223 protein-coding genes, 6 tRNA genes, 3 rRNA genes and 1 pseudogene (2 of these 233 cut by a window edge) are annotated in these 226090 nt (G+C 63.5%); 106 read left to right on the plus strand and 127 right to left on the minus strand.

All coding sequences use genetic code 11. The features are described from left to right. Positions 1 to 458 carry the start of a CDC48 family AAA ATPase gene (locus RH831_RS01545; RefSeq protein ID WP_310552527.1) on the minus strand. Its footprint begins 1771 nt before the window's first position, so 458 of the gene's 2229 nt are visible here — the first part of the coding sequence; the start codon lies at positions 456 to 458; the stop codon falls past the left edge of the window. Between the two features lie 103 nt (positions 459 to 561). On the opposite strand from RH831_RS01545, the gene radB reads away from it, so the two are divergent. The 3 genes from radB to RH831_RS01560 all read left to right on the plus strand — a co-directional run bounded on the left by radB (position 562) and on the right by RH831_RS01560 (position 2194). Then, the gene (radB, locus tag RH831_RS01550) at positions 562 to 1257 is read left to right on the plus strand and encodes a DNA repair and recombination protein RadB (RefSeq protein WP_310552528.1); all 696 of its coding nucleotides are present in this window, start codon (positions 562 to 564) and stop codon (positions 1255 to 1257) included. 263 nt (positions 1258 to 1520) lie between these two features. Then, positions 1521 to 1796 (plus strand): AbrB/MazE/SpoVT family DNA-binding domain-containing protein, encoded by a 276-nt coding sequence (locus RH831_RS01555; RefSeq protein WP_310552529.1) that lies wholly within the window; start codon positions 1521 to 1523, stop codon positions 1794 to 1796. Continuing rightward, positions 1793 to 2194, plus strand: coding sequence for a hypothetical protein (locus tag RH831_RS01560; protein ID WP_310552530.1), 402 nt, complete (start codon positions 1793 to 1795; stop codon positions 2192 to 2194). The genes RH831_RS01555 and RH831_RS01560 overlap by 4 nt, the downstream gene beginning before the upstream one ends. A 163-nt stretch (positions 2195 to 2357) precedes the next feature. Here the strand turns inward: RH831_RS01560 and RH831_RS01565 are convergent, their stop codons facing one another. Next, a complete protein-coding gene (locus RH831_RS01565; RefSeq protein WP_310552531.1) occupies positions 2358 to 3500 on the minus strand; it encodes a CBS domain-containing protein in 1143 nt (380 codons plus the stop codon). 113 nt (positions 3501 to 3613) lie between these two features. On the opposite strand from RH831_RS01565, the gene RH831_RS01570 reads away from it, so the two are divergent. The 11 genes from RH831_RS01570 to carB all read left to right on the plus strand — a co-directional run bounded on the left by RH831_RS01570 (position 3614) and on the right by carB (position 14719). After that, complete coding sequence (locus RH831_RS01570; RefSeq protein ID WP_310552532.1) at positions 3614 to 4921, plus strand: NAD(P)/FAD-dependent oxidoreductase; 1308 nt, start codon at positions 3614 to 3616, stop codon at positions 4919 to 4921. Positions 4922 to 4970: 49 nt separating this feature from the next. After that, a complete protein-coding gene (locus RH831_RS01575; RefSeq protein WP_310552533.1) occupies positions 4971 to 5210 on the plus strand; it encodes a CDGSH iron-sulfur domain-containing protein in 240 nt (79 codons plus the stop codon). Between the two features lie 21 nt (positions 5211 to 5231). Further along, on the plus strand, positions 5232 to 5921 hold the full coding sequence (locus tag RH831_RS01580) for an MBL fold metallo-hydrolase (protein WP_310552534.1): 690 nt from the start codon (positions 5232 to 5234) through the stop codon (positions 5919 to 5921). A gap of 44 nt (positions 5922 to 5965) precedes the next feature. Continuing rightward, positions 5966 to 7231: an FAD-dependent oxidoreductase gene (locus RH831_RS01585; RefSeq protein WP_310552535.1), complete on the plus strand. Its 1266-nt coding sequence runs from the start codon at positions 5966 to 5968 to the stop codon at positions 7229 to 7231. A gap of 40 nt (positions 7232 to 7271) precedes the next feature. Next, positions 7272 to 7679 carry a hypothetical protein gene (locus RH831_RS01590; RefSeq protein ID WP_310552536.1) on the plus strand — a complete coding sequence of 136 codons (408 nt, stop codon included), beginning with the start codon at positions 7272 to 7274 and terminating at the stop codon, positions 7677 to 7679. Next, the gene (locus RH831_RS01595) at positions 7676 to 8218 is read left to right on the plus strand and encodes a DUF5815 family protein (protein ID WP_310552537.1); all 543 of its coding nucleotides are present in this window, start codon (positions 7676 to 7678) and stop codon (positions 8216 to 8218) included. Before RH831_RS01590 ends, RH831_RS01595 begins: the two co-directional genes overlap by 4 nt. A gap of 48 nt (positions 8219 to 8266) precedes the next feature. Beyond that, positions 8267 to 9712 carry an aminodeoxychorismate synthase, component I gene (gene pabB / locus RH831_RS01600; protein WP_310552538.1) on the plus strand — a complete coding sequence of 482 codons (1446 nt, stop codon included), beginning with the start codon at positions 8267 to 8269 and terminating at the stop codon, positions 9710 to 9712. After that, positions 9709 to 10305, plus strand: coding sequence for an aminodeoxychorismate/anthranilate synthase component II (locus tag RH831_RS01605; protein WP_310552539.1), 597 nt, complete (start codon positions 9709 to 9711; stop codon positions 10303 to 10305). Before pabB ends, RH831_RS01605 begins: the two co-directional genes overlap by 4 nt. After that, on the plus strand, positions 10290 to 11156 hold the full coding sequence (locus RH831_RS01610; RefSeq protein ID WP_310552540.1) for an aminotransferase class IV: 867 nt from the start codon (positions 10290 to 10292) through the stop codon (positions 11154 to 11156). Before RH831_RS01605 ends, RH831_RS01610 begins: the two co-directional genes overlap by 16 nt. Before the next feature lie 21 nt (positions 11157 to 11177). Next, on the plus strand, positions 11178 to 11423 hold the full coding sequence (locus RH831_RS01615; RefSeq protein ID WP_310552541.1) for a flagella cluster protein: 246 nt from the start codon (positions 11178 to 11180) through the stop codon (positions 11421 to 11423). 77 nt (positions 11424 to 11500) lie between these two features. Beyond that, positions 11501 to 14719, plus strand: a complete 3219-nt coding sequence (gene carB, locus RH831_RS01620) for a carbamoyl-phosphate synthase large subunit (RefSeq protein ID WP_310552542.1) — start codon at positions 11501 to 11503, stop codon at positions 14717 to 14719. On the opposite strand, the gene RH831_RS01625 is transcribed toward carB, so the two are convergent. After that, a complete protein-coding gene (locus RH831_RS01625; RefSeq protein WP_310552543.1) occupies positions 14720 to 15280 on the minus strand; it encodes a DUF1684 domain-containing protein in 561 nt (186 codons plus the stop codon). A 65-nt stretch (positions 15281 to 15345) separates the two neighbouring features. Then, on the minus strand, positions 15346 to 16413 hold the full coding sequence (gene carA / locus RH831_RS01630; RefSeq protein WP_310552544.1) for a glutamine-hydrolyzing carbamoyl-phosphate synthase small subunit: 1068 nt from the start codon (positions 16411 to 16413) through the stop codon (positions 15346 to 15348). 96 nt (positions 16414 to 16509) lie between these two features. Between carA and RH831_RS01635 the strand changes: the two genes are divergently transcribed. From RH831_RS01635 to RH831_RS01645, 3 genes are read left to right on the plus strand one after another with little or no spacing between them, the layout of a single operon-like run. After that, entirely contained in the window at positions 16510 to 16923 is a 414-nt protein-coding gene (locus RH831_RS01635; protein WP_310552545.1) for an Lrp/AsnC family transcriptional regulator, read from the plus strand. Positions 16924 to 16964: 41 nt separating this feature from the next. Then, the gene (gene idi, locus RH831_RS01640) at positions 16965 to 17534 is read left to right on the plus strand and encodes an isopentenyl-diphosphate Delta-isomerase (protein ID WP_310552546.1); all 570 of its coding nucleotides are present in this window, start codon (positions 16965 to 16967) and stop codon (positions 17532 to 17534) included. Between the two features lie 23 nt (positions 17535 to 17557). Further along, positions 17558 to 18142, plus strand: coding sequence for a MogA/MoaB family molybdenum cofactor biosynthesis protein (locus RH831_RS01645; protein ID WP_310552547.1), 585 nt, complete (start codon positions 17558 to 17560; stop codon positions 18140 to 18142). Here the strand turns inward: RH831_RS01645 and RH831_RS01650 are convergent. The 5 genes from RH831_RS01650 to RH831_RS01670 all read right to left on the minus strand — a co-directional run bounded on the left by RH831_RS01650 (position 18136) and on the right by RH831_RS01670 (position 22935). Then, on the minus strand, positions 18136 to 18978 hold the full coding sequence (locus tag RH831_RS01650; RefSeq protein ID WP_310552548.1) for a VOC family protein: 843 nt from the start codon (positions 18976 to 18978) through the stop codon (positions 18136 to 18138). The genes RH831_RS01645 and RH831_RS01650 overlap by 7 nt on opposite strands. Positions 18979 to 19000: 22 nt before the next feature. Continuing rightward, complete coding sequence (gene cas6 / locus RH831_RS01655; protein ID WP_310552549.1) at positions 19001 to 19933, minus strand: CRISPR system precrRNA processing endoribonuclease RAMP protein Cas6; 933 nt, start codon at positions 19931 to 19933, stop codon at positions 19001 to 19003. Positions 19934 to 20049: 116 nt separating this feature from the next. After that, on the minus strand, positions 20050 to 20382 hold the full coding sequence (locus RH831_RS01660; RefSeq protein ID WP_310552550.1) for a CTP synthetase: 333 nt from the start codon (positions 20380 to 20382) through the stop codon (positions 20050 to 20052). Continuing rightward, positions 20379 to 21296, minus strand: coding sequence for a glutamine-hydrolyzing GMP synthase (gene guaA / locus RH831_RS01665; RefSeq protein ID WP_310552551.1), 918 nt, complete (start codon positions 21294 to 21296; stop codon positions 20379 to 20381). Before guaA ends, RH831_RS01660 begins: the two co-directional genes overlap by 4 nt. 1 nt (position 21297) lies before the next feature. Then, positions 21298 to 22935: a CTP synthase gene (locus tag RH831_RS01670; protein ID WP_310552552.1), complete on the minus strand. Its 1638-nt coding sequence runs from the start codon at positions 22933 to 22935 to the stop codon at positions 21298 to 21300. 86 nt (positions 22936 to 23021) lie between these two features. On the opposite strand from RH831_RS01670, the gene RH831_RS01675 reads away from it, so the two are divergent. Continuing rightward, positions 23022 to 23846 carry a PspA/IM30 family protein gene (locus RH831_RS01675; protein WP_310552553.1) on the plus strand — a complete coding sequence of 275 codons (825 nt, stop codon included), beginning with the start codon at positions 23022 to 23024 and terminating at the stop codon, positions 23844 to 23846. 24 nt (positions 23847 to 23870) lie between these two features. On the opposite strand, the gene RH831_RS01680 is transcribed toward RH831_RS01675, so the two are convergent. The 7 genes from RH831_RS01680 to RH831_RS01710 all read right to left on the minus strand — a co-directional run bounded on the left by RH831_RS01680 (position 23871) and on the right by RH831_RS01710 (position 31766). Beyond that, positions 23871 to 25310 (minus strand): MATE family efflux transporter, encoded by a 1440-nt coding sequence (locus RH831_RS01680; protein ID WP_310552554.1) that lies wholly within the window; start codon positions 25308 to 25310, stop codon positions 23871 to 23873. Positions 25311 to 25477: 167 nt separating this feature from the next. Beyond that, complete coding sequence (gene thrS, locus RH831_RS01685) at positions 25478 to 27409, minus strand: threonine--tRNA ligase (RefSeq protein WP_310552555.1); 1932 nt, start codon at positions 27407 to 27409, stop codon at positions 25478 to 25480. A gap of 47 nt (positions 27410 to 27456) precedes the next feature. Beyond that, positions 27457 to 28341, minus strand: coding sequence for a Vms1/Ankzf1 family peptidyl-tRNA hydrolase (locus RH831_RS01690; protein ID WP_310552556.1), 885 nt, complete (start codon positions 28339 to 28341; stop codon positions 27457 to 27459). Between the two features lie 40 nt (positions 28342 to 28381). Further along, the gene (locus RH831_RS01695; protein ID WP_310554127.1) at positions 28382 to 29818 is read right to left on the minus strand and encodes an NCS2 family permease; all 1437 of its coding nucleotides are present in this window, start codon (positions 29816 to 29818) and stop codon (positions 28382 to 28384) included. Positions 29819 to 29896: 78 nt separating this feature from the next. Continuing rightward, on the minus strand, positions 29897 to 30610 hold the full coding sequence (locus RH831_RS01700) for a phosphoribosyltransferase family protein (RefSeq protein WP_310552557.1): 714 nt from the start codon (positions 30608 to 30610) through the stop codon (positions 29897 to 29899). A gap of 47 nt (positions 30611 to 30657) precedes the next feature. Further along, positions 30658 to 31176: an orotate phosphoribosyltransferase gene (gene pyrE / locus RH831_RS01705; RefSeq protein WP_310552558.1), complete on the minus strand. Its 519-nt coding sequence runs from the start codon at positions 31174 to 31176 to the stop codon at positions 30658 to 30660. Positions 31177 to 31220: 44 nt separating this feature from the next. Further along, positions 31221 to 31766: a CDP-2,3-bis-(O-geranylgeranyl)-sn-glycerol synthase gene (locus RH831_RS01710; protein ID WP_310552560.1), complete on the minus strand. Its 546-nt coding sequence runs from the start codon at positions 31764 to 31766 to the stop codon at positions 31221 to 31223. Positions 31767 to 31854: 88 nt separating this feature from the next. On the opposite strand from RH831_RS01710, the gene RH831_RS01715 reads away from it, so the two are divergent. Beyond that, positions 31855 to 32466 carry a DUF502 domain-containing protein gene (locus RH831_RS01715; RefSeq protein ID WP_310552561.1) on the plus strand — a complete coding sequence of 204 codons (612 nt, stop codon included), beginning with the start codon at positions 31855 to 31857 and terminating at the stop codon, positions 32464 to 32466. On the opposite strand, the gene RH831_RS01720 is transcribed toward RH831_RS01715, so the two are convergent. Both RH831_RS01720 and RH831_RS01725 read right to left on the minus strand, forming a co-directional pair. Further along, entirely contained in the window at positions 32463 to 33395 is a 933-nt protein-coding gene (locus tag RH831_RS01720) for a branched-chain amino acid transaminase (RefSeq protein WP_310552562.1), read from the minus strand. The genes RH831_RS01715 and RH831_RS01720 overlap by 4 nt on opposite strands. A gap of 51 nt (positions 33396 to 33446) precedes the next feature. Next, on the minus strand, positions 33447 to 33647 hold the full coding sequence (locus RH831_RS01725) for a hypothetical protein (RefSeq protein ID WP_310552563.1): 201 nt from the start codon (positions 33645 to 33647) through the stop codon (positions 33447 to 33449). A gap of 100 nt (positions 33648 to 33747) precedes the next feature. Here RH831_RS01725 and nikR point away from each other — a divergent pair, with 100 nt between their 5' ends. The 4 genes from nikR to RH831_RS01745 all read left to right on the plus strand — a co-directional run bounded on the left by nikR (position 33748) and on the right by RH831_RS01745 (position 38406). Continuing rightward, positions 33748 to 34170, plus strand: a complete 423-nt coding sequence (nikR, locus tag RH831_RS01730) for a nickel-responsive transcriptional regulator NikR (protein ID WP_310552564.1) — start codon at positions 33748 to 33750, stop codon at positions 34168 to 34170. A 39-nt stretch (positions 34171 to 34209) separates the two neighbouring features. Next, positions 34210 to 37203, plus strand: coding sequence for an FAD-linked oxidase C-terminal domain-containing protein (locus tag RH831_RS01735; protein WP_310552565.1), 2994 nt, complete (start codon positions 34210 to 34212; stop codon positions 37201 to 37203). 73 nt (positions 37204 to 37276) lie between these two features. After that, a complete protein-coding gene (locus tag RH831_RS01740) occupies positions 37277 to 37471 on the plus strand; it encodes a cold-shock protein (RefSeq protein ID WP_070364240.1) in 195 nt (64 codons plus the stop codon). Positions 37472 to 37590: 119 nt separating this feature from the next. Next, positions 37591 to 38406 carry a HesA/MoeB/ThiF family protein gene (locus tag RH831_RS01745; RefSeq protein WP_310552566.1) on the plus strand — a complete coding sequence of 272 codons (816 nt, stop codon included), beginning with the start codon at positions 37591 to 37593 and terminating at the stop codon, positions 38404 to 38406. Between the two features lies 1 nt (position 38407). Here RH831_RS01745 and RH831_RS01750 read toward each other — a convergent pair whose 3' ends face one another. The 4 genes from RH831_RS01750 to RH831_RS01765 all read right to left on the minus strand — a co-directional run bounded on the left by RH831_RS01750 (position 38408) and on the right by RH831_RS01765 (position 45335). After that, the gene (locus RH831_RS01750; protein ID WP_310552567.1) at positions 38408 to 39535 is read right to left on the minus strand and encodes a pyridoxamine 5'-phosphate oxidase family protein; all 1128 of its coding nucleotides are present in this window, start codon (positions 39533 to 39535) and stop codon (positions 38408 to 38410) included. Between the two features lie 83 nt (positions 39536 to 39618). Next, positions 39619 to 41643 (minus strand): DNA mismatch repair endonuclease MutL, encoded by a 2025-nt coding sequence (mutL, locus tag RH831_RS01755; protein ID WP_310552568.1) that lies wholly within the window; start codon positions 41641 to 41643, stop codon positions 39619 to 39621. Next, positions 41640 to 44246, minus strand: a complete 2607-nt coding sequence (gene mutS / locus RH831_RS01760; RefSeq protein WP_310552569.1) for a DNA mismatch repair protein MutS — start codon at positions 44244 to 44246, stop codon at positions 41640 to 41642. The genes mutL and mutS overlap by 4 nt, the downstream gene beginning before the upstream one ends. Positions 44247 to 44306: 60 nt before the next feature. Beyond that, positions 44307 to 45335 (minus strand): AIR synthase family protein, encoded by a 1029-nt coding sequence (locus RH831_RS01765; protein WP_310552570.1) that lies wholly within the window; start codon positions 45333 to 45335, stop codon positions 44307 to 44309. Between the two features lie 87 nt (positions 45336 to 45422). On the opposite strand from RH831_RS01765, the gene RH831_RS01770 reads away from it, so the two are divergent. Continuing rightward, positions 45423 to 45496 (plus strand) — tRNA-Phe (locus tag RH831_RS01770). 872 nt (positions 45497 to 46368) lie between these two features. Here the strand turns inward: RH831_RS01770 and RH831_RS01775 are convergent. Beyond that, positions 46369 to 47025 (minus strand): AIM24 family protein, encoded by a 657-nt coding sequence (locus RH831_RS01775; RefSeq protein WP_310552571.1) that lies wholly within the window; start codon positions 47023 to 47025, stop codon positions 46369 to 46371. 172 nt (positions 47026 to 47197) lie between these two features. Between RH831_RS01775 and RH831_RS01780 the strand changes: the two genes are divergently transcribed. From RH831_RS01780 to RH831_RS01800, 5 genes are all read left to right on the plus strand, one after another. Beyond that, positions 47198 to 48109, plus strand: coding sequence for a S49 family peptidase (locus RH831_RS01780; RefSeq protein WP_310552572.1), 912 nt, complete (start codon positions 47198 to 47200; stop codon positions 48107 to 48109). After that, positions 48099 to 49061 carry a DUF4350 domain-containing protein gene (locus RH831_RS01785; RefSeq protein WP_310552573.1) on the plus strand — a complete coding sequence of 321 codons (963 nt, stop codon included), beginning with the start codon at positions 48099 to 48101 and terminating at the stop codon, positions 49059 to 49061. The genes RH831_RS01780 and RH831_RS01785 overlap by 11 nt, the downstream gene beginning before the upstream one ends. 65 nt (positions 49062 to 49126) lie before the next feature. Next, positions 49127 to 49468 (plus strand): winged helix-turn-helix domain-containing protein, encoded by a 342-nt coding sequence (locus RH831_RS01790; protein ID WP_310552574.1) that lies wholly within the window; start codon positions 49127 to 49129, stop codon positions 49466 to 49468. After that, positions 49465 to 49791, plus strand: coding sequence for a hypothetical protein (locus RH831_RS01795; protein WP_310552575.1), 327 nt, complete (start codon positions 49465 to 49467; stop codon positions 49789 to 49791). The genes RH831_RS01790 and RH831_RS01795 overlap by 4 nt, the downstream gene beginning before the upstream one ends. Continuing rightward, positions 49788 to 50075 carry a hypothetical protein gene (locus RH831_RS01800; RefSeq protein WP_310552576.1) on the plus strand — a complete coding sequence of 96 codons (288 nt, stop codon included), beginning with the start codon at positions 49788 to 49790 and terminating at the stop codon, positions 50073 to 50075. The genes RH831_RS01795 and RH831_RS01800 overlap by 4 nt, the downstream gene beginning before the upstream one ends. 14 nt (positions 50076 to 50089) lie before the next feature. On the opposite strand, the gene RH831_RS01805 is transcribed toward RH831_RS01800, so the two are convergent. Both RH831_RS01805 and RH831_RS01810 read right to left on the minus strand, forming a co-directional pair. After that, complete coding sequence (locus tag RH831_RS01805; RefSeq protein ID WP_310554128.1) at positions 50090 to 50752, minus strand: YIP1 family protein; 663 nt, start codon at positions 50750 to 50752, stop codon at positions 50090 to 50092. 126 nt (positions 50753 to 50878) lie between these two features. Continuing rightward, a complete protein-coding gene (locus RH831_RS01810) occupies positions 50879 to 51460 on the minus strand; it encodes a hypothetical protein (protein WP_310552577.1) in 582 nt (193 codons plus the stop codon). Between the two features lie 109 nt (positions 51461 to 51569). On the opposite strand from RH831_RS01810, the gene RH831_RS01815 reads away from it, so the two are divergent. Further along, on the plus strand, positions 51570 to 52256 hold the full coding sequence (locus tag RH831_RS01815) for a carbonic anhydrase (protein WP_310552578.1): 687 nt from the start codon (positions 51570 to 51572) through the stop codon (positions 52254 to 52256). Here the strand turns inward: RH831_RS01815 and RH831_RS01820 are convergent, their stop codons facing one another. Further along, on the minus strand, positions 52257 to 52709 hold the full coding sequence (locus RH831_RS01820) for a YbhB/YbcL family Raf kinase inhibitor-like protein (protein WP_310552579.1): 453 nt from the start codon (positions 52707 to 52709) through the stop codon (positions 52257 to 52259). A 170-nt stretch (positions 52710 to 52879) separates the two neighbouring features. On the opposite strand from RH831_RS01820, the gene RH831_RS01825 reads away from it, so the two are divergent. The 3 genes from RH831_RS01825 (at position 52880) to RH831_RS01835 (ending at position 57313) form a co-directional block, all read left to right on the plus strand. After that, complete coding sequence (locus tag RH831_RS01825) at positions 52880 to 54763, plus strand: cation:proton antiporter (RefSeq protein ID WP_310552580.1); 1884 nt, start codon at positions 52880 to 52882, stop codon at positions 54761 to 54763. Positions 54764 to 54813: 50 nt separating this feature from the next. Beyond that, positions 54814 to 55878: a site-specific DNA-methyltransferase gene (locus RH831_RS01830; RefSeq protein ID WP_310552581.1), complete on the plus strand. Its 1065-nt coding sequence runs from the start codon at positions 54814 to 54816 to the stop codon at positions 55876 to 55878. An 85-nt stretch (positions 55879 to 55963) separates the two neighbouring features. Next, positions 55964 to 57313 carry a sodium-dependent transporter gene (locus tag RH831_RS01835; protein WP_310552582.1) on the plus strand — a complete coding sequence of 450 codons (1350 nt, stop codon included), beginning with the start codon at positions 55964 to 55966 and terminating at the stop codon, positions 57311 to 57313. Positions 57314 to 57343: 30 nt separating this feature from the next. Here RH831_RS01835 and RH831_RS01840 read toward each other — a convergent pair whose 3' ends face one another. From RH831_RS01840 to RH831_RS01850, 3 genes and pseudogenes are all read right to left on the minus strand, one after another. Further along, positions 57344 to 57775 (minus strand): hypothetical protein, encoded by a 432-nt coding sequence (locus tag RH831_RS01840; RefSeq protein WP_310552583.1) that lies wholly within the window; start codon positions 57773 to 57775, stop codon positions 57344 to 57346. Further along, positions 57776 to 58489 (minus strand): annotated as a pseudogene (locus RH831_RS01845) (RAD55 family ATPase); the annotation flags it as partial. It abuts the gene before it with no gap. A gap of 36 nt (positions 58490 to 58525) precedes the next feature. Beyond that, positions 58526 to 59740, minus strand: a complete 1215-nt coding sequence (locus RH831_RS01850) for a carboxypeptidase-like regulatory domain-containing protein (protein ID WP_310552584.1) — start codon at positions 59738 to 59740, stop codon at positions 58526 to 58528. 132 nt (positions 59741 to 59872) lie between these two features. Here RH831_RS01850 and RH831_RS01855 point away from each other — a divergent pair, with 132 nt between their 5' ends. Further along, a complete protein-coding gene (locus tag RH831_RS01855; RefSeq protein WP_310552585.1) occupies positions 59873 to 60403 on the plus strand; it encodes a 50S ribosomal protein L16 in 531 nt (176 codons plus the stop codon). A gap of 66 nt (positions 60404 to 60469) precedes the next feature. Next, complete coding sequence (locus tag RH831_RS01860) at positions 60470 to 61330, plus strand: RimK family alpha-L-glutamate ligase (protein ID WP_310552586.1); 861 nt, start codon at positions 60470 to 60472, stop codon at positions 61328 to 61330. On the opposite strand, the gene RH831_RS01865 is transcribed toward RH831_RS01860, so the two are convergent. Together RH831_RS01865 and RH831_RS01870 are read right to left on the minus strand one after the other, a co-directional pair. Continuing rightward, positions 61331 to 61723, minus strand: coding sequence for an Hsp20/alpha crystallin family protein (locus RH831_RS01865; RefSeq protein WP_310552587.1), 393 nt, complete (start codon positions 61721 to 61723; stop codon positions 61331 to 61333). Between the two features lie 43 nt (positions 61724 to 61766). Further along, a complete protein-coding gene (locus tag RH831_RS01870; RefSeq protein WP_310552588.1) occupies positions 61767 to 62774 on the minus strand; it encodes a type II glyceraldehyde-3-phosphate dehydrogenase in 1008 nt (335 codons plus the stop codon). Positions 62775 to 62876: 102 nt separating this feature from the next. On the opposite strand from RH831_RS01870, the gene RH831_RS01875 reads away from it, so the two are divergent. Genes RH831_RS01875 through RH831_RS01890 form a run of 4 tightly spaced genes read left to right on the plus strand, consistent with a single transcriptional unit; the run spans position 62877 to position 65451 of the window. Then, positions 62877 to 63008 carry a hypothetical protein gene (locus tag RH831_RS01875; protein ID WP_310552589.1) on the plus strand — a complete coding sequence of 44 codons (132 nt, stop codon included), beginning with the start codon at positions 62877 to 62879 and terminating at the stop codon, positions 63006 to 63008. A gap of 31 nt (positions 63009 to 63039) precedes the next feature. Beyond that, positions 63040 to 63999 (plus strand): aminopeptidase, encoded by a 960-nt coding sequence (locus RH831_RS01880; protein WP_310552590.1) that lies wholly within the window; start codon positions 63040 to 63042, stop codon positions 63997 to 63999. A gap of 23 nt (positions 64000 to 64022) precedes the next feature. Next, the gene (locus RH831_RS01885; RefSeq protein WP_310552591.1) at positions 64023 to 64682 is read left to right on the plus strand and encodes an HVO_0476 family zinc finger protein; all 660 of its coding nucleotides are present in this window, start codon (positions 64023 to 64025) and stop codon (positions 64680 to 64682) included. A gap of 40 nt (positions 64683 to 64722) precedes the next feature. Further along, complete coding sequence (locus tag RH831_RS01890; RefSeq protein ID WP_310552592.1) at positions 64723 to 65451, plus strand: protein-L-isoaspartate O-methyltransferase; 729 nt, start codon at positions 64723 to 64725, stop codon at positions 65449 to 65451. Here RH831_RS01890 and RH831_RS01895 read toward each other — a convergent pair. Continuing rightward, positions 65448 to 65906, minus strand: coding sequence for a carboxypeptidase regulatory-like domain-containing protein (locus RH831_RS01895; RefSeq protein ID WP_310552593.1), 459 nt, complete (start codon positions 65904 to 65906; stop codon positions 65448 to 65450). The two genes, RH831_RS01890 and RH831_RS01895, sit on opposite strands and share 4 nt — an antisense overlap. Before the next feature lie 75 nt (positions 65907 to 65981). Between RH831_RS01895 and RH831_RS01900 the strand changes: the two genes are divergently transcribed. The 3 genes from RH831_RS01900 to artA all read left to right on the plus strand — a co-directional run bounded on the left by RH831_RS01900 (position 65982) and on the right by artA (position 72602). Next, a complete protein-coding gene (locus tag RH831_RS01900) occupies positions 65982 to 67004 on the plus strand; it encodes a helicase HerA domain-containing protein (protein WP_310552594.1) in 1023 nt (340 codons plus the stop codon). 2300 nt (positions 67005 to 69304) lie between these two features. After that, positions 69305 to 71668, plus strand: coding sequence for a BGTF surface domain-containing protein (locus RH831_RS01905; protein ID WP_310552595.1), 2364 nt, complete (start codon positions 69305 to 69307; stop codon positions 71666 to 71668). A gap of 49 nt (positions 71669 to 71717) precedes the next feature. Further along, positions 71718 to 72602: an archaeosortase A gene (gene artA, locus RH831_RS01910; protein ID WP_310552596.1), complete on the plus strand. Its 885-nt coding sequence runs from the start codon at positions 71718 to 71720 to the stop codon at positions 72600 to 72602. Between the two features lie 2 nt (positions 72603 to 72604). Here artA and epsC read toward each other — a convergent pair whose 3' ends face one another. The 3 genes from epsC to RH831_RS01925 all read right to left on the minus strand — a co-directional run bounded on the left by epsC (position 72605) and on the right by RH831_RS01925 (position 75612). Then, entirely contained in the window at positions 72605 to 73468 is an 864-nt protein-coding gene (gene epsC, locus RH831_RS01915) for a serine O-acetyltransferase EpsC (protein ID WP_310552597.1), read from the minus strand. A 76-nt stretch (positions 73469 to 73544) separates the two neighbouring features. Next, positions 73545 to 74246 carry a TVP38/TMEM64 family protein gene (locus RH831_RS01920; protein ID WP_310552598.1) on the minus strand — a complete coding sequence of 234 codons (702 nt, stop codon included), beginning with the start codon at positions 74244 to 74246 and terminating at the stop codon, positions 73545 to 73547. A gap of 604 nt (positions 74247 to 74850) precedes the next feature. Beyond that, on the minus strand, positions 74851 to 75612 hold the full coding sequence (locus RH831_RS01925) for a creatininase family protein (protein ID WP_310552599.1): 762 nt from the start codon (positions 75610 to 75612) through the stop codon (positions 74851 to 74853). Between the two features lie 295 nt (positions 75613 to 75907). Between RH831_RS01925 and RH831_RS01930 the strand changes: the two genes are divergently transcribed. Then, positions 75908 to 76324, plus strand: a complete 417-nt coding sequence (locus tag RH831_RS01930) for an EamA family transporter (RefSeq protein WP_310552600.1) — start codon at positions 75908 to 75910, stop codon at positions 76322 to 76324. Between the two features lie 61 nt (positions 76325 to 76385). Here RH831_RS01930 and RH831_RS01935 read toward each other — a convergent pair whose 3' ends face one another. The 5 genes from RH831_RS01935 to mftA form a co-directional block, all read right to left on the minus strand. Continuing rightward, complete coding sequence (locus RH831_RS01935; protein ID WP_310552601.1) at positions 76386 to 77999, minus strand: BCCT family transporter; 1614 nt, start codon at positions 77997 to 77999, stop codon at positions 76386 to 76388. Positions 78000 to 78428: 429 nt separating this feature from the next. Continuing rightward, on the minus strand, positions 78429 to 79934 hold the full coding sequence (locus tag RH831_RS01940; RefSeq protein WP_083258771.1) for a glycosyltransferase family 2 protein: 1506 nt from the start codon (positions 79932 to 79934) through the stop codon (positions 78429 to 78431). Positions 79935 to 79940: 6 nt separating this feature from the next. Next, the gene (gene mftC, locus RH831_RS01945) at positions 79941 to 80900 is read right to left on the minus strand and encodes a mycofactocin radical SAM maturase (RefSeq protein ID WP_070364202.1); all 960 of its coding nucleotides are present in this window, start codon (positions 80898 to 80900) and stop codon (positions 79941 to 79943) included. Then, entirely contained in the window at positions 80890 to 81135 is a 246-nt protein-coding gene (mftB2, locus tag RH831_RS01950) for a mycofactocin biosynthesis chaperone MftB2 (RefSeq protein WP_310552602.1), read from the minus strand. Before mftB2 ends, mftC begins: the two co-directional genes overlap by 11 nt. Beyond that, complete coding sequence (gene mftA, locus RH831_RS11865) at positions 81136 to 81255, minus strand: mycofactocin precursor MftA (RefSeq protein WP_198400422.1); 120 nt, start codon at positions 81253 to 81255, stop codon at positions 81136 to 81138. 109 nt (positions 81256 to 81364) lie between these two features. Here mftA and RH831_RS01955 point away from each other — a divergent pair, with 109 nt between their 5' ends. After that, positions 81365 to 83278: an FAD-dependent oxidoreductase gene (locus tag RH831_RS01955; RefSeq protein WP_310552603.1), complete on the plus strand. Its 1914-nt coding sequence runs from the start codon at positions 81365 to 81367 to the stop codon at positions 83276 to 83278. A gap of 2 nt (positions 83279 to 83280) precedes the next feature. Here the strand turns inward: RH831_RS01955 and RH831_RS01960 are convergent, their stop codons facing one another. From RH831_RS01960 to RH831_RS02010, 11 genes are all read right to left on the minus strand, one after another. Continuing rightward, the gene (locus RH831_RS01960; RefSeq protein ID WP_070364199.1) at positions 83281 to 84099 is read right to left on the minus strand and encodes an SDR family oxidoreductase; all 819 of its coding nucleotides are present in this window, start codon (positions 84097 to 84099) and stop codon (positions 83281 to 83283) included. Between the two features lie 10 nt (positions 84100 to 84109). Beyond that, positions 84110 to 84973, minus strand: a complete 864-nt coding sequence (locus RH831_RS01965) for a hypothetical protein (RefSeq protein WP_310552604.1) — start codon at positions 84971 to 84973, stop codon at positions 84110 to 84112. After that, a complete protein-coding gene (locus RH831_RS01970; protein ID WP_310552605.1) occupies positions 84970 to 85260 on the minus strand; it encodes a hypothetical protein in 291 nt (96 codons plus the stop codon). Before RH831_RS01970 ends, RH831_RS01965 begins: the two co-directional genes overlap by 4 nt. A 110-nt stretch (positions 85261 to 85370) precedes the next feature. Beyond that, complete coding sequence (locus RH831_RS01975) at positions 85371 to 86678, minus strand: FAD-dependent oxidoreductase (RefSeq protein ID WP_310552606.1); 1308 nt, start codon at positions 86676 to 86678, stop codon at positions 85371 to 85373. Then, complete coding sequence (locus tag RH831_RS01980; RefSeq protein ID WP_070364196.1) at positions 86678 to 87688, minus strand: electron transfer flavoprotein subunit alpha/FixB family protein; 1011 nt, start codon at positions 87686 to 87688, stop codon at positions 86678 to 86680. The genes RH831_RS01975 and RH831_RS01980 overlap by 1 nt, the downstream gene beginning before the upstream one ends. Further along, on the minus strand, positions 87685 to 89673 hold the full coding sequence (locus tag RH831_RS01985; RefSeq protein WP_198400421.1) for an FAD-dependent oxidoreductase: 1989 nt from the start codon (positions 89671 to 89673) through the stop codon (positions 87685 to 87687). The genes RH831_RS01980 and RH831_RS01985 overlap by 4 nt, the downstream gene beginning before the upstream one ends. A gap of 187 nt (positions 89674 to 89860) precedes the next feature. Continuing rightward, complete coding sequence (locus RH831_RS01990; RefSeq protein WP_070364192.1) at positions 89861 to 90679, minus strand: mycofactocin-coupled SDR family oxidoreductase; 819 nt, start codon at positions 90677 to 90679, stop codon at positions 89861 to 89863. Between the two features lie 219 nt (positions 90680 to 90898). Next, the gene (locus tag RH831_RS01995) at positions 90899 to 92413 is read right to left on the minus strand and encodes an aldehyde dehydrogenase family protein (protein WP_310552607.1); all 1515 of its coding nucleotides are present in this window, start codon (positions 92411 to 92413) and stop codon (positions 90899 to 90901) included. Positions 92414 to 92477: 64 nt separating this feature from the next. Further along, on the minus strand, positions 92478 to 93287 hold the full coding sequence (locus RH831_RS02000) for an IclR family transcriptional regulator (protein ID WP_310552608.1): 810 nt from the start codon (positions 93285 to 93287) through the stop codon (positions 92478 to 92480). 816 nt (positions 93288 to 94103) lie between these two features. Continuing rightward, positions 94104 to 94658: a rod-determining factor RdfA gene (gene rdfA, locus RH831_RS02005; protein WP_310552609.1), complete on the minus strand. Its 555-nt coding sequence runs from the start codon at positions 94656 to 94658 to the stop codon at positions 94104 to 94106. After that, positions 94655 to 96571, minus strand: a complete 1917-nt coding sequence (locus RH831_RS02010; RefSeq protein ID WP_310552610.1) for an archaea-specific SMC-related protein — start codon at positions 96569 to 96571, stop codon at positions 94655 to 94657. Before RH831_RS02010 ends, rdfA begins: the two co-directional genes overlap by 4 nt. Positions 96572 to 97360: 789 nt before the next feature. On the opposite strand from RH831_RS02010, the gene RH831_RS02015 reads away from it, so the two are divergent. Together RH831_RS02015 and RH831_RS02020 are read left to right on the plus strand one after the other, a co-directional pair. Then, complete coding sequence (locus RH831_RS02015) at positions 97361 to 97531, plus strand: DUF1059 domain-containing protein (protein WP_310552611.1); 171 nt, start codon at positions 97361 to 97363, stop codon at positions 97529 to 97531. An 80-nt stretch (positions 97532 to 97611) separates the two neighbouring features. Further along, positions 97612 to 97821, plus strand: coding sequence for a hypothetical protein (locus RH831_RS02020; protein ID WP_310552612.1), 210 nt, complete (start codon positions 97612 to 97614; stop codon positions 97819 to 97821). On the opposite strand, the gene RH831_RS02025 is transcribed toward RH831_RS02020, so the two are convergent. Next, entirely contained in the window at positions 97818 to 98567 is a 750-nt protein-coding gene (locus tag RH831_RS02025) for an alpha/beta fold hydrolase (protein WP_310552613.1), read from the minus strand. The genes RH831_RS02020 and RH831_RS02025 overlap by 4 nt on opposite strands. 81 nt (positions 98568 to 98648) lie before the next feature. Here RH831_RS02025 and RH831_RS02030 point away from each other — a divergent pair, with 81 nt between their 5' ends. Together RH831_RS02030 and RH831_RS02035 are read left to right on the plus strand one after the other, a co-directional pair. Further along, positions 98649 to 99773 carry a calcium-binding protein gene (locus RH831_RS02030; RefSeq protein WP_310552614.1) on the plus strand — a complete coding sequence of 375 codons (1125 nt, stop codon included), beginning with the start codon at positions 98649 to 98651 and terminating at the stop codon, positions 99771 to 99773. 45 nt (positions 99774 to 99818) lie between these two features. Further along, positions 99819 to 100511, plus strand: a complete 693-nt coding sequence (locus RH831_RS02035) for an SDR family oxidoreductase (RefSeq protein WP_070364186.1) — start codon at positions 99819 to 99821, stop codon at positions 100509 to 100511. Between the two features lie 37 nt (positions 100512 to 100548). On the opposite strand, the gene RH831_RS02040 is transcribed toward RH831_RS02035, so the two are convergent. Next, a tRNA-Cys gene (locus RH831_RS02040) sits at positions 100549 to 100624 on the minus strand. Between the two features lie 91 nt (positions 100625 to 100715). Here RH831_RS02040 and RH831_RS02045 point away from each other — a divergent pair. Further along, positions 100716 to 101459 carry a ribonuclease H-like domain-containing protein gene (locus tag RH831_RS02045; RefSeq protein ID WP_310552615.1) on the plus strand — a complete coding sequence of 248 codons (744 nt, stop codon included), beginning with the start codon at positions 100716 to 100718 and terminating at the stop codon, positions 101457 to 101459. On the opposite strand, the gene RH831_RS02050 is transcribed toward RH831_RS02045, so the two are convergent. From RH831_RS02050 to RH831_RS02085, 8 genes are all read right to left on the minus strand, one after another. Beyond that, complete coding sequence (locus RH831_RS02050) at positions 101456 to 104164, minus strand: TRAP transporter fused permease subunit (protein WP_310552616.1); 2709 nt, start codon at positions 104162 to 104164, stop codon at positions 101456 to 101458. The genes RH831_RS02045 and RH831_RS02050 overlap by 4 nt on opposite strands. Positions 104165 to 104169: 5 nt before the next feature. Continuing rightward, entirely contained in the window at positions 104170 to 104667 is a 498-nt protein-coding gene (locus tag RH831_RS02055; RefSeq protein ID WP_310552617.1) for a DUF1850 domain-containing protein, read from the minus strand. 30 nt (positions 104668 to 104697) lie between these two features. After that, positions 104698 to 105672 carry a TAXI family TRAP transporter solute-binding subunit gene (locus RH831_RS02060; protein ID WP_070364172.1) on the minus strand — a complete coding sequence of 325 codons (975 nt, stop codon included), beginning with the start codon at positions 105670 to 105672 and terminating at the stop codon, positions 104698 to 104700. A 380-nt stretch (positions 105673 to 106052) separates the two neighbouring features. After that, positions 106053 to 106171: ribosomal RNA gene (gene rrf / locus RH831_RS02065) — 5S ribosomal RNA — on the minus strand. Positions 106172 to 106298: 127 nt separating this feature from the next. Further along, a 23S ribosomal RNA gene (locus RH831_RS02070) occupies positions 106299 to 109224 on the minus strand. A gap of 464 nt (positions 109225 to 109688) precedes the next feature. Further along, positions 109689 to 109760 (minus strand) — tRNA-Ala (locus RH831_RS02075). A 142-nt stretch (positions 109761 to 109902) separates the two neighbouring features. Continuing rightward, positions 109903 to 111374 (minus strand): 16S ribosomal RNA (locus tag RH831_RS02080). The 16S, 23S and 5S rRNA genes sit together here with 1 tRNA gene alongside, the layout of an rRNA operon. A gap of 765 nt (positions 111375 to 112139) precedes the next feature. Next, positions 112140 to 112454, minus strand: coding sequence for a non-histone chromosomal MC1 family protein (locus tag RH831_RS02085; protein ID WP_310552618.1), 315 nt, complete (start codon positions 112452 to 112454; stop codon positions 112140 to 112142). A 199-nt stretch (positions 112455 to 112653) separates the two neighbouring features. Between RH831_RS02085 and RH831_RS02090 the strand changes: the two genes are divergently transcribed. Next, on the plus strand, positions 112654 to 112851 hold the full coding sequence (locus RH831_RS02090) for an AbrB/MazE/SpoVT family DNA-binding domain-containing protein (RefSeq protein WP_070364170.1): 198 nt from the start codon (positions 112654 to 112656) through the stop codon (positions 112849 to 112851). Between the two features lie 3 nt (positions 112852 to 112854). After that, positions 112855 to 113904, plus strand: coding sequence for a quinone-dependent dihydroorotate dehydrogenase (locus RH831_RS02095; RefSeq protein WP_310552619.1), 1050 nt, complete (start codon positions 112855 to 112857; stop codon positions 113902 to 113904). Here the strand turns inward: RH831_RS02095 and pheT are convergent, their stop codons facing one another. From pheT to RH831_RS02125, 6 genes are all read right to left on the minus strand, one after another. Then, entirely contained in the window at positions 113905 to 115620 is a 1716-nt protein-coding gene (gene pheT / locus RH831_RS02100; protein WP_310552620.1) for a phenylalanine--tRNA ligase subunit beta, read from the minus strand. Further along, positions 115620 to 117128 carry a phenylalanine--tRNA ligase subunit alpha gene (locus RH831_RS02105; protein ID WP_310552621.1) on the minus strand — a complete coding sequence of 503 codons (1509 nt, stop codon included), beginning with the start codon at positions 117126 to 117128 and terminating at the stop codon, positions 115620 to 115622. The genes pheT and RH831_RS02105 overlap by 1 nt, the downstream gene beginning before the upstream one ends. 174 nt (positions 117129 to 117302) lie before the next feature. Continuing rightward, on the minus strand, positions 117303 to 118823 hold the full coding sequence (locus RH831_RS02110) for a tryptophan--tRNA ligase (RefSeq protein ID WP_310552622.1): 1521 nt from the start codon (positions 118821 to 118823) through the stop codon (positions 117303 to 117305). A gap of 3 nt (positions 118824 to 118826) precedes the next feature. Continuing rightward, positions 118827 to 119882 (minus strand): tRNA-intron lyase, encoded by a 1056-nt coding sequence (endA, locus tag RH831_RS02115; RefSeq protein WP_310552623.1) that lies wholly within the window; start codon positions 119880 to 119882, stop codon positions 118827 to 118829. Positions 119883 to 119907: 25 nt separating this feature from the next. After that, positions 119908 to 120663, minus strand: a complete 756-nt coding sequence (locus RH831_RS02120; protein WP_310552624.1) for an endonuclease NucS domain-containing protein — start codon at positions 120661 to 120663, stop codon at positions 119908 to 119910. A 40-nt stretch (positions 120664 to 120703) separates the two neighbouring features. Further along, positions 120704 to 123040, minus strand: a complete 2337-nt coding sequence (locus RH831_RS02125; protein ID WP_310552625.1) for a DEAD/DEAH box helicase — start codon at positions 123038 to 123040, stop codon at positions 120704 to 120706. A 90-nt stretch (positions 123041 to 123130) separates the two neighbouring features. Between RH831_RS02125 and lpdA the strand changes: the two genes are divergently transcribed. The 4 genes from lpdA to leuS all read left to right on the plus strand — a co-directional run bounded on the left by lpdA (position 123131) and on the right by leuS (position 128783). Then, positions 123131 to 124546 carry a dihydrolipoyl dehydrogenase gene (gene lpdA, locus RH831_RS02130; protein WP_310552626.1) on the plus strand — a complete coding sequence of 472 codons (1416 nt, stop codon included), beginning with the start codon at positions 123131 to 123133 and terminating at the stop codon, positions 124544 to 124546. A gap of 40 nt (positions 124547 to 124586) precedes the next feature. Further along, positions 124587 to 125393 carry a prephenate dehydratase gene (gene pheA, locus RH831_RS02135; RefSeq protein ID WP_310552627.1) on the plus strand — a complete coding sequence of 269 codons (807 nt, stop codon included), beginning with the start codon at positions 124587 to 124589 and terminating at the stop codon, positions 125391 to 125393. Between the two features lie 53 nt (positions 125394 to 125446). Further along, a complete protein-coding gene (locus tag RH831_RS02140) occupies positions 125447 to 125881 on the plus strand; it encodes an Hsp20/alpha crystallin family protein (protein ID WP_310552628.1) in 435 nt (144 codons plus the stop codon). 67 nt (positions 125882 to 125948) lie between these two features. Beyond that, positions 125949 to 128783: a leucine--tRNA ligase gene (gene leuS, locus RH831_RS02145; RefSeq protein WP_310552629.1), complete on the plus strand. Its 2835-nt coding sequence runs from the start codon at positions 125949 to 125951 to the stop codon at positions 128781 to 128783. On the opposite strand, the gene RH831_RS02150 is transcribed toward leuS, so the two are convergent. The 5 genes from RH831_RS02150 to eif1A form a co-directional block, all read right to left on the minus strand. Next, complete coding sequence (locus RH831_RS02150) at positions 128784 to 129779, minus strand: ornithine cyclodeaminase family protein (protein WP_310552630.1); 996 nt, start codon at positions 129777 to 129779, stop codon at positions 128784 to 128786. It lies immediately after the preceding gene. Between the two features lie 249 nt (positions 129780 to 130028). Beyond that, the gene (thsA, locus tag RH831_RS02155; protein ID WP_070365884.1) at positions 130029 to 131714 is read right to left on the minus strand and encodes a thermosome subunit alpha; all 1686 of its coding nucleotides are present in this window, start codon (positions 131712 to 131714) and stop codon (positions 130029 to 130031) included. 137 nt (positions 131715 to 131851) lie between these two features. Continuing rightward, entirely contained in the window at positions 131852 to 132403 is a 552-nt protein-coding gene (locus RH831_RS02160; protein ID WP_070364157.1) for a pre-rRNA-processing protein PNO1, read from the minus strand. A 46-nt stretch (positions 132404 to 132449) separates the two neighbouring features. Then, positions 132450 to 133286: a serine/threonine-protein kinase Rio1 gene (gene rio1 / locus RH831_RS02165; protein ID WP_310552631.1), complete on the minus strand. Its 837-nt coding sequence runs from the start codon at positions 133284 to 133286 to the stop codon at positions 132450 to 132452. Positions 133287 to 133289: 3 nt separating this feature from the next. After that, the gene (gene eif1A, locus RH831_RS02170) at positions 133290 to 133577 is read right to left on the minus strand and encodes a translation initiation factor eIF-1A (protein ID WP_310552632.1); all 288 of its coding nucleotides are present in this window, start codon (positions 133575 to 133577) and stop codon (positions 133290 to 133292) included. A 100-nt stretch (positions 133578 to 133677) separates the two neighbouring features. On the opposite strand from eif1A, the gene RH831_RS02175 reads away from it, so the two are divergent. Next, positions 133678 to 134136, plus strand: coding sequence for a low molecular weight phosphatase family protein (locus RH831_RS02175; protein WP_310552633.1), 459 nt, complete (start codon positions 133678 to 133680; stop codon positions 134134 to 134136). Here RH831_RS02175 and RH831_RS02180 read toward each other — a convergent pair whose 3' ends face one another. Together RH831_RS02180 and RH831_RS02185 are read right to left on the minus strand one after the other, a co-directional pair. After that, entirely contained in the window at positions 134137 to 135117 is a 981-nt protein-coding gene (locus tag RH831_RS02180) for a tyrosine--tRNA ligase (protein ID WP_310552634.1), read from the minus strand. A 44-nt stretch (positions 135118 to 135161) separates the two neighbouring features. Further along, complete coding sequence (locus RH831_RS02185) at positions 135162 to 137153, minus strand: DUF460 domain-containing protein (protein WP_310552635.1); 1992 nt, start codon at positions 137151 to 137153, stop codon at positions 135162 to 135164. A 264-nt stretch (positions 137154 to 137417) separates the two neighbouring features. Between RH831_RS02185 and RH831_RS02190 the strand changes: the two genes are divergently transcribed. Genes RH831_RS02190 through RH831_RS02205 form a run of 4 tightly spaced genes read left to right on the plus strand, consistent with a single transcriptional unit; the run spans position 137418 to position 140859 of the window. Continuing rightward, positions 137418 to 138203, plus strand: coding sequence for an electron transfer flavoprotein subunit beta/FixA family protein (locus RH831_RS02190; RefSeq protein WP_310552636.1), 786 nt, complete (start codon positions 137418 to 137420; stop codon positions 138201 to 138203). Next, positions 138204 to 139217: an electron transfer flavoprotein subunit alpha/FixB family protein gene (locus RH831_RS02195; RefSeq protein ID WP_310552637.1), complete on the plus strand. Its 1014-nt coding sequence runs from the start codon at positions 138204 to 138206 to the stop codon at positions 139215 to 139217. Further along, positions 139214 to 140551: an FAD-dependent oxidoreductase gene (locus tag RH831_RS02200; protein ID WP_310552638.1), complete on the plus strand. Its 1338-nt coding sequence runs from the start codon at positions 139214 to 139216 to the stop codon at positions 140549 to 140551. The genes RH831_RS02195 and RH831_RS02200 overlap by 4 nt, the downstream gene beginning before the upstream one ends. Continuing rightward, entirely contained in the window at positions 140548 to 140859 is a 312-nt protein-coding gene (locus tag RH831_RS02205) for a 4Fe-4S dicluster domain-containing protein (RefSeq protein ID WP_310552639.1), read from the plus strand. Before RH831_RS02200 ends, RH831_RS02205 begins: the two co-directional genes overlap by 4 nt. On the opposite strand, the gene rnz is transcribed toward RH831_RS02205, so the two are convergent. Then, positions 140856 to 141785 carry a ribonuclease Z gene (gene rnz / locus RH831_RS02210; protein WP_310552640.1) on the minus strand — a complete coding sequence of 310 codons (930 nt, stop codon included), beginning with the start codon at positions 141783 to 141785 and terminating at the stop codon, positions 140856 to 140858. The two genes, RH831_RS02205 and rnz, sit on opposite strands and share 4 nt — an antisense overlap. Before the next feature lie 90 nt (positions 141786 to 141875). Here rnz and RH831_RS02215 point away from each other — a divergent pair, with 90 nt between their 5' ends. Beyond that, positions 141876 to 142901, plus strand: a complete 1026-nt coding sequence (locus RH831_RS02215) for an AAA family ATPase (RefSeq protein ID WP_310552641.1) — start codon at positions 141876 to 141878, stop codon at positions 142899 to 142901. Here RH831_RS02215 and RH831_RS02220 read toward each other — a convergent pair. Then, positions 142867 to 143835, minus strand: a complete 969-nt coding sequence (locus RH831_RS02220) for a methyltransferase domain-containing protein (RefSeq protein WP_310554129.1) — start codon at positions 143833 to 143835, stop codon at positions 142867 to 142869. The two genes, RH831_RS02215 and RH831_RS02220, sit on opposite strands and share 35 nt — an antisense overlap. A 125-nt stretch (positions 143836 to 143960) precedes the next feature. On the opposite strand from RH831_RS02220, the gene RH831_RS02225 reads away from it, so the two are divergent. Beyond that, positions 143961 to 144521 (plus strand): TATA-box-binding protein, encoded by a 561-nt coding sequence (locus RH831_RS02225; protein WP_310552642.1) that lies wholly within the window; start codon positions 143961 to 143963, stop codon positions 144519 to 144521. Here RH831_RS02225 and hisG read toward each other — a convergent pair whose 3' ends face one another. Beyond that, the gene (gene hisG, locus RH831_RS02230) at positions 144522 to 145370 is read right to left on the minus strand and encodes an ATP phosphoribosyltransferase (protein ID WP_310552643.1); all 849 of its coding nucleotides are present in this window, start codon (positions 145368 to 145370) and stop codon (positions 144522 to 144524) included. Between the two features lie 97 nt (positions 145371 to 145467). Here hisG and RH831_RS02235 point away from each other — a divergent pair, with 97 nt between their 5' ends. After that, positions 145468 to 146751, plus strand: coding sequence for an amidohydrolase (locus tag RH831_RS02235; protein WP_310552644.1), 1284 nt, complete (start codon positions 145468 to 145470; stop codon positions 146749 to 146751). Positions 146752 to 146791: 40 nt separating this feature from the next. Next, positions 146792 to 148072, plus strand: coding sequence for an adenosylhomocysteinase (locus RH831_RS02240; RefSeq protein ID WP_310552645.1), 1281 nt, complete (start codon positions 146792 to 146794; stop codon positions 148070 to 148072). Between the two features lie 69 nt (positions 148073 to 148141). Here the strand turns inward: RH831_RS02240 and RH831_RS02245 are convergent, their stop codons facing one another. Next, positions 148142 to 148597, minus strand: a complete 456-nt coding sequence (locus RH831_RS02245; protein WP_310552646.1) for a 30S ribosomal protein S19e — start codon at positions 148595 to 148597, stop codon at positions 148142 to 148144. 92 nt (positions 148598 to 148689) lie between these two features. Here RH831_RS02245 and thiL point away from each other — a divergent pair, with 92 nt between their 5' ends. After that, positions 148690 to 149583, plus strand: coding sequence for a thiamine-phosphate kinase (thiL, locus tag RH831_RS02250; protein WP_310552647.1), 894 nt, complete (start codon positions 148690 to 148692; stop codon positions 149581 to 149583). Here thiL and RH831_RS02255 read toward each other — a convergent pair. The 3 genes from RH831_RS02255 to RH831_RS02265 all read right to left on the minus strand — a co-directional run bounded on the left by RH831_RS02255 (position 149570) and on the right by RH831_RS02265 (position 151470). Further along, positions 149570 to 150682, minus strand: coding sequence for a site-2 protease family protein (locus RH831_RS02255; protein WP_310552648.1), 1113 nt, complete (start codon positions 150680 to 150682; stop codon positions 149570 to 149572). The genes thiL and RH831_RS02255 overlap by 14 nt on opposite strands. A 147-nt stretch (positions 150683 to 150829) precedes the next feature. Next, positions 150830 to 151192, minus strand: a complete 363-nt coding sequence (locus tag RH831_RS02260; protein ID WP_310552649.1) for a PIN domain-containing protein — start codon at positions 151190 to 151192, stop codon at positions 150830 to 150832. 29 nt (positions 151193 to 151221) lie between these two features. Further along, positions 151222 to 151470, minus strand: coding sequence for a hypothetical protein (locus RH831_RS02265; RefSeq protein WP_310552650.1), 249 nt, complete (start codon positions 151468 to 151470; stop codon positions 151222 to 151224). A 115-nt stretch (positions 151471 to 151585) separates the two neighbouring features. On the opposite strand from RH831_RS02265, the gene RH831_RS02270 reads away from it, so the two are divergent. Both RH831_RS02270 and RH831_RS02275 read left to right on the plus strand, forming a co-directional pair. Then, on the plus strand, positions 151586 to 151783 hold the full coding sequence (locus RH831_RS02270; RefSeq protein WP_310552651.1) for an antitoxin VapB family protein: 198 nt from the start codon (positions 151586 to 151588) through the stop codon (positions 151781 to 151783). Continuing rightward, on the plus strand, positions 151780 to 152175 hold the full coding sequence (locus RH831_RS02275; protein WP_071932536.1) for a PIN domain-containing protein: 396 nt from the start codon (positions 151780 to 151782) through the stop codon (positions 152173 to 152175). The genes RH831_RS02270 and RH831_RS02275 overlap by 4 nt, the downstream gene beginning before the upstream one ends. Before the next feature lie 216 nt (positions 152176 to 152391). On the opposite strand, the gene RH831_RS02280 is transcribed toward RH831_RS02275, so the two are convergent. From RH831_RS02280 to RH831_RS02300, 5 genes are all read right to left on the minus strand, one after another. Next, positions 152392 to 152802: a hypothetical protein gene (locus RH831_RS02280; protein WP_310552652.1), complete on the minus strand. Its 411-nt coding sequence runs from the start codon at positions 152800 to 152802 to the stop codon at positions 152392 to 152394. Between the two features lie 77 nt (positions 152803 to 152879). Next, the gene (locus RH831_RS02285; RefSeq protein ID WP_310552653.1) at positions 152880 to 153416 is read right to left on the minus strand and encodes a hypothetical protein; all 537 of its coding nucleotides are present in this window, start codon (positions 153414 to 153416) and stop codon (positions 152880 to 152882) included. A 551-nt stretch (positions 153417 to 153967) separates the two neighbouring features. Further along, positions 153968 to 154040 (minus strand) — tRNA-Pro (locus RH831_RS02290). A 47-nt stretch (positions 154041 to 154087) separates the two neighbouring features. Then, positions 154088 to 154681 (minus strand): tRNA (pseudouridine(54)-N(1))-methyltransferase TrmY, encoded by a 594-nt coding sequence (gene trmY / locus RH831_RS02295; protein WP_310552654.1) that lies wholly within the window; start codon positions 154679 to 154681, stop codon positions 154088 to 154090. A 20-nt stretch (positions 154682 to 154701) separates the two neighbouring features. Next, complete coding sequence (locus RH831_RS02300; protein ID WP_310552656.1) at positions 154702 to 155694, minus strand: hypothetical protein; 993 nt, start codon at positions 155692 to 155694, stop codon at positions 154702 to 154704. A gap of 88 nt (positions 155695 to 155782) precedes the next feature. Here RH831_RS02300 and RH831_RS02305 point away from each other — a divergent pair, with 88 nt between their 5' ends. Further along, the gene (locus tag RH831_RS02305; protein WP_310552657.1) at positions 155783 to 157078 is read left to right on the plus strand and encodes a tRNA pseudouridine(54/55) synthase Pus10; all 1296 of its coding nucleotides are present in this window, start codon (positions 155783 to 155785) and stop codon (positions 157076 to 157078) included. A 24-nt stretch (positions 157079 to 157102) separates the two neighbouring features. Continuing rightward, positions 157103 to 157747 (plus strand): ribonuclease HII, encoded by a 645-nt coding sequence (rnhB, locus tag RH831_RS02310; protein ID WP_310552658.1) that lies wholly within the window; start codon positions 157103 to 157105, stop codon positions 157745 to 157747. Here the strand turns inward: rnhB and RH831_RS02315 are convergent. The 3 genes from RH831_RS02315 to RH831_RS02325 are packed head-to-tail and all read right to left on the minus strand — an operon-like array spanning position 157744 to position 160800. Next, the gene (locus RH831_RS02315) at positions 157744 to 159291 is read right to left on the minus strand and encodes a preprotein translocase subunit SecD (protein WP_310552659.1); all 1548 of its coding nucleotides are present in this window, start codon (positions 159289 to 159291) and stop codon (positions 157744 to 157746) included. The genes rnhB and RH831_RS02315 overlap by 4 nt on opposite strands. Beyond that, positions 159288 to 160148 carry a protein translocase subunit SecF gene (gene secF / locus RH831_RS02320; RefSeq protein WP_310552660.1) on the minus strand — a complete coding sequence of 287 codons (861 nt, stop codon included), beginning with the start codon at positions 160146 to 160148 and terminating at the stop codon, positions 159288 to 159290. The genes RH831_RS02315 and secF overlap by 4 nt, the downstream gene beginning before the upstream one ends. Before the next feature lie 25 nt (positions 160149 to 160173). Next, on the minus strand, positions 160174 to 160800 hold the full coding sequence (locus RH831_RS02325; RefSeq protein ID WP_310552661.1) for a metal-dependent hydrolase: 627 nt from the start codon (positions 160798 to 160800) through the stop codon (positions 160174 to 160176). A gap of 99 nt (positions 160801 to 160899) precedes the next feature. On the opposite strand from RH831_RS02325, the gene RH831_RS02330 reads away from it, so the two are divergent. The 3 genes from RH831_RS02330 to RH831_RS02340 are packed head-to-tail and all read left to right on the plus strand — an operon-like array spanning position 160900 to position 163930. Beyond that, a complete protein-coding gene (locus RH831_RS02330) occupies positions 160900 to 161502 on the plus strand; it encodes a hypothetical protein (RefSeq protein WP_310552662.1) in 603 nt (200 codons plus the stop codon). Positions 161503 to 161545: 43 nt separating this feature from the next. Further along, complete coding sequence (locus RH831_RS02335; protein ID WP_310552663.1) at positions 161546 to 162841, plus strand: glucose-6-phosphate isomerase; 1296 nt, start codon at positions 161546 to 161548, stop codon at positions 162839 to 162841. A gap of 3 nt (positions 162842 to 162844) precedes the next feature. Further along, positions 162845 to 163930 carry a type II CAAX endopeptidase family protein gene (locus RH831_RS02340; protein WP_310552664.1) on the plus strand — a complete coding sequence of 362 codons (1086 nt, stop codon included), beginning with the start codon at positions 162845 to 162847 and terminating at the stop codon, positions 163928 to 163930. Here the strand turns inward: RH831_RS02340 and RH831_RS02345 are convergent. Next, the gene (locus RH831_RS02345; RefSeq protein WP_310552665.1) at positions 163927 to 164385 is read right to left on the minus strand and encodes an NOB1 family endonuclease; all 459 of its coding nucleotides are present in this window, start codon (positions 164383 to 164385) and stop codon (positions 163927 to 163929) included. The genes RH831_RS02340 and RH831_RS02345 overlap by 4 nt on opposite strands. Then, positions 164386 to 164628: a PRC-barrel domain-containing protein gene (locus RH831_RS02350; RefSeq protein ID WP_070364120.1), complete on the minus strand. Its 243-nt coding sequence runs from the start codon at positions 164626 to 164628 to the stop codon at positions 164386 to 164388. A gap of 112 nt (positions 164629 to 164740) precedes the next feature. Here RH831_RS02350 and infB point away from each other — a divergent pair, with 112 nt between their 5' ends. Together infB and RH831_RS02360 are read left to right on the plus strand one after the other, a co-directional pair. Further along, complete coding sequence (gene infB / locus RH831_RS02355; RefSeq protein WP_310552666.1) at positions 164741 to 166537, plus strand: translation initiation factor IF-2; 1797 nt, start codon at positions 164741 to 164743, stop codon at positions 166535 to 166537. Positions 166538 to 166689: 152 nt separating this feature from the next. Then, positions 166690 to 166827 carry a hypothetical protein gene (locus RH831_RS02360; protein ID WP_157754347.1) on the plus strand — a complete coding sequence of 46 codons (138 nt, stop codon included), beginning with the start codon at positions 166690 to 166692 and terminating at the stop codon, positions 166825 to 166827. A 75-nt stretch (positions 166828 to 166902) separates the two neighbouring features. Here RH831_RS02360 and RH831_RS02365 read toward each other — a convergent pair whose 3' ends face one another. From RH831_RS02365 to hemA, 4 genes are all read right to left on the minus strand, one after another. Beyond that, positions 166903 to 167268, minus strand: coding sequence for a DUF5811 family protein (locus tag RH831_RS02365; protein ID WP_310552667.1), 366 nt, complete (start codon positions 167266 to 167268; stop codon positions 166903 to 166905). A 48-nt stretch (positions 167269 to 167316) separates the two neighbouring features. Beyond that, positions 167317 to 167790, minus strand: a complete 474-nt coding sequence (locus RH831_RS02370; protein WP_070364117.1) for a pyruvoyl-dependent arginine decarboxylase — start codon at positions 167788 to 167790, stop codon at positions 167317 to 167319. A gap of 46 nt (positions 167791 to 167836) precedes the next feature. Next, positions 167837 to 169066, minus strand: a complete 1230-nt coding sequence (locus RH831_RS02375; protein ID WP_310552668.1) for a proteasome-activating nucleotidase Pan2 — start codon at positions 169064 to 169066, stop codon at positions 167837 to 167839. A 62-nt stretch (positions 169067 to 169128) separates the two neighbouring features. Continuing rightward, positions 169129 to 170373, minus strand: a complete 1245-nt coding sequence (gene hemA, locus RH831_RS02380; RefSeq protein ID WP_310552669.1) for a glutamyl-tRNA reductase — start codon at positions 170371 to 170373, stop codon at positions 169129 to 169131. A gap of 104 nt (positions 170374 to 170477) precedes the next feature. Here hemA and RH831_RS02385 point away from each other — a divergent pair, with 104 nt between their 5' ends. Genes RH831_RS02385 through RH831_RS02395 form a run of 3 tightly spaced genes read left to right on the plus strand, consistent with a single transcriptional unit; the run spans position 170478 to position 173341 of the window. After that, positions 170478 to 171575 (plus strand): radical SAM protein, encoded by a 1098-nt coding sequence (locus tag RH831_RS02385; protein WP_310552670.1) that lies wholly within the window; start codon positions 170478 to 170480, stop codon positions 171573 to 171575. Between the two features lie 36 nt (positions 171576 to 171611). Continuing rightward, positions 171612 to 172877, plus strand: a complete 1266-nt coding sequence (gene hemG, locus RH831_RS02390; protein WP_310552671.1) for a protoporphyrinogen oxidase — start codon at positions 171612 to 171614, stop codon at positions 172875 to 172877. Next, positions 172874 to 173341 carry a GNAT family N-acetyltransferase gene (locus RH831_RS02395; RefSeq protein WP_310552672.1) on the plus strand — a complete coding sequence of 156 codons (468 nt, stop codon included), beginning with the start codon at positions 172874 to 172876 and terminating at the stop codon, positions 173339 to 173341. The genes hemG and RH831_RS02395 overlap by 4 nt, the downstream gene beginning before the upstream one ends. On the opposite strand, the gene pepF is transcribed toward RH831_RS02395, so the two are convergent. From pepF to RH831_RS02420, 5 genes are read right to left on the minus strand one after another with little or no spacing between them, the layout of a single operon-like run. Next, positions 173342 to 175129, minus strand: coding sequence for an oligoendopeptidase F (gene pepF, locus RH831_RS02400; RefSeq protein WP_310552673.1), 1788 nt, complete (start codon positions 175127 to 175129; stop codon positions 173342 to 173344). It lies immediately after the preceding gene. A gap of 24 nt (positions 175130 to 175153) precedes the next feature. Further along, on the minus strand, positions 175154 to 175969 hold the full coding sequence (gene truA / locus RH831_RS02405) for a tRNA pseudouridine(38-40) synthase TruA (protein WP_310552674.1): 816 nt from the start codon (positions 175967 to 175969) through the stop codon (positions 175154 to 175156). A gap of 6 nt (positions 175970 to 175975) precedes the next feature. Continuing rightward, positions 175976 to 177274 carry a histidine--tRNA ligase gene (hisS, locus tag RH831_RS02410; RefSeq protein ID WP_310552675.1) on the minus strand — a complete coding sequence of 433 codons (1299 nt, stop codon included), beginning with the start codon at positions 177272 to 177274 and terminating at the stop codon, positions 175976 to 175978. Between the two features lie 42 nt (positions 177275 to 177316). After that, a complete protein-coding gene (locus tag RH831_RS02415) occupies positions 177317 to 177673 on the minus strand; it encodes a DNA-binding protein (protein ID WP_310552676.1) in 357 nt (118 codons plus the stop codon). A gap of 43 nt (positions 177674 to 177716) precedes the next feature. Continuing rightward, complete coding sequence (locus RH831_RS02420) at positions 177717 to 178850, minus strand: ABC transporter ATP-binding protein (protein ID WP_310552677.1); 1134 nt, start codon at positions 178848 to 178850, stop codon at positions 177717 to 177719. 149 nt (positions 178851 to 178999) lie between these two features. Between RH831_RS02420 and RH831_RS02425 the strand changes: the two genes are divergently transcribed. From RH831_RS02425 to RH831_RS02440, 4 genes are read left to right on the plus strand one after another with little or no spacing between them, the layout of a single operon-like run. Next, on the plus strand, positions 179000 to 180157 hold the full coding sequence (locus tag RH831_RS02425) for an extracellular solute-binding protein (protein WP_310552678.1): 1158 nt from the start codon (positions 179000 to 179002) through the stop codon (positions 180155 to 180157). Between the two features lie 5 nt (positions 180158 to 180162). Continuing rightward, positions 180163 to 181767, plus strand: a complete 1605-nt coding sequence (locus tag RH831_RS02430) for an iron ABC transporter permease (protein WP_310552679.1) — start codon at positions 180163 to 180165, stop codon at positions 181765 to 181767. Positions 181768 to 181813: 46 nt separating this feature from the next. Beyond that, entirely contained in the window at positions 181814 to 182302 is a 489-nt protein-coding gene (locus RH831_RS02435; protein ID WP_310552680.1) for a TRAM domain-containing protein, read from the plus strand. A 41-nt stretch (positions 182303 to 182343) separates the two neighbouring features. After that, a complete protein-coding gene (locus RH831_RS02440; protein WP_310552681.1) occupies positions 182344 to 182814 on the plus strand; it encodes a Tfx family DNA-binding protein in 471 nt (156 codons plus the stop codon). 1 nt (position 182815) lies between these two features. Here the strand turns inward: RH831_RS02440 and RH831_RS02445 are convergent, their stop codons facing one another. After that, a complete protein-coding gene (locus RH831_RS02445; RefSeq protein WP_310552682.1) occupies positions 182816 to 183082 on the minus strand; it encodes a hypothetical protein in 267 nt (88 codons plus the stop codon). 105 nt (positions 183083 to 183187) lie between these two features. Here RH831_RS02445 and RH831_RS02450 point away from each other — a divergent pair, with 105 nt between their 5' ends. Genes RH831_RS02450 through RH831_RS02460 form a run of 3 tightly spaced genes read left to right on the plus strand, consistent with a single transcriptional unit; the run spans position 183188 to position 185186 of the window. Next, on the plus strand, positions 183188 to 184117 hold the full coding sequence (locus tag RH831_RS02450; RefSeq protein ID WP_310552683.1) for a replication factor A: 930 nt from the start codon (positions 183188 to 183190) through the stop codon (positions 184115 to 184117). Further along, complete coding sequence (locus tag RH831_RS02455; protein WP_310552684.1) at positions 184118 to 184720, plus strand: DNA-binding protein; 603 nt, start codon at positions 184118 to 184120, stop codon at positions 184718 to 184720. A gap of 49 nt (positions 184721 to 184769) precedes the next feature. After that, on the plus strand, positions 184770 to 185186 hold the full coding sequence (locus tag RH831_RS02460) for a CopG family transcriptional regulator (RefSeq protein ID WP_310552685.1): 417 nt from the start codon (positions 184770 to 184772) through the stop codon (positions 185184 to 185186). Here the strand turns inward: RH831_RS02460 and RH831_RS02465 are convergent, their stop codons facing one another. Further along, entirely contained in the window at positions 185187 to 185636 is a 450-nt protein-coding gene (locus tag RH831_RS02465; protein WP_310552686.1) for a DUF5814 domain-containing protein, read from the minus strand. It abuts the gene before it with no gap. A 97-nt stretch (positions 185637 to 185733) separates the two neighbouring features. Between RH831_RS02465 and RH831_RS02470 the strand changes: the two genes are divergently transcribed. Then, positions 185734 to 185806: transfer RNA gene (locus RH831_RS02470), tRNA-His, on the plus strand. Between the two features lie 552 nt (positions 185807 to 186358). Next, positions 186359 to 188620, plus strand: coding sequence for a PAS domain-containing protein (locus RH831_RS02475; protein WP_310552687.1), 2262 nt, complete (start codon positions 186359 to 186361; stop codon positions 188618 to 188620). A gap of 4 nt (positions 188621 to 188624) precedes the next feature. Here RH831_RS02475 and RH831_RS02480 read toward each other — a convergent pair whose 3' ends face one another. Further along, the gene (locus RH831_RS02480) at positions 188625 to 189824 is read right to left on the minus strand and encodes a CBS domain-containing protein (protein ID WP_310552688.1); all 1200 of its coding nucleotides are present in this window, start codon (positions 189822 to 189824) and stop codon (positions 188625 to 188627) included. A 70-nt stretch (positions 189825 to 189894) separates the two neighbouring features. Here RH831_RS02480 and RH831_RS02485 point away from each other — a divergent pair, with 70 nt between their 5' ends. Together RH831_RS02485 and RH831_RS02490 are read left to right on the plus strand one after the other, a co-directional pair. Continuing rightward, a complete protein-coding gene (locus RH831_RS02485) occupies positions 189895 to 190272 on the plus strand; it encodes a cupin domain-containing protein (RefSeq protein WP_310552689.1) in 378 nt (125 codons plus the stop codon). Between the two features lie 41 nt (positions 190273 to 190313). Continuing rightward, positions 190314 to 192359, plus strand: coding sequence for a DEAD/DEAH box helicase (locus tag RH831_RS02490; RefSeq protein ID WP_310552690.1), 2046 nt, complete (start codon positions 190314 to 190316; stop codon positions 192357 to 192359). Here the strand turns inward: RH831_RS02490 and RH831_RS02495 are convergent. Next, complete coding sequence (locus RH831_RS02495) at positions 192356 to 192634, minus strand: pro-sigmaK processing inhibitor BofA family protein (RefSeq protein ID WP_310552691.1); 279 nt, start codon at positions 192632 to 192634, stop codon at positions 192356 to 192358. The genes RH831_RS02490 and RH831_RS02495 overlap by 4 nt on opposite strands. Positions 192635 to 192758: 124 nt before the next feature. Between RH831_RS02495 and RH831_RS02500 the strand changes: the two genes are divergently transcribed. From RH831_RS02500 to RH831_RS02515, 4 genes are all read left to right on the plus strand, one after another. After that, positions 192759 to 192831, plus strand: a tRNA-Pro gene (locus RH831_RS02500). A 712-nt stretch (positions 192832 to 193543) separates the two neighbouring features. After that, complete coding sequence (locus RH831_RS02505) at positions 193544 to 193774, plus strand: antitoxin VapB family protein (protein WP_070364093.1); 231 nt, start codon at positions 193544 to 193546, stop codon at positions 193772 to 193774. After that, positions 193771 to 194178, plus strand: coding sequence for a PIN domain-containing protein (locus tag RH831_RS02510; protein ID WP_310552692.1), 408 nt, complete (start codon positions 193771 to 193773; stop codon positions 194176 to 194178). Before RH831_RS02505 ends, RH831_RS02510 begins: the two co-directional genes overlap by 4 nt. 109 nt (positions 194179 to 194287) lie before the next feature. Beyond that, entirely contained in the window at positions 194288 to 194629 is a 342-nt protein-coding gene (locus RH831_RS02515; RefSeq protein ID WP_310552693.1) for a DUF5658 family protein, read from the plus strand. Between the two features lie 92 nt (positions 194630 to 194721). On the opposite strand, the gene RH831_RS02520 is transcribed toward RH831_RS02515, so the two are convergent. The 5 genes from RH831_RS02520 to glmM form a co-directional block, all read right to left on the minus strand. Beyond that, the gene (locus RH831_RS02520) at positions 194722 to 195138 is read right to left on the minus strand and encodes a type IV pilin N-terminal domain-containing protein (protein ID WP_310552694.1); all 417 of its coding nucleotides are present in this window, start codon (positions 195136 to 195138) and stop codon (positions 194722 to 194724) included. A gap of 223 nt (positions 195139 to 195361) precedes the next feature. Then, positions 195362 to 195559 (minus strand): hypothetical protein, encoded by a 198-nt coding sequence (locus RH831_RS02525; protein ID WP_071932516.1) that lies wholly within the window; start codon positions 195557 to 195559, stop codon positions 195362 to 195364. Positions 195560 to 195598: 39 nt separating this feature from the next. Then, positions 195599 to 195802, minus strand: coding sequence for a hypothetical protein (locus tag RH831_RS02530; RefSeq protein ID WP_071932515.1), 204 nt, complete (start codon positions 195800 to 195802; stop codon positions 195599 to 195601). A 40-nt stretch (positions 195803 to 195842) separates the two neighbouring features. Further along, positions 195843 to 196283: a metal-dependent transcriptional regulator gene (locus RH831_RS02535; protein ID WP_071932514.1), complete on the minus strand. Its 441-nt coding sequence runs from the start codon at positions 196281 to 196283 to the stop codon at positions 195843 to 195845. Between the two features lie 62 nt (positions 196284 to 196345). Further along, positions 196346 to 197707: a phosphoglucosamine mutase gene (gene glmM / locus RH831_RS02540; RefSeq protein WP_310552695.1), complete on the minus strand. Its 1362-nt coding sequence runs from the start codon at positions 197705 to 197707 to the stop codon at positions 196346 to 196348. A gap of 83 nt (positions 197708 to 197790) precedes the next feature. Here glmM and prs point away from each other — a divergent pair, with 83 nt between their 5' ends. Further along, positions 197791 to 198636: a ribose-phosphate diphosphokinase gene (gene prs / locus RH831_RS02545; protein ID WP_310554130.1), complete on the plus strand. Its 846-nt coding sequence runs from the start codon at positions 197791 to 197793 to the stop codon at positions 198634 to 198636. Here the strand turns inward: prs and ileS are convergent. Beyond that, on the minus strand, positions 198633 to 201797 hold the full coding sequence (gene ileS / locus RH831_RS02550; RefSeq protein ID WP_310552696.1) for an isoleucine--tRNA ligase: 3165 nt from the start codon (positions 201795 to 201797) through the stop codon (positions 198633 to 198635). The genes prs and ileS overlap by 4 nt on opposite strands. An 82-nt stretch (positions 201798 to 201879) precedes the next feature. On the opposite strand from ileS, the gene RH831_RS02555 reads away from it, so the two are divergent. Further along, positions 201880 to 202308, plus strand: a complete 429-nt coding sequence (locus RH831_RS02555; RefSeq protein WP_310552697.1) for an HIT family protein — start codon at positions 201880 to 201882, stop codon at positions 202306 to 202308. A gap of 44 nt (positions 202309 to 202352) precedes the next feature. After that, a complete protein-coding gene (locus tag RH831_RS02560) occupies positions 202353 to 203105 on the plus strand; it encodes an AAA family ATPase (RefSeq protein ID WP_310552698.1) in 753 nt (250 codons plus the stop codon). Here RH831_RS02560 and RH831_RS02565 read toward each other — a convergent pair. Beyond that, positions 203102 to 203617: a hypothetical protein gene (locus RH831_RS02565; RefSeq protein WP_310552699.1), complete on the minus strand. Its 516-nt coding sequence runs from the start codon at positions 203615 to 203617 to the stop codon at positions 203102 to 203104. The two genes, RH831_RS02560 and RH831_RS02565, sit on opposite strands and share 4 nt — an antisense overlap. 166 nt (positions 203618 to 203783) lie before the next feature. Between RH831_RS02565 and RH831_RS02570 the strand changes: the two genes are divergently transcribed. Further along, positions 203784 to 204644 (plus strand): transcription initiation factor IIB family protein, encoded by an 861-nt coding sequence (locus RH831_RS02570; protein ID WP_310552700.1) that lies wholly within the window; start codon positions 203784 to 203786, stop codon positions 204642 to 204644. Between the two features lies 1 nt (position 204645). On the opposite strand, the gene RH831_RS02575 is transcribed toward RH831_RS02570, so the two are convergent. The 10 genes from RH831_RS02575 to fer form a co-directional block, all read right to left on the minus strand. Next, a complete protein-coding gene (locus RH831_RS02575) occupies positions 204646 to 205317 on the minus strand; it encodes a chromosome partitioning protein ParA (protein WP_310552701.1) in 672 nt (223 codons plus the stop codon). Then, complete coding sequence (locus RH831_RS02580; RefSeq protein WP_310552702.1) at positions 205314 to 205715, minus strand: hypothetical protein; 402 nt, start codon at positions 205713 to 205715, stop codon at positions 205314 to 205316. The genes RH831_RS02575 and RH831_RS02580 overlap by 4 nt, the downstream gene beginning before the upstream one ends. A gap of 26 nt (positions 205716 to 205741) precedes the next feature. Next, a complete protein-coding gene (locus RH831_RS02585; RefSeq protein WP_310552703.1) occupies positions 205742 to 206569 on the minus strand; it encodes a hypothetical protein in 828 nt (275 codons plus the stop codon). Next, positions 206566 to 206904, minus strand: a complete 339-nt coding sequence (locus RH831_RS02590; RefSeq protein WP_070364077.1) for a hypothetical protein — start codon at positions 206902 to 206904, stop codon at positions 206566 to 206568. The genes RH831_RS02585 and RH831_RS02590 overlap by 4 nt, the downstream gene beginning before the upstream one ends. Positions 206905 to 206942: 38 nt before the next feature. Beyond that, positions 206943 to 207221 (minus strand): hypothetical protein, encoded by a 279-nt coding sequence (locus RH831_RS02595; RefSeq protein ID WP_070364076.1) that lies wholly within the window; start codon positions 207219 to 207221, stop codon positions 206943 to 206945. A 43-nt stretch (positions 207222 to 207264) separates the two neighbouring features. Next, positions 207265 to 212211: an LAGLIDADG family homing endonuclease gene (locus RH831_RS02600; protein WP_310552704.1), complete on the minus strand. Its 4947-nt coding sequence runs from the start codon at positions 212209 to 212211 to the stop codon at positions 207265 to 207267. A 40-nt stretch (positions 212212 to 212251) separates the two neighbouring features. Beyond that, the gene (locus RH831_RS02605) at positions 212252 to 213370 is read right to left on the minus strand and encodes a hypothetical protein (protein ID WP_310552705.1); all 1119 of its coding nucleotides are present in this window, start codon (positions 213368 to 213370) and stop codon (positions 212252 to 212254) included. Between the two features lie 7 nt (positions 213371 to 213377). Further along, entirely contained in the window at positions 213378 to 213743 is a 366-nt protein-coding gene (gene hisI, locus RH831_RS02610; RefSeq protein ID WP_310552706.1) for a phosphoribosyl-AMP cyclohydrolase, read from the minus strand. Positions 213744 to 213786: 43 nt separating this feature from the next. Continuing rightward, on the minus strand, positions 213787 to 214773 hold the full coding sequence (locus RH831_RS02615; protein WP_310552707.1) for a prepilin peptidase: 987 nt from the start codon (positions 214771 to 214773) through the stop codon (positions 213787 to 213789). 116 nt (positions 214774 to 214889) lie between these two features. Then, complete coding sequence (gene fer, locus RH831_RS02620) at positions 214890 to 215279, minus strand: ferredoxin Fer (protein ID WP_310552708.1); 390 nt, start codon at positions 215277 to 215279, stop codon at positions 214890 to 214892. Positions 215280 to 215439: 160 nt separating this feature from the next. Here fer and hisA point away from each other — a divergent pair, with 160 nt between their 5' ends. From hisA to RH831_RS02640, 4 genes are read left to right on the plus strand one after another with little or no spacing between them, the layout of a single operon-like run. Further along, positions 215440 to 216165, plus strand: a complete 726-nt coding sequence (gene hisA / locus RH831_RS02625) for a 1-(5-phosphoribosyl)-5-[(5-phosphoribosylamino)methylideneamino]imidazole-4-carboxamide isomerase (protein ID WP_310552709.1) — start codon at positions 215440 to 215442, stop codon at positions 216163 to 216165. A gap of 38 nt (positions 216166 to 216203) precedes the next feature. After that, positions 216204 to 216791, plus strand: a complete 588-nt coding sequence (gene hisB, locus RH831_RS02630) for an imidazoleglycerol-phosphate dehydratase HisB (RefSeq protein ID WP_310552710.1) — start codon at positions 216204 to 216206, stop codon at positions 216789 to 216791. A 6-nt stretch (positions 216792 to 216797) separates the two neighbouring features. After that, positions 216798 to 217301 (plus strand): amino acid-binding protein, encoded by a 504-nt coding sequence (locus RH831_RS02635; RefSeq protein WP_071932500.1) that lies wholly within the window; start codon positions 216798 to 216800, stop codon positions 217299 to 217301. A gap of 41 nt (positions 217302 to 217342) precedes the next feature. Further along, the gene (locus tag RH831_RS02640) at positions 217343 to 217954 is read left to right on the plus strand and encodes a YigZ family protein (protein ID WP_310552711.1); all 612 of its coding nucleotides are present in this window, start codon (positions 217343 to 217345) and stop codon (positions 217952 to 217954) included. On the opposite strand, the gene RH831_RS02645 is transcribed toward RH831_RS02640, so the two are convergent. Beyond that, positions 217951 to 218163, minus strand: coding sequence for a hypothetical protein (locus RH831_RS02645; protein ID WP_071932498.1), 213 nt, complete (start codon positions 218161 to 218163; stop codon positions 217951 to 217953). The genes RH831_RS02640 and RH831_RS02645 overlap by 4 nt on opposite strands. A gap of 50 nt (positions 218164 to 218213) precedes the next feature. Beyond that, a complete protein-coding gene (gene upp, locus RH831_RS02650; RefSeq protein ID WP_310552712.1) occupies positions 218214 to 218891 on the minus strand; it encodes a uracil phosphoribosyltransferase in 678 nt (225 codons plus the stop codon). An 87-nt stretch (positions 218892 to 218978) separates the two neighbouring features. On the opposite strand from upp, the gene RH831_RS02655 reads away from it, so the two are divergent. Both RH831_RS02655 and RH831_RS02660 read left to right on the plus strand, forming a co-directional pair. Continuing rightward, positions 218979 to 219677, plus strand: coding sequence for a DUF5828 family protein (locus RH831_RS02655; RefSeq protein ID WP_310552713.1), 699 nt, complete (start codon positions 218979 to 218981; stop codon positions 219675 to 219677). A gap of 45 nt (positions 219678 to 219722) precedes the next feature. Then, positions 219723 to 220892, plus strand: coding sequence for an anion permease (locus RH831_RS02660; RefSeq protein WP_310552714.1), 1170 nt, complete (start codon positions 219723 to 219725; stop codon positions 220890 to 220892). Here the strand turns inward: RH831_RS02660 and RH831_RS02665 are convergent, their stop codons facing one another. Then, positions 220893 to 222242: a hemolysin family protein gene (locus RH831_RS02665; RefSeq protein ID WP_310552715.1), complete on the minus strand. Its 1350-nt coding sequence runs from the start codon at positions 222240 to 222242 to the stop codon at positions 220893 to 220895. Positions 222243 to 222344: 102 nt separating this feature from the next. Between RH831_RS02665 and RH831_RS02670 the strand changes: the two genes are divergently transcribed. Both RH831_RS02670 and RH831_RS02675 read left to right on the plus strand, forming a co-directional pair. Next, a complete protein-coding gene (locus RH831_RS02670) occupies positions 222345 to 222638 on the plus strand; it encodes a glutathione S-transferase N-terminal domain-containing protein (protein ID WP_310552716.1) in 294 nt (97 codons plus the stop codon). Further along, positions 222638 to 223150 carry a redoxin domain-containing protein gene (locus RH831_RS02675; RefSeq protein WP_310552717.1) on the plus strand — a complete coding sequence of 171 codons (513 nt, stop codon included), beginning with the start codon at positions 222638 to 222640 and terminating at the stop codon, positions 223148 to 223150. Before RH831_RS02670 ends, RH831_RS02675 begins: the two co-directional genes overlap by 1 nt. On the opposite strand, the gene RH831_RS02680 is transcribed toward RH831_RS02675, so the two are convergent. Further along, a complete protein-coding gene (locus RH831_RS02680; protein WP_070364060.1) occupies positions 223147 to 223587 on the minus strand; it encodes a TIGR00725 family protein in 441 nt (146 codons plus the stop codon). The genes RH831_RS02675 and RH831_RS02680 overlap by 4 nt on opposite strands. 77 nt (positions 223588 to 223664) lie before the next feature. On the opposite strand from RH831_RS02680, the gene RH831_RS02685 reads away from it, so the two are divergent. Then, positions 223665 to 224273: an L-threonylcarbamoyladenylate synthase gene (locus RH831_RS02685; RefSeq protein ID WP_310552718.1), complete on the plus strand. Its 609-nt coding sequence runs from the start codon at positions 223665 to 223667 to the stop codon at positions 224271 to 224273. On the opposite strand, the gene RH831_RS02690 is transcribed toward RH831_RS02685, so the two are convergent. Together RH831_RS02690 and RH831_RS02695 are read right to left on the minus strand one after the other, a co-directional pair. After that, positions 224270 to 224932 carry a hypothetical protein gene (locus RH831_RS02690; protein WP_310552719.1) on the minus strand — a complete coding sequence of 221 codons (663 nt, stop codon included), beginning with the start codon at positions 224930 to 224932 and terminating at the stop codon, positions 224270 to 224272. The two genes, RH831_RS02685 and RH831_RS02690, sit on opposite strands and share 4 nt — an antisense overlap. Positions 224933 to 224964: 32 nt before the next feature. Further along, on the minus strand, positions 224965 to 225459 hold the full coding sequence (locus tag RH831_RS02695; protein WP_310552720.1) for a conditioned medium-induced protein 4: 495 nt from the start codon (positions 225457 to 225459) through the stop codon (positions 224965 to 224967). A gap of 251 nt (positions 225460 to 225710) precedes the next feature. On the opposite strand from RH831_RS02695, the gene RH831_RS02700 reads away from it, so the two are divergent. Further along, positions 225711 to 226090 carry the beginning of a (Fe-S)-binding protein gene (locus RH831_RS02700; RefSeq protein WP_310552721.1) on the plus strand. Its footprint extends 1729 nt past the window's final position, so the window shows 380 of its 2109 coding nt (coding positions 1-380); its start codon is at positions 225711 to 225713; the stop codon falls past the right edge of the window.

Consider the following 226090-nt stretch of genomic DNA (forward strand, 5'->3'; position numbering starts at 1 on the left):
ACGGCGATCAGCGGGATCGCCTGGCCCGGCGAGCGCATGAAGGGGTGGTTGGTGCTCGACATCACGGGGACGATGTCGCGGGCGACGACGGGGCGTTTGAGGATCTGACGTTTGACCATTCCGGCCGCGTCCGAGCCGAACTGCACGCTTGCGTCCTCCGGCGGGGCGAGCACCAGTCGGTCGGCCGGTTCGGTGCTGGCCTTCCGGATAGTGACCCGTTCGCCGATGCCGACGTCGGCGTTCTGTCTGGTGAACCCGTCGATCCGGACGGTGTCGCTGTTCCAGTCCTGGCGGTCGGCCCGCCAGACCTTCGCGGCCGTCCACTCCGCCCCTTCGATCTCGATGATGTCGCCGGGGCTGAGTTTGAGATGCAACAGCGTATCCGGATCGAGGCGAGCGATACCGCGGCCCGAGTCGTTCGGGTAGGCCTTTGCCACCTCGAGTTGGACTTCGTTCATGGTCGCCCTGTGGGGATGTGTTACAGTGCGATTGGTAGACGGATGAACGTTGCGCCGGGGGAACACCGGGGGCTTTTCAACCGATGGCGACCAACTCCCGCCCGTGACAGACGACGTGCCCACCGGCTGTGGGGCTCTCGATGACCTCCTCGGCGGCGGGTTCGAGCGCGGGACGGCGACCCAGCTCTATGGGCCGCCCGGCGCGGGCAAGACCAACCTCGCGTTGAGCGCCAGCGTCGCCGTGGCGAAGGCGGGCGGTGAGGCCCTCTACGTCGACACCGAGGGCCTGTCCGTCGAGCGCTTCGAGCAGATACTGGACGGCCAGACCGACGAGACCGAGGCCGTCGCGCGGAACATCGTCGTGACCGAGGCGACGGACTTCGAGGAGCAGGCCGAGGCGGTGCGGGACGCCGCGGAGTTCGCCGAGCGGATGGACCTGATCGTCCTGGACAGCGCGACGGGCTTCTACCGCCTGAAGCGGACCGGCGACGCAGAGCGGGGGGACACACTCCGGGCCGTCGCCGACCAGGTGACCCACCTGCTCGCGCTGGCCAGAAAGCACGATCTCGCGGTCGTGCTCACGAACCAGGTCTTCAGCGACCCCGAGAGCGAGTCGGGCCGGCCCAAACCCCTGGGCGGGCACACCCTCTCACACTGGACCGGGACGATCGTTCGCCTCGATCGCTACAAAGGTGGAAACCGGCGGGCGATCCTGGAGAAACACCGTGCCAAGCCGGAGGGCGAGCAGGCGGACTTCCGGATTACTGGCGCGGGGATCGAAGACGCCGAGCGACGGTAGGTTCATCGACCCCCCGGGGTTTTCGGGTTATTGGCGGTCGACGAAAATACTAACAGCCAGCGGGGAGTAGAAGGGCGCAAGTGGCCGGTTTTGGCCATGGGTTTCAGATGGACCCTCGTGGGGTTGAAGCCTCGCGAACAGTGCTGATGTTCGATACTTCGGAGCGGTTTCAGACGGACCCCCCGTGGGGTTGAAGTGACACAGCGTGGAAACGACCAACCCGCCGAACGTTTTAATGGTACTACGGCCCGTAGTACTTGATAATGAGTACGGGGAACGATATCGAGAGCGAAACGACCCGTATCACCCGGAAGGGCCAGGTGACGATCCCAAAAGCGTTCCGCGACGAGCTTGGCCTCGATGAGGGAGACGAAATCCGCTGGGAAAAGACCGAAGACGGGATTCGGATCAAGAAGGCAACGGGCTCGGCGGGACGTGGCATGTTAGTCGAAGACGTTCCGGCGGAAAAACGCGAGGAGATGGCCGAAGAGATGGCGGCCGAGATCCGCAAGAAGCGTCGGACGGAGTGGCATCCGTGACTCGCTACACCGTCGACGGCGTGGCTATGGCCCGCTATCTCGTCGATCGACTGCCGGCAGCCGCAGACGAGGTTTTCGAGCGGGCCGAAGAAGGTATCGACGTGCTCGAAGCACCAACAGTGGCCGTCAGCGAAGCCATCTGGGCTGCATCGAAGAAGGGGAAAATCGCGGGCATCGAGGTCGACGTTTCGGCGAACGAAGTGCTGGGCGGGCTCGTGAACGACGGCCCGGTTCAGGTCGCTCCGAGCGACGAGCAGGACCTCGCGGTTTTTGCCAGCCTCGTTACTCACCACACGCTACACGACGCCCTGCTGATAGCGAATCATCGAGTCCGGGACACCGAAGCGATCGTCACCGCTGATGGGGAGTTCGCGAGCGAGACAACCATCTGGAAATGAGTTGAAGCGGGGAACTCTGGAGAATTACCACCCAAAAATCTGCCCCGACCGAATCGCCGTCTACAGGCGGAGCAGGCCGAGTGCCTCGGGGTCGTCGGAAGACGGAGTCTTCCGGGATGACGAGAGACCTTCGGTCTCTCGAACCACTTGACCCCGAGGCGGTTCACAACTCGTTCAGCTTGCGAAGCAGCTGGCCCTCGTACTTCTCGTCGGCGCGGATGTCCTTGAGTTCGAGGACGTTGCGCTCCAGTTTGTCCATCGCGACGTGGAAGGCGTTGTCGGAGCCGTAGCCCTCGCCGGACCCGGCGATCTGGCCACGATTGGTTCGGAGCCGGATCTGGGCCTGAATCAGCGGCGTGCCACGGAGCTTCTCGTTGTGCTTGTGGAACCGCACGTGAGCGTGCTGGACCTGCATGTCGCTGTACTTGTCCGCCGCGGCGGTGATCCGCTCGCGGATCTCAGCCCGGGAGAGGGTGTCGAGCAGATCGATGTTGGTGATCTGCACGTCCATCTGCTGCTCTTCGGTGAAGGTCAGCGCCCGCAGCACGTCGGTCTTGGTCACCACGCCGTCGACCCGTCGGTCGTCGTCGGGGTCGGTGACCACGACGCCGCCGATGTCCTCCGCGAGCATGGTCCGCACGGCGTCCTCGACGGAGACCGTCGGCGTGACCGTCTCGACCGGGCTGGACATCATGTCGTACACCGGCAGGTCGAGCACCCGCTCGACCTCGCCGCGGCGGTCTCCGACCGTGGCCTTGGACATGTCCCGGATGACCACGTTGACCACGTCGTGGACGGTCACGACGCCCGTGAGGTCACCCGCGTCGTCGAGGACGGGCAGCCGGGAGATGCCGTTCTCCCGCAGGCGGTTGATGACCCGCCCGACCGTGTCGCTCTCGGTGGTCGTGACGATGTTCGTGGAGTAAATGTCGGCCACGTTCAGAGCATCGAGGTTGTCAAGCACCGCCTCGAGGATCAGATCCTCGGTGACGATCCCCCAGAGGGAGTCGTCCTCGAAGACCGGCGCGACCTTGGTGTTGCCCTCGACCAGCATCCGGGCCGTCTCCCGAATGTCCTCCGTGCGGGACACCTTCGGAGCGTGTTTTGCCAGCGCCTCGGCCTTGGCGTCGTCCTCGACGTGGGACTGGAGGAGCTGTCGTTCGGTGATCACGCCACGGTACTCGCCACCTTCGGTGACGATGATCCCCTTGGGATGTTCCTGCTCGAAGATAGATCGCACCTTCCCGAGTCGTCGGTCGACGGGCACTTCGATGTAGTCCGTCGTCGCGATGTCGGCAATATCCATAGTGAGTGGGCGGAGATTCGACCGGGAGAGGTTTTAAGGTTTGTTATGGAATCGCAACCGGTCCGACCAGGCCGATCACAATCCTATTCCACCCGGCTCGCCGAAGGTGGAGTATGATCGCTATCGTCGGGGGTGGCATCGCGGGACTCACCGCCGCCTATCGGCTCAGGCAGGCGGGCCGGGAGGTCCGGGTTTACGAGGCCGCCGAGGCCGTCGGTGGGCTGGCCGGAACCTACGAGACCGCCGGGGCCCCCATCGAGCGGTACTATCACCACCTCTCGAAGTCCGAGGAGCGGATCGTCGAGTTGATCGACGAACTGGGGCTGGGTTCGGACCTGCAGTGGCCGATCGGCAAGAACGCCTACTACATGGACGGGACGGTCTATCCGCTGGATACGCCCTGGGAGATCGCCGCCTATCCGTATCTGAGCGTCTATGACACGTTCCGGCTCGGGATGCTCGTCCTGGGGGTGGACATGCGTGGCGGGATTCCCAGCCCCGGCGCGTACGAGGACCTGACCGCCTACGAGGACGTGCCGATCGAGGCCTTCATCCGTGAGCACACCACCGACGGCGTCTACGAGAACTTCTTCGAGCCGCTCCTGGAAGCCAAGTTCGGCGAGCGCAAGACCGAGGTAAGCGCGGCCTGGCTCCTCGGCCGGGTCCGCTTCCGTGGCGAGCGGGACCTGTTGCGGGGCGAACCGCTTGGCTACCTCGACGGGGGCTTCGGCCGGCTGATCGACGCCCTCGTGGCCGCGATCGGCGAGGAACACGTCGTCACGGGCACGCGCGTGACGGCTGTCGAAGTCGACGACGGCGTCCAGTCGATCACCGTCGAGGGCGCGGAATCCGGCACTCGCGAGGTCGAAGCCGTGATCGTCGCGACGATGCCCGACGTCCTGGCTGATCTGACCGGCTACGAGAGTGACGTGTCCTTCCAGGGGACGGTCTGTTCGGTGGTCTCGATGGACGAACCGCTGACGGATACCTACTGGCTGAACATCGGGGACGAAGCTCCCTTCGGCGCACTCATCGAGCACACGAACTTCGTCGACCCCGAGCACTACGGCGGGGAACACCTGCTCTACGTGCCAAAATACGTCCAGTCGATGGACGACCCGCTGTGGGAGCAATCCGATTCGGAGATCGAATCGACGTGGCTCGCGGGCATCGAGTCGCTGTTCCCCGATTTCGACCGGGAGTCGGTGAACTGGATCGAGACGAGTCGAAACCGACGGACCGCCCCGGTCTACGAGCGCGGCTACCTGGAGACGGTGATTCCCTTCGACCTCCAGGCCGCAGTCGGCGAGGGGGTCTACTACGCCGGTATGGCCTCCCGGGCGCAGTACCCCGAGCGGAGCCTGGACGGCGGGGTCGTGGCCGGAGAGACCGTCGCCGACCTCGTTTTGGCCCAGACGTAGGGCCGTTTTGCCATCGGAGTATAAGTATCGGGCCAGCGAAACAGGTGGTATGGCCCGCGAGATCACCCACGAAGCCACCAGCCCGAAGATCATCGACGCGGAAGACATCGACCCCGAGAAGGGCGACGTCGCCATCTGCATGTGTGGCCTGTCCGCCGACTACCCCTTCTGCGATGGCTCACACGCCGCGACCCGCGACGAGGAACCGGACACACACTACAAATACGAGGGCGACGATGACGAGGGCACGCGCCGGACCATCGCCGAGATGGTCTACGCCGAGGAGTAGCCCGGTTCGGCTTTCTCGTACATGGCACGCCAACTCACTGACGAGGTCTGGCTCGTCGAACGGCCCCGGGTCAACGTGTCGCTCGTCGAAGACGACGTCCTGACCTTAATCGACGCGGGACTCCCCTGGGACGGACCGGCGATCCGCGAGGCCGTCCGAAAGATCGGGTTCGATCCGGATCGAATCGAGCGAGTGCTGGTGACACACTTCGATCTCGACCACGTCGGGGGACTGCGAGCGTTCCCCGAGGCCGAGACGGTCCACGTGGGGCGAGCGGACGCCGCCTATGTGCGCGGGGACCTGACTCCGGGATTCGGCGATCGGAAACGCGTCTTCCAGCGGCTGACCGAATTCTTCCGAAAGCCACCCCAGGCCCCGGTCTCGCCAGTCGATGACGGCGAGACGATCGGGTCGTTCACGGCGGTCCACACGCCCGGCCACACGCCGGGGCACACCGCCTTCTACAGTGACGCGTTGGACGTGGTTTTCGCGGGCGATCTGGTGTTCAGCGACGGCGAAACGCTCTCGCTGCCGCCCTGGTATCTGAGCCAGGATACCGACCAGCTCCGGGCGAGCGTGGACGAGCTAGCGAGCCGACTCCCGCCGATCGAGGTGCTCGTCTCCGGCCACGGCGAGCCGCTGGTGAGCGGTGGGTCCCAGGCCCTCCAGCACTTGGCTCAAGAAACGTGTGGTTCCGGCGGGAACGGCTGACTGATATAGCAATCCACTTTAGGGGCGACGGTGAAAAGCCGAATATGAGCGCGTCGTACGTAATTATTGGCGATGGTATCGCGGGCAGCACCGCGGCCGAGACACTGCGAGAGCACGACGACGAGGCGGACATCACCGTCATCACTGACGAGGGCGAGCCCCTCTACAACCGGATTCTGATCAAGGAGTTCGCGAAGGGCAAGATGCCCGAGGGCCCGGTCTCGATCCACGACGACAGCTGGTACAGCGAGCGGGACATCGACCTGCAGATGAACACGCACGTCACGCAGGTCGACGACGACGCCCACGAGGTGCACACTCACACCGGCGACACCATCGAATACGACAAGCTGCTTGTCGCCACGGGTGGCACGCCGACCCAGCTCCCCGTGCCTGGCACTGACGCCGAGGGCGTCCATCACTTCTGGACCTTCGAGGACGCGCGGGGCATCCGGGAAGGGGTAGAAGCGGCGGACAACGCGGTCATCGTCGGGGCCGGCCTGCTCGGCATCGACCTGGCGGCCATCGCCGGCGCACACGACGTGGAGAACGCCCGCTATATCATGCGTGGCAACCGCTGGTGGCGCTACGCGCTGAGCCTGGAGGGGGCCGAGATCATGCACGACGCGATGCGGGACCTGGGCGTCGAACTCGTCCTGGAGTCCGGCGTCGAGGAGTTCGTCACGGACGAGGACGGCCACGTCGAGGCCACCATCGACGCCAACGGCGACCGCTACGAGAGTGACTTCGTGGGCTCGGCAATCGGCCTGAACTTCAACACGGAACTGCTCCAGGGAACGGCCGTCGAGGCCGACAGCGACGGGATCCACACGGATTCGTGCATGCGGACCGACGCCGAGGACGTCTATGCGGCCGGTGACATCGTGGTCTTCGAGGACCCGATCGTCGGCCGCGAGGCCCAGAACGGCTCCTGGGGCTCGGCGAAGGAACAGGGCGACCTGGCGGCCCGGACGATGCTCGCGGACGCGGGCGAGGCCGTCGAGACCGAGGAGTTCCGCTGGGTCTCCTCGTACTCGATCACCCACTTTGACTTCCCGTTCCTCTCCTTTGGCTACCCCACCGAGGGCGACGACGAGGCCGAGCGCAAGTACGACGAGACGACCTGGCGGCGGCTCGCCTTCGAGGACGGCCAGCTGATCGGCGGGGTCCTCATCGGCGACATGGCGGCCCAGTCCAAATTCAAGGCCATCATCAAGAGCGGGGCCGACGTTGCCGACCAGAAAGACGTGCTCCTCCAGGAGAACTTCGACGTCGCGGACCTGGACGTGGACGTCGAAATCGACGCGTAAGGACCGAAGCCGTTTTGCGGGATTCGTCCCCAGTCCGGGTATGAGCACACCGGACGGGGGCGGGATGACCCTCGCCTTCGAGCTCTCGGCACTTCAGTCCCTGGCCGAACCGGGGACGGCGTTTGCCGACGCTCGCCAGTGGACGGAGTTTACGGGGGTCGTCACGAACGGGGATCCGGACCGATTCGCCAGATACACCCGCAAGCGGCGCATCCGACCGGATTTTGCCACCCGAGACCGCAACATTATAGAGACCCTCGAGGGCGTGATGGCAGAATACGAGGCCGACCGCTACGTCCTGGTCACCGACGGGGAGGCCGATCGGGAGCCGGTCGAGGCGGCCGGCTGGGAGTACCTCCCAATCGAGGAGGCCGCGGCGGCCGCCGACTGGGCCGTCGGCACGCAACGCAAGCCTGACGGGGACGTGGAGCGTACGGACTGGCCATGACGGCCCAGCCCGGCGTCCCGAATCACGAGAGCGACGCGGAGATCGATCTGCCCTGTGGCGAAAAAAAGGCGGTAGCCGACCTCGATCTGGGCATGCGAGAGTTCGACTGTGACTGTGGGGAGACACACGCCGTCGTGATGGACCCACACCCACCGTCCCGGTTCCTCCCGGAGGAGGTAAGTGACATTCTGGCGGAGACAATCGTCACCGAGGGCGGGGAGATCGAGGAGTTCGGCACGATCCCGCTGATGGGACTGGTGATGGAGGCCCACCCGGACCGAATCGTCACCCACGACGCCTCCGAGGACGGCACGACCGGCTTCGCCGTCGCCTGGATCGCCGACTTCGAGGCCCGGCGACTCCACGAGATCGTCGTCGAGACGGTGATCGACCTCATGCAGGAAGCCGTGGAGAACGCCGAGGCGGATTCGGCCGCCGCCAAATTCACCACGGAGTTGGCGACCTTCGACGTCGAGGAGTTCGTCGCGGACTACCGCGAACAGCGGGACTTCGAGGACGAGTTCGACGAACCGGTCTGATCGGGGGCAACCCAAAGTGTCTTGAGCGACGGCCGACCTTCCACGATTATGCGACCGTTCACGGTATCGACCACCCGGTCGGCGTTCGCGGAACGGGCCGCCGGCGCCCCCGAGGGGGCGCGGGTCCCGATCGTCGGTCGGCTGGAGGCGACTCCCTGGTTGGCCTACCGCCGGGCTCGTGGGTCCGAGCCATCCTTCTTCTTCGAGACCTCCGGCGGCCGCGAGGGCTGGGGCTACTTCGGCGTCGAGCCGACCGAATTTCTCACCGTCGACGGGCAGGGTGCCCTCGACCGACTCGAAGCAACACTCGAAACGGAGGCTCTCGTCGAGACCGACTGTGAAATCCCCTATCCGGGCGGGCTCTTCGGCTGGCTTTCCTATGATGTCGTCCGGGAGCTGGAGGAGCTCCCCACGATGGCGGCGGACGACCGAAACCTGCCACACCTCCAGTTCGGTGTCTACGAGGCCATCGCCGCCTGGCGAATGCCCTTCGAAGACGAACTCTTCCTCGTCGCCTCGCCACGGGTCGAGGGGGACCCCGAAGCGGCCTACGACCGCGGCCGCGACCGACTGGACGCCCTCGCGACGGCCATCCAGGAGGGTGACCCCGCTGTTGGGGAACCGCCTGCAAAGGTGGATACCGCGTCCTTCGAGAGTCGAACCGACCGGGACGCCTACGCCGAGCGGGTCGGACGGGTGAAAAATTACATCCGCGAGGGGGATACCTTCCAGGTCAACATCTCACAGCGGCTGGAAGCCCCCGCGGCAGTCCACCCGGTCGAGGCCTACGACGCGCTCCGGACGGTGAACCCGGCCCCGTACTCCGGCCTGCTCGAATACCCGGGGGTCGATCTGGTGAGTGCAAGTCCCGAACTCCTGTTAGAGCGGGCGGGCGACCGGATCGAGACCGAACCCATCGCCGGGACGCGGCCCCGTGGCGAGACTGAAGCCGAGGACCAGCAACTCGAGGCCGACCTCACCGGCGACGAGAAAGAACGCGCCGAGCACGCGATGCTCGTCGACCTGGAGCGCAACGATCTGGGCAAAGTGTCCGAATACGGCACCGTCACCGTCGATGAGTACCGGCGTGTCGATCGCTACTCCGAGGTCATGCATCTGGTCTCGCTGGTCTCGGGCCAACTCCGTGAGGACGAAAGTGTGGTCGATGCCATTCGAGCGGTGTTCCCCGGCGGAACGATCACCGGCGCGCCGAAACCCCGCACCATGGAGATCATCGAGGAACTCGAACAGACCCGTCGCGGGCCCTACACGGGAAGCATGGCGGCGATCGGGTTCGACGGCCGGGCGACCCTGAACATCGTCATCCGGACGCTGGTTCGCCACGCCGACCAGTACCACCTCCGGGTCGGTGGCGGGATCGTCCACGATTCGGTCCCCGACCGGGAGTACGACGAGACCCTGGACAAGGCCCGGGCACTCCTGAACGCCGTCGACGCGGCCCTCGATGCGGGGGCCCTGGAGGTGGAGGAATGAGCGACTGTGCGCCACACCTGCTGGTCGTCGACAACTACGATTCCTTCGCGTACAATCTGGTGCAGTACGCCGGGGAGTTCGCGGGCGAGGTGACGGTGCGCCGGAACGACAAGATCGACATGGACGGGATCCGGGAACTCGACCCGGACGGCATCATCGTCTCGCCAGGGCCGGGGATCCCCCAGGAGGCGGGCGTCTCGATGCCGATCTTCGAGGAACTCTCCTATCCCACGCTCGGGGTCTGTCTGGGCCACCAGGCACTCTGTGCGGTCCACGGCGCGCCGGTGGATCACGCACCGGGTGTGGTCCACGGGAAATCCTCGGTGGTGACCCACGACGGGAAGGGGATCTACGCGGAGTTGCCCGCCGAGTTCGAGGCGGGCCGGTATCACTCCCTTGGCGTCGAGCGGGAGAAACTCCCGGACTGCCTGGAGGAGACAGCCTGGACCGACGACGAACCCGAACTCGTGATGGGCGTGCGCCACGCGGACCGGCCCCACTACGGGGTCCAGTACCATCCGGAGAGCATCCTCACCGACCGGGGGAAAGATATCGTTCGCGCATTTATCGGCGAAGTATGCAGTATCACGTAAACGGCGAACTGGTCCCCGAGGCCGAGGCGACAGTTTCCGTCGACGACCGGGGCTTTCAGTACGGTGACGCCGGATTCGAGACGCTGCGAGCCTACGGCGGGACGCTCTTCAAGTGGGCGGAGCACCTCGACCGACTCCAGAACACCTGTGAACTGCTGGGAATGCCAGATGTCATCCCAGGGGACCTCCGCGAGCGCGTCGAGGCGACCCTCGACGCGAACGACCTGGCGGAGGCCTACGTCCGGATGTCGATCACACGAGGGGTGCAGCCCGGCGCGTTGACCCCCCAGCCGGAGGTCGACCCGACAGTGGTAATCATCGTGAAAGAACTCCCGCGAGCGGGCGTCCACGGGACCCCCCGCTGGGACGGACCGGCGACGGTGAAACTCGTCGAAACCCGGCGCAACCACCCCGACGCGATTCCTCCGGGCCTGAAGACCCACAACTACCTCAACGGCATCCTGGCACGCCTGGAGCTTCGAGCCGAGGACGGCCGGATCGAGGCCGACGACGGGATCATGCTGGACACCGAGGGCTACGTGGCGGAGGGGACCACGGCAAACGTCTTCTTCGTCGAAGACGGCGTGCTTCACACCCCCTCCCTCGACGGCCCGATCCTGGCCGGCGTGACCAGAGACGTGGTCCTCGAACTCGCGGCCGACCTCGACATCCCGGTCGAGACGGGTCGCTACCGCCCGGAGCGCCTGCGGGAGGCCGATGAGCTCTTCCTGACCAACACCACGGGCGAGGTCTGGCCGATCGGCAAACTCGACGACCAGCCCTTCGAGGTGGGGCCGGTGACCGAACGGCTCCAGGCCGCCTACGACGAACTGGTCGAGGAGTTCTACTGACGAGGACGTACACCACGATCGATGGACACCCTTGACCTGACAGACGGCTTTTCGATTCACGACTATCGCCACGGACTCAAATTGCTTCGCCAGGACGGGGAGCGGATGCTGCTCGAAAACCGCGAGGAGTATGCCTGCCCGGCCTGCGGCGAGCCTTTCGAGCGACTGCTGGTGACCGAAAATACAGTCCACTCCTTCCAGACACCGCCCTCCGGGCCGATCTGTCTGGCCCACACGGGAGAGAAACTGCTCGTGCTGACCCACTGACTTCGAATTTCGAAATCGAGTTGCGAAAACTGGAATCTATCGCCGGACTTATTACGATGTGCGGGTTTTCATCGGTAATGCCAGACGACCGGACCGTACTTCTCATCGGAAGTGGGCCGATCCAGATCGGACAGGCTGCCGAGTTCGACTACTCCGGTGCACAGGCCTGCCGAGCCCTCCAGGAGGAGGGCGTCCGGGTCGTCCTCGTGAACTCCAACCCGGCGACGATCATGACCGACCCCGAGATGGCCGATAAGGTCTACATCGAGCCGATCACCACCGAGGCCATCGCGGCGGTCATCCGGAAGGAGGAGCCTGACGGGGTCATCGCCGGACTGGGCGGCCAGACCGGCCTGAACGTCACCGCCGAGTTGGCCGAACAGGGCGTCCTCGAGGAGCACGACGTCGAGATCATGGGGACCCCACTCGATACGATCTACGCGACCGAGGACCGCGAGCAGTTCCGCGACCGGATGCAGAACCTCGATCAACCGGTTCCGAAATCGGTCACCATCGAGTCCATGGACGACATCGAGGACGCCGTCGACTCGGTCGGCGGGCTCCCGGTCATCATGCGCACGACCTACACCCTGGGCGGCCAGGGATCGGGGGTCGTCCACGACATGGACGAACTCCACCAGCGGGTAAAACGCGGTCTGAACCTCTCGCGGAACCACGAGGTGATGATCACCGAGTCCATCGACGGCTGGGTCGAACTGGAGTATGAGGTCATGCGTGACGCCGCGGACTCCACGATCATCATCTGCAACATGGAGAACCTGGACCCGATGGGGATCCACACCGGCGAGTCGATGGTCGTGACCCCGAGTCAGGTCATCCCCGACGAAGGCCACCAGGAGATGCGGGATGCGGCACTGGAGGTCATCCGCGATCTGGGCATCCAGGGCGGCTGTAACATCCAGTTCGCGTGGCACGACGACGGCACTCCCGGCGGGGAGTACCGGGTCGTCGAGGTCAACCCGCGTGTCTCCCGGTCCTCCGCGCTGGCCTCGAAGGCGACCGGCTACCCCATCGCCCGGGTGACCGCGAAGGTCGCACTGGGCAAGAAACTCCACGAGATCGAAAACGAGATCACCGGCGAGACCACCGCGGCCTTCGAACCGGCCATCGATTACGTGGTCACCAAGGTCCCCCGGTGGCCCAAAGACAAGTTCCCCGAGGTCGACTTCGAGCTCTCGACGGCCATGAAATCGACCGGCGAGGCGATGGCCATCGGCCGAACCTTCGAGGAGTCCCTGCTCAAGGCCCTGCGCTCGACGGAGTATGTCCCCGCCGTGGACTGGGAGACGGTCTCGGACGAACAGCTGATCGAGAACCACCTGGAGCGGCCGACCCCGGATCGGCCCTACGCCATCTTCGAGGCCTTCGAACGGGGCTACTCGACCGCGGAGATCGTCGCGTGGACCGGCATCGAGGAGTGGTACATCGAACGCTTCGAGAACGTCGCCGCGGCGGCCATCGACGCCGCAGCCGGCGACTTCGAGACGGCCATCGAGACCGGCTTTACCGACGCCGAGGCCGCGGCGATGGCGACGACCGGCGAACCCGACCTCACCGCCACCGGTGGCGGGGTCGGCCCGACCGAGGTCGATCTCCCAGGCACGGAGTCGAACCCCGAAGTCAGCGTCGAGACCGCAGCAGCCGCGGGGCTCCCCCGGACGTTCAAGCAGGTCGACACCTGTGCGGGGGAGTTCGCCGCCTCCACGCCGTACTACTACTCCTCGCGGTCCCCGAGCGAGCGCACCCGCGAGGAGGTCCAGACCGACCCGGACGTCGAGAGTGTCGTCATCGTGGGAGCCGGCCCGATCCGGATCGGGCAGGGCGTGGAGTTCGACTACGTGACCGTCCACGCGGTCCGGGCCCTCCGGGAGGCGGGCATCGAGACCCACATCGTCAACAACAACCCGGAGACCGTCTCGACCGACTATGACACCTCCGACGGCCTGTTCTTCGAGCCGATCACCGCCGAGGAGGTCGCGGACGTCATCGAGGCCACGAACGCGGACGGCGTGATGGTGCAGTTCGGCGGGCAGACCTCCGTGAACATCGGCGACCCGCTGGCCGCGGAGATCGAACGCCGGGGCCTCGACTGTGAACTGCTTGGCACCAGCGTCGAGGCGATGGATCTGGCGGAGGACCGCGACCGGTTCAACGTCCTGATGGACGAGATGGGCGTCGTCCAGCCCGCCGGCGGAACGGCCACCAACGAGGCCGAGGCACTCGACCTGGCCCACGAGATCGGGTATCCCGTGCTGGTTCGGCCGAGTTACGTCCTCGGTGGGCGCGCGATGGAGGTCGTCTACGACGACACGGAGCTCAAATCCTACATCGAGGAGGCCGTTCGGGTCTCCCCCGAGAAACCGATCCTCGTCGACGATTACCTGGAGGGAGCCATCGAACTCGACGTGGACGCCGTCGCGGACGGCACGGACGTGCTCATCGGCGGCGTGATGGAACACATCGAGTCTGCCGGGGTGCACTCCGGGGACTCCGCGGTGATGATCCCGCCACAGAACCTGGACGAGGAGACGATGGCCCGCGTCCGGGAGGTCGTCGAGGACATCGCGACGGCCCTGGAGACCGTCGGCCTGCTCAACGTGCAACTGGCGATCCAGGACGACACGGTCTACGTCCTGGAGGCCAATCCACGGTCCTCCCGGACGGTGCCGTTCATCTCGAAGGCCACGGGCGTGCCCATCGCGAAGATCGCCGCGAAGGTCATGGCCGGACAGTCCCTGGCGGAACAGGGCATCGAAGAGCAGATCCCCGAACAGGTGTCGGTGAAGGAGGTCGTGTTGCCCTTCGATCGGCTCCCCGGGTCCGATCCGACCCTGGGACCGGAGATGAAATCCACCGGCGAGGTCATGGGCACGGCAAACACCTGGGCCAAGGCCTACCAGAAGGCCCAGATGGCGATCAACAAGCCGATCCCGACCGAGGGGACGGCACTCATCGACCTGAACAACCCCGAGTTCCCCGATCGGGACAGCGCCGCCGGACGGGAACTCATCGAGGGCTACGCCCGGCACTTCGCCATCGCGGACTTCGAGGACGAATCGGACTTCGAGGCAGCCATCGAATCCGGGGACATCGATCTGATCATCTCGCGGAATCGTGACCCGCTTCAGGTCGCCGTCGAACAAGACGTCACCTACTTCTCGACCTATCCCTCGGCGAAGGCCGCCCTCGCCGCCATCGAGGCCCAGGACGAACCCCTGGACATCGAATCGGTCTCCGAGCGGCCAAAGCGCACCGCGAAGTGGGGCCTGGAGTAATTAGCGGTCCGGGGCGTGGGGCTCGTCCGGATAGGCCTTCTCGCCCGCCTCGATCCGCACGTCGAGCCAGTTTTCGGTCGGGATGAGCGGACACTCGTAGGCCTCGTTGTACGCACACGTCGGGTTGTATGCCATGTTGAAGTCGATGAGCCACGTGCCGTCCTCGTAGTGTCGGTCCCGTTCGAGGTCGAGATAGCGGCCCGCGCCGTAGGTCTCCTCGCTGTTCGTCTCGTCCCGGAAGGGAACCCAGAGTCGATCCTCGGACGGATCGCCCTTGTACGCCTGGATCGTCACCGTCTCGCCGTCGATCTCCAGGTGGAACTCACCCCATCGGAGGTACTCCTGGGCGTTGCCTGCCGTGGTCTCGACAGTCAGGCTCTCGGGATCCTCGTGCTCGTGGAGTTCGGCCTCGAAACGCATCGACGGATCAACCGCGAAGTACTCCAGTCCCGCAAAGTCGGCCTGGGCCGAGCGCGGAATGGGCGACCGTGGGCTCTCCGCGAAGTACTCCTCCTTCTGCTGGCGCTGCTCGCGGACGTGCTCCTCGTACTCGTGTGCCATCAGCACACGATTCGGCTGCGCGGAGTAAAGGTCACCGGCTGTCCCCGGCGCGAGGACAAAACTGCCTACTGGGTTGCTTCGGGATGGGCCCCGGCTTCGGCCATCGCGAGCACGTCGTCGAAAAAGCCGAGCGTGTCGTGGGGACCGGGATGGGCCTCGGGGTGGTACTGGCGGGTGATGACGTGCATGTCCGCGGATTCGGCCCCCTCCGGGGTGTCGTCGTTGACGTTGATCTGGGTCACGTCCAGGTCCCCGGCATCCGAAACCATGTAGCCGTGGTTCTGGGTAGTCATGACGACCTGGCCGGTGCGCTCGTCCAGGACGGGCTGGTTGACCCCCCGGTGGCCGAACTCCATCTTCTCGGTCTCGCCGTTCACGGCGTTGGCGACGATCTGCATCCCCAGACAGATGCCCGCGATGGGGATCTCACCGAGGAAGTGCTCGACCAGGGACTGGGTGGCCTCGTAGTTGGCCGGGTCCCCAGGGCCGTTCGAAATGAAGAGCAGGTCCGGGTCCAGCGCTTCGATCTCGGCGGGCGCGACGTCGTGGGGGAAGACGTGGACGTCCGAGCCACGCTCGTTCAGCGAGGAGATGATGCTCTTTTTCGTCCCACAGTGGATCAGCGCGGTGGTCGGCCCGTCCCCCTCAGCGGGGTAGACCTCGACGTCGTCGACGCTGACCATGTCCCCGATGTCCGAAATGTCACTCATGTGCGGGCAGACCGAGAGTTGTTCCCGGGCCTTCTCGGGGGTCGCGTCTGGACCCGCGGCGATACCACATTGCATCGCGCCGCCGTCACGAATGTCCAGGACGAGATCCCGCGTGTCCACGGAGTCGACGGCGGGGACCCCCTCCTCCTGGAGCCACGTGGCGACGTCGTCGGTGAGTTCGCGGGCGACGACCGCGCTGGGATGGACGCGGTCGGACTCGAAGCGCTCCGCTCGGACGCCGTAGTTGCCGATCAGCGGGTAGGCGAAGGTCAGTACCTGGGCCTCGTAAGAGGGGTCGGTCAGGCTCTCCTCGTAGCCGGTATAGGGCGTGGTGAAGACGAGTTCGCCGTGGGTCTCCCCGGGCGACCTGGCGCGACCCTCGAGGACCTCCCCGGTCTCCAGGGCGATGTAGGCGTCCGACATTACGAGATTCAAACGCTGCGGAGAATATAAGGCTTGCTTTCGTAGCGGAATTACGAAATTCGAAACAGTTTTCGGCCAGGCGACGGAGAGGGGAACATGGACGACCTCGACCGGGAAATTCTGGCCCTCCTCCGACAGGACTCCCGGACCCCCTACACCGAAATCGGCGACATGCTCGATGTCTCGGAGGGGACCGTTCGCAACCGGGTCGATCGACTGCTCGAGAACGGTACGATCGAGCGGTTCACCATCGCGACCCGCACGGGCAACGTGAAATCGATGGTCGAAGTGTCGGTCGCCGTCGACGTCGACACCCAGGCACTGGCCGAGCGGATGGCCGAGTGGACGGAAGTCGATTTCGTCTGGCAGGTCTCCGGCGAGGAGGACATGGTGCTGATCGTCGACGCGATGGACACCGAGCGGGTCAACGAACTCATCACCCGCACGCGGGAGCAATCGGAGGTCCGCTCGACCAAGACCCGGTTGATCCTCGAAGAGACCCGCGGGTGAGGACCGGTGACTACAAATCCGGGGTAGTCGTTGGCCAATTTATGACCGACCAGAGCGCCCCGAAAGAGCGGTCGGGCGGCGAGGAAGTGATCGCGGTCGACGCGGACGACAACCCACAAGGTCTCGTCGATCGCCTGGAGGCCCACACCGGCGACGGCATCCGCCATCGCGCATTTACCTGTATGCTCTTCGACGAGCAGGGACGGGTCCTGCTTGCCCAGCGCGCTCGGAACAAACGGCTGTGGGACACCCACTGGGACGGCACCGTCGCCTCCCACCCAACCGAGGGACAGACCCAGATCGAAGCCACCGAAGAGCGCCTGGAAGAGGAACTCGGGGTGACTCCCGACCAGTACGGCGACCTGGAGATCACCGACCGCTTCGAGTACAAACGCTACTACCTCGACGAGGGGCTGGAGTGGGAGGTCTGTACGGTGCTCACCGCGACGGTGACCGACCCCACCCTCGACCCGGACCCCGAGGAGGTCGGCGGCACCATCTGGGTCGACTACGAGGACCTCTGGGAGAACCCCCGGAACTACCGACAGCTCCGGACCTGCCCCTGGTTCGACATCGCGATGCGCCGGGACCTCGGTGGCGATAGCACTTAGGGCGGGGAAACCAAAGTCGCGATATGGTCGACTTCCAGAAGCGGGACACCCAACGCGGTGACACCGAGTCGACGGCCGACTCGGAGACACACGACCACGATCACCACGCTCACGACCGGGAGACCGTGGGCGCGGCAATTCTCACCGTCTCGTCCTCGCGAACACTCGATGCCGATCCCAGTGGCGAAGCGATCAGGGACGAACTCGAGTCGGCGGGCCACGAGGTCGTCACTCGCGAACTGGTCCGGGACGACGGCGATCGCATCCAGACGACCGCGAATCACCTCACCGACCGCGGCGACGTCGACGTGCTGATCACCACGGGTGGCACCGGGGTCACACCGGACGACGTGACCGTCGAGGCCGTCGGGCCGCTCTTCGACAAGCATCTGCCGGGATTCGGGGAACTCTTCCGGCAGGAATCGAAAGCGGAGATCGGTTCACGGGTCGTCGCCACCCGGGCCACCGCCGGCGTCGCCGACGGCGTCCCCGTCTTCGTGCTCCCCGGGAGCGTCGACGCCGTCGAACTGGGCCTCGAAGAAATCATTCTCCCGGAGATCGGGCACCTCGTCGGTCTGGCCCAGCGGGCGGGCCACGCCGATCACTGATCGACCAGGGACAGTCGAACCCCGATCCCGTCGGGGTCGGTCACCGCGATCCCGTTTTCCCGGTTTTCGACGGCACTCCCGATCGCCTCGAATCGCTCCCGGGCCGCGTCGAGGGCGGCTTCACTCGGTGTGAGAAACTCGATCCAGTCCAGCCCCCGGCCAGTCGCGGGCTCGGTCCGGTCCTGATAGGTCGTGATTCCCAGTTGATGGTGAGAGTCCCCGACAGCCAGAAACCGGGCCATGTCGCCGATCTCACGGGTGATATCGAGCCCCAGCCCGTCGCGATAGAACGTGGTCGCCCCAGCCAGATCGGTGACCTCCAGGTGGAAGTGTCCGATCGTCGTCCCCGCGGGGGCGTCGGTCTCGGGTTCGCCCGCGGCGCGAAGGGCATCCAGATCGAGCGGCTGGGTCTGCATCGTCACCTCGTCGGCCTCGTCTCTTGGCCAGTCGGCCCGTGGCTGGTCGACGAAGAGTTCCACGCCGTTGCCCGCGGGATCCGTGAGATACAGCGAGTGGGTCACGCCGTGGTCGGTCGCGCCGTCGAGCCGGTAGAGGCTCTCGACCCGATGGAGAGCGGCACCGAGCGCTTCCTGAGACGGATAGCGGAAGGCCACGTGGTAGAGCCCCGCCTGGGCGTCGGTCCGCGGCGCAAGATCGCTCCCGTCTGTGAGTTCCACGAGCGGCGTCTCGCCGGCCCCGAGGGTGGCCGAGGACTCCGTGTACCCGAACTGGTCCAGCCCGACGACGTCCTGGTAGAAGGAACTGACGGCGTAGGGATCCTCGACGGCAAGAGAGAGACGTCCCGGTCGGGTCTGTGCTGGCAGGAACTGGGTCATACGCGAGGATTGGGTCCCGGGGCTAATGGCTCTCCTGATCCCGGAACGGCGATGGACGAATCGAGAGCGGGGACGGACCGAGCCAGGGGATCGGCGAGGGGCCAGTCGTATCGTCGCCGGCGACCCTGACCGAGAAATCCCCGCAACCCCGATCGCTGTAGTACCCCACGCCGGCGATCTCGCCCAAAAGCGCCGCCGCGACGAGTGCGTTCTGGAGGGCCCCGTTCGCCTCGGAGAACTCGTAGGTCACGCCGCCGGAGAACCCATCCCGGGTCTGCACCGCGCCGGTCGCACCCTCACGGGCCACTGCCACGCTGTGGCTCTCGAACGTGCGGAAATGTGGGCGCCCTCGAACCCCCTCCTCGATCCGGTCACGGTCGATGTCGAAGACGAGTTCGTCCGGGGCCCACCGATTCCAGCTTTCGAGCAGCGAACTGAACACCGGCCCACGGCTGGGACACATCGTGCGGGTCTCTGTCTCCTCGAGGCAGGTCGGTGTTCGAAACCAGACGTTCATGGCCTGGGTATCGACCGCTGCCGCCCGTTCGAGCAGGGCCTGTCGGTCGGTGTACTCCTGGGTCGCCGAGACGACCTCCAGGGTACCACCGGAGTACGGGAGCTGGGCCCCCTCGGGGACGACCTGATCGAAGACCTCCCTGAAGACCGGAATCATCTCCGGGTCGATGACTCCCAGTTGAAAGCGATAGGTCTCCTTCGGCGAGAGGGCCCGCTCCTGTGGCCGGCCGCCCTCCCCGTATCGCCCCCAGAACCCGCCGACGTGAACCCCGGGAATCCGCGGCGTGATCGCGTCCTGGTCCACACCCGCCGTCTCCAGAAGTCCCCGCAATGTGTCGTAAACCGGATGGCCGATGATGTCAGTCAGCAACACGCGTTCGGTCGGTCGCAACTCGACGTCGATCCGGCACACGGACGTCCCCCCTGACTGGGATGTCATCGTATCACAAGCTATTGTCGGCGAACTGCATTAAACGTGATGGACTGTACATATCTGTGCACCAATGGGCGAGAAAGGAGCGCTTAACTGGCCGTGATCGTGGGCACGCCGACCGATCAGGATTCGAGTGCCTGGACTTGCTCCTCGACGAGGACGGCGGCGTCAGCGAGTTCGGGGTCGACCCCCAGATCTAGCTGGCGAGTCACGAACTCCGGGACCGCCTGTGTTGCGTACCAGACGATACGCAGCTCCGGGTGGTGCTCCCGGGCGACCGGGACCAGGGTCGCCTCGGCCCCGTCGGTGAGAAAGAAAAGCGAGGCGTCGTCGATCCCGGCCGCGTCGAGGTCAGCGGCGGACGCGGGCGTCTCGATTCGAGTCGTCGTCACGTCGTGGGCCCCTAGCGCGGCTTCGAGACCACGGTCGGGCCCCACAATGATTGCGTGTGTCATTCGTACTCGATTGTGGCCGGTGGTTTGTGGGTCACGTCATAAACGACCCGCGAGACCGAGTCGAGCTGGCCGGTGATCCGGCTCTGGATGCGCTGGAGGGTATCCCAGTCCAGGGCCTGTGCGCGGGCGGTCATCCCGTCCCGACTCTCGACCGAGCGGACGGCGACGATCCAGCCGTGGACGCGGTTGTCGCCCTTGACGCCGGTCGCCTTGCCCAGCACGGCCGCGAAGGCCTGCCAGGGGTCCGCTTCCTCGAGTTCGTCCTCGACGACCGCGGTCGCCTCGCGGGCGACTCGCAGTTTCTCCTCGGTGACCTCGCCCAGCACTCGAACGGCCAGGCCCGGGCCGGGGAACGGCATTCGTTCTGCGACGACCGAATCCAACCCCAGTTCCCGGGCGACCTCCCGAACCTCGTCCTTGTAGAGATCCCGCATGGGCTCGACGATCCCGTCGAAGTCCACGACCTCTGGGAGGCCGCCGACGTTGTGGTGGGACTTGATCGTCCCCTCGCTCTCGATCCGATCCGGATAGATCGTCCCCTGGACCAGCATCGAGGCGTCGACTTCCTTTGCAACCGTCTCGAACTCCCGGATGAACTGCTCGCCGATCGCGTGGCGTTTCTCCTCGGGGTCGGTGACCCCCGCCAGGGCATCCAGGAACCGATCCTGGGCCTCGACGATCCGAAGGGAGTCCATATGCGAGAAGGTCTCTCGGATGCCCTCGGTCTCGCCTTTCCGCATCAGGCCGGTGTCGACATAGACCGGGACGAGCTGGTCGCCGACGGCCTCGTAAGCCAGCGCGGCGGCCGTCGAGGAGTCCACGCCGCCCGAGAGGGCGATGATCGCGGTCTCGTCACCGAGTGCCGCCTCGATCTCCGCTTTCGCTTCGGGGATAAAGGTCTCGACGTCGACCATCTCAGGCCACCTCCTGAACGGTCTCCAGTTCCGCAAGGATCGCCCCGAGGAACCCGACGAAGGGCGGGCTCGCCCGGGTCGGCCGGGAGCGGAACTCGGGGTGGAACTGCGTTCCCAGGAAGAAGGGATGGTCGGCCAGTTCCAGGATCTCCATCCGGTTGCCCGCCTCGCCGGAGAACACCAGGTTGCCATCCGAGAGGTCCTCGATGTACTCGGGATTGACCTCGTAGCGGTGACGATGGCGCTCGGTGCAGGAGTCGGCCCCGTAGATCTCGTGGGCCAGCGTGCCGGGCTCGATCTGGGTCTCGTGGGCCCCCAGACGCATCGTGCCGCCGAGGTCCTCCAGGTCGTACTGGTCCGGCAGGAGGTCGATCACCGGGTCCGGGGTCGTCTCGTCGATCTCGGTGGAGTGGGCGTTTGCCAGGCCCAGCACGTTTCGGGCGTACTCGATGACTGCCAGCTGGAAGCCAAAGCAGAGTCCAAGGTAGGGCACGTCGTTCTCCCGAGCGTAGGTGATCGCCCGCATCTTGCCCTCGACGCCGCGACTGCCGAAGCCGCCCGGGACGACGATGCCGTCGGCCTCGTCGAGGCGTTTTTCGTCGCCGTCGTCCATCCGGTCGGCCTCGACCCACTCGACGTTCACGTCGACGCCGTGGTCGAGCCCGGCGTGTTTCAGTGCCTCACGCACCGACATGTAGGCGTCCCGCAGGTCGTACTTCCCGACCAGCGCGATGTCCAGTTCCGCGGTGGTCTCCTGGGTGACGAGTTCGCGCCACTCCGTGCTGCGGTGGGCCCGGGGGATCGCCCGGTCGGCCAGTTCGAGCCGGTCCATGACGTACTCGTCCATCCCCTCTTCCTCCAGCAGGAGCGGGACCTTGTACACGTCATCCACGTCGTAGTTCGAGAACACGGCCCGAGTCGGGACGTCACCGAACAGGGCGATCTTCTCCCGGACGGACTCCTCCAAGGGATCGTCCGAGCGACCGACGATGATGTCGGGCCGGAGCCCGATCGAGCGCAGTTCCTTCACGCTGTGCTGGGTCGGCTTGGTCTTCTGCTCGCCGTTTGGCGCGTAGGGAACCAGCGTGACGTGAGTGAGAAGGACGTCCTCGTCGGGTTCCTCGTCGACGAACTGCCGGAGCGCTTCCAGGAAGGGCATGCCCTCGATGTCACCCACCGTCCCGCCGACCTCGACGAGACAGATGTCGTGCCCGTCGGCGGCCTCGCGGATGCGGCGCTTGATGTCATCGGTGATGTGCGGGATGATCTGGACGGTCTTCCCGAGGTAGTCACCCGAGCGCTCCCGACTGATGACGTGCTGATAGACCTTCCCCGTGGTGACGTTGTGATCGAAGGTCATGTCGATGTCGAGGAATCGCTCGTAGTTCCCCAGGTCCAGGTCGACCTCGCCGCCGTCCTTGAGGACATAGACCTCCCCGTGCTGGTAGGGGTTCATCGTCCCCGCGTCGACGTTGAGATAGGGGTCGATCTTGACTGCGGTCACGTCGAAGCCGGCGTTCTCCAGGAGGCGGCCCAGACTCGCCGCCGTGATCCCCTTGCCGAGCCCCGACATCACCCCGCCAGTGACGAAAATGAACTTGTCCCCCAGTGAGGGGTCGTATCCGGTCTCTGTCGGCATACCGACCGTCCGGTGCCGGCGGGCAAGAACATTTCGGGACGGCCGGGGCGTGAGGGGTTTTAACGGTGGAGACATAACCAGGCCCCATGGGACTGCTCTCACGCCTGTCATTCCTGGTTCGATCGAAGCTCAACGCGCTCATCGGCCGGGCCGAGGACCCCGCGGAGACCCTGGATTACTCCTACCAGCAGATGCGGGACGAACTCACCGACGTCGAGAAGGGCATCGCGGACATCACCGCCCAGAAAAAGCGTCTGGAGGTCCAGCGCGATCGTCTCGAGGAGAACATCGAGAAGCACAACGAACAGGCCCGGGAGGCCATGGCCCAGGACCGCGAGGACCTGGCCAAACGCGCCCTGGAGAAAAAACAGGCCAAGCGCTCACAGGCCGAGGACCTGGCCGGCCAGATCGAGAACCTGGAGTCCACCCAGCGGAACCTCGAGGAGAAGAAGGCCGATCTCAAGCGCGATATCGAACAGTTCAAGACCAAAAAGGAGACCGTGAAAGCTCGCTACGAGGCCGCCGAGGCACAGACCAGGGTCTCGGAGGCGGTCACCGGCGTGGGAGACGAGATGGAGGACGTCGGCCGGGCCATCGACCAGGCCACGGAGAAAACCGAGGAGATGGAGGCCCGGGCCGCGGCACTCGACGAACTGGAGGACCGTGGCGTCCTCGACAACGCGATGTCCGACCAGGACCAGATCGATCGGGAACTCGAAGCCGGCCGCGAGGAGCAGGACCTCGAAGCCGAACTGGAGACCCTCCGAGAGTCCGAGGGCAAAGCAGAAACCGAGCCCGAAACCAAGGAGGAAGCCGAGGCCGAGGAGGTCAAAGCCGAACTCGAAGCCCAGGTCGACGAATCGGAGGTCGAAGCCGAACTGGCGGAGCTTCGAGAAGAGGAGTCAGAGTAAGCACGAGTCCGATTCGCCGCCGGGCTACTCGACGAGCTGTTTCTCCCGCCAGGTCCCTCGGCGATGCAGGAGGTAGGCGACGAGGGCACCGACGACGTTCGATATCGCGAAGGCGATCCAGATGCCGGTCTGGCCGATCGCCTCGGCCGCGACCCACCCCATTCCGAACCGGACGACGATCAGCATGATGATCGCGATAAGGGCCACGGTCAGGGTTTTCCCGGCCCCACGAAGCCCGCCGGAGTACGCCCGCATGATCCCGATGAATCCGAAGGTCGGAGCCACGTACCGGAGGAACTGCGCCGACACCTCGATCACCGCCGGATCGTCGGTGAACACGGCCGAAATGGGAGCGGCGGCGACCCAGGAGAGCACGCCGATGCCCGTCAAGATGGCGAACAGCCAGACGGCCGCGATTTTCGCGGCCCGGCCGGCGCGATCCGGTTTGCCGGCCCCGATGTTCTGCCCCGTCATCGTCTCCACGCCGCGGTCGACGGCCACCCCCGGGAGGATCACGATCGAGAACAACCGCGTGGCGATGCCATACCCCGCCACGACCGGCGTTGCGAACCAGCCCACGACGAACAGGAGGAGGTTCTGCGAGATGGCCCGGGAGACCCCTTCCGCGGCCGCCGGCGCGCCGATCCGGACGATCCGAACCAGGTACTGCCAGGTCGGCACGAGATCACGCAGGTGAATCGTGATACCCCAGCGATCGCCGAACAGAACTACCAGGGCGATCGCGAGCCCCACTCCCCTGGAGAAGATCGTGGCGATGGCGGCACCCCTGATCCCGAGTTCCGGGAAGGCGACAGTCCCCACAAGCGGTGCGTTCTCGACGATCGTGATGCCGAAGATGAGAAACGGGTCGAGCACGATGTTGAGCACCACCGTGCCGGCCATGACGAGCATCGGCGTCAGCGTGTCACCGTACCCCCGCATGAGCGAGTTGAACACCATATACACCATCATGAAGACGAACCCGAGCGAGACGATCTCCAGATAGCCGGTGGCAAGCGGGGCGACGTCCGGGGACGCCCCCAGAATCCTGACGAATGGCTCCGCGACGAGGTAGGCGATCCCGCCGAAGAGAAGCGACGCGATCGTCGTGTACGCGATGACCTGGGAGGCGGCCCGCTCCGCCTCGCGATGCTTGGCGGCCCCGGTCTGCTGGGCGACGAGGACACTTCCGGCAACCGAGATACCCATCCCGAGCATCATAAGGAGGAAGACCGGCGGCCAGGCGAAACTCATCGCCGCCAGGGAGGCCGTGCTGTACTGCCCGAGGAAGAACGTGTCGGCCAGGTTGTAGGCCGTCTGGAAGAGGTTCGTGAACACCAGCGGAATCGAGAGAAAGAAAAGGGGTTTGCCGATCGGGCCATCGAGCAGTTCGATCTCCTCCCGGCCCCGGAAGACGTAGCTGATCCGGGTTTTGATCGCCGCGACGAATTCGTCTCGAATCATGGGAGTCGAATACAGGCCGGCAGCCAACCGTCACGAGCGAGCGGCCGTCGAGGGCCTGGACGATCAGTTCGAGCGAGACTGTGGGTGGCCACGACCCAGCCGTGTAGCAGATTCGTGGATCTTCGGGGTGAAAACGTTTTTGAACGATCGTTCAGCTCGGCGACCCGCTACTCGGCCAGGAAGTCGGGTTCGATGCGGCGCTCGTCCCGCTCGGCCACGAGGTGATCGAGGAAGGACTCGAATTCGATGCCCTTCTCCTCGCGCTCTTCGCGATCGCGGACCGAAATCTGGCCGGCGCTCTCCTCCTCGTCACCCAGTACCAGCATGTAGGGCACCCGGTCCTCGTGGGTCCCCTGGATCTTCTTGCCGACCGTCCAGTCCCGATCCTCGACCTCGACCCGGAAGCCCGCCTCGTCCAGTCGGTCCGCGACCGAGCGGGCGTACGCCAGGTTGGTGTCGGAGACGGGGAGGATCCGGACCTGCTCGGGCGCGAGCCAGAGCGGGAACTTGCCGTTGAAGTGCTCGATGAGCACCATGAAGAAACGCTCGTAGCTGCCGTAAAGCGCCCGGTGGATCATGACCGGCCGATGGTCCTCGTTGTCCGCCCCGGTGTAGGTCAGGTCGAAGCGCTCGGGCATGTTGAAGTCGAGTTGCACCGTCGGGCCGTCCCAGGTCCGACCGAGGGCGTCCTCGAAGGCGAAGTCGATCTTTGGGCCGTAGAAGGCTCCGTCGCCTTCCTCCAGGTCGTATTCCAGGCCCAGATCCGCCAGGACCTCCCGGAGCTGGCTCTCGGCGGTCTCCCAGATCTCGTCGCTGCCAACCGACTTCTCCGGCCGGGTCGCCAGGGCGACCTCCGCCTCCAGGTCGAAGGTCTCTAGGACCTCGAAGATCATGTCCACGATGGTCGAGACCTCGGCCTCGATCTGGTCGGGACGAACAAAGAGGTGGCCGTCGTCGATGGTAAACGCCCAGACCCGGGAGAGCCCCGACAACTCGCCACGCTGTTCCTTGCGGTAGACCTTCCCGTCCTCGGCGTAGCGCTCTGGCAGGTCCCGATAGCTCCAGGTCGTCTGATCGAAGATCATCGCATGGCCCGGACAGTTCATGGGCTTGAGCCCGTACTCCTCGTCGTTCACGTCGAGGAGGAACATGTCATCCACGTAGTTGTCGTAGTGTCCGGACTGCTTCCAGAGTTCGGTCCGGAAGAGATGGGGCGTCTCGACGTAGTCGTAATCCTCGTCCAGGTTCATCTCCGTGACGTAGGACTCCAGTTCCCGCAGCACCGTCTTGCCGTTCGGGTGATAGAGCGGCAACCCGGGCCCGGTCACGTCGGGGATGGAGAACAGTTCGAGTTCGGTCCCCAGGCGGCGGTGATCGCGCTCTTTGGCCTGTTCGCGTTTCTCCAGGTAGTCCTCCAGTTCGTCCTGGTCGGGGAAGGCCGTGCCGTAGACCCGCGTGAGGGTCGCCCGGTCCTCGTCCCCGCGCCAGTAGGCCGCCGAGACGTTCAGGAGTTCGACCGCCCCAACCGCGCCCGTCGAGGAGACGTGCGGGCCCTTACACAGGTCCTGCCAGTCGTCCTGTCGGTAGAAGCTGATGGGGCCCTCGCCGGCGGCCTCGTCTTCGAGGATCTCCTGTTTGTAGGGGTTGTCCTCGTAGAACTCCAGGGCCTCATTCCGAGAGAGTTCGACCCGCTCGACGTCGTAATCGGCCTCGATAATGGCCTCCATCTCGGCCTGGATCGCCCGGAGGTCGTCCTGGTCCAGTTCGACGCCGTCCACGTCATAGTAAAAGCCCTCGTCGGTGGCCGGCCCGATGGCGAGTTTCGCCTCGGGGTGGATCCGCTGGAGGGCCTGGGCGAAGACGTGGGAGGCGGTGTGCCGGAGGACCTCCAGGTAGTCCTCACTGCCCTCGGTCACGATCTGTAGTTCGGCGTCTGCCTCGATCGGTTCCTCCTTTGCGACCAACTCCCCGTCGACCCGCCCGGCGACTGTGTCGCGCCCGAGACCGGGACCGATCTCGTATGCGACGTCCTCGACCGTGGCCCCCGACTCGACCTCGAGTTCGGAGCCGTCGGGCAGGGTAATCGTGACCGTGCTCATGGGGCGTGGTAGGACGTGTGGCCCCCATAAGTGTATTGAGACCCTGCTTACAGCAGATACAATTTCGTCCGCCAGAACCGATCGACGGCGTCCGCGAGGGCCTCGCGGGGGGCGCCCGTGGCGTCGACGGGCCGAGTGACCGTCGCTTCGGACTCGAACTCGGACAGCAGGGTGGACTCCCCGACGACGTAAAGCGGTTCTGTGGCCGCGGAGAGCGCCTCGTGGGCTTTTTCGAGGTGGGATTCGATCTGCTGGTCGCGCCGACGCTCGAACCGCGCCTGGGAGAACCCGCCTTTCGAGTGGTCGCCCTTGACGTCGCTTCGAAAGCCCTCGTACGCGACCTGCTCGCGGTCCTCGTAGGTGCCCATCGCGAAGAGGTCCGCGCGCACGAGGGCGAGAGTATAACGGCCCCCGGGCTGGAACCAGTCCCGGTCGACGTGAAAGGACGTGTCGAATTCGACGAAGTGGGCCGGCGGAACGGGTGGCCGAAGCGCGACGCTCAGCAGGGTCTCGTCGTCGGCGTACACGAGTGCGGGCGCGGCCCGACCCACGAGCGGGGCCCGATCCCCGAGCACGTCCCGAACGGGTTCCGGTGGGGACCCCTCGACCATCGCGGTCATGGCCCCATCCGGGGGGGCACGGAACGATTCGAGGCGGGACAGGACTGTCTCCAGTCGGTCGCCACGGAGGGCCGACTCGCCCCGGAACTGGACGGTTCGCTCCCCGCCCTCGGCCCGTTCCACGCGGTCTTCGAGTTCGGTGATGCGGTCTTCCAGCCGGTTCACCCGCGCTTCGGCCTCCTGACGGGCCCGTTCGGCCGCTCGCCGGTTCTCGTCGGCAGATTCGAGTTGCGCTTCGAGCGAGGACCGCTCCGCCTCCAGGGTCTCGATGCGCTCTTTGAGCGCCGCACGTCCCAGTAGCCGGTCGAGCATGGCAAAAGGACGGCCCCGCGGCGATGTAAAACCCCCGAGGTCAGACCAGGGCGTTCGTGCGAACGAAGTAGTAGAGGATCACCAGCGCGGCCAGCGCCCACTGGCCAAGTCGCACGTCACTCACTTCGCCCTGTGCGCCCTTGACGATCGGATAGGACACGAGTCCGGCGGCGATACCCGTCGCGATCGAACTCGTCAGGGGCATCAGCGCGATGGTGAGCGTGGCAGGAATGGCGTGGGCCGGATCCTCCCACTTGATTTCGGTGACGTTCCGGACCATGAAGACCGCGACGATGACCAGCGCGACGTACGGCGCAAAGGAGGGGATCGCACCCACGAGGGGCACGAAGATCAGTGCGACCAGGAAGAGCGCCGCGATCACCAGCGCGGTGAGCCCGGTTCGACCGCCCTCCTCGATCCCGGTCGAGGACTCGACGAAGGTCGTGACCGTCGAGGTCCCCAGGATCGAACCGATGGTCGTCCCGACGGCGTCGGCCATCAGCGGCTTGTTCATCTCGGGGAAGTCACCGTCCTCGTCGAGGTAGCCGGCCTCCTGGCCGAGTCCGGTCAGCGTCCCCGCGGTGTCGAAGAAGTCCACGAAGAAGAACGTGAACACGACGAACGCGAAGGTCACGGCCTCCACGCCCTGGATCCCGTCGAGGAACGCGCCCACGAGCGGCGTGATGTCGTAGGCCGACGCGCCGTAGGTGATCTGATCGATGCCGGGGGCCAGCGTCACGTCGGATGCCAGGATCTGGCCCTCCTTCGGCAGCGTGCCGGAGAAGGGTTCGAACCCGAGCGCGCCGGCGATATAGCCCATAACCGCCGTCGTCAGGATGCCCAGAACGATCGCGCCCCGAATGCCCTTGACATAAAGGAAGAAGGTAAGCAGGATACCGATGACGGCGACGATCGCGACCGGGTCCTGTGCCAGGACGGGACTCAGGGTCATCATGTCGTCCGGATCGACCGCGGTGATCCGCATGAACTGGAGTCCGATCGACGCCAGGAACAGCCCGATCCCGGCCCCGACTCCCAGCTTGACCGGTTCCGGGAAGAGGTTGATCACGTACTCGCGGGCGCCCACGAGTGTGAGTGCCACGAAGACGATCCCCTCCACGAACACCGCCGCGAGGGCGGTCTGCCAGGTGATGTTCAGCGTCGGGGAGAGGACGACCGTGACGAAGAAGGCGTTCAATCCCATGCCCGGGGCGAGACCGAACGGGAGGTCAGCGTAGAAGGCCATCACGAGCATCCCGGCCACCGAGGCCAGGATCGTGACGACCGCCAGCATCTGGAACACCCGTACGTCCGAGACGCCCTCGGGGGAGATGACGATGCTCAGAAGCGCCGGGTTGACGACGATGATGTAACTCATCGTCAAAAACGTGGTCAGCCCGGCGATCGACTCGGTGCGGAGATCCGACCCCCGCCCATCGAGATCGAAGTATCGGGACACGGTATCTGTGAGGCCCATATCCACGTTCGAGCATGAATTTTGGCCTCACTTAACGATTGTTATGCACGAACGTCGAACTCGCCGGCAGCCCGAGACTCAGGAGAGTTCGACGAGCGTCCCGACCGGCGCGTCCGTATGCGCACGGGCACGGTCGATGCCGTCCTCGCCGACCGCGATGAGCGTGAAGACGCCAGCGACGTGGGCGCCGGCAGTTTCGACGACTTCCAGCAACAGCTCCTGGGTCTCGCCCGACCGGATGAGGTCGTCCACGACCAGCACCGCATCACCCGGTGAGATGGCCGCGGCCGGCAGGTAGTAGGTGATCTCGATGCCCGACTCCAGGCGCTTGCGGGCCTCGATGAACTCCTCGACGGCAGTCTCCTTCGATTTCTTGGCGTACGCACAGCGGGCCCCGTAGTGACTCGCCAGCGAGGCCGCGAGGGTGATGCCGTCGGTGGCCGCGGTGAGGACCACATCGGGAGTCTCGAAGCCGAAGGCCTCGGCGGCCACCGGGCCCACGAGATCCAGGAGTGGCTGGTCGAAGACGATCCCGGAGTTGTCGACGTAGCCGTCGGCGTCACGTTCGACCCGGTCGGCGATCTCGGCCTCGATCGCGTCCCGACCGAACTCGGCGACGATCTGACGGGCCCGCGAGGCCCCCGGGAGGACGTGTCCGTTGACATAGCGATTGAGATCGCCCGCCGGGAGCCCGGTCTCCGCGGCGAGTTCGTCGTAGGTCCGGGTCTCCTTGAGCGAGCGCAGCACGTCCAGGGCCCGGAGCTGGAGTGTGGCCTTCTCGGCTCGGTTCATGCGCATCTATTCACGGTTCCACAAGTATGAACATCTCGGGTCCGTGTTCAGTCCCGATCGGCCAGGAGGTCACTCGCCGTGACGAGTGATTCGAGGCTCACGTCGTGCTCGGCGAGCAGTTCAGCCGCCCCTTCCTCGCGGTCGACGACCACGAGCACGCGGTCGACCGTCGCCCCGGCCTCGCGGAGCGCCTCGACGGCCGACAGGGCGCTCTTCCCGGTGGTCGCGACGTCCTCCAGAACCACGACGGGTTCCTCGGGGAGCGTGCCCTCGATCCGGTTGCCGGTGCCATATTCCTTTGTCTGTTTGCGCACGATCACGTATGGATTGCCGGTCGCGATGCCAGTCGCAGTCACGAGCGGAACCGCGCCCAGGGCCACGCCGGCCAGTGGGGAATCGCCAACGCGCTCGGCGAAGGCCGTCGCGACAGTCTCCAGGGCCTGTGGGTCGGTCTCGAAGCGATATTTGTCGACGTAGTACTCGCTCGTCCCACCGTGTGAGAGCTCGAATTCGCCGTATCGAACCGCCTCGGCCGCCTTCAGTGCCGCTACGATCTCGGCTTTCATACCCGGGACTGGGTGGGGGGTGGAAAAAAGGGTCCCTATCTGGATCACCAGGGTTCGTCTTTCAGCCCGAGCCAGTAGGCGATCGCGTTCGTCGAGACGTGCAGGGCCGGCGTGAGCACGAGCACGGTGACCAGCACCGGGAGCGTGAAGACGACCCCGAACCAGGCCGGGTCGGCAAGCCCAGCCAGGAGAAGTGCTCCGAGCACGAAGTCTAGCTGATCCAGCCCCGGAAACGGTCGCCCCCGTTTGCGCCCGGTCCGTCGTTTCAGAAAGGAGGCGGCGATGTCGCCCAGCATCGCCCCGGTCGGCAGCGCGAACAGCGCGCCCAGCGAAAACGCCGGGAGCGAGATTCCGAGCAGGGCACTCGCCGGAGCCCGGAGCCATCCCAGAATGAGGCCAACGGCGACCCCGGCCCCGATTCCCACGACCGTCCCGCGCCAGGTCTTGCCGTCGCCGAGCAGTCGGTCCCCGCGCCACAGACGGCAGCCGTCGATCGGCGGGCCCCCACCGCCGAGTACCGCTGCGTTGTTCGGCACGTAGGCGGGCAACATCGCCCAGACCGCCGTCGCGACGACCGCTACCAGATCCATGGGGGAGCCTGGGCGCGGCGCGAATAAAAACCCGCCCGATAGGCGGCAAACCCCAGTCCTGATAGGGTCGCCACACCACAGCAGAGGTATGGCGACCTGGAAACGGGACTTCGCGAGCGGCCTCGTGGTCCTCTTGCCGATTCTCGTCACGCTGTACGTGGTTTACTGGGTACTCGCCCAGCTGGGGCGGGTGGCCGTGCTCTCCGACGTCCTGGGCAATCCCTTCATGAGCGCGCTGCTCACGCTGGTGGTCTTCGTGCTCTTTGTGTTCGCGGTCGGCTATCTGATGCGGACCGCGCTGGGCTCGATCCTCGAGGAGTACATCGACCAAGTGTTCAACCGGCTCCCGGGCCTGCGGGTGGTCTACAACGCCTCGAAGATGGCCGTCGAGACGGCGCTTACGGGGACCGAGGACCTCCAGGCCCCGGTCCGACTCGAAGTCTGGGAGGGCATGCGGATGACCGCGTTCAAGACGGGCAAACATACCAACGACGGCCGGGACATCCTCTTTCTCCCGACCGCCCCGAACATCACCACCGGTTACGTGATCGAGGTCGAACCCGACCGCTACGAGGCGGTCGACGAAAGTGTCGAAGAAGCGCTGACCCGGGTGCTCTCTGCTGGCTTCGGTGAGAACGAGTCGGGCGATCTCGCGGCGTCACTGTTGGACGCCGGGGACGACAAAGACGAAGACGCCTAGTTGACGAACGTGAACCACTCCTCGTGTTCGGCCGCCTGCTCGGTCAGGTCGAAGTAGGCCTGCTGGAGTTCTTCGGTGATCGGCCCCCGCGAGCCCGAACCGATCTCGACGTTGTCCACCTTGCGGATGGGCGTGACTTCAGCCGCCGAACCGGTGAAGAACAGTTCGTCGGCCGTATACAGTTCGCCGCGGCTGATCGAGGCCTCGTCGTGGACCGTATAGCCACGCTCCTCGGCCAGCGTGATGACCGTATCCCGGGTAATCCCTTCGAGGATGCTCTCGGAGAGCCCGGGGGTAAAGATCTCGCCGTCCCGGACGAGGAAGATGTTCTCGCCCGGTCCCTCGGCCACGTCACCCTCCTTGTTCAGGAGGATCGCCTCGGTCGCGCCCTGCTTGCGGGCCTCCTCGCCGGCGAGCATGCTGTTGACGTAGAGCCCGGTGGTCTTGACGTTGGTCGGAACCTGACTGGAGGCGTGCTTGCGCCAGGAGGAGACGGTGACTTCGACGCCCTCCTGCAGGGCCTCCTCGCCCAGGTAGGTCCCCCAGGGCCAGGTGGCGATCATCGTCTCGGTGGGACACTCCGCTGGGCTCACGCCCAGGCTGTGATAGCCGTAGTACACGAGCGGCCGGATGTACGCGGAGTCCAGTTCGTTCCGCCGGAGGAGTTCAAGGGTCGCCTCGGTGAGTTCCTCCCGGGAGAACGGGATGTCCAGTTCGTAGGGTTTGGCCGAATCGTAGAGCCGATCGAGGTGGGCATCCCAGCGGAAGATCGCGGTGCCCTGTTCGGTGTCGTAGGCTCGCGCGCCCTCGAAGATCCCGGTTCCGTAGTGCAACGCGTGGCTCAAGACGTGGACGGTGGCGTCCTCCCAGTCGACGTACTCCCCGTCCATCCAGATCGTCTCGACGTCCATCTCGTCGAATCCAGGCATACAAACCGGTATCGTGGCAACCACCTTAAAACCGTCACCAAGCGCGGGCCCCTACACTCGATCGCCCTTCCGACCGATCATCACGAGCAGGCCGGCCACGGGCAGGTACAGCGTGAGGGCGATGCCAGCGACCCAGTCCCCGCTCAGAAAGGCCCAGGCGGAGATGGCGAGTGTGAGCAGGAGGAGGAGCCCGCCGATCGTCAGTAGACTGGACCCCGAAATCGTCGGCTTCTCGGTGACGGAGGCTGTCATTACGCGATAGATCGCAGGCCAACCAATTAAACCATCGGGCCCCGGCGACGCTCGGGGGCGGATGTGCAAGGTTATTAAGATTCCGCCCCAGAGTTATTATATGGCCGTCGTCAGCATCTCGATGCCCGACTCCCTCCTCGAACAACTCGACGCGTTCGCGGAGGAGCACGGGTTCACGGGCCGCAGCGAGGTCCTCCGGGAGGCGAGTCGCACGTTGATGGAGGAGTTCGACGAGAAGCGTCTGGAGGACCGGGACCTCATGGCGATCGTCACGGTCCTTTTCGACTACCAGACGACGGACGTCGAGGAGGCCCTGATCGACCTGCGGCACGAGTACGAGGACCTGGTCGCCTCGAACCTCCACAGTCACGTCGGCGAAAACAACTGCATGGAACTGTTCGTTCTGGAGGGAGACCTGGACGAAATCTCCGAGTTCGTGGGTCGGCTCCGGGCCACCAAGGACACCCTGCTCCTCGATCACTCGGTCGTTCCGGTTGATGACCTGGGCGACAAACCGCTCTAGACTGCGGGTTTTACGGCCGCGGGCGTGAAACCGCCAGTCATGACTTCACGGTCCGGGGCCCCCGACCCCGCACTGGACCCCAGAGCGGATTTTGACTACCAGGGCGGGCCACGATCCCACCCAGACCTGGCCGAGGCCATCACCAAACGGATCGACGGCGAGGTTCGGTTCGACCAGTACACCAGACAGGCCTACGCGACTGACGCGAGTCTCTACCAGATCGAGCCGATCGGCGTCGTCAGGCCGAAACACACCGAAGACGTGGCGACCGTCGTCTCGGTCTGCCGCGAGCGGGGAACTGCGGTCCTGCCCCGGGGAGCCGGCACCAGCCTCGCCGGTCAGACGACGAACGAGGCCGTCGTGCTCGACTTCAAGGCCCACATGGATGGCGTCCAATCGGTCGATCCCGAGTCGAGCACCGTCAGGGCCCAGCCTGGAATTACGCTCGCGGCACTCGACGACGCTGTCGCTTCACACGACCTGCAGTACGCCCCCGACCCGGCCTGGGGCGACAAGAGCGTACTCGGTGGTGCCATCGGGAACAACTCGACCGGCGCCCACTCCCTGCGCTACGAGAAGGCAGACGCGTACCTCGAATCCGCCGAGGTCGTCCTGGCCTCCGGGGCAGTCGTCGACTTTGGCTGGATGGATCTCACCGACCTTCGGGCTGCGGCAGACCCCGAGGGAGACCTCGAAGCCCGGCTCTACGCCGAACTCGTCCGCATTATCGACGAGCACGGCGACACGATCACGGAGGTGTACCCGGACCTCCACCGGAACGTCTCGGGGTACAACCTCGACCTCCTGATCGAAGAAGCCGAAACGTATAATCGGGTCAACGTCGCCCGGATCTTCGCCGGGAGCGAAGGGACCCTAGGCATCATCACCGAGGCGACAGTCGCCCTCGAACCGGTTCCCGAGGCGACGGCCGTCGCACTCCTGACCTACGACGATCTCGGGGCTGCACTGGGCGATCTGGAAGCCGTCCTCGCCCACGACCCGGCGGCCCTGGAAGTGATGGACGAGCAGTTTCTCGATCTGGCAGGGACTGTCGATCGCTTCGAGGACCTGATCGCGGAGTTTCCGGATGGGACTGGTGCGACCCTGCTCGTGGAGTTCGACGCGGATTCGGAGGCTGGGGTCAGCGAGTCCGTCGAAGAGTTGATCGCGGATCGGGTCGCGGTGGACACGACGGGACGAGCCAACGGCGCGCTCGAAGCGCATACTTCGGAACGACAGGCGGCCTTCTGGGACCTCCGGAAAGCCGGGCTGCCGATCTTGCTCTCCGAGACCGGAACGGTCAGGCCCTGGCCGTTCATCGAGGACACGGCGATTCCGGTCTCCAATCTGGGGGCCTTCGTCGCGGACGTGCAGGTGATCCTCGACAGCCACGACACGTCGGCGACCTTCTATGCCCATGCCGGCCCGGGTGTGCTCCACATCCGGCCGTTCCTCGATCTGCAAACCCAGTCGGGGGTCGATGCGATGGCCGACATCGCCGACGCGATCACCGACCTGGTCGTGACCTATGATGGAGCCGTCTCCGGTGAACACGGCGACGGGCGGGCCCGCACCCAGTGGAATCGCAAGCGGTACGGCGAGGACGTGTGGGAACTGTTCCGCTCGCTCAAGCGGCAGGTCGACCCCGACTGGATCCTGAATCCGGGGCCCGTGGGCGGAGCCGAAGACGGCCCGCCGGACATGACCGAGTCGCTCCGCTTCGGGCCCGGGTACGAGTTCGACCTCCCCGTCGACCCCGAACTGAACTGGGAGAACGAGAACGGCATGCGCGGAATGGTCGAATTGTGTCACGGCTGTGGCGGCTGTACCGGGTTCACGGAGACGACCGGCGGGGTGATGTGTCCGACCTTCAGGGCGACCGGCGAGGAGATCCAGAGCACGCGCGCCCGGGCGAACTTGCTCCGGACCGCGATGGACGGCACGCTCCCGGCCGACCCGCTTGCGGAGGAATTCATCGAGGAGGTCCTCTCACTCTGTGTCTCCTGTCAGGGCTGTCGTCGGGACTGTCCCTCCGGCGTGGACATGGCCAAACTCAAGGCCGAACTGACCCACGCCTATCACCAGCGCGAGGGCGCGACCCTGCGCTCGAAGCTCTTTGCCAACGTGGACCAGCTAGCGAGTCTGGCCGCGACGGTTTCGCCGGTTTCGAAGACACTCGCGAGTCTGCCCGGCGCGGACTGGCTGCTCGAACGTACCCTCGGCATCGCTAGCGAGCGAACCCTCCCGACGTTCGAGGGGCCGCCGCTCCAGGACTGGTTCACGGCTCGGGGCGGCTGTCGAGTTCCAGCATCCGAGGCCGAGCATCGGGTGATCCTCTTCCCGGACACGTACACCAACTACAGCCGTCAGCACGTGGGCAAAGCCGCCGTGGCGGTGCTGGAGGCCGCGGGGGTCCACGTCGAGGTGGCCGAGCGCTCCGACAGCGGACGGCCGGCCTACTCGAAATCCTTCATCGATCAGGCCCGCCAGGCGGCCGAGGAGAACGTCGCGGCCCTGGAGCCACGAGTGCGAGATGGGTGGACCGTCCTCACCACCGAACCCTCAGATGCGGTCATGTTCCAGCACGATTACCTGGACCTCCTCGATGGTCCGGCGGTCTCCCGGCTCGCCGAGCACACCTACGGGGTCATGGAGTTTCTCGATCGCTTCGACCTGGTCGAGTCGCTTCCTGTGCGAGCGGACGGCGAGACCGTGACCTACCACGGCCACTGCCACCAGAAGGCGGAAGGAACTGACCACCACGCCGCCCGCGCGCTCGACCGGGCCGGCTTCGACGTCGAGGAACTCGATTCGGGGTGCTGTGGCATGGCCGGGACCTTCGGCTACGAGGCCGAGCACTACTCGATGAGCATGGCCATCGGACGGGACGTCTTCGAACTGATCCGGGAGCGCGACGGCGACGTGCTCGTGGCCCCCGGCGGGTCCTGCCGCACACAGTTTGCGGACAGCCCCGTCGCCGAGGGACAGCCACCCCACCCCATCGAGTTGCTGGCCGGTTCGCTCTCGGAGTGACGTGTGCCCTCGACCCGTGGGAGGCCCTATCGGGGAAGCCTTATCCCTGTCCCTCCATTGTATCTTAATTGCAATGGCAACAGGTACGGTCGACTTCTTCCATACGCGGAAGGGTTACGGTTTCATCGAGAGCGACGACGCAGACGAAGACGTTTTCTTCCACATGGAAGATGTCGGCGGTGAGGACCTCGAAGAGGGCCAGGATGTCGAGTTCGACATCGATCAGGCCCCCAAGGGTCCGCGTGCGGTCAACCTCGAGCGAGTTTAATCGATCGGGTTTCACCACGTTCTCAGGTATCGGTTCGGGACTACCCGATTTTTCGGGCATTCGACAGCCAGCAGCGGCTGGTCGAATTCGTTTTCAGGCAGGCACTCGAATGCAAGTCGATGAGTGACGACCCCGGCCCAGGCGCGGAGTATCGCTACGCTCGCCACCTCTCGATCGACGTCGTCGGTGGCGCCGGCCAGGAACGCATCCAGCAGGCAGACGTGCTGGTCGTCGGCGCGGGCGGACTGGGGTCACCCGTCATCGCCTATCTCGCGGCCGCGGGGGTCGGCACGCTGCACATCGTGGATCCGGATATCGTCGAGACCTCGAACCTCCAGCGGCAGGTCATCCACACCGAGGCAGACGTCGGCCGGCCGAAAGTAGACAGTGCAAAGGCGTTCGTCGAGTCGCTCAACAGCGAAATCGAGGTCCACACCCACGAGGCGGAGTTCGGGCCCGAGAACGCCGAATCGCTCGTGGCGGACCGCGACGTGGTCGTCGACTGTACGGACAACTTCCGGGCTCGGTATGTCATCAACGACGCCTGTACGCTCGCCGGTGTCCCGTTCGTCCACGGGGCGGTCTATCGACTCGAAGGCCAGATCGGCACCTTCGGGACCAGCGAGGACGGGCCCTGTTATCGCTGCCTGTTCCCCGAGGCCCCACCCGAGGAGGCGACCCCGGACTGTGCGGTCGACGGCGTTCTGAGCCCGCTCCCGGGCACGATCGGAACCATGGAGGCCACGGAAGTGCTCAAGGCCGTCGCCGAGTTCGGCGAGCAACTCGACGGGCGGCTACTGGTCTATGACGGCGAGGACATGACCACCGAGACACTCCCGATGCGGCAAAACCCCGACTGCCCGGTCTGCGGCGAGCACGCCGAAATCGACTCGGTCGCCGAAATCGAGTACACCCACCCCTTCTCGATCGAGTGATTCAGAACGAGTCGTTGCTTTTCCGCCCACTCATAGTCGACGGATCGAGCCGGTACCAGGCAAACTCGACGTCCGCGGGATCCATACTGAACACGTCGACGGACGCGAGCTTGGCGTTCGCAAAGACTGAGACGACATCCCGAGATTCGACTTCAGCCGCCGAGAGCTTCGAGAGTTCGCCCGTGAGGATCACACTTCGCCAGCGATCCGGGCGCTCGTACTGCATGACGACGAGTGAGACCGTCGGGGATTCCTGGAGTCGTTCGAGCTTTTTGCTTCCCTCGAACAGTCCGAGTTGCAGGTAGCAGTCTCGACGATCGGTATCGTAGCCAAACGACATCGGGATCGCATACGGGGACTCACCGCCAAACGCCAGGATCCCCAGACTCGAATTATCGAGTACCGCGTCGATATCGGCGTCGGACATCACCACCGGCTCAGCGGAGAGATCCGCCGCCAGTGACGTGTCCGGCGCTTTTGCCGCGGAATCGGGTTCTCGATCCTCGGATTGTACCGATTCGGTTGTCTGCCTCGCCTCGGTCGACGGGTCCAACCGTTCGACCCGGGTGAAAAGCGACTGGAACAGGTTCTGTGCACGGGCATCCGTCGCCGCCGGATTCAGATGCATGTGAACGGTCGCACCGGCTCCCATGAGCGTGGCCAAAATCGTGTTCAAAAACCGATAGAGGAGGTCGGTGTCGTGATACGGGAACAGCGATTCGACCCCCCGGAGACAGACCTCCGTCGAGCCAGTCTGTTGCTCCCACCGGCGCAGGAGCTTCGAAAAGGCGATCGAAACACCCGTCAGGTCTTCCGGATTGACCTGAAACCCGTACAGGGTCGTTCCGTCACCGACTTCGGCGGTGAGGACCTCCGATTCGGTCGCCTGTGGACTCAACACGACAGCCGCCGCTTCCGTGGGGTCCTGCAGGTCGCGGAGTTGGGTGTCCAGCGCCTGCTGCAGCGTCGTGAACGACTGGCCGGCCGTCAGTTGAACGACGCGGTAGTCGGTCCCATCCGCCTCGTCGAAGACGAAGGGGCAGAAGTGACCACTGGTGGCGTTCTGATCGAGGTACAACGTCGGACCAGCAGGAGTCGATTCATTCGCCGGCCCGTTATGACTCGCCATTGTGCCCCCATCGGCAGCCAGTTCAAAAGGTGTTGGTACAAGACACGCCACGACTTGGCGGAGCTAACTGCTCGGCCAGGGAATCAGGATCGCCGCTGGTCGTGCCCGGGATAGTCCCGCTCGAACCGATCCTCGAGTTCCTCAGTCGAGAGTTCGATGATCGTGGGCCGACCGTGCGGACAGGCATAGGGATTCTCACAGGCATCCAGCGCCCGGAGCAGTTCGAGCACGGCCCCGTCCCTGAGTGAGGTGTTCCCCGTGATCGAGGGATAGCAGGCCATGTCCGCGAGTAGTTCGTCGGCCGCGGCGGTGATCTGGCCCCCTGGCTCGCCGTCGAGGGCCGTAGAGAGGACGTCCCGCAACAGTTCCGGGTTGAGGGTATCATCGAAGACCGATGGCACCCCCTCGACCACCAGTCGCTCCCCGTCAAGGCGGGCCAGGAACCCCCACGCCGACAGCGTCTCGGCCATCGCCTCGAACTGGCTGGCTTCCTGTGGGGTGACGGACAGCTCGACCGGTTCGACGAGTCGCTGGGTCGTCGGCTGTGAGCCAAGGGCCGCCTGGAGTCGCTCGTAGTTGACCCGCTCGTCGGCGGCGTGCTGATCGATTAACACCAGCCCGTCCGGGGACTCGGCCACGACGTAGGTGTCCTGGATCTGGCCCAGAATCCGCAGGGGTGGTAACGTCTCCGGGTCGAATTCGGCCGTTTCGGACTGATCGACTTCGGGCACCAGCGCTGTCTGTAACGGATCCACCTCGATGGACGAGGCAGTGTCACGGTCGCCGGTCGAATCGACCGGCGCGGAGTCGGCTGCCTCGCGCTCGACGGTCTCCGAACCGCCAGTCGGTTCCAGGGCCTCGGTAGCGGACGGGTCCGGATCATCCAGTTTCGGCCCGCCCGTCGAGGACTCGTCTGGCGGCTCCTGCTCGGGTTCCCGGGATGGGGTCGCTGTGCCCGCCCTCGCGTGATCGGAGCCAGGCCCACGCGACTCGGCACCCGCCTCGCCGGTCGGCTCCGATTCGGGTGGCGTCGAATGGCCTGTCTGGGGCTGCACGGCCGTCTCGTCCGGGGCGGAGCGACCCCGGGGAGCACTCGACCTGAGCAACCCGTGATCGAGCAGTGCCTCACGGACGGCCGCCTCGATCCCGTCGGTGACCGCCGGCTCGTCGTCGAAGCGAACGGCCATCTTTCGCGGGTGGACGTTCACGTCGACGGTATCCGGCGGCACCGAGAGGAAGAGCACCGCGAAGGGATAGCGGTCGGCCGCGAGCTGTTTCCCGTAGGCCGAGACGATCGCGTCCCGCAGTTCTCCGGCCCGCACGTATCGGCCGTTGACGTAGGTCGAGACGTACTCGGTCCCGCTCCGGGTCGTCTCCGGGTCGCTCACGAGCCCCCTGATCGCGGTGATCGGGCCATCCGGCTCGGCTTCGACGTCGATCATGCTCGTCGCCACGTCGCGACCGTAGACCGAGAGCACCGCGCCCTTGCGGTCGCCGGTACCGGCCGTGGCAAACACCTCGTTGTCGTCGTGGGTCAGGGAGATCGCCACGTCGGGGTTCGCCAGCGCGTACCGGGAGACGATCCGGTTGACGTGGGCGAACTCGGTCGCGTCGCGTTTGAGGTACTTGCGGCGGGCCGGCGTGTTGAAAAAGAGGTCGGTCACCGTGACTGTCGTCCCGGGCGCGCGACCGACCGGCGCGACATCTGTCACGTCCCCGCCTTCGACCCGCACCTCGGTCCCCACGTCGGCTCCCGACTGTGGGCGGGTTTCGATGGTCATTCGGGAGACAGCGCCGATGGTATGCAGGGCTTCCCCACGGAAGCCGAGCGTTCCGACCCCCGCTTCGAGGTCGTCGATCGAGGAGATCTTGCTGGTGGTGTGTTGCTCGACGGCCCGGACCGCGTTCGCCTCGTCCATCCCGACGCCGTCGTCGGCCACGCGAATCAGGTCGGTGCCACCGGCGCTGACGGTGACGTCGATCCGGTTCGCGCCCGCGTCGAGGCTGTTCTCGACGAGTTCTTTCACCACGGAGGCGGGTCGCTCGATGACCTCGCCGGCGGCGATCTTTGCGATCGTCGAGTCGTCCAGGCTGGTGATCTCCGTCATTCGTTCTCACCCAGGCGCTCCTGCCAGGATTCGACCCGCGAGAGGACCTCGACGGGCGTCATCTCGGCCAGCGAAAGGTCGGACACTTCCTCGATTACAGCCGCCGTCTCCGGGTCCAGATCGGGATCGCTGTCCGCCGATTCATCCCCTTCGGCGACGAACTCCCCCTGCCCCACGTCGAAGACCGTCTGGACCGGTTCGCCCCCGCCACCCCGGGCCTCGATCGCCTTCTCGGCCCGGAGTTTCTCCAGGATCGTCTCGGCCCGACCCACCACTGGCTCCGGAACCCCCGCCAGGTCCGCGACGTGGATCCCGTAGCTTCGATCCGCCGCCCCCGAGCGGACGGTCCGGAGGAAGGTCACCGTTCCGTCCTGTTCCTCCGCCGCGACGTGCACGTTGATGACACTGTCGAGGTGATCCGCGAGCGCGGTCAGCTCGTGGTAGTGTGTCGCAAAGAGGGTCTTCGCTCGCACCTCGTTGTGGAGATACTCCGTCGCGGCCCAGGCGATCGAGATGCCGTCGTAGGTCGCCGTGCCGCGGCCCACTTCGTCGAGGATCACGAGTGAATCCGCCGTCGCCGAGTGCAGGATGTTCGAGAGTTCCTGCATCTCGACCATGAACGTCGAGCGCCCCTGGGCGAGTTCGTCCAGCGCGCCAACCCGGGTGTAGATGCCATCGACCAGCCCGATCCGAGCCTCCGTGGCCGGCACGAAGCTCCCGATCTGAGCGAGCAGGACGATCAGCGCCGTCTGGCGGAGATACGTCGACTTCCCGGACATGTTCGGGCCCGTCACGAGTTGCAGGCGACGGTCGCTGTCGAGTTCCGCGTCGTTGGGAACGAACTCCGTCGTCTGCTCCACGACGGGGTGGCGACCGGCCCGGATCTCGATCCCCGACTCGACGAGGTCGGGCCGGACCCAGTCGTTTCTGACCGCGTGGGTGGCCAGACTCGCGAACGCGTCGACCCTGGCCAGCGCCGTGCCGACCGACCGCAACAGGTCAGCCCGCTCGGCCACCTGCTCGCGGAGGTCCTGGAACAGCTCGTACTCCAGGTCCGCCCGGCGCTCTTCGAGTCGCAGGGCGGTCCGTTCGTGTTCCTCAAGGGCGTCGGTCGTGTATCGCTTCGAGTTTTTCAGGGCCTTGATCTCCCGGTACTCCTCGGGCACTGCATCCGTCTCCGAGCGCCCGACCTGAATGTAGTACCCGTCGGTCTGGTTCCGACCGGTCTGGAGGTGGGTGATCCCCAGCCGGGACTTCTCCCGGTCGGCGAGCGAGTCGATCCACTCGACTGCCCGTTCGTACTCGGTCAAAATCTCGTCGAGCTCCGGGTCATACCCACGTTTGAAGATACCGCCCTCTCGGACAGTCTTCGGCGGATCGTCGACGATGGCCTCCTCGAGGGTCTCGATGAGGCCTTCGACTGCCTGCTCGTCCGGTTCGGCGAGTGCCGCCCTGACTGGCGACTCGGCGAGGACGGGATCGCCAGCGACCGTCTCGACGACGGCCGGGTGGACCGAGAGGGTCTCCCCGACGGCCCTGAGATCGCGTGCATCAGCCGTGCCGTGGGCGATTCGGCCTGCCAGTCGCTCCAGATCGAGGGCGCCATCGAGGGTCGCCTGGATCGAGTCCCGAGCGAGTGCCCGCTCGGTGAACGCCGCGACCGCCGCCTGGCGCCGGTCGAGTTCCTGCCGGTCCTGACGCGGTCGCTGGAGCCACTCCCGGAGCAGCCGACCGCCGCCGGCAGTCACCGTGTGATCGATCGTCTCGAAGAGCGAACCCGCCGTGTCCCCCTGCATCGTCTCGGTGAGTTCGAGGTTGCGCTGGGTCGTCGCGTCGAGTTCGACGTGATCGTCGGCCCGGTAGGGCTGGAGTCGCGTGAACGAGCGGGTAACACCCAGACCGGTCGCGTCCACGTAATCCAGGGCCGCTCCCGCCGCCTGCACGGCCGGGCTCTCGGGTTCGATACCCAGGCTCCGAAGCGCGCCCTCGCCGAACTGCTCTCGGAGCCGATGGGTTGCCCGGCCCGGGGCGAAGGCGTCTGGGTCGTGCTCGGTCACGGTCGCGTCAGTCCGATCGCGGAAGGGCTGGAACCGCTCCGCACGCAGGTCCGGCCCCGGCAGGAGTTCCGCCGGGTCGAAGCGATAGACCTCCGTCAGGGCGTCTTCGAGGTCCTCGACCTGCGTGACGTGGAACCGGCCGGTCGTCACGTCCACGAAGGCCAGGCCAAAGGCGTCGGGCCCCTCGACGACCGTCGCGAGGTACTGGGCCGCCGCGTCGACGGTGTCCAGGAGGGTTCCCGGAGTGACCACCCGAGTGATCGATCGCGCGTGCCCGGACTCGGTCTCGTGCTGGTCGGCCACGGCGACCCGGTAGCCCCGCTCGACGAGGGTCTTCACGTAGGGCGTGAGTTCCGAAACCGGGACGCCGGCCATGGGGTAGTTCGAGCCGTGACTGGACTTCTGGGAGACGGTGAGATCCAGTTCCGCGGCGACCGTCTCGGCGTTCTCGGCGAAGAACTCGTAGAAGTCCCCGACCTGCATCGCGACCAGGTCCGCGTCGGTCTCTGCGGCCAGCGCCAGGTACTCGTCGACGATCCCGCTCATGACTCAATCCACCGCGTTCGGGATCGCAATCGCATATTCCAGGGCAGGGAACGGGCGTGTTTAATCCCTCTGCTCCGGCGGCCCGTACCGTTCCCGCGCCCGTTCGTAGGCCGGCCAGAAGGGGTCCGTTTCGGGCTCCGGAATCGGGTCGCCGTCCACCCGAACCCCACCACCGGATTCGACGGTCCCGATCTCCCCCGCCCGAATCCCCGCCTCCTCGAGTGCTGAACGGACCGATTCGACACTCCCTGGATCGACCGTGAGCAGCACGGTCCCGGAACTGGAGGCCACCCACGGGTCGATATCGAAGGCCGAGCACACTGCCGCGACCCCCGACCCCAGGGGAACTTGCCCGGACTCGACGCGCAGGCCGACGCCACTCGCGTGGGCCAGTTCGTGGAGCGCGTTCGCCAGCCCGCCCTCGGTCGCGTCGTGCATCGCGGTCACGGAGCCGGCTCGGGCGGCGATGGCGGCATCCTCCACGGGACTCGCCTCGAAAAAGCGGTCCCGGGCTGCCGCGACCGCCTCTCCATCGAGTCCCGCTGGTTCGCCGAAGACGGTCCCCAGGATGCCGGTCGTCTCGATCGCCGGCCCCTTGGTGACCAGCAGGCGGTCGCCCGGCTTCGCCCCCGTGGGCCGGACCACCGACCCGGGGTCGCCTACAGCTAGTGCCGTCCCGGCCCCGATGGTCGGGAAGGCAGCCCCCGCGTAGGCTCCGGTGTGGCCCGTGACGATGCTCACGCCGAGTTCGCGGGCCTCCGCGTCGAAGACCGTCCAGATGGTCTCGAAGGTCTCGGGGTCGGTCCCGGGCGGCAGGGAGAGGTCGACCGCCAGATGAGATGGTTCGAGCCCCGAGAGGGCGACGTCGCTCAACAGGACGTGGACCGCGAACCAGGCGGCCCGTTCGAGGCCCAGATCCCGGAGGACGAAGACAGGGTCGGTCGCGAGTGCGAGCGCGCGGTCGCCGATCGAGAGGAGGCCGAAGTCCGCCCCGAAGGTCGGACCAAGTTCGACGTCCGGTCGGTCGGCCCCCAGTCGGCCCGCGATGTACTCGCTGAAGAAGTCCCGGTCGACCTTCCCCGGTTGCATGCCCCGGGGTTTGACCCCGAGGGGCTTGAGTCGGGCGGTCCATCGATTCGAAATCCTTTTTGCGCTGGTCGGCCAGGTTCCAGTTGCGCCGCCTTAGCTCAGACTGGGAGAGCACTCGACTGAAGATCGAGCTGTCCCCGGTTCAAATCCGGGAGGCGGCATTTTCCTGCGAACAACGTGAGCAGTGAAAATGCTCCCGACCGCGATTTGAATCAGACCGAGGTTCTGCGAGCGAAGCGAGTAGGTTCTCGGGCGTGGTTCACAATCCGGGACGGCATATTTCTGCCACGAACCGACGAGGGAGCGCAGCGACCGAGTCCGTGAGTGGCGAAATTGCCCCGAGCGGATTTGAGCCCTGGAAACCGAACGCAGAGAGGTTTCCAATGGTTCACAATCCGGGACGGCATACCACTTTTACTTCGTCGGGTTCGCCGAAGGCGAACCACTCTCCACTCACGGCGGCTTCGCCGCCGTTCGTGCGGTCCGAGGGATCTTCGATCCCTCGCGACTCGCAAAAACTTGGGGAAAACGTTCCGAACACTCCCTTCGGTCGCGTTCGGCGAAACCGCGCCTCGTCCCTCGGCGCGGTATACTATTCGATTCCAACAGGTCCTCTCTGCGCCCACTCGAGAGCGAGGATCACATCTCGAAGCGAGGTGAGTCTGCAGTCGACGACGTCCAGCGAAAAAATTTCGGCATATCCGTTCGAATGCATTGCATGCATCCAGCCAGGCCGGGTGTATCCCCGAGAACAGATCCAGACCAGAAATTAGTAGCGTTGCTTCACGTTGAGACGGTGATTGGAGGCCACCTAATTCAGCGAGGGGGTCCCGCCGTTTACGGCGGGTGTAGGTGATTGCGAAAGTTCCCGATGGGGGTTTGGCAAGAAGAAAAGCGTCAGGGGGAGAGGGGTTGGCGGTGCAAGCGGGTGGGGGGATTCACGCCCCAGTCGGGACATCGCGCGTGTTCGTAATCAACCCCGTTTCGCAGTTTCAGGACGTGAAACTCGTCCCACCAGGCAACCCGGAAGAATTCAGCCCAGTTCCTCGAATGGCTGGACGACGACGAACCCACGCTCGCCGGTGAATTGCATCTGGAATCGCTCGCCGGATTCCTGCCCGACCATGTCCGAGAGGCTGGCGTTTACCTCGACGGTTGGAGAGACACCACTCCAGGCGACCGTCGCGCTGGGGTCCGTGGTCACCGGCGGTTGGAGAACGAGCGGGTCTCCGTGGGTTGTGAGTGCCACGTACCCCGGTCCCGAGAGATGAACGTTCGTAAATCCGCCGGCGAAGGAACCCGCCAGACTGTCGATCGAACCGATCTCGTAGGAGACCCCCGGTGCGAAAGCGAGAATGTCCTCCCCATTGACGGTGACCGACTCGCCAGCGTCGAGTTTGAGAATCTGAACCTTCTTCTCTCGATCCGCGAGATACACGTGTCCCTGTCCCTCGACATCCATGATCGGGGTTCCCTCACCCGTCGCAGCCTCCTTGAGAAACCCCGTGATCCCACCTTCCGCCGAGGCTTTCCCAGTAAACGAAAGGTCTCCGGTGTGAGCGATCATCGATCCGGCTTTGGCTTTGACCGATCCGTTGACGGTCACATCGAGCGTGTAGTCGTTTTCGAGTTCGAACTGTTCGCCACCCGGGTCGGGCGCGTTTCGCGCGGTGAATTCGTCGAGATCCATCGTATTCACGGCCAGTGGATCTAGCCAGGTGGGAAAAGATCAGGGACCTCCCTAAAGCCAGGCGCTCTGTTTCACTCCCCGAAACTCGACAGTCCGGAAGTCGCCAGCGGAGTTTCTGGCTGTGAAACTGCGCTTGCCATCTTACCTGTGGGACCCACGAGGAGCAGACTGGATGAGCAATCGAATTGATGACTTCGTACGGGAGCTCCTCTCCTCGTATGCAGTCCTCGCAATAATCGGCATCCTCGTCGGTGCGATACTCATCCCTCCGGGACTCGGAGCCGTCGCCGGAGCGGATGGGACCGTCGCCGTCGTAACGATAGACGAATCGATCACTGGCGCAACCGCCGACACGACCGCCCAGGAACTTCGTGACGTCCGAGAGGACGATTCCATCGACGCCGTTGTCCTCCGTGTGGACAGCGGTGGCGGTGCAGTTACGGGGAGTGAAACCCAGTACAGGGCCGTCAAACGCCTTGCCCAGGAGAAACCCGTCGTGACGAGCGTCCGCTCGATGGCCGCGTCGGGAGCCTACTACACAATTCTTCCGAGTGACACGATCTACGCCCAGCCGAGTTCGATGGTCGGCCACGTCGGCGTCATCGCCTCGTATGCGGATAGCGAGGGCGTGCCGGCCTCCATGACCTCCGGGCCCGACAAAGCGTCTGGGGCCACGATGGACGAGTATCAGGCTCAGCTCGAGACACTCAAACAATCGTTCGTGAGCACGGTCATGAACGAACGGGGCGAGGAGATTACACTCTCCCGAACCGAAGTTTCGCAGGCGAAGATATACACCGGAGCCGAAGCGGTCGAAAACGGTTATGCCGACAAAATCGGTGGCCTCGAGACCGCGATTCAGGCGGCTGCTGAGAAGGCCGATCTCGGCTCGTACGAGACCGAACACCGGGATCCAGTTTCGATCACCGACTTGCTCTCGTTGATCGGACTCGAAAGTGGAAGTACGACTCCTGAAACGCTCTTCCACTCGCCAGGTGTCGACCGTGTTCGGTATCTCGCACTCTGGGGAACGCCCGCCGAAATCGGCACCAACTCCACGGAGGTGACTACCTATGCAGGGTGACGAGTTGCTGAGTCGGATCGGACTGTTCGTACTGGTAAGCCTCGCCGTCGGGGCGCTGTTCACGATACCGGCGATAAACGGTCAGCCGGTATCCGACGAGGCGGATCTGGACGTTAGCTCACACAACTCGGCCAATATCCTGGCCGAGGCCCCAGCAGAGACCGGCGCTGTTTCAATCGAAGCCGCGGCGGAGCCGAAACACGTGGTAATCGACGCGGCCCACAGTAACGGCATCGACAGAGCCTCACTCGACCCAATTGTCTCCGCCCTCACGGAAGCGGGCCACGACGTGAGCTTCTACCGCGGAAGTGCGATGGACTCGATCAACACAACACTTCGCCAGGCTGATGCGTTCGTCGTCATCTCGCCGGGGGCGGCCTATTCGGCTGAAGACAAAGCAGGATTGGAGGCGTTCGTTGACGCCGGCGGCCGAGTCCTCTTCGCCGGCGAGCCCACAACCCAGACGGGAGGTACCTTGACGTCCCTGGTGCTGGGTTCGACGCAAGTCACCTCCTCGACACCGCTGACCGGGCTTGCAGCCTCCTTCGGGGTTGCGTATGGAGACGGATACGTGTACGACCTGGAACGCTACGACCTCAACTACCGCAACGTCTACGCCACGCCGTCGGGATCGGAATTCCCGAGCGAGGCGAACGTGACCGTTCACGAGGCCGTGCCGGTTCGGGGCGGGACGCCCGTCCTCGAAACGGCGGAAACGGCAAAGGTATCTAGTGACAGAGAGGCCGCGTCCTATCCCGTCGCCACCCGGAACGGTGACGTACTCGCGGTCGGGGACGCGTCGCTCTTCGATACGGAGTGGGCACAACGAAACGACAACGAAGAGTTCGTCGGCGCGGCGATCGAATTCCTCGTGAACGGGGAGAAGACCCCCGGGGCACCCACACAGCCACAGTCGAGTCAGGGCCCTGGGACACCCGCTGCAATGCCCTGATCGAAACGCAGGCATCGAGATCTTCGACAATATGATTTATACAGAACCACACTGAAATGCGGTCCATGGACGGCGAAGAAATCGAGGTGCTCGAAGCCGTCCACGACGATTTCTCCCGGGAGATTCTGGAGCGAGTCGCCCAGGAGCCACTCTCCGCCCCCGAATTAGTGGAGCAAGTGGACGCCTCGAAGCCGACGGTATATCGCCGGTTGTCCGATCTGGAGGAGATGGATCTCGTCGCGGTACGCGTCCAACCAGACGACGCCGGCCACCATCGAAAGCAGTACGTTGCGGCGGTCGACGCAGTTCATATCTGTGTCGAGTCGGACGGACTGTCGGTTCAGGTCGACCGCTCGGCCGAGGACGCCGTCGATCGCTTCCGGAAGCTCGTGGGTGATATCACATGATTGAGACGTTGTTGGCTGCCATGGGCGGCTCGATTCCGGTCGCCGTGCTCGCCGTCTTCGCGCTCGGAGCCGCGTTCCTGTACGCACTCTGGATCGCGTTTACCCTCCTTCGAGGATACCGGGAGGCGAGTTCGCTCCGGAGCGAGGGGCTCGCGGTGGGCCTGGTTCTGGTCACCAGTATCCCAATTGGTCTCCGGTTCCTCGCTGCGACGATGCTCCCGATCGCCGGAGACGTAATCGCCCTCTTCACGACGGCGATCGAGCTCCTCGGTCTGCTCGTCGTCTTGGCCACGCTGTATTTCCCCGGAGGTGAGCAACCGTGAACCCATCACTGGTAAGCGACGTGACGACAGTACTGCTGGCGCTGGTCGGGATCATTGGACTCTTCGTCTCGCTTCAGAGCTACCGAGCGTACCAGCGATACGGGTCAAAACAGATGGGGTTACTCGCGCTTGGCATCGCCATGCTGACGGTGGTCCCGGTCGGGCTGACTGTTGGGCTCCCAGTGGTCCCCGGAATGACGGATGCGGCCTCGCTACTCGTGGTCTCCATTAGTTATCTCGTTGGTCTCGGGGCGATCGATGTCGCGTTCAATCACGTCAAATGACGGTGGCTCTTTGTTCAGAACACGAGCACTTTCGCAATCTCGAATGCAGCGACAGGTCCCACAGCGAGCGCTGCCTGCCACCACCGTACGTCACGGACCGTCCGGACGAGAACGGTCCAGAGCCCAAGCGACCAGGCCGTGGCCAGGTAGTCCACCAGGAGACTGGTCTCGACGATCTGGGTCCCCTGGACTTGCTCAACGAACGCCGCATTTCCCGCTGACGTCGCAGGGGGCGGGACAGAAGAGGCACTGACGATCATCGCACCGAGCCAGAGCAATCCAGCGAGCGCCCACGGCACGAACCCCCAGGCAGAGAGCCAGAAGACCGAGGAAAAGGTCCCCGCAGAGGCAAATGGGAGCGATAGCAGATAGAAGATCGCGGCGAAAACCACCCAATAGAGAAAGACGTGGCCGAAACTGACGAGTGCCCCAGCGACGGTGATCGCCGGGATCTCGATCTGAAACGCCGTACTCACATAGGAGAGGGTTAATCGCTCCCCGATCACGGACATCGATGCGAGGAGCAACTGCGCGCCAAGGGTACTGACACCAGTGAGCGTGAGGATCACCACCGGGAGGATGTGACCCGGCCTCTCCATGCGTGAAGAAAAGAAGGCGGCAGGAGAGCGAACCAGCGCTGAGATGGGAGCGGCCATCTGGCTCACGTACCAAAGCATCGCATTTAGTAGTTTCTCGACAGTCTCGGCGTTCCACACAGCCGAGCGATCAAGTCCGACGAAGGTCCTTACAGCCACGAAAATCGAGTCGCTGTTCGACGTCCTTGATCGGGTGGGACCCGAAATCTACCGGACGACCGCCACCAGGATCGCCCCCACCGTCGCGAACACGAGGGGGTAGACCAGGCCGGCGAGCAGGATCGCGGGGAGCAATTGCGGACCGATCGAACTGGACACGTCGACACCGATCATGGACGCCTCCATAGTCGCTCGACTGACGAACGCGCCGATTCCGAGGACCAGGACGTACCCGAGTGCGACCGGCGCGCCAGCGAACACGGCTTCACCCACGTCCTGAACATCGAGTCGATGGGCGAGCAGCGCCCCGACACCCACCAGGACCAGCGGCGGAACCAGATACAGGAGACCGGCCCCCGCCGCGTTCGACTGGGCGAGGAAGTTGACGCTATCGACGCCGCCGAATCCGCCGATCGAACCGCTGACCTCGGTGTCGACCATGTGGGCGTTCGCGAAGTACCAGAACAGAACCTTCCACTCCGAGACCTCGGCCATGACGGCATCCCGGGCTTCACCGCTCATCAACAGGGCCGTAAGAAGGTACCCGACAGCCGCAGCGATGACGCCGAGGCCGGCACTCGCCGCGAGTTCGGTACGGCTCGACTGATCCGTCTGTACAGATGTTGCCATACGCCATGTACGGCGGGCAGACCCAAGGGGGTTGTGACTGTCCAAGTCGACCTGCGCCACACCTGCCCGGACCCGGAGATAGAAACCGTCGGCGCCCGGACACCGTAACATGCCCGACACGAACCTGCAGGAGCTTCTCGAACGGAACACATGCCACACCGAGTCCCTGGAATCGGATCACTTCGACGCGGTCCAGGACGGACAGGAACCGGCCGCCGTCGCCATGACTTGCGCGGACTCGCGAGTCAGCCAGGAGGGGATGTGGGCCGTCGAGGAACCCGGCTGGCTGTTCACGCCGAGCACGATCGGCAACCAGGTCTGGGATCGACACGAAGGCGATCGAGTCGTGGACGGCAGCATGCTCTACCCACTCGTCCAGACCGGAACCGACGTGGCCGTAGTAGTTGGTCACACCGGCTGTGGAGCGGTGACGGCGGCACTCGAAGCTGTCAGGGGAGCGGGCGGGGAGTTACCGGCCGGAATACTGAAGTGGATTCAGGAGCTGGTCCCCGTGATCGAGGCGGGCCTGGCCGACGATCGGATTGATCCAGATCGGGGAGATCTAGTCGATCAGCTCGTCGAATACAACGTCGACCGGCAGGTCGAGTTCCTCCGGGAGAGCGAAAATGTGCCCGCTAACGTCTCGATCTACGGCTTCGTCTATGACTTCCAGCAGGTCTACGGATCGGTCCCGGGTCGGGCCTACCTCGTCAACGCCGACGGCGAGACCGACCTCGATGCGTTACGAGCCCTGGCCGGGGACGAACACGCCGAGCAGGTCAAACGCCTGCTGTAGTCACGGCGCATACGTCCCGGTGAGTGTGGCCTGATCGAGGACGTGCCCCTCGATTTCGGCTTCGAGTGTTTCTTTCTCCGCCCCCGAATCGAGGGCCAGATCGGTGTCGAGCGCGAACAGCCGGAACCGATAGGTGTGCTCCCGGTCCGGCGGATTCGGCCCACCGTATCCGGGCTCACCGTAGTCGGTGGTCCCCTCGTGTGCGCCCGCGGCGTCCCAGTCCTCCGGGATCTGTTCGGTTTCGGGGTCGATGTTCCAGACGACCCAGTGACCCCAGACTTTGCCCGCCGGTTCCACGGCGTCCGGATCGTCCATCACAAGTGCCAGCGACACCGTCTCGCTGGGCACGCCGTCGATCTCCAGCGGCGGGTTCACGTTGGCCTCGGTGTAACCATACCGATCGGGAATGGATTCGCCGTCGGCAAACACCGGACTGTTGAGTTGAAGTGCCATGTTACGTGCCACCAATACCCAATACACGGACGGCCGCCTAAAAGTTAGCCCCAATGATACGTGTCGACCGATTTCGTGGCAAGTGCATGGGAGCTATTTAGTGTCCGAACCCGTCAAGTGTGAATTATGGGATCGAGCGAGCCGATCGCAGTCGGTGATCGAGGACGGCGATGAGCGCCAGCACAGCCGGTCAACCCAGCGTGCTGATGGTCGTCGCGGTGATCATCACCCTCGGTGTCGCCGCACAGGTGCTGGCCGACCGGTACCGCGTGCCCAGTGTGCTCTTTTTGATCCTCACCGGCGTGGCCGTGGGTCCGGAAGGGCTCGGGCTGGTCACCCAGGAGACCTTCGGCGGATCGCTCTCGACCATCGTCGGGCTGAGCGTCGCGATCATCGTCTTCGAGGGGGCATTCCACCTCGACCACGAGAAGATCCACGAGGCGCGGTCGGCGGCCCTTCATCTGGTGACTGTCGGGGCGGCGCTCTCGTTTGCCGGGACGACGGTCGCCGCACACTACCTCCTGGGCATCGAGTGGGGAATCGCGGGACTCATCGGCGCGCTCTTGATCGCGACCGGGCCAACCGTCGTCACGCCGATTCTCGAGGTCGTCCCGGTTCGAGACCACGTGGCCGCGGCCCTGGAGACGGAGGGCATCGTCAACGACGTCACGGCGGCCATCCTCGCCGTCGTCGTGTTCAAGCTGCTGGCCGCCACCGAGGCGGCCCCCAGCGCGTACCTGGTTGAGTTCGTCGAGCGTCTGAGCATCGGTGTGTTCGTCGGTCTGGCAGTTGCGGCCGTACTCTGGTTTCTCCTCACGCAGGTCGAATTGCCCGCGGGATGGAGTCCCCAGAACGCCCGCCTCATGACCCTGGCCGGGGCGATCCTGGCCTTTAGCCTCGCCGACACCATCGCCACGGAATCGGGGGTGGCCGCAGTCGCCGTGGCCGGGGTGGTCCTCGGGAACGCCGATCTCCCCTTCGAGGAGACCATCGCGGAGTTCAAAGGCGACATTACCCTGGTGGTGCTCTCCTTTGTCTTCATCGCCCTGGCGACGCTGATCGAGTTCGACGCCCTGTTCGCGCTGGGGCTCTCGGGACTGTTACTCGTGTTCGTCATCGCAGTCATCCTCCGGCCAGCGCTGGTCTTTATCTCGACGTTCGCCGACCAGTTCACGATGCGCGAGCGGCTGTTCATGGGTTTCGTGGGCCCGCGAGGGATCATCCCCGCGAGTGTCGCCACTTTGTTCTCGATCCAGTTACAGAACCCGACCCCGCCGTCGAACCCGGCGGGCGCGGAGGTTCTCGCTGGGACGGTCTTTTTGGTCATTCTTCTCACCGTGATCTTCGAGGGCGGATTCGCCAGAAAGATCGCCGAAACACTCGACGTGATACCAATGCGTGTACTCATCATCGGCGGCGGCCGAGTGGGAAAGGAACTCGCCGAACGGCTCTCGGAGCGGGGCGAAAACGTCGTCATCATCGAGCGTGACGACGTGGTCGCCAAACAGCGACGGGCCGAGGGCTTCACCGTGCGAACCGAAAACGGCACCGACGTGGAAGTGCTCAGAGCGGCCGGTGCCGAACAGGCAAAGACCGTGATCGCGGCGACCGGCGATGACGACACCAACCTGCTGGTCGCCCAGCTGGTCCGGGCGAAGTTCCAGACCGAGGACGTGATCGCCCGAGTGAACCGGCCGGACAACAAGGACGCCTTCGAGGAACTGGGCGTAGAGGCCGTTTCGGCCTCCACCGCGACCGCCTGGGCGATCGACAACCTCGTCGAGCGGCCGGCCCTCTCGGAGTGGATGAGCGAACTCGGCCGGAGCGGGGACGTCCAGGAGGTCGAGATCACCGATGAGAAACTGGTCGGCCGGTCCGTCGCGGACATCAATCCGGACCTGCCGGAGGGCTGTATCATCGCGCTGTTGACGCGTGAGGGAACGAACACGGTCCCGAAGGGCGATACGGAGCTTTCGATGGGCGATCGTCTCACCATCATCGGCCCGCGGGAAGGAGTCAAGGAGGCCGTCTCCTGGTTCCACCCACACGACTAGCGCCCGAGGACGCCAACGCACATTACCCGGGCCCGCCAAGCACTGCCAGCATGGAGACCCGCCACCGCGTCGAGGTCGCCGACGCCCGCGACATGGGGGCCGTCGAGACCGATTCCGTCGAACTCGTCGTCACGTCCCCACCCTACCCGATGATCGAGATGTGGGACGACCTCTTCGTCGACCTCGATCCGGCGATCGGCGATCACCTCGACGCCGGCGACGGTCAGGCGGCCTTCGAGTTGATGCACGAGGCCTTAGACCCCGTCTGGGCGGAACTCAAGAGAGTGCTCGTAGACGGCGGCATCGCCTGCATCAACGTCGGTGACGCGACCCGATCGCTGGGCGATAGTTTCCGGGTCTATCAGAACCACGCCCGAATCCTGACCGCTTTCGAGGAACTGGGCTTCGAACCCCTACCCGAGATCCTGTGGCGAAAACCGAGCAACTCGGGGGCGAAGTTCATGGGTTCGGGAACGCTGCCGCCGAACGCGTATGTCACGCTCGAACACGAGTACGTGCTGGTCTTTCGGAACGGGTCGAGTCGCCGGGGCTTCGAGCCACATGCACCGCGTCGCTACGAATCGGCGTACTTCTGGGAGGAGCGAAACAAGTGGTTCTCCGACGTCTGGACCGATTTGACTGGAGAACTCCAGGCACTGGACCACGACACGTTGCGGGACCGATCCGCGGCCTACCCCTTCACCGTCCCCTACCGGCTCATCAACATGTACAGCGTCTATGGCGACACGGTCCTGGACCCATTCTGGGGGACGGGGACGACCAGCCTCGCAGCCATGGCCGCCGGCCGGAACTCGATCGGCTACGAACTCGAACCCGAGTTCGCGACGGTCTTCGAAGAGCGGGTGGCGAACGTGCCGACACTCACAGAGCAGGTCATCGAAAAGCGACTCGGGGCCCACCGTGAGTTCGTCGCGAGCGCCCGCGAGGACGGTCGGGACTTCGGCTACCAGGCCAAACACTACGAGTTTCCCGTGACGACCAAGCGCGAGCGCGGGCTCCGCTTCTACCCGATCGACCGAGTCGAGGAGACGAAATCGGGATATCGGGCCGTTCACGAGCCCCACGACGACGGCCACACACCGGAGTGGACCTGAAATTCCGGGCCATGTGTCAGTCCACCGTGCAAAATACTGCCAGGATCAATTCTTTTAAGGCCCCTTCCTCGTGAACCCCTGTTACATGGCACGAGAAACCTGGGGCACGCGAATCGGCTTCATCCTCGCCGCGGTGGGGAGTGCAATCGGACTGGGCAACATCTGGCGATTCCCCTTCCAGGTCAGTCAGGAAGGGGGCGCAGCGTTCATGGTGATGTATCTGGCCTTCATCATCCTCATCGGCTTCCCGGCGATGCTGGCGGAGTTCGTCGTGGGCCGGAAGACGGAGTTGAACACAGTGGGGGCGATACGTGACTTCGCCGGGGGCTACTGGAAGTATCTCGGTGGCTTGTTCGTCTTCATCGGCTTCGTCATCCTGTCCTATTACAGCGTCATCGGTGGCTGGGTCCTCCGATACATGCTCGGAAGCGTCACCGGCGGCTACGCGGCAACCGAGAGTGCGGGCGCGTACTTCGTTGACGTCTCGGCGGGTCTCGACACGCTGGTCGCTCACGCGATCTTCATGCTCCTGGTCATCGGGATCGTCGCGCTCGGCATCAAGCAAGGGATCGAACTCGGTGTGAAAATTATGGTGCCCGCGATCCTCGCGATCTTCGCCATCCTCGCCGTGTACGCCTTCACATTGCCGGGAGCCGGCGAAGCCTACGCGTACTACCTCTCGCCGGACGTCGGCTACATCATGCAGAACTGGCAGAGCCTGGTGCCGGCCGCGGCCGGACAGGGCTTTTTCACCCTCTCGCTGGGGATGGGCGTGATGATCACCTACGCCTCATACCTCGGTGACGACAAGAACCTCGGCATCGACGGGATCAGCATCGTCGTCCTCAACACTTCCGTGTCGATCCTGACCGGGCTAGTCGTCTTCCCGATCCTCTTCTCGGCCGGCGTGGATCCGGAGACCTCCGGGCCCGGCGCGATCTTCATCAGCATCGCCGAGGCGGTCCTCGACCTGCCCTTCGGACGGGTCGTGGGCCTCCTGTTCTTCCTGACGGTGGCCATCGCCGCGCTGTCCTCCGCGATCAGCCTGATCGAGGTCGTCGTCTCGTATGCGATCGACGAGTTCGGCATGGACCGGCTGAAGGCCACAGTCATCTCCGGTATCGCCATCTTCCTGCTTGGCGTCCCGGTCACGATGAACACGGTCTTCGTCGACCTGTATGACATCTTCGCCGCCCAGATCCTGCTCGTGCTCGGCGGCATTCTGCTCATGATCATCGTCTCCTGGCTGCACGCCGGCGAGGCGGTCGAGGAACTGGAGAAGGGCATTGGGAACCTCGGAGGTCTGGGTACCCTCTGGATCTGGATGGTTCGGGTCCCGGTCATCCTCGTCCTGCTCGTCTCCCTGTACCTCGGAGTCACGGGCTACATCGACTTCCTGACCGGCACGTTCGCCGAGTACCTGGGGACGCTTTAGGACGACTCGCTTTTTCGATTTTTCCGCCGATCAGCGACGCAGAAACCTGGGCAGCGTGATGGCGTCTGTGCGCTGGGACGGGCGGTCCAAAAACGAGGGACGATCGAGTGCCTCCGGTAGATCGAGTTGTGACCGGGGCACCTGGACGGCCTCGAAGGCGTCCGAATCTGTCTCTCGGTCGGCGACCAGTTCCTCCCAGACCGCCCACTCGGGATCGCCGGGCTCGAACTCCGCCCGGTCGGTGGGGGAAAGTCCCCGCTCGGCGATGGCTTCTTTCGCGCGGGACTCACCCTCCTCGAAGGCAATCTGGATGAGTGCCCGGTGGTGGGCTCGCTGGAGGCGTTCGTACTCGGTCGGGTGGTCGTTGCCGAAGGCCGCGTCCACGCCCAGCGCGAAGGCCCGGAACATGGCCCGCTCCTGGTCCAACGACTCCCAGTCGCCCTCGAAGTGACGGTCGTACATCTATCCGTAGGTCTCCTCCAGAGTGCGATCGGGGTACACCTGGATGCCACCGTCGGTGAACTCGATCGAGCGCATGTCACAGTCGATGGCCGTCCCGCGCATCTTGATGAGCTGCACAGCACGGGTCATCCCCCCGCCATCCAGGAAGTTGTGGAAGAAGAGCACGCCATGAGCGAGGTAGTGCTCGTTCGAGTAGGCCGTGGGATCGGTCATCTCCGAGATCAGGATGATGGTCGTGTCCGTGTCCTTGAGCCGGGTGATGAACTCGGTCAGCTCCGCATCGGGGTCATCGACGAAGTGTTCGAGGAGCATCGTCGAGTCGATGACCGCCCGGTCGGCGTCCAACCCCTCCAGCATGGCTGGCACCCGATTTCGCAGCCCGCCCGCCGAGCCATACTGGGTGAGTGTCTGGCGGGCCGACTCGTCGGTCAGATCGAGGAAGTGCGTGTTCGAGGCACGCATAGCCTTCTCGAACCCGAAGTCGAAGGCGGCCATGTCCTGGGTGAGTTCGGTCCTGGTCTCGTGCATGGTCACGTAGACACACTCCTCGCCCCGGCGGGCCCCCGCCGTGATGAACTGGGCGGCGAAGGTGGTCTTGCCGCTCCCCGGCGGGCCGCTGACGACGTGAAGCCGATCACGGGGGAGCCCGCCGGAGAGCAACTCGTCCATGCCCGGACTCCCGGTAGAAGCTCTGGAGAGACGTGAAGACATGGCCCCCGATTCACGCGGGGGCTATTTCAATCGTGAGGCTCAGTCCGACCGGCGAGCCAGCCCCACGCCCATCGCGAGGACCAGTCCCAGAAGCGCCAGAAGCGGGCCAAATCCGGGGGACGTGGCCGTCGTGGTGTCGGGAGTCGGTGTCTCGGTCGGCGTCACCGTTCCGGCGGTGGTCGTCGCCGGCGTCACCCCCCACACTGTTTTCTCCTCGGAGGTGATGTCCTCGTCTTCGACCACGATCGTGTGCTCACCGGTGTCCTCGATCAGGATCTGCGCGCGGCCATCGCTGTCGGTCTCGGTGACTTCCTCGCCGTCTAATCGAACCGTCGCGTTGGCGACCGGATCCTCGTACTCGTCGGTCACGGAGATGAAGGCTGGCTGTCCGACTACCACCTCAGTCGCGTGGACGGTTACCTGGAGTGTGTTCGCCCGGTCGATTTCGGCATCGAGGGTCAGATCTTCTTCCCCGGTCGTGATCGAGCGCTCGACGGTCTCGTAGCCCTCGCCTTCGAACCGAACCGTAAGCGGCGTGTTCACGGGCACGGAGAGTTGCTGGGTCCCGTCCGATTGGGTGTTGACCGAGCCCTCGTCCACGACGGTGACGGTGATGCCTTCGAGGGCCCGGGGCGGCTCGAAGTACGGGTCAGTCACGTTGACCCGAAGGGTCACCGACCCCGACTCCAGTCGAACCGATTCGGTCACCGGCTCGTCGGCCGTGACGTTGATGGTGGTCGATTCCTGGTAGTAACCCGCCTTCCGGACGGTGAGGGTGTAGGTTCCCACCTCGACCGGGCCGTTGTCGAGGGTCCCATCGACGGTTCGCTCGCTGTAGACGGTCGTTCCATCCTGTTTGAGTGTCACCAGCGCGTCGTCGAGCGGGCCCGCGGCGTCAGTCACCTCGACGTTCACTTCACCCTTGGGTCGGACCGTCATGTCGACGGTCTCCTCCCCCGGTTCTTCGATCACGAGGGGCGTGTTTTTCATGTACGTCTCGTGTTCGATGCTGAGTTCCACACTCGCATTCGCCGGCACGTCGAGTAGCACCTGCCCGTTCGAGGCGGTCGTTCCCGTGGCGGTTCCATCGTCCCACTCGGCAGTTACGGTTGCGCCACCAACCCGGTCGCCATCCGGTGTCTGTACGGCCACGGAGAGTGTTACGAGGTCGGCACCGGCCACACTCGCCGGGAGGAGGGAAACGAGGAGGACCAGTACGACTGCACCGACGAGCAGAGATCGAATTGTTACCATACCTACCCAAATGGTTGCAAACCTTATCAATACCGGCCCCGAATCTCGGCTGACTGGCCCCACCACCCTCCCGGGGTGCCGGGGCTTCGAAGGTCTTATACGCGTACTCTGTCTGATTCTCCAGTAGTACCTATGTCCGATAAGCCGGCCTCCATGTACCGGGACATCGACAAGCCGGCGTACACGCGCCGCGACTACGTCACCGGTATCCCGGGCTCGAAGATCGCACAGCACAACATGGGCGACCTGGATTCCGACCCCGACGAGTGGCCCGTCCAGATCTCCCTCGTTCCCGAAGAGACCTCCCAGATCCGCCACGGATCCCTCGAGGCGGCCCGTCTCTCGGCGAATCGCCACCTCATCAAGGAATTCGGCGAGGGCAACTACAAGATGGTCCTCCGGAAGTTCCCCCACCAGATCCTGCGTGAGAACAAGCAGGCGACCGGCGCGGGCGCGGACCGTGTCTCTGACGGCATGCGCCAGTCCTTCGGCGTCCCGGTCGGGACCGCCGCACGCGTGCACGCTGGCGAACAGCTCATGACCGCCTGGTGTACTGTCGAACAGGCACCGGCCGTCAAGGAAGCCTTCCGTCGCGCGTACAACAAGATCACACCGCCCTGCAAAATCAACGTCGAACGGGGCGCGGAACTGCTCGTCTCCTGATTCGGCCCTCGAGGCCGGCTCCTTCTCGACCGGAGCTGCTTTGTCGATTCCGCCGCACCGACAGGTATGCTCACCCTCGGCATCGCCCACAAAGCCGAGACCGCTGCCCGAATACGCGATCCCCTCGCCGCCCGGGACATCGACGTCGAACACGTCTCGCTGACGGGCGACACGACGGCTCTGTCGAGCGACGTGGCCCACGACCTCGACGTCGGGCTGGTCTTCCCGAGCCGACTCATGGAAGGCGGCCTGCTCACGGCGCGACTGGACATTCCCTGGGTGAACGGCCGAACCGCCGTGCTCCGGTCCCGGAACAAAGCCGAAACACTCGCCCGACTCGACGCGGCGGGTCTCCCCGTCCCGGAGACGGTCTTCGTCTCCGATCCAGTTTCTGACGCGGAACTCCGCTCGGCCGCCGACAAATTCGAGCCCCCGATCGTGATCAAGCCGAATTCGACGACCCGTGGCGAGGGAATTTTGAAGGTCACGGAGTGGGACTCGCTTTTGGGCGTGACTGACTATCTGGACTTGCTCCACCAGTTCCCGGCGACGCGTGATCGGTCCTATCTCCTCCAGGAGTACCTTCCAGCGGCCCGGGACATCCGCGTGATGGTCATCGACGGACAGGTGGTCGGCGCGGTTGAGCGAACGCTCCCGGAATCGGCCCGTGAAGCGGGCCACTGGAAGCACAACGTCCATCGCGGCGCGGAAGCCACCGCGATAGAACCACGCGAATCGATTTGCGAGCTGGCCGAGGCCGCCGCGGCCACGATGGACATCTCGCTGCTCGGGGTCGACATCCTGGAGACCGATTCACGAACGGTGATCTCGGAGACGAACGCGCGACCGACCGTCGACGTGGCCGAAAAGTACGACGAACGGTTCTACGACGTGCTGGCGGCGACGATCCGTGCGACGGCTCGCTGACTACTCGATGTCGATGTCCGTGGTCTCCCGGGCCCGGTCGAAGATGATTTCGAGGACGCCGTTATTGTACGTCCCGGAGCCGGATTCGGGATCGACCGGTGCAGGCAGGGCGATCCGCTCGTCGTACTGGCGGGTTTCGTTTTCAGCACTCACGGTCACGTACTCCCCGTCGCTCTGGACGCTGATGTCCTCGCGAGCCACGCCAGGCAGGTCGGCGACCACTCGGATCTGGTCGTCGTCCTCGTAGGCGTCAATATGCGTCGGGCCCACGGTGCCGACGCCGCTCTGTTGAATGCCACCCTCCTGGGGGCCGGCGGTCCCGACCATGTCGTTCATCATGCGCTCTATCTCGCGGAAAATGTCGTCGAACGGATCCTCACGATCGTCTCTCATACCTGGCGGTTGGCTACGGCCGCGGATAAGGATTCGGGCTGTCCTAGAGGCCAAGCGACTCGTTCGTGCGGGCCATGCTGGTCGCCTTGTCCTCGGCTTCGAGGACCGCCCGGATCGCATCCACGTTCTCGGGCACCACGTCGGACTCCTGGTGGATCGCCTGGAAGAGATACAGTTCCCGGCCCTTGACGGTGATCGACTTATCCCAGATCGCGTTCTCCCAGAAGTCCCCGCGGGGCCGGCCCATGTCCATCGCGTACTCCTTGACGTCGGCGGTCCCGGTGATGTCGAGGTCCTCGCCAAGGAGCGCGAGGCGGTCCTCGTCGGCCAGGGCGTCCCGCACCGTCTCGACGTCCGGCGCTGACTCCAAAGTCACGTTCAACGAGTGCATGTGCATCAGCGTCGCCGGGACCTTGAGCCCGAGCGTGTCGATCGACAGATCGGGGAAGATCGTCTTCACGTCGGGTCCGTGATGGGAGGGCAACGTCTTGGGGTCGGGCAGGATGTCGTTGATCGGGCCGCGGTCGCTCTGGGCCGGATCGCCGCCCCGACGGACCAGCGTGGCCCGAACCCGCTCGATGCCGAAGGCCTCGCGAAGCGGGGCGATCAGCCTGGAGAGCCCGGTCGTGTTACAGGAGACGACCCGGACGTAGTCCGCGTCGGCGGCCGCCTCGTAGTTCGAGCGGGCGTTGAAGCTCACGTCGACGAGATCGTCGTCCTCGCCGCCCTGGAACAGCGCCGGGGTGTCCGCAGCCTCGTAGAGTGACTTGTTGTCCGCGCCCACTCCCGAGGGGGTCGCGTCGACGACGATGTCACTCGCTTCGATGAGTTCCTCGACGGTTCCGGCCGTCTTCAGACCCGCCTCGCCGAACTGGTCGGCGCGCTCGGGGATCGCCGCATAGAGGTCATACCCCGACTCGACGGCCACCGTGGCCTCGTAGTTCGGTCGGGTCTTCGCCACGCCCACCACAGTCATATCGGGCTGGGCGGCGACGGCGTCGGCCACCCGCTTTCCGATCGTCCCGTAGCCGTTGATTCCCACCTGGATCATGGCCGAGAGTCCCCCCGCGAGTGGGAAAACCGTTTCGAGTACAGTGGGGGGAAACCGGAGCATATTTTAAGTAGTGTGTGGGAGTACCTACCGTTAGTATCGATGCCAGAGAGCAGACAGGGGTCAGTCGAGACCCACCTCGAAGCGGCCCTCGGACAGATCGAGAACACGGAAGTCGAGTATCACATCCGGGAGAGCCTGCAGTTGCTCGCTCACGATAGTCTGAATGAGTAAGGGCTAACTCCCGTGTGGCCGACCATCGAGTATGGGACTTCGGCCTGGCGCTGAAACGGCGGTCCACCAGTGTCTCGACCTGCAACCCGAGGAGCGCTGTGTCGTCGTCACCGACGACGAGCGACGCCCGATCGGCGAAGCCCTCTACGAGGTCGCCGCCGCGGTGACAGATGACGCCGTCCTCCTGACCTACCCGCCCGGAAAGGAACACGGCCAAGAGCCACCCGACCCAGTCGCCGGCGCGATCAAGGCGAGTGATACCTTCCTTGCACCCACGACGAAGAGCATCAGCCACACCCGGGCCAGAAGCGACGCCACCGACGCCGGCGTCCGTGGCGCCACACTACCCGGCATCACGGAAGCCGTCTTCGAGCAGGGCCTGGAGGCCGATTACGACCGGATCCGGGAAACCTGCGAGCGGGTTCATCAGGCTGTCGCCGACGCGGACGAGATCAGGGTCACCGCCCCGGCGGGGACCGACATCGTCGTCGAGCCCGGAGACCGGGAGTGGCGACTGGACACCGGGGACGTGACCGAGCCCGGATCGTTCTCGAATCTGCCCGCCGGCGAAGTGTTCATCAGCCCGCAGACGGCCACCGGTCGGTACGTCGTCGACGGGACGATGCGGCCGTACGGGCGTCTGGAAGCGGGCCAGACGCTTGCCTTCGAGGTCGACGACGGCGTCGTTACCGACATCGAGGACGATCAGATCCGCGAGACCGTCGAGGGTGCTGCTGAATCGGTCGGCGAGGCGGCCTTCAACCTCGCGGAACTGGGTATCGGGACGAACGTCGCCGTCTCCGAACTGGTCGGCTCGGTGCTGCTGGACGAGAAGGCCGCCGGGACGGTGCACTTCGCGATCGGCGACGACGCCGGGATCGGCGGCGACACCGACGCGCCGATTCATCTGGATGGTGTGATCCGCGAGCCGACAGTGTTCGTCGACGGCGAGGAGATCGAGTTGCCCGCCCCGAACGCGGCGAATACTTAGGTCCCGGGCCGCTACGCCGGTGTATGAACGATACACCGGACCGAATTGCGGTTCCCTGTCCCTCCTGTTCGCCGGATCTAGAGACCGCCCACGAGGTCCTTTCGGCGGGCGGCGGCCAGTTGACAGTGCGCTGCACCGAGTGCGATCACGTCCACAAAGTCCAACCCGAAGAAGAGGAAACCGTCGAACGGCAGGTCGTCGTCTCCCAGGACGGCGACTCCTTTTCGACGACGGTTTCGGTCCCGGCCGAGGAGCGAGTTCGGGTCGGCGAGGAGTTCATCGTCGAGACCGAGGAGGCGATCATGCAGGTTCGGATCACGGACCTGGAGACCGGCGAGGAGACCCGGGCCTCGACCGCCGACGCCGGGGACGTCGAGACCTTCTGGACCCGGGCCGTCGACAACGTGAGCGTGAAAGTCACCCTCCATCCCCGCGAGGGTGATCCCGACGACACCCGGAGTTTGACCGCCTACGTGCCCGGGGACTTCGAGTTCACCATCGGCGAGCGGATGACGCTTGGCGAAGACGAGTTCGAGGTGACCGACATCCACGTGCGCGAGACCGCGATCGATCGCTACCCCTTCCAGAAGCTTGGCGACGAGGGCGACACAGTCGAGGCCAAAGACGTCAAGCGCGTGTACGGCTACGAGGAGGGGACGACCCGGGCCTGGTCGGCGTGGTGAGACCCGCTCAGCTTTTGCCCATCCAGCCGTAGGTGGGTGCATGGAGTTCGCGGCGGTCCGGGAATCGATGGTCGACAGCCTGGAACACGACACGAAAGCACTCGTGGAGGCGACGCCGGTCGGGGACGCGATGCGGACGGTGCCCCGCCACGAGTTCGTCGACGCCGAGCACCGGGCCTACATGGACCAGTCCTTCACCCATCGGGATTCGACGGTCCTCGCCCCGAGCCTCGCCGGACAGTTGCTGGAAGCGCTCGCCCCGGACCCGGAGGATTCCGTGCTCGTGATCGGGGCTGGGGTCGGGTACACGGTCGCCGTCCTCGCCGAAATCGTCGGTGCCAGACGCGTTCACGCCGTCGACATCAGCCGCCAGTTGGTCCACGACGCCCGACACAATCTCCGGACCGCCGGATATCGAGACGTGCTGGTCGATTGTCGCGACGGTGCCCAGGGGCTCCCGGAGTACGCCCCCTTCGATCGGATTCTCCTCGAAGCCGCGGTCGCCGAGGTGCCACGAGCGCTCAGGGATCAGCTGGCCCCGGGCGGTCGGCTCGTCGCCCCCATCGGTCGTGGTGAGCAACGGCTGCTCGCGATCGAGGATCAAGAGACCGTCGCCGACTTCGGTCAGGTCGGATTCAAACCCCTCTTGATCGACGGCGAGCAGGGCGGCGCCATCACGCGAAATCGGACCGAGCGCGAGGATCGCGAGCACGCCGCACGGGCACGCGAGCGCCGGCAGGGCTGGGAGATCGAGTGGGACTGTGTCTAATTCACCCCCGAGGCCAGCACGGTGATCTCGCTGTTCTCCCGACGATCCATGTAGTTCGACCCGGCCGGGGGTTCGACGTCGATCTTGAGCGTGCCTTTCCCCTGATTCGGTCCGAGCGAGGGATCGATCTCCACGGTCGCCGTGCCGTCCTCGTCGGTCGTCGCCACGGCCATGCTATCTAGCGAGGCGGTGCCACTCTCGACGATGATGGTCGCGTCGGCGACGGGCGTGTCGTCGCTGCCGATCGCCGTGAGTTCGATCTGGTGCTGTTCGGGCCCGACGACCTGCGGTTCCGGCTTCACGTCGAGTTCAGCCACCGCGAACGATTCCACGCCGGAAATCATGTTGAGCATCACCGAGAGGGCCGCGACCCCGACCACGAAGGCGATGATGAGCCGCACCGGCAGTCCTTCGATACCCCGTTCGTCTACCGCCAGTCGTTCGTACCACGACATGGGCCTGGGTGGCCCGGTGTTCCGTGATAAACCCTCGGCCGAGCCTTTAGGAACCATCGCAGATGATCCCGGCCCATGTCTCACGTACTCGGTCGGACGGCGCAGGCCGGACCCACCGTCGAACTGGGTTCGTTTCTCGCCCGGGACGGGAGCGAGGGTGCGTCGGTCGCGCTCGACCTCGACCGGCCCCACGTCTCGCTGTTCGCTGGCAAGCGCGGTTCGGGCAAATCCTACACCCTCGGCGTGCTCGCGGAGGGACTCGCCGCCGCACGGGGCGTCACCGGCGTCGTGATCGATCCGATGGGCGTCTTCTCGGGGTTGAAAGCAGGTGGCGAGGCGACGGTCGTCCCCGCCCCGACCGTCGCTGCGGACGCCCTCGAACCCCGGGACTGGTGTGAGCTTCTGGATCTCGATCCCGCCAGTCAAGCGGGGGCGCTCCTCTGGCAGGTCGCCGAATCGGCCCAGACCCTCGAGGGAATGCAACGGGCCGTCACAGAGGCCGACGCCCCGCGCGCGGCCATCCGTGCGGTGGCAAATCATCTTACTCTCGCCGACGAGTGGGCGGTCTTCAACCCCGACGGCCTCGACGCCGAGCGATTGCTGGAGCCGGCGGTGACGGTCCTCGACACATCGAAACTCACCGACCAGGCGCTGTCGGTCGTGACCGCAGCGGTAGCGCGGACCCTCTACGAGACGGCCGTCTCGGAGTCGATCCCCCGCCTCCCCTGGTTGTTGATCGACGAGGCACAATCGGTCCTCGACGGCATCGCCGAGGGGCCGCTCCGGACGATCCTGACCCGGGGCCGTCATCCGGGTGTGAGCCTCGCGCTGGCGACACAGCGGCCGGCGGCCCTCCCGCCGGTCGCCATCTCTCAGGCCGATTTGATCTGCTCCCACCGGTTGACCGCGACCGCGGACATCGACGCGCTCGCGACTGCACGACCGACCTATCTTGGAGAATCGATTCAGGATCGACTGCCCGACGGCGTGGGCGAGGCCGTGGTAATCGACGACACGACCGAGTCAGCAGTGACGGTGCAGATTCGAGAGCGACACACACCACATGGCGGGGATTCGCCGCGGGCTAAAGATGCTTGATCATCAATTTCCTGATGAAAAATTAGAACAAGCAATAAATAGCTCAGACATCAGCTGAAATCTATTGTTATATTTCCAGTAGTTAGAGACAAAGAAGCTAATTCTTAATTGATTGTGAAATTTGAAACCACCATGAAGCGCCAAAGTAACTGTATTAACATCAAATCATTAATAGTTATTATTTTTATTCAATGACTGGGGAAGAAGATACAACTAGGCAAAAAACAGTTTTGTTGGTTATTGGTATAATACTCACATCACAAATCTTGGTTCCAATAGCGGCTGGAAGCTCTATGATCACTACAAATAACGATTCACCAAGTGATGTTTCCGTATCTGCAGGAGCTACAATTGAGACAGGGGATTTTACAATTAAAAGTGAAGACGAAATCATCAAAAAGGGGAATATAGTACCCAATATGACAGATAAAAGTAGGCCGATATATCCAAAGGATGCTCAAACAGAAAATTTCTACATAGAAAACCGATCAGAAGGCAATAATCAATTCAATTCAGAGGATTATCCAACTCGAATAAAGATACTTACGGATAACTCAACCGAGGATATACAAAACAAACACATCCAAAAGTTTGGTTCAAGCAGTATAGCAATCGATAATAATCTGAATAGGAAGTTGGACAGTGATGAGCCTGTATTTTATGACGCAGACAAGAATTATTTTCTCACTAATGAAGATCATATCTCCAAGCCAGGATCAGCACCGTTGGAAGCATTAAATAAAACGGATGCGACCTACTTCGACCCATCATCCGGAAATCGGAATTACACAAAAGGAAAAGCAATTGTTTCAGTAAATGAACAAGGTCAGATCGCAACAGGGCCGCTAAACGAAGGTGAAACTACAGTACAACTTCCAGGACAGGTGGCCCTATCTGACTTTGGAGGAGAAACTTATGACGAATATGGGTTTTCAAGTTCTGAAACAACAGATCTTCTCAATAATGACACACCTATACTAAAGACAAACACAACCGATCAGGTGTTGATAGGGGCTCTAGACAAGGGCGGAACCACACTACAAAAGGAAGGTCCTCTCAATCTTAGCAATTTTGATGCGAATGAATCGTTTCATTTAGATAGAATAGACCAATCCGCGGATCAACTCAATAGCCAAGAAGCGATAATTAAGGACTCTAGCGAAGGTGAAATTGGCCAGATTGATGAGCTGGATGAGGTAGTGAAAGCGGGTAAAGGAGCCGTTCACCCAATTGAGTCAGGCATCTCAACATACAAAACAGGCAATCTGTATATTGGCAACTCAAACGGCAACAGTGTACTTGAAAGCGGGGAATTTCTATATATTGAGTCAGGAGCGAAAGACGGCTATCAACCAAAGGACGATCTAGTGCTTTCGAATACAAGTGAAGCAGATGTTACAGTAGAATATGCCGATTCCAGCACCTACAACAGGTTAGATGGTACTGAAGAAACAAATATCTACTTCTTAGATTTGAACGAAAATGGAGAGTTAGATGTTAAGGATCAAACACCAGCAGGGTCTGAACCAATACTAAAAACACAAATTGGGCAGGTTGACAAAGGACAGAATATATCAATTGACGATGAATTCTTAAAAGCTGCCCCGAAGAATGGAGCCGCATCAACTATTGAAGGCAAGTGGTATAGTAATGGCATTTATCAAGATCTGAATGATTCTGAGGGACCATACGTTGGGGGAACTCTCAAATTTGTAGGATCATCCAAAGAGGGCCAATACGAGAGAGGATCAATAATTATTGAGAAGACTAGTGAACAAGGATTGATTAAGAAATCTGATTTTATAATTGTAGGCGGAGACACTTACCAAAACTCGCTGGAGGAGATACCACTTAAGTACAAATTCATTGACCAAAATGGGACTGGCGAATTTTATAATGATCCCATTATTAACAAGAAATCTGACGTGGAAGGTGTATTAACGAGGGATGACACAGTGGTTGCGAGAGGAAGCTTAAGTAGTACATACGAATTCCAAAGTTCATTAGAATATGTTGATCAGGACGGAAGTGGAACGTACTCCAAAAATGAAGCGGTGATAGATTCGCTAAATCCAGGGGATGATAAGTTAGAGCCAGGAGATAAAATACTCAACACAGAAAATAATCCTGCTGAGTTGTATGTTGTGAACTTAAATACATATTCCTCAGATTCGATTTCAAATATGCGAGTTTACCTATCTGAAAATGAATCAGATAGTGGTTATGATAAAAATGAGCCAATTGTAAGTATTAATTCCGTAATTGGATGGAACGAGTCCAAATCAATCGACTCTAGGCCCTTGCAAACATTTTCAAGGGAGATAGGATATATTGATTCCAACAACGATAGCATACTTGATCCCAATGATTCGATCTATCGCGAACACGACCAAGACATTGCCGGCACCAACACCTACGGCGACCACCTCCAGACAATTACTGTCGAAAACACTGGCTCACTCGACCCAACTTACATCGACCAAATCACACTCCAAACCGACGGCACGGAAGTTGCCGCTGCGAGCAGCCCAACCGCGAACGAGACCTGGGTGCTCCAGCCGACAGGAGGTGAGGCCACGATCGACCCGAGCGGGACGACCGTCACCCTTCAGACCACCCTCGGCGAGGATGCACCAGGTGGTGAAACCGTCTCGTTGCGGGTTCCCGAGCCCGTGGATGCCGACGGCGACGGTGCCTATGACCCGGGCGACGCCGGGTTGTTCTTCGAGCAGGACGTGCCGACGGGTGGGTTCGGCCCAGGGCCAACCCTGACTGTCGAATCCGAATCTGACTCGAGTAGCGAACCGACGACCACCGGCCCCTCACCGATCGCCCTTTCTGTCACCCCGCCAGCGTCGAATCTCTCGGCGAACGCCACAGCACTCCCAGTCGAAGTGAGCGGGAACGCCACCGACCGATCAGTGCAGGCGACACTCCAGTACGCCGCGAACAACTCCACGGTAGCAAGCCAGACCGGCTCGCTGGACAGAAACGGCGAGACCGAGTTCAACTTCGATCCCACACCGGGACGCTACCGGGTCCGGGTCGAGGCCCTGGAATCCGACGGCGTGGCTCGCTCTGCGGTAATCGTCGTTGAGGAGCCACCCAGTGCAACGCTCGAAGCGCTCGACCACGCCATCACGCGAGGTGAACGAGTCCCAGTCAATCTGACGCTGGAACGCTCGGACACGGCCACGATCAGTCTGCGAGGACCGGACGGCGGTCGATTGGAACGGGCGACAGTCACGATGTCGAATACGACGGCCAAGTTTGCGGTCGACTCGGACGGCACGGGAGCCGAAAACCGAACAGCCGCCGTCGCTCTCGAATCAACTGACACGAGTCGGGCGGGACTGACCTGGCTGACGACGGTGGCGGACAACGAAACAGCGACCAATCGATCGACAACCGACGAATCAGGACCCGGCAACGCAAGCGGCAGCCCACCAGCCCACGCAGCGTCGGAAGCCGGAAAGGGCACCCAAACAGAACCGCTCGAAGCCGGGAACTACACGATTTCGGTGGCGACTGGCGGCACAATCCAGGACAGAGACACCATTCAGGTCGGCGCGAACTGGACGGCAGCCATCGAACCGATGGTCGCGCCACGAGGAGCCACGATCGCGTCCGCCGAGGACATCGCGAATAACGCGAGCCGACGGGAGAAAATCGCCAGCGGTGACCGACTCGTGATCGCCGTCGAGACCGCCGGACTCGGTTCTTACGCCCGGAACATCACCACCGGTCGCGCAGTCGGGCACGCGAGCCAAAACCAATCCCCAGGTCGTAGCGGTGGCCCGACCGGCCGTAACAAAAGCACCACGACGAAAGCGAACGGAACGCCACCAGCCTTCGTCTCAGTTGGTCCGAAGTCACCAGGAACACGGAGCGAGCAGCCGATGACCGGGCTCCGTCGTGTGGAGGCCCCGAATTCGGACCGCTTTTTCGTAGTCGCGGATCCGAACGCCAGTGGACGTGTGAACCCAGGGAAAGCCCTCGAGACGGCCGTCGTCCTCACCGAGAACACACCGTTCGTCCCCGATCGAACAAACAAAACGGAACAGGAGCGACGGCGGGCCGCAGTTGAAGTGGTCGAGGCCCGGGCCGAGCTCGCTCAGGCCACCGCAAACGACACGCTCGATCTCCCGACGAACGCAACCGTTCCGATCAATGGCTCGACGACAGTGGCACCGGGCACGACCGCAACGGTGCACATCGAAGGCACCGAGCGCAACTTCTCGATCGAGACGGAGACGACCGTCGGCGAGAACGGCACCTACGAAACGACCGCGAACCTGAGCGAATACGATTCGGGCACGAACTACACCGTAACCGTCACGGCAAACGACGAACAGATCAGTGAGGTTCACACGGGGCAGTTCACCGGGACCGAATCCGCGAGCTTGGCGGCCACAGGCGGGGGCGGTGGCGGGGCAAGCGCCGAGGAGTCCCGACCACGCTCGACGCCGGCTGCGACGACCACCGCACCGACCGACTCGGTCACCAGCCCCCTTTCGGACCTGCCCGGTGAGCCCGTCGATCGGGTCGTCGAGGCAGTTCCGGAGCCACTTCGGATCGGGCAGTCGGGGTTGTTGATCCTCGCGTTTGGAACCCTCGCGCTGCTCACGATCGGCGTCGGGCTCAAGCGGCTGATCCGGCCCTAGATTCGGGGACCGACACACACTTGCCGGGACCGATCTTCACCACGGATACATGATCGGGGCCACGGATCTAGCCACAGTCACGGACCCACTCGCGTGGATCGTGGTCCTCACCTTCGCCACGAGCGCGATCCTGTCCATGCGGGAGTCGCCCGCCGCCCGCTACGGGGCGACCGGGGCCTGGGCACTCTTTGCGGTGTTCTGGGCGCTAATGGTCCCGCACTACGCAATCGAGATGCGGAGCATCGTCGAAGGCGTGCTGAGCGCCGCCGCTGTGCCCGGCTCGCTGTACGTCGCGTACCTGATCTATACCGAACGCCGGTCCTTCGAAGTGCTGACCCGGGCTGTCGCGATCATGGGCTTCATCTACCTCCCATTCGAGGCGATCACGGTCATCAGAAGCGGATCGATCGAGATGGTCGTGGCCCACGTGGAGTTCATCCTCCGTGCCGTGGGCGTCGAACCGACGGTCATCACTGGTCCCGACGGACTTCGAAGCACCTTCCTCTTCCTGGCCGAGGACGGGCACCGGCTGACGACCCGGGTCATTCTAGCCTGTACCGGCATCGGGAGCATCTCGATCGTGGCCGGCCTGGCCCTTTCCGTGGACGCCTCCCCCCGGCGCAAACTTCTCGGGATCGCGATGGCGGTGCCGATCATCTACGGGCTCAACGTCCTGCGGGTGGCCTTTATCGCGCTGGCGCACGGCTTCCAGTGGTTCGCCGGCTTCCAGGACCCGATCTTCCTGGTCTTCGGCATCGAGGACCCCTATCTGGTCTCCTACATCGTGGCCGACAGAGTCATCTCCCAGTCGGCCTCGGTACTCGTGCTGATACTCATCACGCTGGGGCTCCTGCGGCTCATCCCCGAACTGTCCACGGTCGTCGAGGACGTCCTCTTCCTACTCACGGGCCGGGAGTACGACCTCGACCTGTAGAACTAGTCGGTGGGTTTCTGCTCCAGATCTGGGTGGTCCGCGATGAAAACGACGGTGTGATCGGGCACGTCCTCGCTGATCCAGGAGTTCGCGCCGATCGAGACGTGATCGCCGACCTCGATGGGGCCCATGATGTTCGACCCGGCCCCGATGACGACGTGATCGCCGATGTCCGGGTGGCGCTTGTAGCCCTTGCGTAGCATGTGCTCCTCGTTCTCGGCCTCCTCGAAGTGGAGTGCCCCGAGCGTGACGTTCTGGTAGATCCGGGCCCAGTCACCGACCGTCGCGGTCTCGCCGATGACGACACCCGTCCCGTGATCGATGAGACAGTACTCGCCGATCTCGGCCCCAGGGTGGATGTCGATCCCGGTCTCGGTCTTGGCACACTCAGAGAGCTCTCGGGCGTACTCCCCTGCACCTGCCTCGTAGAGTGTGTGGGCGACACGGTGGACCAAAAGCGCCTGGAAACCCGGATACGAGCGGATGACCTCCCGGTAGCTCTTGGCCGCCGGGTCGCCCTTGTACGCAGCGACGACGTCCCGCTTCAGCATGTCCCTGATTTCGGGCATCCGATCGAGGACGGTCGTCACCACCGGGGCCGGATCGGACTCGCCATAGAGTCGGAACCCGGTCACGAAGAGTTCCCCGAGTTCGGAGAGACACTCCTGCACTGCGTCCGGGTCGCCCACGTTGTTCCCGGAGTTCCAGAGACGCGGAAAGAGCAGACACTTCAGCAGGGCAATCTCCCGGCGGGCGTGATTGCGTTCGGGAGCGACCAGATCGGTCTCGGTCGGGAACGGCGCTTCGTCGGCCCGATAGGACGCCACGAGGGCGCGGTGGGTGTCGCCAGTGTAGCGATAGGACATAGTGGATAGGGTGGGGAACTTCCTCTACGGCGGCCGTCGGTACAAATCCCTCGATACGACCGATTCACGCCGACACTCACCGCGAGAACTCGAGCAGGCGCTCGCGCTGATAGTACGCGAGCGCCGCCAGGACCGCGATGAGCGCGATTATGAGTGCCGCCTCGAGCGGCCGGTTGGTCGCGAGTCGGCCGCCAGCGAGACTGAGCATGGCATAGCCCGGGATCCGGCCGAGCGTGGAGAGGACGACGAGATGGGAGAGCGGGAGCGGCGTGAGCCCGCAGACGAAACACAGCGCGTCGTCCGGGAGCCCGGGAACCAGAAACACCAGAAAGACGGCCAATCGGCCGTGATCTTCGAGAAATCCGTCGACCATTTCGAGGGTCAGGGGATGGACCAGTCGCTCGACTGCGGGTCGCCCGAATCGTCGACTCAACCCGAACGCTATCGCACTTCCGATAGTCGCCCCTATGAGGCTGTAGATTGTGCCGAGTACCGGGCCGAAGGCGTACCCGCCGGCCAGTGCGAGCACCTGGCCCGGGATCGGAGCCACGACGACCTGGGTGGCCTGGATCAGGATGAAAACGAGTGGCGCAAGCAGGCCGAAGGACTCGACGGCCTCCCGGACGGCCTGGGCATCGAGCATCGATCCGAAGGAGTAGTCGAAAAGAACGAGCCCGACTCCAGCGAGGACCAGAAGGACGAGAATCGAAAGGATGGCGATCCATCTCGCCCGGGGAGAGACGAAAATCGGGGGCAACACAGGGCCTCGATCGCTCATTGGTGGCTGGTTCCTACGGCGAGGAGTTCAAAAGAAGTTGGGTGCCGATTAGATGGGCGGTTCTATACCGGCCCGAATCATTCTATTTTCATTATAATTGTGCCGTAACTAATTAACAGGTAGTTAGATAATTACTATAATCTATCAGATTATATAATAATTAAGTCGCCGCATTACCAAAGACCGTGGAAATAAGACAGTTCCGATTCCAGTAATGGAATTTTACCGCTTTAAAACCCCATCAACCGGAGATACTAGACCGACGAGCCGAACTAATACAATAAAAATCAAAAATTTGATGAAATAATCTTAATACCATATAATGATAAAAACTTGAGAGCGATAATATTGATTTATTATCCCGTATAGGGAGGCAAATACGAAATATTCCGATTAAACCAATCAATCTAAAGATATATTAATTATAAATGAATAGTATTTGTAACGACAATAGAGAGGTGGGCCAAATTCCAAAACTATCAAAATTCAATACACTATTTAGAGGAGTAACTTTATCGATATGGTTGCTTAATTGTATAGATCAAATTGGAGATAAAAATACCCGAAAACGGATTTCGAGTGAAGGCAATACGAATTTGCCCATCTAGCAGTTCCGTAACCTGGTCCGTTCATGTTCAATCATGGCTGTATACCCGTCTACCAGGGACGTGATAATGTGCTCACCCACTTCGGGGGTTGCCACAGTCGGATCACCCAAAACTCCAGCATCCGTTACCGACTGAAAGCCGAGATTCAGGACCGCAGAACGAGATTTTAGACCCTCATTGCCAGGGCGCAATTCGGAATTACGGACACGTGATGGTTCAATAGCCATCATCATCGCGGTTTCAGTACCGCCACCATGGATAACCGGCTCCTGGTATTCCAAACCGGCCTCTTCTAGCCCCTGATTTATTAGTTCTGTAAAACGGTTCAGGTCTACAATCGGGATGAGCGAGAGCTCCGAGTATTTTGGGGCCAGTTCGGCAGCTGCGGTTTCAACAGGCGGGAAATTTCCACCGTGAGAGGGGAGCAAGACTGCGAATTGAAATCCATGGCCATCGAGTGAGTCAAGATAATCGTCTATAAGACCTTTGAGAACGTCGGAACTGATCGAGATCGTGCCCGGATAATCGGTATGGCTAGGTGAACACCCAACTTGAATCGGAGGGGCCACAAGTGTGTCACCGAGCCGGTTTGCGACCCGAGTCGATATTTCCTCGCCAATCATCGAATCAGTTCCAACCGGGAGGTGTGGCCCATGTTGTTCTGTCGCTCCAATTGGAATGATTACAGTATGGACTTCTTGGCCCGCGACCTCTTCTATGGAAGTCCAAGCGAGTTCGTTCATTTTTACAGAACGCATGGTAAGCAGTTTTGAGCACAGCATAATAAATTTGAAAGCGATGTACTTGAGAAAAGTTAGATACTAAATAGATCACAACAATTACGACCCCTGGAAACTGTTAATGAAGTGGGCACCAATAGCCGGAGTTGTATGTCAACAGTTCAGCGAACACCGTATCGCCGCGTGTCACCCACCCTTGTTACCTGGCTATTGGGCCCAGATACACGCCGATCCGATCAGTTAATCGAGTCGTGTTCTTGACGCCCACATTCGCACTAACACTTATAGTATTCCGTGTGGATTTTTCTGTAACATGGCTACGACGGCAATTTGGCTTGCTGTAGTAACAATGGTGGCATGGGGCGGATGGGCAATTTTTGCAAAGATTTCCACAGAAACGATCTCGTCGGACTTGGCAACACTTGTAACATATGCATCGGCGAGTGTTTTTTTGTTAGGAAACTACCTGTACAACTCACAGAACCCAGTCGATTTTGATCCGACTGGTGTAACATATGCACTGGGAGCAGGAATAACAAGTGCCATCGGGGCAGTAACCATGTATTCCGCACTGAAAACCGGAGATGCATCGGTTGTAACTCCGATTAGCGGGTTGTACTTCGTCATCGCAGCCATTCTGGGCGTTCTCATATTTAAAGAGCCCATTGGAATGAAAAAGGCTGCAGGGCTCGTATTTGCGGTTATATCTATCACTCTTGTAACTCAGTAGAAACTGGGGGGAGAAATCAAAACTAAGATTGCACTATCTTCAAAATTGGCCCGGGGCGGATTTAATCGTCGTCCGGTGCGGCCTGGGACTGTTTTTGAGCCGTCTGTGACTCTGATTTGCGGGTGATAAACCTGGAATGCTCTTCCCCGTCTTCCAGCATATTAGCTTTGAAATAATCTCTGGCAGCAACGTAACTGGAGAATGCTATCGCGACAAGGAAGACGGTGAACGGGAATGCCAAAATCACTGGGAATGCCTGCATTGCGCTAAACAGGGGGAGTTCAATCGTCATCACACCCACGAACGCGAGCAGAACACCCCACCATGCCCGGTTCCGAGCATTGGGATTTTCGGTCCCAAGGGTAATCGAAGAGAGGATAAACACAGTCGAATCGAGGGAGGTAATCACATACCCGGTGATCACGAGGACGAACAGAACAGCCAAAACCAACCCATATGGGGTGAGATTGACTGCTTCGGCAATCGCAGCAGGAATTCCTCCGGAAGAAACGGCCTCAGTTACCGGTTCGACATAACCCGGGGAGAGAACCCATCCGCCAATGATCGAGTGCTGAATCCACAGGAAGACTCCGGGAATAGCGACCAAACTCACAAACGTCTCTCGAAGAGTTCGGCCCTTGGAGACCCGGGCGACAAAGCTGCCAACAAAGATGCCCCACGCTGCCCACCAGGCCCACCAGAAACTGGTCCAATAGTGGCCCCAATCGCCAGCTGCGGTGGGATCCGTGAAGAACGAAAGTCGGAACATGTTGTTGATCCAGATCCCAGTTGCATCCAGCCCGATATTGATCGCGGACAAGGTTGGGCCCACCACCAACAGGAACCCGGCCGAAATCATCGCCAGAATCACCGTCGCTCTCGCAGCGTTCTGGATGCCCTTGTGAAGTCCGAGCCAGACGTCTCCGAGGAACACTAACCCAATTAATCCAAATAGTATGTACGTAAGGGAAGATCCTGGCATATTGAATACATCACTGATGAGCGCATCGAATGTCTGGGCAGAGAACCCCATCGTCGCTGCAATTCCCCCTACAATAGCGATTAGGGAGGCCAGGTCCACAACCCAGTAGAGGTACTTGTGGTCCCCGTCTCCGAGGAGCGGTTTGAGCATAGAACTGATTTTGAATCGGTCCACGTTCCGGTTGTAAATTGTGAGGGCAAATGCGAGAGCGAAGGGAGGGTACCACATCGCTAGCCCGGGGAAGATCTCGTGGATAAACATGAACGAAAGCGACATGGATTCAAGCGCGCCACTCACTGGCCACGGCTCTGGGGGCGGAGCAGCCATGATCGAAGCAGGCTCCCCAACACCCCAAATGATGATCGAACCACTGTATCCGACAGTAAATACCATCGCGATCCATCCAAATAGGCCGAATTCAGGTTCTGCATCCTGACCGCCAATGCGAATTTTTCCGTACTTCGAGAAAGTCATGAACACGGAAAACGCCAGAAGCGCAAATCCCAGTACCATAAACCACCAGCCGAAGTTATGGAGAACAAAGTCATAGCCCGCCATCATCATGTCATTGAACCACTGCGGGCTCAAAATTCCAATTGCACCGAGAACAGCGAGTCCAACTGCAGTGAGGAAGAAAAGCATTTTCTCATTGAACTCAGCCCCTTCCAAACCAAAAATCTCCATTAATTTCATGCGTGTCGTCGATTGGTTTTGGGTTCCGAGTTAGTTTGCAGATGCCCAGCTACTGCGTTGTCGGTTCGCCTCCTGTGTACCGTTCGCCTCCAATTTTTGGTTGGTGTATTTGGCATGTTGATTTAACCACAGCACGTGCTCCGCTGAACCATCTTTCGCCGTGGGATTGCCGCGTGGATCATGCGGCCACACAGCTGGCTCATAGAGTTCGTGCTCGTTCTGTGTCTTTAGGTGGTCGGTGTGTGATTCGGTTCCATCACACTGCTACACACACCCAGTATACGCGGGGGAATATAAAAATTGGGTTTAGGCATATAGGGATTGGCAATGGAGCCCTCGTTGCCCCAAAATCGAAACCCCGTTCCGATAATGGTCATCTGGGAGTATTGTTTCTTGCACGAAGAACTGGCCGAGCGACCGACCTTTCGACTACAGAGTGAGAGAAAACCGACTCGAGGGGCGAAGATGGGCAACAGTACGGTTTTCCACCGCACCACGGTAGGCTCCAATCTGGTAGGTAAGATGGTCAACGAGGTACAAGAGGGAGTATCGAACAGGGCTTGAAGGCCGATTAACGGACAGATCTATAGCCAGAGCCACCACCACACAGATCCCCGGGATGGCAAGTAAGCTAATGGCAAGAAACTCTAAGCCGCCAACACCTGCTAAAATCCCAAGCGCGACTAAGGGAAGCGAATAATAGCGCGTAACTTCGAGAGCGAAACCGTAGACTCGTGAAAGTGAGCCACGGAAGAGACCAGCCACAGCCGCAGACACACGAATGGACCCGGTTATCACTGAAGTGAATGCCTGTTTTGTGGGCGTGATGACGAAACCGAGAACCGTCATAGCTGCCAAAAATGTGCCCAGAGAAGCACCAATATTCAGCATAGAATTGACCACAGGCAAGACCGCGAGCAATACCAAACCAACCAAGGAGATCGCTGGCAGCGACACCGAGCCGGGGTGGCCGTACAATTTGGCCAAAAGCGCTTCAGAACCGCCGTAAGAAAGACGTCGTCCGAGAAAATTGGTGACTCCTCCGTAGTCGTGCTCGACAACACCAGTTGGATCGTACACCAGATCAAATCCATTCGCCAGTGCGTCCCAGCTAACACCAACGTCCTCGGCGACGTTTCGTTCTGGGAAGGGGGTTTTCTCAAACACCTCTCGGTGGCCGACAAGATTGGCAGTTGGAAGGTAGGGTGTCGACTGTTCTCGGTCCACTGGGGACGCACGTGGACCCATATCCAAAGAGGAGTGGATCCCTTCATACTCATGCATGGGCCGTGCTGTATCGGTAGGGCGGACACGTCCACCGACCACATCATGAGTGGCCAGAGCGGGAACAAGATTCGATAGCCACGCCCGATTCGGACGACAGTCTGCATCCGTGAACGCGATGATCTCGTTCGCCGCACTCGAAACACCCCGGTTTCGGCTCGCACCGATGCCGAGTGGTTCCGTGTCAGATCCAACAGGAACGAGACGCAAGTTCCCATCCGCTGTCAGAGAGTGTGATCGGATTAATTCCCGTGTGTCGTCTGTGGAGCCGTCATCAACAACGACGACCTCGTACTCAGGGTAATTCAGATCGGCCAAAGCGTCCAAAGCCGGCTCTATTGCGTCTGCTTCGTTTCGTACTGTCAAGATGATCGAGACGGGTGGCTGAAACTCTGGGTCACGTGCGGGCCTCCACTCGAGAAAGCCGCGATTGTAAAGATCACTGAGTAGTGCTCCAGTCGATTCCGCTGAAACCCCGCCTTCCCTAGCAATCGCCGTTACTGACTGAAACTCATCAGTGGAAACCGTCTTGAGGAGATCCTGGGCAGAGTCGTTCAACCGAGTTACAACGAGAGGACCAGACCGAGAAACAAGACCATTCTGAATCGAAACACTGTCCCGGAGACGGTACTGGCCACTCGTTCGTGACATTTTGGGTCAGTCACCGTGCAAAATCGAGCGTAGTTGAGGATCCTCTCCTTCTGAGTCCTTGCTACCCATCGCAACTGCTGGACATCCTTCGTGGTCATCGACGTGGGTCCCAAGAGAGGTAAGTTCGTCCCATGCAGTTTGGAAGCCGTCCGAAATGACGTTGCCCGATTTTACTTCCGGCCATTGAGTGAACGCACAGGGGTACACATCCCCAACGGGATCGACCAAGCAAGTCATAGACCCGGCTCCACATTCTTTCAAAGTCTCGTTTCGAACTTCACCCATTGCGTTCAGGTAAAAGAACGAGTCGCCTGTTCGAACATCAGGGTGATCGCTCAACCAGGAATGCAGGTACGTGATCTGATCAGTGTCCAGTCGAAGCCTATCCCAGACATCTTCACCACGTCCGCTGGGGCGGAACCGGTTGAGGCGAAGACCCGCTCCATAACTCCCCGCTAGCTCGTATATTTCGTCCAAATCGTGGACGTTTTGGCTCGTGACAACCGTATTCACGGTGGTCCCAATATCTCGTTCTGCAAGTTCAGAAAGCGTGTCTAGAACAGAATTAAAAACACCATCCCCACGTAACGCGTCGTTTTCTGGCTGAAGTCCGTCCAGACTCACCTGCAGGTATAAGGGGTCCATCTCTTCCAGCCGATCCAAAACGGTCGCGTCCAACTGTGTTCCATTGGTACTCACACAAGTAGAGATTCCCCGATCCGTGAGATCAGCGAGGAGTTCAAGGATGTCCGGTCTAACAAACGGCTCACCCCCACCAATATTCACCTGGAAGATGTCCATCTCGTCACACTCCGCGATGAATTCCTTTGCCTCGGCAGTAGACAGTTCGTCAGACGATTGCTGTGCGGGGCCACTCCCGGAGAGGCAATGATCACAGTGCAGATTACAGCCAAACGTGACTTCCCACGTGATCGTGACCGGTGAGCGCAACGGGCTACGTGACATGTATATACCCCTTTTTTCGAGCGACTTCGATTACCTCAGGAGAAAATTCATCCTGGAGGGCTTCCAGCTCGATAGCTGACCGATCCTCAACATACTCCAAACACGAAATGATGCGCTCGTCGACTGTGCTCAGCGTCGCATCCTCGTAGCCGTAATTTTCGTGGTCATACACGAGACCATACTCGTCCTCGCGCCGATATTTGATGTACTCAGGCTTCGATACGGTCTTTCCCATTCAATAAACTCCGCAAATCCCGTCAATCCGGAGTTCCTCTTTCACCAGGTCGCTTTCGATCTCCGGCGGTTCAGTGTCGGCAGTTTTCGAGCTTTCAGTTTGAGGGGCTGCTTTTGACATCATTTAACGTTAGTCCGGTGCAAATACTTATAATTTGTCACCAGCGCCCGATCCGGCGAGTAGTAGAATACCCTCAATACTCAAGTTGGTCGGTTCACAATGGCACTGTATGGACCTACAGCAAGAGGTCGAGATTGTGGGGACACCCATATCCAATCGAGCGGTCTTCCGTGCTGTTCGAACAAATCTGGCCGAAAATGGGCACCCGACCGAGGAGCTAAATGAACATCTGGCGGCTCGCGCTCGAGGTGGAGTCGGCCTGGTGGTCGGTCCAGCCAAAATGCTGGTCGATTCGTCTGCCAGCGGGCCTTGGTTCGTGGATGCGTATGATACGGATGTTGTCCCCGCGCTTGAGAGAACTGCCAGATCGATTCACGAGGCAGGGGGAACGGTTTTCGGGCAACTCACACACCCTGGGGCTGAAGCGACTGGTGATTGGGAAATGCAAGCACAACTTGCACCCTCTGCAGTGGCCTCAGATTCAACCTACGAGATGCCGACGCCAATGAGCCACGACGATATCGAAAGACTCCAGCGCTCATTCGGGACCGCGGCGAAAAACCTTTCAAACGCAGGATTTGACGGTGTAGAGCTCGCTGCAGGCCCGTATTCGATTCTCAGACAATTCCTCTCACCAAAGTTCAACGTTCGCGAGGACGAGTATGGCGGTTCATGGGAAAATCGGGCTCGGTTCGTGAACGAAGTACTCGATACAGTCTCAAAAGCAATCGATGAACCTGTCGGACTGCACCTCTCGTTGGCCGAGATGGAATATGGTGGATACGAGTATGAAGACATTCCGGACCTACTCAATGCGATTGACGGATTTGACTATCTCTCTGTCACTGTCGGAACCGCCTCGACGTACACACAGGGGCACAGTGGAATTGGAATGGATTCCCCCGGCCTTGAATCTGGCATTGAAACAGTTTCGGACATCGTCGATGTCCCACTCATCGGCCGATCCCCGCTGACGACTGGAGACTCAACAAGAGATCTTCTCGACGCTGGTGCCGATCTGGTGAGTTTTACCAGACAACTTCTTGCGGACGAAAATACGGTTCAAAAGCTCCAGGAGGGAGTTCGGCCAAAGCAGTGTATCAAGTGTAATCAGAAATGCCTTGAGGGAGTGTTTGCAGACGCTCATGGCGGACACGTGGAATGCGTAATCAATCCCCGAACAGGGAGGGAAGCGGAACTTGACCCGATTCAATCACTCCCGGAAGTCAATTACAAACAAAACATTCTGGTGGTTGGTGGGGGGCCTGCTGGAATGCGGTTCGCAACAGTTGCCTCCCAACGCGGACACAATGTTACGCTCCGAGAGAGAAAGGACAAGCTTGGTGGCCAACTGACGGTCGCTGCACAGGGAATACTCTCACCCATCGAACGTGCATTAGAAGACCTCAAGTCGGACCTCATCGAAACGGAAGTAGCAGTTGAAACAGGGCAAGAGGTGCGTGCAAAAGACATCTCAAATGAATGGGACGCCATCGTCGTCGCAACTGGCGCGCCGATTTCCACGAAGGAAGGATACGATTTCGAAGAAAAAGTTGTTGATGCCGTCGATGTTCTTCAGGGCGAAGAGACGGCAGATGAGGTACTACTGATCGACGAGAATCGGTGGATTATAACCATGCAAGTCGGCTTGGAACTCGCCCGCCGGGGGACTGATCTGGAAATAGTCACCGAAGACCACTATCCAGGTTTCCGAACCGAACAGCCCAACCTCCCGACGATGGTTGCCAGCCTCCAAGCACAGGGGGTCGATTTCATCGGGAATCACGAAGTGGATGAGATCACAGACGACGGGACAGTAACGATGCATCACATCTATTCCGGCACAACCCAGTCCCGAAAACCGGAGACCATAGTGTATGCGGGACGACGGAGTGCAAATGAATCGCTTTACTTGGAGCTCTCAAATGGCCACGACGACGTGTACCGGATCGGAGACGCGGTGTCACCGCGTAAATTAGATCGGGCGTATTACGACGCTGAAGATCTCGCCCGGCGGCTTTAGAATTACTTTGCCGTCATTCCTGCATCGATAGGAAGGACAGCACCAGTCACGGCACCGGACGCATCACTCGCAAGCCAGAGATGCGCTTCAGCAACGTCTTGCGGGTCGAGCAGGTTCCCATCGAGGAGATTCATCGGGCCAACGGGGCCCGAAATTCTATCGAAGGGTTCGGTCCCGAGTGATTCGACCATTTTTTCAACCATTGGCGTATCGATTCCGGTCGGACTCACTACATTGGCCCGGATCCCATATTCGCCGAGTTCAAGCGCCAGTGATTTCGTAAATCCGATGATCCCGTGTTTTGACGCCGAGTAATGGGCAGACCAAGCCGCGCCCACTTGCCCCAAAATCGAGGACGTGATTACGATACTCGCCTGTTTCTCGTGCTGAATTGCTTGTCTGGCGATGTATTTAGCCGACAACCAGGCACCTTTCAAGTTAGTATCGATGACCAATTCGAATAGCGCCTCGTCAACGTCAGCAAACGGACGACTGTCCCAGACACCAGCATTAGCGGCCAAAAAGTCGATATGACCAAATCGATCAACCCCCGTTTCGACAGCGTCTCGAACGGCTGAAGCATCACGCACGTCAACTGGAATTACGAGTGCCTCAGAACCAGTATCACGAACCAAATCAGCAGTTCTCTCAAGATCTGCCCTGGTACCAAGATCGTACGGAAGCGTTGAAATCTCCGAGCATATGTCGGTAACAATCACGTCTGCACCTGCCTCAGCGTACCGTTCTGCGGTCTTCCGACCAACGCCACGAGCGGCCCCCGTCACGAACGCAACCCGGTCATCAAAGTTATACTGAGGCATCGTCGTTCAATTAGAGTACCTCATTGGCCTCAAGGTACGACACTACTTGATCGATTGCGTGCTCCGGCGAGTCGTCGATTATTTCCCCAGCGGTTTGTTCATCCGAATCTGTATCGCCCATGATCTGGTGGATTCGCTGTTCGACGGACCCGTGCCGTGGTGGTGCCCCATGACCCACACGCTCGTACGCGTGGATGTCACGGACACTAAGGGAACCAATACTCATGGAAAAGCGCGATTCCCCGGGCACAATCTCGTCCAGTGGAAGCGTTCGAATGGACGCTCTTTGGGCAGCGAGTACAGAGTCCATAGATCCACGTGAGGGGTTGGCAAATCCGGAATCGATCCCCAAAACAACGGGAGTATTGAGACCAACTATCTCCTGTTCACCCAACGCGACACGTCGTTGAACGAGGAGATCATGGTCGGACTCGTAGTGACCATCAACGTCCTCCGTGCCGATTCCGGTCACGCCCGTTGTTGATCGCCATCCCAGATCAGCTGCTATGGTTGTGATCACCTCGATATCCATCGTCGGTGCCTCGTCACCGATGAATACTGTTTCGGGCTCCTCCTGCTCAATAACCTTGGCGAGAACCGCCCCATATTTTTCCCCAATCGGGTCTTCGATGGGATCATACTCAATATGGATGGCTTCATCAGCACCCGCCCGTAGCCCGGCTTTGACAGCGTCTTTTGCCCGTTCATCGCCAATCCCGAGAACGGTGACATGCTCCGCATGCTGTTGGGCAGCTTCGAGCGCCACCAGATCTGTCTTGTTGGCTAGCCAGCGTCGGGTTTGAACACCCTCAGACTCCGTGTCCGGGAGGACCTTGTGCGGAGAGGGGCGGATTGGAACAATTGCGTTCATCATCCTAGATCGTACTCCACTCCTTTACCACCATCAGGCTTCGTCCAGGAAACGGCTCCCCGGTCCGGATCGTTGGCACAGAAAACCATGCAGGAGCCGCATTCGATACAGTGCTCGTACGAGAAGTATATCCCACCCTCCTGCTCTTCCTGGTAGTCAAAGCACTGTGCCGGACAGAGGTGCAGACACGGTTTCTCCTCGCAGTCGACACACTCGGAGTTATCGACGGTGATGTGTCCCTCTTCTCCTACATCCCATTCGACTGTTTCCAGATCTTTTTCTACAGACATTGGTGTTCGCCTCCATTGAGCCGGGGGGTGGTAGTTCCTTTTGTACGCATGTCTATCCGGTGAATAACTCCATCGCCGTTTGTAGTCTGTTGTATGTGGAACATAGTTTGTCAAAATGACCGTACCGCTTTCCATCCATCTGCCAGTACACCTCGCAACTTGATATCTCGCTTGCGCAAACTCCGCAGTGCTTGGCGCCAGGTCAGTCCCGAGGCGTCCCCACTCGTCGAGAACGTGTGTTCGAGGACCTCGCGAGCGACTGCCGGATACTCGTCGAAGAACTTCTCGTTCTCAACCACCGACGGGATTCCCCTATGTTGTTTCATCTCGGTCATCACATAGGAGTTGTTGAGAAGTTTATCGTACCGCTGGCCAAAGCTATCCCAGTCCTGATTTTGATCGCTACCGATCGCCGCCTCGGCGGCACACATCCCGCTCTTAATACCGAAGTCCAACCCTCGGAACGTGAACCCCTTGTTCAGGGTCAGGCCGGCGGCATCACCAACGAGGCTAATTCGGTCGTCGTATCGTTGGGGGAGGTTGGAGTACTTGTACTTCGGCACGAGGATTCCCTGGTATTCAGTAGTTGAACCCCCTTCGACGAGTGGTTTGACCGCCTCGAGCTCTTTGAACCGGTCCAAGAGATCATACAACGGGGTGCCGCGACCACTATAACCCTGCTTTCCATACTTTTCGAGGGAACTCATGCTCGCGACGGCACCGACCGCAATACTCGATTCAAATGTATAGAGGAAGTATCCGAGCCCAGGGACCCCTTCAGGAAAGCCTTCGAAAGCGTATGCGGCACCTTCGCCAGGTTCCAGGTTGAAACGCTCATTGATTGTCGACTTATCGAGATCGATCACGTGTTTGACGGACTGGCCAACGTTTTCATTCCGGACTGTTTCTCGGATCCCAGCGACGCGACCAACTGTGGTGTTAACTCCGTCCGCACCAACGACGGCCTTGCAAGTGAGGTCTCCCCCAGTGCGATCTGTTTCGACGAGAACTTCCTCGCCTCGTTGAGAAACATCCCGAACTGTCGTTTCCGGAATGAACACGGCACCCTTCTCCTCGGCTTTCTTCACGAACCATTGGTCAAACCGCCCAACCTGGATCGTGTAATTGGGCTCGTCGAGAATGGCCGGATCCCGATAACTGATTCCAATAGACGTGCCTTCGTTGAGGATACGAACGTTATGCTCTACGACATGTCTCCCAAGCGGGGCCTGATCCGGGAACTCTGGGACCAACTCGCTGAGCACGTCCCCGTAAAGAACGCCACCGGTCACGTTCTTCATCCCAGCCTCTTTCGCCCGCTCAACGAGGGCGACGTCGATGCCGTGTTCGGCGAGTTTGTACGCTGCTGCAGTCCCCGCTCGCCCGGCACCGACGACGATTACGTCAAAGTCGACCATCACTCCTCACCCCTTGGTTCTTCAGCGTCGCTTGAATTAGTAGCATGCGTTGCTTGGATAGCTTCGGTTAGTTTCGGTCCATACGTTTCGAAATCACCCAAAACCCCAATATCCGCCATATCGAAAACGCGAGCGTTGGGATCGGTATTAATTGCCAGAATATGTTCCGCCTGGACGTCGTCCAAGTGATAGGGATCACCGGAAATGGCAACAGGGACATACAGGTCCGCATCAACAGACTTGCCCGTAACACCGATCTGCCGGTCGTGGGCAACCCACCCCTCATCGACAAGTGGTCGAGACGCTCCAACAGTCGCATTGAGAGAGTCAGCAAGGGATCGGATAACCTGGAAGTCATCACGACTTTCGAGGCCGTCCCCACCTGCCACAACCACTTTTGCTTTCGAGATGTCCTTTTCGGGGACTTCTATTGTCCGGAGCCGTTCAACGCCCTCTTCAGCCACTCCTTCGACTTCGATGCTGTGTTGGACAGGGGGCGTTTCTGCTCCGCTACTGGGTTCCGGTAGCCCATCCATGGAGAGTGAGGCGACAAGCGGACGGTTCTCAACCTCAAAGGTCACGAGGGCTCGTTTATCAAACACTGGGCGATGCCCGATCAGTTCACCGTTTTTCACTTCGAGCAGTGAATCCAAGAGACCAGCCCCACCTGTTGTGGATGCAAGAGTAGCTGCCATTTCGTCGCCGTCAGGGGTGCTGGGGAAAAAGACCCCGAGCGGATCTCGGTCAGTTACGATGTCCTGTAATGCCCGCACGCGGACAGACACAGTGGTGGTACTCGGTTCGAATTCACCGGAGCGTAATCGAAGGGTCAGATGCTCATCTGCGGCGGATACATCGAGTTCCGACATGTCGTGAATGCCGTCCATCGTGATCACAACCACATCGACATCCGAATCGCTGGTCGCTTCCAATCGTTCTTTGAGTCGCTGGGCTTCACCGAGGACCGAACATCCATCCCACTCCGGAACGACGATCAGTTGTTCACTCATAGTTCTCGGGCCAGTGTTTCACCGTCGTAAATTGCTTTATCCACCAGGCGCGGTGCCACGCTGTCTCCAATCGAGTGGACTGGAATGTCTACCTGGTCTCTCAATTGGTGGGCGAAATCGTCCCGTGCTTGGCGGCGATTCGCGACAACCAGCGAATCGGCTTCGATCGACTCGATCTCCTGTGAGTAAACGTTCATTGCCTGGACTAATTTGTCCTCGTACCCGACCACCGTGGCGTGCTCTTTGGTCTCGATGTTCAGATCAACCAGGGATTCAAGGAATGGAGGAACGTTCGATCCCTCTAATTGATCACCGGGGTGGTACGATGTCGTGACAATGGTGACATCGTGACCCTCTTTTGCAAGCTGCTCTGCCACGCCGACACCAGTGGCATGCTTGTTCTGGTCAAAGACAACCACGGAGTCACCAACAGATTCTCCCTGTAACACGTCCCACGAGCGATACACATCCTCTCCTGGAAGGTCGGGAGATTGCTCAGTAGCCCCCGTTGCAGCAACAACAACGTCCCAGCCGCCATCGACATCTTGCGGAGAAACTTGAGATCCAGTTTCGACACTCACGTCCCGGGTTCGAAGTCGGTTTTCGAGGTTCCTGACAACGTCGCCAAACTCGCGCCGGGCCTCGATATTCGTCGCGATGTTTACTTGGCCACCAAGTTCAGCTCGCTTTTCGTGGATGGTAACATGATGGCCGAGATCCGCGGCAGTTACAGCAAAGGACATCCCAGCCGGACCCCCACCAACGACCAGGACCTCTTTGGGATCATCCGCTTCCGGAAGATCAACTAGCCGGTCCATTTCAGTTTCGCGGCCCGAGCGCGGCGTTTGGATGCAACCGATATGGCCTTTGGTGTTTAGGCCGCCGAGGCAGTTCTGATTGCACGCTATACAGTGAGTGATTTCGGAATCATTGCCCCGTTCGGCTTTTCGAACCGTTTCGGGATCCGCAATCAGTTGTCTGCACATCCCGATAAAATCGGCTTTGCCCTCCTGTAAAAGATCTTCAGCCTTTGTCAGATCATTGATTCGGCCAGCGGCAATAACTGGGACATCAAGAATACTTCGAGCATCCCCATAATACTCTTCAGTATACCCCAGTGGTGCATGCATCGGGGCGTCCGTCACGTATAGCTTTGAAATCGTAGCGATATCCGAATCGAGAAAGTCCACACTCGGATGGAGCCGTCGCATGACCGCTACTGCATAATCGTAGTCATAACCACCAGATTCCATCTCGTCGAGAGTCAGCCGGACACCGACTGGAAAGTCCTCGCCGACGCGGTCTCTGATGACCTCGATCACTTCGTTCAGGAGGCGAACCCGGCCATCAACGTCGCCTCCATACTCATCACTGCGGCGGTTGTATTTTGGCGATATGAATTGTCGAAGCAACCCATCATGACCGACCTTCAGCTCGATGCCATCGATGCCGCTTCGCTTCACGTGTTCGGCAGTTTTTGCGTACCCAAGCTTGACCTCTTCAATGTCCGACTTCTCCATCCGCTTTGGCATCTCATAGCCAAAATTCGACGGAACCGCAGACGGAGCCCACGTCTCATGCATCGCATGTTCACCAGTATCCTCGCCCCCAGTATGTTGAAGTTGAGCGAAGACCTTTGAATCGTGACGATGGACGGCCTCGGCTATTTCCTCTAGCCGTGGTATAACCGCTGGGTCATAACCGGACGCATACGTCGGGTTAGATGCTGTCGGGTGGACAAGCATGCTGGACGGCCCCATTATGAGACCTGCCCCACCACGAGCACGCGCTTCATAGTAGGCCGCGTCACGTTCAGTTGGTAATCCATCCTCCGCAAACCCGGTTTCGTGGGCCAAGAATACCGTCCGATTGGGTATCTGGACGTTGCCGATACGTCTTGGTGTGAATAGTAGCTCGTTCATTTTTCTGGATGGACGCCTGGTTCCCGGCGCCGAGATCCTCGTTTCCGAGTAGAGTACCCCCATTAATGAAATTTCCCCTGGTCGACCGTCGGCTTGTGCGTCTCACGGATACGCCAGGGCTTTCGCCCAGCCCTGGACAAGAGGATGGGATTGAGGGGTTGTAGAAAGGCTCGTTCACCGCAACCAGAGCGGATGAACTCGGAAACCGACGGATGGGTGTTCGGGTGCGTTCGGTCGACTTAGGCAGAAATCACTTTGCCATCAACCCAGCGTCCACGGGAAGCGCGCTACCGGTTACGTAGCGTGCCGCGTCACTCGAGAGCCACAGATACGCCTCACTGACGTCTCGCGGTTCGACCGGCCCTTCGTCCATAACGTTCCATTTGCCAGTGTACTCTTCGAGTTCATCAATGGAGTCCTGGCCGTGTTCCTCGATAAGCATCCGGGTCATCGGGGAATCGATGCCGGTGGGTGAAACACAGTTCACATTGATGCCGTATTCACCCAGTTCGATGGCCAATGAGCGAGTCAGGCCGACGACGCCATGCTTTGCAGCCGTGTAATGTCCACCGCGATAGCTCGCACCGTGGCCAGCGGTCGACGCCGTACTGACGATCTTGCCACCTTCGCCACGTTCGACCATGTGCTGGGCCACATATTTACTCGGCAGCCACACACCCTTCAGGTCGATGTCGATCATCTCGTCCCATTTCTCCTCACTCATCTCGTGGAGGAAGTCGAGGTTCCAGATGCCGGCGTTGTTCGCCAGAATATCGATGTGACCAAAGTGGTCAACAGCTTTCTCAACGGCAGCCTGAACCTCCGCATCGTCGCGGACGTCCATCTCGATCACCAACGCTTCCTGGCCCTCCTCCTCGACCAACTCGGCGGTTTTTTCCAGATCTTCGCGGGATGAAAGCGGGTAATCAGAGGTCTCCACGTCCTCACAAATGTCGGTGACGACGACGTCGGCCCCGTTTTCTGCGTACGCTACTGCATGCGATCGTCCTTGACCACGAGCCGCGCCGGTGACGAACGCGACCTGGCCGTTGAAATCGTATTCTACCATGGGCTGTTATGGTAACACCATCTCTCGATGGGCGGGAGATAGTGTCTCACCGCGGGATGTCCCCTGTTACCTTCATTGCATTCGAGAACCTTACTATGCATAAATTTAACCCTCACAAATCGGAGATGGCATAGCCCGTAGTAAATCAAAAACAGCGCCCGGCCAAGCGGTGCAAACGTCTCGGTCCCTCTACTCTGAGCAGTCCATCCACGTCCGGGACTACAGATCGGGGTCGCCCAAATTGACGTATACGGACTTGGTCTGCTGGTAGTGATCGAGTGCTTCTTCGCCTAGGTCCCGCCCAATACCGGAATCCTTGAACCCGCCATAGGGGGCATCAGGTAGAATGGGACCGTACTCGTTGACATAGACTAACCCTGCTTCGAGGTCAGCTGCCGCATTGTGTGCGATGTCAGTCGATTCAGTCCCCACCCCTGCTGCAAGCCCATACCGGGTGTCGTTGGCAAGTTCGATCGCTTCTTCATAGCTACTGAACGTTTGGATGGTCTGGACGGGGCCGAAGATCTCCTCCTGAGTAATACGCATCTCATTGTCTACGTCCCCATAGACAGTTGGTTCAACATACCACCCGCCACTGATCTCATCGGCATCGGGTGTGCCACCACCCGTGAGGAGATTTGCTCCCTCGGACGATCCGATATCTATGTACGATGTCACAGTCTCAAACTGCTCCTTGGAAGTTAGGGGACCCATGGTAGTCTCCTCCAAAAGCGGGTCACCAAGCTGGTAAGATTCGGCCTTCTCCACAAACCGTTCCGTGAATTCATCGACGATATCTTCGTGAACGAGGGCGCGTGAAAAGGCATCACAGATTTCGCCAGTGCTATAGAAGATTCCGGATGCGACGGCGTCGACAACCTTGTCGAGATCCGCATCGGGGAAGACCAGGAACGGCGACTTCCCACCAAGTTCCAGCGTAACTGGAGCAAAGTGGCCTGCAGCAGCCTCCATGATTCCCTTTCCAACCCCAGTACTCCCGGTAAAGGAGACCTTTCGGATGTCCTCGTGCTCGGTCACTGCTCCACCGGTTACCGAGCCGGTCCCAGTAACGACGTTAATCACCCCGTCGGGTATCACGCCTGCTGATAGCTCAGCCATTCGGACCGTAGTCAACGGGGTGGTGGCAGAAGGCTTCAGGACCGACGTGTTGCCAGCGGCGAGGGCTGGGCCAAGTTTCCAGGCAGCAGCCCACATTGGGAAGTTCCATGGCGTGATCTGACCAACCACGCCATACGGTTCACTTCGGGTGTAGGTGTGCACGTCGTTACGGGCCGGCACCTGTTTTCCACTCTGCGTGCGAGCCAACGATGCATAATATTCGAGAGTATCTATCGCACCCAGAACCTCGCCCCGGGCATCACCGATCGGTTTGCCAGTGTCGAGTGACTCGAGAAGGGATAGCTCCTCAACATGGTCCGATAGAACGTCGATCCAGTCAAACAACATCTCAGAGCGGTCGGCGGGATTGGTATTCGACCACTCCTCGTCATATGCGTCCCAAGCCTCGGCGACGGTGTCGTCGACGGTGTCAGAATCGAAGAGCGGGACTTCCACGATGGACTCGTTCGTCACCGGGTCCCGAGTTTCGATAGAGTCGTCAGTCTCAACGTGTGATCCGCCTACCCACGCATTAAATGAGCTGACCTCAGTTGCCCACTCCTGTGCGTTGGCATGCCTCTCTCTAACGGAGTCGCCCATATTACTGGGTTCCATGGGATTATGTTCTAACCAGGTGGTCCTTAATCTTTGTGTGTGGAAAATAGGAGCACGATAGGCACTAGAGAGGTGCTTCCTCCTCCAATGTCTGCTCTAAGGAATCGACCACCGCGATCAGTTCGTTCGGTATCTTTTCCTGTAGAACCACCCCATCAACTCGATAAGCGGGACCGGAGACACTAAGCGCCCCTAACACTCGACCATCGGGACCGTGGACTGCTTTACCGATACTGCGCATGCCCTCTGCGTACCCTTGATCGTCTACAGAATATCCTCGCTCCGCTACCTGCTCTAATTCATCGAACAGGGTAGATTGGGAAGTGATCGTGTACTCTGTCTTCGCTGGAAGGCCCCATTTATTGATGATCTCATTGACGCGTTCGGTCGGATATTCGGCCAAAATAGCCAAACCAGACGCTGTAGCGTGAATATAATAGTACGATCCGATCCTCGCCCGATACTCTTTCGACGGGGGCCCATCCGATGGCTCCTCGTATTTCACCCATTTGTGGTAGGACTCCTCGATTGTCGTCACACGCCCATGATCCTCGACGACGAAATCACACTCCTCATCCGTCCGTTCAGTGAGTTCCCCAACTGCGTTTTTGATGTACTCGAATCCAGGCCACCGCTCCCTGGCGTACTCGCCGAGATTCAAGAATTTCAGACCGATCTGGTACGTTCCGCCCTCTTTGATCAGGTAACCGGCTTCCTCCAGCGTATGAAGATGCTTGTGAGCGGTACTCTTTGCAATATCTAATGAAGAAACAATCTCAGAAAGCCGTGCCCCATCTAACTCCTTGATCGTCTCAAGAATTCGAATAGATAATTGAGTCGTTTTGACCCGGTTATACTCTGATCCATCAGTCATAGTTTATCCAAATCCAAGCATTGGTAAAAATGTTCGGCATCCGTAAACCACCGGATTCGAGAGATCGACAGGGATTCTAAGCGAGGAAATTCCGAGTCATGGTTTGAATTTTTGAGTTTGTTGGCAAGGTCAACTCGAATACGACACAATGGGCATCAGCATGAATACCGTCGCAAAAACTCAGCCGCAAAGTGTTCCCACAATTCGAACTATTAAGTTATGTGCGGCCAGATTTGAGTCAACGCCGAGGACTTGATATTCACAATAGCGGGCGTTATGTTGAATAAGCGCGTGAAAGCGGATTTGCTTCTATTGGCCGACACTCACCTTCACTGGTTACTCCCAGTCAGACCAAATTATAGGTTTTTAGATTTTTCAGCAATATATTTCAATTCGTGGGATTAAGTAGCATTAATTATTACATCACGTTCGGTTTGGTTTTTGCTTATAAGTAGAGAGTTCCCATAGACAGAACAAAAGACAATCCTGTAAACCCCCCTTTTTGGAAATCAGATTGCTGAATGATGGTGATGCTTTATACCAATAGCCACGTTGGTTGTTGTTGTAGTTCACTCCGTTCGTAAAATTCGAATAACCATGGACTGCCGTGACGCCGCCCCATCGGCGAACGATGTCACTGTAAACTCGAAAAATGGCCATTGTTATCCAAACTAAGTTTGGATAGAATTTGAGGGCAGGGATTGGTTATTTTATCCAATCTAAGAATGGATAAATAACTCCCACCCGGGAGCCTTCAGACGCCCGACGAGGATCCAACTCTAAATTTTTACTTGGAGACCACCGACGGGCCCGTCATCACGATGAATCCAATTCGCGAAAGTAATCCTCAACCCGTATGGATTCTCCAGTTTTGTCGTTTATCAAACGGAGATCCGTATGGATATCCCATTTCTCTCCATCAAAATCATCGACGGTCTCGAGAATCTCCGCAATTATCGACTCCTCCTGGTTTAGAACTCCGCGGATGTCAGTGAGCACTTCGTTATGGGTCCGTGATTGCCGCTGTCGGGAGGTGTCTATATTGAGGACTCGATTCAAATACGATCGAACAGTCATGTGTTCGACCCAGTCTTTCCGTAATTCGTCAATGTCGATGCCTTCCTCGCTTAATCGTTTCCTGAGTTCAGTCTCGGTTCGTTTGGAAAATTCATCGGGTTCGTTAAGGACTCGATATACATGTTCGGGTGAAAATGGTTTGTCCTGAAAGAACTGGCGGGCTATCTCTATGTTCACGTACGCCGCTAGATCCCGAAGCGCCTTATTTTGGTTTTCATATTGGTGTTTGAGTTCGTCATCAAGCCCCTCAAGATCGTACTCCTCTTTCAGTCGCTGGAGCTTGAGTTTTCTCATGACTGAGCTTCAAAGGAAGGGGCGGTGATCGTCCGTTTCTCGATCGCATCTGCCTCTTCTGGAAGAAGAGCCACAATAAGGTAGGGCGCATACTCACTGATGTATTCCAACAGTGCTTCTAATCGGGTTGCGTCAATCGCCTCTACAGAGTCAAATAGCATCAATGGGATCTCTTCATCGAGCCCATGGACAAAATATCCCGAGACCGAAATCATGATTCCAATAATTTCCCGTTCGGACTCGGAGAGTGTCGAAAGTGAGTCCTCATATACGGATCCATCTTCAGCTTCACGAACCACATGAATCGCGAATTCAGCCGCTTCTGGCCCGTTCTCCACGATACGCTCCAGCCAGACACGCGATATATTCTCGTACCCTAGAATGTCAATCAGATCTTCCATTTGCCCATTGAACTGATCCACAAGGTTTTGTTCGATTTGTTTGATCTGACCTCTTGTCTCGTCTAGATCGCGTTTCACCTGGCGCAATTGCCCGGCTACTTCATCCTTGTTCGCAATCGTCGCCTCGAGCTCCTCGATTGTTTCTTCGACTTGCTCTAGCTGTGCCTCTTTCTGTCCCCTGTCGTGCTGTAATTGGTTTAGCCGCTGGTATGCATCGGGAAGTTCACTTTCCCGAAGTTCTTCCGTGTTTGCTACTTGCTCCTGCAGGCCTTCAACCTCCTCCCGGAGGTTTGTAGCACGGGCATTGAGATCGGCTAGTGATTCCGTTTCAGCGTCAATAGCGGATTTGGTGTCCCGGAGCTCGTCCTCAAGCTGATAACGCTCCCTCTCATTTTCTTTGATCGATGATAGCTCCGACTTTACCGACTCGAATTCCTGCCTGCGGTTCTGTAATTGCTGATGTGTCTGTTTTCGAATGTCTTCCAACGTTTCCATTCGAGATTCGATCGTCGAGCGTTCAACTTCACTGCCACAGGTCCAACACTCAACCGTCGATCCACTCGGGTCAATCTGGCTTACCACCGTCTCGTCCGTTTCAAACGAATGAACGACCTCATCATCCTCGAGCACTGATCGATTGTGCGATATAATGTCGCTCAGATCAGTTACCGTGCTCTGCAATTCGCTGATTTCAGAATCTAAGGCTTCTCGCTTGGTTTGTAATTCGGAACGCCGTTTGTCGGAGACAGAAATTTCGTCGAGTTCCGCCTCGATCGTTTGCCGCTCTTGTTTCAGTTGGGACAAGTTTTGTTCCGTGGCCTCGATTCGATTTTCAACACGCCGCAAATCTTCACGACGATCTTCAAGCGCATTGAGAACTTCTTCAGCCGCATCAATCTCATCGGCTGTCGCTTTGTACTCCTCAATATTTTGTTCAACCTCCTCGATCGTTTGCTCTATTTCATGTAACTCAGACTTGAGGCTCTGTTGACGGCTTTCTTTAGCGGGTAATTGGGCCTGTGCACGTTCAATTTCATCAAGCTGAGATTGTAACGAAGCGCGGCGCTGTTTGAGAGACTGTATTTCTGATTTGATTTCAGCAGTATCCACCCCGCTCATCAAAATATCTCTCAATCCGGTGCCTCCGCTTCGAATAGCAGTCCGAGCGGGGTTTGTCGAGAACAACGACACGTAGTTATCGACCAATTCTGATTTGTCAGTAAGTGGATCACCCGTTCGAATCACAGACCCATTGGTTCGTTCATAGTCGCGTCTCATAGTTTCGCCATCAAACGACAGCGATACATATCCCACATTAGAATCCGTCTTAAGAGTGCCTGCTGATTGATCAGCACCCAATGCGGCAGCTACCGAACGGAGAAACGACGTCCGATTTGTTGCGTTTTTCCCCGACAAAATATTGATTCCGGGAGGAATTGCGGTGGTTAGTGAATTTATTCCACCGAGATTTTCTATTTCGATTTGGATAGAGCCATGAGTTGAATTACCCATACGCGAGATATCTGTGCTGTGGATACTAAGATTTTCCCAAAATAGGATTTATACGTCAAAGACGGGTCGACCACAAAAATACAGATTGAGTCGTTCAAATCTATCAAGAAAAATCCCATCCACCACACAGAACACCAAACCCAAAAATTTGCTAACCGGTAGAAAAGACGGCTATCGTTTATTTACAATAAAATTATGGTTAATCAAATATTTATAATATCAGTTAATAGAATGATGGGCAAAAAGATGCGGCAACACGGCCTACCAAAACTGTCTTGTCTAGTTTCGATAGATAATAATTTGTGGGACTATGCTTTACGTTTAAGCTTTTGCTATGGCTAAAAATATAGTTTCCAAAGTTTAATAGAGCAAATTTTCATAATATGTATTATTTTCTTCACGCCATATTTCAAACTTTGTTTAAGTCATTGTTTCCTTTGTAAAATGCCATTCTATACCCGTTAATCGGGTTTTCCGCCGATTTTTCGAGTGTCCGTTCTTGCCTTTTTGTCACCTGCCATCAAAATGTTCTCCTTCATCATAAAACCGCACACGTACCAATTTGCAAAGTAATATTGTAAATTTATAATTCACCACATACATAACGGATCACCGCAGGGACAACCCCCCATCCCACTAATTCAACTCACAATTCAACATGATGGCAGATACGAACCCGTGATAAATGCTACAGAACCGATTTAAAACGATCCGGCTGAAAACCGCTCACCCATACCAAATCACGTGGGCTGTCTCCCTAACCCCATGTCCCCCATTGGCTCGCTTGCAATGTCACAACAGGTCGAGTGCATCGTCGACGGCTGTCACGGTATCTGTGAAGGCGAAACGGAGGAGGAAGTACTGAGCGAGGTCGAGGCCCACGTGCAGGAGGCCCATCCCGACCTCACACTCGACGAGGAGACGGTCAGTGCCGTCAAAGCCGAGATCGAGACGGTCTAGAAGGAATCCCACGGCTGCGTCCCAGCCAGTTTTTCGACACAACCGGTTCTCATTAGGCCCTGGTCCGTGTAGACGAAGGTATGACAGACACGGACGAGGACCTGCCGGCACTCACGATCACATGTGAAGCCTGTGGGACCGAGACCAGAGTCCCCTTCGACGAGGTCGAGGCGACAATCGAGGCGCACAACGAGCGTCAGCACGACGGGGAACCGGTCGCGGAGATCGACCCCGCCGTGAAATCCCGGCTCCAGGACCTGCTCGCCGAGGAGATGGGGCTGCTCGACTAGCGCCTCGCCGCGAAGTATTCGACAAGGGCCGACTGGAGACGTTCGTGTGCAGTTTCTCGTGAGATCGTCGCCGGACTGTCCCCCGGTTGGCCCGCGTAGCTGCCGAACTGCGTGTGATTGAGTCCCCCGATCCGATAGATCGTGGCGTTTTCCGGGAGATTCTCCGGGCGAAGCGCCGCTCTATCAGTCCCAAGCACCGTATCCCGAGTCCCGCCGACCGAAAGCACCGAGAGCCCCGTGTCCGCGATCGAGCGGTCACAGTACGAACCGAAGAGAACCAAGCCCTCGACCCGCTCCGGGTTCGACGCAGCGACACGACAGGCCATCGCGCCACCCAGCGAGTGGCCGCCGACGTACCACTGCTCGATCTGGGGGGTGGCTGCCCGGACGGACTCCGCCATGTTCGGGTCGAAGACCGCCAGGTTCAATCGCGGCCGAGGAACGAACACGGCGACGTCACTCTCGGCGACGACCGGGCCCATGACCGGCACGTAGGCACTCGGATCCACGCGGGCACCAGGGTAGAAGACGAGCGCAGCCTCGGGTGCGGTTTCGGCAGGAGTGATCGCGTAGCCACCCTGGAACGATGTCACGTCGATCGCCGGGTTGGCGGCTGTCGCCTCGACGGCTCCCGACGGGGCCGTGTACGGCGTTCCGGCGAAGCCAATCAGAAGCGCAGCGGCAACGACCAACAGGCCGAACATCCAGACGCCGAGGCGTTCCCAGTCCACGCGGTCGCGGCGCATACTGGCCCTTGGCGGCCGGCTGTCAAAATCCTACCCCGATTTGCGGGCATATTGAAGTAGCCTGGCCGAAAACGACCCACTATGAACCCCCCGCGTGCCATCGTCCTGCTGCTCGCACTCGCGATTGCGCTGAGCGGTGGCGCGGGCGCGGTCGACGCTGGAGTGCTCGACACGACAGTCACTGGTCCGGCCGCGGCCACGACTGTCGACGGAACCCAGTACGTCTGGGCCGACGAAACCCTCGAAATCACGGCCACCGTCGCGACCCCTGTCTTCGAGGACGCACGGGACTATCGACACTACGCCGTTCGAGTAACCGAAACCCAGGACGAGCACATCGGCCCCGGTGACGAGGCACTGGCCAGCCAGTCGATCGTCCTCCGCGAGGTCGACGAGCAGACCCTCTCGCTCACCCTCCCCGACGACGCGCTCGACAAGCCGGGCCCCGACTCGGTCGTCGTGGGCTTTTACGACGCGAACGGGGCGCTAATCGATAGCAGCGAAGTCGCGGTCACGGTGCTGCGAAAGACGAGTGACCGGGACGGAGACGGGCTGCAGAACAGCCAGGAGATCGACGGCCCCACTGACTTCCGCGATCCCGACACTGACGACGACGGCCTCGAAGACGGACCCGAGGTGACCAAATTTGGCACCGATCCCACCCGGAAAGACACTGACGGGGACGGGATCGACGACGCCCGCGAACTCCAAGTGGGTAGCGATCCGACCGACGTAGATACGGACGGCGACGGGTTGGACGACCGCCGGGAGATCGAGGATCTGCCGACGGACCCCACACTGGCTGACACGGACGGCGACGGACTCGACGATCGCCGCGAACTCGATCTGGGCACCGACCCGACCGAGCCTGACACGGACGGCGATGGGCTGAAAGACGCCCAGGAACTCGAACTCGGGACCGACCCGACCGATCCGGACACGGACGAGGACGGGCTCCCCGACGGCTGGGAACTGGAACGGTTCGGAACCGATCCACTCACTGCGGACTCCGACGGCGATGGGGTAACAGACGGCCAGGCGGCGGGCCACCCACCGGCAGCGTCCGGTGAGAGCGGTGACGGGCAACCGGCCGCGTCGAACTGGAGCTTTCCTGATTCCCTGGAGAGTGGCTGGGTCGTCCCCGTCACCGGACTCGTCGGAGCGATCGCGATCCGACGAGTCTTCGAGTGGGCCACGTTCCGGTAGTGCCGGAAGGCGAGTGCTCAAGGGGTTTTCCGCGGTAGCTAGCCCATGAGCGAATTCACCGCGGTACTCACGGGTGCAAGTCGGGGCATCGGTGCCGCCGTCGCCGAAGCGTTCGCGGGGGCTGGCGGCCAGCTAATTCTCGGGGCTCGCGAGAAATCGGCCGTCGAGGACGTCGCCGACGGGCTCGATGCCGAGGCCGTCGCAGTCGACGTGCGCGACGAGGATTCGGTCAGCAACCTGCTGGCAGTCGCCGCCGACAGGCTGGGCGAAATCGACGTGCTCGTCCCGAGTGCGGGGGTCTATCACGGGCCGTCGGGGGCGACCCCGCTCCCGGCCGAGTCCTACGAACGGTACGACGACCACATGGCGACGAACGCCAGAGGCGTGTTCGCCACGATTCGCGAGGCCGTTCCCCACCTGGCCGCGGACGCGCGGGTGCTCGTTCCATCGGGAAAACCTGCCCGGGTGGCGACTCCGGGAACCGGCTCGTACGCCGTCTCGAAGGCCGCCGCGGAGGCCATCGCGCGGGGGTTCGCCGCGGATCTCGATCAAGTAGTCGGAATCGTCGATCCGGGACAGGTGCAGACCGAGCTCACGGGCAAGGACTTCGGGCGGCTGCCCGCGGACGTGGCCCCGATGTACGTCTGGGCGGCGCGTGAGGCACCCGCCGAGACCATCGACGGGCAGGTCGTCGGCATCAAGGCGTGGCTGCGGGCGACCCGGGGCGAGAAGGAGTGAAAACCCATCGAGAGCAGTCTTGGATTTAAACTAAGGAAGCCAAGGGCCGGATTTGAACCGGCGATGGGCGGCTCTGCAGGCCGCTGCGTTAGGCCGGACTCTGCCACCTTGGCGCAGTCGATGCTACTCGATTGGAGGGGTTAATCATTGCGGTCCGAATCCGGACCCGCGAAGCTTTTCATCTCCTCAGGTGTAGCTACGGGCGTGCGAATCGAGCAGAGTTACATTCCGGTTCGGGGGGTCGGGGAGAAGACCGAGCGCTCGCTCTGGGCCGAGGGAGCGACCCACTGGGATCGCTTCGACCCCGACTTGCTGGGCGAGAAGACCGGGGCCCGCGTCGAGGACTTCATCGCCCGGGCCGAACCGCGGCTCGAAGCCGGTGAGGCCACCTTCTTTGCCGAACAGTTCCCCGACTCGGCACAGTGGCGGCTCTACGAGAATTTCCGTGAGGAGACGCTGTTCCTGGACATCGAGACCACCGGGCTGGACAAACGGCGAAACGTCGTGACCACAGTCTCGCTTCACCAGGGCGGGGAGACGACGACGCTCGTCCGTGGCCGGGATCTTACCGCCGAGCGGCTTCAGTCACATCTCGAAGACGCCGCACTCTTGAGTACGTTCAACGGCGCGCAGTTCGACGTGCCCTTTCTCGAGACGGCCTTCGACGTCTCCGTCGATCTCCCGCACCTCGATCTCCGATTCCTGAGCCAGCGACTGGGACTGAGCGGCGGGCTCAAGGAGATCGAACGGACAGTCGGTATCGAGCGCGACCGCCCCGACATCTCGGGCCGGGACGCGATTCGGCTCTGGCGGGAGTACGAACGTGGGGATCAGGCCGCCCTGGAGACACTCTGTGAGTACAACCGGGCAGACACCGTCAACCTCCAGACCTTACTTGAAACGGTCGTCGCGCGACTCGACGAACACGTCTGGCCCGAGTCGGTCTAGGCCGTCGATTCCTGCTCCAGGCTCCAGTCCACGCGGCGATTCTGAACGAGGAGGACGACGAACAACACCAGTCCGATCGCCCGAAGCCCGAGGTCAATGGGGGTGGTAACTGGAATGGGGGCCATTCCAACGGCCGTAATACCATCCGAGATCGCCGTCACAAGGAGTCCAGGGGCCATCAAGAGGAGGGAGCTGAGTGCGAATCCGGACCGTTCGAGACGCGTTACCGGCGCGTAGAGGTGGCCGATGACCGTCGCCCCGAGCGCGATCACGCCCAAGAAGAGCCCGAGAACCGGCACGAGCACCTCTGGGATCGAATAGGAGAGATCGAGGAGGTCGGCACTGTTGAGCACCCGGTAGGTCTTATCCGAGTCCGGTACCTCGACCCCGGTTCGCAGGAGCAGGATCCCTGGCGAGAGGATGAAGGCAAAGGGCACGACGGCCTTGTTGAGCGAGAGGGAGAAGGCCTTCACACCGGTTTCGAAGGCATCCGACTGAGCCACGCCCGAAGCGGCGTAGGCCGCAACCGCGACCGGGGGCGTGATGTCGGCGATCACGCCGAAGTAGAGGATGAACAGGTGAGCGGCCAGCTCGGCGATGCCGAACTCGACGAGGGCCGGTCCCAAAAGCGAGACCAGGATGATGTAGGTGACCGTCGTCGGCATCCCCATCCCGAGGATGATCGACGCGACAGCGGTCATGAGCAGCATGAGCACGAGCGAACCTGCAGCCAACTGTGTAATGAGCGAAACCAGGTTCGGTCCGAGCCCGGAGACGCTAATCACACCCGGGATGATCCCGGCTGCCGCGACCGCGATGACCACCGGCACCGCAGTACGTGCGCCCGAATCCATGGCGTTCCCGGTGTAAGCGATGTAGCGGAACAGTTGATTGTCGGCGAGCGAGGGACGACGAACCGCGTTCGACACCGTTCGGGCCGCCGAACCCACGTCGGGGTCCAGGGACAGCAGCGGAGCGCGCATCCCCGGGTGCGTGGCCATCACCAGGAACCCGGCGATGATCGTGTACCAACCCAGGTTGCCGATCACCCGCCCGAAGGCAACCTGTAGGCTCACGCCGCCGAGCGGGCCCGTGATGAGAAGTCCCAGCAGGTCAGTCCCGAAGAGGACAAACGAGACAAATTGGATGCCTGCAACCCCAGCGACGGTCGCCGGAAGCAGGAGCCGAGTCTGGTCGTTGTACGCCGCGACCAGGGCGAGCAGCGCGCCGATCGCGAGGATGGTGAACCAGGCCGAACGGGCGACCGAAAGCCGCTCGATGATGAGATAGTAGAGCAGCAAGAAGAGTGGGACGAGGTAGAACCAGCCCCGCCGAAGATGGTCCCCGACGTTGACGAGTTCACTCTTGTCGAGGCCGCCGACGCCGGCCCGAACCGCTTCGAGGTGGACCATCACCCACACGCCGAAGAAGAACACGATCGCGGGGATCGTCGCCACGACGATGACGTCCGCGAAGGGCGTGGCCGTATACTGGACGATGAGGAACGCAGCCGCGCCCATGACTGGCGGGAGGATCTGGCCACCGGAGGACGCCGCTGCTTCAACCGCGCCCGAGAACTCGGGGTCGTACCCCGAGCGCTTCATGAGCGGAATGGTGAACGTGCCCGTCGTGACCGTGTTGGCGATCGAGGAGCCGGAGATCGTGCCCATGAAGCCACTCGCGAGGATCGAGGCCTTCGCGGGCCCGCCGGTCCGCGTGCCCGTCCCCGCGTACGCGAGGTCGATGAACCACTGGCCGGCCCCGCTTTTCTCCAGGAACGCGCCAAAGAGGATGAAGATGTAGATGAACTGCACCGAGACGGTCACCGGAATCCCGAAAACCCCGTTTTCCGTGTTGAACCACAGGTTCTGGATGATCGACTCCCAGGAGAGATTGGGGATCGAGAGAATACCGACGTAGGCGGCGTCCTGGGGAATGTAGTGGCCCCATCGAGCATAGAGGATGAATACCGCAACGATGAGCATCAGCGGGAGCCCGATCGTCCGCCGAGTGGCCTCCAGAACGAGCAGCACTCCGATGGCGCCGAGAATGAACGCGTACGACATCTCGGCCCCCGGAAGCCCCTGCGCGAACGATTCCAGTAGGGGGATCGTCTCGAAGAGGAGCCGGAAGGGGAACACCTCGTAGTAGGGGCTCCCCGCTCCGAGCCCAAACACACGCATGTTCTGAATCTCGCTGAAGTCCGCGAGGAAGTACATCGCGCTCAGCAGTGCCAAAATCGAGAGAACGACGTCCGCGGGGGTGAGTCGCTCCTGGTCGGGATCGTAGAACGCCCAGTGGAGCAGGCGACGAACCCCATTCTGCACCCGGCTTGCCGGGTTGTCCGTGCCGATCCGGGATCGAATCCCGGCGTCGAGCCGTCCGAGCCACCGGGCGACGAACCCGTCGCCGGTACTCGGCGGATACAGGAGGAAGGTCAAGACGAGTGCGAAGCTCACGTGGATGGCGTTTGCCTGAAGCAACTGGAGGCCAACGAGCCGTACTTCGCCGATGATCGGTAAGGGAAGGTCCCAGTAGAAGCTCTTTGCGGCCAGCATGACCTGGAAGATCGAAAACGAGATCCCCACGGCGGCGACGACGAACCCGAGCCACCCGGTGACAGATCGCTTTTGCTGGAGCTCGTTGATAAGCTCGTCAGTCTCGGGCGGCGATTCTGCGTCGTCGGTTGTCTGGGATTCGCTCATCAGGCTCACCGACCCACGAGGAGTCTTGTTAGGGCCGTGGTTCTGGTTACCCGAATATGCACCGAATTCGCGTCGGCCCGCTCGACCAGATCGTACGTCCGATCACCGACCGTGAGCGTGTGGTTTGCGATCCGCCCCGGCTTGACAGTAATCGTCTGGTAGGTTTTGTCCGGTTCGTACACGAAGACCCCGTCCTCGAGGGTGACGTTCACCCCCGCCGGGAGGCCCCAGCCGTAGGATTCGAACTCCATCCGCGTGTTGGCGAGTGACATCCCCCGGACGGTATACTCGTCGTAAACCCGGCTCTTCTCGACGCTGTGCATGTATTCAAGGCCAACAGTCGTTCCGTTCGACACAGAATCCGCGATGATCACCTCGCCAGAGTCGACTCGTTCGACGACGAGGGTTTTCTGCGCCGGCGTTCCAAGGGCCAGTCCGATCGCTGCGAACACGACGATCGCGACCAGTACCCATCGGCGGACCGACCAGTCAGGCAGGTTCATGCAGCGAAAGCCGTCGGTGGTTCGAGGGCGTTACCCGAAGTACGCCGCTGCGCCCTCGTGCAGCTCGATGGACATGCCGTCCTGGGCGCTCTCCTTGGAGATGAAGTCGGTCTTCGTGGAGAGGGCGTCGACGTTGTCGAAGATAGCCGCGGTCACCGTCTCGACGGCGTCCGCGTCGAGGCCGGATCGGGTCGCGATCATCGCCTGGACGGCGACGGTTTCGACGTCCGACTCGACGCCCGAATAGGTGCCACCAGGGATGGTGTCATCGGCAAACCAGGAGGCCGCGTCCTTGACCGCCGCGCGATTGTCGCCGGCGATGGGGACGATCTCGATGTCGTTCGTGTTCGCGAGGTCCTCGATGGCCCCGACCGGCCACCCACCGACGACGAAGGCGGCGTCCACATCACCGTCACGCAGCTGGTCGGCCGCTTGCCCGAAGGAGGCGTTCTGCTCGTCGAAGTCCTCGATGCCCACTGCCTCGAGGATCTGCAGGGCGTTGACCTGTGTTCCGGACCCGAGGTCCCCCGTGTTGATCGTCTTGCCTTCGAGATCCGACAGCGTCGAGATGCCGGACTCCGCGAGCGTGACGACCGTGATCGTTTCGGGGTACAGTGTCGCGACCCCCTTGAGGTTCTCGACCGGACTGCCGTCGAAGGCGTCGATCCCGGTCCCGTTCTTGGCGAAGTAGGCGATGTCGTTCTGGATCAGCGCGAAGTCGGCGTCACCACTCTGGAGACTGCCGACGTTCTCCACGCTCGCGCCCGTGGACTGGACGTTGAGCGAGTAATCAGTGTTGTCCTCGACAACCGTCTTGAACTCGTTCGAGAGCGGGTAGTAGGTCCCGCTGGTGCCACCTGCGTGCCAGGAGAAACGCGTGGTTTCCTCCTCTTCAGTGGTGGTTCCCTCCCCGTTCTCGCCGTTTCCGGCACAGCCAGCGAGCGCTACCAGGGACGCGCCACCGGCGGCCTGAATGAATCGGCGTCGACTCGTGTTGCGTGTCATACGATAACAGACAATACTGCCTCGCATATATTCTTATCTGTTCATGCTGTCGTTGCGAAATTTGCCAGCCTGACGCTAGTCCTCGGGAAAAACGGACGTGACTAACGCATGACGGATATGCATTCGCCATACACGTCCCTGTGTGGTATAAAAACACATGGCAGCGCCCCAGACGGGACGTCGTGGGGATCGCTGTCGCTCGTCGGTGTTGTACTGTTCGGAGCGACGTGGCCGTCGCTCACGAACGTGATGAATGAAAGGAAATGAATGGTGGCGGCGAACCACCAGTTACAGGCGTCGACAGGATGGTCTCGGGTTCCACCGGGACGGACCCTGCGTGTACTTCCGATTGCACCCCTCGGCCTGCACTTGGCCCCTCGCTAATGCGAGGCAGTTTTCCCAGAGGCTCGCGCACTCCAGTACTCGCCGGAACGCAGGCGGGCTTAACTTCCGTGTTCGGGATGGGTACGGGTGTTTCCCCGCCGCTATGGCCGCCTTAACGCCGATCCGCGGAATCGAACCGCGCCCGGATCAAATCCGGGACACCAGTATCGGTGGTCCTTGACCGTGTGTTACGTGCAATCCAGTTTGCGCCTGAACTCGTCCGTCGAAACGGATGGCGGAATGAATGGTGGCTTCGACCTGTTAGTACTCGCGGGCTAAACACCTCGTTGCCTCGGTGCGCACACCCCGAGTCTATCGAACTCGTCTTCTACGAGTGGTCTCAGCGGTGTCTCTTTTCCGGGTGGGTTTCGGGCTTAGATGCGTTCAGCCCTTACCCCGCGAGGCGTAGCTGCCCGGCATTGCCCTGTTGGACAACCGGTACACCAGTGGCCTCCGTCCATAGTTCCTCTCGTACTATACGGACGTTCCCGTCAGACACCATAGCACCCCCAGTAGATAGCAGCCGACCTGTCTCACGACGGTCTAAACCCAGCTCACGACCTCCTTTAATAGGCGAACAACCTCACCCTTGCCCGCTTCTGCACGGGCAGGATGGAGGGAACCGACATCGAGGTAGCAAGCCACTCGGTCGATATGTGCTCTTGCGAGTGACGACTCTGTTATCCCTAAGGTAGCTTTTCTGTCATCAATGGCCCGCATCAAGCAGGCTCATTGGTTCGCTAGACCACGCTTTCGCGTCAGCGTCCGTTGTTGTGCCGGACACTGTCAGGATACCTTATGCTCTTGCACTCTTTTCCGGGTCTCCGACCCGAATGAGGTATCCTTTGGGCACGCTCGATATCTTTTCGAGCGTGTACCGCCCCAGTCAAACTGCCCGGCTACCGGTGTCCTCCTCCCGGAGTGAGGGTCACAGTCACTGACGGGTAGTATTTCACTGCTGCCTCGGTGGCCTGCTAGCGCAGGTACCTGTGTGACGGCTCCTACCTATGCTGCACATCAGCGACCGTGTCCCAGCGACAGCCTGCAGTAAAGCTCTATAGGGTCTTCGCTTCCCCCTGGGGGACTCCAGACTCCGCACTGGAACGTACGTTTCACCGGGCCCAACGTTGGGACAGCGAGGCTCTCGTTGATCCATTCATGCAAGCCGCTACTGAAGCGGCAAGGTACTACGCTACCTTAAGAGGGTCATAGTTACCCCCGCCGTTAACGGGTCCTTCGTCCTATTGTACTAGGTGTTCAGATACCCGCACTGGGCAGGATTCAGTGACCGTACGAGTCCTTTCGGATTTGCGGTCACCTATGTTGTTACTAGACAGTCGGAGCCTCCTGGTCTCTGCGACCTGCCCAATTGCTGGGCAGGCACCCCTTATCGCGAACTTACGGGGCTAAATTGCCGAATTCCCTAACGTCGGTTGTTCCCGACAGGCCTTGGCCTTCTCAGCCAGGGCACCTGTGTCGGTGCTCGGTACGGACATCATACTCGTCTTTTCACGGGCCCTAGGTAAGGCCGAGTTTCCCTATCCCGCCGTTCACCCGCTTCGTGCCATTACGGCTTCCACGGGCTTTGGCGGTTCGACTGGGCAGAGCCCAGCTCGACCGACCCCAAGGCGTCGACTTTCACTGTATGATGGCACGGGAATATTAACCCGTTTACCGCTCGTGTTATTCGAGTTGCGATAACACTGAGGACCGGCTAACCCTCGGCTGACGAACAGTGCCGAGGAACCCTTTCCCTTTCGGCCGTCGAGATTCTCACCCGACTTTCGCTGCTACTACGACCAGGATCTTCTTCTCTATTCGGTCCATGCGAGCTCTCGCCCGTACTTCCGCCCGAACAGAGTGCCAACCTACGCAATCGGAGTGTGAACTCCGTGGCTAGGTCTCGGTGGCAGACTTGAGCCCCGATCATTTTGGGCGCCCCGAACCTCGGCCGGTGAGCTGTTACGCTTTCCTTGGAGGGTAGCTGCTTCTAAGCTCACCTCCCGGCTGTCTGTGGCTCGGGACCACCTTTGATCTTACACTTAGCCTGCACTTGGGGACCTTAACCCAGCTCTGGGTTGTCTCCCTCACGGTCCACAGGCTTACCCCGCAGACCGGACTCCCTGCGTCGACAGCGTCCGTAGGTTTGGAGTTTGACAGCGGAGCCGACTCCTCTCGGAGGCGGTCTCCGCAATCGGTCGCTCTACCCCACGAACTACCTCGGCAGAGGTCATGCTTCGACATGTTTCGGTTGGAACCAGCTGTTGCCGGACTCGATGGGCCTTTCACCCCTACACGCAAATCACGGGAGGGTATTGTAAGACACCAACCCTAACAGGCCTCCACATAGCTTTCGCCATGCTTCACCTTGTTTGCGCGTAGATCGTCCGGTTTCGGGTCGTACCCGTTTGACTCCCCGCCCTTGAAGACGGCGGCCCTGGATCGGTAACCCGATCTGCGGCCATGTCGGTTTCCCTATGCCTTCCTGGATACTCCAGTTAGACTCGCCAAACAGGTACACTCCCTGGCTCGTTTTTCAAAACGCACGACTCGACACCGGCTCCTCGTTGGTCCTACTGTGGACTCTCGTCCAGCTCGTTCCCGACGAGGCCTTTTGTGCCCAGTCGCTCTATAACCATCTGATTTCAGGCCCTATTTCACCCCCCGTTGGAGGGTACTTTTCAGCGTTCGCTCGCGCTACTTGTTCGCTATCGGTCTCGGAGAGTACTTAGCCTTGGCAGTCGATGCCTGCCTCGTTCACGAGGGAATTCCAACCCCCGCTACTCCGGTACTGGCGCACGCCGTAAAGGACTGTGATACGGGGCTTTCACCCTGTCTCGCGCTCCATTTCAGGAGACTTCACACAGACGTTCAGGCGATGAGAGCCAGCCCACACACCACATTGCCCCGAAGGGCTTCGGTTTGGGCTATGCCGCCTTCACTCGCGGTTACTAACGGCGTCTCGTTACGATTTCTCTTCCTGTCCGTACTAAGATGTTTCAATTCCGGACGTTCCCCATTGCGCGTGGCAATTGCGGTGGGGATTCCCATTCGGAGATCCTGAGTTCTTGGCCTCCGTGCGGCTCCCTCAGGCTTATCGCAGCTTGGCACGTCCTTCGTCGGCATCCGAGCCGAGCCATTCACCAGATGGCGTAGCAGCCAAATGGCTGGACCACAGTTCCGTCGAAACGGAACCGTGACCCAATGATGATTACGTTCCCGTCAAACGGGTCGTAATCGATGGCGGACCACAGTTCCGTCGAAACGGAACTGTCGTCCAATGTTGATTACGCCCCCGTTGGAACGGGTCGTAATCGATGGGATCACAAAACCGTCGAAACGGAAACTGTGATCCAATGTTGGAATGCTCGTTCGGCGAACCGAACAAGCAATCCGATGATACCGCTCGTCCGTTCAAAACGGACGAGTCCAGTGAGCGCCTGGATTGCACGTACACACGGTCGTCATTGCACGCCCCCGTGGTGGGAAGTTCACACTGATGAACTTCCGTGTCGGGTGGCGAACTCGACCCTTCCCACCCGCGCTTTTGCGGGGTGGTGCATCAGTCGTTCGGGGTCGTTCGTTTCGTCGTGTCCCACTTAAGGGACACGATTCGACGTCCGAACCCGGGATGGACCCACTGGGATTCGAACCCAGGGCCTCCGCCTTGCAAAGGCGGCGCTCTCCCACTGAGCTATGGGCCCGCCTCCCTCTCGGGAGCGGTGTGGTGTTAGCCTTGATGGTTTGTTGGTGTCCGGTCGGGCACGATCGCGTGGCCCGGAATGGACCTGACGGATGTCAGGTCCGACTCTGTGGTGGGCCTGGCGGATGCCAGGTCCCGTTCGTTGGAGGTGATCCAGCCGCAGATTCCCCTACGGCTACCTTGTTACGACTTAAGCCCCCTTGCGGAGCCCAGATTCGACCACCGAATAGTGGCCTCATCCGAACCCCACTCGGGTGCTTTGACGGGCGGTGTGTGCAAGGAGCAGGGACGTATTCGCCGCGCGCTTCTGACACGCGACTACTACCGAATCCAGCTTCATGAGGGCGAGTTTCAGCCCTCAATCCGAACTACGACCGAGTTTCGGAGATTAGCGCCCCCTCTCGGGGTTGCATCCCACTGTCTCGGCCATTGTAGCCCGCGTGTTGCCCAGCACATTCGGGGCATACTGACCTACCGTTGCCCGTTCCTTCCTCCGCTTTAGCAGCGGCAGTCCCCCTAGTGTACCCAGCCATCACGTGGATGCTGCTGGCAACTAAGGGTGCGGGTCTCGCTCGTTGCCTGACTTAACAGGACGCCTCACGGTACGAGCTGACGGCGGCCATGCACCTCCTCTCAGCAGCTCGGGTAAGGTCATTAACCTGACCGTCATTACTGCTGTCGGTGCTGGTGAGATGTCCGGCGTTGAGTCCAATTAAACCGCAGGCTCCTCCGGTTGTAGTGCTCCCCCGCCAATTCCTTTAAGTTTCATCCTTGCAGACGTACTTCCCAGGCGGTCCGCTTCACGGCTTCCCTACGGCACAACGCAGGCTCGTAGCCTGCGTCACACCTAGCGGACATCGTTTACGGCCAGGACTACCCGGGTATCTAATCCGGTTCGAGACCCTGGCTTTCGTCCCTCACTGTCGGATCCGTCTTCCCGAGGCGCTTTCGCCACAGGTGGTCCGTCCAAGATTACAGGATTTCACTCCTACCCTGGACGTACCCCTCGGGTCTTCCGGTCCCAAGCCGGACAGTTTCCGCTGGACGCCCGCACGTTAAGCGTGCGGATTTCCCAACGGACTTGTCCGGCCAGCTACGGACGCTTTAGGCCCAATAATATCGGCCATCACTTGGGCTGCCGGTATTACCGCGGCGGCTGGCACCGGTCTTGCCCAGCCCTTCTTCCTGTACCACCTTACGGTACAGAAAAGCGAGGGCTCTATGCCCTCGCACTCGGAGTCCCCCTATCGCACTGTCGTGCAGTGTAAAGGTTTCGCGCCTGCTGCGCCCCGTAGGGCCCGGAATCTTGTCTCAGATTCCGTCTCCGGGCTCTTGCTCTCACAACCCGTACCGATTATGGGCACGGTGGGCCGTTACCCCACCGTCAACCTAATCGGCCGCAGCCGCATCCTGTGGCGCCGTAACGTTTCCAGCTCCCCACATTCCAGTGAGGGAGCGTTACCCGGAATTATCCTCAGTTTCCCGAGGTTATTCCGGTCCACAGGGTAGCTTGGCCACGTGTTACTGAGCTTTTCGCCACGGGTCTAAACCCGTGCAACTAGCATGGCTAAATCGGACTCCGATAGCAATGGCCTCCGGCAGGATCAACCGGAATGTTGCCGGGGAAAACCCCGGCGGCCAGAGAGAGTCACTCTGGTTGGCGGGTATCGGTAGGCCACGACGAACGTGGCCGACCGGATATCACCAAACCATCAAGGCTAACATCAGATCCCATCTGTACGGCGGACCGCAGGGGTGGAATCCTCATTTCCTTCGGACCCGTATGTTGTCGACGACAGGCCTTAAGCCCATCGAAGGGGTCCGACAACGATGGTCGAAACCATCGAAGCCGATGCCGAACGTAGATCCGTCACCAGAATGGCTTGGACCGACGGCGATCGGGTGGCGGACTGGCACTCCTGCCATCCGCCGAACGCATTATACCCGAATCGCCGGGTAGTACATAAGGGCATCGAACCGGACCGAGTCCGGCTCGATGTCGGCATCGTACATCAGTGGCGCCAGTCACCTGGGCCACCTCATCTTCACATCACATCCGAAGCCCGGGGTACAGAAAAGCCCGTCGAACCGAAGGCGGTTCGGGAGGGTGTTTCATGGCAGGACGGCGGCGGGATCGACACCCTCTTCCGGGTGCATCGAGCCGGCCGGCGAGCGGGCCACACGGAGCCGTTCTGCCCTGCTCGAGCCGGGGGCTCGCAGAGAAATCAGCAGAAGCCGACGCTCATTCGAGCGGTTACTCGTGGAATGAATGTCGCGCGGCTGGAGGACGGCCGGTCATCCCGCGTTCGTACGCCTGGTCGGGCCGTGTGTGTCCGCGCAGGTGTCTTTCGGACGACGGCCGGGTATGCGTTTCGAGTTCTCAGACCTCTTCGAGGTGTTCGATACCTTTCTTCGAGACGTTACCCTTGGTGATCTGCTGGGGCATCCAGTCCGGCGAGTCCTCGGGGGATGTCTCCTCCCACGCCCAGGCCTCGTAGATGTGGACCTTGTCCGTGCCCTTCTCCCGGAGGCGGATCTCCACCCGCGGGGCCGACTCCTCGGACTCACCCACGTCGGAGAGTCGCCTGGCGGCCTTCTTGGCAGCCTGCCGCGGCGTGTTGCCGCTGAAAACACTCGGTTCCGATCCGTCACTCTCTCGAAGGGCGAAGTTCCGCTTGCCGTCCTCTCGTACCATTGTTGTGTCCCATGCGAACCCAACACAAGAGTGTGGTATAAATATACCGGCGATTCCGGCCCGAATCCGGGGGCTGTCGGCACGTTTTCACCCCGCGAACGCGATTTCAGCTGGACTGGCCGACCGCGACAGGGTCGACCGGCGCCACTCGGAAGAACTTAAGTAGACGGTGCGGCGAAGGTCCGGATAAGACATCGAGATGGTTCGAAAGAAGACGCTCAGCCCGTCTGGAGCGAAGGGAGAGGATGGGGACTACCACAACGCACACGTGAACCTCCACGAGGACGAACTGGCCGTCGCCGGCCTCGAGATCGGTGACGAGGTCTTCGTCCGGGTGCGCGAGGACAAGATCATCATTCAGAAAGCCGACCCCGAAGACGTGGAACACGACTTCTAGGGCATGTACCGACTCGCCCGCAACCTGCTTTTCACGCTCCCACCCGAGACGGCCCACGAGACCGTGGTGACCGCACTCCGGGCGGCACAGCACGGCCCCATCCTCGACGCGCTCGGGAGCCACCTGATCGTCGAGGACCCGCGCCTGGAAACCACCGCTTTCGGCCTCGACTTCCCGAACCCCGTCGGGGTCGCCGCCGGCTTCGACAAGAACGCCCGCATCCCGGAGACCCTGGGCGCACTCGGCTTCGGGCACGTGGAGATCGGCGCGGTCACGCCCGAGGGACAGGCCGGCAACCCGCGACCACGCCTCTTCCGGCTCCCCGAGGACAAGGCGATCGTCAACCGGATGGGATTCAACAACGCGGGCGCGGACGCGATCGCCGCCCGTCTGGCTGGCCACAGTCCGACAGTGCCGATCGGAGCCAACCTGGGCAAGAACAAGGAGACGCCGCTCGAATCGGCCGCCGAGGACTACCTGACCGTCTACGAAAAGCTCGCACCGCACGCCGACTTCTTCGTCGTGAACGTCTCCAGCCCCAACACACCAGGCTTACGCGATCTGCAGGACCGTGAGCCACTCGAAAACATCCTCTCGAAGCTCGTGGAGGCGGGCGCACAGCCACTGCTGGTGAAACTCTCGCCGGACCTCCACGAGGAGGCGATCGCCGAGGTCATCGACCTGGCCGAATCGGTCGGCCTCGACGGGATCGTGGCGACGAACACGACCATCAAGCGACCGAACAGTCTCACCAGCCCGAACGCCGCAGAAGCGGGCGGGCTCTCGGGCGCACCGATCAGGGATCGCGCGACGGCGACGATCCGGTTCGTCGCCGAGCGGACTGACCTCCCCGTCGTGGGCGTCGGGGGCATCTTCGACGCCGCGGATGCCTACGAGAAGATCCGGGCCGGCGCGGACCTCGTGCAACTCTACACCGGCTTCATCTATCAGGGACCGACCGTCGCCCGCGACATCAACCGTGGCCTCCTCGATCGGCTCGAAACCGACGGGTTCGACAGTATCCAGGACGCAGTTGGCGCGGACCTCGACTAGCTATTTGAGCGCCCCGAGTTCGAACTCGAAACCAGCCACCGGGACCTCCAGGTCGTGCTCGACGAGCACCGCCGGATGGAGTTCGCCGATAACACCCACCGAATCCCCGTCGAGGCGGATTTCGGCCACCCGCCCGTCGATGAAGCTCGGATGCTCCGTCGCCGGCGTCGCCAGGTCCACGCCGAAGTGATCCGCGAGCACCTGGAGGCGGCCCTTCGCGTCCTCGTAGGTCGCTTCAGGACCGGCCAGCACGGCCGCGACCGAGCGCCCCTCGGCCACGTTCGTGACCGTCGAAGAGTCGACCTGCGCAACGAAGCCGATCTCGGAGAGGTGCTGTGGGTAGGAGCGATGGGTGTTGTTCTCCAGCACCTGCATGAGCGAGGGGAGCGCCCAGGTCCGCAGGTGGGTGAAGTCCTCGCTGTAGGACTCGATGAGCCGCGGTGGCTCACCGGCCCCGAAGGCGTCTGCCTCCCGGTCGAGGCCCATCCGGTCGAATAGCTCCCGATCGCTCGTGAGGTTGAAGTTCAGCAGATCCTCGAACCCGAGGCCGACCAGCAGGTCTCGGACGGCTTCCTCGTGACGCGAGGCCTCGGTTCGCCCCCCGACAGTACTCACGTCGGGGTACCGCGGAACGAGGTTGTTGAAGCCATACGCCCGGCCCACGTCGTCGATCAGGTCCACCGGGTGGAGCACGTCGACCCGGTAGGGCGGGATCGAGACCTCGTACTCGCGTCGACCGTCGACGCTCCGTTCCGTGGCGATCTCCAGTCCGGCGCGATCGATCAGGTCGTGCAGTTCCTCGGGTGAGAGCGAGAGACCGAGCGTGTCCTCGACCGCCTCGTGTGTGAGTGTCTTCTGTGAGAGCGAGAGATCCGGCCGGACCACGCTTCGGTCCGGATAATCCACGGTCACCGACTCGACCTGCCCACCCCGGGCATCCAGCGCGTAGACCATGATGGCGAGCATCTTGTCGATGGTCCACTGGTCGGTCCCAGTCATCTCGATGAACAGGTCACGGGATTCCGTCGAGACCTCCGTGCGCCGGCCGTTGATGACCGGCGGGAAACTGAACAGCCCGATGTCGTCGTAGATCGCCGGGTAGCGCTCGTAGTCGGTCACCAGATCGGCGTACTCCCGCCCCGTCGAGTGGTCGGTCAGGACCTGTGCAGGGGTCATCTCGGCGTCGCTGTCGAGGGGCACGAAGCGGTCGCCCGCGGGCTCGACACCCTGATAGCGGATGGACTTCCCCGCTCCGCCGTCGGCGGGCGCGCCCTTCAGCATCGTCAGATCGTGGACGCCGATCGCGCCCTTGGCGCGCTTGCGACCCATCGTGGCGTGGAGCTTCTCCTGGAGCTGGATGATCGCCTCCAGGTCGGTCTCGTCCAGGTCCAGTCCGCGGACGATCGCTCCCGTGACGTAGGGGCGCTCCTCGGGCACGCTCTCGGCCACCTCGATCGTCCACTCGGGGTCGTTCGTGTCCGGCACGTAGATCCCGCTCAGGTCCCCGTACTGGTAGCGAAGCGAGCGGGCGATCCCGGTGATCGAGAGCCGATCCAGCCGGTCGGCCTCGAACTCCAGGCGGAGTTTGCCGTCCTCGGTCTCGCCCTCGTACTCGATTCCGAGGCCGAACAGGTCGTCTTTGAGTTCGTCGTCGGTCTTCTCGGTGCGGCCGGTCAGGTCCCGAAGTTCGTCGGGATCCACATCGACGACCGGCATCAGTACTCCACCTCCACGCCGCGAAGGAAGTCGAGATCGACGAGTGTCCCGTGGACGTCCCGGATGTCCTCGAAGCCGGTGATGAGCATGAGCAAGCGTTCGAGTGCCAGCCCCCAGGCCATCACGTCGGCCTCGACCCCCAGGGGTTCGAGCATCTCCGGCCGGAAGATCCCGCTGTTGCCGATCTCGATGAGTTCGTCGGTCTCCGGATGCCGCCCGAACAACTCGAAACTCGGCTCCGTATACGGGTTATAGGTGGGCTTGAATCGGAGGTCGGTGATGCCGAACTGGCTGTAGAACTCCCGGAAGGTCCCCATCAGATCACGAACCGTGAGGTCCTCGGCCATCACCCACCCCTCGATCTGGAAGAACTCCAGGAGGTGGGTCGCATCGAGGGTGTCGTTCCGGTAGGCCTTCTCGACGCTGAAGTACCGCTGGGGCGGTTCGAGCTCCCCGACCTGTTCGCCCGAGAGGTAGCGAGCCGAGAGCGAGGTGGTGTGGCCCCGGAGCGCCAGTTCGGCGGCGAAGTCCCGGCTCCACGGCGAGTGATACCCTTCGCCGTCCTCGCCGACGCCCTCGCGATGGGCGCGCTCGACTCGCTCCAGCAGGTCCTCGGGCAACTCGTCGATCCGTCGCGGGTTCTCCAGGGCAAAGCGGTCCCAGTGGGTCCGGGCCGGGTGGTCCTGGGGCATGAACAGACAGTCGTTGATCCAGAAGTCCGCGTCGACGTGTGGCCCGGCCATCTCCTGGAAGCCCATTCCCACGAGCACCTCCTTCACGCGCTTTGCGGTCTGCCGGAGCACGTGCCGTTTGCCCGGCGTGGGTGTCTCCGCGGCGGCCTCCACGTTGTACTCGGCGAAGGTCACCTCCTCCCACTCCCCGGATTGCAAGTGGGCCGGCGTGAGTCGGTCGACCCGCTCGGTGGCCTCGACGCCCGCCATGAGTTCGGTCACGCCCGCCTCGGTCAGCGTCACTGCCCGCCGGGTGCGTTCGGTGACCTCGATCAGGTTCCGGGACGCCAGGCGATCACGCAGGGACTCCTCGGCGAGTGACTCGCCCGCAGCCAGTCGCTTCAGTGCCTGGGCCTCCTCGTCGTCGGCCGGATCGGCCCCGGGCGTCGCGGAAAGCTGCCCCGAGTCGATGTGGCCATACCCCTTCCGGGCGAAGTTCGAGAGCGCGATGTCGACCGCCGGGCCGTCGAGGGCGGCCGCGCCAAGCACCTCGCCCATCGGAACGGGTTCGTCCCCGGCCCCGGCCTCGATTGCGGCCTCGTAGAGCCGAACCTCGGGCAGGCCGTCCGCGGCGTAGGTCGCCCCCTCCTCGGTGAGCGTGACCTGGGTCTCGGTGCGGTCGGTCACGGAGAGCAGCCCCGTCTCTTCCAGGGCGAAGGCCGCGCCCGTGACGGTTTCCGGTTTTTCCTCGAGCTGTGCGGCGAGATCGTCGATGTCGGTCGGTTCGTCGGCGCTCGCCGCTTCGAGCACCGCGACCTGGATTGGTGGGAGTTTCATCGTCTGGAAAGTCTCATGGGGTCGAAGCGGACAGTTCTCAGGCCCCGAAAAAGAAACCGAATCCCGGGCAGACCGAGTGGTCACCGGCGTGCTGTGCCCCGCTCGTGGATTCGGCGAGCATGGGCGTGAGTGTCACGAGCAGAGCTAAAAACGTTGCGAAGCGCAGCCTCCCGATCAGATCCGATCGGGCCGGACGTCGATCTCCAGATCCTCCAGGACCGGGCGCATCTCCTCGCGGCGCTCCTGGTGGTCGGCCAAAAACGTCTCCATCTCCTCGGCCGCCTCGGCCTTGCAGGCCCCACAGAGACGTTCGCCGGCCGTACACTCCTCGTAGACCCGCTCGGCGTAGGAATCGTCGTCCCCCGCCAGGAGGTAGGCGTACAGCTCGTAGATCGGACACTCGTCGGGCCGCCCACCCAACTCGCGCTGTTCCGCGGCGGTCTCCCGCCCACCGGTCGTCCCGGATCGAACCTTATCCGCGCCCGCCTCGGGGTCGTCGAGGAGGCTGATGTGACTGGCCGGGATCGAGGAGGACATCTTCCCACCGGTGAGCCCGGTCATGAAGCGGTGATAGATCGAGGAGGGGCGGATGAAGCCATAGCCGCCGTTCTCGACCTCGATTTCGCGGGCCAGGCGCTCGGCCGCCTCGTGGTCGAGATCGAAGGCATCGACGTGCTCGTCGTACACCCGCTTCTCGCCGTCGATGGCCTCGATGAGTGCCTCGAAGGCGGCTTCGGTCGCGTTCCGGTCGAGGAATCGTACCCGGGGCCGGAGCGGCTCCTGACCGGCGGACTGGAGCTTCTCGATGGCCCCGGCCAGTCCCGGCTGATCGGCTTCACCATACGTTTCCAGCCAGTCCGCAGCGTCGCCACACCGGACCGGGTCGTCTTCCACCGCCTCGTAGGCGGCTTCGACGTGGGCCAGTTCCGCCGGATCGGCCTCGAAGCTGGCATACGCGGTCGTCACGCCGAAGTACCGCATTCGAGTCGCCAGATCGCGGGCCAGGCGGATGTGTGGGTCCTGGTCCGGGCCGACCGGGATGACGGTGGGCTTCGGGGACTCCAGTTGCGGGTAGAGGATGTCCGCCATCTGGGTGACGACACTCTGCATGTGTGAGACGTCGGTCTCGCCGTCGAAGCCGTAGATCGCCCCCAATTCGGAGAAGTTGGTCTCGATCCCCAGTTCGAAGGCCAGGTCCTGGACCTCGCGGTGCTCGGACTGCCGATAGAGGGTCCCCTCCTCGGGGTCAAAGCCAAAGGCCAGAAGCGAGAGCAGGTAGTCCTCGGCGTGCTCGTCGATCTCGTCCCAGGAGAGCCCGCGAGCGCTGTGGGCCTCCAGATCGGCGATGAGGGCGTAGGTGTCCCCGCCCTGCTTTTGGTGCCAGATGAGTTCATCGAAGACGAGTTTGTGCCCGATGTGGGGGTCGCCGGTCGGCATGAACCCCGAGAGCGCGGCGAAGGGTTCGTCCTCGCGCATGGCCTCGATCACGCGGTCGTAGTCCCGGTGCCCGAAGATGATCGCCCGCCGCATCAGGTAGTGGGGAGTCGGGACCGACGGCAGAAGCTCCTCGAAGGCCTCGATGCCGAACTCCTCGAACAGCGCACGGTAGTCCGCGATCGTGGAGGAGCCCCACGGGTCGAGTGCGACCGAGTCCGCGCCGGCGGCAGCGTCCTCCGGAGTTGTGTCCTCTGTCATGGTTCAGGGCGTCAGGCGGCCCACGGCGAGCCACCGTGTCGTGTCCCCGTTTTCCCCGTCGAGGCCAAATACCATTCGCTTCCTGACCCCGTGGGCCATCCGCACGTCCAGCGCGAGATCTCGCGGCCCGAAGACGTGATCGCGGGGCCGGGCCCGGACCAGAAACTCCGAGTGCCCGAGTTCCGAGGCCGATTCGACGGTCCGGTAGACCCGGAAGTCCGCGCCGAATTTGAAGCCGGTTCGGGGGACCGCTCCCTGGTCACGCAAGGTGCGATAGACCCGGAGCCGACGGTCGAAGCGCTCGCCCTCGACAGCCCGCCCCCGTTCGAGGAGCGCCTCCACACCCCCGCCCCCCTCCAGGGTGAGCACCCCACGAGCCGCGAGGTCAGCCGCTTCGAGCAACGAGAGGTGCAACACGTCGTGGTTCGCGCCCCGACCCGCGAGTGGCTGGCCGTAAAACCCGTCCTCGTACAGCGACTCGGGTGGGTCCCACACCAGCACGCGATCGTCGAGGAGGGTTCCGGCTGCGTGCTCGGGGGCGTCGAAGGTCGTCTCCCCGCCCGGATCGAAATCCTCGACGGCCAGATAGGTCAGATCACCCTCCTCGTCGACGATCGCGTACACGCCCGGTTCGAGGGTCACAGCCTCGATCTCGGCGCGTTCGCCGTAGACCGTCACCCGATAGGCGATCTCGCCGTCGCCGGGGCCGCTCCCCCGTGGGTAGACGACGAAGTCAGGCCCGTCGGAAGCGGTCACTGCCGGGTCGGCGTCCGGAACCCACCCCTCGCGGGCGGGCGAGAGGTAGAACCCCCGATCCCGCAGATCGACGTACACCAGAAACCGGGGGCCAAAGCCGGGCCCGCGGGCGGTCAGGAACTCGCGGAAGCCCTGGCCGTCGACGGTGTCGAGATCCCCCCGGTAGAGGAGGTGAGCGGCCTCGACGGGTGCGAGTGCGATCTCGTTCCCCGTGAGCGGCCGGCCGTAGCCACGCGAGTCGAAAAAGCGCTGTCGCGCGTCCCCACCGACGTGTACCTCGCCATCGGAAAGCGTGGCGTCCATACCGGGGACTCGGTCGGGCCGGGCATCAATGCCGCGGCTCGGGCGGGGAGTCGGCGTCCAGATCAGCCGCGGTGCAGTCCGGATCGAGACAGCGGCGGCCGTGGTCGGTCTCGAAGACGGGGAGGCCACAGGCACAGGTCCCGTCGACGACACCGTCGGGGATGGGATAATGCACCTCACAGTTCGGGCAGCGAGCGCCGAGCGTTCGCTGGCGGTCGATCTCCAGGTCCGAGCCACAGGTCGGACAGATCCACTCGCCATCGAATCGGTCCCGAACGGCCTCGTCGATGGGGTCACAGCGACGGTCGAGACAGACCTCCAGGGCCGCCCCACGCGTCACCGAGATGGTCGGGAGCCCACAATCCGAGCAGGTCCGGTCGGTGACAGTGGCGTCCCGGGGGAGCGCGTAGGCGTCCCCACAGCCCAGACAGACGACCTCTCCACCGGCCCGGACCATTCGCTCCCCGCAAGTGGGACAGGTCCCGACTGCGGGGCCGGCGACCGTCGCCGGGAACTCGGTGACGGTCACGTCCTCGCCGGTGACCCGGAGTTCGGTCTCCTCGATCCGGGCCCGCAAGTCGATGGCCTGCTCGGAGAGGGAGAGCTGAACCGACTCGGCGCGGGTGAGCCACCCGGCCGGTCGGTAGCCCGTCGCGTCGTGGACGAGCACGGTGTTGTCGGGTTTCACCAGGACGACGACCTGCCCCTCGGATTCGCTGGTCGAGTCGCCTTCGTGAGTGACGGTACACTGGCCGGCGATCACGCGGATCGAGTCCTGCATGGGCCCCACTGCCCCGGTTTTGGGTTATAAAGGTGCGCCGCTACTCGACGGCGACCGTCCGGGTCTCGGTCAGCGGCTGGAGCGGGTGGTCGGGGAAGGTGATCGAAACGGCGTAGGTGAGTTCGTCGTTGTCCGAACCGAACACGCCCACCGGGACCTGCTCCGCGTCGGTCACGTAGTTGACCGATCGGGTCATCTCGACGCCGTTGACCGTCACCCGGATCCCCAGCCTCGCGCCGCCCCCGACGTTCCGAACCGTGACCTGCTGGAGGTCGTTCTCGCCGGCCGAAACCGTCTCGGGGAAGGCCCCCCAGTCGACCTCGACCCGGGGGAGTCCGGCCGCGTGGTTCGCCACCGAGCGGGCGACTTCCTCACCCAGCCCGGCCTCGACGAGGCCAGCGACGCCCGCCTCGACGACTGCTCCAGGATCGGTGAGCCCCGCCTCGGCGAGGCGCTGTCCACGTCCGGCACCGATCCCGTCGATCGCAGTGAGCCCGACTGCCTCGGGCGGCACTCCCGTCTCGATCCGGGCCTGGAGCCGTCGAGTGAGGTTCGCGCCGGCGGGACGGTCGAACCGGTCGAAGAAGGCCCGAACTGCAGCCAGCAGTCGGAGTGCGTTCTGACGGATGACCCAGGCGTCCGAACGGAGTTCGGGCGGCAGGTCCCCGTCCATGCTCGCCTGCAGGATCGCCAGCACCTTTCGAGCGCCCGGATCGAGCGAGCCACCGGTCGAGCCCAGCACGCCGTCGATCGCTTCGCGTTCGGCCTCCCGGGCGCTCACGCTGTCGAACTCCTCGGCTCGCGCCACGGCGGCGAGCACCGGCTCCGTTGCCGGTTCACTGTCCACGAGGCCACGGAATCGCTTCGCGGTGGGAAGCCGGAGGTAGTAGCCCGAGGCGAGTTGGCCCAGCGGGGTCGAGGACAGCCCCAGGGAGGGGTCGGTCTCGACGAACCCGCGATCGAGCAGGTCATCGAGGACCGCACGCACCCGCTCGCGCACGTCCTCGTAGGCCTGTTCGCCCGGGGCATACCCCGCTCGCTGGAAGTAGAAAGTCGTCTCCAGCCAGTCCATCACGTCCCCCAGCCCCTCGATCGTCCCCAGCGCGATCTCGGCGTTGACGTGTTCCGGAAGGCTCTCGGCCAGGCGGGACTCGATCTCCTTGCCGTCCCGCAGGAGCCGCCGGTACTTATCCGCCTCCGCCCGGTCCGCGACGACCCAGCCATAGCCCACGTCGTCGTAGCCGGGCCGACCCGCCCGTCCGAGCATCTGGAGGATGTCCAGGGGACTCATGTCCACCTCGCCCTCCAGCGGATCGTGCAGTTTGGTATCACGGATCACGACACAGCGGGCGGGCAGGTTCACGCCCCAGGCGAGCGTGGAGGTCGAGAACAAAAGATCGATCTTGCCCGCCCGGAACCAGGCCTCGACGTGGTCCTTGTCCGACTTCGAGAGCCCCGCGTGGTGGAAGGCCACCCCGTCGAGCACCGACTGGCGGAGCGTGTCGTTGTCAAGAACCTGGGTCTCGGAGTGAAAATCATAATCCCCGCGAGCCCCGACCGGGATGTCACGCTCGGCGATCTCGTCGCGGGCGGTCTCCGCGGCTTTGACGGTGTCCTGTCGCGAGGAGACAAAGACCAGTGCCTGGCCGTCCTCGGTGAGATGGGGTTCGGCCAGGTCCAGGGCGGTGTACAACCGCCGATACTTGTCCGCGAAGGCGTTCTCGCCGTGCGTGTAGGTTTCGACCCCGGCGTGGAGGTCGACCGGCCGATAGCTGGGCCCGAAGTCGAAGGTCGCGGCTTCGGGGGCCTCCAGCCAGGCGGCGACCTCCTCGATGTTCTCCATCGTGGCCGAGAGCGCGACGATCCGGGGGTCGACGAGTCGACGCAACCGCGAGACGACGACCTCCAGAACGCTGCCCCGCGAGCGGGAGTCAAGCAGGTGCACCTCGTCGATGACCACCACGTCCACGTCGGTCACGAAAGAGTATCGTGGTGTGTCGTGCTTGCGGGTGGCCGAGTCGACCTTCTCCGGGGTCATCACCAGCACGTCCGCGCGCTCGGCCCGACGGGGGTTGAGATCGCGCTCGCCGGTGACGACATACACTGAGTGCCCGAGCTGTTCGATGCGTTCCCACTCGCTTTCCTTCTCGTTGGTGAGCGCCCGCATCGGGGCGATGAAGAGCGCGGTCCCGCCCGCAGCCAGCGCCTTGATGATCGCGAGTTCCGCAAGCGCCGTCTTCCCGCTGCCGGTCGGCGCGCTGATCACGACGTTGTCCTCGCGTTCGAGGACCGCCGGCAGGGCCGTCCGCTGCATCTCGTTGAAGGAATCGAAGGGGAATACGTCGGCGAATTCGGGCACGACCTCGGCGACGTCCATCTGCTCTGTGGGAGGGGCGGTCCGCGCAAAGGCGTTTCGTCCCGTCGGGGAAGGGAATGGCTCAATACCCCTCCGCCGGAAGGGGCCCTCATGACACGTGAGAATGCCACGCACACGGAACTCGCGATCGTCGGGGCGGGGACGGCGGGCTACGCGGCGGGAATCAGGGCGGGTCAGCTCGGGCTCGACGTCACGCTCATCGAGGCCGGGGCGTTCGGCGGCACCTGCCTGAACTTCGGGTGTATCCCATCCAAGGCGCTGATCCACGCCACCGACGTGGCCCACGAAGCCAGCCACGCCGAGGAGATGGGTGTCTACGCCGACCCCGAGGTCAACTTCGCCGAGATGATCGAGTGGAAGGACGGGATCGTCGACACCCTCACGGGTGCCGTCGAGAAGCTCAACAAGGCAAACGGCGTGAGCGTAATCGAAGGGACGGCCACCTTCGAGGACGAGCACAGTCTCGCTGTGGACCTGGCCGATGGCGAAACCGAGTACTACGAGTTCGACAACGCACTGGTGGCCACCGGCTCGCGACCCATCGAGGTGCCCGGCTTCGAGTTCGACGGCGAGTACATCCTCTCCTCGAAGCACGCACTCGCCCTCGAGGAACTGCCAGAAGAACTGATCGTCGTCGGCGCGGGCTACATCGGGATGGAACTCTCGATGGTCTTTGCCAAACTCGGCGTGGATGTCACCGTCATCGAGATGCTCGACGAGATGCTCCCGGGCTACGACCGCGATCTGATCTCGCCGGTCGAGGACCAGGCCGAGGCCCTGGGCATCGAGTTTGCGTTCGGCGAGGCCGCAAGCGACTGGTCGGAAGACGGCGACGGCCTGGTTCTCGAAACCGAGACCGGGGACGGCGAAATCACCGCTTACGAAGCGGACAAAGCCATCGTGGCGGTCGGTCGCGAACCGGTCACCGATTCGGCGAACCTCGAAGCCCTCGGAATCGACTTCGACGACCACGGCTTCGTCGAGACCGACGATCAGGGCCGAACGACCACCGACCACGTCTTCGCCGGGGGCGACGTGATCGGCGAGCCACTCCTGGCGCACGCCGGAACCGCCGAGGGCCTGGTCGCCGCCGAGACCATCGCCGGGAAGGACGCCTCGATGGCCGACCGGGCCATCCCGGCCGCCGTGTTCACCGACCCGGAGATCGCCATGGTCGGGCACTCCGCCGCCGAGGCCGAAGACGCGGGCTATGACACCCAGATCGGCGAGTTCCCCTTCCGGTCGAGTGGCCGAGCGCTCACCACCGGCCATCAGGACGGCTTCGTCCGGATCGTCGCCGACGCGACGAACGGCCGGGTTCTCGGGGCTCGAATCGTGGGCCCGGAGGCCTCGGAGTTGATCGCCGAACTCGGGCTCGCGGTCGAGACGGGCGCAACGATCGAGGAGGTCGCCGAGACGGTTCACACCCACCCGACCCTCGCGGAGTCCACGATGGAGGCCGCGGAGAACGCCCTCGGCCAGGCGATCCACACGCTGAACCGGTAGGCCCGACGGTCTTTTCCCCCACGGTGCTGTATCGAGGGACATGACCACGGTGACACTGGGCCCCGAAGGGACCTACTCACATCGCGCCGCGACTGCGGTTGCGGAGGGCGAAATCGCCTTCAGCGAGTCCGTTCACGGCATCGTGAGCGGCGTCGCCGGCGGGAAATTCGAGCAGGGAGTGGTGCCAATCGAGAACAGCATCGAGGGATCGGTGACGGAGAGTCTGGATGCACTCGCGGACGCCGACGTGGCGGTGACCCGCGAGATCGTCACGCCGATCCGTCACGCGTTGCTCGCCCAGGGCGAGGACTTCGATACCGTCGCCAGTCACTCCCAGGCACTGGCCCAGTGCCGGGATTACCTCCTTGCGACCTATCCGGAGGCCGACCTGGAGGCAGTCGCCTCGACGGCCAGAGGGGTCGAACGCGCCCGCGAGGACCCCGCCATCGCGGGCATCGGCCACCCCGACAACGCCGGGGACGACCTGCAGGTCCTCGCCGAGGACATCCAGGACCAGACCTCGAATGCCACCCGCTTTTTCGCCATCGCCGGCCCCGAGGCGCGCTCCGTCTCAGGGGGCAAGAGTTCGCTCATCGTCTACCCGAACACCAACTATCCCGGCCTGCTCCTGGAACTGCTGGAGCCCTTTGCCGACCGGGACATCAACCTCTCGCGACTCGAATCCCGGCCCAGCGGCGAGCGACTCGGCGATTATGTCTTCCACATCGACCTGGAAGCGGGACTCTACGAGGAACGGACCCAGGCGGCGATCGCGGAGATCGAAGAGTTCGCCTCGGAGGGCTGGGTCAAGCGAATGGGCTCCTATGACGTCGAGCACGTCGTCTGAAGATGTGATTTGGGGAACATCTTTTTGCCGACTCGACACGTAGTTTCGGGTGCATGACCCGACGATCCAACCCCTTCGAGGAGATCGAGCGACTGCTCGAGCGCATGAGCAACCAGTTCGAGGACGTCGACCAGATACAGTCCCTGGAATCGGCCTGGCCAGGCCGGCTCAAGGTCGACCTGGCGGAGTTCGAGGACGCCTACGAGGTAACGGCGGACCTGCCCGGATTCGAGAGCGAGGACATCGACGTGGAGTTGCTGGACGATCAACTGCACATCTGTGCCGAGCGGAAAACGGAAACCGAGGAAGCCGACGAGGGACGCTACATTCGCCAGGAGCGCAGCGAGCGCTCCATCGATCGGCGGGTGAGCCTCCCCGAGCCGGTCGAGGCCGAGGCCGTCGAGGCGTCGTTCAAGAACGGCGTTCTCACCGTCTGTCTCCCCAAGGCCGAGGGAAGCGAGGAATCACACACCATCGAGATCGAGTAACGACCGGGCGCTGGTTTTGGCCGGCCGTGTCACAAGCCATTTTAGAGCGGCCGCGAGACCCATTGGTATGGACTACACCCCCCGGGACATCGAGCGGAAGTGGCAGGAGCGCTGGGCGGAACGCGGCCGGTACGAGGCCGATCCGGACGACGAGGAGGCGACCTTCGTCACCGTGCCCTACCCCTACCCGAGCGGGGGGATGCACATCGGACACGCCCGCACGTACACGGTCCCGGACGTGTACGCCCGCTATCGCCGCCTGCAGGGGGACAACGTCCTCTTCCCAATCGGGTGGCACGTCACCGGCACGCCCATCGTCGGCGCGGTGAACCGCCTGCAGAAGGGCGAGGAGGAGCAACTCTCGGTCCTGCGGGACACCTACAACGTTCCCGAGGAGGAACTCGAATCCCTGGAGACGCCGATGGGCTTTGCCCGGTATTTCATCGAGAACCACTACAAGACGAACATGCGGTCCCTGGGACTCTCGATCGACTGGCGGCGGGAGTTCACCACCAACGACGAGCGCTACTCGAAGTTCATCACCTGGCAGTACGAGACCCTGCGGGACCGGGGTCGCCTGGAGAAGGGCCTGCACCCGGTCAAGTACTGCACCGAGGAGGAAAACCCGGTCACGACCCACGACATCCTGGAGGGCGAGGAGGCCGAGTTCCAAGAGTACACGCTCATCAAGTTCGGTCACGACGGGGCGACCATCCCCATGGCCACCCTGCGACCCGAGACGGTCAGGGGAGTCACCAACGCCTACATCCTCCCGGAGGGCCAGTACGTCGAGGCGACGGTCGACGGCGAGGACTGGATCGTCTCGACGGCCGCCGTGGAGAAACTCGAACTCCAGCAACGGGAGGTCATCGTCAACCGCGAGTTCGCCGGCGAGGAGCTAGTCGGCGAGACCGTCACCAACCCGGTCACCGAGGAGGAAGTCTTGATCCTCCCGGCCGCGTTCGTCGATCCGGACAACGCCACGGGGATCGTGATGTCCGTCCCGGCCCACAGTCCGGACGACTGGGTGGCCCTCCAGGCGGCCAAGGCTGACACGGAGCGAATGGCCGAGTACGGTATCGACCCCGCAGCAGTCCAAGCCATCGAGCCCCGGTCGATCATCGACGTGGAGGGCTACGGCGAGTTCCCGGCCAAAGACGCCGTCGAGGAGTTCGGCATCGAAAGCCAGGACGACCCGGCCCTGGAGGAGGCGACCCAGCAGGTGTACAACCGGGAGTTCCACGCCGGCCAGCTCAAGGCGATGTACGACGAGTACGCCGGCGAAGTAATCGAGGACGTCCGGGACGAACTCGCCGCGCACTTCCAGTCCCAGGGGGCCTTCGATACGATGCACGAGTTCTCCGAGGACGTGGTCTGTCGGTGTGGCGGGACAGTCGAGGTCGCCAAACAGGAGACCTGGTTCCTGCGCTACAGCGACGAGGACTGGAAGGAAGAGACTCGCAAGATCGTCCGGAACATGGACGCGATCCCGGAGAACACCCGGGAGCAGTACTACCACACGATCGACTGGCTCAACGAGTGGCCCTGCATCCGCAACTACGGGCTGGGCACCAAACTCCCGTGGGACGAGGACTTCGTGATCGAGCCCCTCTCGGACTCGACGATCTACATGGCCTACTACACCATCGCCCACCGGATCGAAGACGTGCCCACCGAGGATCTCACCCGGGACTTTTTCGACACGCTGTTCTACGGGCCGGACGCGGTCGAAACCCCCGACGAACGGGCCCTCGAACTGCGCGAGGAGTGGGACTACTGGTATCCCGTGGACTACCGCTGCTCCGCGAACGACCTCATCTCGAATCACCTCTCCTTCTATCTCTTCCATCACGCCGAACTCTTCGAGGAGCCCCAGTGGCCCCAGGGCATCACCATCATGGGGATGGGCCTGCTCGAAGGGACGAAGATGTCCTCCTCGAAGGGCCACGTCGTCCTCCCGACCGACGCCATCGAGGAGTACGGCGCGGACACGGTCCGCTTTTTCCTGCTGAACTCCGCGGAGCCCTGGCAGGACTACGACTGGCGGGCCGAGGACGTGCAGGGGACCCGCGACCAGCTCGCCGGGTTCTGGCGACGCGCCCAGGAGATCATCCAGAGCGAGGTGCCCGAGACCCAGCCGGAACTGGAGCGCATCGACCGCTGGCTGCTCTCCGAGCTACAGGGCGTGATCCGCAAGGTGACCGACGCGATGGAGGGATTCAGTACGCGGCACGCGAGCCAGGACGCCTTCTACCAGCTCGAGGAGGTGCTGCGCTGGTACCGCAAGCGCACCGACCTCGACCGTCCCGGCGCACGCTGGACCCGCGCGGAGGTCCTCCGGACCCGGCTGCGGCTGCTCGCACCCATCATCCCGTTCATGACGAACGAACTCCACGAGCAGCTTGTCGGCGAGCCCGTCGAGGACGCCGCCTGGCCGGAGCCGGACCCCAGCCTGGAGAGCGAGGTCGTCGAGACCGAAGAGCGACTGATCGAGGCCGTCACCGAGGACGTGCGTGACATCGTGGACGTCACCGGCACCGACCCCACGGAGATCCGACTCTTCCTGGCCGCGGACTGGAAACACCGGGTCTTCGAGACCGTGCTCGAAACCGGCCCCGATCAGGGCGCCGCGATGAGCGAGGTCATGTCCGATCCCGAGCTCCGAGAAAAAGGCGAGGCCGTCAACGACCTCGTGGGAAGTCTGATCGAGGTGGTGCGAGAACGCAGCGACGAGGAGATCGAGGCGCTCTCGGCGATCGACGAGACTGACCTGTACGAAGAAGCGGCCCGATTCCTCGCCCGGACCTACGACGCGACAGTCGCGGTCGTCCCCGAGTCAGAAACCGAGGCGTCGAAAGCCGAACAGGCAGAACCGTTCCGTCCGGCAATTCTCCTGGAGTAGTTAGACGCCGAGCAGGTCGAAGTCGGTCCCGATTCCTTCCTCGGTCGCGTGCTCGTAGACCACGTGAGCCGCGGCGACGTCCTGGATCGCCAGGCCGGTGCTGTCGAAGACGGTGACACCGTCGATGCCCTCGCGGCCGGGCTTGTTCCCGGCGACGATCTCGCCGATCTCGCCGTAGATGTCCGCGTCGTCGATGACCCCCTCGTGGAACGGGACGTTGATCTCCCCCGAGTGGGTGCACTGCTCGTAGTCGTCGATGACGATCGTGGCGTCGCCCATGAGGTCGTCGGCCAGTTCCTGCTTGCCCTCGGCGTCGGCCCCCATGGCGTTGATGTGGGTGTGCTCGCCGACGTCCGCGGCGCTCACGATCGGCTCCCGGACGGGTGTCACCGTCGAGAGCACGTCACAGCTCGCGGCCTCGCTGATCGAGCCGCCGCGAACGTCGAATCGGTCCTCGAAGTGATCGATGAAGGCCTGGACGGCCTCGTCGTCGACGTCCGAGACTACGACCTCCTCGATGTCCCGAACCGTCGCGACGGCCTCGAGCTGGGTGTAGGCCTGGATCCCGGCCCCGATGAGCCCCATCGAGGAGGCGTCCTCGACGGCGAGGTAGTCGGTCGCGACGCCGGCGGCCGCGCCGGTGCGCTTTTTCGTGAGGACCGTCCCGTCGATCAACGCGAGCGGGTAGGCCGTCTCGGGATCGCTGTAGATGACCGTGCCCATGACCGTGGGCAGGTCGAACTTCTCGGGGTTGTCCGGGTGGACGTTGACCCACTTGATCGCGGCCGCGTCCCAGTCCTCGGTCTCGAGGTAGGCCGGCATCGAGCGGAAGTCGCCGTTGTATTTGCGGAGGTCCACGTAGGACTTCGCTGGCATCTGGGCGTTACCGAGCTCGTAGGCCCGAAACGCGTCCTCGACACCACCGATGAGTTCGTCCATGGGCATCTCGCGGTCGACCTGGTCACCGTTCAAGAGGCGCGTCGTGCGCGCTGGCATACCAGTAGCTTTGACGAGCCCGTACTTATAGGGAGTAGAATTCGATTCGCGGGCCTGTTTTCGAACGAGAAGCGATCGAACGGGAGAATTCCGGGCCGCAGGTGGATTTCAGTCGCTGCGTCGATTCTGGGCGAGTGGCAGGGGAGCGGGCTGACGCCCGCTCGTCAGTTCGGAGAGGTCTTCGACCTCTCCCGGCTCACGGGCAAATCGCGCCCGTTCGCCTGTTCGGAGACTCCCTGCGGTCGTCTCCTACATCGCGCCGCCCATGCCACCCATACCGCCCATGCCGCCCATGCCGCCGCCCATGCCACCGGCACCGCCGGGGCCGCCAGCGGGCATGTCGTCGTCATCGTCACCGTCGACGGCCCCACCCTTGAGGTCGCCGGCGGCGATCACGTCGTCGATGCGGAGGATCATCACGGCGGCCTCCGTGGCGGACTCGATCGCCTGGGTCTTCACGCGGAGGGGTTCGACGACACCTTCACCTTCCATGTCGACCACGTCGCCCGTGTAGGCGTCCAGCCCGGCACCGGTCGAGCCGCTGTCGTGCTGGCTGCGCAGGTCGACCAGGGAGTCGATCGGGTCGTGACCCGCGTTCTCGGCCAGGGTGCGCGGGACGACCTCGAGCGCGTCGGCGAAGTGCTCGATGGCCAGCGCCTCGCGCCCACCGACCGAATCCGCGAAGTCCCGAAGCTCCAGGGCGAGCTGGGTCTCGGGGGAGCCACCGCCGGGGACGACCTTGCCGTCCTCCAGGGTGACCCGAACCACGTGCATCGAGTCCTCGATGGCCCGCTCGACCTCGTCGACGACGTGTTCCGTGCCGCCCCGCAGAATCATCGTGACGGACTTGGCTTCCTCGACGTCCTCGATGAAGATGCGCTCGTCACCGCCGACATCGCGCTGGGCGATCGAACCGGCCTGCCCGAGGTCCTCGCTGGTGATGTCACGGACGCTGGAAACCGGGGTCGCACCCGTCGCGCGGGCGAGGCGAGTCATGTCGTCGGACTTGACCCGCCGGACGGCGAGAATGCCCTCCTGAGCCAGGAAGTGTTGGGCCATGTCGTCGATACCGCCGTCGACGAAGACCACGTCGGTGTCGACCGCGACGAGGGCATCGACCAGCTCGCGGAGCTGGGCTTCCTCGCGCTCCAGGAACTCCTCGAGCTGATCGGGGTCGGTGACGTTGACTTCGGTGTCGATCTCGGTCTCCTCGACCTCCAGCCCGGAATCGACGAGCGCGACGTTGGCGTCCTCGACCGCGTAGGGCATGTTCTCGTCGACGCGCGTCTTGTCGACGATGACACCCTCGACCAGTTCGGAGTTGTCGATGGAGCCGCCGACGACCTTCTCGACTTTCACGTTGTCCGTGTCGATGCCGGTCTCGTCGGCGACCGACTGGACGGCCGAGACGACGAGCGAGGAGAGAGTGTCCTTGGCGGTTTCTGCACCCTTGCCGGTCATCGCCGTCGCGGCGATCTGTTCGAGGTGCTCGGTGTCCTCCGTGGAGATCTCGATGGCCTGCTCCTCCAGCAGGTCCTTGGCCTCCTCGGCGGCCTCGCGGTACCCCTGGGCCAGCGTGGTGGCGTGGATGTCCTGATCGAGCAGGTTCTCGGCCTCCTTCAGGAGTTCGCCGGAGACGATGACGGCGGTCGTGGTGCCGTCACCGACCTCGTTCTCCTGGGTCTCGGCGACCTCGACGATCATGTTGGCCGCCGGGTGCTCGATGTCCATCTCCTTCAGGATGGTGACGCCGTCGTTTGTTACCACGACGTTGCCCGTCGAGTCGACGAGCATCTTGTCCATGCCTTTCGGGCCGAGTGTCGTGCGGACGGACTCGGCGACGGCCTTGCCGGCCGTGATGTTCATCGACTGTGCGTCTTCGCCGGATGTTCGCTGGGACTCCTCGGAGAGAACGATGAGGGGTTGATTACCCATCTGTGCCATGTTCGAGAGGGAGTTGTTTTGCCATTCTATATAAGTGCTTTGGACGAGCACGAAGACCGGCGGCCCAGCGCCCCAGAAGTTTGTAACCCACTCACATGGCCCGTCCCTTTAGAAGGAAATCCGGGCAATTAATCCGAGTACTCGTGGTAATCCATGCCCTGGCTTTTCAGCTCCTCGACGCGCTTTCGCTCCAGGAAGGAGTACACCGCGCCGTGAGGCGCGCCGTCGAGCAGCATGTCCGCGGCGCTTCGCACGATCTCGACCTCGCGTGGCTGGCCGATGATCCCCATGGTCGACCCGTAGATGACCACGCTCGCCCCGGTCAACTCCTCCATCAGTTCGCGGGTCCGTCCGCCCTCACCGATGAGTCGGCCCTTCTGGCGTCGCAGGTCGTTGTCGTTCCGGGCGGCCCGCTCGATGTCGATGACGTCGAACATCCGTAACTCGTCGTCAAGCAGTGTGAGTGCCTCCTCCGGCGAGAAGCCCCGGCCGATGGCCTCCACGATGTCCGTCGCCGTCATGGCCTTCACGGAGTCCCCCACGGACTCCACGCGGACGGCCCCGTTCTCGGAGTCGACGGTGAGTTCGACCTCCGCCAGTCGCTCGATGGTCTCGACCGTCTCACCTCCTTCGCCGATGAGGACCCCGATCCGCTCCGTCGGAATCTTCACGTGTTGCATGGGCGGACGTAGCCACTCAGCGGGTTTAAGCGTTCGTTCCGCCAGCCTACGGCGGGGACGCTTCCGCGTCCAGATACGCCCGCAACGAGTCCGTCGTGACGTCCACGCCCAGATCGGCGAAAAACGAGGCGACGTTTTTGCAGTCCCGTTCGAGGAAGTCCTCGGCGTTCGGGTGGTGGACGGTGACCGCCTGCCCCACGTCGATCACGGTGATCTGACCGTCGTGGACGACCAGGTTGTACTCGCTGAGATCGCCATGCACCAGGCCCGCGTCGTAGAGCCGTCGCATGTACTCCCTGACGACCGAGAAGGCAGTCTCGGGGTTCTCGATCTCGACCTCGTCGAGGGTTGGAGCCGGCCCGTCCTCGTCGCCCAGATACTCCATCACGAGGACGTTGCGCTGGACGGCGATCGGGTCGGGGACGGCCACCCCGGCCTCCCTCGCCCGACGCAGGTTGGCGAACTCCTTGCGCACCCACGCGATGACGACCTTCGTGGTCGTGCCCCTGATCCCCTCGAAACGGGGGTCACCGGCCAGGTAGTCGCTCATCTGCTGGAAGTTGCTCGTCGTCGTGAGATAGACCTTCACCGCGACGGTCTCCCCGTCCTCCCCGATGGCCTCGTAGACGTTTGCCTCCTTGCCCGTCGAGATCGGGCCCCCGAAGGCCTGGAGGTAGTCGTCCTGAACGAGTTTGTACAGGGCCGCGTAGGTGGCATCATCGAAGACCGAGCCCTCGACTTTGAACTGCTCGGTGTCCTTCAGCCGTTTCCGGAACTCGGAGAACTCCCGGTCCTGTCGGCGCGCGATCCGGTCGGCTTCGGTGTCCCGGACCTCGATCTCCTCCCACTCGGCGGAGTCGCTCGATTCGACGAACTCAGTCACGGGTCATTGGATGTGTCCCTCCTCGCGGAGTTGGTCGGCCTCGCTTTTCTCGTATCGCCAGGCGATGTCGGCCTTCTCGTCCTGCCAGTCCCAGGGTTCGACCAGGACTACGTCGTCCTCGCGGATCCAGATCCGTTTCTGCATCCGGCCCGGAATGCGGGCAGTGCGCTCGACGCCGTCGGCACACCGGACCTGCACCCGGTTCGCTCCGAGCATGTTCTCGACCACCGCGAATACCTCGTCCTCGTCGGGCATCCTGAGGTCAGTTCGGCCACGCTCGTTCTCGCTCATGACTCCGGATTGGCGACACAAACGCTTAAACCCAATCACACGAGCCCGGGCGACCACCCATGGGAGCATCCCTTTAGTCCAGGCCACCCAAGGGACAACGATGAGCGAGCCCACCCGGATCGCCTTCGTCTGTGTCGAAAACGCCGGCCGGAGCCAGATGGCTGCGGCGTTCGCCAGGCGGGCCGTCGCGGAAAGCGGCCTCGACGGGATCGAGATTCACTCCGGTGGCACCGACCCCGCCGCGGCGGTCCACGACGTGGTGATCGAGGCCATGGCCGAGACGGGAATTGACATCTCGGAGAACCGACCCCGAAAACTCCCCCGCGAGACGGTCATGGCGATGGATTACGTGATTACCATGGGCTGTTCGGCCGAGGACGTCTGCCCGGCCACCTGGCGGGGCGACAGCCGCGACTGGGGGCTTCCGGACCCGGGCGGGCAGCCACTCGACGTGGTCCGAGAGATCCGCGATGAGATCGCCGAGCGAGTCGAGTCGTTGCTCGAAGCAGTCCGAACCGGGGACAAACCCACAGCGGGCGAAATCGAGCCCGAATTCTGATCAGGCGCGCAGTTCTTGCAGTCGTTCCCGGCCGGGTGCGATGAGTTCGTCGAGGTGGGAAGCCAGCCCGGACTTCGCGTCGGCCGGGTGGAGTTCACCGGACTCCAGATCGGCCGCGAGCGCCTCAAACGAGTCATAGACCAGGTCGCCGCCGTACTCCTCGGGGCGGTCGATCCGCACCGTCTCGAAGCGGGGGAAGACGTGGTACTGGTAGAGCTGAAGGACCGGATTGACCAGGTCGCCCTCGGGATCCCGGGTCGGCGGACAGAACGCCGCGTTGACCTTCTCCTCGAGGTCCTCGCGGGAGTCCTCCATGGAGATGGTCAGCCCCGCACTGGAGGACATCTTCCCGTCGCCGGTCTCCAGATCACCGAGAATCGGGGTGTGAATCGCCGGGCGCACGTCATACTCCAGGCTGCGCAGGCCCTCGCGAGCGAGCATGTGGACCTTGCGCTGGTCCATCCCGCCCACGGCCAGATCCAGATCCAGATACTCGATGTCCAGGGTCTGCATGAGCGGGTAGACGACGTGTGAGACCGTGACCGTCTCGTCGCCCTTGATCTCGGCCATGGCACGCTGGGCCCGGTTGAGCGACGTGTCGACCGCCAGGGCGTGCACGTCAAGCACGTACTCCTCGTCGAGCTGGAACTCCGAGCCGTACCGGAATTCGGTCTGCTCGGGGTCGAGCCCGTAGGCGACGAACTGGGCCTGCATCTGCTCGGCCGTGGCCTGGATCTCCTCGAAGGTGCCCTTGCCGTTGAGATAGGCGTGGACGTCCGCCAGCAGCACGACGACCTCCATCCCGGCCTCCTGCAGGTCGATGAGCTTGTTCGCGGTCAGCAGGTGGCCCAGGTGGAGCACGCCGGAGGGCTCATAGCCCACGTAGGCCCGCTTCCCGTCGGGATCGGCGGCCAGGTCCCGAAGCTCCTCCTCGGTAACCACCTCCGAGGCGTTCCGCGTCAGGAGGTCGAACGTATCCATACAGCCCCGGAAACGGCCCGGCGGGTTAGTATTTCTGAAAGCACTCAGGAGTCGAGCAGTTCGCTCGGGTCCGCGTCCCGGCGGTCCGCCCGGTGCTCGGAGATGATCTGATCGACCATCGCGGCGTTCTGCGAGCGGGAGCGCTCCTCGGCCCGGTCCGCCCAGTCCGCGATGGCCGCCTCGATGTCGTCCTCGCGGGCGACCGCCAGTTCGTCGACCTCCTGGATCGTGACCATCTCGGCGGGGGCGACTGGCACGTCGGCCTCGAAGAGCAGTTGATCGGCCACGTCCGAGATCCCGCCGTTCCGAACGACCAGCCGGGGTTCGTGCTCGATCAGTCGCTCGGCCGTCCGGCGGCCCGCCCCGGAGGCATCACGCAGGTAGACCACGTCCCCCGCCGCGATGCCGTAGGCCGCGTCGGCGGTCTCGATGGCCTCGACGGTGAACTTCTCGATCACCTTCACCGGGGTCAGCCCCTCCTGGGCCACGTCGGCGAAGTTCGAGTGATCGAGCTTCCAGAGGGCCTTCAGCCGTTCGAGTTTCTCTTCGAGGGTCTCTCGGGCCCGGCGCTGTTCGTCGAGTTCGGCCTCCAGGCGGTCGTTCTCCCAGCGGAGTTTCGACACCTCCCGCCTGGTCCGGGCCTCGGTGCGTTCCTCGCGTTTGGCGTCCGAGAGCTTGTCCCGCAGATCCGAAATCGTCTCGTCTTTCGTATCGAGGCGCCCCTTGAGGTCCTCCACGTGAGATTGCAGCCGGTCGACCTGGGTCTCAAGGTCGTTGATCCGGCGCTGTTCGGGCGAGGGCTCGGCCGGCTCGGGTCCGGCGGATTCTTCGGCCCCCGTTTCGGGTTCCGCCCGGTCCCTGAGAACCGCCTCGACGGAGACGTCCTCGGCGATCACCTCGCCCACGATCTCGTCCCGGTCGGCCGACCGGGGCACCTTCCGGATCACCCGCTCGATCGTGTCCGCGTAGTCGTCGTGGGCGAACAGTGCCGCCGCCAGCGCGTCACGCTCGTGGTCGTTGGCCGTAGCGGCGTTTCGGGTTCGGTGAAGCTTCTCGTCGACCGGGAGGTCCGCGGTGGGCGTCCAGGCCGCCGCGTCGAAGGAGCGACGGATCTTCTCGACGGTCTCGGGCATGGGCGTGACGTCGGCCGCGACCAGCACCGGTCGACCGCGCTCGATGATCCACTCGATAACCGTCGCCATGTCCGCGGTTCGGCTATGCCAGGTCTCCAGGGGCTCGCCGTCGAGGTCGACGATCCCCACCGCGGTCGTCGTCCCCGGGTCGATTCCCACGAAGACCCGGTCCCGACGGGTCACAAGCGGCTCGAAGTCGATACCGTCCCGCTCGACCGGTTCGATCTCGATGCGCGTGTCACCGGAGCGACCGCCCGAAACCGGGATCTCGCTTATGGGGGCCTCGACGGTGAAGACGGCATTCGAGAAACCGCCGTACTTCTCGGTGACCGAGCGCTCGAAGTCCAGGCCGGCCTCCTCCAGGGCCGAGGCGACCCGGCGAGCCTCGGTCTTGACGTGGCCGTGGATGCGCCGGGTGTACCGATCCTCGCTCGACCCGCCCTTCCCGATGGAGCGGCCCCGAGAGACTTTGACCGTCGTCCGGTCCGTAAACGCCCGGACCGCAGACCCCACGTTGCGGGCGGCGAGCCGGGCCGCGGCTTCGGCCTCGGCCATCGGATCGGAGTTGTAGGGGACACCATGACGGTTGGCCACCCGGGAGAGTGGCTCCGGGCGCTGTTCGCCCGTGACCTGGACGAGCCGGGTCTGGGCGGGAAGGCGTTTCAGAAAGCGGACGAGGTCGTCCTTGTCCGCCGCCAGCTCGTACATGTTGTCCGTCGCGAGGAGGGCCGGTTCGGTCTCCTGCACCCGGCGCAGGAGCTTGTGATAGCTCACGTTCGTCCGTTCGAGGTCCGTCCCGTCGAAGACACAGAGGGCATAAGACGGCGTGTCGCCGCGCACGTCACCGCTCTGCACGTCGACGCCGAAGACCACGGCGTCGAGGGCGTCGGTCCGCGTACTCACGGCGAGAGCTATGGCGGCGAGCCGGATAAGTTCGTTCCGGCCGGGGCAGTCCTGAACGGACGTGTACGAACCGGACACTGCCGCGAGTCGGGAAGAAGGGGTGGATTGATAGCCGATGCCCGCAAACTTTGCCAACACTGGTGAGAGAGACCCGGGACGCGACTGGCCGGAGGGCGAACGATTTGCCCGTCAAGAGCCAGTACGACCGACAATACGGGACTGGAAAGCAATTCGCGTAGCCGGGCAGCCACCATCGACACTCATATGTCACAGGAATGGAACATCGTCGTTTGCGTCAAACAGGTACCCGACGCCGACGACGTCTCGATCGACCCGGACACCGGAACGCTGAATCGCTCCGACGCCGAGGCCGTGCTGAACCAGCCGGACTACAACGCCGTCGAGTCGGCCCTCCAGTTGCGCGAAGCGGTCGGCGGAACAGTCACCGCCGTCACGATGGGGCCGCCCTTCGCCACGGCCGTCCTGCAGGAAGCCGTCGCCCTGGGTGCCGACGACGGCGTCCTGCTGACCGACCGTGCCTTCGGCGGGAGTGACACCTGGCCGACGAGCCTGGCGCTGGCCTCGATCGCCGAGGAACTCGACGCCGATGTCGTGATCTGTGGCGAGGAGAGCACGGACTCCTCGACGGGGCAGGTCCCGCCGGGGATCGCCGCGCACAACGACTGGTCCCAGCTCACCTACGTCGAGGAGCTCGAACCGAACCCCGAGGAGAACGAACTGATCGCGGTCCGAGACATCGAGGGCGGCCACGAAAAGGTCGCCGCGAGTCTTCCCGTGGTCGTGGCGGTCGGCTTCGGGCTGAACGAACCGCGGATCGCCGGCCTCCACCGCAAGATCTACGCCGAGACCGAGTTCGAGCCCCAGGAGTACTCCGCAAGTGACCTGGGCATCGAGGAGTCGGTCGGCCTCGCGGCCTCACCGACCTCGGTGGGTGGGATGGCCACCGCCGACCCGGTCGAGCGGAAACGGAAGCTGGTCGAGGACGTCGAAACGCTCTTCGAGGAACTCGAAAGCGCGGGGGCGATCTAGATGCCCGGCGAAGTCGACACTGCGGACTACGCCGACGTCTGGGTCTTCATCGAACAGCACGACGGGGAGGCCGCGAAGGTCTCCTGGGAACTGCTGGCGAAGGGCCGGGAACTCGCCGACGAGAAGGGCGAACGGCTCGTGGCACTGGTCATGGGCGAGTCTGTCACCCACCTCGCCGAGGAGGCGATCGAACGCGGGGCCGACGAGGTCCTGGTGGCCGAGGATCCGATCTTCGAGCCCTACCTCCCCGGCCCCTACGGGGAGCAGTTCCGGTACCTCGTCGAGGAGCGCCACCCCGACGTCGTGCTCATCGGCGGGAGCCACACGGGCCGGGACTTTGCCGGTCGCGTGGCCGTCCCGACCTACGCCGGGCTGACTGCTGACTGTACCGAACTCGACATCGAACCGGACACGGGCTTGCTCCTGGCGAAACGGCCGACGTTCGGCGGGGACGCCATGGCGACGATCAAGTGCGTGGAGCACCGCCCGCAGATGGCGACGGTCCGGCCCGGCGTCTTCGACGCGGCCGAGCCCGATCCTGACAGAGAGGGCACGATCACCGAGGTCGAGGTCGTCGTCGACGAGAGCCACCAGCACTCCCGGATGATCGAACGGGTGGTTGGAGACATTACGGACATCACCGACGCGAACGTGGTCGTGGCTGGCGGGTACGGTACCGAAGGCGACTTCGGCCCGATCGAGGACCTCGCTGCGGCCCTCGGCGGCGAGGTCGCCGCAACCCGCGAAGCCGTCGAGGAGGGCTGGATCGAAGCCGCGAGGCAAGTCGGGCAGACCGGCAAGACGGTCAAACCCGACCTGTACATCGCCTGTGGGATCAGCGGCGCGATCCAGCACCTCGAGGGGATGAACGACTCGAAGACCATCGTCGCGATCAACGACGACCCGAACGCGCCGATCTTCGACGACGCCGATTATGGCATCGTCGGGGACCTCTTCGAGGTCTGTCCCGCGCTAACTGAACTCATCGAGCAGAAACGAGGTGAGACCGCATGACCGAGACGCCGAACTACGACGATCACTTCGACGCGATCGTCGTCGGGGCGGGCCTGGCCGGCAGCGCGGCCGCCCTGACGATGGCCCAGGAGGACCTGGAGGTGCTGCTCCTCGAACGTGGCGCCTCGCCGGGTTCGAAGAACGTCTTCGGCGGCACGATGTTCACGCCGCGAGTGCGGGACCTCGTCGGCGAGGACTTCGAGGACGCCCCCACCGAACGCTACCTCGGTCGCAAGCAGTTCAGCCTGCTCTCCCCCGAGGACGAGACGTCCCTCTCGGTCCGGCCCTCGGCGTGGCAGGACCCCCCGCACAACGACACGCACATGGTCCTGCGAGGGAACTTCGACGAGTGGTTCGCCGACCAGGCCGTCGAGGCCGGCGCGACCCTGATCACCGAGACCACCGTGACCGACGTGATCCGTGAGGACGAGGACGGCCCGATCGTCGGCGTCGAGACCGACCGCCCTGATGGGGCCATTCGGGCCCCAGTCGTGGTACTCGCGGAGGGTGGCAACTCCCTGGTTTCCGAGGCCGCCGGGCTCAAGGAACCCGACAAGCGCCAGGAGGTCGCCATCGGGGCCAAGGAGGTCCGGAAGTACGACCGCGAGACCATCGAGGACCGGTTCGGACTCGGCGAGAAGGACGGGGCCTCCCACCACTACTTCGGCGAGGGGGCCTGCGGTGGAGCCGTCGGTGGCGGCTTCATCTACACCAACAAGAACACCCTGGCCATCGGGGTCGCCTACAGCATCAGCGACGCCGTCGAGGACCCACGGAAACCCGACGAGTTGCTGGATGACTTCAAGCAGCACCCGGCAGTCGCACCGCTCGTGAAGGGCGGTCGGCTGGTCGAGTACTCCGCGAAGGCCATCCCGGAGGGCGGGGCGTCTGCCGTCCCCGATCTGGCCCACGACGGAGCCGTGATCGTCGGCGACGCCGCCAGCCTCGTCCTCAACAACGGCATCCACCTCGAAGGGACGAACATGGCCATCGAGAGCGGTTACTGGGCCGGCAAAGCCGTCGCCGAGGCCGCCGCGGCCGGCCAGTACGACGCCACGGCCCTGCAAGCCTACCCCGAGAACCTGGAGGACTCCTTCGTCATGGAGAACCTCGAACACTACGACTGGTTCGGGGACTTCGCCCACGACGAGAAGCAGTTCCTCTTCACGGAACTCCCGAAGGCACTCACCGAGGCCGAACTGGAGTTCTTCAAGCAGGATCGCGAACCGAAGGAAACCCACGCCAAACGGGCCAAGAACATGGTGATTCGGGCCCTGGGCGGCTGGACCGGCGCGGCCAAACGCGCCTGGAAGTACCGGAAACTCCTGTCATGAGCACCCCCAAAACACCCGACGTCGAGACCCCGAGCATCGAGGATCGCCTGTACACGAACAAATACACCGACCACGAGGAGTCCCACCTGGGCGTCTTCGAGGAACAGACCTGTCTGGACTGTGAGACCTACGACTGTGTCTCGGTCTGTCCGGCCAACGTCTGGCGCGACGAGGGCGACGGTGACGTGCCCTTCATCGCCTACGAGAACTGCCTGGAGTGTGGCAGCTGTCGGTGGGCCTGCCCCTACGACAACGTCATCTGGGAGAACCCGCCGAACGGCACGGGCATGACCTACCGATACGGCTAGGCCGACTCCGGATACGGAACTTCGATCGTCCGGCCGTCCTCGGCCAGGACGATTTCACCGTCGAAAGCATCCCTGGCCTCCCGCAGCAGGAGCCCGGTGTTGCCGGCGTACCGCGGTGAGACGTGTGTGAGCACGAGTTGTTTCACTCCGGCTTTTCCTGCCAGCCGTGCCGCCTCGCGAGCCGTCGAGTGGCGAGTTTCCCGGGCCCGACCGGCCTCGTCGTCGGCGAACGTGGCGTCGTGAATCAACAGGTCAGCGTCTTCCGCCGCAGATTCGACCGTGTGAGTAGGTCGGGTGTCCCCCGTGTACACGACCGTCCGGCCCGGTCGAGATGGACCGACAACCTGGTCCGGGTCGACGACCGTCCCGTCTTCGAGTTCGACCGACTCGCCCTCGTGCAACCTGGAGAACAGCGGGCCAGCCGGGACACCCAGTTCTTCGGCTCGCTCGCGGTCAAAGCGACCCTTGCGCTCGGCCTCGACCAGGGCATAGCCCACCGCCGGGGCGTCGTGATCGACCGCGATGGTGCGGATCGTATACTCCTCACGTTCTCTGATGGTCGATCCCGGCGAAACTTCTTCGACCGAAACCGGGAACTCCGGCTCGTGACCGATGGCGTGGATCAACTCGACCACGCTGGTTCGGGTGCCCTCGGGGGTGTAGATCACGAGCGGTTCGCTGCGGCCGTTGAACCCCCAGGTCTGGATGAGTCCCGGGAGCCCGAGGACGTGATCGCCGTGGGCGTGGGTCAGAAAGACCGCATCGACGTCGAACCCGGTCCCAAAACGCATCATCTGGCGCTGAGTGCCCTCGCCGACGTCGAAGAGGAAGGCCTCGCCGGACCGGCGCAGAAAGACCGAGCTGGGGTTGCGGTCGGTCGTCGGAATCGCCCCGCTGGTCCCCAGAAAGGTGACGCGTAGACTCATAGCGGGGCTTCGGCCGGTTCGGATAAACGCGTTTGGACTTCGGGCCCCGAACCGACCGATTCTTACCCGCCGGACGGGTAGTGCCCGGCGATGGAGCGGCCCCTCTGGATCGACCGCCACGCCCCCGAGCTCTCGGAGTTGCCACAGGAGCCGGTCCGGGAGCGACTGGCCGATGCCGTGAGCGACCCGGTCAACCTGGTCCTGCACGGACCGGCCGGCGTGGGCAAGACGGCCGCGGTCAGAGCGCTCGCCGAGGCGGCTCACGAGGACCCCGAGGGCGATCTGGTCGAGATCAACGTCGCTGACTTCTTCGGGATGACCAAGGCGGAGTTGAGCGAGGACCCCCGTTTCGAGCGGTTCATCACGCCCAAACGGAAGCGCAACTCCTCGAAGGCCGACCTGATCAACCACGTGCTCACCGAATCCGCGAGCCACCCGCCAGTTTCGGGCTCGTACAACACGATTCTGCTGGACAACGCCGAAGCCATCCGGGAGGACTTCCAGCAGGCCCTCCGACGCGTGATGGAGCAGTACTACGAGGCGACCCAGTTCGTGCTGACGACCCGCCAGCCGAGCAAGCTCATCTCGCCGATCCGCTCGCGCTGTGTCCCGATCCCCATGCGGGCCCCGACCCGCGAGGAGACGGTCTCGGTCCTCGCGAACATCGCCGAGGCCGAAGGCGTCGGCTACGACGAGGAGGGACTGTCCTATCTGGCCTCCTACGCCGAAGGCGACCTCCGGGAGGCGATCCTGGCCGCTCAGACCGCCGCGGAGAAGCAGGGCGAACTCGTCGGGACCGCGGTCCTGGATCCCCTCCAGGACGTGGGCCTGGCCGACCGGATCGAGGAGATGCTCGCGGCCGCCGAGGACGGGCAGTTCACGGACGCCCGCTCGATCCTCGATGATCTGTTGGTCGAGGAGGGCCGGTCCGGGGAGGAACTCCTCGAAGAGCTACTCGCGGTCGCCCGCACCCGATACAGTGGTGATCGTCTCGCCACGCTGCACGCAACCGCTGGCGAGATCGAGTTCGACCTGACCCAGGGTACCAGCGACCGGATCCACCTCGCCCACCTGCTCTCGACTATCTCGGCGCCAGAACGTGAACGAACCGCGTGAGCGAGCGGTGAACCCGGCGGTCGTGGCGCTCGCGTAGTGTCCAGCCGGCCTCGCGAGCAAGCTGATCGTACGCCCGATCGGCGACGACCACGGCCCGCGAACTGACTCGTCTAGCCTCGACAAGCGCGCCTCGAACCAGGGTTTCCAGCCCGTGGGTCGCGATTTTGGACTGCCGACCGTAGGGGGCGTCGAAGACGACGGCGTCGACGCTGTCATCGGGGAGCGGCAAGGCAGTCGCGTCACCTCGGGCCACCAGGAACGAACCGTCGAGAGCCGCCTGGAGGTTCTGTCGCGTTCCCCGGACCATCTTTTCCTGGGCGTCGAACCCGATGGGCGTCCCGCCCAGCCGCCCCGCCTCGATGAGCAGACCGCCCGTCCCACACATCGGGTCGAGCACGCGATCCGCGGGACCGACCCCGGCAAGGTTCAAGACGGCCCGGGCCAGTCGGGGATCCATGCTCCCGGGCTGGAAGAACGGTCGGTCGGTCGGCTGGCGGCCGTAATCCCGGGCCGCGGTGAGCACCTCCCAGCCGAGAACCGCCAGGTCGTCGGCAAAGAGCGCCACGAGCGTGTGATCCGGGTTCGAGAGGTCCACGGCAAAGCCTCGATCCACGAGCACCTGACCGAGTCGCCGCTCGGCCTGCTGGGTGTCGATCCCGGCCGTGCCCCGAACATCTCGGGCCCGGACCGCGATCGAGCCCGACCGGTCGAGCGGCGCGCTCTTCAGCACGGACACGGCCGCCTCGGGTCCCCCAGAACTCGTTCCCACGGCCTCGCTGACCCGGCGAGTGAAGGCCAGCCCCCGGGCGCGATCCGGCGTCACCGTCTCGGCCCGCCCGAGCCCCGGCGCGAGAATCTCGACGTCCGTGGCCGCCGCTCTGGCCTCCGCGGCCGCGAACGGGTCGTCCTCGCCGGCGAACTCAAGGACGTACACGCTCGATCGATGTGCGGCGACATTCCTGAGCGTGTCGGTCCGGCCCGAGCAACCCATCAGTTCCCGTGAACACCTGCCATCGACTACAAATATTTATAAGCCTTAAATACAAGTTTAAAACGCACATGACTGATCCCAAGGAAACCATCAACATCGAGAACGTGGTCGCCTCGACCGGGATCGGGCAAGAGCTCGATCTCCAGTCGGTCGCCATGGATCTCGAAGGGGCCGACTACGACCCCGAACAGTTCCCCGGACTGGTCTACCGGACCCAGGACCCCAAGTCGGCGGCGCTGATCTTCCGCTCGGGCAAGATCGTCTGCACCGGCGCGAAAAGCACTGATGATGTCCACGAGAGCCTGCACATCGTCTTCGACAAGCTCCGGGACCTCAGCATTCAGGTCGAGGAGGAGCCCGAGATCGTCGTCCAGAACATCGTCACCAGCGCCGATCTTGGCCGCCAGCTCAACCTCAACGCCATCGCGATCGGCCTGGGCCTTGAGAACATCGAGTACGAGCCCGAACAGTTCCCCGGGCTGGTCTACCGGCTGGACGAGCCCGAAGTCGTCGCCCTGCTGTTCGGCAGCGGCAAGCTGGTCATCACGGGCGGAAAGCGCCCCGAAGACGCCGAACACGCCGTCGACAAGATCGTCTCTCGGCTGGAAGAACTCGGCCTGCTCGAGTAGTTACTCGACGAGTCGCTCGATCTCGGTGATGAGGATGTCCGTCGCCCCTTCTGCTTTGAGTCGGGTAACCGCCCGGAAAACCTCACTCTCCGGCACTACGGCGTGGATCGCGACCTGATCGGAGTCCGCGATGTCCATCACGGTCGGGCCGCCCATCCCTGGAATGACTTCTTTGATCCGTTCGAGGTTCGCCGCCGGCGCGTTCAGCATGAGATAGCGGCGGTCTTCGGCCGCAAGCACGGATTCGAGCGCGCGGTCGATCTCGGAAGTCTTCCGGTCGTTCAGCACGTCCTCGTGGGCGAAGAGGTGCGCTGAACTCTCCAGGACCTCGTCGATGATCGCGAGGCGGTTGACCGCGAGGGTCGTCCCGGTGCTGGTGATGTCGACGATGGCATCGGCCATCTCGACGTGGGGGGTGAGCTCGGTCGCACCGGAGACTTCCACGATTTCGGCGTCAACCCCGGCCGCCGCGAAGTGCTTTTCCGTGATATGGGGGAACTCCGTCGCGACAGTCTTGCCGTCCAGGTCATGGATGTCCGTGATGTCCCCGTCCTCGGGAGCAGCGACGACGATTCGACACTGGCCGAATTCGAGGTCCAGAAGCGGCTTCACCACGTCACAGTCGGCCTCCTGGGCCTGATCGAAGCCGGTGATCCCCAGGTCGGCCGCACCGTCGGCGATGTACTCGGGGATGTCCGCCGCCCGCGCGAAGAGGATCGTGATCTCGGGGTCGACCGTGTCGGCGTATAGCTGTCGGTCCTCGCCGTCGACCACGTGGATGCCCGCCCGGTCCAGCAGGTCGACTGCCGGATCGTGGAGCCGGCCCTTGTTCGGTATCGCGATACGCATTAGCGGCCTCTTATAGGCGGGTGCGTATTTGCGTTTCCATCGGACGGTCGAGTGCGCAAGCGGCAGATTCAGGGCCGCCCACCGAGAACCGGCGGCCATGTCGACAACGCTCACCGACGGGCACGTTCTCCATCCCGACGGCTCGGTCTCGCGGGCCGACGTTCGCTTCGAACAGTCTACCGGCGAGATCGAGGCGGTCGGCCAGGGACTCGCCGCCGACCAGACCCTCTCCGCCGCGGGCGGCCTGGTCATGCCCGGCCTGGTGAACGCTCACACACACGCCGCGATGACACTCCTCAGGGGCTATGCCGACGACAAGCCACTCGACGCCTGGCTCAGCGAGGACATCTGGCCGGCCGAGTCGGCCCTGGAACCGGCCGATGTCCGGGCCGGCACCGAACTGGCGCTGTTGGAGATGATCCGCTCGGGCACCACCGCCTTCGCTGATATGTACTTCCACATGGACGAGGTCGTGGCCGCCGTCGAGCGGGCCGGCCTTCGGGCCCGACTCGCCCACGGGATCGTGACCGTGGGGAAGAACGAAGAGGAAGCCGCAGCCGACCTCCAGGAGGGCATCGACTTCGCCAAGCGGGCAGACGGCAAAGCGGGGGGCCGGGTTCAAACCGCCATCTCGCCCCACTCGTTGACGACCGTCGACGAGTCGACGCTGCGAGAGGCGGCCCAGGCCGCTCGCGAACTCGACGTGCCCATCCACCTTCACGCGAACGAGACCACGGACGAAGTCGAGCCAATCGTCGACGAGCGAGGGGTTCGCCCACTCGCCTACGGCAGCGAGCTGGGACTTTTCGACTCACAGGACTTCTTCGCTCACGGGGTCCACCTGGACGAGACGGAAATTGAGCTCCTGATCGAGCGCCAGCCCAGCGTGGTACACTGCCCGGCCTCGAACATGAAACTGGCCTCCGGAATGGCTCCCATCGAGGACCTACTCGATGCGGGTGTTCCACTGGCGCTTGGCACGGACGGGGCTGCCTCGAACAACGACCTCGACATGTTCGACGAGATGCGGGACGCCGCGCTCCTGGGCAAACTCGCCGCGGACGACGCCAGTGCAGTCCCGGCCGAGGCAGTCATCGAGATGGCCGGCGGCGGCGGCGCACGGGCACTCGACCTCCCGGGCGGGGAGGTCACTCCGGGCGCGGCCGCGGACCTGATCGTCGTCGACTTCGAGGCCCCGCGGATGACACCCGTTCACGACCACGTCTCGCACCTGGTGTATGCGGCCCAGGGGAGTGACGTGCGCCACACGGTCGTCGACGGGGCGGTGCTCATGCGCGATCGGGACGTTCAGACCCTCGACGAGCAGGCCGTCCGCGAGACGGCCCAGACCCGCGCGGCGCGCCTGGCCGACCGCGCCTGATGCCGGTAACGTTTAAAGCGCGCTGGCCCTCCATCCGGACATGACCGTTTCTCCGATCAGCGACCGGCTCGCTGACGTCGAGTCCGCCGTCGCCGACGGCCGGACGAAAATCGACTGGGCGTACGAACACATGCCGATCCTCCAGTCCCTGCGGGCGGACTTCGAGGCCGAGCAGCCATTTGCGGGGCTCACCATCGGAATGGCCCTCCACGTGGAGGCCAAGACCGCGGCTCTCGTCGAGACACTCGCCGCGGGCGGGGCGGAAGTCGCCATCACCGGCTGTAACCCACTCTCCACGCACGACGACGTGAGCGCAGCGCTGGACGCCCACGAGGCCATCACCTCCTATGCCGAACACGGTGTCGACGAGACCGGGTACTACGACGCCATCGAGGCCGTCATCGCCCACGAGCCCGACATCACCGTCGACGACGGCGGCGACCTGGTCTTCCGGATCCACGAGGAACACCCCGACCTGATCGATTCGATCATCGGCGGCTCCGAGGAGACGACCACTGGAGTCCACCGGCTCCGCTCGATGGACGCCGACGACGCGCTCGACTACCCCGTCTTCGCCGTGAACGACACCCCGATGAAGCGACTGTTCGACAACGTCCACGGCACCGGCGAGGCCTCGCTTTCGAGCATCGCCATGACCACGAACCTCTCCTGGGCCGGCAAGACCGTCGTCGTCGGCGGGTTCGGCCAGTGTGGTCGTGGCGTCGCGCGGAAGGCCGCCGGACAGAACGCTTCGGTGGTCGTCACCGAGGTCGACCCGCGGCGGGCCCTGGAAGCCCATATGGAGGGCTACGAGGTCCTGCCGATGGCCGAGGCCGCAAAGAAGGGCGACGTCTTCATCACCACCACGGGCAACCGGGACGTCATCACGCCCGAACACGTGGAACACATGCAGGACGGCGTGATTCTCGCCAACGCGGGGCACTTCGACGTGGAGATCGACCTGGACGGCCTGGCCGACCTCGCCGTCGAACAGCGGGCGGTCAGGGACGGCGTCCGGGAGTACAAACTCGAAGACGGACGCCGGATCAACGTCCTCGCCGAGGGGCGGCTGGTGAACCTCGCGACGCCGGTCTCGCTTGGCCACCCCGTTGAGGTCATGGACCAGAGCTTCGGGATCCAGGCCGTTGCGGTCCGGGAGTTAGCGACGAACGGCGACGCCTACGACGCCGGCGTCCACGAGGTTCCCGACGCACTCGATCGAGAGGTCGCGACGATCAAACTCGAGGCCGAGGACATCCAGATCGACGAGCTGACCGCCGAACAGGCGGAATATCTGGACAGCTGGTCGCAGGGAACCTGATCGACGGCGAGTGAACTTCTTCGGCTGAAAAGCAGCGCAAAAACGCCCCGTTCGAACCCCTGTGCCCGATCAGGCGTAGCGTTCCAGTGCCGGATCGTCGAGGGACTCGATGACGGCACCGGCCGTCTCGTCGAGGAGTTTTTGGCCCTCGGCCGTAATGTCCCGCCCCTCACCCTCGCGAGTCATGATCAGGCCCTCGTCCTCCAGGTCCTGGAGGATCTCGCGGATGACCTTCTGGGAGCCGTCGCTGCGCTTGCTCGGGGCGACCGCGTAGCGGTTCGAGCCGCCCTTCGTGCCGCCGTAGGCCGTCGAGAGGCTCTCGACGCCGATCGGCGCGTTCATCGCGACCTTTCGAAGGAGGCTGGCGGCCCGGCGGGCCCAGAAGTCCTCCTGCTCGGGCGGCAGTTCCCGGTTCGCACCGGTCTTCGTGTAGTCGGCCCAGTCGGGCGCCTCGATTCGGTCCGCGAGCTCCCCGGCGAGCGCGTCGATGAGCTCGTCCGCGGGGGCGTCGTAGAGAGTTGCCATGCCCGCGGATTCTCGATGCCGCTGTTTAAACTATTCGTTAGGCGGTCAGGCTGGACCGGGCGACTTTTTGAGTGGGCTCCCGAGGAGCGAGCATGGACGAACAGGCGGCCCGGTCGATCGTCGAGGGCCTCGTGAACGCCGCGGGGGACGACGCGGCGGTCGTGGACGGCACGGTGCTCACGATCGACATGCTCCACGAGCGGACGGACTTTCCGCCAGGGACGAGCCGCTATACGGCCGGCTGGCGATCGGTGGGCGTCTCGCTCTCGGATGTCGCTGCGATGGGCGCGAGTGCGACCGCCACCGTCGCCGCCTTCGGCGTCCCCGACTTCGAGACGGACGTCCTCGAAGCGTTTCTGGAGGGCGCACGGGACGTTTCGGCGGCCGTCGGCGCACAGTACGTCGGGGGCGATCTGGACCAGCACTCGGAGTTCACCGTGGCGACGGCCGCGATCGGAACCACCGAGCAGCCAGTCCGGCGATCAGGAGCCAGTCCAGGCGAACTGCTCTGTGTCACGGGAACACTGGGCCGGAGTGCCGCCGGCGTCCGGGCCTTCGAGTCAGGCGCGATCGGGCTCGGGAACGATCTCTTTCAGTTCACTCCCCGTGTCGAGGCCGGCCAGGCGCTCGCCGGGGTCGCGACCGCCATGATGGATGCAAGCGACGGGCTGGCTCGCTCGCTGCACCAGCTCGGGGCGGCAAGTGACGTGGGCTTTCGGGTAGATGGCGACGCGATCCCGGTCGCCGACGCCCTCGATCGGTTTCTCGCCACCGGGGAAACCGGCAGCGAGGTCGCCACGACCTACGGCGGGGACTTCGAACTCGTCTTTACGATTCCGGAAGCCGAACTCGAGGCCGTGCGATCGGCGCTCTCCGTTCCCGTCTCGGTTCTCGGCACGGTCCAGCCGGCCGAGGCCGGCATCGAACTCGACGGCGAGCCCCTCCCGGACCAGGGCTACACCCACGGCGAGTCTACAGGCCGATGATCTCGATCGGGATCGGCGTGAAACAGAGCAGCCCGAGGACGAAGGTTGCCACCCCGAGAAGCTGTCGCCGGCGATCGAGCGGCGTGTCGACGACCGGCGACGCGGAGCCGATCCAAGCCGCGAGCATCGCCATGAACCCCCAGATGACCCACACCGTGACCATCTGGCCGGCGTCGGTCAGCAGGTAGAGCCCACCAGCCAGCCCGAAAAGCGACAGGGGCACAAGCGGGGCGATCCGCTCCTGGGCCGGCCCGACCATCGCCCGCAACAGATGGCCCCCGTCCAGTTGGCCCACCGGAATGAGATTCAGGAAGGTGATGAACATCCCGACCCAGCCGCCGATGACGACGGGGTTGACGACCAGCCGGGGATCGGCATAGGAGAGTGGCTGGCCCATCGCGGCGGCGATGGCCTGCAACAGGAGCGGGTAGTTGAACTGTATCTCCACGGTCGACTCCGCGGCCATAACCCAGTCGGGGACCTGCACCGGTGGCAGTGACAGTCCGATGACGGTCACGACGACGGTCGCGACCAGGCCCGCCAGTGGGCCGGCGACCCCGATGTCGAAGAGCGCCCTTCGATTCGGGATGCGGCCCTTGACCTTGATCACTGCGCCCATCGTCCCGATGATCGACGGGAAGGGGATGAAGTAGGGGAGGGAAGCCGGCACGTCGTAGTAGCGGCTCAGCACGTAGTGACCGAGTTCGTGGGTCCCCAGCACGCCCATCACCGCGAGCGTGAACGGGAGGGCCTGCAGGATCGCCGGCGAGAACAGATCCTCGACGTAGTACCACTGCGTGCCGACCAACAGCGTCGAGAAAACGGTCGCGACCGCGAGGATCACGTTCGTCCAGGGGACACCGTCGTCGTTCCCCTGGGGGGTCGCCACGAGCACGTACTCACCCAGGCGGCGCTCCAGGCGGACTTCGTAGCCGGCCGCCCGAAACTCGGGCCAGACGGACTCGACGAGTCGCTCCCGGTCCACCAGCGGGTCGCCGTAGTAGTGGATTCCCTCCTCGGCCTCGCTCACTTCGTACACGCGGAAGACCGAGCGCATGGCCTCGGGCGAGGGGAGCCTGTCCGGGGTGGCCGGCGGCATGGGCGGCGATTCGTATTCGAACAGTAAAACGGCGTCGCGTTCGGAGAAGCGACCCGTGCAAACGGGGCGAAACGGTGTTGGAGCGATCTGCACGTGGGATTTCCCACGTCGAGAGTCTGGCCCGAACGGATGATTTCTGGTCGTCTCTCAGTAGGTCTCGACTGGGACCCCCAGTCGTTCGAAGTCCTCGACGTTCGCCGTCAGGACGGCGTCGTCAAGAACCGAGGCCATCGCAGCGATGTACGCGTCGTTTGGACCAACGCCGGCGTGGCCGCCGGCCTGATCGTCAGCCGCCGCAAGTAGCTCCCCGGCCGTTCGAGCGATTTCCGCATCGACTGCAACCCGTGGATAGCCCAGCATGCGATTGCGCACCTCCCGACTCGTCGTGTCGCTTCGCGCTGTCCCAACACCGTAGTAGACCTCGGCGATAACTGGCGTCGGCAACCATTGCATTTCCCCGTTTTCGACGAGTGTTGTGCCCTTCGCAAACGCGCCCGGATCTTCAGCCATCAAATCGAACAGATACGAGGAGTCGATAATCATTCTCCCGTCTCGTTGGTTTCAAACGCGTCGCGAGCGCTTTCGAGACGGTCCCGATCACCGTTCCGGAAGCGTTCGACCGCCTCTTTGGCGTTTCTGGCTTCCACCTCCGTCAGCAACCCGGCGACATCGCCCGGGGGCGGGCCGCGAGTCATTCGGCGAAGTGTCTCTTCCATCGTCTCCCCCTCGTTCTTGTGGGCGCTCAGCCACTCGTGGTATTCCTCGGAGACGCGGATGGTTTTGACCATAGAATATATTAGGATATATGGGTCGAAGAGTGTTACGGCCACCCCCAGCAGGCTCACCGAGCGCGTACGCGAGAGCGGCGAAAGGTAATTAGGACTGTATGCAGTTTGCATACACATGAGCACGTCACTCCGGGTTTCCGAGGAGACGAAAGCCATCCTCGAACGGCTGAAACGGGAGGACGAAACCTTCGACGAACTGCTGGCACGGCTTGCAACGAACGAACAGCCGATCAACGTCGGTGCCTGGAGTGAGGAGCAGGCAGACCGCGCACGGGAGGCTGTGAAACGCTCCCGGGAGAGTTTCGAGCGATAATGTTCCTGGACTCCTCGGTCATCATCGACATGCTCGAAGGCGTTCCGGCGGTCGTCGAGTACGTCGAAGATCGCGGACAGCCCTACCTCACGTCCACACTGTGTGTGTTCGAGGTCATCAATGGCGAAGTCGGCTTCGGGGCCACGGATGTCGTCGCGATTCGCCAGGAGTTCGGTGGCGTTCGAGCGCTCGATCTCACCGAACAGATCGCCCTGGAGGCAGGCCGGATGCAGAGCCAGTTGATGGACGACGGGGAGCGCATGGCGACTCGGGACCTCTTGATTGCCGCGACAGCCCGATCGACGGGGGACGAACTCGTGGTCTCCGACGGGGATTTCGAAACCCAACTGCTTGCGGATCTGATGGACGTGACCTATCTGGGCGAATCGTAGTGGTGGCGACTCTTCTCGATCGTCTGAATTGTGGTGTGTCGCAGGCGGTTTCAAATGAGATTGAAGTGAAAGGTGTGAATGATTGGGCCAGCGTTTTCAGAAATTATTCAGCGGGGAATTTAGTCGAGTATTGCGCACGAAAACGGTCGTTTTCGGGCAGTCTGTACGAAATATACTTTCTTTATTACCTGAAAAGGTGGCCCGAAAGTCAAGCTATTATCCTGGCACAAATTTCCCAATAGCCTTCGCAATGGATCCAATCATATCCCCGACTGAGTTAGCAATCTTGCTTCGGTGATTTCTCCGAAGTTCCAATCTGTGTCCTTTTGCACGATGAATTTCTTTTTCCGCCTCTATGGAAATCAATTTCAGTCTTAGTTTCTCTTTTGGGGTGAGCGCCTCAGTACTTAGAAAGTCATCCCCCATCCCTTCAACCTCCAATATTGGCTCGTCCAAATCAGAATCTGGGAAATTCGCCCTGAATACTTTCATTCTTGCTTCTACGCCGAACTCCTTATTATGCAGCCAGTCAATATCGCACTCTTTCAGATCCTCAAAATTGAAAATTTCCAGGAGCTGTTTCTCAAACCAATCTATCTCTTCTTTATTAGGGGTATCTTGTGCCATTATTTGCCTTCCATAGTGTGGGCTGAATAAAATTGCGGGCACACGAAATTTGAAAGAGGAATTGTTTGTTACTGAGGTTAGGTCTGGGTAAGTGCGTCTTTTTTATCCTCGGTTAAAGAAAATTGAACTTCCTTTTCCAGTATACCGGTAGTGGAGTCAATTTGAATCGTGGCGGTGATTTCATCTGGATACTTTTCTCGTGGGGAGCCTTCGATATTATCTCCAATTCCCCGTCTTTCATTTGGATCTAGATTGTAATTTTTATCATTCGTCAAATTTTTTCGTCTGGATGTTTGATTAAACATTTCCAGCTTTTCATCCATGTCTTTAGGAATGATATTCATGTCTGAAATTGTGGTGGGTTCTCTTCCTTTATTTTCGATTTCTAATTTCACTTCATATTTCGTAGCGGATATTTTATCTTCCATTGATACTGAACCCAATAGTGTGGTATATACGGGATAATACTCGCTGTGAGATACTTCTAATATGTTTAGCTCTGCAGATCTAGCCTTCATATCCATTATTTGATAATAAATTAATACTACTGTGAACAGGGATACCAGTATTGTTAGAATATCATTCCATCTGTTAAACAACAAATCCCCAATCATTCTCTTGATTAAAGTTCTATAGCTGGAAAATTACTTAAATCTTAGAGTCCGTAGAGACGGGATCTATCCAGTGCACGATTTATAGTGGACCTGGAAGTTTCCAATTCACTCGCGGCGGTCCGTTTTGAGATGTTGTCCTGTTTGACCATATCAAGTGTCGCGACAACCTGATCGTAGTTCTCGGCCGGGACAAGATGCCCGGCGTCAGTTTCGAATCCGAGCAGTGGACGACCGTGATGGTAGCCGTCTTCCCGACGTCGTGAAGCGATACCCTCTTTCGTTCGCTGCTGAGCCATCTCGGCTTCAAGCTGGGCAAAAACACCGAACAGGCGGAGGAGAGCGGCCTGGCACAGGTCGTTGCCTTCAGGCAGAAGAGGTTGTTTTCGTCAATAAACGGTACACAAAACAGGGCGGCGGTCAACCGTCAAGCACGCTCACCGAGCGCGAAGCGCTCGGGCCGAGGAACCCCCGAAGGGGGTGACGACGGCTTTTGGTCCAGATTTTGCGAGCGACGGAGCGTTCTCCGTCGCGAAGTAAAAGGTGGGTATGAATGGGCCGGCGCGAATTTGAATCGCGGTTACGGCCACCCGAAGGCCGAAGGATACCAAGCTACCCCACCGGCCCGCATCCAAAGCGAAGGCACGACACGGGTTTAACGTTTCGAAAGCGCCCTAGAACGAGTAGCCGTCGGTGTCCAGATAGTTGTGCACGACCGAAATCGTGTGATCGGCGTGCAGGGCTTTGGGCCCCACGCTGACCCGGTAGTCGGCGTACTCCGCGAGAAGATCGCGCTCCTCGGCGGTGAAATCGAGGTGATCCGAGAGCACGAAGGCCGGGTTCTCCGGCGGCTCGACACTCGCGAGCGGGTCGCCGTCCTCGTGGAGCTGGACGATCGCCCCCTCACGAGCCGCGGCCTTGAGCACCGACTCGAAGCCCCGATTCGAGACGTAGATCCCCGGGGTCGATTCGACCTCGCTGTGACCGATGGCGTCCGCCCGGGCCTCCAGAGCCTGGCGCAGCAGGCTGGCGATATTCCGCTCGTCGGGGTTCATGTAGCGGAGCTCCACCCCCTCGATCTTGATCGTGACCGTATCCGAGAGCACCAGATACACCCGCACGTTCTCCCGGATCGCATGCGAGAGGAAAAACGCCGAGTTGACACACCGGGCGAGCACGTCCAGGCGACCCGCCCCGCCCGCGAGGTCGTCAAGATCGAAATCCGGGTCCGTCGGGGCGGTGTGACCGAGGACGATGAAACGGCGCATATCCTACCCACGAGGGCCGTTCACGAAGGCGTTTCGCCTCTGACGGCCTCGCGCTGCTCGGCAATGAGATCGAGTTCGGGCTCGACATCCCCGAGCACCAGCAGGGCCCAGTACCGGAGGTAGGTCTGGACCGGTACCTGGACCAGCGCCAGGGCGACGATCCCCACGATCGCGAGCGGGACGGCCAAAATACCGGCCCAGAGCGGGCCCGCAGCGATCAACACCGCCACGACTGGCAGCGCGACCGCGATGCCGATCACCGCCATGGCGATTCCCACGACGATCCCGATCCCGATCATCAGGAAAAGTCCGACGATGATGTAGACCAGAAAGTCCTTCCAGCCGGCCTTGAAGACACCCCAGAACCGCTTCCAGGCGGAAATGACACCCCGATCCTCCAGGAGCATGATCGGGGCGACGAAGGCGGTCGTGAAGACATAGACGATCGAGCCGAGGAGCCCGAAAACCAACAAGACCGGCATCACGAGCAGCAGAACCAGAAGCGGCCCGGCCGGGGCGACACCGGCGAGGATGGGACCGAGGGTGAGCAGGAGCACGGTCCCGACGGCCAAAAGCGTGAGCAGGCCGAACACCAGGCGGAACGCGAACAGCCGCGTCCCGAGTCCCTGGTAGGATTTGACGTACTGACGGACGTGAACGGCGTCAGTACGAAGCGATTCGAGGAAGGCGAACTCGAAGGTCGCCGCGAGCCACTGGACGACGAGCAAGACGAGAAGCCCGACCAGGGCCACCAGGGCGATGATACCGAGGTTTTGTGAGAGCAGCGTCCCGAGTTGATCCATGGTGAGATCGCCACCGGGGGTCTGCCCGGGGGTAGTACCACCGTTGAAGGGCATCTGGACGTTCCCCGACGGAGCACCGCCACCGCTGGTGCCCGCGACGAACACCGAGAGGAGCGCCAGCCGGAGCCAGCGCCCCCACTCGATGGGGAAGAGAAAGGCACGCGACGCCCGATACGCGTCCGAAAGGTCATCGACTGCGTGGAGGGCCATCGTGTGGACCGTCAACCGGCCAACACATAGATGTATCTCTTGAAACCGGACCGAAGCATACGAACCCCTGCCTGCGTAACGGGAGAGCATGACGCTACTTCGGGACGCGGCGGCGGTCCTCGAGAACGGGCCGGTCTGTGATCCCTGTCTGGGGCGGCCCTTCGCCGACCTGAGCCACGGCCTGACGAACGCCGAACGGGGTCGGGCCCTGCGAATCGCCGTGGCCCTCGACGCGGACGAGCCCTTCGAGCCGAGCGAGGAGTGCTGGGTCTGTGAGGGCGAGACAGCGGCCTTCGAGGACTGGGCCGATCGGGCAGTCGAAGCGATCGGCGACGTGGAGTTCGAGACCTACCAGGTCGGGACACGTCTCCCGCCGCTAATCGAGGAGAACGAGACGCTACTCCGGGAACTGGCCGGACTGGACGAGGACGCCGGCGAACGGCTCGGATCGGAGATGAACCGCGAGGTGGGCAAACGGGTCGGACAGCAGACGGGGGCCGAGGTCGACTTCGGACGCCCGGACGTGCAGTTGCTCCTCGAAGTCGACGCTGGGGACGTCGACGTAACGATCAACTCCGCGTTCGTCTACGGCCGCTATCGCAAGCTCGAACGGGGCATCCCACAGACCGAGTGGCCCTGCCGGGAGTGTCACGGCAGCGGCACCCGAGCGGGCGAACCCTGTGTGTACTGTGACGGCACCGGCTATCAGTACCCCGAGTCGGTCGAACAGTTGACCACACCGCCGGTCGAGGCGGCCATGGACGGCAGCGACGCGACCTTCCACGGGGCCGGTCGCGAGGACATCGACGCCCGCATGCTTGGGACCGGCCGGCCGTTCGTGATCGAGGTCTCTGCGCCACGGGATCGATTTCCCGACATCGAATCGCTCGAAGCCGATATCAACGACTTTGCCGACGGCAAGGTCGAGGTCGAGGGATTGCGACTCGCGACCTACGAGAGCGTCGAGCGGGTGAAACGCCTCCCGGCCTCCAAGACCTACCGGGCGACGGTCAGCTTCGAGGAACCGATCACCGAAGCAGCGCTCTCCGAAGCGCTCGACACCCTCGACGGCGCGACCATCGAGCAGGAAACCCCCACCCGAGTCGACCATCGCCGGGCCTCGAAGGTTCGGACCCGCACAGTCTATGGAATCGAGGGTGACCTCGACTCGCCGACCGAGGCGACAGTCGAGATCCACGGTGAGGGCGGACTCTACGTGAAGGAACTGGTCAGCTCCGACAACGGACGGACCGAACCGAGCCTGGCCGGCGAACTCGGGGTGTCCTGTCACGTCACCGCCCTGGACGTACTCGCCGTCGAAGGCGAGGACGAGTCCTTCGAGGACGAGGCCTACTTCCGGGCGACCCCGAGTCCCAAGAGCTAACCAGGCACCGATCGAGGAAAGCGTATGCCCTTCGGGGTCGACGAGGCAGGCAAGGGACCGGTGCTCGGTTCGATGTTCGCGGCCGCGGTCGTCGCCGACCCCGAGGATCTCCCGGACGGGATCGCTGATTCGAAGACACTCACCCCACAGCGACGGGAACGGCTCGCGGCGACACTCCGGGCTGCGGAGGCTATCTCGATCGGCGTCGCGGAGATTCCGGTCGCGAGGATCGACGATCCCGAGACTGACATGAACACACTGACAGTCAGCGCCCAGGCCCAGGCCATCGACGCGGCCGGGGTGAGCGACGAAACGGGATACGTCGACGCCGGGGACGTGGACGCCGAGCGGTTCGGGCGACGGGTCGAGAAGCGAGTTGACACGGACGTGCGGATACAGGCCGAACACGGGGCCGACGAGTCCGATCCCCTGGTCGGGGCCGCAAGCATCATCGCAAAAGTCGCCCGTGACGCCCACGTTGTGGCGCTAAACACTGAGTACGATGCCGATCTCGGCAGTGGCTATCCCAGCGACGACCGCACCCGATCGTTCCTCGAAACCTACGTACAGCGAACCGGCGAGTTACCCGACTGTGCGCGTCGCTCCTGGCAGACGAGCAGCGATATTCTCTCAGCGGCCGCCCAGACCGGACTCGGGGACTTCGATTAGTCCTCGGAGACGACCAGGTGGCGCAGAATGTCCCCGTAGGCCGGGCGGGTGATGAAGACCCCGATGAGGACCCCGACGATGGTGATGATGGCAAAGCCGGAGAGATCACCCAGCGAGAGCACCGTGAGCGGGCTCATCGCCACGATGGTCGTGGCGGCAGCCGCCCCGATCACCCAGAAGGCCTTCCGGAAGCGACTCTGGAAGACCCGACCGGTCGCCACGTTCCCCTGCTGGAGGATCTCGTCGGCGATGATCACCAGGTCGTCCACCCCCGTCCCGATGACCGCGATGAACCCGGCGATGTGTGAGAGGTTGAGCGGGTACTGGACGAAGGCGACGAAGCCAAGCAGGAGATAGACCTCCGAAAGGGCGGTCACGACCATCGGCGCAGCCACCTCGGGCCGACGATAGCGGCCGTAGACGACCATGCTCACCGCGAGGACAGCCATGATGCCGACGATCAGTGAGTTGCTCTTGAAGCGGTCAGCCAGCGCCGGCGAGAGCGAGAGGCTGTCGGAGTTCTCGAAGTCCAGCGGTGCCGGCAGTCGCCCCGCCTTCAGGCTGAGTTCGAGGTTCCGGGCCTCCTCCATCGAGGACGTGGTCATGGTGAAGGTGGGGCTCTTGGCGAAGTCGCCACTCCGGAAGTCCTCGCCGAGTCCGGGCTCCACACCCCCGACGAAGACGGGGTTCCCGTTCAACGTCGTGACCATACAGTCCCCCTCGATGCTCTCGATCGAGTCGTGCTCCTCGGCCGCCGCGGTACAGGTCGAACCGTCGCCGAAGCCGAGTTCGACCATCTCCTGGGAGAACGACTCCGCACTCGCCTCCGCGATCGTGACCTGCACGCCAGGTTCCCCGTCCTGGTTCGTCGTCGCCGACCCGACGCGGGCGAACTCGTCCTGGTTCAGGACCTGTGTCGGCTCGTAGGCACCGCTCTCGTTCTGTGAGACCGCGAAGATCCGGACGACACCGCGGTCCTCCAGAATACTGACGAGCTCCTCACGGTCCCGATCAGGGGCCGTGATACTGATGACCTGTCGTCCACCAAGCGTGATCTTCTGGACCGATCCCCCGCTCAACGCGGACTCACTTAGCTTCTCCTCCACGCGTTCGACGAGTTCGGTGGCCGTCTCATCGGTCACGCCGTCCCGGACCGAACCGGGGTCATAGCCTTCTGCTTCGAGTGCGCTCCGCAGTTCGTCCCGAGAGACGTCCTTCGTGAACACTTCGACGGTGTTGGTCTCGTTTGCGACCCGGATGTCGATCGCGTCGATTGCCAGGCTATCGGCGAGTGAGGCGGCGAGGGCGGTCTCGTCTTCTGCAGAGACGCTCACTTCCTCGGCCGTGATCCCCACCGGCGGGGCCCGAATTCGGGTCCCGCCGCTGAGTTCGATGCCGTACTGTAGGTTCGTCGTCGCGTCGGATTCGGCGACCTGTTCCCCAGTGCTGCCGGCCGGCGCACCCGGGACGAACAGCGCGACCGAACTCAGGACGACCAGGACCACGAGCAGGACCAGTCGCCAGTTCTCGCGGATGGCGCTCATCGGGCCACCCCCTCGTACTTGTACCAGCGAAGCAGGGAGACGTTGAACATGTACGTGTTCATGAGATCAGTCGTGAGTCCGATAACGAGGATCAATCCGATCGAGGCCATGAGGTCGATCCCGAAGAACGTCGCGGCGACGGCCATCACGGCCATCGCGGCGATCGAGGTCACGGTCATGGTCACCCCGGTCTGCATCGCCCGGTAGGTCGACTCGTAGAAGTCCCCGGAGCGCCGGAGCACGTGATTGGTCAACAGAATGTCCGAGTCCACGGAGTACCCGATGAGCATCAACAGCGCCGCGACGGTCCCCAGAGAGAGTCTGATACCCAGCAGGTTGAGGACGGCAATCGGGACGAGCATATCCGAAAAGGCCGAAACGACGATCGCCAGGCTGGGAATGAACGTCCGGAAGAGGGCAAAGGCGAGCACGCTCATCCCCAGGAAGGCGATCGCGAGCCCGATGATCGCCCACTTCTTGTTCTCGTCGCCGAAGATCGCGGACGTCTCACCACTCCCGAGGACCGTGAGGTCATCAGCGCTCTCGGCGGTCGCCCTGACCGAATCGACGTTCGCCGTCTCGAAGGTCACGACGTAGGTGTTCTGTCCCTCGATTCCCTGGACGGAGACGACCGGTTCGTCGAACTGGGCGGCGATATCAGCCTGTGAAAGTGAGGATTCGACGGTGAGCTCTGAGCCACCGGCGAAATCGACCCCCATATGGGCCGGCGACCCGGTGATCGCCCACATTCCGCCGACGATCAACACGGCGACAACGAGGACCGCCAGCGGGACCGCCACGAGCTGGCGGTTCGAGTACCGGCTGTAATCGACTTCCGGGACCTCGAACTGCGGCATATCGGCGTGTGAGGCGGGCCCCGGGTTAAGACTTCGTATCTCCGTTGACAGTCTCCTCGAGGAACCGATCGGGGAGGCGGGTCCGTACGGTCGACGGGACCCGTTCGAACAGCCACTCCGCGACGGCGACCATCGGTTTGCGGACCAGCGTGTACACGACCGAGACGAGCAGCAGCGCCCAGATACCCAGCGCGACCGGGCCCTCGACGGTGATCAGCACCGGCGCAGCCACGATCGCGCCCAGCGCTAGATCCTCGGGCGCGCCGTCGTAGCGCACGTACCGGCGAGGTCGAAGCCACCGCCCGTGGAAGTGGCTGTAGACGGCCCGCTGGGAGCGACCCCGCCAGGGCCGGAGTTCGAGTCCACCGCCCGCGGCGTCCATGATCGAGTGGGCCGCCGCGGCGAGGAGGAACAGCGCCACCGCCCAGGCGGCCGGGGTAGCGAGCAAAACTGCGAGTAGAACCGCTGGCACCGCCGCTATACTGAAGTAGACCGGATAGTGCAACGTCCGGCGGTGGCCGGCGTACAGGTCCAGGTCGGGAAACACGCCGCCGGCGGCCGCGGCGACGATTCCCAGAAGCGTGATCTCGGGAACCGCCACGGCGGCCGCCGCTGCGATCGCGATTCCCACGAGCGCGTGGGTGGTCGCCATCATCGTGACCATCCTACAGCGCGAGCGGGTATATGACTGTCGCCTGTTCGAGGTCAGAATGGCGAGTTATAGGCCCCCGGGTCCTACGGGGCCCTAGCCGTGCTCCTCACGGGACTGATCCGTACCATCCAGGTGGCGATCGGCCTAGTCGTCGCCTACGGGACACTCACAGGAGACCTCGTAGTCGTCGTCAACGGGGTCCTCGGGCTCGGGACGACGTTCCTTCCAGCGGGCCTGGAGCGGGCCTACGGGGTCTCCTTCCCGACCACGGTCGTCCTCTGGGTCGCCGTCGCGGTCCTCCTCCACACCCTCGGCATGGCGGGCCCGTACACCACGGTCTGGTGGTGGGACCACCTCACCCACACCCTCTCGGCGACGCTGGTAGCGAGTGTGGGCTATGCCTTCGCCCGTGCCTTCGAGGAGCATGCCCCGGGAATCACACTCCCTGCGGACTTCCTCTTCGTGTACGTGGTTCTTTTCACGATGGCCGCGGGGGTGCTCTGGGAGGTCCTGGAGTTCGTGGGGCGACTGCTCGCAAGCTGGCTCGGCCACCAGCCCTTGCTCGTCCAGTACGGGCTCCAGGACACGATCCTCGACCTGCTCTTTGACGCCGTGGGCGCGGTCGTCGTGGGCGTGTTGAGCCGCGGCCGGGTCGACTGGCGCGAGACACCGATTCGGGAGCTCGTGAAACGCACGCGCTAGGGAGAACCGGAAAACGCCTTAGGCCCGCGGTCCACCCGACGGTATGGAAGTGACCATCGAGAGCGCGCTGGCCGAACACAGCCCCATCGGCGTTCCACGGGCGACTCTGGAGGAACTCGACGGGGCGGTGCGTTCGGCGGCCGATCGCATCGCGACCGGCCGGGAGCAGGACGAACACGGGTACGCAGCCCTGAACCTCCCCGAAGAGACGGACCCGGAACCGATCGAGGCCGCCGTCGAGTCGGTCACACCGGCGGAGAACTGGCTGACGATCGGAATCGGCGGGAGCGCATTGGGCGCGGCGACGATCACCGAGGCCCTGGACGGCGACGGGGAGACCTACTACCTCGACAACGTCGACCCCGCCGACATCGCGGCTTTGCTCGCGGATATTGACCTCTCCGAGACCGCGATGAACGTCGTCTCCCGATCCGGGACGACCGCCGAGACCCTCGCGAACTTCCTCGTCGTCCGGGGAGCCATGGAGGCGGCGGGCGTGGACTGGACCGAGCGAACCGTAATCACCACCGGCGAGTCGGGGCCACTCGCGACCCTCGCCGACCGCCACGACCTCCCCACGCTTACCGTCCCGGATGGGGTCCCCGGACGCTTCTCCGCGCTCTCAGCGGTCGGGCTGGCCGCCGCGGCCTTTCAGGGGCTAGATCTCGAGGCCATCCTGGCGGGTGGCCGCCGGGCCGAAGCGAGTCTCGCGGACTCGCTCTTCGAGTCGCCGGCTTACGCCTACGGCGCGACGATGTACGCCCTCGAAGCGCAGGGCGCGAACGTCGCGGCGATGATGCCCTACGCCGAATCCCTGGAGGCCTTCGCGGAGTGGTTCGCCCAGCTCTGGGCCGAGAGCCTGGGCAAGGACGGCCGCGGGCAAACCCCAGCACGGGCCCTCGGCGCGACCGACCAGCACTCTCAACTCCAGCTCTACCGCGCCGGGCCGAAGGACAAGGTCGTCACGCTCGTGCGCCCACGCGAACGGCCCTCCGTCCCGATTCCGGAGACCAGTCAGGAAGCCATCGACTATCTGGGCGGCAGCGACCTCCGGGCCCTGATCGATGCGGAGTTCGACGCGACCGAGGCCAGCCTCCGGAAGGCCGGCGTGCCGGCCATCCGGATCGAGATCGACGCGCTCGACGCGACCGGGATCGGCGAACTGCTCTACACGATGGAGGCGGCGTGTATCATGGCCGGCGAACTCGCCGGCGTGGACACGTTCACACAACCCGCCGTCGAGTGGGGCAAGGACACCGCCCGAGCGCTCCTGCGCGGCGAGCAAAGCCTCGAAACGATGGACGGGCTCTCGGTTCGCTCCGGGCCCGAGTCTCAGTAACCAATGAGCCGGGATCGCGGAGGCTTCGCGCCTGCCGTCGGGTTCGTCCTGGGTGGACTCGGCCTGGGAACGGGCTTTCTCCGGTGGACGGAGCTCGTGGCCGTCGGACCGGTAGAAAGCCTGCCAGGGGTACTCTTCGGCCTGCTCGCGCTCGCGGGCTTCGCGGCGCGACGCTACGGGGCCACCGATCGCCGGTGGAGTCTGCTCGCGGGCGTCGGCGCTGGTGGGCTGGCAACCGCCGCCGGGGTCGCGACGCTTCACCCATCGGCGATGGCCGACCCGGGGGTCGGACTCGGGGTGCCAGTCGCGTTCGTCGTCGGCGTGCTGGGAGTTGGCATTGCCTACGCCGACTCCCTGGGACAGGATCGAGCACACATTTTGGTTCGCAGCCACGCCACCTCGACGGCGTTGTTCATCGGACTCACTGGCTTGCTCGTTGGCTTTGCCTTCTCGACGGTGGCCGTACTGGCACTGTTCCCCGGTGGCTCCATCGCCAGCAACGGGGTCGCGACCGCGGCGTTCAGCGTCGGGCTGGGAGTGGTCGCCGTGGGCTATGTCATTCGGACCGGTCGGGGCTGGGACTTCTTCGACGTGGCCTGGCCGACCCGACGGGGCTGGCTCTACGTGATCGGGGGCACGATCGCGATGTTCGTGATCCTGGGCGTCTCGGGCTGGCTCGCGGAGCTCGTGGGCGTTCCATCCGTCGAACACGGACTCATCGAGCAGGCCCGGGAAGACCCGGTGATCCTGCTCGCGTTCATCCCGCTCTCGTGGCTCGCGATCGGGCCGGGCGAGGAGCTACTCTCCCGGAACGTCGTCCAGAAACACCTCTACGACGCGTTTTCCCGCCGTTCGGCAGTGATCGTGGCGACGGTCGTCTTCACCGTGATCCACCTGCCCGCCTACGCGACTGGCCCGCCGCCCGCGATCTTCGCGACGCTCTTGCGGCTGTTCGGGATCTCACTGGTCCTGGGGATCGTCTACGAACGAACGGAGAACGTCGTGGTACCGGCACTGGTCCATGGCACCTACGACGCCATCCAGTTCGGCCTCGCCTACGTGGCGATCACCGCCGGCGTGCTGGGCTAGTTCGGGTTCTTGCGGGCCAGATCGGCCCCACAGATCGGACAGCGGTCGTGTTTTTCGTCGAACTCCTTTCCACAGCCCTGACACTGCCACAGCCAGTCCCGCTGTTCGGTGATTCCCTCCTGGGCGATGACCTCGATGGCCACGTCGAGTGATTCGGCGACGTTCTGGATGGCATAATCGTCGGTCACCAGGGTCCCGTCGAGTTCGAAGGCCGCAGCGAGCAGGCGCAGGTCGGTCTCGGAGAGGGTGTCCAGGTCGCCGGTGGACTCGGCGGCGCGTTTGACCCGATCGAGCACGTCGGCGTCGGGAATGTGGACGTGCATCCCCGCCCCCTCCATCGCGTCGTAGCGATACCCGGCCCCATCGACCAGTTCCTCTCTGACTGCGGGGATGGTCGCGACGGGCTCCTCCGTGTCGAACTCCTCGATGAACGCCGACGCGTCGAGGACGTACATCTACCGGTCGACGACGATGTAGTCTTTGACCGCCTGCACCCGGGCAACCGGGATCTGGAAGCGGCCCGACTCGTCCTGCGGGAAGTCGACGTGGGCCGAGCCCTCCTCCAGGGGTTCGACCAGGAGGTTCTCGATCCGGCCCGATTCCAGATCCATCGTGACGTTGTACAGTTTTCCGAGTTCGGTGCCGTCGGCCCCCATTACCGACTTGCCGGAGAGGGTCTCAGCGAGCATATCGGCCATACGCCATCGGACTCGACCCGCGACCTTAAATGCCGTGGGCTCCCCGGGCCAGGTGACGATGCTCTTAACTGCCGCCCGTTGATCTGTAGGAGTAACCGGGTTCTTTACTCGCATGTCGCCTGACCCAGCCCAAACCGACGCGTTTCGAACCCCCATCGTGGCCGTCCTGGGCCACGTTGATCACGGCAAGACGAGCCTGCTCGACAAGATTCGGGGCTCGGCCGTGATCGAGGGCGAATCGGGAGCGATCACCCAGCACATCGGCGCGACCGCAGTCCCCCTCGAGGTGGTCTCGAAGATCGCCGGCGACCTGGTGGACCCCGAGGAGTTCGACCTGCCGGGCCTGCTCTTTATCGACACGCCGGGCCATCACGCCTTCACCACGCTGCGGGCCCGCGGCGGGGCGCTGGCGGACATCGCCATCCTCGTCGTGGACGTGACCGACGGCTTCCAGCCACAGACCCACGAGGCGGTCTCGATTTTGCAGGACAGCGAGACGCCCTTCGTCGTCGCCGCCAACAAGGTCGATACGATTCCCGGCTGGAACCCCACCGCCGACGCCCCGATCCGGGCGAGTTACGAGGCCCAGAGCGACCGCGTGCGCGGGGACCTCGACGAACGGCTCTACGAGATCATCGGCGACCTCTCGGATGCGGGCTTCTCCGCGGACTTCTACTGGCGGGTGAAAAACTTCCGACAGAACGTGGGCGTGATTCCGGTGAGCGCGGAGACCGGCGAGGGCGTCCCGGACCTGCTGGCGGTCCTGATGGGGCTCTCCCAGCGCTACATGGGCGAGGAGATGGAGGTCGACATCGCGGGCCCCGGTGCGGGCACCGTCCTCGAAGTCACCGACGAGCGGGGCTTTGGCTCCACGCTGGACGTGATCCTGTACGACGGCACGATCGAGGAGGGCGACGAAATCGTCGTCGGCGGGACCCAGGGGCCGATCGTCACGACCGTCAGAGCGTTGCTCCGGCCACGTGATCTGGCGGAGATCCGCACCGAGAAGCGCTTCGAGCAGGTCGAGTCGGTCTCGGCCGCGATGGGGCTGAAGATCGCCGCGCCGGATCTCAAGGAGGCCCTCTCCGGCGCCCCAGTCCGGGTCGTCGGGGACCGGGAGACCGAGGCCGTCGTCGAAGCCGTCCGGGAGGAACTCGCGGAGGTGGCCGTGACCACCGAGGAAGAAGGCATCGTCGTCAAGGCCGACACCCTGGGGAGTCTGGAGGCCATCGCCAACTCGCTGCGCGAGGCAGAGATTCCGATCCTCCGGGCCGAAGTCGGGGACATCGCGCCCCGGGACGTGAGCGTGGCCTCGACGGCCGACGAGGACACCCACCAGGCGATCCTGGGGTTCAACGTCGACGTGCACGACGACGCCGCGGATTTGGCCGCCGAGTCGGACGTCCGACTGTTCGTGGACGACGTGATCTATCAGCTCATCGAGGACTACGAGGCGTACGTCGAGAACATCCACCGACAGCAACGCGAGGCCGTCTTCGAGAACGTCGTCCGGCCCGCCCGCTTTCGGATCCTCCGGGATCACGTCTTCCGGCAGTCCGGGCCCGCCGTGGTCGGCGTGGAGGTCGCGACGGGCACCCTGGGACGGAACGTTCCCGTTGGCTACTTCGAGAACGGCGAGTTCGAGCGCGTGGGCGTCCTCAAGACGATCCAGGACGAGGGCGAAGATCTGGATGAGCTCCGGGCCGGAGAGCGCGCCGCGGTCTCGATCGACGGCCCGACGGTGGGGCGGGACATCGAGGAAGAAGACGTGCTCTGGGTCGACCTCCCCGAGAATCACGCCAAAGTGCTCGAACAGGAACTCCGCGAGGACTTGCCGGCCGACGAGCGGGAGGCGCTCGCCCAGTTCCTGGAGACCCGGCGCGAGCGCGAGCCATTCTGGGGGAAGTAGGTCGTTACCCACCACACACAGTCGTTTTCGAAACCAGCGCCGAGAGTGAGCGCCGCCGCCCGCCGGACCTTATATGAATATAAGGTTCTAATATTGTTTCAATTGGTATCAGGAGAACCCTTATGTGCACAACCATGAACGATAGGGATGTGATGCAACACACCACGGAATTCCACCAGATCCGGGAGTGTCCCAACTGCAACAGCTACTGGCGACGAACCGGCCGCCACGCGGTCGGTCTGGTCGACTACAAGCAAGACGACACCTGCCCGACGTGCCAGGCGAGTTAATACGAGAACGGCTGCGGTCTCAGGTTCCTCGGGACAACTCGGGTTTTTCGAACGGTGGCGGCGTTTTCAAGTGAGTTATCGAGCCATCGGCGGCACGTCGTCACCGATCGCCTGCTTGACCTGCAGCGCCGCGCTCGCGGCCAGGCCGCGGGCGACCTCGTCGACGTCCTCGACGGGGATGAGGTCCTCCTCGCTCTCCATGTCGGGCGTGAAGCCGGCGCTCACGGGGTTGCCGACCGGGGGCCGGACCGAGATGGTGACCTGGGGCCCCGAGTTCGACTGGCCAACACGGGAGCCGACCTGGTAGTCATCGGGCAGAAAGCGACGGGTCGCCCGCTCTACGTCGGAGACGCCCTCCTGGAGGGCGCGCCGCGCCGCGGGAGAGAGTTCCGGAACCTCCTCGTCGCCCGGACGGCCCGCGTACGGCGTATTTCCATACATTACCCACGCATAGCCGGGCGGGCTGGGTAAACACTTCGGTCCCAGCAGTCAGAGAATCGGCTCGGCGGTCCCGTAGGCCGCGATGACGACGCTTGCGGCGTATTCACCGCTCTCGGCTTCGATGCTCGTCGTCTCGACCGCCGGGCCGTCCATCTCCCAGTCGCGCAGGTCCTGGCCCGCCGCGATCCCCTCTCGTACCCGGGCCTCGACCGTGGCGCGGTCGGTCGGGCCGGCCGACTCGTAGAACAGTCCCGGACCGTCGCCGGTCGTCCAGGCGAGGCCCGCCGAGGCGACCCCCGGCCCGGCGACGGTCGTGGCAGCCTCCACGACGGTCAGCCGATGCCCGATCGGCCCCAGATCCGGGGCCGTCCCGACTCGCGAGACCGTGGCGTCCGCCGGAATGACCGAGGAGACCGCGACGAGGTTGTAGTTGTGCACGTTCGCCGCGGCCAGCGCGGCGTCGTACGCGGCGGTCTCCGTGGGGCCGCGGCCGGTCCCCCAGACGATTCTGATCTGGCCCATCGACTCGGAGAAGGCAGGTCCCGAATTAATCCGTGTCGGTTGCGAGCTACTGGATGTAGGCCGTGTAGGCGGGCGAATCGCCCTCGGCGGCGGTCTCCAACTTCTCGACGGCGTCCCGGAAGTCCGCCATCGTGACCGTCTCGCGGTCGTCCCGGATCGCGAACATCCCGGCCTCGGTACTCAAACTCTCCAGTTGTGCGCCGTTGAAGCCCTCGGTCTCGCGGGCCAGACGCTCGAAGTCCACGTCCGCTGCGAGGTTCATCGACTGGGTGTGGATCCGGAGGATCTCCGCCCGCGCCTCGCGAGTGGGCTCTGGCACTTCGATCAGGCGGTCGAACCGGCCGGGCCGCAGGATCGCCCGATCGAGCATGTCAAAGCGGTTGGTCGCGGCCATCAGCCGAACTTCCCCGCGGTCCTCGAAGCCGTCCATCTCCGAGAGCAGTTGCATCATCGTCCGCTGGACCTCGGCGTCCCCGGAGGTCTTGGAATCCGTGCGCTTGGCCGCGACGGCGTCGATCTCGTCGATGAAGATGATCGAGGGTTCCCGCTCGGCGGCCAACTCGAAGAGGTCTCGGACCATCCGGGAGCCCTCGCCGATGAACTTCCGGACCAGTTCGGAGCCGGCCATCTTGATGAAGGTCGCGTCGGTCTGGTTGGCCACTGCCTTGGCCAGCATCGTCTTCCCGGTGCCGGGCGGGCCGTGGAGGAGCACGCCACTCGGTGGCTCCACCCCGACCTTCTCGAAGCGCTCGGGCTGGGTGAGCGGGTCCTCGACGGCCTCCTGGACCTCGCGGATCTCGTCGTCGAGGCCCCCGATGTCCGCGTAGGTGACATCCGGGCTCTCCTGGATCTCCATGGCCTGGGCCCGGGCGTCGGTCTCGTCGTCGAGGATCTGCTGGACGGCAAAGGAGTCGTTGATGGCGACACGATCGCCCATCTCCAGTCGCTCGGCGAGCTCCCCGGAGACCTCGGTCAGGACCTCCTGGTTGTTGCCGTGCTGTTTGACGATGACCTCGCCGCTTTCGGTCCGATCCTCGACTGTCGCGAGGTAGAGCGAGGCCGTCTTCAGCGTCTCGTTCTCACGCTGAAGACTGTCAACCTCTTCCTGGAGGTCCTCGCGACGCGACGTGACCCGGTCGAGCTGGGCCTGCAGTTCCCGGTGCACCGAGAGAATGTCGACGTAGTGGGATTTCAGCGCCTCGAGACGCTCGCGAGGCGGCGATTCTGGGTCCAGATCGAGCGTTGGGCGATCCGGAAGGGAGGGGCTCCGAGACATTTTGGCGTGAGTACGGTCCGGATAATCAAGTCCCTTTGGGTCCACGGGGTATCCTCCGCTCCTCAACCGTCCGCTTGCTCCTCGGTGTCAGGCTCGACCGGTTCCTCGGGCACCTCGAAGACATCCGCGACGGTTCGGAGGGTCTCGTAGTCCTCCGCGACCGCCGCCTGTTTGATCGACCGGGTCGGCGTCGAGAGCAGCTTGTTGACCAGGGCCGAGCCCAGGTCGTCCAAAATCTCCCGTTCTCGCTCCGTGAGCCCGCCGTTCTGGTCCAACCGATTCTGCGCCCGGTTGACCTCCGCCTGGCGCAACTCCTCGGCCCGGTCGTAGATCGTCGAGAGCATCTCGTCGGCCTCGCGTTTCTTCAGATCGCGTTTCAGGGCCTCCATCTCGGTGTCGACGATCCGCTCGGCCTCGGTGGCCGCCTCGGTCCGGGTCGCCATCGCGCTATCGACGATCGAACCGATGTCGTCGATGTCAAAGAGCGTCACCGAGTCCAGGTCCCGTGCCGGGTCGGCGACGTCGGGAGGATTCGCCAGGTCCAGTACGGTCACGTTCGTCTCGTCGAAGGTCGCCTCGTCGAGAATCGGGTGCGGGGCGTCGGTCGCGGTCACCACGAGGTCGACCTTCGAGAGGCTGCCGTGAATCGCCTCGAAACAGATGGGCGTGCCAGCCACGCGCTGGGCGAGTTCCTTTGCGGAGTCGTAGGTGCGATTCGTGATCAACAGTTCGGCCCCGCGGTCCGCAAGCGGTTTGGCGACGAGTTTGCCCATCTCCCCGGCCCCGATCACGATCGCCTGCACGCCGTCGAGATCGCCGAGCTGGCGGCTGGCGAGTTCCGCGGCCGCGGTCCCCATCGAGGGATTGCCCTCGTTGATCCGGGTCTCCGAGCGGACGCGTTTGCCCACCCGGATCGCCTTCTCGACGATCGGCCCGAGCGTGCCGTCCAGATGGGAGAGTCCGTCCTCCTGGGCCCTGGAGACCTGTCCGAGGATCTCGTCCTCGCCGACGACCATGCTCTCCAGGCCGGCCGCGACCCGCAGGAGGTGCCGGGCGGCTGCCGGACCCGAGAGGCGCTGGATGGTGTCGGCGGGCAACTCGATGTCCTCGACGACCGCCTCGCGGGCCGTGCTGGATCCCGTGACGTAGTACTCGGCCCGGTTGCAGGTATGCAACACGTAGACTTCCTCCGCCCCGGCGTTTGCCAGCCGGTAGCGGAGTTGCCCCACGTCCCGCTCCGTCAACCGACGGATCTGGTCGACGGAGGCCCGTTTGTGCGAGACGACTAGGGCGTAGAGATCGTTCATCGTCACTGATTCTGTGTAGTTCTAGTCGGGCGGGGCGATATAAATTCGCGGCTCTTGGTCCGCGGAGAACTGGGCTTTTATCCGTCGCTCCCCTATCCCCGCCAATGGCACACGGACATCCGGGTGGCCACCCCGGTGGCGGCGGTGGGCGAAACTACGCGCAAACCCCGCTCATCGCGACCTGGGAGGTAACACAGGCCTGTGATCTGGAGTGTGATCACTGCCGAGCGGACGCCCAGCCCGACCGCGACCCGAACGAACTCTCGACCGCCGAGGGGAAGGCCCTGATCGATCAGATCGCGGACTTCGGGCACCCGCCTCCGGTCTTTGTCATCTCCGGCGGCGATCCGCTCAAGCGCCCGGATCTCTACGAACTCATCGAGCATGCCACCGATCAGGGACTCCCCACCGCCGTGACCCCGGCCCCGACTTCGCTTTTGGACCGCGAAGTGCTAGAGACCTTCGCGGACCTGGGTGTCAAACGCATCGCGCTCTCCCTCGACGGGGCCACCCCGGAGAGCCACGACACCTTCCGCGGGGAGGAGGGCTCCTTCGACCTGATCATGGACCGGGCCGAGATGGCCAAGGAAGCGGGGATCGGCATCCAGATCAACACGACCGTCACCGCGAACACCGCCGAGGAACTCCCCGAAATCGCGGACCTGGTCGAAGAGCTGGGGGCGGCGATGTGGGAGGTCTTCTTCCTGGTTCCCATCGGTCGCGGGACCGAACTCGACCAGCTCGAACCCGAAGCGACCCGGGACGTGATGGAGTTCCTCTACGAGCGCCAAAAATCGGCGCCGTTCCGGACGATCACCGTCGAAGCGCCCCACTACCGCGTGATCGCCAAGGAACTCGAACAGGCCGCGACGGGCAACGACGTCCGGGTCGGCTCGACGCGGGCCGGGAAGGGCTTTGTCTTCGTCAGCCACGAGGGCGACGTGTTCCCCTCGGGCTTCCTGCCACTCACGGGGGGCAACGTGACCGAGACCTCCCTCGTGGACATCTATCGGAACTCCGATCTCTTCGAGATGCTCCGGGACGATTCCCAACTCACCGGCTCCTGTCGGACCTGCGAACACCGTGAACTCTGTGGCGGCAGCCGCTCGCGGGCCTACGCCGTCACTGGGAACCCGATGGCGAGTGACCCGCTCTGCCCCTACGTCGAGGAACTGGTCTCCGGAGACCCGCCCGAGGCCTGAGATGTGGGCCCATACTACAAGGAGGGCTGATCGCCCGTGACCGTCGGCGTCGTCGGGGCCGGGATCTCCGGGCTCGCACTGACACACTACCTCCGGGAACAGGGCGTCGAGACGGTGACCTTCGAGGCGACGGATCGTCCAGGCGGCATGATTCAGTCTCGTGCCGTCGACGGCCGGGTGCTCGAACTCGGCCCCCAGCGACTCCGGCTCGCGGGGCCGGTCAAAGCCCTCGTCTCCGAGCTGGGTCTGACGGACGAACTTCGCGAGGGCCACACCGACCAGCCACTCTATATCTATCACGACGGCGCGTTCAGGGAGGCCCCGCTCTCGGTCCGGGCCGCGATCACCACCGATCTGCTCTCCTGGCGCGGCAAACTCCGGGTTCTGGCCGAACCCCTGACCAAGGGGCCACAGCCCGAGGAGTCCGTCGAGGACTTCCTCACCCGGAAGTTCGGTCACGAGGCCGCCCACCGCGTGTTCGAGCCGCTCTACACCGGCCTCTATGGTTCCTCGGCCGACGAGATGCTGGTGGAGTACTCGCTGGGCAAGGCCCTGGAGCGCCACGGCATCGAGGGCTCGATACTCGCGGCCGTCCTCCGCTATGTATTGAAGGGACGGGACCCGCCCCCGATCGTGACCTTCGAGGACGGGCTGGCACGGTTGCCGGTGGCCATAGCGAACCGATATGCCGACCGGATTCACTTCGACACCCCGGTCGAGGCGATCGAGTCCGCCGGCGACGGGTACGAGATCCACACGCCAGACGGCCGTACCGCCATCGACGCGGTCGCGCTCACCACACCGGCTCCGGTCGCAGCGGACATCCTCGAACCGCTGGACGAGACCCTCGCCGGAACCCTCCGCGAGTTCAACTACAACCCGATCGTGATGGCCCACCTGCACTCCACGGCCGAGTTGACCGGTCACGGCTGTCAGATCCTCCCCGAGGCGGGCTACACCACCCTCGGAATGACCTGGAACGCCAGCATGCTCGACCGTGACGGCGTCTACACCGCGTACCTGGGCGGGAGCGAGCGGAGAGCCTTGCTCGACCGCTCGGACGAGGAGATCGGGGCGATCGCGGCCCGGGAGTTCGAGGACCTGCACGGCGAACCGGCCGAGGTGCTGTCCGTGAACCGCTGGGAGCCCGGCATGCCCGCCTACGACCAGTCCTGGACCGCCCTCGACCGCCTCGATCCACCAGCCGGGATCGACTTTGTCACCAACTATACCGAGCGAGCGGGGATCATCGGCCGGATCGCCGACGCGAAACGGACGGCCGAGCGACTGGCCGAACGGTGACCCGCTCGATCCGCCGGGCGAGAGCCCACGATCAAGCACAGTTACTCGCCGTTCGCCGGGCCGCGATCAGCGGGCTAACCGAGAGCCCGGCCGAGCAGGCCTGGATCGAGGCGGACGAACCAGTTCGAGCGGCGCTGGCACGTCCGGACACGGCCGTCTTCGTCGTCGAGGAACACGGATCGATCGCGGGCTTTGGCTGGCTCGAAGCCGAGGCCACCCAGCGGTTCGAGCCACCCGTGGATGGCCAGCTGGGCGGTGTCTTTGTCCATCCCCACGCCGCCAGATCGGGGATCGGGACGCTCCTCGTCGAGGCCATCGAGACCCGGGCCAGCGAATTAGGCCTCGATTCGCTTGGACTCGAAACGCCGGCGGATATGGTCCCGTTCTTCGAAGCCCAGGGATACAGCCAAGCGGAGGTCGCAGAATCCGAAAGCAAATTCCAGCCGATGCAAAAGCGACTCTGATCAGGCCAGCAGTTCGGCCATCTCCTCGATGCGCCGTTCGTACTCCCCGATCGCCGTCTCGATAGGTTCGGGGTCGGCCATGTCGACCCCCGCCGTCTGGAGCACGTCGAGTGGGTACTCGCTGCCGCCCAGCCGGAGGGCATCGAGGTAGTCCGTGGCAGCGGTCGGATCCGATTCGATGCGGTCGACGATGGCGACGGCCGCACTCAGGCCCGTCGCGTACTGGTAGACATAAAAGTTGTAGTAGAAGTGAGGGATGCGCATCCACTCCGTCCGGATGTGCTCGTCGAGGTGGGCCGGCGCGTAGTATCGGGCCTTGCGCTCGCCGTACAGTTCGTCGAGTCGGTCGGGCGTCAGCGGCTCGCCCGCGGCCGAGCGCTCGTGGATCTCGGCCTCGAAGGCGGCAAAGAGGGTCTGTCGGTACAGGGTCGAGCGGAACCGCTCCAGGAACTGATCGAGGACGTGGGCGCGGAAGTGTTGGTCCTCCACGGTCTCCAGGAGGTGATGGGTCAACAGCGTCTCGTTGACAGTCGAGGCCACCTCGGCGACGAAGATCTCGTAGTCGGCATCGACGTAGGGCTGGGTCTCGCTGGCCAGTTCGGAGTGCATCGAGTGCCCGAGTTCGTGGGCCAGCGTGTACAGCGAGGTGACGTCGTCCTGCCAGTTCATGAGGATGTAGGGGTGGGTGTCGTAGGTCCCACCTGAGTACGCTCCCGAGCGCTTACCCCGGTTCTCGTGGACGTCGATCCACCGGGACTCGATGCCCGCTTCGACCCGGTCCTGGTAGGCCTCGCCCAGCGGGGACAGCGCCTCGATCACCATCTCGGTGGCCTCTTCGTAGGATATCTCCGGGCTCTCCCCGGGCGCGGCGGGCGCGTACACGTCGTACATTTCGAGTTCGTCGACCCCCAGCGCGGTGGCCTTCAGGTCCAGGTGGCGGTGCAGCGTCTCCAGGTTCCCCTCGACAGTCTCGACGAGGGCGTCATAAACCGACACGGGGACGTTCGAGCCGTCGAGGGCCGCCTCGCGGGCCGACTCGTAATCGCGGATGTCCGCGGTCTTGACGTGTTTTCTGACCTGATGGTTCAGCGACGTCCCCAGCGTGTTGCGAACCGTGGCGAGTTCCCCGTAGAAGGCCTCGTGGACGCGTTCTCGGAACGCCCGATCGGGACGCTGCAACAGGGAGGTGAAATTCGACTGGGTGATCTCCACGTCCCCATCCGGTCCCTCGACGGTCGGGAAGGTCAGATCGGCGTTCGTGAGCTTCCCGAACACCTCCGAGGGGGCGGAGAGAACCTCACCGAGTTCGGAGAGAACCCCCTCGACTTCGGCCGAGCGGGTGTGGGGTTTGAGTCGGAGGACGTCATCGAGGTAGTGCTCGTAGGGTTCGAGTTCCGGGGTGGAGTCGAGCAGTTCGGTCACCCGCGATTCGGGCAGTTGCTGGATTTCGGGCCCGATGAAGGAGTTCGCACTGTTGAATTCCGCGGCGAGGGTCCGGGCCCGGGTCGCCCGCCCCTGGGCCGCCTGATCGCGAGTATCTTCATCGGATCGCATCCGGGCGTAGGCGGCGACCTGTTCGAGTTCGCGGGCGAGTTCGTCACGAGTCTGGAGTGCCGCAAGCAACGTCTCGCCGTCCTCGCCCAGGCGACCCTCGTACGCCCGAATCTCGTCGATCCGCTCGGACACGGCTTCGAACGCGGCCTCCCATTCCTCGGTCGACTCGTAGATCGCTTCCAGATCCCAGGTGTACTCGGTCGGGATCTCCGCTCGCTCGGGGACGCTGTCCATACCCGCCGTGGTACGGGCGAGGGGTTAAGGGTTGTCGCCAGTCGACCCGCCGATCCCCTGCTGGAGGGTTCGCCCGACGGCGGCCCGGGTTCGGTCCGCACGAGCGCGCCGCTCGAACACAGTCCGGGCCGCCTCGACCGCCTCCGGTTCGGGATCGAAGGACTGGTCGTAGTTCACCTCCGTGAGGACGAGCGGATAGGCTGGCGCAGGCGGGAAGCCCTCAGGCCCGGGCAATGGCTCGGGGGCGAGCACGCGATCGACGAAGGCGAGATCGCGGTCGCCACGGAGCACCCGGTCGTAGAGCCCGAGCAGCCGTCTGACGAGTTGTCGCGGGAACCCACCCGCCCGGACCCGGACCCGGAGGTACTCGCCCGTCCGATCACTTCGAACCGTGAGGTCCCGAACCGTGCCCGCATCCGCCGCCGCGAGGTTGTGGAAATCGTGCTCGCCGGCGAGCCTGGCCTCGATTTCGGCCCGGCGCTCCGGATCGTCGCTGGGGGCATGTAACAAGTAGGTGTACTCCCGCCACCGGGCGTGGTGGGTCGCGTGAAAGTCCTCCGGGACCGGCGTGCTGGCCCAGACGTGCACGTCCTCGGGCAAGTAGGCGGTGAACGCGTGCGGGGAGAGCCACGCGGGCGCGTCGAAGGCGATCGTCTGGGCCAGTGCCGAGACACCAGCGTCGGTCCGGCCGGCCGCCGCGTATCCGGGCGGAGCGTCCTCGAATTCGATGCCGTGGTCCGCGAGGGCGTCGAAGAGTGCGCCCTCGACGGTTGGAAGCGACGGCTGGCGCTGAAAGCCGTGGTAGGCCCGGCCGTCGTAGGCGACCCGGTAGGCCCGCATGCGCCCCTACTGGAAGTCCGCGAGGCGCGGGGCCTCGTGGTCGCCGGGGAACGCTTCGATCGGGACCTGGGCCTGATCGCCCGAGGCCATGTCCTTGACCGTGACCATCCCCTCGGCGAGGTCCTGCTCGCCGACGATGACGACCGTCTCGGCGTTGATCGAGTCCGCGTACTCCAGTTGCGCGCCAAACGAGCGCTCCGAGACGTCGGTCTCGACGACGTGACCGCGCTCGCGAAGCGCCCGGACGATCCGGGCCGCCTCGGACCGGGTGTCCCCGATCTGGAGGACGTAATAGTCCGTCGAGAGGGCCTCCTCGGGCCAGACGCCGGCCCGCTGGAGGAGCAGCGAGAGCGGTGCCAGTCCGGGCGCGACACCCACCGCGGGAGTGGGCTGGCCACCGACGCTCTCGATCAGGTCGTCGTAGCGCCCGCCCCCGAAGACCGCCCGGGAAACGTCCCCGGTCGAGTCGAAGCACTCGAAGACGACCCCCGTGTAGTAGTCCAGGCCGCGGGCCGTCTCCAGCGAGAGGGTGATGTACTCCCGGACACCGAAATCCTCCGCGGCCGCGAGGACCGCTCTGAGGTTCTCAACAGCCGCCTCGACGCGGTCAGTGCCGGCGAACGCCACGAGTTCGTCGAGGTCGCCGTTCTCGAGGAGATCCTCGAACTCGACGGCCTGCTCCCGGGAGAGGCCGGCGTCGACGAGCAGATCGTGGTATGCGGCCCGCTCGATCTTCTCGCTTTTGTCGACGGCTCTGATCGCAGCCCGAGTATCGACATCTCCGGCCATCGATTCGAGCAGGCCGCCCAGAATGTCCCGGTGGGAGAGCCGGAACTCGAAGTCCTCGGCGGTCAGACCCAGCGCGGTCATGGCGTCGGCCGCGAAGGCCAGAATCTCGGCGTCGGCCGTGGGGGCCGTGGAGCCGAAGATGTCGGCGTTGAGCTGGTAGAACTCGCGGAATCGGCCCTGCTGGGGTTCCTCGTAGCGCCAGAAGGGGCGGGTCGAGTACCACTTGATTGGCTTCGTGAGTGCCTGCTGTTTCGCCACGACCATGCGGGCCACGGTGGGAGTCAGTTCCGGGGTCATGGCGACCTCGCGGCCCCCGTCGTCGGTAAACGCGTACAGTTCCTCGACGATCTCCTCGCCGCTCTTGTCGACGTACATCTGGGTCCGCTCCAGGGCCGGGGTGCCGACCTCCCGGAACCCGTACTGGGACGCGGTGGCCTCCAGCGTGTCGATCATCGCCCGACGGGCGGCCATCTCCTCGGGGTAAAAATCACGAAATCCCTTCAGCCGGTCGTACATAGAGCCGAGTTGGGCCACCCGGCGCTTGTACCTGTCCCTTGCCTACCGCCGCGAGATGTTGAAGCTCTTCGAGTCGGGTTTCATCTCGCGGAGCAACTCTTTCATCTTCTCTTCGTCGATCTTCTCGCGCAGTCGGCCGGACTGGGCCAGCGCGACGATCTGCTGTTCGACCTGCTCGCCGAAGCTCTCGCGGCTCATCTTGACCGTGTTGAGTCGCTTGCGAGCCCCGTCGGTGAGATGCTGACGGAGCACCGCCTTCCGCTGGGCATCGGCCTGCTCGCGCTGGGCCTCCATGGCCTCCTCGCGGCCACCGTCGCCGCCGCCCTGGTTTTCCTGTAGCTCCTGGAGTTTCTGTTCGCGAAGCTCCTCCAGTCGGTCGTCATCGGGATTCTGGCTCATGGTGTGGGATTGTCGACAAACGCTCAAAACCGTTACGCACCGGTCAACGCTCGGCCGGGAACCAGGCGAACTCGTGGTCCGCGATCAGGTCGATCCTGACGGGATCGTCCTGGGTCAGTCCTGCCGTGTGGTTGTGTCGCACTTCGACGGTGGTTCCAGCAGCCAGCCGCACGCGGTACCGGATCGTCGACCCCTCGTAACTGCGACGGTGGACGGTCCCGTGGGCCCTGTCCGGTGTCGCAGCGACCGCGTTCACGTCGTCAGGCCGGAGAATCACGTCGACCGCGCGGCCGGCATCAGCCGCCGATAGTCCCGGGAGTTGTCCCAGTGGAATCGACCCGATCGACGTCGAGACGGCCCCGTCTTCGACCTGGCCAGCCAGGAAGGTCGGGTTCCCGAGGAAGTTCGCGACGAATCGTGTCGCCGGGTTCGAGAACACCGCCTCCGGGTGGCCGACCTGTTCGAGGCGGCCGTCGTGGAGCACGGCAACCCGATCCGAGATGGAGAGGGCTTCGGTCTGGTCGTGTGTGACAAAGACCGTGGTCACGCCGGCGGTGTCGAGGATGTCCCGCACCTCCTCACGCATGCGCTCGCGAAGGTCCCGGTCCAGGCTGGAGAAGGGTTCGTCCAGGAGCAACAGCGCCGGTTCGGGCGCGAGTGCACGAGCCAGCGCCACTCGCTGTTGTTGTCCACCAGAGAGATCAGCCGGCGAGCGGTCCTCGGCCCCGGCCAGGCCGACGAGATCGAGTAGCTCCTCGATCCGGGCCGCCCGTTCGGCCGCCGGCCAGTCCTCGATCCCGAAACCGACGTTCTCGGCCACCGAGAGGTGCGAAAACAGCGCGAAGTCCTGGAAGACCAGGCCCACGTCCCGCTCCTCCGGCGGCGTCGAGCGGGTCCCGTCCGCGACCCGTTCCCCACCGATGGCGACCTGGCCGGAGTCGGGGGCTTCGAGCCCGGCGATCGTCCGGAGTGCCGTGGTCTTCCCACACCCCGAGGGGCCCAAAATCGAGAGCAACTCGCCGTCGCGCACGGCCAGCGAGACGTCCTCGATGGCGGGCTCACCCTCGAAGGCCGTCGTCACCGAATCTAGTTCGAGGACCGTCCGGGCCGCCGCTTCCGTATCCGCGTGTTCCGCGTGGCTGTGTTCGACGGCGGGCGAGGAGGTGTGTGTTGCCATAGGTGTAGATCCGCAACCGGGTCAGGTTCGTCGTTGGCCCCACTTGTTTAGGCAGCCCTAAAAACGTCCCGATGCGGGCACGGCGGCGTTTTTTGGTTCGCCTAAAACCGCCACGCCTAAGTATGTTTTAGGGCGACCTAAAACTTGAGATGAGCGACGCAGATCACACGGACACGACAGCACAAACGGGGAGCCGGGATCGGGCCTGGAGTCGGCGGCGGCTGCTCGGGACCGCCGGGGCCGCCCTCACGATGAGCGTCGGGCTGGCCGGCTGTCTCGGTTCGGGCGGTTCGGACCCCTTCGAAACCGACGAGCCCCAGGGCGAACCGATCGACGGGGAGGGGGTGACCTGGGACGATCTGGGCGACCTGGAGGGCGAGTTGACCGTCTACTCCGGGCGGACCCGCGATCAGATCGACCCGCTGTTCGCGAAGCTAGAGGAGTTCTACCCGGATTTCTCGATCGCCCGGGACTACGACAGCAACGAGGCCCAGCTCAACAGCCTCGTGGAGGAGGGCGAGTCCACGCCGGCCGACCTGTTCTACACCCAGTCCTCCGGTGCGCTCGCGGCGCTGAAATCCGAGGGGCTGGCCCGAACACTCCCGACTGACGTCCAGGATGCCGTCCCGGAGAACAAACGTGATCCCGACGGCGAGTGGACGGGGGCCTCCGGGCGCGTGCGAGCGGTCCAGTTCAACAGCGACACCTGGAGTCGGTCCGAATTGCCGACCGACATCTTCGCCTACGCCACGGACGAGCGCTTTGCTGGCGAGGTCTCCACCCGCCCGAACTCCGGCACCTTCCGCTCGTTCATCGTCGCCATGCTCGAACTGGAAGGCGAGGAGCGAACCCGGGAGTGGGTTCGGCGCCTCCTCGAAGACCAGGACGTCACCCTCTATTCGAGCGGAACTCAGCAGGCCGAAGCCGTCGCGAACGGCGAGGTCTCCGTGGGGCTTGGTAACCAGTACTACGCTGCCCGAATCATCGGGAACCAGCCCGACGCGCCACTCGACGTGACCTTCACCCAGAACGACCCGGGGAGCCTGTTCAACGTCTCCGGGGTCGCAGTCCTCTCGGGGGCCGAGAAGCCGAACCTCGCGGCCGAGTTCGTCCGCCACGTCCTCGCCGTGGAGGGCCAGCAGTTCTTCGTCGACACGAACGGCGAGTACCCGGTCGTCGACGGGGTCGCCTACGACGGCCCGCTCCCGAGCCTCGAGGCCCTCGAACCGCCCAGCTTCGACCTCAACGAACTGGGCGACCTCGAACCGGCCATCGACCTCCTGCGCGAGGAAGGGATGACCGTCTAAACTCGATGCAGCGGCTCCCCGATCGACTGACCGAGACGCGGCAGTGGTTCGGCGAGCGTCGCGAAACGCTATCGCCGTTCTACCTGGCAGCCCTCCTGCTCGGGGGCCTCGTCGCCGTCCTCGTGGTCGCCCCGTTGTTCTGGCTCGTCCTCCGGGCCGGCACGGTCGAGCCGACACGGGCGATCGAGCTGGTCACGTCACGTCGCACCGTCATGATCGGGGCTCGAAGTATCGCGCTCGTGTTGGGGACGACGGTCGCGTCTGTTCTGCTCGGGGTGCCACTGGCGGTACTCACGACCCGAACCGACCTCCCCGCCCAGCGTCTGTTCTCCGTCGTCATCGCCCTGCCGCTGGTGATTCCCAGTTACATCGGGGCCTTCGCCTTCGTCTCGGCGTTCGGTCGCCACGGTGAGGTCGGCTCCCTGCTGGGCCTGAATTTGCCCCAAATCGACGGGTTCGCGGGTGCGGTGCTGGTCATCACGCTGTACACCTATCCCTACGTGTTCCTCGGGACGCGGGCCGCGCTTCGATCGATGGACGCCTCGCTGGTCGAGGCTGCACGGAGCCTGGACGCCGGCCCCATCCAGGCCTTTCGGCGCGTGACCCTCCCCCAGATCCGGCCCGCGATTTCCGCCGGCGCGTTGCTCGTGGCACTCTATGCGCTCTCCGATTTCGGCACGCCGGCGTTCATGGGCGTCTCCGTGTTCACGAGTGCCATCTACATGGAGAGCGAGGCGTTCAACGTGGGCTATGCGGCGTTGCTCTCCCTGCAGTTGTTGACGCTGGCGGGCGTGATTCTCCTCATCGAATCCCGAACCGGCCGCGCCAGCGGCCAGACCGCCCGGAGACGAGGGAGTCCGATCGAACTCGGGTGGCTGCGGTACCCGGCAATGGGGCTCGTGGGACTGCTGGGCGCGGTGACGATCCTCCTCCCCGTCGGGCTCTTCCTCTCCTGGATGGTGCGCGGGACCGGCGGGGCGGTCCCCTCACTCGCCTTCCAGCCCCAGCACGCCCTGAACTCGATCGGGTTCTCGCTCGCGGCCGCCCTGGTCGCCAGCGTGATGGCCCTCCCCGTGGCGTACCTCGGGGTCAGCGGCCGGAGCCGGCTGGGCCGGCTGCTCGAACGCGGGACCTACGTCGGCTTTGCCGTTCCCGGTGTCGTCATCGGTCTGGCACTCGTCTTTCTGGGCTCGTCGACGGCTCCGTGGCTCTACCGGACGGCTCCGCTTTTGGTGTTCGCCTACGTCGTGCGATTTCTCCCCCAGGCGGTCGGGACGACCCGATCGGCCCTGGAAGGGTTCGACGACCAGGTCGCCGAAGCGGCTCGCACCCTGAACGCCGGCCCCTGGCGGACGTTCAGGGAGGTGGTCCTCCCGGAGATCGCACCGGGGGTGCTCGCGGGTGCGGCCCTGGTATTTCTCACGACGATGAAGGAGCTCCCGGCGACGCTCATGCTCCAGCCGATCGGGCGTGACACCCTGGCGACCATGATCTGGGCCGCCCACGGGAGTCTTTACTACCGGTATGCTGCGGTCCCCGCGCTGGTGCTCATCGTCGTCTCGGGGGTCTCGATGCTCGTCCTGCTTGCCCAGGACGAAAGCGGGATCTGAGCCCAGGACGGTGGAGTTTAATGGGCTGAGCCGCTATGCGCCTGTAATGGCGATGTGCCCACTCGCGGACGACTGTCCCCACTTCTCTGAGCAGATCGACGGCATGGGATGTCAGCACTTCGGGGACCGGGGCGGGATGGAGTGGTGCAAACACTACTCCCAGCCCATCGAGGACCTGAAGACCGCGCCGGTGGTCCCCGGCGAGGAAGTAATCGTCGAGGTCACCGACATGCACGAGAGTGGGGCCGGCGTGGGCCACCACCAGGAGACCGGCTTTGTCATCATGGTCGACGGCGTGCTCCCCGAGGCCTGGGTCGAGGCCACGGTCGACACCGTGAAGTCCAACTACGCCCGTGCGAGCCTCGAACAGAAACTGGACGGCCCCCCGGACGACGAAGCAGACACGGCGGAAGAAGCGGAGGACACCGCGGAGACGGGCGATGAAAGCGAGGAAAAGACAGAATCCGAGGAGCGGAAAAAGCGAGCGAAAGACGACCCGCGACTGGGCAGTCGGGAGAACTTCTGGGGAAGCTAAGCGTCGGTTGCCTTTTTGGCCCGGGCGATCAAGTGCTGTCAATGACCGAGGTCCCAGACGTCACTGCGATCCTGGCCCGCGCCGGGTTCGATCCGTCCGAGAGCGTGTTGACCCGACGACAGGCCGAGGTCCTCGCGCTCCGCGAGCGAGGCCTGCCACAGGCAGCCATCGCCGAGGAACTCGGCACCTCGCGGGCCAACGTCTCGAAAGTCGAGACCAGCGCCCGGGACAACATCGAGAAAGCCAGAGAGACCGTCGCCTTCGCTGAAACCCTCCAGGCACCGGTCCAGATCGACGTGGATCCAGGGACGGACCTCTATGAGGTTCCGGACCTGGTCTACGACGGCTGTGACGACGCCGGGGTAAAAGTCCCGTACTCCGCGCCCGAGGTGATGAAACTGGTGAGCGAGGCCGCCGGGGACGCCGTCGCCGGCCGTGAGGTGAAACAGCACATTCTCGTGGGGGTCACCAGCGACGGCACGATGCGAGTCCGGGTCCAACCCGAGGACTGACTCACCAGGTTTCGACGGTCCCGTCCTCGATATCGGCCAGACAGGACTCACAGTCCGGATCCTCGGGCTCGAAGCAAGTTGGTCGTCCCGAGTCGATTCGCACGGCCCGCCGTTCCGCGTGTTTTCGGCACACGATCCGGGCCCGGCCGTCTTCCTCGCGTGGGAGCGTACCCTCGATGCGGCCACCCGAGAACTCCGACGACGCCGCGCCGACGGTCCGACCCACCCGGCGGGCCGCCTGTCTGAACAGGGTGCCGAGATCCGCCATGGGACACCTACCGGATCGAGGGCTTTCAACCTCCCGCCCATACCCAGGTTTAAGGACGAACGCGGACTACCTTGCATCGTCACCCGCACCGGGGACCGATCCATCATGAGCGACATACAATCCGCGGCCGAAGACATTCACGAGGAATTCGCCGAGCACCTGGACATCCAGATCGAGGACGTGGCAAACCGGCTGGACAGACTCGTCACCGAGTACAAGGTCCCACTCTCCGAGGCGCGTCGCAGCGTGGAGAATCACTACCTCGAGGAGGCGGGCCTCGAACGTGAGGACCTCTCGGCCGGCAGCGAGACCGAGGTCTCGGTCGCGGACATCGACCAGCCCGAAGAGTGGGTCAGTCTGACCGCCCAGGTCGTCGAACTCTGGGAGCCCCGCAGCGATGCAGTCGGGCAGGTGGGCCTGCTCGGCGATGCGAGTGGCACCATCAAGTTCACCGCCTGGGCCAAGTCCGACCTCGAATCCCTCGAGGAGGGCGAGGTCTATCGCCTGGACAACGTCGTCACCGACGAGTACCAGGGCCGATACTCGGTCAAACTCAACAAGACGACCGAGATCGCCCACCTCGACGAGGAGATCGAGGTCGGGAACAACGACACCACCATGGAGGGCGCGCTGGTGGACATCCAGTCCGGGAGCGGGCTCATCAAGCGCTGTCCCGTCGAGGACTGCACCCGAGTCCTCCAGAACGGCCGGTGTTCGGAGCACGGCGACGTCGAGGGCGAGTTCGACCTGCGCATCAAGGGGGTCCTCGACGACGGCCGGGAGGTCCAGGACGTGATCTTCGACAGGGAGATGACCGAGTCACTCACCGGGATCGACCTGGAGGAGGCAAAACAGATGGCTCAGGACGCGTTGGACACCACCGTCGTCGCCGACGAGATGGAGGATACCCTCCTCGGCCGGTATTACAGCGTAACCGGCCCGATCATGGGTCGCTATCTGCTCGCGAACGAGGTCGAAGAGCTCACAGAAGCCGTCGATCCGGACGACGTTCTCATCCGGGCGAGGTCGATGTAGATGGCCGAAACCACGACCCCGACCCGGGAGCCAGCACGCCGGGTCTTCGCGACGGAACTCAACGACTCGACGTTCACGTTCAAGGAGAGTGACGACGAGCGAGCGCCGGTGTACGTTCTCCTGCCAACTGGTGAGCAGGCCAACCGGGTGCTCGTCGTCGGGACGCTGACCGAGACCGAGGACGTGGGCAACGAACAGGAGTACTGGCAGGGCCGAGTCGTCGACCCGACGGGGACGGTCTTCGTCTACGCCGGCCAGTATCAACCCGAGGCCGCGGGGGCGCTCCGGGAACTCGAAACACCGACCTACGTCGCCGTGGTCGGAAAACCGCGCACCTACGAAACCGACGACGGCACGGTGAACGTCTCCATCCGGCCCGAGTCGATTACGGTCGTCGACCAGGCCACCCGGGACCGCTGGGTACTGGAGACCGCCGAGCGGACCCTCGACCGACTCGAAAACCTGGACGCGGAGACGAACGAGTACGGCGTTCGGGCCCGCGAGGAGTACGAAGACGGGCCCGATCGCTACCGATCGGCCGTCGTCGAGGCCCTTGAGGGCCTGGACGAGACCGACGCGGCGGCCGAGACCCCGGACGCGTAGTCGGGGCGTCTGACGAACCCTTAAGGAGCCAGGCACGATAGTCATCCGCATGGGGAAGAAGAACAAGACGATCTCCTTCCGGGTCAGCGAGGAGGCCTTCCAGGCGCTCCGGGACATCGCGGAGGAGCGTGACATCTCCCTCTCTGCGGTCTTTCGGGACTACGTCGATCAACTCGTCGCTCACGAGGGGAAAGTGCGGGTCGTCCCGGAGAACGAGGTCCGGGAGACCGACGCCGAGGAGTTCCCCCCACGGGTGGAGGTCCCCAAGAGCTTCGTTCGGGAGCACGAGCGTCTGGAACTGGAGGCCCAGCACCTCCGCGATCAGCTCCAGGAACACAAAGAGTACATCACCCGCCTCCAGAAGCGGGTCGAGGAGGGCGATACAGTCGAGGAGGTCGTCCAGCTAGAGGACCTCGACGAGGAGTTCGGGTCGGAGCAAGAACCCGACCGCTACCAGATCGGCTGATCAGAGCAGTTCGTGTTTGCGCTGGGCCGCCAGTTGGGCCTGTTTCTCTCGCCCGTCGACCCGGGCGATCTCCTCGACGGCTTCGAGGTTCCGGACCGCGTCGTCGAGAAACGAGTAGATATCGCCCGGATACGCATAGAGCATGTAGTCATCGGTCATCACGTCGACGATCGATTCGGGATCGAGTTTTCGCGCCCGCAGATCGAGGAGATAGCGGATGAACTTCCGCTCTGGGTGCCCACAATAGGGGTTTGACTGACAGGAACAGTCGAGAAAGTCCTCGGCGAAGTCCAGCACTCGCTCCCGGTTTGCCTCGTCGAGTTTCTCCAGTTCGCCCTGGAAGAGCAGGTCGAGGGTCGCCCCCGAGAAGGCCGATTTCGGGAAGGAGACCTCGAGCTGAGAGGCCAGTTGGCGGTGATTTTTCACGTAGATCTTGTCCGTGATGGCCACGCGTAGTTCGCCGTAGCCGAGAGCGGGCCAAAAGCGTGTCGGGAGCCCCCGACCTTTCGTAACGTATTTGGGCGCGAACCCCTTGCGTTCAGCCGTGTCCGGGTTAGGGTAGTGGACTATCCTTCAGCCTTGTGGAGGCTGAGACGCGGGTTCAATTCTCGCACCCGGACCTTCTTTCGCGAACAATACACGAGCCCGTGCTCCGTCAGGAGCCGGGCGAATGCGTGAGCGGTGAGAGCGTTCTGGGAGAGAATTGAACCCGGGAAGGCGCGCACAGCGAGCGAATGCGAGCGAGCACGCCTTCATTCGGTTCAATTCTCGCACCCGGACCTTCTCAGTACACTCGAACCGGTGAGCGGCTGGTCCGTCAGGACCGCCGCGAACCGTTCGATCGGCGATGTGCAAGCCGAAGTGCGAGATTGAATCACGCGAGACGAGCAGAATCGAGTCTCGCCATCGGGTTCAATTCTCGCACCCGGATTTCCCGACGAGCAAAGCGAGGAGTGGAACAGTCGCCGGGAACAGAATCTGCCGCTGGTAGGCGATTTCCGGCCCGTCACGCAACCCTTATTCAAACCGCCGACCAAGAACGATGGGACATTAGCTGCCATGGATCACGAGCCACGTCGGCGATTCCGTGACGAACGGGGCCACACCCCCGGGCCAGGAGACCCTCCCGGTGGACAGCAGAACCGTCACAGAACGGCCGAGAGAGGACTCATATGAATCAATCGGGAGGGGGAACCCCGACACAAATCTATCCGCTGGTCGGGGACGAGGGGGTGCGGACAGCCCTCGAAGCGGCGGTCGAATCGACGGAGCGGTTTGGGCTCGTCGAACCAGACTCGGATCTGGAGGGATCGTTCGACCTGCTGGTGGTCGACGAAACGGAACTTGCGAATCGACGGCCGGAACTCGAAGCAAAACGCGAGGCCGCAGGCTTCGAATCCCGACCGACGCTCCTGCTCGTCTCCGAGTCACAATCCGGCACACGGAACATCCCCGAGCCGAGATCCGAGCCGATCGACGACGTGCTGGTGCTGCCGATCGAGCCGAACGAACTCGCCTGGCGACTCGGGAGTCTCTTCCAGTCGGCCGGGAGCCAGGACAAGCAAGAGCACAACGAACTGGGTCGAAGCAGGCAGTACGAGTACGCCGTCGAGGGGGCGACGGACATGCTCGCAGCGGCCGACACCGAAGGGCGGCTCCTGTTCGCGAACGCGCAGTACCGAGAGTTCCACGGACTCGAACGAGGAGCCGTCGCGGGGACGCCACTCCAGTCGGTCCTCGGCGAATCGGACTACACGGAATTGCAGCCGCGGTTCGATCGCGTCCTCCAGGGCGAACGGGTCCAGTACGGGATGAAACGGGTGCGAGCCGACGGCGAGCGCCGGGCGATCGAGTCCTCGATGTCGCCCATGGAGGACCAGAAAGGCGAGATCGTCGGGGTCGTTTCGGCCATCCGAGACGTGACCGAACGGCAGGCGAATCTGGACGAGATCAAGCGACTCTCCGAGTACCGGCGGGTCGTCTCGGCGGTCAACCACGAGCTGGTCAGGGCCGGGCCGGACGAGGAGATCCTGCCCGAGATCGTCGACGTGCTGGCCACTAGTGACCTGTTCGGCTGCACGTTTCTCGCGCTCGTCGAGGGGAACGAAATCGAGTTCCTCTGCCAGGAAGGCAGCGATATCGCCACCCCCGAGATAGAACGCCTCCACTCCGAGGCCTACATCGAGGCCGTCTTCGAGGCCGGAACGCTCCGGATGGACGACGTGACACAGCCCCCCTTCCAGCAGCATGAGCCGGACACCGAGTCCCACAGCGGCGTGGCGATCGCGATCAGCCACGACGATCGTCGGTATGGCATCCTCACCGTTCACTTTCCGCCGGGCCAGCCCCCCACCGATCGGGAGGTCGACCTGCTCGAAGAGTTGGCCGGGGACCTCGGGCTGGCCCTCCACGATCAGGAGTTAGAGACGGATCTGGCGACCTTCGAGGAGATCGTCCAGCGCATCGAGGACCCGATCATGCTCCAGGACCGGGCCGGGAACTTCCAGGTCATCAACGAGACGCTGACCGAGTACGCCAACATGTCCGCCGAGGCCCTCTATGGACAGGACGAGTTCGCGTTCATGGACGAACAGACGGCCACCGAGATCGCACGCCACAAAGCCGAAGTGATCCACGGCAACGAACCACGGACCTACGAGGTCGAGCCGAGCTTTCCGAACCGCGGGAATCGGACCTTCCGGACGACCCGCTACCCACACTACGACGAGGACGGCGAGATCGACGGCACGGTCGCGATCTGTCGGGACGTGACCGGCATTCGAGAGCGGGAGCGACAGCTCCAGGTCTTCGACCGGGTGCTACGGCACAACCTGCACAACGAGATGAACGTCGTCCTCGGTCACGCCGAAACCATCGCGAACACGGCCGAGGGCGAGATCGCGGCCGCCGCCCGTCGGATCGAGGCCGCCGGGGAGACGTTAGTCGAACTCGCCGACAAGGAACGGCAGATCGTCGAACTCCTCGAACGTCGGGAACCACGGCGGGTCACCGACGTCGGCCAAATCGTCGAGACCGTCGTCGAGAACCTGCGAGCGAACCATCCCACGGCCCGGATCAACCTCGATGTGCCAGCCCAACTGCGCGCCGTCACGACTCCCTGTATCGAGGACGCCATTCACGAGGTCATCGAGAACGCCATCATCCACACGACGGACCGAACACCCGAAATCGAGGTGCGGGCGGTTCGGGACGGCAAGCGTGTGACGCTGCGGGTCGCGGACAACGGCCCCGGCATCCCCGAGATGGACCGGCAGGTGCTCGAAGGCGCGGAAATCACGCCTCTCATACACGGGAGCGGATTGGGACTCTGGCTGGTAAACCACGTCGTCAGCGAATCCCAGGGAACGCTCAACTTCCAGGAGCGAGCGCCACGCGGGAGCATCGTCGAAATCACCCTCCCGGGCGCGGAGTGATCGATCACCAGCGTGGAGCCTCTGGAGACTCTTCGGCGAATCGCTCTTTGACCGCCGCACCGCGCTGACTCGGGTTTCCGCCACTGGACTTGATGATTTCGAAGGCCGTCATCAGGTCGGTCCGCGAGATGAGGCCGGCCAGTTCGTTGTGGTCGTCGACGACCAGTAGCCGCCCGATCTTCTCCTGCTGCATGCGTTCGAGGGCCGTCGCCGCGTTCGCGTGCACCTCGACCGAGTGGAGGTCGGTCGTCATCACGTCCGCGACCCGATGGGCGTCCCGCTCGACGGGATCGATCTGCCGGGCATCCGAAAGAGTCACCACGCCGACGATCTCCTCGCTCCGTTCGACCGGGAAGCCAGTATGACGCTCGCGGAACATCTTCTCGACGAGGTCGGCCACCGTCGTTTCGGGCTCCACCGTCGAGACCGATTCGGCAGGGGTCATGATGTCCGCCACCGTCACACCCTCGAACGCCGCCTTGAGCGTGGTCTGCTGGGACTCCCCGGCAGCGCCGATGTAGATGAAAAAGGCGATACCGATGAGGATGATGTTCCCACCGAACAGTCCGGCGATTCCCATGAGGATCGCCACGCCCTTGCCGACTTCAGCGGCCAGTCGGGTCGCGCGGGCAAACGAACGCTTGCGGGCCAAAAGCGCCCGGAGGACCCGACCTCCGTCCATCGGGAAGCCCGGAAGCATGTTGAAGACCGCCAGCGCGATGTTGATCAGCGCCAGGTAGGCCAACAGGAAGAGGAGCACGTCCGGGCCCATCGGGAGCAACACGAGCACGATCCAGAGGCCCACACCCAGCCCGACACTTACGATCGGGCCGGCGATGGCGATCAGCAGTTCGGTTCGCCAGTCCTCGGGCTGCTCGGAGAGCTGGGCGATGCCGCCCAGAAACCAGAGCGTGATCGACTCGATCGGAAAGCCATAATGCATCGCCACGAGCGCGTGGCCGAACTCGTGGAGGAGCACGCCGGCAAAGAGCCCGATGGCGGCTGCCATACCAACGAGCGCGGGCATCGAGCCCGCCGTGAGGACCGCCGCGTCGAGCTCGAGCCCCCAGAGCTGGTTGAGGAGCGCGACCAGCTCGCCAACCTGCGAGCCGATGAGCCACGCGAAAATCGGCAACACGAGGAGAAACGTGATGTTCAGTTTGACCGGGATGCCGAAGGCACTCCCAATCTTGAAGCTGCGCATACCCCAGTATTCACGGCGCGTGCGGTTAAATACCAATGCTGGTATAGTCCTCGCCGACAAATGCAGGGCTATGCCGGAACCAGTCATCAGACACCCCGAAGAGATCGAGTACGAACCCCAGTCCGCTGCCGACGGCCTCAAGAAGGGCGTTCTAATCGGTGCGGCCCAGGACGCCCCCAACTTCCGCATGCGACGGTTCACCCTCGACCCGGGTGAGACCGTCCCGAAGCACACGAACGCGGTCGAACACGAGCAGTACGTCCTCGAGGGCGAGTACGTCGTCGGTCTGCGCGAGGACGGCACCGACACCGAGTACGAGATCGGACCCGGCGATTCACTCCTGATCCCCGCTGGAACGGTCCACTGGTACCGAAACACCGGGGACACCCAGGCCGCGTTCATCTGTGCCGTGCCGAACGGCGAGGACGAGATCCAGCTGGTCGAGTAGAGCCGAGGTGCTGAAATACCCCCGACTCCGTAGGCCGGGCCGTGTCCCGGCAGGCAACACACGTCGAGACGCTGTTCCTCCACGAACGCCAGGGCGACTACCTCGTGGTCGCCCAGCGGGACGGCGAGCGGCTGTTCCGGGCGACACTCGACCTGAAGGAAACCGCCGCCGGCCCCCGCCCAGCCCGCTTTCGCATCAAGGGCGACCACGACGAGGAGCCCCGGGCCCCCGAAGAGTTCGTCGAGATCGCCCGGCGCGCAGAGCGCATTCGCATCTCCCAACAGACCTCCGCCCGCGGACGGGCGGAACTGGAGGAGATGCTGGACGGCTATCAACTGGACGCCAAGGCCGTCCGAACCTGTCGACTCTGTTCGAATCAGTGGCGTTACTCCCCGATCACCACCGACACCGCGGTCAAATCCGGGAGCGAGTACATCTGTCGGGAGTGTGCGGTCCGCGAACTGGAGCGTGAACTCTCCTTCTCCGGGGGATTCTCCGGGGCCGCCGAGGCCCGCCTCGAAGAGCTCCTCTTCGAGGTCGGGGACCTCGATCGGATCGTCGATCTCCTCCAGGGCGAACTCGATCCCGACCTGACGAAGTTCGACGAGATCTCGGCGACGACCGAGGACATCGAGGACGTGCCGGTCACAGACCTGGATCTGCATCCCGACCTACAGAACATTCTCGAAGGCCGGTTCGACACGCTGCTGCCGGTACAGAGCCTGGCCGTCGAAAACGGGTTACTCGGCGGCGAGGACCAGCTCGTGGTCTCGGCGACCGCGACGGGCAAGACCCTCGTGGGCGAGCTGGCCGGCGTCGACCGGCTGCTCAAAGGGAAGGGAAAGATGCTCTTTCTGGTTCCGCTCGTGGCCCTGGCCAACCAGAAGGAGGAGGACTTCGAGGCCGACTACGGCCACCTGGCCGACGTGACGATCCGGGTCGGCGCGAGTCGGATCCGCGAGGACGGCATCGCCTTCGAACCCGACGCGGACATCATCGTCGGCACCTACGAGGGCATCGACCACGCCCTGCGGACGGGGCGTGACCTGGGCAACATCGGCACCGTCGTCATCGACGAGGTCCACATGCTCCAGGACCCCGAACGGGGCCACCGCCTCGACGGGCTCATCTCGCGGCTCAAACACTACACCGAGACCCGAGCACGGGGCGCGGGGGACACCCAGTGGATCTACCTCTCGGCGACGGTCGGGAACGTGGGCAAACTGGGCGAGGTACTGGAGGCGACACCGATCGAGTTCGAGGAGCGCCCAGTCCCGATCGAGCGCCACGTCACCTTCGCCGACAACCAGGAGAAACCCCGGATCGAGAACAAACTCGTCCGGCGGGAGTTCGATCACACCTCCTCGATGGGGTATCACGGCCAGACGATCATCTTCACCAACTCCCGGCGGCGCTGTCACGAGATCAGCCGCCGGCTGGATTACGCCTCCGCGCCCTACCACGCGGGCCTGGATTACGGCAAGCGCAAGCAGGTCGAGCGGGAGTTCGCCGATCAGGATCTGGCGGCCGTCGTGACCACCGCCGCCCTGGCCGCGGGGGTGGACTTCCCGGCCTCCCAGGTGATCTTCGACTCGCTGGCGATGGGCATCGAGTGGCTCTCGGTCCAGGAGTTCGAGCAGATGCTCGGCCGGGCGGGCCGCCCCGACTACCACGACCGCGGTCGGGTCTATCTCCTGGTCGAACCCGACGCCGTCTACCACGGGTCGATGGAGCGCACGGAGGACGAGGTCGCGTTTACCCTCCTCAAAGGCGAGATGGAGGACGTGGTGGCTCACTACGACGCTGACGCCGCCATCGCGGAGACGCTGGCGAACGTCACGGTCGGCGGGTCGGCCGCAAAGCGACTCAACGACCGGATGCTCGGGGAGATTCCCACGAAGCAGGCCCTCTCGAAGCTCATCGAGTACGGGTTCATCGACGGCCTGGAGCCGACCCCGCTGGGTCGGGCGGTCACCACTCACTTCCTCCAGCCCGACGCGGCGTTCACGATCCTGGATCACGTCCGCAAGGGGACTGACCCCTACGACATCGTCGCGGATCTCGAACTGCTCGACGAGGAAACTTAGAGGAACGCAAGGCCGGCCGCAGCGGGGCCGAACAGGATCCCGAAGTACGCGAGCAGCAGCACCAAGATTGCCCCGGGAATCCCGCCGATGGCCACGACCAGGACGACGATTGGCGTGATTGCCACCTCGAACCCGAGGACGCCCGCAACCAGCAGGACCAACAGTCCCAGGACGGCGTTGATGATGAAGGGTTTCAGCGCGCGGAGCACCAGGTAGGCCGCGATCACGGCGACCGCGACCGCGAGCAGCAAGCCGAGTTCGATGGGAGTCGCCATGGCTCAGTCAAGGTGTCCCGGGGGAAAGTGTCTATCGTCGGTTTGGGCGATTGGCGCCGAGTTCACCCGATTTTGCCCGGCTGGAGCGAAACCCTCTTTTGGCCACCCGGAGTAATGCGGGCAAGGGACCGTAGGGTAGCTTGGTATCCTTCGAGCTTTGGGTGCTCGTGACCCCGGTTCAAATCCGGGCGGTCCCACTTTTCCGACATCCACCGACGAGGACCGCGTAGCGTGTCCGAAGTCGTGGATTCGCGGTCGTGGTGGGACCATCCCGGATTTGAACCCAGGAAACCGAGCGAGGGACGAGCGAGGTTTGCGCTGGTTCAAATCCGGGCGGCCCCCGTTTCGACGAACGCAGTGAGGAGAAACAGGGGCCTCGTCGTGGAGCGAAGCGGAACGACGGCGGTCCCATGGACCTTTTTCATCGTCGGGTGCGCTTCGCGCACCACTCCTCGAAAAATCTCCACCAAAAAAGCTCGTCGCTCACTGCGTTCGCTCCGAGTGAACCGCCTCGCTCCGCTCGGCGGATGCAACTCCACCCACTTTTCGACGAACAAAGTGAGGAGAAACAGAGGCCTCGTCGTGGAGCGAAGCGAAACGACGGCGGTCCCATGGACCTTTTTCATCGTCGGGTGCGCTTCGCGCACCACTCCTCGAAAAATCTCCACCAAAAAAGCTCGTCGCTCACTCCGTTCGCGACGAGTGAACCGCCTCGCTTCGCTCGGCGGATGCTAACTGTTAGCAAATTTTGATCCGTTGGCGAGAAGGCGCTGTTGAAATCCCTCGCAACGGACCTCTTCCAACGCCCGTGTTGAGGAAAGACCACGAGTGAAACAGTAGCCAGGCTTTGAGACTGATATCTCGTCCAAACCTTGATTACTCCTTGGCGTCAACGCTGTCAACAAAGAGATGTCACACCAGATCCGCCTTGCCGATGACGTGTACGAACACATCAAGGCAAACAAACGCGCCGATGAGTCGTTCAGTGACGCCGTCGAACGCCTAATCGGTGGTCGATCGCTTCGAGATCTCCGTGGCATCTTCGACACGGAGGAGGTGAACGAAATGCGCGACGCCGTCGAGGCCGCCGACCAGGAAGACCGCGACGAGGTTCGAAACATCACAGACCGGTTCGAATGATCGTCGATACCAGCTTCATCCTCGATATCATCGACGACGAAGCGGCCGCTGTCGAGAAGGCGCGCACGCTCGAAGCCGAAAGCATCCCGCTGGTGATCCCGACGATGACCGTCCTGGAACTTTACATCGGCGTCGGGAAGGTAGCGAATACGCACGAGGAACGGCAACGAGTCGAAGCGATCCTCGAATCCTATCCGTTGGTTGATCAGACGCCAAGCATCTCGCGGCGCGCTGGCCGCCTTCTCGGAGAGCGAATGGCCGCCACCAACCAGGGGGACGGACCAGGAATCGGCAAGGGAGATGCAGTGATCGCTGCCACAGCGATGGAGCGGGACGAGCCAGTCCTCGCTGGCGACGATCACTTCGGGAAAATACCGGGAGTTACTCACGAAACGTATCGGTGACTTCGCGGATTGGCTCGGTTTCACCCCTCGTTAAGTGGCACCGCAAATTTCACAGCCACGTCTGAAAAGCCGACGAGAACTAAATACCAGGCCACTCGAAATGCGGACCATGTCCCGCTGGCCCACAGCCCTCTCGGCCGCGAACCCGGCCGTCCACCGGTGGGCCTGGGTCCTCACGCTCTGCTTTTTCCTCGCCGGGGACGTCATCACGACGGCCATCGGGATTTCCACCACGGGCGTCACGGAGGTGAACGCCTTTCTGGCGACCCAGATCGCGAGTCACGGCGTTGGGGCAATGTTGCTGTTGAAGGTGGTGTTACTGAGCGGGAGTTATCTCGTCTGGCGCGTGCTGCCGGACGAACAGGCGATCGCGATTCCAGTCGGGTTCGCGATCGTTGGGGTGGGGGTTACGGGGTGGAATTTGGTGGTGCTCATTTCAGCCCCCATATAAATTCACAATATTAACTGATTAGTTTAGAAGTAGACCCCTAATAACCTAAAGCAAAAAGGAACGAGAATTGAGTGATAAAGATCCCCTTAACTTCAGGAACTGAATTCCACGGTCCCAGTTCCCACGGTTTGGCTATCCTTTGTAACGATAAACTCGACTTCAGAGTCAGAGAAAGTTGGAGTGGTGTCAAACTCTGAAGCGTTTATCGTTTGAGATTGGCCAGGATCCAAATTCAATTCACTAAATGTGTGGGAATCACCGTCAACCCTAGCATTTACTGTCGCATTCTCCAGCGAATCGCCACCATTGTGGTTGATCGTTACAGCCGTACTATTCTTTTCTTCGAACCCAATACTCGCTTGAGCCGGTTCACTCACGTTCTCCCCCATTCCCAGCACGAAACTCCCGATAACCGCGGCCAGGATCACCGTGATCGCCACCATCAGAATGACGCCGATCACTGGCGACACGCCACGGTCGTCCAGTTTGTTACGAATTGTGTCCATCATGGTTTGTGTACGTCGGCGACGACCCCCCTGGGTGCCGATCAAAGATACCCGAAGGATGGGCCGGATAGACCGACGCTTACCACTACATTAACCGGGAATTAACTTAAGAATGCGGGTAAGTGCAGCCCTAACTTGGCGCACGTGCGTCGGACGGCTGTCCTCGACTTCGGGTTCGTTACCTGTCAAATACTAGGTGAAAAGTTCGAAGTGGGTCAGCAAATCACTATTGCCAGGGGTCAGGTGCCAGCCCGAAATAGCGAACGGCCGTGGGGTAGGCCAATCCCAGCAGGACCGCCACGCCGATCTGGACCCAGATACTCGCACCGGGCCAGACCATCTGCAGGGCAGTCAACAGGACCGTCAGGATGACGATGAGCGCCAGGTAGTGGGGCAAGAGTTGTCGGATCGCGTCCCAGTCCATACCCCCTCATCGGGGGCCACCTGCTTGGGTCTTCTGGCCTCAGGAGGCCAAAAGATGTCGCACGCCGAAGTACACACCCCCGAGAACGACGGCCCCGAACAGGACCGGCATGGTAGCCATGTACCCGACATAGAGCAGGTTCTCGGCCATCGTGCCCAGTCGAGTCGTCGTGACGACGAATCCGACCGCGAGGATTCCCAGGAGGACGATCGTCATCTTCCGGGAGGGAAGTGTGGGACTCATACCCGATTCTGGGGGTCGACCGTGATAGCCCTTGGCATTCTCAGGGCGAGAGGTGCGTGCAGTGCTGGGCCTCGGGGTCATAACAGTCCGGACAGTCATCGGGGAGGTCGACGAACCGATCCAGGCGAGCCGCGACCTCGTCGCTCAGGGCGTGCTCAAGCCGGCAGGCCTCCTCGTGGAAGCCCTCGGTGACCCCCAGCTCCTGGACGAGAAAGCGCTCGATGCGACAGTGCTTGCGCAGCAGCGCCACCGCCTCCTCGGTCCCCCGCTCCGTGAGCGAGGCCCCCCGGTGTTTCTCGTAGGTCACCAGCCCCAGTTCTGTGAGGTGGTTGAGTCGGTCGGTCACGCTTGGCGGCGAGACGCCCAGTCGGTCGGCGATGGCCCCCGTCGAGGCCGGATCGCCGTCCCGTGACAAGAGATAGATCTCCTTGAGGTACATCTCCACGCTCTCGCTGTAGGTCTTCTCGGATTCGTGGCTCATGTGGATCACTGGATCGGCCGACTCTCGGGCGGATCACCTCGGCGTTCGGGACGCGTGACCTTTTACTCACCGGCCGCGGCTTCGAGGACCGCCACCAGCCGGTCGGCCAGCTCCCGCGCCCGGGACACCGCTCTGGCCTCCGCGTAGACCCGGACCACCGGTTCGGTGCCGCTGGGTCGGGCCAGCACCCACGCGTCGCCGAAGTCGACGCGATACCCATCGATCGTGCTCACCTCACCCTCGACGTTCCGGGCCCACTCGCCCGCGGCCTCCACGAGGGTCGCCCGCTCGGCCTCGTCCGCGTAGTGGACGTTCTCCCGGACGTTCGCGTAGCCGTCGTAGGGCTCGACGACCTCGCTCGCGGGTCGATCGACCAGCAATGAGAGGAAACGAGCCGCCGTGTAGGCACCGTCCCGGTTGATACGATACGCCGGGAAGATCACGCCGCCGTTGCCCTCCCCCGCGACTGGGACCGTCTCGCCGGCGGACTGCAACTCGCGGATGCGGGTCATGATCTGGGTGCTTCCGATGGGCGTGAGTTCGAGGTCCGCCCCCGAGGACTCGGCCACGTCGACCAGACGCTGGGAGACGTTGACCGCCGAGACGGTGACATCTCCCGGTTCGAGGGCCGCGTCGGCGAGCGCCGCGAGGGTCGCGTCGCCCTCGATGTACTCCCCGTGCTCGTCGAAGAAGATGGCTCGATCGGCGTCCCCGTCGTGGGCGATCCCCACATCGGCGTCGGTAGCCCTGACGAGATCGCCCAGATCGCCCAAGTTCTCGGCGACCGGTTCGGGATCACGACCGGGGAAGTGGCCGTCCGGGTGGGCGTTGACCGTCCGGACCGAACAACCCAGTTCGCGGAAGAAATCGGGACTCGTGAGTGCGCCGGCCCCGTGCCCCGGGTCCAGAGCCACCGTGAGATCGGCCCCAGCGATGGCCTCGTGGTCGACCGCCGCGAGCAGTTCCTCGCGATAGCGACGCCTGGCGCCCTCGATCCGTCGATCCGTGCCCGTTCGATCCCAGGCGGCGTCAGCCTGACTGCCGTCGAGCAGCACCGATTCGATGGCTTCGAGCCGTTCGATCGAGAGTTCGACGCCGTCCGCGCCGACGAGTTTGATCCCGTTGTACGGCGGCGGGTTGTGCGAGGCCGTCACCATGACCGCCGGGACCCCTTCGGCCGCGGCGTAGGCCTGCAGTGCCGGCGTAGGAACCACGCCGAGACGGTCCACGTCCGCGCCGACACTCGCGAGGCCGCTCGCGGCGGCGTTTTCGAGCATCGGCCCGGTCAGTCGCGTGTCCCGGCCGAGTGCGACGCGGTCGGCCCCCCAGACGGTGCCCGCCGCGGCCGCCACCCGGAGCACGAACTCGGGGGTCAGCTCCTCTGTCACCCGCCCACGGGTGCCACTCGACCCGAATACCTGCATACCGGCTCGTTGCGGCGAGCGACCAAAGCGGTTGTGAAACCCGGAGAGAAACGCGTATGCCGACCGGCCCCGACCGCTCGAACATGATCGTTCCCGGCAGCAGTTCCCAGGAAGTCGCCACCGAACTCGCCGCCGCCCTCGGCGAACGACTGGCCGAGGTCGAGTATCGACGGTTCCCAGACGGCGAACAGCTCGTGCAGGTCCCCGAACAGGACGGGCGAGCCATCATCGTCGCCGCCACGGAGACCAGTGACGCACATATCCAGTTGCTCCAGCTCCAGGACGCCGTCCGGGAGGCCGGGGCAACCGAGGTCATCACCGTCATCCCCTACATGGGCTATGCCCGCCAGGACGAGGCCTTCGAGACCGGCCAGCCCGTCTCGGCGCGCGCGATGGCCCGCGCGATCAGCACCGGCACCGACCGGGTCCTGACCGTCTGCCCGCACGAACCAGCGATCCAGGAGTTTTTCACCGTCCCCACGACGGTAATCGACGCGTCAGGTCGGCTGGCCGAACCGCTACCCGAGAATCTCAGCGATCCGATCTTCCTCGCGCCCGACCAGGGCGCGATCGACCTCGCGGCGACTGTCCGAGACGCCTACGGCCGGGGCGAGACCGACGCCTTCGAGAAACACCGCGACCGGGAGACCGGAGCCGTCGAGATCCAGCCGGCCAACCTCGACGTGGCCGGTCGTGATCTGGTCGTCGTCGACGACATCGTCGCCACCGGCGGGACGATGAGCGCAGCCATCGGCGCACTCGGTGCGGACCCGGACCGGGTGTTCGTCGCGACCGTCCATCCCCTGCTGGCTGACAGCGCACGGACGAAACTCGCGAACGCGGGCGTCGAAGCAGTGTATGGCACCGACACGATCGAACGAGCAGTCACCGCAGTCAGTGTTGCGCCGGCGATCGCCGAAAAGCTCTAGACCGGGTCGATCGCCAGTTCGATCTGAATTCCTTCGACCTCCCAGGTCTCCCGCTGGCCGTCCTCAACCTCACCGATTTCGACCGCTCTGACCTCCTCGGCGATCAGGTCCTCGTGGCGAGCGACGAGCTGGCCGATCCGCTCGTCGTAAATCACGATCTCCAGGGCCACTTCGGCGTCCATCGCCAGGTCGAGGTCCTTGCGCATCTCCTGTGCGCGACGAATGATCTCGCGGGCATACCCCTCGCTCTCGACGTCCTCGGTGAGCGTGGCGTCGACGTACACCCGACCGCCCTCGAAGTCGGTTCCGGCGACCGACTCCGGCGGGACTTCCTCGAAGGAGACCATCGACTCGGTGAGCGAGACCGACTCGCCCAACTCGGCCTCGACGGCCGCTTCCAGGGCCGAGATGTCGGGTTCGTCGACCCGGGCCGCGTTCAGTGCCTCCATCACCGCGTGGGCCTGGTCGCCGAAGGCCGGGCCGAGTTCGCTCATGTCCGCGGTCGCGGTGTAGGCGAGTTCCGCCCAGTCCGCGCCGGGTTCGACGACCTCGATCCGGCGGGCGTTCAGCCGCTCGGCGAGCAGGTCGTCGTAGTCGGCGAGGGTGTCCACGACGGCGTCCTCGGTGGCGTCGACGACGATCCGGGTGACCGGCCACCGGAGCTTTCGCCCCGCATCCTGGCGCGCCCGGGAGCCGGCCTCCTCGATCTGTCGGACGTGCTCGATGGCCGCCTCCAGGGATTCATCGCGCAGGTCGGGGTCGGGTTCGGGCCAGTCGAGCATGTGGACGGAGGTGAGGCCATCAGCACCGGTCAGCCGCTGGTAGAGCTCCTCGGTGATGAATGGGGCGTAGGGCGCGAGCAGGGCGATGGACTCCCGAAGGACCGCCGAGAGGGTCGCGTAGGCCGCCCGCTTGGAGGCGGTGTCCTCGGTCTCCCACATGCGCTCGCGGACCACCTGGATGTAGTACCGCGAGACGTCCTCGACGACGAAGTCGAGAATCGCATCGAGGGCCCGGTGCTGTTCAAAGTCCGCCCAGGCCGCGTCGGCCGTCTCCTCGACGGCCTGCAGGCGGGAGAGCAGCCAGCGGTCGATGCGCTCCAGGGACTCCTCGGCCGGGGAGAGGGCCATCGGGTCGATGTCGTCCATCTCCATGTACGGCAGCGGGAAGCGGAAGGCGTTCCAGAGGATGTTGAGGTCCCGCTGCATCGTCTCGGTCGCCTCCCAGGAGAATCGCATGTCCTCGCCCTGCGGAGTGACCGAGAGCAGGAACATTCGCATCGGGTCAGCGCCGTACTCGTCCATGACCTCACCCGGCTCGACGGTGATGTTCTTGGACTTGGACATCGCCCGGCCGTCGGGCATCAACGCGTGTCCGTGCATCAACACCTCCTCGTAGGGGACCTGGTCCATCGCGGCGGTGCCCATCCCGAGTTGCGACCAGAACCAGCCCCGCGTCTGGTCGTGGGCCTCCATGATGAGATCCGCCGGCCAGAGGTCCTCGAAGGCCTCGGTTTCGGAGGGGTAGGAGAGCGTGCCCCAGGAGGCCACAGAGGAGTCCAGCCACACGTCGAAGACGTCCGGGACACGGGTGTAGGTCCGCCCGTCTTCCGTGATCGTGAGATCGTCGACCGTGCCCTTGTGCAGGTCGACCGATTCGGGATCGACCTCCTGATCGGCCCGCCGAGCCAGCTCCTCGCGCGTGCCGATCACCAGCACGTCGTCCATATCGCCGTCCCAGCCCTCGGGGGTCCAGATCGGGATCGGAATCCCCCAGTAGCGCTGTCGGGAGACGTTCCAGTCCGGAGCCTCCGCGACGAAGTCACGGAACCGGCTGTCACGGGCCCAGTCGGGGTGCCACTCGGTCGCCTCGATGTTCGCGAGCAGGTCCTCCTTCACGTCGGTGATCGTGATGTACCACTGGTCGGTCACGATCTGGATGATCGGGGTGTCACACCGCCAGCAGTGCCCGTAGGAGTGGTGTTCGGTCTCCCGGGCGAGCAGGTGGCCCGTCCGATCGAGGTCGGCGATGATCTGCTCGTCGGCGTCCTTGACGTACTCGCCGGCGTAGGTTCCGGCCTGCTCCGTGAAGACCCCGTCCTCGCCGACCGGACAGAACACCTCCAGCCCGAGTTCCTGGCCGCGTTCGAAGTCGACCTCACCGTGCCCGGGCGCGGAGTGAACCAGCCCGGTGTCCTCGGCTTCGACGTAGTCCGCGGTGTAGACCTGTCCCGCGCCCTCGAAGTCCGGGGCCGCGGGTACTTCCTCGCGCAACGGATGGTCGTACTCCCAGCCGACCAGTTCCTCGCCCTCGTAGGTCGCCTGGATCTCGTAGTCGGTGTAGCGACCGGCTTCGAGGACGGACTCGACGAGGGACTCCTCGACGTAGAGGGTCTCGCGGTCCCCGTCTTTGGTGGCGGCGACTTCGGCGTACGTGAGTTCGGGCGAGACGGCGATGAAGGTGTTCGCGGGGATCGTCCAGGGCGTGGTCGTCCAGATAACAAGGGAGCCGTCCCGATCCGAGAGCGGGAATTTCACGTAGATCGAGGGGTCTGCGACCTCCTCGTACTCGACCTCGTTGTTGGCGATAGCGGTCTCACACCGGGGACACTGGTTGATCGAGCGCTGGCCCTGCTCGACGAGCCCCCGCTCGTGGGCCTGCTCGAAGGCCCACCAGGCCGACTCCATGTACTCGGGGTTCACCGTCTTGTAGGGGTTCTCCCAGTCCATCCAGACCCCGAAGGACTGGAAGTCCGACTGGAGCCCCTCGAGTTGCTCCTCGGCGAAGGCCTTGCACTCCTCGATGAACCGCTGCTCGCCGAAGTCCTGGATGTCCTGTTTGTTCTCGAAGCCCAGTTTCTCCTCGACTTTCGTCTCGATGGGCAGGCCGTGCATGTCATAGCCCGGCCGGTCGGTCACGTCATAGCCCTGCATCCGCCGGAAGCGGATATGGGCGTCCTTCAGCGTCTTGTTCCAGGTCGTGCCCATGTGGGCGGCCCCGGAGGTGTAGGGCGGCCCGTCGACGAAGAAGAAATCCTCCCCGTCGGCCCGGTAGTCCTTGGTCGCCTCGTAGGCGTCCACGTCCTCCCAGTACTCGAAGACCCGCGCTTCGACGGCTTGCGGGTCGTACTGGTCGGGGACGTCCCCGTCGAAGTGTGTCATACGGAGAGCCTATCGCTCCCGGGTAAAATGATAATCGGTCCGCTCGCCCCAATCTTAACTGCTGGCACGCAAAAGCCCCCCTATGACCGAGTGCATCTTCTGTGCGATTGCCGCCGGCGACGCCCCGGCCGCGACGATCCGCAAGGACGACCGGACGATGGCCTTTCTCGACGCGAACCCGCTGGCCCCGGGCCACACGCTCGTGATTCCGAACGCCCACGCCGAGCGACTCGAGGACCTCGACACCGAGACGGCCCGCGCGGTCATGGACCGCCTTCGCGAACTCGCGCCGGCGATCGAGGCGGCCGTCGATGCCGACGCCACCACCGTCGGGTTCAACAACGGCCGGGCGGCCGGCCAGGAAGTCCCGCACGTGCACGGGCACATCATCCCCCGCTTCGACGGGGACGGCGGCGGCCCGATTCACGCGGTCCTGCCGCGAGGGGCCGACCGGAACGCGGGCGACCCCGAGGCGATCGCACGTGCGATCAACGACCACCTTCGGGACTGATCGAAGTGCGGGCGTTTTTCCCGCCCCCACGCTTGCGGTGAGTTATGCAGCCCGAGAGTGTCGGATTCGTCGGTACCGTCGGCGGGGTTGGAACCACCTGGTCGGTTCTCGAACTCGGCGGGGTCCTCGCCCGCGAGGGCCAGGCCGTCCTCGTTTTGGACCTCGACTTCGCGACCCAGGGACTGGGCCGTCACGTGGACGGCACCGTCCCGGTCGACGCGACCGAACTGCTCGCCGATCCCAGTACCGAACTCGCGGACGCAGTACACGAGTGGCCGGTCGACGGCGACGGCCGGTTCGAGGTGGTCCCGGCACTCGCCCCGTTCGTCCAGATCGCCGCGGCAAAGTCCGAAGCGGCCGGCGAGCGGGTGGCCGAGCGAATCGAAGCAGCGACCGAGCGGGCCGACTGGGTACTGCTCGACGTGCCGCCGGTCGTCTCGAACCAGGCCATCGGGGCCGTCACCGCCGCCGATCGAGTCGTCGCCGTAATGCCCCCGAGCGAGCGAGGCGTCGACGCCCTCCAGCGCGAGCGGGGGCGACTCGCGGACGTCGGGACTGCCTTCGATTCGGTCCTCGCAGTCGGCGACGGTGAGCCGCCGGCCGACGCGACCACCTCGCTTCCGGCACGCCCCGACGGCGCACCGGCCCATCGACCGGCGACGCTCGAATCGAGCGGCCACTTCGTCCGCGCCGCGAGAACGGCGGCCGCGACGCTGTTCGATCTGGATGTCGACACTTCGAGTGCCGACTCGCCGATCGGGCGACTCGGCACGCTCGGCGAGAAACTGCGAAATTAGAGCAGGTCACTCGCGGCCGTCATCGTGTCCGCGAGGGCGTCGCGTTTCTCGACCATGGCGTCACCGTCGGTCGAGAGTGTGTCCTGAAGGGTCTCGTTCGCGCCCGGAATCGGGTCGTGGGTCTCGATGTAGGCCCCGAGTGCGAAGGCTCGATCTCCCACGTCCGCGAGTTCCTGGGCCTCAATTCGAGTGAGCGACCCCGAGAGCCAGTCCCCACAGATCTCCCGTTGCAGGGGCGACAGCGGCGAGAGACCCTCGAATCCCAGACGGTGGAGGGTCTTTGCGGCCGTGATCGGTGCGACACCCGCGGCCGTGGCCGCCTCGCCCACGCTATTTCCGCCGACGTACGTGGAGACCACCGTCGCCGCGGTCTCGGCCCCACAGGGAAGGGACTCGGCGTACGGCGCGAGGACGGTCGAAAGCGAGGCGTCCGTCCGATCCACGACCGCGACGCCCCGGTCCTCCTGGGCGTGGGTGGTGGTCACCCCCTCGGCGATGTCCGAAAGTGTCATGCCCGAAACTCGGCGGGCCGTCGGCAAAAACCTTCGTAGTTAGTTCGCTGAGAGCTTCGACGAGAAACCTACCGGTAACCGTTCGGTTGGGCACTGCCGTCCCCCGGTTCGAACCCCCGCCTCAGCCTTATCTTAAATACCCTTTCAGCGTCAAGTTTCAGATGTGATGAGCGCAACCGAGACGGGACGGACTTGCCCCGAATGTGCAGGCACCCTTCGCGTGGACGGCACCGAGACGATCTGTACCCAGTGTGGCCTGGTCGTGGACGAGGACCGGATCGACCGCGGCCCGGAGTGGCGGAACTTCGAGGACGGCCCCGACCGCCGGCGGACTGGCGCGCCACTCTCCCGCTCGCGACACGACCGGGGCCTCTCCACGGAGATCGGGCACTCGAACCGGGTAACCGGCCGCAAGCGCCGCCGGCTCAGCCGGATGCGTACCCAACACGATCGCTCGAAAGTGCGCTCGACGGCCGAGCGCAACCAGATCTACGGGTTCACCGAGATCCGGCGGGTCACCGCCGCGCTCTCGCTGCCGACCGACATTCGCGATCAGGCCTGCGTGCTCTTCGAGACGGCCCAGGACGAGTCGCTGTTCCCGGGTCGCTCCCTGGAGGGGTTCGCCGCAGCGGCGGTGTACGCAGTGTGCCGCACGAACGGGCTCGCCCGCACGACCGAGGAGATCACCGGGACCGCAAAGGCCAGTCCCGAGGAGTTCCAGGCGGCCTACGACGCGATGAACCGCGAACTCGAGCTCCCGACCGGCCCGATCGACCCCAGCGAGTATCTCCCTCGGTTCGCGACGGAACTGGGCCTGGGCTCGGACGTGGAGGCTGCGGCCCGGTCGCTCCTCGACTCGACCCCGCAAGCCGAGATCGGTGGCCGCAATCCAAGTGGCGTCGCCGCGGCCGCCCTCTATGCCGTCACCGACGTGGACGAGGGCGGCCCCACGCAGGTCGAAGCCGCCGAACTGGCCGGTGTGACCCCGGTCACGCTCCGCTCCGCCGCTCGCGTCTTGGTCGACTGAGCTACGTTTCTGTTTGCCGCCGGTCCCGAGCCAGCGTTCGCACGTGCCCAGCCAGCGGCTCGAAGTGACCGGCGTTCTGCTCGTCGTCCAGAGAAACGGGGAGCCCGGCAGCCTGGGCCTCGTGGATGGCGGCCGTCTCTGGAACGGCAAACTGCGGACCGCCGAGGGTCTCGGTCACCGACTCCCGCGTACGGTCAGCCCGGTTGAGCACGATCGCGCCCAGGTCGGTGCCGAGTTCACGGGCCAGCGACCGAGTCCGGACCGTATCCGCCAGCGTCGCCGGATCGGGGGTCGTCACCAGCACACAGCAGTCAGCCGCCACGATCGGCAGCGCGGTATCGGCCGCGAACCCGGCCGGCGCGTCCACGATCACGTGCTCGTAGGTCTCCGCGAGGGACTCCAGAACCGAGGCGAGCGCTTTGGGCTCGACCGACCGAGCGCCGGCCAGGGACCGACCGGCCGGCAGCACCCCGACCGCCCACTCCGTCCGGACGGCCGCCAGCGGGTCGACTCGACCCGCGAGCACGTCAAAGAGCGTCGGCCCACCGTCCGTCGGCTGGTCGGCCATCCCCAGGTCGGCATCCACCAGTACCGCGTCGAGTTCCGCGGCCAGGTTGAGCGCGACCGTACTGGTGCCGACGCCACCTTTGCCCCCGCAGACGGTGACGATCACGGCCGCTCCCCCGTGTTGCCCTCGTCGAGCCGTCGCCCGGGCGGGGAAATGACACTTCGAGGCGGCCGCGGGTCCCGAAAGGAGCGGGCCGCCGTCTCCGCAGTGGGGGCCGAATCGGTCGCCTCGGCGGGTTCGGTCCAGGCGATAGTCGCGGGCTCCTCCTGCGGGGCGGCCGGTACAGCATACCCCAGCGCGCGGCGTTCGCCCGGTTCGAGGACGCCCTCGTAGCCGTCCGCGTCCCAGCCAGCTTCCGGGTGCCCGCGACGCCGGGGCGGCCAGACCGGGCCGTCCAGTTCGTTCCGGAGCCGGAACCGAGCCGGCTCGTCGTGTGGGTTTTCGAGGACGGCCGTGACGAGTGCCGTCCCGTCGACGGCGGTGGCCTGCGTGACACACTCCATGGCCGCACCTGGGCGGGTGGTCGGATTTAAACGCTCGCCAGCACGACCGGGGCGTCGAGTGCCGCCCGCGCCTCGACAGCAGTCTGAAAGGGGCCGTCGACCAGCACGACCGGCGTGGAGAGGTCGGCGATGCGGGCGACGGCCAGCGCGCCGGTGAGCGTTGGGCCGTCAAAGCCGACTGGCGGTGTCGGCGCCACGTCTCCGGGCAGGCTCGCCAGGGCCCGCTCGAACGGCTCGGCGAGCGCATCGAGAAACCACGCCCGGGCTTCGCGCCGTCGGTTCTCCCGCCGGTCGACCAGCGACAGCCGCCTCGCTCTGGCGTCTCGCGCCGCCTGCGCCGCCGCCTCGGCCTGCTCCAGGGCTTCCTGGGCCGCGATCTGCTCGGTCTCGGCCTCGGTGAGTTTTCGCGTGAGGTCGTCCAGTTTCGCCTGGACTGCCTCCGTCGGGAGATCAGCCTCGCGACGGGCGGCCAGCCGGCCACTCGTCCGCGCCACCTGCTCCTCCAGCGCGGCCACGTCGGCCCCGGCTTCGGCTGCCCGATGGCGGGCGGCCCGGAGATCCGGCGAGTTGGGCTCGATCGACGCGATTTCTCGGTCGAGCCGAGTGATTTCCGCGGCCTGAGGTGCAACCAGTCCCAGCGAGCGACCGGCAGCCGCCAGTGCCGTCCGCAGGTCCAGCTCCATCCCTGGCTGCAGCAGTCCGACGGCGTCGTGTGGCGGTGTCGGGGCTGGCGCGTCGATCCACTCGGCGCTCGGATCCGCCAGGGCTGTCGAGAGCTGACTGGGTCCGACGGCTGCCGACCGCAGATCCACCGCCTGGCCGACTCGCTCTTCGCCGGCCACACGGACCCTCATAGCTCGCGATCGCGAAGCCGCTCAAGGGGCGGGTGCTCCGTGCCGGCGGCGAACTTCGCGTACGGCGTCTGCGGCGAATCACGATCGGCGTAGGCAGCAGCCGCGTCCCGAACCGGCTCCGGAACGTCACTGAACTCGTTGAGGGGCTCGGTTCGAGCCAGTTGCACGTCCGGGCCGTGTCGCTCCCGGAGTCGCAACGCCAGCAGTGCTCCCAGTTCCGTCTCCGCGAGCAGCCCCACGCGACCGAAACGACGGTGAAAGACGTCTTCGAACGCCCGCTCGGTGTTCCGGAGTTGCTGGCGGGCGGCCGACGAATAGGCGATGACCAACAACACAGCTCAACCCGGTGCCGTCTGGCAAAAAAGGGATTCGATCAGTCCACGGGCTCGACCTCGAAGTCGGGACGGTCGGGAGCCAGGAGTTCCAGGACTCGTTCCCGAGCCGCAGTGGGGGACTCGGCGACGACGATAAGTCCCTCGGCGGCCTGATCGCCGGTCGCTCGATACGCTCCCAAGTTGCCGTCGTCGAACTCGGTGGCGTAGGTGCGCAGCGTGCCCTGGACCCGGGCTTCCATCGTGTCGAGGTCGATCTCACCCTGCTCGAAGGCCGCCAGGGCCTCCTCGACGGTCCGAAGTGCCGCGATGCGGTCCATGACGGTCCGTCGGCCGGCGATCCAATGAGCGTTCGGATTCAGCTCAAGTGGTCCGGAGGTGTTCGTTCGTCGGCTCGTAGACCTCGCCTTTCTGTTTGAGCTTCTCGATCTCGTGTTCGGCCTTCGAGCGGTCCATGTCGACCTCCTCCGCGCGGGCCAGCACCTCGTCGATCGGCGCGCCCTCGTCGAAGTCGGCCTCGATGTCCGCGATGAGCTCTCTGATCGTCCGGATGCGATCGCGCTGGGATTTGGACTGACCGGTCTCGATTACGTCGGCGTCGTACTGGCCGGTCTCGGGGTCCATCCCGATCTCCTTGAGCGTCTTCTCCACGATTTCGAGCGAGCGGTCGGCGTCCTCCAGTTCGACGGTGTCGGAGAGTCGCACCCGGGCGGAGGCCTCGGCCAGTCGCACGATCGCCTCCAGTTTGCGGGCCGTGACCGGCACCGGGGAGTCCTCGCCGGTCCCCTGGGAGCGAAGGTTGACGTAGAACTCCCGGATGCGTTCCTCCGCCTCCTCGGTCATCGTCGGGAAGCACGTCGAGCGCGCGTACGCGATATACTTCCGCATGAGTTCCGGTTCGATCGCCGGCGAGACTGATTCGGTCGCGGAATCGACTTCATCGGCGGAGACGTTCGAGGCGTTAACCTTCGTCCGGTGGGTGTTCAACTCGCCCGCGTAGTTGGTTCTGAGGATGTGCTCGGCGAGGTTCGCGTCCTTCTCCTCGTCCGGGTCGTCGGTGACGGTAAAGATCAGGTCAAAGCGGGAGATCAGCGCCGGCTCCAGGTCGATCTGCTCGGCCGGGGTCTCGTAGCGGTCAAAGCGCCCGAGTTCGGGGTTGGCCGCCCCCAGAAGCGAGCACCGCGATTTCAGGGTGGCGTTGATCCCGGCCTTCGAGATCGAAATGGATTGTTGTTCTAGTGCTTCGTGCATCGCCGAGCGATCGTCCGAGTTGTGAACGACCATCCCGTTGGCGACGAAATTGTGGGTTCCCTCGACGGTAAGATCGTAGACCTTCGGTGATCTTCGTTCCGTGATTTCTTCAAGAAGATCACGGAGTCGCTGTCGCTTCTCCGCCACGAGGTCGGAAGTTGCTTTCTGAACTGACTCGAAACTAGATGACGCCACCGTTTCCGAAAACCACCTTGATATCGTCGATTGGTCAACACCCACCTGCTTCGCAAGTTTCGCCTGTGAGATTCCGAACCTATTGAGGGCCAGTTCCATCCCCTCCCAGTTTGAGAGGTCCACCTTTTCATTGACAAGCGTTCTCCCCTTTGCCTCGGCCTCGTCAGGCGAACAGTCCAATTCTTGGGCAAGATCCTCCGATAATATTGGGATTGCGTCGTCGAAAAGGTCCGGGCTAGTATATTCAACACTATCGACCCGTCGCCACTTTACATCCCCTTGGACGATTGATTCGAACCAACCCACATCAGTTTCCAAAACTGATTCGAGTATCTCTTGCAGTTTACGGCGAACAAATTGTTTTAACTGCGGGTCCTTTCCCCACCGGTCGGAAATGTGCTGCTGGCTGACCTCGTCTTTTGCGGCGAGGTCAGATTGAGAAACGTGGTACCGACTTCGAACATCCGCTAGCTGATCCCATGATACCTCGTTTTCGAGCCGGTCAAGATCAACCCGGCACGTCCGTTTCCGTTCTTTGAATGCCAGCAAAATATCCGTCGCGCGATGTATCGAAGTGTTTGCTTCCCCGCGCTCGAAGTCCCCGTATGCCGATGTCCCAGACTCGGATTGATAAAGCCGGAGGCCTTCGCGGGTTTTCTTGAGACGTTCACCGATTTCAGGGATAACATCAAGGATGGTTCGGCTACCATCCACCGATTCGACAACTGCGTCAAGAGCGTCCTGTTTCCGCGAAAGAGTGAATCCAATGTAAGCCTGGAAATTTTGTAGCGACTCGGCATCCGTAATTGCAAGAATGAAAATATCGCGTTTATCCTCGCGATCCCGGTGCTGTATTTGTGCGGACACGCCAAATTGACGAAGGACCGACTTGGTCCCATTCAATAGTTCTCGGCTCGCCGAGTGGATTTTGACATTCCCAGTGGCGGTGTCGACAGATCCCTCACTATCTGCAAGCGCCCGAACGAATGCAGCTTTTTGAAGGCGACCGCCATCAGTAATACTAGTTGGGAATGTTTTCCCGTCGTAAATCTGGAGGTTCATTCCAGCGTCGAGGACTGTATCGGCAGCGGATTTGCCGTTGACGCGGACCGTTTCAACCCCATCGGAACGCTGTTCACTTGGATGGCGGACCGGTGATTTTTCGAACGCCTGTTTGGCAACCTGCTCGAAGTCCGAGAGGAGTTCTTCTTCGCTGTTAATGAAACGAACCCCATAGGAGCCCTCCTTTCGGTTGTAATAGACGTTTCCGTCGCCAGAGAGATAGCCCAAAACGGCTGCAAGTGCAACAGACGACGGGTCATCTGTTGTCTGGGCGCTAGTTGCCCCCCGGGCGGCGGCAACGCCACCATCACCAGCCGTGGGCTGAGAGGTTTTCGGAATGAAAACCCAATCTCCAGCTGAAAGCTCTTCAGCCTGACGCTCCACCGTTTCACCCGCTTCAAAGACAAAGAACGGATGATCGGGGGTTGCAGTCAGCGATTCTCCAGATTCGAGCGTGACTTTTCGAAGTCCCGTCGGCGCGTCGTACTCGTGAATCGCCGTGACTGGGCGCTCCTCGATCGAGCCGTCTTCGGTCATCGTCTGCACCGAGAGATCCGGAACGTCCCGGATCGTCCGGCCGTTCTCCAGTTCTTCGATGGACCCCTCGGCTGCTGCTTCCCGAGAGAGTTCGCCGATGCGTTCGAGTTCGCCGTCCCCGAGTGAAACCAGCGTATCCCCGGTCACGCAGGCCATCTTGTCGAGTTCGTCCACCGCCGCGATGCCCTTGTCCGCGAGCACCAGCGCCCCCGCTTCGAGGGACCACTGCTGGCCCTCGCCGAAGTCGTCTCGCACCGCCGCCGCCGTCAGCCCGGCCGAAGAACTGCCCTTCCCCGAGGTGTACACTGATCGTGGAGCGATATGTCGGATATATTGTAATATCTGGGAGTTGTGCGAGAGGACGTTATTCGAGAGATAGGAGTGTGTACCCTCGACTTCCAGGTCGTAGACCCACTCCTCGTTCGGCTCGACCGCTTCGATGTCGGTAATCTCCGCCCACGCCAGATCGCCCTCGACGAGCTGTGAGAGGGCCCGAACCGAATCAGTCACCGAGAGCGCGGTTTCGAGACGTTCCTGAATCACCTCGCGTGCGTCCTGGACCCGACCGCCGTCCGGCACCACTTCGCCCCGAGTGTACAGCGAAACGGTGGTCTGACCCACACCGATTTCGTCGGCCAGCGCGGCCTGAGAGAGGCCGAGATCCTGTCGGATCTGCTCCACCTGATCCCAGTCCGCCCCATCCAGTGACTGGGATGCTTCCCGGAGGTCGGCAAGCCGCGATTCGAACGTTTTGAGCACCGTACGAAGCGACTCACGACCTGGATTCCGGTCGCCCCGTTCGTAGTGCTGGAAGGTTGTTCGGGGAACCCCACACTCCGATTGAGAGAGTGCCAGGGCCGTTCGAATTCGGGTGAGTTCCTCGCTCACATTGGGGATTACATCCGTCTCTCGATCTGTGTCTCGAGGAACCGCGACGAACGTTCCTTCGGACAGTTCCTCGCCGGTGACTGCCGCAGGTGAGCCACTGTCGAGGGTGAAAAGCGGGTGCGAGGGCGTGATCTCCAGTTCGGAGCCATCCGAGAGCGTGACCCGGTACATCGTCTCTGGGGCCTCGCGCTTCCAGACTTTGGTGGCGCTGGCCGGTTCGATCGAGCCCTCCTCGGTCATGGAAAGGACTGGAATATCAGTCCGGGCGAACACGCCATCGTCGACTGGCTGGGGGTCCTCCAGATTCGATTCCACCAGGTCGCGGATGTTCCGCCTGGTTCCGTCGGCGAGCGTGACGGTCGTATCGCCCCGCACGCACTTCCCCGTGCCAGGATCGCCGACCAGCAAAATGTGCACGTCCCCGCGAATCCGCGCGCCGTCGGGGAGGTGCTTTGTCACGCCGGAGAACAGCTGGAGCCCGATCGCGAGTTTCGCCACGTCGAACCCGTAGATGGTCGGAGCGACCGAGTCTACGAGCTGTTCGTAGATATCCGGCTGCTCGGAGAGCCGAATGATCTCCTCGCGTTCGGCATCGGAGATCTCCATCTCCTCGAACTCCTCGTCCTCGACGACCACGTCCACGCCCTCCAGGTACATGTCGAAGACGCGGCTGTCCGTCGACTCCATGTCGCTGTCGTCCAGACGGAGGATGCCGGTCGCGGTGACGTGGTCCCCGGGGCTGACCTCCCCGGTGATGTCGTCCTCGATGTGCATGTCGATGCTCTCGGGTGTCTCGCCGCCGGCCAGCCCCTCGGGACTCTCCTGGATGCGAAGCTTCTGGGCGTCGACGAACTCGGTCTCGCCGTGATCGGTGAGAAACTGAAAGGGGCCCTCCCGCTCGCAGCCGTCACACTGGTAGGGGTCCTGGAAGTCCCCGTCGGCCTGCGGCACGACGGTGATCGTGCCACAGCGGAGACACTCGAAGGCGGCCCGCTCGATCTTGGGTTTGACACTCGTCGCCTTGCGAACGATGCCCTGCACCGAGACGAGCGTGCCCAGGTGCTCGGCCCGGATCGCCCGGATCTCCGTCGCCTCCGGGAGGTTGACGACCCGGACGTGTGCGCCCGAGAGGTCCTTGTCGACCGGCAAGTCATAGCGACCCAGCGCCTCCTCCGCGGCGTCCAGCAGGGTGCGCGGCGAGCTGATGACGTCCTCCGCGAAGTCCGGATCGAACCGAAACAGGTCCTGCCAGTCGATCTCCAGGGACTTGTCCTCGCGGGGGTACTTCCGCGCCAGATCGGCGATCGCGTCGCTCTCGTGCTGCCGGTAGAACGTCTCGAATCTGTCCGTGAGTTCCTGATCCCGGGCCGAGGCCATTCGAAGTCCAATATTCTCCACCCGAATAAGAAGGTTCGTACTACCGGTCGGACTCCAGGGCGGTCTCCAGGGCCGCCAACCGGTCGCGAGCGGCTTCCAGTTCCGCCTCGATCGTTCCGTCCGCGACCTGTCGGCGTTCGGCTTCGGTGAGTTCCGTCCGCGCGCGGGCGGTCTTCCTGAGCGAGGCGTACCGGGCGGGGTCCCCGCGAGCGAGGTCGAGGACGTCCCTGAGCGCGGCGATCGAGTCCCTCGCGTCGAATCGGTTCAGGACCGAGACGAGTTCCCGCCCACGGAATCGAAGGTGGTCGGCCGCGGGCGGTGGCCACTCGATCTCGAAGGGCGTCGCATCGAGGGTGTCCAGGTAGGTCCGGTTCCCGCCGACCACCCGGGCGAACGTCGCCGGCGCGTCGACGTAGTGGGTGAGTTTCGACTGGGAATAATCGGCATACTCCAGCAGCGTCGGAATCGTCTCGGTCCCGACGGCGGCCGATTCGAGATACGAGCGAAGCTCCGCCGGCGGTGCGGGGACCGACAGCAGCGGAAAGCGCTCGGCCGTCTCCAGGATCGAGAGGACCTGCCGGGCCCGCATCTCGGACCGGGCCCGCTGCATCGCGGCGCGAACCGACTCGTTGTACCGCTCGATCGGATCGCGAAGGACCTCGACCGGGGCGTCGAGGTCAGCAGTGCCCAAGCGTTTGACCGTCTCCAGGCGATCGATGCGCTCCCGAGTCTCGCGAATGGCCGTTCGTATCTCTCCCGCCAGGGTATGGACGCGTTGCTCGGCCTCGTTACGCTCGGTCAGGCGGTCCAGCAGGTCCTCGACCGGGCCGAGTCGGTCACGGGCCCACTCGAAATCCTCGTCGGTCAGGCGGCGCTTCTGGAGGGTCTCGTCGATCGCCTCGAAGGTCTCGCGCTCGGGCAGGTCCTCGGGGTAATCATCCAGGAAGTGGGCCAGTTCGTCCTGGAACTCGACGAAGGCCTGGAAGTCCCCCGAGCCGGTGGCCCGGTCCTCGTAGGTCGAGAGCAGCGTGGTGAACTCCTCGTGGGCCGATTCGAGCCGCCGGAGCCGGGACTCGCCAATTTCCGCCACCTGTGCTTCGGCCTGAGCGAGCGCCTCGCGGGCCGCTGCGAGCTCCGCGACCAGATCCGGCTCAGTCATCGAGTCCTCAGTAGACGTCATCGGGGTCGAAGACGACTTCGCCCACGTCAGTTCCGTCGAGGGTGCGGTAGAAACAGGAACGATGGCCCGTGTGACAGGCCCCTCCCTCCTGTTCGACGCGGTAGAGCAGGGTGTCGGCGTCACAGTCCACCCGGATCTCCGCGACCGACTGGGTGTGCCCGGAGCTCTGGCCCTTCTCCCAGAGTTCGTCTCGGCTGCGAGAGTAGTAGTGTGCCCGCCCCGTCTCGACGGTCTGCTCGACGGCCTCGCGGGTGGCGTAGGCAAACATGAGCACCTCCTCAGTTTCGACGTCCTGGGTGATGACGGGGATCAGCCCGGAATCGAAGTCGAGTTCGACCTCGAAGGAATCCATACCCGGAGAACGGGTGGCCGCCGGATAGCCGTTTCGTCCGGGGTCAGGGACCGGCCAGGCCGAGCAATTCGAGCACCCAGAACAGCAGGTCCCCGGCGATGAGCGCGAGGACCAGACCCAGAACCGTCGGGACGATGAAGGGGATCCCCGGCGAGACCCAGACCCGGTCTGCTGCCACGATTCGATCGAGGCCCGCCCGGAGATCTTCGGGGCTGGTCCCGTAGGCCGATCCGTCGAGGGCGTCGAGGAACGCGGTGGCACCCCAGCGGTCCGCCGATTCCTCGGTCAGGTCACCAGCAGACGGGACCGAGGGCTCGGTCACCGCCGTTCCGGCCCCAACAGCGCCATCCGTCGGGTCACCGGGTTCCTCGGGAAGTGTCTCAGGATCGACGAGTTCCGGCGTGGTACGCAGTGTCGCCAGGTCGATCCGTCGCCACCGGAGATACATCCGCAGGGCGTCCAGGTCCAGCCCCGAGCGAGTGAAGCCGCCGTCGGTGTCGAGCAGGGTGCCGTGTCTGTCCGGTAAACTCGTGACGGACACTTCCCGGGCGACCAGGGAGAGCAGGGAGAACGTTCCACCTCGGAGATTCGAGAGTGCAAGTGCGATCGGGTAGGCGGCCCCGACCAGCACGGCGTTCGTCAGCACCGTGAGCGAGAAGACCCCGATCGTGGTCTCGACGACGGGGAGCGTGCTGCCAAACGCCTCGTAGGCCGGGTACGTCGGGAAGAGAACGGCGAGGGTCAGAAACGCCTTCGCGTCGGCCCCGCCGAAGCCACCGATGATCCAGAAGCCGAGCGCGAGCCCCCCGACCAGCCCCACGCTGAGCCCGACTCGAAGCAGATAGAGGCCGAACCCCGGAGAGCCCGGGCCCAGCACCAGGAGGTCCCAGCCGACGAGCAGCACGCCGAGGGCCACGAGGGGCAGCCAGGTCCGATTCGGGACCCGGCGGGTCCTGAGGTCCTGAATCCCGGCCCAGGCGAAGACCGGGACGGCGAGCAGTCGAAGCAGGTCGGCGACGGTGGCGTCCACGAGTCGGGACTGGGCCCGCCCGCGGTTTGAAGGTTTCTAGAGCGGTTGCTCGCGAGTGGATTTCGAGCACCGTTGCTCGTTGGTCGAAAAAACAACGGGAAATCGGGCGGGCCCGATCAGATGACGCGGTCCTGGAGGAAGTCCAGGTGCTTGGCGTTGTAGACCAGCTGGACGTCGTCCGTGGCGGGCGAGCCGATGCAAGTCAGGCGGACGTTCTCCTCCTCCATCTCCTCGTCGGAGAGGATCTGCTGCATGTCCATCTCGATGTCGCCCTCCTTGACGATCCCCGCACAGTTCGCACAGGCACCGGCCCGGCAGGAGAAGGGCCAGTCGTACCCCGCGGCCTCGGCGGCCTCGAGGATATACTCGCCCTCACCGACGTCGAGTGTGCCATAGTCCTGGTCGTCCAGTCCCGCGTCGCCGGCCTTCTCGAAGAGGTCGCCGTCCTCGAGATCCCAGCCCTGGTCGTCGAGTACCTCGTAGTTGATGTATTCTACCGTGGGCATCAGAGGATCTGTTCACAGGCCAAGGTGATAGTCGTTTCCATCACCCCAGTTTCGTGCCGAAAGGCAAACGGGGCCAAACGGCCACTGGCTGGCGATTGGCCCGCCTCACGACGAGGACAGTCAGCACGTTCAAAAGGGCCACCATCATAGCCGCGATGCAATGGCCTTCGAATCCTTCGAGGTGATCCCGGCGGTCGATCTCAAAGACGGCGAGGTGGTGCAACTCGTCCAGGGCGAACGCGGCACGGAGACGAGCTACGGCGAGCCGGTCGCGGCCGCGACCCGGTGGGTCGAGGCGGGCGCCGAAACGCTGCACCTGGTCGACCTCGACGGGGCCTTCGAGGGCGAGCGACAGAACGCCGCGGCGATCGACTCGATCCTCGACGCCGTCGAGGTCCCTGTGCAGCTGGGCGGGGGCATCCGGACGGCCGAGGACGCCAGAGCGCTCCTCGATGCGGGCGTCGAACGGGTCATCATGGGCACGGCCGCCCTGGAGAATCCGGACCTGGTCGAAGCGGTGAGCGAGACCCACCCGGAGAGCGTGCTGGTCAGCCTGGACGCGAAGGAGGGGGAAGTCGTCGTCTCCGGCTGGACCGAAGGGACCGGGCTCTCGCCTGTCGAAGCCGCGAGTCGCTACGCGGAGATGGGAGCGGCGGGCATTCTCTTCACCGACGTGGACGTGGAGGGCAAGCAGGCAGGCGTACGTACTGAGCCGGTTGCAACTCTTGTCGAGGCCGTGGACGTACCGGTAATCGCCAGCGGCGGCGTCGCGACCGTCGAGGACGTCAAAGCGCTGCAGGAAGCCGGGGCCGCTGCGGTCGTCGTCGGCACGGCCCTCTACGAGGGTGCGTTCACGCTGGCCGAGGCCCAGGACGCGGTGGCGTGAGCACAACGGTCATATGCGTCCCGCGGCAGAGTTGAGCCATGAGCGAACGGCACGCGGCCCGAACCCGGGAGACCGCAGAGACGGACGTCTCGGTCACGATCGACCTCGACGGGACCGGCGAGACGACGGTGGACACCGGCGTGGGCTTTCTCGATCACATGCTCACGGCCTTTGGGACCCACGGCTACTTCGATCTGACCGTGCGGTGTGACGGGGACCTCGACGTCGACGAGCACCACACCGTCGAGGACGTTGGCGTGGTTCTCGGGCAGGCCATCGACGAGGCCCTTGGCGAGCGCCGGGCCATCGAGCGCTTCGCGGATCGCCAGGTTCCCATGGACGAGGCGAGTGCGACCGTCGTGCTGGACGTGAGCGGCCGCCCGTTTTTCAGTGCCGAGGGCGAGTTCTCCCAGGAGCGGGTGAACGAGTTCACGAGCGTCCTGGCGACCCACTTCTTCCGCTCGCTCGCCGAGAACGCGGGGCTCACCCTCCAGGTGGCGTTCCAGGGCGAGAACGCCCACCACGAGATCGAGGCGCTGTTCAAAGCCGTGGGTCGGGCCCTGGACGACGCGACGCGACTGGACGACCGCCGGGGCGGAACCCCGAGCACGAAAGGGACCCTGTGATCGTCGATGTTCAAGGCCATCATGGAGAAGTTCGAGGGGAGTCCCGGGCAACAGGCCGTGGTCAAACTCCTGCTCGAACGCGGGTTCTCCGTCAACGAGGCGGGCCGGGTCGTCTCGGGCTCCATCGAGATCCCCAACACCCAGGTCGCCGAGGAGGCGGGCGTGGACCGTCGGGTCGTCGACTCCACGACTGACGCGATCCTCGAGGATCCGGAACTCGAACGCATCTTCCGCAACATCTCACAGATCCCGAGCCTGATGGATCTCGCCCCGCTTTTGGATCTGACCGTCCTGACGATCTCGGTCCGCTCCGCCGGGGAGTCCGGCATTATCGGGGCAGTGACCAACCTGCTCGCCGAGCACGACATCACCATCCGGCAGGCCGTCAGCGAGGATCCGGATTTCACCGACGAACCGCGTCTCCACATCATCACCGAGGAGCAGGTCCCCGGCGACGTGCTGACGGCGCTCACCGACCTGGAGTTCGTTCGGTCGGTCGAGATCGCCTGAGAACCGCAACCCCGAAGGCGGTCGACCGACGATTCAGGACGATGGCCGACACCTATCGCACCGTGGCCGAAGTCGGCCGCGCGTACTTCGAGGTCCGGGGCTCGGAGTTCACCGGCCACGTCGCTCCCGTTCGATCCAAAGACGCCGCAGAAGCGTACATCGAGGAGGTGCGAGCCGAGTTCTCCGGCGCGACGATCATCCCGGCCTACCGGGTGCGGGTCGATTCGGGCTCGGGCTACATTCTTCGCGAGTATCAGAGCGACAGTCACGAGCCGACCGGTTCGGCCGGGAAACCGGCGCTGAACGTCCTCGTCCAGCAGGAGTTGGAGAACGTGGTGGCCGTCGTGGCCCGTTACTACGGTGGGACCAACCTGGGAATCGGCGGGCTGGCGAGAGCCTACGGGCGGGGTGTGAAAGAGGCCGTGGAGGACGCTGGGATCACCGAACGGCGGCCGGAGGAGACCTTCGACGTGGAGGTCGTCTACGACGATTCGGGCACGGTGCGAGGGATTCTTGAGTCCGCCGACGTGGAGTTCGACGCCGACTACGAGGAGACGGTCTCGTTCAGGGTGACCGTGCCAGTTGATGAGGTCGCGGGGCTCAAAGACCGACTCCGAAGCGCCACGAGCGGCCGGGCCGACATCACGGACTAGTCGACGATGAGTTCGTCGTCCTCGGAGACGACCGTCGAGGCGGCCTCGTGTTGCATCTCCGTCTCGTAGCGGTCGATCCACGCCGCGAAACACTCCGGACACAGTCGCTGGGAGTCGATCTGGGAGCGGTCGACCGTCAGCCGAACAGTTCGGGCCAGCGCATCGGTGACCGGCTCCCCACACGCGTCACAGCGATCGGCGTCTGTCATGCTCGAAGTCCCGACCGCGAGAGACATATAGCTTGTTTCGTGTCGTCCGGTCAGGCCGTCCCGAACGCTCGATCGCCGGCGTCCCCCAGCCCGGGGACGATGTAGCCGTCCTCGTCGAGATGATCGTCGACCGCGACGGTGAGCACGGAAACATCGGGGAATTCGTCCTCCACGCGACAGACGCCCTCCGGCGCACTCACGGCGGCGAGCAGCATGACCTCGGCCTCGTCGGGGGCGTCCTCGGCGACCCGCGAAAGTACCGTCGTCGCCGTCGACCCCGTCGCGAGCATCGGGTCGGCGACGATGACCGTATCCTCCGGCGAGATGTCGGGGAGTTTCACGTAATCCACGTCGATCGGGAAGGTGCCGTCCTCGGTCATCCCGGCGCCCTCGTTTCGGCCGGCGCTGATGACTCCCTGGCGCGCGGAGGGGAAGGCCTTGAGCAACCCCTCCACAAAGGGCGTCGCCGCCCGGAGGACGTTGATGATGACCACGTCATCGAGGCCGCTGACCTGCTGGCCCATCGTGTCGGTCAGGGGAGTCTCGATCTCGACGTACTCGGTGTCCATCGCCCCGTCGATGATCTCGTAGCCACAGATGCGGCCCAGTTTCACCAGCCCCTTTCGGAACCCGATCTGTTCGGTCTCGACCGATCGCAGCCGCGAGAGGGTGTGTGTCGCGAGTGCGTGGTCGATCAGCGCGCCGTGTTCCTGCTCCCGAATCGGCATGCACGGGTGAAATCGCGGCGGCGGGTTAGCGCTACCGATCCCGATGGAGGGGAAAAGTGTATACTCGCTGCTGGGTTACGGGGCATAATGGAAGAGAGCATCTCGGGTTTCAAACAACGTGGAACCTGGGGTGAGATCGTCGAACACGGCGAACGAATCACCACCGCCCTCCGAGAGGCCTCGGCCACCGAGAAATATCCCGACGCGTTCGAGGAGTGGGTCGAGTGGCGACCCAAGATCCACGAGCAGATCGAGGAGGACGTCTCGGCGAAGACCGCCGACCAGGCAAGCGTGGGTGAAGGAAAAGGAGAGGCCAAAGGCAAAACCGCCGACGATGACCTCCAGTCCGCGGGCGAGCACCTCACCGAGTCCTACGAGAAGATCGAGGAGAACGACACCGACGGCGCGGTCGAGAAGTGGCAGGACACCATCGATTACGTCGCCCGGGCGGCCGACACCGCCAGTCGCAAGGCCCTCCGGAAGGTCGAGAGCACCGTCTACGAGCGGGTGATGACCCAGGTCGCCCCCTACTACTTCGACAACGACCTGATCAGCGCGAACATCCAGCGGGTGCGCTCCCAGGAGGAGTTCGTCTTCGAGGTCAACGTGAACGACGAGACGCTCAAAGACGAGGTCCGCGAGCACCTGGAGTCCTTCGAGGACCTGGATCGCTGGCACGTGGACACCGAGAAAGCAACAGAGATCGCCGAAGCAGTCGAAGGCGTCGAGGCCCCCGAGGGGACAGAGACCCCGGACGACACGTCACCGGACTCGCATACGACCTGAGCCGAGCCGCCAAGCACTTATCGTGGCCCCGTCCATCCGAAAGTAATGAGCGGTGGAGCCCTCCTGACCCTCGTGGTCGCCTCGCTGGCGAGTCTCTTCATGGCGTGGGCCATCGGGGCCGGATCGAGCGGTTCCACACCGTTCGCCCCGGCAGTCGGTGCAAACGCCATCTCGGTGATGCGGGCCGGGTTCCTCGTCGGGATCCTGGGCTTTGCCGGTGCGGCCCTCCAGGGCGCAAACGTCTCCGAGACGGTCGGGACTGGATTGATTCAGGGCGTCACGCTGACGCCGGCTGCGGTGGTGACCGTGCTCGCCATCGCCGCCACGCTGGTGGCGGCGGGCGTGTTCCTGGGCTATCCGATCGCGACGGCCTTCACCGTCACGGGGGCCGTAGTCGGGGTCGGCCTCGCGCTGGGCGGTGCGCCCGCCTGGGCGGCCTACTACGAGATCGTCGGGCTCTGGGTCGCCGTCCCCTTCGTCGGTGGCGGGGTCGCGTTCGCGACCGCAAGGCTGCTCCGGTCGGTCGATCGCGATCAGCTGACGGTGCCGGCCCTCGGCGCGCTCGTGGGGGTCGTCGTCGCGAACATTCGCTTTGACATCCTCGGGGGCGACGGGGGCCAGTCGGTCGCCGAGAGCATCGCCGGCATCGGCGGGTTCGGCGCGGCCGGGGTCGCCCTGGCGACCGTCGGCCTTGGTATCCTCGTGGCCGTGCTCCTCCGCTGGGACGTGGGAAAACACCCGATCGCCGGCATGCGACACTTCCTGGTCGCCATGGGCGGGCTGGTCGCGTTCTCGGCCGGGGGGAGCCAGGTCGGGCTGGCCGTCGGCCCGCTCATCCCACTGCTGGGCGATTCAATCCCGCTCTCGATGGTGCTGGTGGGTGGCGGGCTCGGGTTGCTCGTGGGCTCCTGGACCGGTGCGCCGCGGATGATCAAGGCCATCGCCCAGGACTACTCCTCGCTGGGCCCGCGACGCTCCATCGCGGCGCTGATCCCCTCCTTCGTACTGGCCCAGACGGCGGTTCTGCTGGGCGTGCCAGTCTCGTTCAACGAGATCGTCGTGAGCGCAATCATGGGCAGCGGCCTGGCCGTCGAGGGCCGGGAGGGCGTGAGCGCGGCGAAAATGGGGTACACGGCCCTCGCCTGGGTCGGCTCGCTCGTCTTCGCGATCGTCGTGGGCTATGGCGGGTTCAGGCTCGTCGCCCTGCTGTTCTGATCAGAGTTCCTCGACGTTCGGGCGCTCCGCATCGGGAAGCGCGTCGTCGCCCTCGTGTCTGGTCACCCGGGCTTTCATGATCCGGGTGTCCTCGACCTGCTCGGCCCGTAACTCGATGTTCTCGTAGGTGAAGACCTCGCCCTCCTCGACCAGCCGGCCCGCTCGATTGAAGATGAAGCCAGCGATGGTCTCGAACTCCTCGCCCTCGGGGAGTTCGATGTCAAGCGCCTCGTTGACCTCCTCGATGTTGACCTCGCCTCTGACCAGCACGGTCTGCTCGTCGACGCGGTCGATCGGGCGCTCCTCCCCGCCTTCGAGGATCTCGCCGGTGATCTCCTCGATGATGTCCTCGGTGGTGATCAGGCCTTCTGTCGTCCCGAACTCGTCGATGACGATGACCATGCCCACCCGCTCTTCCTGCATCTCCTGGAGGAGTTCGTCGACGTTCTTGGACTCGGGAACATGGAGGGTCGGCTGGATGAGATCGCGCAGTGTCGCCTCGCCATTCTCGCTGTAGAGATACTCACGAACCAGATCCCGCAACTGGACGATCCCCATGACAGTGTCCAGATCCGACTCGTAGACCGGGACCCGCTCGTGGCCGCTCTGAGTGCAGGTCTGGATCGCCGTCTCGATCGGGTCGTCCGCGGCGACCGCAGTCACGTCCAGTCGCGGCGTCATGACCTCCTTGGCGATGGTCTGGTCGAAGCGGAAGATGCGCTGGAGCATCTCCCGCTCGTCGGATTCGATGACGCCCTCGCGCTCGCCGGTCTTGATGAGGTTCTGGATCTCGTCGCGGGTCACATAGGAGGACTCGATCGCCGCGTGCCCGCCCGTGACCTTGATGACGATCCGGGAGAGGTAATCGAAGAGCACCACCAGCGGATAGAGCAGACGCTCGGTGAGCGCGAGCGGCCGGGAGACCCGGAGTGTCCACTCCTCGGTGTGCTCGACGGCATAGGACTTCGGCGCGATCTCGCCGAACAGCAACACCAGTGCCGTGACCCCGAAGGTCGCGGCGAAGACGGCCTGGCCCTGGGTGAGAAAGACCCCGAACAGGGCCGTCGCGATGGAGGACATCGCGATGTTCACCAGGTTGTTCCCCACGAGGATGGTCACCAGGAGGCGGTGGGGGTCCTCCTTGAGTTCCATGACTGTCGCCGCGTTCGGGACCCCCTCCTCGTAGAGCGCCTCGATGCGGTGGCGGGCCAGCGAAAACATCGCGATCTCCGATGAGGAGAAGAAAGCGGAGAGTGCCACGAGCAGGAGGATCGAGGCGAAGCCGAGCCAGACCCAGAGTCCCGGCGAGCCAGCGCCGATCCCATCGATTGCAGCGGGAAGTATACCCATCAACACCCGAAATTCCGGGCGCGGCCCCTAAAGCATTTCTTCACCCCCGGATGGATTAGCCGGACTCGGCAAGGTTTTCCCCGCCGATCCCTCAGCACGGATATGGCAGAGCAGACGCTCGATGAGCCCGCGAGCGTGGACACCGACCTCACGCTGTATCGGCTCCAGGGCTGCCCGTTTTGTGAACGAGTCGTCCGGACCCTCGAGGACCTGGACGTCTCCTATCACTCCCGCTTCGTCGAGGCAAAACACTCCGAGCGAAACGTCGTCCAGCGTCTCTCCGGCAACCGCGAGGTGCCGGTGATCGTGGATCACAACACCGGCGTGACGATGGGCGAGAGTCCCCGGATCGTCAAATACCTCTACAAGACCTACCGGAACCGGGGTGGAGACTGATGCGGCGAAAAGTCACCGAATTCGAACCGACAGATCACCTTGAGACCGGCGAGAAAGCGCCCGATTTCACTCGGCCCCTCGTCAACGAGGAGTTCTGGGAGGACACCGCGCTCTCGGATGTCCTCGAGGACGGGCCGGTCCTCCTCATCTTCCACCCGATGGACCGGGCGTTCCCGACGACCTACGTCTACAACGCGCTCAAAGATCGGTCGATCCTCTCGGGGCCGGCCCAGGTTGTCGGTATCACGATTTCCACGCCCTACGACCACGCCCGCACGATCGAGGACCGTGGGATCGAGGCCATCCGCGGCCTCTACTCGGACCCGAAAAACGAAGTGGCCGCGGAGTACGGCCTGGCACACGACCTGGACGGCATGGAAGGGATCGAGGAGCCCCGCCTCGCGCTCTATCTCATCGAACCCGACCGGACCGTCGCCTTCGACTGGGTCGCGGAGGCCTGGCCGCAGTTCCCGGATTACGACGCGCTCGAAGACGCACTCGAAGCACTCTAGACGACCGATTCGACGTATTCGATCGCCGCGGACGGCGAATCGACGGCTTCGACGCCGGCCACGTCGTGGGTTTCGATCCCCGCCACCGGCCGGTCCAGATCCAGCGCGTGAGCGAGTTCCGAGAGCGTGCCGTAGCCCCCATCAATGGCGATCACCGCGTCGCCGTTCCGGACGACCAGCACGTTCCTGGCGTTTCCCAGTCCGGTCGCGATCGGCACGTCGATGTGGGGGTTGGCCGCCGCACGGTCGTCCCCGGGAAGGATGCCGATGGTCCGGCCGCCCGTTTCGGCCATCCCCGCAGCGACCGCCTCCATCACGCCCGTGAGCCCGCCACAGACAACGTCGTGGCCGCGCTCGCCGAGTCGCTCGCCGAGTTCTTCGGCCAGCTCGTCGGTTTCTGCGTCCACGGAACTGCCACCGATGACACTGACTCGCATATCGTTGCCTCGGTGCCCAGCCCCGTAGTCGTTTGCCGATCCGGGATTTCTTTGCCCCCGCCACCGAGATGGGAACCATGGCCGAACGGCTCGACGGACGGCAGGACGACGCCATAACGCGAGCGGCCGCGGCGCTCGATCGGGGCGAACTCGTCGTCTACCCCACCGAGACGGTCTACGGGCTGGGGGCCGACGCCCTCGACCCAGCGGCGATCGATCGGGTGTTCGACGCGAAGCACCGGGACCGAGACGAACCGGTCTCGCTCGCGGTTCCCAGCGCCGCGGCGGCCCGGGACTACGTCACCCCGAGCGAGCGGGAAGCCGAGTTCATGGCTGCGTTCCTGCCCGGCCCGGTGACGGTGGTCCTCGAACGGAAGCCGATCGTCCCGGACGTGCTCACGGGCGGTCGGGCGAAGGTCGGCATCCGGGTGCCTGACCACGCGGTCGCCCAGGCGTTGCTGGCGGAATTCGCACCGATCACCGCCACCAGCGCCAACGTCAGCGGCCGACCCAGCGCGACCCGCCCCGAAGCCGTCGACCCCGAACTCGAAGCGGCCGTGGCCGTGATCCTCGAAGCCGGCCGGAGCGGTGGCGCCGGGAGCACAGTGGTCGACGTGGCAACCGACGAGTTGCTCAGGGAGGGCCCGGAGGCTGATGCCATCCGGGACTGGCTCGCGAGCCACTAGCCGCCGGGCAGGAGCGAGGCGAGCGAACGGGTCTGTGTCCCACACTCACCAGCGAAGCGACAGGTCTCGCACTTGGCGTCGTCGCCGATCCGGGGTGGCGGGCCGTCCATCGACCGGACGGCCCTGAGAGTGCGGCGATAGGTTGCCTTCCGACGGGTCGTGAGCGGCACCGAGCGAACGATTCCGTGCCGAGGGTACTCGACGTAGGCCGTCTCGACTTCTGTCGCGGCCGTCCAGGCGAGTGCCTTGGCCGCGCCGACGGCTTTGACCGTCTGTGGCTGCCAGACGCCCTCCGGCGGGGGTGAGCCGGCGGAAACGATCGTCGGCGCGAGCGGGTCGGCGAGCACTTTCGCGACGCGCCCGCGAACGTCCTTGCCCGTGAGAAGCACGTCCGTCCGGTCGGGGTCGACCAGGTCGGCCCAGCGAGGATGGGACGCTCGCAGCGCTCGAAGTCGCTCGTAAAACGTCCCCCTGGAGACGGCGAGGTCGGCCGCCGGCCTCAAGTCCGGATCGGCGAGCAGTGTTTCGTACTGGCGGCTCAATTCGAGTGCCGCCGCGTGTTCGGGCGGCGGCGAGCGGTCGTTCTGCCTGGCGTAATAGAGTTTCCGCGGGCAGAACGCCGCGAGGGCCAGATCGGAGAGAGCGAGGCGTTCGGACACGAACCCGGGTGGGCCGGTCATCGCCCCTAAACTTACATGTCGACGTCGACTTCCTGGTCCGCCAGGGACTCGTCCAGCCCGGTCTCCTCCAGACTCGACGTGAGCCGGTCCGCGATGTCCCGGTCTTCGAGGATCGACTCGAAGGCCTGTCGGTAGCGATCGGCGACCCGGCGGCGTTCGGCCCTGACTGCCTGGCTTCGCTCGTCGGGATCGGTCGATCGCTGGAGATGCAGATCGTAGCGAGCAGTCGTTACCGCCGCCTCGGAGAGATCCTCGTGTTCGGCGGCGATCTCGGCGTCCGAACGGCCCGCGTAGTAGCCCTCGACGATCGTCGCCAGCTGCGCTGTGGCGCAACCCGTCTCGAATTCGAGTGCCTCGCGCATGTCCTCGATCGCCTCGATCAACGCCGCCCGGACGTCCTGCTCGGATCCGAGAGTCCCTCGCGTGTCCTGCTGGCGCTCGGTGACGGTCTCGGTGCCGGTCACCGACTCGAAGAGGTCACGAAGTTCCGACGTCCGGTCACCCATACCAAAATTTGGTCCGGCGAGCCGCATAGGTCTGTCGTCGCCTGGCGCGCGCTCGCGGCCGCGGGTCGCTTCCAGCGAGTCGAGCCGCATCCAACATGGCGTGCGCACCCCGAAATTGGGCTCGAATCGGGCGTGAAATCCGTGTGCATGTCCCACACTTCCCGCAAATTTTTCCCCCAGAAGGGGGCGAGTTTCGCAGGTATTCGGGGGTCTTGGAAAGTTTTATGCGCGGCGTCGGGAGAGCATCCCGTATGGTGCTACTCGCACAGGCAAGTGATATCACGCGTGAAGCGTTCTGGCAGATCAGCCACGCGGGGGAACTGGTCTTCTACTACCTCACGATCGTGGCCGTTCTGCTGTTCGCCTACGGCTTTTACCGCCGTGTCGAGCGCTATCGGCAAGGGGCCGAAGACCCCTTCGAGCGACTCGATGACCTCGTCGGCCGGACCGTGGAGGCGACCAGGATCGTCGGGAGTAACGTAAAACAGTTCGACAGGGACTTCTTCGCGGGGTTGATGCACTCCTTCATCTTCTGGGGGTTCCTCGCGCTTTTGATGACGACGACGATCGTCGCCTTCGAGATGGACATCTGGGTGAAACTGCTCCAGCAGGATCGCTTTTTCGTCGGCGA

Origin of the sequence: Halodesulfurarchaeum sp. HSR-GB, assembly GCF_031432215.1 — an archaeon.
Classification (GTDB): domain Archaea; phylum Halobacteriota; class Halobacteria; order Halobacteriales; family Halobacteriaceae; genus Halodesulfurarchaeum.

Bases quoted from the DNA above. Each gene is read 5' to 3' on its own strand.
- RH831_RS01555 (WP_310552529.1), top strand. From the start codon at position 1,521: ATGAGTACGGGGAACGATATCGAGAGCGAAACGACCCGTATCACCCGG.
- RH831_RS01565 (WP_310552531.1), bottom strand. From the start codon at position 3,500: ATGGATATTGCCGACATCGCGACGACGGACTACATCGAAGTGCCCGTC.
- RH831_RS01570 (WP_310552532.1), top strand. From the start codon at position 3,614: ATGATCGCTATCGTCGGGGGTGGCATCGCGGGACTCACCGCCGCCTAT.
- RH831_RS01575 (WP_310552533.1), top strand. From the start codon at position 4,971: ATGGCCCGCGAGATCACCCACGAAGCCACCAGCCCGAAGATCATCGAC.
- RH831_RS01580 (WP_310552534.1), top strand. From the start codon at position 5,232: ATGGCACGCCAACTCACTGACGAGGTCTGGCTCGTCGAACGGCCCCGG.
- RH831_RS01585 (WP_310552535.1), top strand. From the start codon at position 5,966: ATGAGCGCGTCGTACGTAATTATTGGCGATGGTATCGCGGGCAGCACC.
- RH831_RS01590 (WP_310552536.1), top strand. From the start codon at position 7,272: ATGAGCACACCGGACGGGGGCGGGATGACCCTCGCCTTCGAGCTCTCG.
- RH831_RS01595 (WP_310552537.1), top strand. From the start codon at position 7,676: ATGACGGCCCAGCCCGGCGTCCCGAATCACGAGAGCGACGCGGAGATC.
- pabB (WP_310552538.1), top strand. From the start codon at position 8,267: ATGCGACCGTTCACGGTATCGACCACCCGGTCGGCGTTCGCGGAACGG.
- RH831_RS01605 (WP_310552539.1), top strand. From the start codon at position 9,709: ATGAGCGACTGTGCGCCACACCTGCTGGTCGTCGACAACTACGATTCC.
- RH831_RS01610 (WP_310552540.1), top strand. From the start codon at position 10,290: ATGCAGTATCACGTAAACGGCGAACTGGTCCCCGAGGCCGAGGCGACA.
- RH831_RS01615 (WP_310552541.1), top strand. From the start codon at position 11,178: ATGGACACCCTTGACCTGACAGACGGCTTTTCGATTCACGACTATCGC.
- carB (WP_310552542.1), top strand. From the start codon at position 11,501: ATGCCAGACGACCGGACCGTACTTCTCATCGGAAGTGGGCCGATCCAG.
- RH831_RS01625 (WP_310552543.1), bottom strand. From the start codon at position 15,280: ATGGCACACGAGTACGAGGAGCACGTCCGCGAGCAGCGCCAGCAGAAG.
- carA (WP_310552544.1), bottom strand. From the start codon at position 16,413: ATGTCGGACGCCTACATCGCCCTGGAGACCGGGGAGGTCCTCGAGGGT.
- RH831_RS01635 (WP_310552545.1), top strand. From the start codon at position 16,510: ATGGACGACCTCGACCGGGAAATTCTGGCCCTCCTCCGACAGGACTCC.
- idi (WP_310552546.1), top strand. From the start codon at position 16,965: ATGACCGACCAGAGCGCCCCGAAAGAGCGGTCGGGCGGCGAGGAAGTG.
- RH831_RS01645 (WP_310552547.1), top strand. From the start codon at position 17,558: ATGGTCGACTTCCAGAAGCGGGACACCCAACGCGGTGACACCGAGTCG.
- RH831_RS01650 (WP_310552548.1), bottom strand. From the start codon at position 18,978: ATGACCCAGTTCCTGCCAGCACAGACCCGACCGGGACGTCTCTCTCTT.
- cas6 (WP_310552549.1), bottom strand. From the start codon at position 19,933: ATGACATCCCAGTCAGGGGGGACGTCCGTGTGCCGGATCGACGTCGAG.
- RH831_RS01660 (WP_310552550.1), bottom strand. From the start codon at position 20,382: ATGACACACGCAATCATTGTGGGGCCCGACCGTGGTCTCGAAGCCGCG.
- guaA (WP_310552551.1), bottom strand. From the start codon at position 21,296: ATGGTCGACGTCGAGACCTTTATCCCCGAAGCGAAAGCGGAGATCGAG.
- RH831_RS01670 (WP_310552552.1), bottom strand. From the start codon at position 22,935: ATGCCGACAGAGACCGGATACGACCCCTCACTGGGGGACAAGTTCATT.
- RH831_RS01675 (WP_310552553.1), top strand. From the start codon at position 23,022: ATGGGACTGCTCTCACGCCTGTCATTCCTGGTTCGATCGAAGCTCAAC.
- RH831_RS01680 (WP_310552554.1), bottom strand. From the start codon at position 25,310: ATGATTCGAGACGAATTCGTCGCGGCGATCAAAACCCGGATCAGCTAC.
- thrS (WP_310552555.1), bottom strand. From the start codon at position 27,409: ATGAGCACGGTCACGATTACCCTGCCCGACGGCTCCGAACTCGAGGTC.
- RH831_RS01690 (WP_310552556.1), bottom strand. From the start codon at position 28,341: ATGCTCGACCGGCTACTGGGACGTGCGGCGCTCAAAGAGCGCATCGAG.
- RH831_RS01695 (WP_310554127.1), bottom strand. From the start codon at position 29,818: ATGGGCCTCACAGATACCGTGTCCCGATACTTCGATCTCGATGGGCGG.
- RH831_RS01700 (WP_310552557.1), bottom strand. From the start codon at position 30,610: ATGAACCGAGCCGAGAAGGCCACACTCCAGCTCCGGGCCCTGGACGTG.
- pyrE (WP_310552558.1), bottom strand. From the start codon at position 31,176: ATGAAAGCCGAGATCGTAGCGGCACTGAAGGCGGCCGAGGCGGTTCGA.
- RH831_RS01710 (WP_310552560.1), bottom strand. From the start codon at position 31,766: ATGGATCTGGTAGCGGTCGTCGCGACGGCGGTCTGGGCGATGTTGCCC.
- RH831_RS01715 (WP_310552561.1), top strand. From the start codon at position 31,855: ATGGCGACCTGGAAACGGGACTTCGCGAGCGGCCTCGTGGTCCTCTTG.
- RH831_RS01720 (WP_310552562.1), bottom strand. From the start codon at position 33,395: ATGCCTGGATTCGACGAGATGGACGTCGAGACGATCTGGATGGACGGG.
- RH831_RS01725 (WP_310552563.1), bottom strand. From the start codon at position 33,647: ATGACAGCCTCCGTCACCGAGAAGCCGACGATTTCGGGGTCCAGTCTA.
- nikR (WP_310552564.1), top strand. From the start codon at position 33,748: ATGGCCGTCGTCAGCATCTCGATGCCCGACTCCCTCCTCGAACAACTC.
- RH831_RS01735 (WP_310552565.1), top strand. From the start codon at position 34,210: ATGACTTCACGGTCCGGGGCCCCCGACCCCGCACTGGACCCCAGAGCG.
- RH831_RS01740 (WP_070364240.1), top strand. From the start codon at position 37,277: ATGGCAACAGGTACGGTCGACTTCTTCCATACGCGGAAGGGTTACGGT.
- RH831_RS01745 (WP_310552566.1), top strand. From the start codon at position 37,591: ATGAGTGACGACCCCGGCCCAGGCGCGGAGTATCGCTACGCTCGCCAC.
- RH831_RS01750 (WP_310552567.1), bottom strand. From the start codon at position 39,535: ATGGCGAGTCATAACGGGCCGGCGAATGAATCGACTCCTGCTGGTCCG.
- mutL (WP_310552568.1), bottom strand. From the start codon at position 41,643: ATGACGGAGATCACCAGCCTGGACGACTCGACGATCGCAAAGATCGCC.
- mutS (WP_310552569.1), bottom strand. From the start codon at position 44,246: ATGAGCGGGATCGTCGACGAGTACCTGGCGCTGGCCGCAGAGACCGAC.
- RH831_RS01765 (WP_310552570.1), bottom strand. From the start codon at position 45,335: ATGCAACCGGGGAAGGTCGACCGGGACTTCTTCAGCGAGTACATCGCG.
- RH831_RS01775 (WP_310552571.1), bottom strand. From the start codon at position 47,025: ATGGATCTCGACGAATTCACCGCGCGAAACGCGCCCGACCCGGGTGGC.
- RH831_RS01780 (WP_310552572.1), top strand. From the start codon at position 47,198: ATGAGCAATCGAATTGATGACTTCGTACGGGAGCTCCTCTCCTCGTAT.
- RH831_RS01785 (WP_310552573.1), top strand. From the start codon at position 48,099: ATGCAGGGTGACGAGTTGCTGAGTCGGATCGGACTGTTCGTACTGGTA.
- RH831_RS01790 (WP_310552574.1), top strand. From the start codon at position 49,127: ATGGACGGCGAAGAAATCGAGGTGCTCGAAGCCGTCCACGACGATTTC.
- RH831_RS01795 (WP_310552575.1), top strand. From the start codon at position 49,465: ATGATTGAGACGTTGTTGGCTGCCATGGGCGGCTCGATTCCGGTCGCC.
- RH831_RS01805 (WP_310554128.1), bottom strand. From the start codon at position 50,752: ATGCTTTGGTACGTGAGCCAGATGGCCGCTCCCATCTCAGCGCTGGTT.
- RH831_RS01810 (WP_310552577.1), bottom strand. From the start codon at position 51,460: ATGGCAACATCTGTACAGACGGATCAGTCGAGCCGTACCGAACTCGCG.
- RH831_RS01815 (WP_310552578.1), top strand. From the start codon at position 51,570: ATGCCCGACACGAACCTGCAGGAGCTTCTCGAACGGAACACATGCCAC.
- RH831_RS01820 (WP_310552579.1), bottom strand. From the start codon at position 52,709: ATGGCACTTCAACTCAACAGTCCGGTGTTTGCCGACGGCGAATCCATT.
- RH831_RS01825 (WP_310552580.1), top strand. From the start codon at position 52,880: ATGAGCGCCAGCACAGCCGGTCAACCCAGCGTGCTGATGGTCGTCGCG.
- RH831_RS01830 (WP_310552581.1), top strand. From the start codon at position 54,814: ATGGAGACCCGCCACCGCGTCGAGGTCGCCGACGCCCGCGACATGGGG.
- RH831_RS01835 (WP_310552582.1), top strand. From the start codon at position 55,964: ATGGCACGAGAAACCTGGGGCACGCGAATCGGCTTCATCCTCGCCGCG.
- RH831_RS01840 (WP_310552583.1), bottom strand. From the start codon at position 57,775: ATGTACGACCGTCACTTCGAGGGCGACTGGGAGTCGTTGGACCAGGAG.
- RH831_RS01850 (WP_310552584.1), bottom strand. From the start codon at position 59,740: ATGGTAACAATTCGATCTCTGCTCGTCGGTGCAGTCGTACTGGTCCTC.
- RH831_RS01855 (WP_310552585.1), top strand. From the start codon at position 59,873: ATGTCCGATAAGCCGGCCTCCATGTACCGGGACATCGACAAGCCGGCG.
- RH831_RS01860 (WP_310552586.1), top strand. From the start codon at position 60,470: ATGCTCACCCTCGGCATCGCCCACAAAGCCGAGACCGCTGCCCGAATA.
- RH831_RS01865 (WP_310552587.1), bottom strand. From the start codon at position 61,723: ATGAGAGACGATCGTGAGGATCCGTTCGACGACATTTTCCGCGAGATA.
- RH831_RS01870 (WP_310552588.1), bottom strand. From the start codon at position 62,774: ATGATCCAGGTGGGAATCAACGGCTACGGGACGATCGGAAAGCGGGTG.
- RH831_RS01875 (WP_310552589.1), top strand. From the start codon at position 62,877: ATGCCAGAGAGCAGACAGGGGTCAGTCGAGACCCACCTCGAAGCGGCC.
- RH831_RS01880 (WP_310552590.1), top strand. From the start codon at position 63,040: ATGGGACTTCGGCCTGGCGCTGAAACGGCGGTCCACCAGTGTCTCGAC.
- RH831_RS01885 (WP_310552591.1), top strand. From the start codon at position 64,023: ATGAACGATACACCGGACCGAATTGCGGTTCCCTGTCCCTCCTGTTCG.
- RH831_RS01890 (WP_310552592.1), top strand. From the start codon at position 64,723: ATGGAGTTCGCGGCGGTCCGGGAATCGATGGTCGACAGCCTGGAACAC.
- RH831_RS01895 (WP_310552593.1), bottom strand. From the start codon at position 65,906: ATGTCGTGGTACGAACGACTGGCGGTAGACGAACGGGGTATCGAAGGA.
- RH831_RS01900 (WP_310552594.1), top strand. From the start codon at position 65,982: ATGTCTCACGTACTCGGTCGGACGGCGCAGGCCGGACCCACCGTCGAA.
- artA (WP_310552596.1), top strand. From the start codon at position 71,718: ATGATCGGGGCCACGGATCTAGCCACAGTCACGGACCCACTCGCGTGG.
- epsC (WP_310552597.1), bottom strand. From the start codon at position 73,468: ATGTCCTATCGCTACACTGGCGACACCCACCGCGCCCTCGTGGCGTCC.
- RH831_RS01920 (WP_310552598.1), bottom strand. From the start codon at position 74,246: ATGAGCGATCGAGGCCCTGTGTTGCCCCCGATTTTCGTCTCTCCCCGG.
- RH831_RS01925 (WP_310552599.1), bottom strand. From the start codon at position 75,612: ATGCGTTCTGTAAAAATGAACGAACTCGCTTGGACTTCCATAGAAGAG.
- RH831_RS01930 (WP_310552600.1), top strand. From the start codon at position 75,908: ATGGCTACGACGGCAATTTGGCTTGCTGTAGTAACAATGGTGGCATGG.
- RH831_RS01935 (WP_310552601.1), bottom strand. From the start codon at position 77,999: ATGAAATTAATGGAGATTTTTGGTTTGGAAGGGGCTGAGTTCAATGAG.
- RH831_RS01940 (WP_083258771.1), bottom strand. From the start codon at position 79,934: ATGTCACGAACGAGTGGCCAGTACCGTCTCCGGGACAGTGTTTCGATT.
- mftC (WP_070364202.1), bottom strand. From the start codon at position 80,900: ATGTCACGTAGCCCGTTGCGCTCACCGGTCACGATCACGTGGGAAGTC.
- mftB2 (WP_310552602.1), bottom strand. From the start codon at position 81,135: ATGGGAAAGACCGTATCGAAGCCTGAGTACATCAAATATCGGCGCGAG.
- mftA (WP_198400422.1), bottom strand. From the start codon at position 81,255: ATGTCAAAAGCAGCCCCTCAAACTGAAAGCTCGAAAACTGCCGACACT.
- RH831_RS01955 (WP_310552603.1), top strand. From the start codon at position 81,365: ATGGACCTACAGCAAGAGGTCGAGATTGTGGGGACACCCATATCCAAT.
- RH831_RS01960 (WP_070364199.1), bottom strand. From the start codon at position 84,099: ATGCCTCAGTATAACTTTGATGACCGGGTTGCGTTCGTGACGGGGGCC.
- RH831_RS01965 (WP_310552604.1), bottom strand. From the start codon at position 84,973: ATGATGAACGCAATTGTTCCAATCCGCCCCTCTCCGCACAAGGTCCTC.
- RH831_RS01970 (WP_310552605.1), bottom strand. From the start codon at position 85,260: ATGTCTGTAGAAAAAGATCTGGAAACAGTCGAATGGGATGTAGGAGAA.
- RH831_RS01975 (WP_310552606.1), bottom strand. From the start codon at position 86,678: ATGGTCGACTTTGACGTAATCGTCGTCGGTGCCGGGCGAGCGGGGACT.
- RH831_RS01980 (WP_070364196.1), bottom strand. From the start codon at position 87,688: ATGAGTGAACAACTGATCGTCGTTCCGGAGTGGGATGGATGTTCGGTC.
- RH831_RS01985 (WP_198400421.1), bottom strand. From the start codon at position 89,673: ATGGGGGTACTCTACTCGGAAACGAGGATCTCGGCGCCGGGAACCAGG.
- RH831_RS01990 (WP_070364192.1), bottom strand. From the start codon at position 90,679: ATGGTAGAATACGATTTCAACGGCCAGGTCGCGTTCGTCACCGGCGCG.
- RH831_RS01995 (WP_310552607.1), bottom strand. From the start codon at position 92,413: ATGGAACCCAGTAATATGGGCGACTCCGTTAGAGAGAGGCATGCCAAC.
- RH831_RS02000 (WP_310552608.1), bottom strand. From the start codon at position 93,287: ATGACTGATGGATCAGAGTATAACCGGGTCAAAACGACTCAATTATCT.
- rdfA (WP_310552609.1), bottom strand. From the start codon at position 94,658: ATGAGAAAACTCAAGCTCCAGCGACTGAAAGAGGAGTACGATCTTGAG.
- RH831_RS02010 (WP_310552610.1), bottom strand. From the start codon at position 96,571: ATGGGTAATTCAACTCATGGCTCTATCCAAATCGAAATAGAAAATCTC.
- RH831_RS02015 (WP_310552611.1), top strand. From the start codon at position 97,361: ATGTCACAACAGGTCGAGTGCATCGTCGACGGCTGTCACGGTATCTGT.
- RH831_RS02020 (WP_310552612.1), top strand. From the start codon at position 97,612: ATGACAGACACGGACGAGGACCTGCCGGCACTCACGATCACATGTGAA.
- RH831_RS02025 (WP_310552613.1), bottom strand. From the start codon at position 98,567: ATGCGCCGCGACCGCGTGGACTGGGAACGCCTCGGCGTCTGGATGTTC.
- RH831_RS02030 (WP_310552614.1), top strand. From the start codon at position 98,649: ATGAACCCCCCGCGTGCCATCGTCCTGCTGCTCGCACTCGCGATTGCG.
- RH831_RS02035 (WP_070364186.1), top strand. From the start codon at position 99,819: ATGAGCGAATTCACCGCGGTACTCACGGGTGCAAGTCGGGGCATCGGT.
- RH831_RS02050 (WP_310552616.1), bottom strand. From the start codon at position 104,164: ATGAGCGAATCCCAGACAACCGACGACGCAGAATCGCCGCCCGAGACT.
- RH831_RS02055 (WP_310552617.1), bottom strand. From the start codon at position 104,667: ATGAACCTGCCTGACTGGTCGGTCCGCCGATGGGTACTGGTCGCGATC.
- RH831_RS02060 (WP_070364172.1), bottom strand. From the start codon at position 105,672: ATGACACGCAACACGAGTCGACGCCGATTCATTCAGGCCGCCGGTGGC.
- RH831_RS02085 (WP_310552618.1), bottom strand. From the start codon at position 112,454: ATGGTACGAGAGGACGGCAAGCGGAACTTCGCCCTTCGAGAGAGTGAC.
- RH831_RS02090 (WP_070364170.1), top strand. From the start codon at position 112,654: ATGGTTCGAAAGAAGACGCTCAGCCCGTCTGGAGCGAAGGGAGAGGAT.
- RH831_RS02095 (WP_310552619.1), top strand. From the start codon at position 112,855: ATGTACCGACTCGCCCGCAACCTGCTTTTCACGCTCCCACCCGAGACG.
- pheT (WP_310552620.1), bottom strand. From the start codon at position 115,620: ATGCCGGTCGTCGATGTGGATCCCGACGAACTTCGGGACCTGACCGGC.
- RH831_RS02105 (WP_310552621.1), bottom strand. From the start codon at position 117,128: ATGAAACTCCCACCAATCCAGGTCGCGGTGCTCGAAGCGGCGAGCGCC.
- RH831_RS02110 (WP_310552622.1), bottom strand. From the start codon at position 118,823: ATGACAGAGGACACAACTCCGGAGGACGCTGCCGCCGGCGCGGACTCG.
- endA (WP_310552623.1), bottom strand. From the start codon at position 119,882: ATGGACGCCACGCTTTCCGATGGCGAGGTACACGTCGGTGGGGACGCG.
- RH831_RS02120 (WP_310552624.1), bottom strand. From the start codon at position 120,663: ATGCAGGACTCGATCCGCGTGATCGCCGGCCAGTGTACCGTCACTCAC.
- RH831_RS02125 (WP_310552625.1), bottom strand. From the start codon at position 123,040: ATGGACGTCGCCGAGGTCGTGCCCGAATTCGCCGACGTATTCCCCTTC.
- lpdA (WP_310552626.1), top strand. From the start codon at position 123,131: ATGACACGTGAGAATGCCACGCACACGGAACTCGCGATCGTCGGGGCG.
- pheA (WP_310552627.1), top strand. From the start codon at position 124,587: ATGACCACGGTGACACTGGGCCCCGAAGGGACCTACTCACATCGCGCC.
- RH831_RS02140 (WP_310552628.1), top strand. From the start codon at position 125,447: ATGACCCGACGATCCAACCCCTTCGAGGAGATCGAGCGACTGCTCGAG.
- leuS (WP_310552629.1), top strand. From the start codon at position 125,949: ATGGACTACACCCCCCGGGACATCGAGCGGAAGTGGCAGGAGCGCTGG.
- RH831_RS02150 (WP_310552630.1), bottom strand. From the start codon at position 129,779: ATGCCAGCGCGCACGACGCGCCTCTTGAACGGTGACCAGGTCGACCGC.
- thsA (WP_070365884.1), bottom strand. From the start codon at position 131,714: ATGGGTAATCAACCCCTCATCGTTCTCTCCGAGGAGTCCCAGCGAACA.
- RH831_RS02160 (WP_070364157.1), bottom strand. From the start codon at position 132,403: ATGCAACACGTGAAGATTCCGACGGAGCGGATCGGGGTCCTCATCGGC.
- eif1A (WP_310552632.1), bottom strand. From the start codon at position 133,577: ATGAGCGAGAACGAGCGTGGCCGAACTGACCTCAGGATGCCCGACGAG.
- RH831_RS02175 (WP_310552633.1), top strand. From the start codon at position 133,678: ATGAGCGAGCCCACCCGGATCGCCTTCGTCTGTGTCGAAAACGCCGGC.
- RH831_RS02180 (WP_310552634.1), bottom strand. From the start codon at position 135,117: ATGGATACGTTCGACCTCCTGACGCGGAACGCCTCGGAGGTGGTTACC.
- RH831_RS02190 (WP_310552636.1), top strand. From the start codon at position 137,418: ATGTCACAGGAATGGAACATCGTCGTTTGCGTCAAACAGGTACCCGAC.
- RH831_RS02195 (WP_310552637.1), top strand. From the start codon at position 138,204: ATGCCCGGCGAAGTCGACACTGCGGACTACGCCGACGTCTGGGTCTTC.
- RH831_RS02200 (WP_310552638.1), top strand. From the start codon at position 139,214: ATGACCGAGACGCCGAACTACGACGATCACTTCGACGCGATCGTCGTC.
- RH831_RS02205 (WP_310552639.1), top strand. From the start codon at position 140,548: ATGAGCACCCCCAAAACACCCGACGTCGAGACCCCGAGCATCGAGGAT.
- rnz (WP_310552640.1), bottom strand. From the start codon at position 141,785: ATGAGTCTACGCGTCACCTTTCTGGGGACCAGCGGGGCGATTCCGACG.
- RH831_RS02215 (WP_310552641.1), top strand. From the start codon at position 141,876: ATGGAGCGGCCCCTCTGGATCGACCGCCACGCCCCCGAGCTCTCGGAG.
- RH831_RS02225 (WP_310552642.1), top strand. From the start codon at position 143,961: ATGACTGATCCCAAGGAAACCATCAACATCGAGAACGTGGTCGCCTCG.
- hisG (WP_310552643.1), bottom strand. From the start codon at position 145,370: ATGCGTATCGCGATACCGAACAAGGGCCGGCTCCACGATCCGGCAGTC.
- RH831_RS02235 (WP_310552644.1), top strand. From the start codon at position 145,468: ATGTCGACAACGCTCACCGACGGGCACGTTCTCCATCCCGACGGCTCG.
- RH831_RS02240 (WP_310552645.1), top strand. From the start codon at position 146,792: ATGACCGTTTCTCCGATCAGCGACCGGCTCGCTGACGTCGAGTCCGCC.
- RH831_RS02245 (WP_310552646.1), bottom strand. From the start codon at position 148,597: ATGGCAACTCTCTACGACGCCCCCGCGGACGAGCTCATCGACGCGCTC.
- thiL (WP_310552647.1), top strand. From the start codon at position 148,690: ATGGACGAACAGGCGGCCCGGTCGATCGTCGAGGGCCTCGTGAACGCC.
- RH831_RS02255 (WP_310552648.1), bottom strand. From the start codon at position 150,682: ATGCCGCCGGCCACCCCGGACAGGCTCCCCTCGCCCGAGGCCATGCGC.
- RH831_RS02260 (WP_310552649.1), bottom strand. From the start codon at position 151,192: ATGGCTGAAGATCCGGGCGCGTTTGCGAAGGGCACAACACTCGTCGAA.
- RH831_RS02265 (WP_310552650.1), bottom strand. From the start codon at position 151,470: ATGGTCAAAACCATCCGCGTCTCCGAGGAATACCACGAGTGGCTGAGC.
- RH831_RS02270 (WP_310552651.1), top strand. From the start codon at position 151,586: ATGAGCACGTCACTCCGGGTTTCCGAGGAGACGAAAGCCATCCTCGAA.
- RH831_RS02280 (WP_310552652.1), bottom strand. From the start codon at position 152,802: ATGGCACAAGATACCCCTAATAAAGAAGAGATAGATTGGTTTGAGAAA.
- RH831_RS02285 (WP_310552653.1), bottom strand. From the start codon at position 153,416: ATGATTGGGGATTTGTTGTTTAACAGATGGAATGATATTCTAACAATA.
- trmY (WP_310552654.1), bottom strand. From the start codon at position 154,681: ATGCGCCGTTTCATCGTCCTCGGTCACACCGCCCCGACGGACCCGGAT.
- RH831_RS02300 (WP_310552656.1), bottom strand. From the start codon at position 155,694: ATGGCCCTCCACGCAGTCGATGACCTTTCGGACGCGTATCGGGCGTCG.
- RH831_RS02305 (WP_310552657.1), top strand. From the start codon at position 155,783: ATGACGCTACTTCGGGACGCGGCGGCGGTCCTCGAGAACGGGCCGGTC.
- rnhB (WP_310552658.1), top strand. From the start codon at position 157,103: ATGCCCTTCGGGGTCGACGAGGCAGGCAAGGGACCGGTGCTCGGTTCG.
- RH831_RS02315 (WP_310552659.1), bottom strand. From the start codon at position 159,291: ATGAGCGCCATCCGCGAGAACTGGCGACTGGTCCTGCTCGTGGTCCTG.
- secF (WP_310552660.1), bottom strand. From the start codon at position 160,148: ATGCCGCAGTTCGAGGTCCCGGAAGTCGATTACAGCCGGTACTCGAAC.
- RH831_RS02325 (WP_310552661.1), bottom strand. From the start codon at position 160,800: ATGGCGACCACCCACGCGCTCGTGGGAATCGCGATCGCAGCGGCGGCC.
- RH831_RS02335 (WP_310552663.1), top strand. From the start codon at position 161,546: ATGGAAGTGACCATCGAGAGCGCGCTGGCCGAACACAGCCCCATCGGC.
- RH831_RS02340 (WP_310552664.1), top strand. From the start codon at position 162,845: ATGAGCCGGGATCGCGGAGGCTTCGCGCCTGCCGTCGGGTTCGTCCTG.
- RH831_RS02345 (WP_310552665.1), bottom strand. From the start codon at position 164,385: ATGTACGTCCTCGACGCGTCGGCGTTCATCGAGGAGTTCGACACGGAG.
- RH831_RS02350 (WP_070364120.1), bottom strand. From the start codon at position 164,628: ATGGCCGATATGCTCGCTGAGACCCTCTCCGGCAAGTCGGTAATGGGG.
- infB (WP_310552666.1), top strand. From the start codon at position 164,741: ATGTCGCCTGACCCAGCCCAAACCGACGCGTTTCGAACCCCCATCGTG.
- RH831_RS02360 (WP_157754347.1), top strand. From the start codon at position 166,690: ATGCAACACACCACGGAATTCCACCAGATCCGGGAGTGTCCCAACTGC.
- RH831_RS02365 (WP_310552667.1), bottom strand. From the start codon at position 167,268: ATGTATGGAAATACGCCGTACGCGGGCCGTCCGGGCGACGAGGAGGTT.
- RH831_RS02370 (WP_070364117.1), bottom strand. From the start codon at position 167,790: ATGGGCCAGATCAGAATCGTCTGGGGGACCGGCCGCGGCCCCACGGAG.
- RH831_RS02375 (WP_310552668.1), bottom strand. From the start codon at position 169,066: ATGTCTCGGAGCCCCTCCCTTCCGGATCGCCCAACGCTCGATCTGGAC.
- hemA (WP_310552669.1), bottom strand. From the start codon at position 170,373: ATGAACGATCTCTACGCCCTAGTCGTCTCGCACAAACGGGCCTCCGTC.
- RH831_RS02385 (WP_310552670.1), top strand. From the start codon at position 170,478: ATGGCACACGGACATCCGGGTGGCCACCCCGGTGGCGGCGGTGGGCGA.
- pepF (WP_310552673.1), bottom strand. From the start codon at position 175,129: ATGGACAGCGTCCCCGAGCGAGCGGAGATCCCGACCGAGTACACCTGG.
- truA (WP_310552674.1), bottom strand. From the start codon at position 175,969: ATGCGGGCCTACCGGGTCGCCTACGACGGCCGGGCCTACCACGGCTTT.
- hisS (WP_310552675.1), bottom strand. From the start codon at position 177,274: ATGTACGACCGGCTGAAGGGATTTCGTGATTTTTACCCCGAGGAGATG.
- RH831_RS02415 (WP_310552676.1), bottom strand. From the start codon at position 177,673: ATGAGCCAGAATCCCGATGACGACCGACTGGAGGAGCTTCGCGAACAG.
- RH831_RS02420 (WP_310552677.1), bottom strand. From the start codon at position 178,850: ATGGCAACACACACCTCCTCGCCCGCCGTCGAACACAGCCACGCGGAA.
- RH831_RS02425 (WP_310552678.1), top strand. From the start codon at position 179,000: ATGAGCGACGCAGATCACACGGACACGACAGCACAAACGGGGAGCCGG.
- RH831_RS02430 (WP_310552679.1), top strand. From the start codon at position 180,163: ATGCAGCGGCTCCCCGATCGACTGACCGAGACGCGGCAGTGGTTCGGC.
- RH831_RS02435 (WP_310552680.1), top strand. From the start codon at position 181,814: ATGGCGATGTGCCCACTCGCGGACGACTGTCCCCACTTCTCTGAGCAG.
- RH831_RS02440 (WP_310552681.1), top strand. From the start codon at position 182,344: ATGACCGAGGTCCCAGACGTCACTGCGATCCTGGCCCGCGCCGGGTTC.
- RH831_RS02445 (WP_310552682.1), bottom strand. From the start codon at position 183,082: ATGGCGGATCTCGGCACCCTGTTCAGACAGGCGGCCCGCCGGGTGGGT.
- RH831_RS02450 (WP_310552683.1), top strand. From the start codon at position 183,188: ATGAGCGACATACAATCCGCGGCCGAAGACATTCACGAGGAATTCGCC.
- RH831_RS02455 (WP_310552684.1), top strand. From the start codon at position 184,118: ATGGCCGAAACCACGACCCCGACCCGGGAGCCAGCACGCCGGGTCTTC.
- RH831_RS02460 (WP_310552685.1), top strand. From the start codon at position 184,770: ATGGGGAAGAAGAACAAGACGATCTCCTTCCGGGTCAGCGAGGAGGCC.
- RH831_RS02475 (WP_310552687.1), top strand. From the start codon at position 186,359: ATGAATCAATCGGGAGGGGGAACCCCGACACAAATCTATCCGCTGGTC.
- RH831_RS02480 (WP_310552688.1), bottom strand. From the start codon at position 189,824: ATGCGCAGCTTCAAGATTGGGAGTGCCTTCGGCATCCCGGTCAAACTG.
- RH831_RS02485 (WP_310552689.1), top strand. From the start codon at position 189,895: ATGCCGGAACCAGTCATCAGACACCCCGAAGAGATCGAGTACGAACCC.
- RH831_RS02495 (WP_310552691.1), bottom strand. From the start codon at position 192,634: ATGGCGACTCCCATCGAACTCGGCTTGCTGCTCGCGGTCGCGGTCGCC.
- RH831_RS02505 (WP_070364093.1), top strand. From the start codon at position 193,544: ATGTCACACCAGATCCGCCTTGCCGATGACGTGTACGAACACATCAAG.
- RH831_RS02510 (WP_310552692.1), top strand. From the start codon at position 193,771: ATGATCGTCGATACCAGCTTCATCCTCGATATCATCGACGACGAAGCG.
- RH831_RS02515 (WP_310552693.1), top strand. From the start codon at position 194,288: ATGTCCCGCTGGCCCACAGCCCTCTCGGCCGCGAACCCGGCCGTCCAC.
- RH831_RS02520 (WP_310552694.1), bottom strand. From the start codon at position 195,138: ATGATGGACACAATTCGTAACAAACTGGACGACCGTGGCGTGTCGCCA.
- RH831_RS02525 (WP_071932516.1), bottom strand. From the start codon at position 195,559: ATGGACTGGGACGCGATCCGACAACTCTTGCCCCACTACCTGGCGCTC.
- RH831_RS02530 (WP_071932515.1), bottom strand. From the start codon at position 195,802: ATGAGTCCCACACTTCCCTCCCGGAAGATGACGATCGTCCTCCTGGGA.
- RH831_RS02535 (WP_071932514.1), bottom strand. From the start codon at position 196,283: ATGAGCCACGAATCCGAGAAGACCTACAGCGAGAGCGTGGAGATGTAC.
- glmM (WP_310552695.1), bottom strand. From the start codon at position 197,707: ATGCAGGTATTCGGGTCGAGTGGCACCCGTGGGCGGGTGACAGAGGAG.
- prs (WP_310554130.1), top strand. From the start codon at position 197,791: ATGATCGTTCCCGGCAGCAGTTCCCAGGAAGTCGCCACCGAACTCGCC.
- ileS (WP_310552696.1), bottom strand. From the start codon at position 201,797: ATGACACACTTCGACGGGGACGTCCCCGACCAGTACGACCCGCAAGCC.
- RH831_RS02555 (WP_310552697.1), top strand. From the start codon at position 201,880: ATGACCGAGTGCATCTTCTGTGCGATTGCCGCCGGCGACGCCCCGGCC.
- RH831_RS02560 (WP_310552698.1), top strand. From the start codon at position 202,353: ATGCAGCCCGAGAGTGTCGGATTCGTCGGTACCGTCGGCGGGGTTGGA.
- RH831_RS02565 (WP_310552699.1), bottom strand. From the start codon at position 203,617: ATGACACTTTCGGACATCGCCGAGGGGGTGACCACCACCCACGCCCAG.
- RH831_RS02570 (WP_310552700.1), top strand. From the start codon at position 203,784: ATGAGCGCAACCGAGACGGGACGGACTTGCCCCGAATGTGCAGGCACC.
- RH831_RS02580 (WP_310552702.1), bottom strand. From the start codon at position 205,715: ATGGAGTGTGTCACGCAGGCCACCGCCGTCGACGGGACGGCACTCGTC.
- RH831_RS02585 (WP_310552703.1), bottom strand. From the start codon at position 206,569: ATGAGGGTCCGTGTGGCCGGCGAAGAGCGAGTCGGCCAGGCGGTGGAT.
- RH831_RS02595 (WP_070364076.1), bottom strand. From the start codon at position 207,221: ATGGACCGCATCGCGGCACTTCGGACCGTCGAGGAGGCCCTGGCGGCC.
- RH831_RS02600 (WP_310552704.1), bottom strand. From the start codon at position 212,211: ATGGCCTCGGCCCGGGATCAGGAACTCACGGACAGATTCGAGACGTTC.
- RH831_RS02605 (WP_310552705.1), bottom strand. From the start codon at position 213,370: ATGACTGAGCCGGATCTGGTCGCGGAGCTCGCAGCGGCCCGCGAGGCG.
- hisI (WP_310552706.1), bottom strand. From the start codon at position 213,743: ATGGATTCCTTCGAGGTCGAACTCGACTTCGATTCCGGGCTGATCCCC.
- fer (WP_310552708.1), bottom strand. From the start codon at position 215,279: ATGCCCACGGTAGAATACATCAACTACGAGGTACTCGACGACCAGGGC.
- hisA (WP_310552709.1), top strand. From the start codon at position 215,440: ATGGCCTTCGAATCCTTCGAGGTGATCCCGGCGGTCGATCTCAAAGAC.
- hisB (WP_310552710.1), top strand. From the start codon at position 216,204: ATGAGCGAACGGCACGCGGCCCGAACCCGGGAGACCGCAGAGACGGAC.
- RH831_RS02635 (WP_071932500.1), top strand. From the start codon at position 216,798: ATGTTCAAGGCCATCATGGAGAAGTTCGAGGGGAGTCCCGGGCAACAG.
- RH831_RS02640 (WP_310552711.1), top strand. From the start codon at position 217,343: ATGGCCGACACCTATCGCACCGTGGCCGAAGTCGGCCGCGCGTACTTC.
- RH831_RS02645 (WP_071932498.1), bottom strand. From the start codon at position 218,163: ATGACAGACGCCGATCGCTGTGACGCGTGTGGGGAGCCGGTCACCGAT.
- upp (WP_310552712.1), bottom strand. From the start codon at position 218,891: ATGCCGATTCGGGAGCAGGAACACGGCGCGCTGATCGACCACGCACTC.
- RH831_RS02655 (WP_310552713.1), top strand. From the start codon at position 218,979: ATGGAAGAGAGCATCTCGGGTTTCAAACAACGTGGAACCTGGGGTGAG.
- RH831_RS02660 (WP_310552714.1), top strand. From the start codon at position 219,723: ATGAGCGGTGGAGCCCTCCTGACCCTCGTGGTCGCCTCGCTGGCGAGT.
- RH831_RS02665 (WP_310552715.1), bottom strand. From the start codon at position 222,242: ATGGGTATACTTCCCGCTGCAATCGATGGGATCGGCGCTGGCTCGCCG.
- RH831_RS02670 (WP_310552716.1), top strand. From the start codon at position 222,345: ATGGCAGAGCAGACGCTCGATGAGCCCGCGAGCGTGGACACCGACCTC.
- RH831_RS02675 (WP_310552717.1), top strand. From the start codon at position 222,638: ATGCGGCGAAAAGTCACCGAATTCGAACCGACAGATCACCTTGAGACC.
- RH831_RS02680 (WP_070364060.1), bottom strand. From the start codon at position 223,587: ATGCGAGTCAGTGTCATCGGTGGCAGTTCCGTGGACGCAGAAACCGAC.
- RH831_RS02685 (WP_310552718.1), top strand. From the start codon at position 223,665: ATGGCCGAACGGCTCGACGGACGGCAGGACGACGCCATAACGCGAGCG.
- RH831_RS02695 (WP_310552720.1), bottom strand. From the start codon at position 225,459: ATGGGTGACCGGACGTCGGAACTTCGTGACCTCTTCGAGTCGGTGACC.